The following is a 228145-nucleotide window of genomic DNA, read 5'->3' as shown; positions in this document are numbered from 1 at the left end:
TATTTGGTTTCCAGCGTGAGGCCGAAATGAAATCAATCAGCTTATTTTCGAAAGCGTATTTGATCCCACTTATTCCTCTTCTGTTTTTGTATGCACTTTGCGCGGGCACATGCTTCGCAGCAAATGGGCTGCCCCAGGCGGCGGATAAGACGGCGGCAGACGATACGCGTGACGTGTTCGCTCGTTTGGACGACTATCTAAAAAATAACTCGATCCAGTTCACCACATCGTATGACGCGCAAAATATTTCACTTGGTTCCTCTCGGGGTACAGCTCACTTCTATGTCGAACGCCCGAACTTATTGCGCATTGAACTTTCCGGTGACGGTTTCTCCTATTTGATGACGTCCGACGGAAAAGTCTTCACCATCTACGATGAGAAAAAGAAGAAGTACGCGCAGCGGCCTGCAACTGAACGACCGATTGAAGCCGTGAACTTATTTACCGGACTAGCCGCATTCCAAGCGCGGGTCCTCCAATTTCTCGGGTTGATTGGTGACGTTGCACGCGGTGACAGCGATCTGAAAGTCACAAAGGCGGGCGTCGATCGCATTGGCGGATTGTCGTGCGTCCGATACGACCTGCAATACACGTCCCAAGCCGATTCGGATAAATGGACAGCATGGCTTCGGGAAGATGGCGTGCCGCTTCCGTGCAAGACCCTCATCCGGAGTTCCGATGAAGGTAGCCAGCAAACCAATGGCTACAATTGGGAAGAAGCAGTTGCGAAATCCGAAAAGTACACTTTTACCCCACCGAGCGGGAGTACGGAGGTCGAAATCAACGAGCTAGCTCTGCGACCACTCCAATGAAATGTCGTCTCCCGGGTGCGTCGGTCCTTAGTGCGGTTCGGGAATAAATTTGAATGAGTGTGTTTCGCGTTCAGAAATGGATGCAACATGCCGCTTCGGAAGTTTGACCTTCTCGCGCTTTATCTCCGTATAAGGAATGCGACTAAGAAGATGCTCTATTATATTTAACCGTGCCTTTCTTTTATCATCGGATCGCGCGACGTACCAAGGAGCCCAAGGGGTGTCTGTCGCTGCAAACATTTCATCCCGGGCTCGTGAATACTCATCCCAACGGGTGTAGGATTTCAGATCCATCTTTGAGAGCTTCCAGATTTTTCGACCATCATCAATGCGCGCCTCAAGCCGGCGCGTTTGTTCATCTGGACTGACTTCCAACCAGTACTTAATCAGGATAACTCCAGAGTCGATGATCGCCTTCTCGACGTCGGGCACGATCTTCAAAAATCTCTCGGCCTGTTTCTCCGAGCAGAATTCCATTACGCGCTCAACACCTGCGCGATTGTACCAACTGCGATCAAAAATTACGATTTCTCCGCCCGCTGGCAGGTGTGGAAGATAACGCTGAATGTACATTTGAGATTGTTCCCGCTCGGTTGGAGCGGGAAGCGCAACCACCCTGAAAATTCGCGGACTTACTCGTGCAGTGATAGCTTTGATGGTTCCACCTTTACCGGCGCCATCGCGCCCTTCGAATATGATGCAAATTTTCTTTCCTGCGTGCCGCACCCATTCCTGGAGCTTGACGAGTTCGACGTGAAGACGCTTGAGCTCGCGCTCATAGTCCTTGCGTTTAAGTTTTTTTTCGGAAGGAGATTCTTCATCAAGCTGCGCGTCAACGCTTTTACCTTTTTCCATTGTCGATCCCAGTCTGGCTGAGTTCTTTAAAATCGCGAATTTAAAGTACCGAATCAATTTCGGCCATATGAGCCGCAAAGAATGTATCCGACGCTTAACGTATATGAATTTCTATATCGCATCGCGGCGAGTATCGACAGTCGATTGTTCAGGCTCGCGGGGTAAGAAAGAAGGCGAGACCGAGGATCAGGTAAACGGCGAGAAGTTGAACGCCCTTTAGCCAGTTCGACCGCCCATCGCTTGCGATCTGGCCCGTAATGAGGACTGCGACGAACACCGCGAGGATCAAGCCCTTTCCGAAAAGAAGGTCCATGGGCTCGGGCCCAATAATTAAACTTGCCAGGACGAGTAAAGGGGCAACGAACAACGCCACCTGAATGCTCGACCCGATCGCGATCGATAAGCTGAGATCCATTCGGTTCTTTATCGCTGCCGTGATGGCGGAGGCATGTTCGGCGGCGTTACCAAGAATTGCGATTACAAATACGCCGATGAAAATATCGCTGAGGCCGAGTGCCTGAGCCGTCGGTTCAATTGTGCCGACGAGAATTTCACTTAACCACGCAATCGCCGACGTGCATATCGCGAGCACGGCGATGGACCATGAGAGTGACCAAGGTTGCGAGCTTGTTTCATCGTCTGGCAGGTTGACGCCGCAGAAAAATGATGGGTGCGTCCAGAGGGAAAATAGAAGAAACATGCAGTAGACGACCAAAAGCACCAACGAAATCGAGATGCTGAGGGATTTCTCGCCGCCGGCGTATAGCTCTCCCACGAGGCCATGGTAGGCGGCGGGAATGATGAGCGCGATCGCTGCCAGAGTCAGCATTGTTGCCTGCGCTCGAGCGCCTGCCAAGTTAAAGTGCTGTTCCGGATATCGCATTCCCCCGGCCAGCATGGCAGCGCCAAGGACCAGAAGGATATTTCCAACGATCGAGCCCACAATCGTGGCTTTCACAACGTCATAGAGGCCGGCACGAAGAGCTGCGAGTGCAATGATAAGTTCTGCGGCATTGCCGAAAGTTGCGTTGAGAAGGCCTCCTATGCCTTCGCCCGACCGGTCTGCCAATTGCTCGGTTGCCCGCCCGAGCCACGCGGCTAACGGTAAAATGCCGATGGCCGCTGTTATGAAAACAAGTTCATACCGTCCTGGCGCGAAATGATGGAGGACGATCGCGATCGGCACAAAGGCTAGGAACCAGTTCAACATCGCATGTTCTATCGCTCAGGATGCGGACGGGTGTTTGTCTTCCCAATCAACCCAATCTACGGGATGCGACGTGAGATATGCCCTCACAGCTGCTCCAATTGTTGGATAGAAGGATTGCTCTCCGAACTGCGTAAACAATCCAAAACGCTTCAACTTGTCTTTGACGGGGTCTTTCAGTTCGGCAAACGAAAGTTTGATACCGGCTTCTCTTAGAGTTTTTTCAAGTTCAGAGAGAACATCGGCCGCTGTGACGTCCACGCTTGTCACGGGCTCAGCCGTTACAACAACCCAATGCACGGGTGTCGGCGAATTCTCGACAGCGCCAATGACGCGTGCCTGAAACAGTTCTGCGTTGGCGAAAAAAAGTGGGGCATCCCAACGGAAGAGAACAAGTCCCGGAATGAGACGAGCCTGCGGGTAGCGGCTGACATCGTGATAGCCGCTTATCCCGTTAGCCCGGCCAAGGATAGCGGAGTGGGGTCTCCATCCGTCCCAAAGAAATTCTATAACGGCGATGATCACTGCGAATGCGATCCCGGGTATTGCGCCGAACGTGGCAACGCCTGCGAAGCACAACATCGAAAGCCAGAATTCCCATCGCTGCATTTTATAGATGCGGATCAGGTCCTGGATCTCGACCAGTCCAATAGCCGAGGCAATAACGACGGCAGCGAGAGCGCTCGTAGGCAGATTTTGCAGGAGATTGGGAGCAGCGATAATGAGAAGTGCAACCGCCAGCGCACCAACAACGCCGGTCAATTGAGTTTTAGCTCCGGCCGCTTCGGCGACGGGAGTACGCGACGAGCTGCTGCTGATTGGGAAGCCTTGAAAAAAACCGGCGGCAAGATTGGCTACGCCAAGGCCGACCAGCTCCTGGTTAGGGTCGACATATGTTCGCGTGCGCGCGGCGTAGGCGCGAGAAAGAACGCTCGTATCGGCAAATGAGATGAGAGCGACGGCCAAGCCACCTGATAGAACTGTCGTAACATCTGCGAGATTGATCCAGGGAATATCGAATGTGGGTAAGCCTTGCGGGAGTGACCCGAGAACCGACACGCCTGCACTCTTACTCAACCCAAAAATTCCGACGATCGCGGTTGCTCCTGCGACAGCAATTAGCAGGCCGGGCACCTTACTTCGCTTCAGCGCAAAGATCGTGAGCAGCGCTCCGGCACCTATCAGGAACGCAGTCCAATTCACTCGCCCGCCGATTATGCCTTTCATGATCGACCCCAGATCACGGAGGGGACCGTGACTTTCAAAGGAAAAACCGAGAAGTTTTGGTACTTGGCTCAGCAAAACCGTTAGGGCGATACCGTTCATGTAGCCGTAGCGTATGGGCTTGGAGAGGAGTTCGGTTACAAAGCCCAGTTTGATCAATCCTGCTCCGATGCAGACGACGCCTGAGACGATTGCCATTGCGCTGGCGAGTGCGATCGCGCGAAGTGGATCTCCGCCCGACAAAGGAAGAACAACCGCAAGAATAACAGCGGCGAGTGATGAATCCGGGCCCAGAACGAGAATTCGGCTTGGGCCAAAAAGAGCGTACGCCAATAGCGGGATGATCGTTGCGTAGAGCCCATATATGCCTGGCACGCCGGATGCGACCGCGTAGGCAATCCCGACAGGAACGAGCATCGTAGCAAGAACAAGCCCAGCGACGATGTCGTGTTTGAGCCAATCCGGTCGATATTGCCGCAATATCCGTAGACCCGGCAGCCAGCGGTCAAAGCCCGACCGATCGCCTGTTGATTGCGGTGGCAGGAGTTGGCTTTGCTTAGATGTAGGCGAAGCGGCGGGGTTAGTGGCCATGCGATTAAACCATCAGCAGACCCGGATATCCGAGCGACCTCGGTCCAGGGGCCCACTCTCACAATGATCCGACGTGTCATCGACGGCAATAGATTTATAAATTGAGATGAGCATCCGCCGGAGCACGTCATCTGTATCCCGTCGATCATCGAGCGGACGACGACAGCATTAATGAATTGGATCACGTCGCGTGGACGCTTGATCAAAATTCAATTTGAAAGTCGAATGTCGTGGCGAGGCAATGCAACGTCTGCGGAATCTCAATCGTCGGAATGACTTCGGGTGGCGACGAACTTTGTTCACCAAAGGGCTGAACCCTAGAATGAGACGCATTACTGTGTTCGCGCCTAAAACCTTGGATCGAACCCGTCACGATTCCTCTCTTGATTTTAAGCAATCTCGGCATATGCTGACGCATATTAATATGCATGCTGATTTTTTTGAGTACCGCATATGGCCGAGCCCGCAATTTCAGCGGCGTGCGAGACTAACGTCCAATGGCCCTTTGGGCTGGTGCAGGACGCGTGGAACTATTCGATCGACGCTTGGCAGCGGAGCATTCTCTTTCTCGACGTCTTGGAGCAAAGGAGCGCTAAGTATTACGAACATGCCGCAAAAGTTGCGCCGCATGTTCTGAAATTTAGTTGCGAGCTCGTGCTCGACGGACGTGAGCTTAAAAAGCCAGTAAATTACGTCCTTGCCCGTATCATCCCACCTGACGGTAAGAAGCCGGATAAGTTCAAGCGTCCCTTCGTGATTGTCGATCCGAGAGCCGGACATGGGCCGGGCATTGGAGGCTTCAAGCCGCAAAGCGAGATCGGCGTAGCGATGAAGGCGGGGCACCCTTGTTACTTCATCGGCTTCCTTCCCGATCCCGTTAGCAGTCAAACCATCGAGGACATCGCTGAGGCGGAAGCGAAATTTCTCGAGCACGTGATCAGTTTACATCCCGAGGCCGATGGTAAGCCGGCCGTGATAGGAAACTGTCAAGCGGGCTGGGCGGTAATGATGCTTGCTGCGGCGCGACCAGAGCTTTTTGGTCCGATTATTGTGGCAGGATCTCCTTTATCGTATTGGGCTGGAGCGCCAAAACAAAACCCAATGCGATATACTGCTGGCGTGCTCGGCGGCACTTGGACGACGGCTTTGCTCGGGGATGTTGGAAACGGCAAGTTCGACGGTGCGTGGTTGGTTTCCAATTTCGAAAATCTCAATCCCGCGAATACCCTTTGGTCCAAGCACTACAATCTCTATTCCAAAATCGACACCGAAGCCCCGAGATATCTGGAATTTGAACAATGGTGGGGCGGTCATGTGCTTCTCAACGCCGGTGAAATGCAGTTCATCGCCGACGAATTGTTCGTTGGAAACAAGCTGTCATCGGCGTCCGTCAGGTCTTCGAACGGCAACCTCATCGATCTTCGCAATATCAGTTCGCCGATCGTGATCTTCTGTTCGAAGGCAGACAACATCACACCGCCGCCGCAAGCGTTGAACTGGATAATTGATCTTTACGATAGCGTTGAAGACATTCGAGCCCACGGGCAGACGATCGTCTATGCTGTGCACGAATCTATCGGGCATCTTGGAATTTTTGTATCGGGGTCTATTGCAAAAAAAGAGCATGATCAGTTTGCGAACAACATCGATTTAATCGATACGTTGCCGCCGGGCCTCTACGAAGCCGTTATGACGCCGAAAGATCCCGACGATCCCACGGCCGATCTTATTTTGGGCGACTATCTTATTCGTTTTGAAGCGCGCAGCTTGGATGATATTCGCGAGCTTGGCAGCAATAGTGAGGACGATGACCGCGAGTTTGCGACCGTCGCCCGGCTCTCCGAAATAAATCTTGGTCTCTATCGGACATTTGTTCAGCCCTGGATTCAAACCTGGGCGAATGAGAGTTCAGCCGAATTGACGCGCCGGCTTCATCCTTTGCGCATGCAGTATGAGTTCTTCTCAGGCGCTAACCCATTCATCCGATCGCTGGCGTCCGATGCCGTTCGGCTTCGGGAAAATCGCCGACCCGTTTCAAAAGACAACATCTTTTGGCAGATGCAAGAGTGGTTCGGCGACTGGATGGTCCTGGCACTCGACGCCTACAGGGATGCTCGAGACGATGCCGCGCAAGCATGGTTTCATGCGATTTACGGTTCGCCATTTCTTCAGGCAGCAGTCGGTCTCAGGGCATCCGATGAAATTCCACGTCTCAGAGTAGGAGATGATCCCGCGCATCACGCTCTCGTTGAGAAAAAAATAGCCGAACTGAAGCAAAGGCTCGCCGATGGTGGCCCTCGGGAAGCAGTTATTCGTGCGCTGCTATATGTACGAATGCCCGATGGAGCCGTGGATGAACGCGGCTTCAATCTTCTCCGAAGAATGCGAGATGAAACCGGCAAAGGTTTGAATCTCGCCGCATTCAAACAGATCCTGCGCGAACAATTCTTGATGTTGCTTCTTGATGAACGTCGCGCAGTTGCCGCCATCCCAGAGATGCTCGCGACCGATCCAGACTTGGCAACCCGAATGAAGGGCAAGCTCGATCGCATGATCGAGCTGGTCGGAGTTCACAGCAAGCTGGCGCGTGAACGCTTGGCGGAAGTGGAAGCATTATTTGAAAATGAAGACATCACGACGCTGCCTGCAAAGCAGGCAGCCATTTCGACATCGCGCAACAGCAGAGCCGAAAAGCGGCATTAATGGGAGCAAGGTTCGTCGGCCCCCAGACAAACGGAGTTAGCAATGCCCGGACTCCTTCGCCCCGAAGACCTAAAGATGATTAGCTCTGACGCGGAGATGGCAGAGGTTGATCGCGATCGGCAGCTAGCGAACAAAAAGAAGCAACAAGACCGAGCGCTACGCGAGGCTTTCATGTCGCGCAAAGTCGCACCGGAAGCCGTCGAGCGGATAAACAACGCAGTTCGGATCGCCGCTCAAAACGGCCATCATCATTTGGAGGTCATCACCTTCCCGTCTAGCTACTGCAGCGACGGTGGAAGGCGGATCAATATTGCCGACGCGGAATGGCCAACGACGCTGACAGGTTTCGCCAAGGATGCCTATGATTTCTACGACAAGGAATTGCGGCCGCTCGGCTACAAACTTCGCGCGGAAATCATCAATTTTCCCGGCGGTATGCCCGGCGACATTTCTTTATCAATCGCGTGGTGAAACTTCCGAAGGAGAGGCGCCATGGCAGAGGCAATCGTCTCCAAAATTCATCGGCATGAAAAATACGAACGACTGGTTGCAGCGGCGCAGCGTTTGAGTCCGCTCCCGACCGCTGTTGCACAGCCTTGCGACGAGTCATCACTTCGTGGCGCCATCGAAGCGCGGGATGCGGGACTGATAACCCCGATACTCGTGGGACCAAAAGCAAAGATGATCGAGATTGCGAGAACAATTGGTCTCAATCTCGATGGTCTGGAGATCATCGACGTGCCTCACAGCCACGCCGCCGCCGCAAAGGCCGTCGATGTCGTGCGTAGCGGCAAAGCCGAACTGCTCATGAAAGGCAGTCTTCATTCCGATGAGCTCCTTGGTGCCGTGACGAGTCGAGAAACGGGTCTTCGCACCGAAAGACGAATTAGCCACGTGTTTGTCATGGACGTGCCCACACATTCACAGACGCTGTTTGTGACGGATGCCGCAGTTAACATTGCGCCGGATCTGATGGCGAAACGTGATATCGTCCAAAACGCGATTGACCTCTACACGGCCTTAGGTCTCGGCAAGCCCAAAGTTGCTATTCTATCGGCCGTCGAAACAGTTACCACCGCCATTCCGTCGACTATTGAAGCAGCCGCGCTTTGCAAGATGGCTGATCGTGGTCAGATCACCGGCGGAGAACTGGATGGACCACTCGCGTTCGACAATGCCATCAGTTTAACGGCGGTGCGCGTCAAGGGCATCAAGTCGCCCGTGGCGGGGCATGCGCAAATCCTTGTCGTACCGGATTTGGAAGCGGGCAATATGCTCGCCAAAAATCTTACGTTTATTTCTAATGCTGACGCTGCTGGAATCGTTCTGGGAGCGAGAGTACCGATCATTCTGACGTCGCGAGCCGACAATGTTCGGACACGCCTGGCTTCCTGCGCCGTCGCCAAATTGCTTGCTTACAGCAGACGGGCTAACGCTCCGATCAGAGCATGACCAATGTCCGATACCATACTGGTCATCAACGCGGGCAGCTCGAGTATCAAATTTCAGCTGTTTGCAATTGCACCTGGAAAACAACTCGATCGGCGGCTTAAAGGTCAGATCGAGGGTATTGGGACGAGGCCACGATTAGTTGCAAGCGATGCTACCGGTCAACGTGTCATTGATAAGGTGTGGGGGACCGACGAAGTCGGCGAATTGCATCACGCACTTGATAGACTGGTCGTGTTCCTACGCGAGTATGTTGGAAGGTTGCCCGTTGCGATTGGACATAGGGTCGTCCACGGAGGCCCGGAGTTCATTGAACCAACGTTGCTCAACTCCCGCGTCCTGGATCACCTGCAGCGATTTGTGCCGCTTGCACCTCTTCACCAACCGAACAACCTCGCGCCAATAAGAATCGTTCTGGAGCGACAGCCGCACCTCTTGCAGGTCGCGTGTTTCGACACTGCTTTTCATAGACATCATTTGGAAATTGCGGACCGCTACGCGATTCCCGATCGACTTTATCGTGAGGGCGTGCGCCGATATGGATTTCACGGGTTGTCCTACGAGTATATTGCATCGAGGATTCCGCAAGTCGCTCCTGAAATTGGCGATCATCGGGTCGTCGTCGCTCACCTCGGAAGCGGCGCATCGATGTGTGCGTTACAAGGAGGAAAGAGCATTGAAAGCAGCATGGGATTTACGGCTCTGGATGGTTTGCCGATGGGTACGCGTCCAGGTCAGATCGATGCCGGCGTCGTGCTCTATCTTATGAATGAAAAGGGCATGAGCGTTAAAGACGTCGAACATTTCCTTTATAACGATTGCGGCCTCAAGGGCCTATCAGGCATTAGCAATGACGTCAGAGATTTGCTCTCGAGCGTCGACCCAAGGGCCAGGCTGGCACTCGACTACTTTGCCTATCGCATCGCGCTTTTCGGGGGGATGCTCGCAACGGCATTGGGCGGAATCGATGGCTTGATCTTTACCGCCGGAATTGGAGAAAACGCACCGGAAATTCGCCGGGCGGTGGTCGCTCGCATGTCGTGCTTCGGGATAGAACTGTCGGAAACAGCGAACGGAAAAAACCAACTCCGCATCTCGAGCGATGCCTCCCGTGTTGGGTGTTACGTGGTGCCGACCGACGAAGAGCTGATGATTGCAAGGCACACATTGCAAATGTTGCAAAAGCAAGAAATGCCCAAGGAGAAGCGGGCATGATTGATGTTTCTTCGCTAAACTTGCTCAAAGGCAAAAAGGCGCTCGTTACCGGTATCGCAAACGATCAGTCCATAGCGTGGGGATGTGCCAAGGCGTTTCACGCATTCGGCGCAGACGTTGCGGTTACGTATCTTAATGAAAAAGCTAAACCGCACGTCGAACCCCTGGCTAAGGAGGTCGGCGCGCAAATCCTCATGCCTCTCGATCTCCAGCATGAAGGGCAACTTGAGGACGTATTCGAAAAAATTGAGAAGAGATGGGGAAGGCTCGATCTCTGCCTTCACTCCCTCGCGTTTGCTCCGAAGGATGACCTGCAGGGTCGCGTCGTCGATTGCTCCAGAGATGGATTTCTTCGTGCAATGGAGATTTCGTGCTGGTCGTTTATCAGGATGGCCAAGCTTGCCGAGCCACTCATGAAATCAGGTGGCGCCTTGTTCACGATGACTTACTACGGCTCGCAAATGGTCGTGGAGCACTACAACATCATGGGTCCAGTGAAAGCCGCTCTTGAATCGGCGACAAGATATTTGGCCGCCGAATTAGGACCAAAAGGCATCCGGGTGCATGCAATATCCCCGGGTCCTCTGAAAACGCGCGCCGCATCGGGAATTACGGCGTTCGATAAGCTTCTTCAAAAGGCACAATCAAAAGCGCCAAGCCGGAGCCTAGTCTCGATCGACGATGTCGGCGTTGCGGTAGCCTTTCTCGGCATGGATGGGGCGAAACTGATAACCGGCGAAACGCTCTATATTGATGGCGGCTACCACATCATTGATTAGACCCGCCCAGAGGGCGCCATTAAATTGCTATCGTTGGAGGGACGGACGTTTCAGATTTATGGCAATCACTAAATGTGCGATGATATAATTATCTATGGCAATCTATTTTCGGAAACGATAGCGTTGATCACGGCTGAGGGACTGGCGAGCAAACTAAGCTTACTCCAAATGGAGCAAAAGAATGACCCATAAAGTGCTTTGTGCAGTAGACGATACCGGCCATTCCGAGAGCGCAATAACCCAGGCGGCTGAACTGGCAAAAGCCACTGGAGCCGACCTCACCCTACTCGCCGTCAATTTGCCTGCCGGAGGCGACGGGCGAGGTGGAATTATTGAGTATACCTGGGAAGATTCCGACGAGAAACGCGTTCTCGACAATGCTTCTGCTGTCGCGAGTAAAGCGGGTATTTCCAATCCCAAGACGGTAAGCGTGAGAAGCCGCGATGCGGCGCGCTCCATCGTCGTTTACGCCGAGGACAATGGAATTGACCATATCGTCGTCGGTACGGGCGGCAAGGGCAACATAGCGCGACTCGTGCTTGGCTCGGTCTCAAGCAGTGTAGTTGCCCGTGCGCATTGCCCGGTGACGGTTGCAAGATAACAGGAAGCGCCGAGGTGCTTGTTCTTATTGCGCTGCGCAGAAAATTCTGTGCAAGCCAATTGGAATATCCGCGACCACATCGTTTCATATATTGCGATTAATTTCATGTGGCTGGTATCGCCGCAAGCTCATGCAGCCTGATTAATCTCCGGCTTCGTCGCAGGGCGGGCTGAAGGTCTAAATTTCTCGCGTATGGCTTGGAAGGTGACGTAAAGGGACGGGATCGCGAATATGCCGATGATGGATGCGGCTATCATTCCGCCGAAGACGGGTGTCCCGACATTGCGACGTGCGAGTTCGGAAGCGCCCACCGCGACGACAAGAGGAAGCAGTCCCAGGATGAAGGCAAAGGAAGTCATCATCACCGGACGGAAGCGTAAACGGCTCCCCTCCGTGGCGGCTTCATCGAGCGCAACCCCACGCTCGCGTTGCTCTTTTGCGAATTCGACAATCAATATGCCGTTCTTCGCCGCAAGACCGATAAGAACGACCATTCCGATTTGCCCATAGAGATCGAGGGTCAACCCCCCGATGGCGATGGCTGCGAAAGCTCCGCACACGCCGACGCTGACGGAAAGAAGAACCGGCACCGGAATGGTCCAACTTTCATAGAGAGCTACCAAGAATAAATAGGCGAACAGCAACGCAAACCCAAGGATGAGCGCGGTTTTGCCCTCTGCTCGCTTCTCCTGGAATGCTGTGTCTGTCCATTCACCGGCATACCCATCCGGCAGGGTGCGGGCGGCGACTGCCTCCATCGCGTTCAGCGCTTGTCCAGAGGACACGCCTGCTGCCGGGGATCCTTGAATCGTGACCGCGCGAAGATTGTTATAACGAATGATCGATGGCGGACCGACGACGACTCGAACCTCGACGAGGCTCCGCATCGGTATCATCTGGCCTTTTTCATTGCGGACGTTGATCCGGTAGAGATCGTCGATACTGGATCGATCCGAGGCATCCGCTTGAACCTGTACCTGCCAGGTGCGGCCGTACAGATTCATGTTGTTGACGAAATACCCGCCAAGGGACGCTTGCAAAGCTTGAAAAACATCGTTGAGCCGAACTCCCAAAATCTGCGCTTTATCGCGATCGATATCGAGATACAGCGAAGGGTTTGTCGCCGAGAAGGTACTGAAGACGCGGTCCAGTTTTGGGTCCTGGTTAGCGGCAACGAGTAGCCCGCGCAAAACTTGGGCCAATGCTTTCGGATCCCCTCCCCGCAGGTCCTGAAGGACATACGCAAAACCGCCTCCAGACCCGAGGCCGATGATCGGCGGCGGTGCCAACGGCACGACCGTGCCTCCAGGAATCTCTCGGAGCTTGGGGCCGAGACGTTGAATCAGCGAACGCACACCCAGAGCGCGATCCTTGCGTTGCTCAAATGGCTTTAACGTCACGACCATGAACGCAGCATTTGACTGCGAATAGTTATCAATAAAATTGAGGCCCACGACCGAGGTCACGTCCTGAACAGCCGCTTCACCTTTGAGAATCTCCTCGGTCTGGCGGACGACATCAATTGTGCGGCCCACCGATGCGCCACCGGGGAGTTGTGCGAGCACGAACAATGCGCCTTGGTCGTCCTCGGGGAGAAATCCGGTTGGAGTCACCTTGGCCAGTCCATAGGTGCCTGCGAGCGCGACGCCCACTAACGCCAAGCCAAACAGAGAAATTCGCAACAAGCGAGCGACGGCTGCGCCATAGGCGTCGCGCACATTGTCGATCGCTCGCATGATTGCGCCGATCGGGCCTCGTCGCGGCCCATGATGCGGTTTGAGGAGAATGCCGCACAATGCTGGGGACAGCGTTAGAGCATTGATCGCCGACAAAAGCATCGCAACGGCAATTGTCACTGCGAACTGACGAAATAGTTCTCCGGAAATTCCCGGAATAAAGGCGACAGGCACAAAGACGGAGAGCAGAACCAACGTTATGGCAATGATCGGAGCCGTGATTTCGGCCATGGCTCGTTTCGTGGCCTCGGGCGGCGATAGCTCCGGATGTTCTTCCATCACGCGTTCGACATTCTCGACCACGACGATGGCGTCGTCGACCACAATGCCAATCGCGAGGACAATTGCGAGCAGCGAGACTGTGTTTGCCGAATATCCTATCGCCAGCAGAACAATAAATGCGCCGATCAAGCTAACCGGAACCGCGAGAGTAGGTATCAGCGTAGCGCGAACGCTGCCCAGAAAGAGATAAACGACGAGCACCACAAGAATGAACGCTTCAATCAGAGTCTTGCGCACTTCATGGATGGTATCCGTCACGAATTGCGTAGGGTCGTAGGTAACCTTCCATGCCATGTCGTCGGGAAACCGCTTCTCGGCGGTTTCAAGCTTGGTGCGCACCGCTTTCAGGTTGGTGATCGCGTTGGCCCCTGGCGATTGATAGATCGCTATAACGGCGGCGGGCCCCCCGTTGAATAGAGTATCGCGATCCAGATTTGCTGCTCCCAGTTCAAGCCGGGCAACGTCGCCCAGCCGCAGCACCGAGCCGTCAGGGTTGGTCCGCAGGACGATCTTCTCAAAATCAGCAGTGCTATTGAGGCGGCCCTTCGTTTGGATATTGAGTTGAAGTTGCTGCTCGTTTGATATCGGCCGCGCGCCTATCCTGCCGACGGCGGCTTGAACGTTCTGAGCCTGGATCGCATTGATGACGTCACCGGTCGTCAGTCCCAATCCGGTCAATCTGTCGGTTTTGACCCAAGCCCGCATCGCGTAGTCTTGCGGTCCCCAAAGGACGGCGTCGCCAACGCCCGGTGTGCTCTTTATTTGGTCGAGCAGGTTGATCGTGACGTAGTTGGATAGAAAGAGCGGATCATGGGTGTGCTTGGGCGAGTAAAGCGCCACAACGCCAAGAAGGGCTGAGGATTTCTTCTTAACCGACACGCCTTGGCGCTGAACCTCGGGTGGCAAGCTCGACAGCGCGACTTGGACCCGATTGTTGACATTCACGGTATTTATATCGGGATTGGTTCCGAGTTCGAATGAGCAGATCAGCGTATAGCTGCCGTCGTCCCCGCTCACGCTCTTCATGTAGATCATCTTATCAACGCCGACGACCTGCGCTTCGATGGGTTGAGCGATCGAAGTGTCGACAACGGATGAATTGGCTCCCGGGTACGTCGTCGTGACCTGCACTTGCGGCGGAACGATATCCGGATATTGAGCAAAGGGGATTGCGTATAACGCCAGGACGCCCGCTATCGTCGTGACGATCGCGATGACAATGGCAAGTCTTGGGCGGTCGACGAAGATAGAGGATAACATCCCTTCAACTCCGATCCTGGAGTTGAAGGGCAGGCGTTGCGATCACGGCTGCGCCTGGGCGCACGCTCTGCAGACCGTCGACAATAACCTGCTCCCCTCCGCTCAAGCCCTCCTCGACGATGATGCTCGTGCCTCCGCTTTCGCCACCGGTCTTCACCCTCCGGATAGCGGCTTTTCCGTCATCGACGACGAAGACGTACGTCCCTTGCTGATCGGCGATGAGTGCCGACTGCGGGATGACGACTTTTTCGACAGGCTTGCCCGCTTCAATCGATACGTGGACGAGTTGCCCGTCGATGAGTACGCCTTTCGGATTCGGAAAGGCTGCACGAACGAGCACGGTATCGGTCGTGCGATTGACCGTAACATCGACGAAATTGACGGTGCCTTCCTGGTCGTACTTGCTGAGATCGGCGAATTTCAAATTGGCTTTCAACTGAGTGACGTCGAGTTGTTTGCCTGTCTGCTGCAAACGCAGGAATTCCCGCTGGCTAACAGGGAACGTAACGTACATGGGATCTTGGCTGACGATGACCGTCAAAGGCCCGCTCTCGGGGCTTACGACGTTTCCCTTGGTGACGTTCGTTCGACCGATTTTTCCCGTTACTGGGGCAACGATATCGGTGTAGCCGAGGTTGATCTTAGCCGTGTCCAGGTTGGCCTGATCGATAAGGATCGTGCCCTTGGCCTGTTCATCAGCGGCACGCGCCTGATCGCGCGCGACGGCTGAGCCAACGTTCCTCTCATACAATTCTTCAGCACGTTGCAGTTGGACTTCGCTCAATACCTTTGCGGCTTTGCTCCGGTCGAGTGCGCCCGCCGCTTCTCCGACTGCGGCCTGAAACAACCCCTTCTCGATTTTGTAGAGGGACGCGCCAGCCTGCACCAAGTCGCCTTCTTTGAATTCGACCGCTTCCAGGTAACCTGTGACACGCGCCCTGATCTCAACACGATCGATGGCTTCGACACGGCCGACGAAATCCAGCGATTTTGCAATTGGCTTGCGCGCAGCGGTTACGACACCGACTGATATTTGTGATGGGGCTTCTTTCGGCTGCGCAAGGGCCGGAAATGACATCAAATAAAGTGCAACGACCGCGCCTAATGTGTTGCGCATGCCGCTCTCCTTCCTAGTACCCCACAATCTGTGTTGTGTTGGCTACGATCCGAGAACGTGCGTCGAAGTGATAGATCTCGTAGGAGAGCCGATACCGAAGTTGGTTCGTGCCCTAGTCAGTAATTCAAAAGTTCGCTCGCGGCGCTGTCATTAAATCCTCTTAGGATTGAAGATTTAATCCGAACACTTGCCTAAGGACGACGCGCCAAAGCCATCAAGGGATATATTATCGAAAATCATCGTGAGAGCCAAGAGCGTTTAATATGGAAGTTGATGCTAATAATGACTCGGAGGATCGAAGCTGCTCAACATGCCAACACACAAACCGTGGACGCTTCCTTGGTGACGGCTTAGTATGAGGGCCAACGATCAGCTGATATATTCGCCCCAATTCATCATTGATTGGCTCCCTTCAATGGAGCGTAGCGTGCTATTGGTTCGATATAGGGGGAACCTTTTTATAAAAGGGCGTATCCCTCAATTGGGACCTCGCCATTGCGGATGCCCAGGATAAATTTACTGCGCCAAGCAAAAGTGGTGGAAGTTATTCGCGCAAATTCATGGACCCGATGGCTAAGCAGACAGACAGCCCAAGCGCATAGAGATCGTAGTTGAACCGGAATTTAACGAATGCCGGAGATCGATACGCAGAAGGATCAGACCGTCGCGATCGATCTTGCTATTCGTATCAGCTTGCTTACGTTGCTAGCTTATTTGTCGTTTGCAATCGTTGCTCCGGTTCTGACGATCTTAGTGTGGAGCGCCATTCTGACGGTGGCGCTTTACCCCATCTACCGCTGGCTCGCATATCGGCTCAATAGCCCGAAGTTTGCCGCCGCATTCGTTACATTACTTTGCATGTTTGTCGTCTTAGCACCTGTGACGTGGCTTGGCTTCGGTCTGCTCAACGGAGTGGAAGTCATTGTCCAAAAACTTGACAGCGGATTATCCATTCCTGCCCCTCCAGAATCGATCAAAGATTGGCCAATCGCTGGAGATCAAATCTATCGGCTTTGGACGCGCGCCATTACGGACATCAGCTCGCAACTAGCTGAATTAGCACCCGCGTTGAAACCTGTGGCTGGCTGGCTCCTCCAGGTTGCGTCGAACGTTTTGATTGGGCTGCTCAAGTTCCTGCTCTCGATTATCGTAGCAGGTTTTCTCTTTTGCCCAGGCCCCAAGCTTGTCAAAGTACTTGCTCGGATCATGGAACGCGTTCTGAACCCGCGAGGTACAGAAATGGTGGAACTGGCCGGCGCAACTATCCGCAATATTTCTCGTGGCGTTCTTGGGGTTGCGTTGCTGCAATCGTTTCTTGGAGGGATCGGTTTTCTTGTGGCCGGCGTACCCGGCGCGGGCATTTTCGCTTTCGCTTCGCTGGTACTTGGAATTCTCCAAATTGGTCCAGGCGTTCTCTTTCTGCCGATCCTTGTTTGGAGTTGGATGACTCAGGAAGCGCTGCACGCCCTTTTGTTTACCGCCTACATGGTCCCAATTGGGCTATTGGATAACGTTTTGCGCCCGATCTTAATGACACGTGGTCTCACTACTCCCATGTTGGTCATCGTCATCGGCGTCATTGGTGGGACGATCGCCTATGGAATCATTGGCCTCTTTGTTGGTCCGATAATTCTTTCTGTTGCCTGGGAACTGGGCCAAGCGTGGATGAACGGAAACAAGTCCGGGACCGCTTAAATACTAAGGCTGTCGGCTGATGATATGCGGCTGTCCCGTCCACTCGACTCGACATTGGGCGAGTGCTGCGGGATCAAGCATGCACGGAGTGCCGGGTGACGCAAGAGGCTGCTGCGGCCTCGGAGACCTCGGCCGGCGTCGCTCACAAACGGTTTCCATACATAACAATTCCATGTCAGCCCCTTGACATATTTGTGACGATAGGGCGCCCTACCTAGGCGATTTGGCCTATTCCGCTTCGACCATTTGGCTTGATTGACGAAGCGAATTCAGACGGGGGGAACCGTGCTGATGCGGAGTGCTTCAGGCCGCCTAGCGGCGGCATCGTTCCGTCCTGCGGCAACGAAATATCGAGCGCCGGACCGTTGGCGTTACGCGGCGGCGGCCGAGAACGCCGTCTTCGGTCTCGCATCGCAGAGCCGCTCGGGCGGCCGGGTGATCGCCCTTCTTTTTCCCACCTTGCGGCGCGGGTTATCGACAGCATGACGACGCTGCGCGTGTCGCAACAGCTGAAACCTGCCGACGCCGATTGGCGGCTGACCCGCGGGACTGCGAGCCCGCTTCCGGCGGATAAAGTTCACAAGGTGTCGACCTCAGACCGCGACGGCACCGCACCGCTTGAAAACCCGAGGGCGGTGCTTTCCTCGATCATCGACCGAATTCAGAACGGACCGTGGTGCTTCGTGCAGCTTCGCGGAGCCCCGCTGAGCACAGAGGATATCGGTCGCGGCGACGTTGACTTCCTCGCCAGCAGATCGTCCGTAGACGCACTATTAAGCGCGGTGTTCGAATGGACGCTTGCGGGCGAATGTCATGCGATCATACGATCGCGCTCTGCCGACAAGGTTGGCCTCGAGATTTTCGACATCGACGGACGCGACAGCCTTTGCTTCGATTTCTGGATCGAGCTTTGGCAGCTTGCGGGCGGCACGAACTACCTCAGATTCGAAGATGTCGCTCATCTGGTCGGGGCGTCAAATGGGATCGCGAGACTACCGCCCGAGATCGAAGCGGCGATCTACCTCGAGCATCTGGTCAGCAAGAAGCGGAAGCTCGACAACGATCACGTGCGCGGACGGCTCTCAAACTACGAAAGCACGTGCGCTTCGGCTGGTTCTTCCGAATTGGCGGGTGCCCTCGCTCGGATCCAGCACTCGGGCAAGATCGACGAACAGGCGCTGGCGGTGAGCCGCAAGCTGCTTGAGGACAATAAGCTCTGGCCTGCCGCAAGACCGTCGATACGATTGCGCCACAAGATCGTGACGGAGATACGCGCCGCGTGGCTCGACGCGCCCCGCAAAACGCGCAGCATGTCGATCATGGGCTGCGACGGCTCCGGCAAAACGAGCGTCATCAAAAAACTCCGCGAGGCCGAGCCGAATAAATTCAAAAGTTACGTCGGCAAGCGGCTCTATCGAAATTCCATTCTCTACAAGATTGCCGTCGCGTTGATCCGCCCGCTGCTGTTTCAAGGGCGGGAAAAGTTCGACGACACGCTGGCGCCCTTCAATTATATGCGCGCCGCTACAGCGCTTCCGTTCCTGAATCTGTTTTCAGGACGCAAGCTGACGCTCGTCGACCGCGCGCTGATCGATTTCGTCATCGTCGACCGAAAATCCGACCATCCGAGGCTACACCGGGCTTCCGGGCTTTCGCGCGTCTTCGGGCAGCGCATTCCGGTCATGCATCTTTTGGTCCCGCAGGCGCGTCTCTCGCAGCGCAAGCGAGAAATGACCGAAGCCGGACATGCGCGATACGACCGTCTGGTCTTCGACTGCTTATCGCGCCGTACGCCGACCACGTACGTCCTATTTCACAACGGAGGCGGCATCGAAACGTCAGTCTCTGCTGCCCGAAACATCATTCTTCAAGCGTCGAGGACATGATGGCCATTCACGACATCAAGCAGATCATGATCGCTCTGCGCGCCCTCCACCGGGACAGGGAAAATCGAGCCGTGTTCGGGACGGTAGCGCCGAGAACGGCCGAACTTATTTGGGTCGATCCGAAGAAGATCAACTTCTACATGGGGCAATTGCCTGAAGGCTTGAATATCCGTCGTACGAGCGGACGCATTGTCGATTTCGAGCGTCGTGGCTTGAGCTTCTCACCGCTGGAAGATGTGATTCCGGTGAAGTCCAGTCTGATGCATTGGCGCGATGGCCTGCCCTGGGAGGAGACGCCAGACTTCATTAATCGCATGATGCGCGTGAAGTTCTTTCGTGCCGGCATCAGCCACAATACCAAGTCGGCGATTACCCGGCGCTATCGCAAGCTGGATGAACTCTACCGCCGTATCGAAAAGGAAAGAGCGTTCAAGACCCAGAAGCAGTTGAAACCCTGGAATTTCCGCGAGTATGGCGGAGTCCAAATCGGCATCGATGCCGCCGGACGATTTGCTGTCATGCGTGGCTCCGGGCTGCATCGCATCACGATCGCGAAACTTCTCGACCTGCCCTACATCCCCGCAATGGTCGGGCTCGTCGACGTCAATGCCATCTCGTATCTAGAGCCGTTGCGCGCACCGCCCGAGCATCGCGCAGAGTTTGCTTCGGGCACTTCAGATATGCTCCGCGAGTACCGATCGTCCGAACGCCTCGCGGTTGACGCCTCGGCAATGTCGCTGCGATCGCCGCTGCCAGGTAGCGCGCGCTGAATTAAGTGCTGATGTAGCGTTGATCACCTGAATATCGCGGTAAATTTATTCACCAGCGCCCGCTCAGACGTAACATCGGCCTTGCGGTAGATGCGCAGGCGGCAATTCTTGATCGTGCCTTTGCTTATTTCGAGTTTTTGCGCGATCTCGCCCGTGCTTTGTCCCATCATGATGAGCGCCAGTATTTCACGCTCTCGCCGCGTAAAGTCGCTGAGCGTGGCGGCAACCTGATCGACATGCTCGTGCTGGGTTTTCTCCGAAGCCTTCGGTTCCAACGCGTAGATGCGTCCGCCCGGCGCGAGAGGAAAATGGCGATCGAGCGTCTCGGATCGCAGAATGAAATTCCGTAGTTCGAACTTCTGCGCCGCCTTGCTTGCTCCTGCGTGCACGATCTCGTCGATGGCCGGGTCTTGCGCTGCGGCCTGAATCCACGTGTCGCTCGCGTAAACCTGTTCGTGAAACCGATCATGAATCAGCATCGGACGTCTTATGAAGGCATCCATACCCGACCGGTTGCTGTACTTGAGTTCATTGAACAGCGAGCTCAGATGCGCATGATGATAACCATCGAGCGCTGGAAAGATCAGCTCAGCCCTCGCGACGTCGGTAGCCGAAAACGTGCCTTTCTCGCGCACCAGGAATAACGCCAGGCAACAATGTCCGACTGTCGTGAAGAACATCGCGAGTTCGTCGGCAATGTTGGCGGCGGCGCCAAACATCTTCTCGTATATGATGAACTCGACGTTCTCTGATTTGAGACGCGACAGCGTGAGAACGCCGGGCGCGCCGCGGGTTTTCCAATGGTTCGAATACGGATCGATCGTCGAGCATTCGCGTGTGTAGAGCTGCACGATCTCGTCGGGCACGTTGTGCGTGTAAAGGATGTCGGGCGGCGCGAAGCGCGAATAGCGCATAATCCAGCTGGAATCGTGCTTCATCGCAGAGCCGAATAGTTCAAGAAGCTCGCGGTGAAATGTGTCCTGACCGATCGACATCGCGACCCGGCCCGTGCGGTGAAACCATTCCTCGTCCGTCAGGCGCGTGACGGGTGATGTCTTGGATTTTCCGCTCATTGCGCGAGGTCGACCGTCCGTCTCGGAACATCAAAAGCCTGCCCCGCAGAGGTGACGCGCGGCGAATGATGCCAGTTGGCACTATTGTGTGATCCTCGCCAGTAAAAACTAATCTGTCCCATATGAAAGCCGACCGCGTCGATTCTCGGCTGAACTTTGTGCTGCGCAGCGAAGGGACTTTCTGATGGCCACGGTCGAGACCGTTGACGGGCTTCGGACAGAAGCACTCAAGGCACATTACACGCGCTTGCAGCGTTGGGGGTTCGCCTGGGCATTGTGGACAGCGGTGCTCTGGGGCGCCTGGTATGTGCCGGGGACTGCGCTCTGGTATGAAAAGCCCTACGTCGATATTGCGGCCGACGACATGGGACTTCGCCTCGCCGCTACCGCCGTCATGACGTGGATCCACGCGATCATGATTTTCGGCTTTCTGCTGCTGTGGAACGGGGCGCTCGGGAAGATCGCGGATTACGGCCGCACGATCGTTCGCTTTCGACGGATCTCGAAGTGGTACGCGCTCGCATCTCTCTGCGGAGGGCCGCTCGCGATCTTCGGTTCCTACATGGCGATGGGTTTCGTCGGGCCGGTATTTGCGGCTGTGACCTCTCTCTTCTATCCCGTCATCGGGGCTGTCGTCGCGCGGCTGTGGTTCAAGGAAAAGATCACCGGACGCGCTGCCCTCGGCATGGCGATCATCATTATGGGCGGCATCGCGATTTACGGGCCGGGCCTGTTCGGCGAACTCGACATTTCGAGCAACCATGCGTGGCTCGGCTATGTCGGCGGCATCATGTCGGCTATTGGTTGGGGACTGGAAGGCGCGGTTGCTGCTCGCGCGATCGACGTGTCTGATCCCGATGCCGGCATTCAATGCCGCTTCACGTTCGAGATTTTCTTCTGGGGGCTTTTGATCCTGCCGTTTCTGGCGTTGTTCACCGATTATCCGATCGGAACCTTGATCGTCGATACGATGACGCACGGCAAAGCGGTGCTGTGGATCCTGCTTGCCGCCGCGTGTCACGCGTATTGCTATACGTCATTCTACAAGAGCTTCACTCTCATCGGCGTTGGACGCGGCGAAGCGATCGGCAATCTCTATGCGATCTTCGCGCTCATCTTCATCGCCGCCTTCACGCTGCAGCTGCCGGAATGGTACTTCCTCATCGGCCTCGTGCTGACGGTGCTCGGCAGTTTCGTCATGTTCAGCGAGCCCGCTGAATCCGTCGCTCAGCTTCGCGATACCGACACAGGAGTGAGCACACCATGAAGCTGCATCAGAAGGGCTTCCTGCTGGTCGAGCTTAGCCGCTCCGCCAGCCTCTGGGACGAAGAGCTGATCGCGAGGACGCTTCGCGAATATGGTCTTTCAGGGGAATACTGGGAGAATAGCGTTCGCATTGCTCTCGACGAACTGGCGGCCGGCGGATTGGTCGCGCGCCTGCAGTCGGATTTGAAAACCATTCGCGGAAAGCCGATGCTGACATTCCATTACGCCCTCACCGATTTCGGCAAGACGCGGATGAGAGACACGGGACTGCTGACGGAGGCTCGGACGTCATGAGCGCATTCTGGGGATACGCGGGGGCCGATTGGCTGGCCCTGATCATCATCGGAGCCGCAGCCGCCGGCTGCCTCGGTTGCGCGCTGCTGTTCGTCAAGCGCTACAACGCATAAACGCCATTAACCGCGCGGCGCTTCCGGTTCGCCAAACCTGATGCGAGGGTTCTCCAAAGGCATTGCGGGGAACCAATAGGGCTGTCGTGCGATTTGTATGCATCTGTGTAATGGAGGCATACATGACCCGTCTTTTCCTGAAGAGCCTTGCAGCGTCTGCGGTTCTCGCTGCGAGCGCCATCAGCGCGCCCGTGTTTGCAGCCGACAACATGCAAACGGCGGATGAATTCCGCACCAGCAAGCTCGTCGGCACGAAAGTTTACAACAGCGCCAACGAGAACATCGGCAGCATCGAAGATATCGTTCTCAAAGCCGATGGCTCGATGGACGAGGTTGTGCTGAGCGTCGGCGGCTTCCTCGGTATGGGAGACAAGTACGTCTCGGTCCCGTTCAGCAATCTCAAGATCACGCGTGACGGGACGAGCCTGAAGATCGTCACCGATGGCACGAAGGATTCGCTGAAAGCGTTGCCAGCCTATCAGTTCTTCAAATCATAAGCGGCATTGCGTACGACTCCCGTCGGCAAGCAATGAAGCGAGCGTGATCGGTCGATCGCGCTCGCTCTGTTTTCCGATGATTGGAGAGTTTCAAGCTACTGGACGAGACACAGCAGGTTGGCGAAATGCTGCGGAAAGTAGATGACCGCAACGCCGCTAGCTGCGAGCGCTAATCCTGCAAATAGTTTCCATCGCGTCCCCTCGGCGCGCTGGCTGAGCCACGACAATCCAAGCGCCGACGCGATCACGGCAGGCACGGTTCCGATGCCGAAGCCCAGCATGAACGTTGCGCCCTGGACGCTCGTCTGAGTGAGCGAGGCGAGGAACGCCGCGCCGTAGACCATCGGGCAGGCATTCAGTCCCCAGACGACCCCCATCGTCACCGGCGCGATGTAGCGCGTCTGTCCGGCGGGCCGCAGAAACGTGTTCGCGCGCGACGCGATGGCCTGCATGCCATTGTCAATCAGGGCGAGCCGCGGCATCACTCCGGCGAGGACCATTCCCATCCAGAGCAGCGACACTGCCGTTGCCCATTGCAGAACGGCCGGATTGCTGAAAGGCGAGTTGGCGAGCACTGAGCCGCCGAGCAGGCCCGCGACACCGCCGATCGCGGAATAGGTCGCGATGCGCCCGACTTGCATCAACGCGAGATTGAGGTTCCTGTCGCTCGGCGACTTCGCTCCGAGCAGCAGATTGGCGCCGCAGGCGATCCCGCCGCACATCGTGCCGCAATGCAATGCACTGGCAAGCCCCGCAGCAGCGCCACGAATGAAGTCCTGCTCAAGCATCGCCTGCCGGTCCTCGATGCGGCGGCGCATCGGCGACATCGTTATCGTCGCTGATGGCGCGCCAGCCGGCACCTTCGAGATCGTCGAACTGGCCGCTGCGCAGCGCCCAAAGGAAGCCTGCCAGGCCCATCATACCGAGCGTCAAAGCAGCAGGAATGAGCCAAGCGAGCGCAGTCATTGCGATGTTCCGATCTTTGGCAGATGCAGTTTCATCGAGCGTAGCCGAAGCGCGTTGGCGGTCACCATAATGGATGAGCCGGACATGGCCAATGCCGCAATCAACGGCGTCACGTAACCCAACATCGCGAGGGGCACGAAAACGGAATTGTAGACGATCGCGATCGCAAAGTTCTGAAGCGCCAGGCCGCGCGCGGCTTTGGCGATCGCCAGCGTCTCGATGACCGGCTGCAGCAGCTCGCCTTGGAAGACGGCGTCGGCGGCATTCTGGGCGATGTCGATGGCCGATGCGGGCGATAGCGAGGCATGTCCAGCGGCAAGTGCGGGCGCATCGTTTAGGCCGTCGCCGACCATCAGCGTCTTGTAACCCCGCGCCTTCAACGCTTCGATCGTCTGGAGCTTCTGATCGGGGCGAACTTCGGCGGCCCAGCCCTCGATGCCGCAAGCGGCGGCTGTCTGCTCGACGGCGTCGCGCCGGTCGCCCGACAGCAGGCTGACCATGTATCCGGAGCGCTGGAGTTCAGAGACGCAGGCGGCCGCGTCCTTTCTCGGTTCATCGACGAAGTCGAAGCCGACGGGCGGTTTGCCTGCGGCGCCGTACCAGATCGATGCGTGGCCATCGCCAGCGCCAACCCAAGTTGCGGAGCCCACTTTTTCTTCGACACCAGCCGAGGTCGTGATGAGACCGGAACCGGCGACTTCCTGCACGTCGTCGACGGCCTGCGCGCGGATGCCCTGCTCGCGGGCCGCTTTCACAAGCGCCTGCGCATACGGATGCCTGCTCGCTCCGGCAATCGATCCTGCCCGTGCGAGCGCGACCGTATCAATGCTGCCGCTGGTTCCGAGGCGTAGCTCTCCGGTCGTCAGCGTGCCGGTCTTGTCGAAGACCACGCAGTCGATTTCGGCGAGACGCTCGAGCCCATCGGGTGCCTTGACGATGACGCCCTTGCTGAACAACCGGCTCATCGCGGCGACCTGAACAGCGGGCACGGCCAGCGCCAACGCGCAGGGGCATGTGATGATCAGCACCGCGATCGCGTAGGTCAGCGCCTGCTCCCACGGCGCGCCGATCAGCATCCAGGCAACAAACGTCGTTAACCCGAGAACGTGCACGGCGGGTGCATAGAGGCGCGAGGCGCGATCCGCGAGACGTACGTAGCGGCCGCGGCTTTGCTCGGCGGCGAGCATCATGCGCCCGATCTCGCTCAGCAGCGTGTTTTCTTCGGCAGCCGTGATGCGCACGCGCAAGGCGCCGCTGCAGTTGACGGTTCCGGCATAGACGGCATCGCCCGCGCTAACGGTGCGCGGCCGCGTTTCGCCGCTGATCAGGCTCTCGTCGATTTCGCTCTGGCCGGAAATGATTTCGCCGTCACCCGCCACACGCTCGCCCGCCGCGACTGCGATGATCATGCCCGGCTTAAGCTTCGCCGCGGAAATGACCTTCGTCGTCTGATCGCTCTCGACGAGGGTGGCGTTTTTCGCTCTGAGGCCCAGCAGGTTTTCGGCCGCGCCCCGCGCCTTCGTGCGCATGCGCTCGTCGAGCGCCCTGCCGATCAGCAGGAAAAACAGAAGCGTCACAGCGGCGTCGAAATAGATCTGATTTGAATTCCGCATCGTCTGGAAGAGGCTCATGCCCGTCGCCAGCAGGACGCCGAGCGAGATCGGCACGTCCATGTTGAGACGCCGCGCCTTCAGCGCCGCAATTGCCGATCTGAAGAATGGCTGACCCGCGTAGCCGACGGCCGGCAACGCGATGAGCGCCGACAACCAGTGAAACAACTCGCGGACGGAGCTGTCCATGTCGCTCGCCTGGCCTGACCAGACCGAAACGGACAGCAGCATGATATTGGCGGCTGCAAATCCCGCGACGCCGACGCGCGGGACGAGTTCGCTGACGCGCGCCTTCTGTTCGGTTTCGGCATCGTCTGCGAGAAGTGCTGACGGATAACCGGCGCGCTCGAGCGCCGTCGTCAGGTCGACCGTGGAACTCAATTCGGGATCGACGACCACCGACACGCGTTTGGTGGTCAGATTGGCGCGTGCCGCTTCGACGCCCCGCAGCGCGCGCAGCGCATTTTCAACCGAGCGGAGGCAATTCCCGCAGACAATGGTCGGTACCGAGAGAACGACCGTCTGCCGTGACGTTGCGTTTGGTTCGTGTGTTACGACCGGCGCATCTAGGGCTGCTTCCATATCCGGGCCCTCGATCTGTAAACGATCTTGCCGTTATCTGAAGCGTTGACCGACAGCGTCCAAGCGCCCTCCGACAATCCGGCGATTTCAGCGCCATAAGTGCCGTTGCCCAAGGGCCGGAGCGCGATGCTACGGTCGAAAATGTCGGTCGCCGCGCGGCCGATGTCAGCCTGCAGATCGAGGCCGTCGACCGGCGTCTTGTTTTCATCCGTGACGGAAATCGAAAGCCGTCCCGTAGCGGAATCGAACGACCGGCTTTCGTGCCATCCAAGCTTATCCTGGATGACTTCTTGTTCGAGCGTCTGGTTGTAGGCCAAGCCCTTGCGGTAAGCGTCGGCCGTGTCGCCGCTGAATGTCGAAACCGCCTTCGTAATCATGATGACATCGACGGCAGTGACGGTCAGAAAGAAGCCGACGAGAGCGGCAAGCACGTGCCAGCCGCGAATCGTACCTTTCTCTGACACCGCAGCGCTCATGACGGGCTCCTAAAGGTTGTATTGCGTGACGTCGACTGTCCGTTCGAAACATCGTCGAGTTCGATCTTCACGGGTTCCGCGTCGGACTTCAGGTCCTTCTTCTTGTCGCCGGGGAGCAACAGGAAAACCTTCACCGCCCGCACTTCCGACGGCCCCACTTCGATGGTCGGATCGACGCCGTCGAACTCGACGAATTTGGGCTGAAGTCCAGGCACGCCGCTGAAGTTCAGTTTGAAGTGGCGCGTATGCTCTATCTTGTTCGCAATCTTCACGGTGTAGCCGTTGCGCACGCCGCCGTCGCTCAAAACGACAAACAGCGGATTGCGATCCTGGATGACGCTCAGCTCGAAATCGGCGCGATTGAGAAGCGACCAGCCCATCAGCGATGCGACGAGCGTGATCATAGCCGTATAAAGGAGGGTACGTGGGCGAATGATGCGCCAGCCCTCGCGCGGCGCGGTCGTGGCGTTGGCGAGGTTGCCGATCGTCGTATAGGCGATCAAGTCACGCGGCCGTTCCACGCGATCCATGATCTCGTTGCAGGCGTCGATGCACAGCGCGCACTGAATGCATTCGAGCTGCGATCCATCGCGGATGTCGATGCCCATCGGGCAAACAGCGACGCATGCGCGGCAATCTATGCAATCGCCGCGATCGTCCCAAGTCGTCCCCTTCTTATGGGCGCCGCGCGGCTCGCCGCGAAGATCGCGATACGAGATCAGGAGCGAGTCGTGATCGACCATCGCGCCCTGGATGCGCGGCCACGGGCACATATAGATGCAGACCTGCTCGCGCGCGAGGCCGCCAAGCAGATAGGTCGTGAGCGTGAAGAGCCCAAGAAACACGTAGGCGACGACGGGCGCCGTTCCATGCAGAAGCTCGACTCCCAGCGTCGGCGCATCGCGGAAATAGAAGACGAGCGCGCCGCCCGTCGCGAGCGAGATCAGCACCCACGACAGATGCGTAACCGATTTCTTCCAGATCTTTTCGAACGTCCAACCCTGGCCATCAAGACGCAACTGCGCGTTGCGATCGCCTTGCCAGAAGCGTTCGACCGCGATCATGAGGTCGGTCCAGACGGTCTGCGGGCAGGCGTATCCGCACCACATGCGGCCGGCGATCGATGTCACGAGAAACAGACTAAGCGCACCGAGCACGAGCAGCCCGGTCACGTAGTAGAATTCCTGCGCCCAGATTTCGATAGGTCCGAACAAGAGACGCTGATTGGCAAAGTCGAACAGAATGGCCTGATCCGGCAATCCCTCGCCGCGGTTCCAGCGCAGCCACGGCACGATGTAGTAGATGCCGAGCGTGATCGCCATCACCGCCCATTTGACGTTCCGGAATGTCCCGCGCGCAAGCTTGGGGTAGATCTTCTTGCGTGAGACGTAATCCGAATGCGTGGGCGTGGAAGGGGGCGGCGCGGAGTGAGCGCCCTCCCCTCCGATCAGAAACTTGTTCGGTTTGCTCATCGACGTCATTGGGCTTTTTCCGGCACCGTTGATGCGGGAGCGCTCGCCGTTTCGGCTTGCCCTCCACCGAGAGAATACACGAAAAGCGTCAGCATTTTAACTGCGACTGGATCGAGACGCTCCAACCATGCCGGCATAATGCCGCCGCGCCCCGTGCGAACGCTTTGCATGACGGCTTCCTGCGAGCTGCCGTAGAGCCAGATGGCGTCCGTCAGGTTGGGAGCGCCCATGTCCTGATTGCCCTTGCCCTGCTCGCCGTGGCAGGCGGCGCAGTTGTCGGCATAGATTTGCGAGCCTCGCTTGGCCGCCTCGGCATCGACGTCGAGATGCGCGAAGGAGCGAACGAAGTTTGCGACGTCGCTGATCTGCGCGTTATCGAGGATCTTGTCGGTTCCGAAATGCGGCATCGCCGTATCGTGCGCCTTCGGGTTGCCGTTTCTGATGCCGTAGGAAATGGTCTGGTGAATCTGGTCGAGATTTCCACCCCATAGCCAATCGTCGTCATTCAGGTTGGGATAGCCGATGCCGCCTTGAGCACCACGACCGTGGCAACCGGCGCAGTTTTCACCGAAAAGCGCTGCGCCGCCCGCGATCGAGAACTGAAAGAGTTCTTCGTTCTTACGGATGTCGGCGAGCGGCAGCTCGGCGATCTGCGTACGATATTTCGCGTGCCCAGACTTCCACTCGTCGATCTCATTCTGGACTTGAGTGCGCTGACTGAATCCCAGCACGCCCATCGTGTAGCTGTTGACCAGCGGCCAGGCCGGATACACGATCCAATAGCCGATGGACCAGAGTATGCAGGCGTAGAACGTGTAGAGCCACCACTTCGGCAGCGGCTTGTTCAGTTCGCAGATGTCGCCGTCCCAGACGTGGCCGGTCGTTTCGACACCCGTCACTTCATCGATTTTTTTGTGATGGCTCATTGCTTATCCCAATCGGCAGGTGGCGCATCGTCGCGAAGAGGCATAGCGGACGCCTCGGCGAATTTAGCTTTGTTGCTTCTGCGAAAAGCGTAGATGTACGCCGCGATCATAATGCTCATGAACAATGCGAGCGACGCGATCTGCGTAACGACTTGTATGTCTTCGTAAGGCACGACCTAATCTCCCCTATCGCAGGTTGGGACCGCTGGCGTCGAACTTGGTGAAGTCGACAAGCGTGCCGAGCATCTGCAGGTAGGCGATGACGGCATCGAGTTCCGTCGGGCGGACGTTATCTCCCGCTGGCTGGCCATCGAACTTACGCACCTGCGCCTTCGGATAGCGCGTCAGCAGAGCCTTGGCCTCCTTCGTGTCCGGCGAGATTTGCGCAACGACATCCTTGTCGGCGTTGGCGATCATCTCTTCGGTGTAAGGCACGCCGATCGTCTTCAAGGTTTTCATACGCCTCGAAATATTCGACGTATCGAGAAGCGTCTGATCGAGGAACGGGTAGCCCGGCATGATGGACGCAGGCACCACCGAGCGCGGATCACGCATGTGCTCGACGTGCCAGGCATCCGAATACTTGCCGCCGACGCGCGCAAGATCCGGACCCGTGCGCTTCGATCCCCACTGGAACGGATGATCGTACATGCTTTCCGCGGCCAGCGAGTAATGGCCATAGCGTTCGACCTCGTCGCGGAGCGAGCGGATCATCTGGCTATGGCAATTGTAGCAGCCCTCGCGCACGTAGATGTCACGTCCGGCGAGCTCAAGAGGCGAGTACGGGCGCATGCCCTGCACCTTCTCGATCGTCGACTGGACGTAGAACAGCGGTGCGATTTCGACGATACCGCCGATCGACACGACAATCAGCGCGCCGATCAAAAGAATAATCGAGTTTCGCTCGAAGATAGCGTGGTTCACGATTATCGCTCCTTATTCGGCTGGCATTGCGATGGCGCCGGGGCGCAGTTCCGGTGCTGCGGCGACTGCGGGCTGATCCCGGACGTCGACCGACACGTCGCTGCGAATGGTGCGCCAGATGTTGTAGGCCATGATCAATCCGCCGAGCAGGAACAGGACGCCGCCTGTCGCACGGATGACGTAAGGCCAATGCAACGCCTCGACTGTTTCAATGAACGAATACTTGAGGAAGCCGAGGCGGTCGTAAGCACGCCACATCAGACCCTGCGTGATGCCCGCGACCCACATCGACGAGATGTAGAGAACGATGCCGATCATCGCGAGCCAGAAGTGCCACTCGACAAGCTTCTGCGAGTAGAGGCCTTTGCGCTTCCAAAGCCACGGAACGAGGCAGTAGACGGCACCGAACGAGATCATGCCGACCCATCCCAGCGCGCCGGAATGCACGTGGCCGATCGTCCAGTCGGTGTAGTGCGAGAGCGAGTTGACCTCTTTGATGGACATCAGCGGGCCCTCGAACGTCGACATGCCGTAGAAGGCGACGCTGACGACGAGCAGCCGGATGACCGGGTCGGTTCTGAGCTTGTCCCACGCACCCGAGAGCGTCATGAGACCGTTGATCATGCCACCCCACGACGGCATCCACAGCATGATCGAGAACGTCATGCCGAGCGTCTGCGTCCACTCCGGAAGAGCGGTGTAGTGGAGATGGTGCGGACCTGCCCAGATGTAGAGGAAGATCAGCGACCAGAAGTGCACGATCGACAAGCGGTATGAGTACACCGGGCGCTCGGCGCGCTTCGGAATGAAGTAATACATGATGCCGAGGAAGCCGGCCGTCAGGAAGAAGCCGACGGCGTTATGCCCGTACCACCATTGCGTCATCGCGCCTTGGACACCAGGGAACAGCGGGTAGCTCAGCGTTCCCAGAAACGATACCGGCAGCGCGAGGTTGTTGACCACATGCAGCATCGCGACGGTGATGATGAAGCCGAGGAAGAACCAGTTCGCGACGTAGATGTGTGGTTCCTGCCGGCCTTTGAGCGTGCCGAGGAACACCAGAAGGTAAGTGACCCATACGAGCGTCAGCAGGATATCCGCGTACCACTCGGGCTCCGCGTATTCCTTGCTTTGCGTTACACCCATCAAATAGCCGGTCGCGGCGATGACGATAAAGAGCTGGTATCCCCAAACGACGAACCACGGCGCCCATTTGCCCGGCATTCTCGCCTGGCTCGTGCGCTGGACCACGTAAAGCGATGTCGCGAGGAGCGCGTTGCCGCCGAAGGCGAAAACAACGGCTGAAGTGTGAACCGGTCGCAGGCGGCCGAAGTTGGTCCACGGCAGGTCAAGATTGAGAGCCGGGAACGAGAGCTGCCAAGCGAGAATGTCGCCAACAAGAAAGCCTACGACGCCCCAGAATACGCACGCGATTGTCGCAACGCGAATTGGGCCATCGAAATAGCCGGAACGCTTTTCTTCTCTGAGATTGGTTGGATGGGTTGCGACATATAAACCTGCCGCGACGCCGGCACCCAAAAAAAGCAGTCCCTGAAATCGGAGTATTTCCTCCTCTCCAGCGACCGCGAAGATCAGACCAATTAAGCCGATTATGACTGCGCTAATCAGCGCCAGCGAGTCGCTTAATCCTGAGCGCTCGTCCAATACATCTTGCAAAGCTGCCTCCCGATCCCACCAGGGAAGCCGCACACTCGGATGATGAACAGTCAGCAACCTTGATTTAGGTCAAGTGCGTCACTGGAGCTCGCGCAGTGATTGTCTTCAACTTTCGCCCAATCCGAAATGTTGTAAGCGAGCTGAGACGTGAACCTTTTATGACAGTTTATCGCAGCCACATCTGCGTCAGAATGGACGCGAGTGCAACGACGCCGAAAGACCACGCCAGCAGTTTCCGGTCGCGTTACGCGACGACGTGGAAACCGTGGTCGGCATAGGATGTCGAGCCCGTCATGGCGCTTCCGGCGTCGCTTGCGAGAAAAGCTGAGATGCGCCCGATCTGTTCGATCGTCACCAGCTGATGATCCGGCGTGCGCTCGCGCGTCTTTTCCAAAAGCTCGTCGAAGCGATCTATCCCTGAGGCTGCGCGCGTCGCGACAGGCCCGGATGACAGCGCGTGCACATGGATGCGACGCGGCGCGAGATCGGAAGCGAGTGTCCGCACCGTCGCTTCCAGCGCGGCCTTAACCGGCCCCATGAGATTATAGTGCTCGACAACGCGGTTGGCGCCGAAGAAGCTCACCGTTTGCAGGCTGCCGCCATCGACCATCAAGGGCAGCGCCAGCTTCGCCATGCGGATGAAGGAGTGGCATGAAACATCCATCGCCATCGCGAAGCCTTCGGCCGAGCAAAGCACAAGACTGTTGTGCAAGTCCTCGCGTGGTGCGAACGCGATGGAATGTACGACGCCTTCGAGACGACCCCACGTCGCGCGAATGGTATCGAAAACGCTTTCCAACTCGCCTGGAATACGCACGTCGCACGGGACGATGATCGACGCGTTCAGTTCCTCCGCCAAGGGCCTTACGTGCGGTTCGGCCTTGGCGTTCAGGTACGTCACCGCGAGGTCGGCGCCAGCGGCCTTCAGCGCCTCGGCACAGCCATAGGCGATGCTGCTCTTGTTGGCGATGCCGACGACGAGCACGCGCTTGCCGGTAAGATCGACGATCGGTTTCATCAGGCCTCTCTGCTGGACTTCAAAAGCGCGCAGGCTTCGATGGCGATCACCTGCTCTTCGTCCGTCGGGATTACGAGAACGCCGACTTCGCTATCCTGCGCATCGATGCGTGTTGCGTTGGCGGCATTAGCATTGTCGTCCAGCGTGATGCCGAGCCACGCGAGGCGCGCGCAAACTTCCGCACGGATCGCGGGCTGGTGTTCACCGATGCCAGCTGTAAAAATCACGGCGTCGAGGCCGCCGAGCGTCGTCGCAAGCGCGGCGATCTCCTGCGCGATCCGATGCGTGAACAATTCGATCGCTTCGCGCGCCGCCGGTTGATCGCTGCCGAGCAAATCGCGGCTGTCGGCGCTTATTCCCGAGACGCCGAGCAATCCCGAGCGGTGATAGAGAATGTCTTCGACGCTCGCGAGCGACTGTCCTTGTTGCTTCAGGAGATGGATGACGACCCCCGGGTCGAGCGCGCCGCAGCGCGTCGCCATCGGGATTCCGTCGAGCGTCGAAAAGCCCATGCTCGTATCGCGGCTTTCGCCGTTTTCGAGCGCGCAGAGGCTCGCGCCGCTGCCAAGGTGCGCGGCGACGACACGTCCGGCTGCGAGATCGGGAGCAAGCTCGCGTAGCCTCGATGCCACGAATTTGTAGGACAGCCCGTGAAATCCGTATCGCTTGATTCCGGCGTCGAACATTTCACGCGGCAGGGCGAAGCGGCGGACGATGTCGGATTGCGTCCTATGGAACGCCGTGTCGAACGACGCCGTTTGCGGCAGGTCGGGGCGGAGATGCCGGATCGCGCGGATCAATCGGAGACTCTGCGGTTGATGCAGCGGCGCCAGATCGACAAAGCGCGCAATCGTCGCCAGCGTGTCATCGGTGATCAGAGTTGCACCGGAGAAAGCGTCCCCGCCATGCACGACGCGATGACCGGCCGCCGCTATTCCCTGAAGTGCGAAGTGATCGCTCAGCCAGCCGAGCGTTTCATCGATGAGTTCGTGCAGATCCTCGGTGACTTCGGCGCGCAAAGGAATGTCGGCAACGGTCGGACCTTCGACGACATGCAACAGCAGCGGCGTGCGTCTGAGATCGATGACGCCCCGGCCCAATCGCACAGGCCCGTCTTCGGCCATGCGGTAAAGGCCGAGCTTGATGGTCGATGAGCCCGGATTGAAGGTAATCAGAATTTCGCTCATGCGGTCGCGCTGGTCCGGTGTTCTGCGACGAGCTTGGCCAACGCGGCCGACACCAGACGCACGCGCAGCGTATCGGCTCGGCTGGTCAGGATGATCGGAACGCGCGCACCGAGCACGAGGCCGGCGGCGTCGGCGCCAGCGAGATAAATGAGCTGCTTGGCGAGCATGTTCCCCGCTTCCAGGTTCGGAACGACGAGAATGTCGGCGCGCCCCGCAACGGGCGACACGATCTCCTTGATGCGCGCGGAGTCGAGGTTGATGGCATTGTCGAACGCGAGCGGGCCGTCGACTTTCGCGCCGGTGATCTGACCGCGCGCCGCCATCACCGTCAGGGCGGCGGCTTCGAGCGTTGCGGGCATCGCGGGGTTGACGGTTTCGACGGCTGCGAGAACGGCGACCAAAGGCTCGGCGACGCCAAGCACGTGCATTAGGTCGACGGCGTTTTGGCAGATGTCGCGCTTCTGATCGAGCGTCGGCATGATGTTGATCGCCGCGTCCGTGACGATCAAGGGCTTGGGATACGAGGGCACGTCGAGCACATAGACGTGGCTGATGCGCCGCTCGGTGCGCAGGCCCGACTGCGCCGCGACGACGGCGCCGAGCAATTCGTCGGTATGAAGGCTGCCTTTCATCAACGCACGAACGGCGCCCGACGATGCAAGCTCGACGGCTTTGGCGGCGGCTGCGTGGCTGTGCTCGGTCGCCTCGATGCGCAAGCCTTCGATCGAAACACCGGCTTTCTCGGCAGCGGCGGCGATCTTGTGCGGTGGACCGATGAGCACCGGTTCGATGAGGCCTTCGAGCTTGGCTTCGATCGCGGCGGAGATTGCTTCCGGACTGCACGGATGCACGACGGCGGTCGGCAACGCGGGCAGCGATTTCGCCTGCTCGAGGAACTGATCGAAGCGGCCGTGACGACGGAGCGCGACTTCCGGCACCGGAATGCGCGGCAGGCTCAGTTTTTCGGTTGGCGCGATGACCGTCGCCTGGCCCGACAACACTTCCTTGCCGTTCTGGTTGACGCACAATGTATCGAGAACGACGCGCTTATCCGGCCCCTTCTCACGCACGGTGACGGTTGCCGTGACGGTATCGCCCGGCGCGACCGGACGGCGGAAGCGCAGGTCCTGGCCGAGGTAGATCGTTCCAGGTCCCGGTAGTTGCGTACCGAGCAGCGTGGACAGCAGCGCCGCAGTCCACATGCCGTGAATGACGACGTGACCGAATATATCTGTCGCCGCATATGCTGCGTCGAGATGGGCGGGATTGACGTCACCCGATGTCGCGGCGAACAGCTTGATGTCGTCTTCGCTCACAAACCGCGTGAGGGAGGCGCTCTCGCCAATTTCCAATTCGTCGAACGTGCGATTGGTCAGGCGGATCTGGGGGATTATAGCTGTCATCGTTGCAGCACATAGGTTCCGGGCGCGGCAGCAAGCGGCGAAATGCCTTTCGCCTCGCAGCCCATTGCGGGCGGTGAAACTCTTTGAGGCGAAGCGTGTGCCGCGAGCCAGTCGGTCCAGACCGGCCACCACGATCCGTTCTTCACGTTGGCCGCTGAAAACCATTCGTCGGCGCTGAGACAGATGTCGTTTCGCGCTTTCGTCAGAAGACGGAAATGGCGGTTCGCATGTCCGGGCTCATTGACGATGCCGGCGTTGTGTCCGCCGTTCGTAAGAACGAACGTGACGCCGGTATCCGCGAGATAGTGGATTTTATAAACCGACTTCCAGGGCGCGATATGATCGCGCTCGGTTCCGACCGCAAACACCGGAACGCGGATGTTCTGCAGCGCGATCGGATTGCCATCGACGACGTAGCGTCCGCTCGCGAGATCGTTGCGCAGGAACAGTTTGCGCAGATAATCCGAATGCATTTGGAAGGGCATTCGCGTTGCATCAGCGTTCCAGGCCATCAAGTCGATCATCTGGCTGCGCTCACCCATGAGATAGTCATGGATCATGTGCGACCAGATCAGGTCGTTGGATTTCAGAAGCTGGAACGCGCCGGCCATTTGCGAGGAGTCGAGCGTGCCGCTTTGGCCCATCAGAGCTTCGAGAAGCGCCACCTGGCTATCGTCGATAAACAGTTGCAGATCGCCCGGCTCAGTGAAGTCGGTCTGAGCCGCGAGCAAGGTGACGCTTGCAAGACGATCGTCGCCCGTTTCGCCCATCGCGGCCGCGGCGATGGACAGGAGCGTTCCGCCGAGACAGTAGCCGGCGGCGTGCACCGGCCGATCCGGCACGACCGCCGAAATCGTATCGAGCGCCGCCATCACGCCGAGCCGGCGATAATCCTCGAGTGAGAGATTGCGATCCTCAGCGGAGACGTTGCGCCAGGAGATGCAGAAAACCGTGAAGCCCTGGTCGACAAGAAATTTGATCAGCGAATTGTTCGGCGACAGATCGAGCACGTAATACTTCATGATCCAAGCCGGAACGATCAGGATCGGCTCCGCGTGCACGGTTTCTCCGGCCGGAGCGTATTGGATCAGCTCGATCAGGTGATTGCGGAAGATGACCTGGCCCGGTGTTGCCGCGACCGTCTCACCGACCTTGAACGCTTCAGCACCCGCAGCAAGTTTTCCGCCCGCGATCCGCTCTGCGTCCTCAAGCCAGATCTGCGCGCCTCTGACGAGATTGGCCCCGCCTTCGCGAAGCGTCTGCTGCGCGACGGCCGGATTTGCGAATGGAGAATTGGAGGGCGACCACATGTCGAGCCACTGGCGCACGGCGAATGACACGACAGCTTCATGATGTGGAGACACGCCCGGCACGCCGCGCGTCGCCGAGGACCACCAATCCTCGACAGCGCTAAAGGTATCGGCCCAGAACTGAAACGGAAACTGATTCCAGGCGTCGCCGGAAAAGCGAGGATCGCGCCGTGCAGGCGTTTTGCTATGACCCGCTCCGTCTTCGACCTCGGCGCCGGTGATGCCACGCGCCGCGCGCTGCATCGTGTCCGCAAGAAGCTGCCCATAGGCTTCGGCGAGCGCGATCCGCTTTCCGGGCGCCACGGCCAGATGCATGCTCCAATCCAGAACAGCCAGAGTTAGGCCGATCGGCGATAGACCGGATGTCATATGCCCAAGGCCGGCAAGCGCCGCCTGATCGATCAATTGCTCGGGTGTTTGGGCTTTCGGAATATCGATCGTCTGATTTGTATCTCGCAAGAGCGTCTCTCCGCGCGCATCACACATTGGCCACGCTTGGTTCGTTTGACGCTCCCTGCATCAGCTTATTTAATTTTTTCAGTATATAGTCTTGGATATATGAGAGAATTTTGACAACGACCAACGGCGCAATTGCGCGCAGCCGAGTTTGCACGTGTTACGTGCCTTCAGCCGGCGTGCCTGATTTAAGACTTCTTAAGCGCCAGCTTTTCGCCGCACAGGGTTGCTTCGCCAATCGGCCGCGCGCCTAAGAGGCCGCGGCCGATTGCGATTTACAAAGCAGCGCGCTTCAAGCGCCGCCATTTTGCGACGGCAAAATTAGCGGTTGGGAAGGAGAGCTTTGGCGGACCTAGCCACAACGATGTCGCTAGGTATTCTCCCGCATCTTTCTCGCTGCCTCGACCATGTTCTTCAATGCGGGAAGAACTTCGTCCCATTTGCGCGTTTTCAAGCCGCAATCCGGATTGATCCAGATTTGCTCCGGCGCGAGCCGCTCGCGCGCCTTCGCGATGAGGTTTGTCATCTCACCAACGCATGGGCATCTCGGCGAATGGATATCGTAGACGCCCGGCCCGATCTCGTTCGGATACTTGAACTCTGAAAAGCCATCGAGCAACTCCATCTGCGAGCGCGACGTCTCGATTGAAATGACGTCGGCGTCGAGCGCAGCAATCGCCTCCATGATGTCGTTGAACTCACCGTAACACATGTGCGTGTGGATCTGCGTCAGATCGGATGCTCCGGCCGCCGTGAGCCGAAAGCACTCGACAGCCCATTTGAGGTAAGCCTCCCTGTCCTTCAATCTTATCGGCAAGCCTTCGCGCAACGCCGGCTCGTCGATTTGAATGATGCCAATGCCCGCTTTTTCCAGATCGACGACCTCGTCGCGAATGGCGAATGCAATCTGCCGGCACGTGACGGAACGCGGCTGGTCGTCGCGAACGAACGACCATTGTAGGATCGTCACGGGGCCAGTGAGCATGCCTTTGATGGGCTTAGTCGTGAGCGACTGAGCGTAAGCCGACCAGCGGACGGTCATCGGCTTCGGTCGCGAGACATCGCCGAAAATGATCGGCGGCTTTACGTACCGGCTTCCATACGATTGAACCCAGCCGTTTTGCGTGAAGACGAATCCGGAAAGCTGCTCGCCGAAGTATTCCACCATATCGTTGCGCTCGAACTCGCCATGAACTAGCACATCGATGCCGAGGTTTTCCTGAACGCTGATAGCGTTCTCGGTCTCCTTCATAAGAAACGCGTCATATGTGGCATCATCGATGTCCCGGCGGCGATGCGCGGCGCGCGCTTTGCGGACTTCTTCCGTTTGCGGAAACGATCCAATTGTCGTCGTCGGGAATTTCGGCAAAGCGAAACGCTTGCGTTGCTTCGCCTGACGATGCTCGAAGGATCCGGCGCGATTGGCATCGCCAGACTTAGAGCCCGCGAGGCGCGCCGCGACGTTGGCATCATGAACGCGTGCCGACGACGCACGCGATTGTGCTGCCGCTGCGCTTGCCGCGAATGCTTCTTCTGCCGCTTGCTTGCCGCTACTGGCCGCACGCGTCAACGCTGCGAGTTCAGCGAGCTTTTGCTTCGAGAACGCCAGCCAGGACTTGAGTTCGTCGTCGAGCTTCGTTTCGCTGTCGAGATCGACCGGCGCGTGCAAGAGCGAGCACGACGGCGCAATCTGGAGGCTGTCAGGTCCCCGCGCAGCAATCGCCTTTTCGACCAGGCTGAAGGCGGCGTCGAGATCGGCCCGCCAAATATTGCGTCCATCGATGACGCCGAGTGACAGGGTGTGCGACTTCGGCCAAACCGACAGCACGGACGCAAGCTGCTCCGGCGCGCGAACGAGATCGATGTGCAGTCCGTCGATCGGCAGCGCTGCAGCAAGCGAAAGATTGTCGTCGAGCCGCTCGAAGTAAGTGGCAACGAGGATCTTCAGACCGCACTTCGACAGGGCCGTGTAGGCCTTACGAAAGGCGTCGCGCTGCGCGTCATTCAAATCCGTGCCGAGGATGGGTTCGTCGATTTGCACCCAATCCGCACCCTCAAAAGCAAGAGCCGTCAGAACTTCGGCGTAAACGGGTAACACGCGTTCGAGGAGCGACAGCGGATCGAGATCCGCACTTTTCGCCTTTCCGAGCGACAGAAAAGTGACCGGCCCCACCAGCACCGGCCGCGTATGGATGCCGAGCGCCTTGGCTTCCTTGAACTCGTCGATCGCCTTGCGCGACGCGAGCCGGAATTCCTGATCCTCGTAAAACTCCGGGACGATGTAGTGATAATTGGTATCGAACCACTTCGTCATTTCCATTGCGGGAGCCGCAGCGGACCCGCGCGCCATCGCGAAGTAGGTGTCGAGATCGACGCTGCCCTGCACTTCCGCGGTTTCCGCAACATCCGCCATCATCGCATAGGCATTGGAGGTCCGCGCCGATGGCGAAAACTTCGCGGAGGTTCCGGCGACATCGTTGCGATAGCGCGGGGGTACCGCGCCAAGCATCGCAGTCGTATCGAGAACCTGGTCGTAGAACGAAAAATCGTTCGAAGGGGTGATTTCAATCCCGAGATCGCGCTGAAGCTGCCAATGGCGCGCGCGAAGGTCGGCGCCGATTTTGCGTAGCGCGAGGTAATCAAGCTCCCCTTTCCAATAGCTTTCCGTCGCCTTTTTGAGTTCGCGCTTCAAGCCGATGCGCGGGAAGCCAAGGTTTGCAGACTGAACCATGCGCGTCTTGCCTTTCGAATGACTGGATAAGTTCAAGCGGCGGTTTGCGCCGCGACCGGTTGCGGGCGTCCGTGCTCATCGACGGCGACCATTTCGAAGCTGCCGCGCATTGCCACTTTGCGATCGGCTTTACCGAGCGTTTCGGCGACGACCTCGACCTTGACGGTCATTGAGGAACGCCCGACCCGCTCGACGCGCGCAATGAGTTCGACGAGCTGGCCGACGAGAACCGGCATATGGAAATCGACGCGGTCCGATCGCGCCATGACGACGCTCGCGCCTGCGCGGCGTGCGGCCGCAATCGCCGCCGCCTTGCTCATCAAGTTCAAAGCCGTTCCGCCGAACAGCGTGCCGTAATGATTGGCCTGTTCAGGAAACACGATTTCGGCAAAGCGCGTCTCGGCAAGATCAGACGACATCGCTCATTCCTTTGCTGGCGTATCGGGCACGCGCACGATCGGAACCATTTGATCGCCCCATTGGCCGCGGCCGTTGTGGACGCGATGAGCCCGCATCAGCTCGATCGACGCGCCGGCTTCGACGGCTTGATGAATTTGAAGATTGAGCCGGTGCAGCGTGTCGGCGACCTTCCGAATGGCTGCGTCGACATCGTGATTTTTGGGTCCGTTGAACGGCTCGGCCATGTTGATGATGTCCGCTGATCTCAAGGAAATAGCTCCCGCTTGGCGGCTTATTCGGCCGCTGGTCTCACTGCATCGTCATGGAATTGCGCTGTCTCGGTCGATGCCGACATGGCCGTCGTCGATGACGTTCCGCCGGTGATCGCAAGAGAAACGGCGTCGAAATATCCGGTGCCGACCTCGCGCTGGTGCCGCGTCGCGGTATAGCCGCGCGCTTCGCTCGCGAATTCGGCCTGCTGAAGTTCCGAGTACGCAGCCATGCCGCGATCGCGATAGCCTTGCGCAAGCTCGAACATGCCGTGGTTCAGCTGATGGAAACCGGCGAGCGTCACGAACTGGAACTTGTAGCCCATCGCGCCAAGCTCGGTCTGGAACTTCGCGATCGTCGCGGGATCGAGCTTCTTCTGCCAGTTGAATGACGGCGAGCAATTGTAGGCGAGCTTTTTGCCAGGATACTTGGCGTGAATGGCCTCGGCAAATTTACGCGCATGCTCGATGTTGGGTGTCGATGTTTCCCACCACAGCAAGTCTGCGTATGGCGCATAAGCGAGGCCGCGCGCGATGCAGGCGTCGACGCCGTTGCGCAGCGCGTAGAAGCCTTCGGCTGTACGATCACCCTTGACGATGAATTCGCGGTCGCGCTCATCGATATCGGACGTGATGAGCTTTGCCGACTCGGCGTCGGTGCGGGCAACGATGAGCGTTGCAACGCCCATGACGTCGGCGGCGAGTCGTGCCGCCACGAGATTGCGAATATGCGCTGCCGTCGGAATGAGAACCTTGCCGCCGAGGTGGCCGCACTTCTTCTCCGAAGCAAGCTGATCCTCGAAGTGGACAGCAGCGACACCCGCTTCGATGTAAGCCTTCATGATCTCGAAGCTGTTCAGCGGCCCGCCGAAACCGGCTTCCGCGTCCGCGACGATCGGAGCAAACCACGTCGCGACGCTCGACTTACCTTCCATGTGCTCAATCTGGTCAGCACGTTGCAGTGTACGATTGATGCGGCGCGCAAGCTCCGGACCGGCGTTCGCCGGATAGAGGCTTTGGTCGGGGTACATCGCGCTCGCCGTGTTGGCGTCAGCGGCGACCTGCCAGCCGGAGAGATAGATGGCTTTCAATCCGGCGCGGACCATCTGCATCGCCTGATTGCCGGTAACTGCGCCGAGCGCGTGCACATAAGGCTCGGTGTTGAGAAGTTGCCAAAGGCGCTTCGACGCGATCTCGGCGAGCGTGTATCGGATGGGCACCGAACCGCGCAGCTTCATGACGTCGGCAACGGAATAGGGTCGCTCGATCCCATCGAACCGGTCGGAAGCCGCATCGATTCCCAGCTGCACCATTTCCGAAGTCTTCATGCCGTCCTCGCTTGCCAAATGACTTTATATTCGCAATATCCGCATTCCGATGGCGCGCGAAACGCCTGAAATTGCGGAGTTTTGCGAGGCCATGGCTGCGAATTTGCGAATTTTGCGAATACTGAGGTCTGCATGAGAAAAGCGTTCATGGGCGTTCGCCTGAGGCGGCTCCGCGAGGAGCGCGGGCTAACGCAAGTCGCTCTGGCGCGGGCGCTCGAACTGTCCCCGAGCTATCTCAATCAGCTCGAGAAAAATCAGCGGCCGCTGACGGTTCCGATCCTCCTCAAGATCAACTCCGTGTTCGGCGTCGATGTGCAGCTTTTTTCCGAAGACGAGGAAGCGCGTCTCATCGCGGATTTGAAGGACGTGCTCGCGGACCCCGGCCTCGGCGAGCCCATTGCACTCACGGAGATTCGCGAAATTGCCGCCAACATGCCGGCGGTTGGACGCGCCATCGTTGCGCTGCAAGCGCGGTCTCGCCAAGCGTCCGAGCGCGCCGACGCGATGGCATCACGCTTCGGGCTGAGCGCGGAAGAGATCGAACCCGCGACGCTGATGCCCTACGAAAAAGTGCGCGACTATTTTTACGCGCATCACAACTACATCGCGGAGCTCGATGAAGCCGCCGAAGCGCTGTTCGGCAAAGCTCAGCTGGTGATCGGTGACGTTGCGACCGGACTGCGAGACTATCTGCGTTCGGAACACGGCGTCGATATCGTTATTGTTCCCGCAACCGATACGCTCTCCCCGCAACGGCGATTCAATCGCGCGCGGCGCACGCTTGAACTTTCCGCAAACCTCAATCCTGGCCAGCAGGCGTTCGAGATGGCGACGCAGCTTGCCTTCCTCGACATCGGCGACACGCTGGACCGGCTTGCGAAAGACGCCGCTGACGACAGCGATGAAACCTTCCGCCTCGCGCGCATTGGCCTCGCCAATCATTTCGCCGGCGCATTGGTGATGCCCTACACGCCGTTTCTCGCTGCAGCGGAAGCCCTGCGCTACGATATCGATCTGCTCGGCCAGCGCTTTGGCGTCGGCTTCGAAACGATCTGCCATCGCTTGAGCACACTGCAGCGTTCGGAAGCGCGCGGCGTTCCGTTCTTCTTCGTGCGCGTCGATCGTGCCGGGAATATCTCGAAGCGTCAGTCGGCGACGGATTTCCATTTTTCGCGCGTCGGCGGATCGTGTCCGCTCTGGAACGTGTACGAGGCATTTTCCACGCCCGGGCGTATTCTCACGCAGCTCGCGCAAATGCCGGACGGACGCACGTATCTTTGGGTTGCGCGAACGGTGTCGCGAGGGCACGGCGGCTTCGGTGCGCCGGTCAAAACCTTCGCAATCGGGCTCGGATGCGACCTCAGTCACGCGAACCGGCTCGTCTACGCGAAAGGCTTGAACCTCGCCAACTCAGGTGTTGCGGTACCGATCGGAGTGGGCTGCAAGGTCTGCGAGCGGCCGAATTGTCCTCAACGCGCTTTTCCGCCGATTGGAGGTCGCACCGCTGTCGATGAAAACGAGCGGCGCTTCACGCCTTATCCGGTTGCATAAAGGATCGACGGGAAGTCTCGGCGTGACGATCACGCCGCAGATCAACGCCCAGCCGCTCGCCGCCGGAAATTATTCAGACACCCTGCGGATCACGATCACACCGCAATAGAGCGTCGTTGTATCGAGCTTCAACGAATAATGTACTCGGCTTCCTACATGATTCTCGTATGGCGTCTTCGCTAGCCAGAACGATACGCTAGTTCATATGCCAGCCGTGACTGACGATGATGCTCTCGCCTGTCAGCGCATTGGTCTTGAAGGCGGCAAGAAACAGCGCAACTTCAGCGATATCCGTCACCATCGTGAATTGCTTATCGACAGTTTCGCCAAGCATCACCTCCTTGATGACGCGTTCTTCCGTGATGCCGAGTTCATGCGCCTGCTCCGGTATTTGTTTATCGACCAACGGCGTGCGCACAAATCCCGGGCAGATGACGTTGGCACGCACGCCGTGCGGGGCGCCCTCCTTGGCCATCGTTCGCGCCAGCCCGAGCAACCCATGCTTCGCCGTAACGTACGCGGATTTCAACGGCGAGGCTTCATGGCTATGCACCGAACCCATGTAGATGAGGACTCCGGAGCCCTGCTTGTACATGTGCTTGACGCAGGCTTTCGTCGTCAGGAACGCGCCGTCGAGATGGATGGCGAGCAGCTTCTTCCAATCCGCAAACGGAAAGTCCTCGATCGGATGCACGATCTGGATACCGGCATTCGAAACGAGAATATCGACCTTGCCGAATGCCGAGACGGTCGCCGCGACTCCGGCGTTGACTTCATCCTCCTTGGTGACATCCATGGCGACGGCAATCGCTTCCTTGTCACCGCCAAGCTCCTTCGCCGCCGCTTTCGCCGCATCGAGGTTGAGATCGGCGATCGCGACACGGCCACCTGCCTCGACGTAGCGCCGCGCGATCTGATGGCCGATACCGCTTGCTGCGCCCGTGACCAGGGCGACTTTTCCATCGAGTTTCATGACGCGCGCTCCTTTTTCGGATCGAGATAATCATAAACGACCTTGCCGAGGCCCAGCGTGAGATCGGCAAGAATATGTGTTGCTGAAATAATTTCGCGCACCGGAAGGTCCGCGACCGGCGCCAGCGCATGCGGCCTGAGATCGAGCGCCGCCGGGCCGCTCCACGCGCCCTTGATGACGACGTCTTCGAGACGGTAATCGACAAGTTCCAGAATGCGCGGGCTGCCATCGACGTGGGGAATGATCTTCAGAAGATAGTTCGGGATCGCCAGGGACTTGGCGACGGCCTTGAGGTCGAGCGCCTTATGCTTGTAGCCCATAGTTCCGGTGGCGATCCGGACGCTTCCGTAGTCGAGCGTGCCGACGAACGTATCCTTGTCTGGGGCGAGCGACGGCTGCGCGTATTTCTTTGGGAATCCCCAAAGCTCGCGCCCGCCGTAGATCGGCGGTCCGTCGTTCAGGAACATCGCATGCGTATAGCCGCCTGCGGCGCCATTGAGTGTGACCGGAATGACTTGTCCCGATTCCGTATAGTCGCCGAAGCCGGTCGAATCCGGCATGCGGATGAATTCGTATTTGACGATTGGCTCATCGAACGTGAGCGGTTCTGGCACGACGCGCTCGAGCGCGTCTTTATCGGTGCGATAAGTGATGATGAGATATTCGCGGTCGATAAAACGATAGGGGCCGGGAGGAAATGCCGGACTGGTCAGCGGCATGGCATAAGCATTTTTACGGACGTCGGCGATTTTCATCGGCGTTCTCCATTGCAGGCGGCTGGAGTTGCTTGGTGCAGTCGAGCACGAGCACGCCGTCCTTGGGCGGTTCGCGGTTTTTCCAGGCGTCGCTGCCAAGCGTGCTTTCGACATCGGCGCGCCCGGCCTGCCAGTGCTCATTGATGGTGTAACGCGAGAATTCGTAGTCGTTGGATTGCGTGGAGTATGCGGCGCGACGGTGAATAAGATGCACGAGCGTAATCGCAGCATTGCAACTGAAGCTCGACAGCAGCTTCCAGTCGAAGCCTGCCTTGATCTCATCGGAAACCAGACTATCGAGCCGCCGCACGGCACGCCGCAGCGATTGCAGAACCTTGAAGTAATCAGTGTTGAGACGCGTGCGGCTCGAATAGCGTATTTCTTTTTCGCGCATCTGCACGTCGAACAGCGTCTTCGGTATCGGACCGCGCGCGCTGAAGAGATCGATCTGAAAGATCGTCATGTCATCGCGCGGCAGCCCGCCGTCGAGAATGTATTGCAGCGGCGTATTCGAGACGATGCCGCCATCCCAATAAAGCTTGCCGTTGATTTCGACAGGCGGAAAACCCGGCGGCAGCGCGCCGGATGCCATGATGTGCTCGGGCGTGATGGTATCGTGCCTGCTGTCGAAATATTTGAGATTGCCCGTGTCGACTTCGACGGCGCCGATGCTGTACTGAACGGCGCTGGAATTCAGAATGTCGAAATCGACAAGCTCCAGCAGCGTCTCTTTAAGCGGATACGTATCGTAGAGGCTAATAGCATCCATCGTGCCCGGCAAATTGAAGACTGCCGGTGGATAGCGCGGAGTGAAAAATCCCGGAGCGCCCGTTGACGCGACAATCGCCGCACTCGTTTCGTTGAAAAGCTTGCGTGAGTTGTCATCGATCGCAATCGGGGGAAGCGTTAGGCGACTCGAAACGATATTCCAAAACTCTCGCAGTCGGGGTCGGCGATGCTCGGGCCGATTACCGGCGATGATGGCGGCGTTGACGGCGCCGATCGAAATACCCGCCACCCAGTCAGGTTCGATGCCCGCAGCGGAAAGAGCTTCGTAGGCGCCGGCTTGATAGGCGCCGAGTGCTCCACCGCCCTGCAGCACAAGCACGTTCTTCTCGCGATTGAGTTTCTGCTTCGCCATGTCCGTCGATCGGCCAGAGGGGAAAGGCTGTAGAAAAGGTCGCGTCAGGTATCTGGTTGTGAGGGGTGCGATATTTCAATGGGTCAGATCGTTGCGAGCACAGGCGAACAGCATCCGCCAGTCGCAATCCGCCGTCATAGAGAGTCACATTCCCGTTAACCCGCCCTGTTGCCGCCCGACTGTGCGGGAACACTGAAATCCGAGGGGGCGAATTTGGTTTACGCACTACTCCACTCACCTGCTCGCGGGGCCGGAGGATGCGACGGAGCGGCGATCCTGTTTGGCCTCAGGCGCGTAAGTCAAAATTCACATTATGAATTTGATTTCGATCTTTTTGCTTTCCGATAACGTGATGCGACGGGTACGAAGCGTATCCTTTGGAGTATTTTCATGCCGCCGGGTTTTCGACGGGCGGCCGTCAATATTTTCTGCCGCTAGATACGCAAGCCGGCATCACTCGCTCTCCTTCGGTATTCATTTGGGCAGTTGACCGACCGCATAAATCGTGTAGCGACACAGTCTTCCTTGTGGACACGAGCATGCAGCCGCCGCCGAATCCTCTTTCCGTCCTCGTCATCGACGAAAACCGGCTGCGCGCGTCGGTGATCGAGGCCGGACTGCGAGATGCCGGTTATGTCAACCTGACGATCGTCCATGACGTCGTCGGTATCGCACGGCGCATTGCCGAGATCGAGCCTGATGTCATCGTCATCGACCTCGAGAATCCCAATCGCGATATGCTCGAAAACATGTTTCAGCTTTCGCGTGCGGTGAAGCGGCCGATCGCAATGTTCGTCGATCACTCGGATAGTGCATCGATCGAGGCAGCAGTCGATGCCGGTGTCTCCGCCTATGTCGTCGATGGCTTAAAGAAAGAACGCGTCAAGCCACTCTTGGACATGGCGATCTGTCGTTTCAACGCCTTTTCGCGCATGGTCCGCGAACTCGAAGAAGCGCGATCCGAACTCGAAAACCGCAAGCTTGTTGACCGTGCCAAGGGCATCCTCATGGCGACACGAGGCCTTTCAGAGTCGGAAGCTTATGCCCTTCTGCGCAAAACCGCGATGAACCAGAACCGAAAGATTGGGGAGATTGCCGAAGGTTTGATAACGGCGGCCGGGCTTCTGTCGCCGCGTGAGGGGGAGCGATAATCGTGGGCGGCGCAAACCAGATAACGGCGGGCTTCTTGCCGCTTTTAGACAGTGCGGTTCTTGTCGTCGCGAAGGAGCTGAACTTTGCGCAGGCTGAGGGCATCGATCTTGCCCTGGCGCGTGAAACCTCGTGGGCGAACATTCGCGATCGATTGGCCGTGGGGCATTTTCAGGTCGCTCATGTTCTTGCGCCGATGCCAATCGCCTGCAATCTCGGTCTGACGCCCCTCGTCGTGCCGACGATCGTCCCGATGGCGCTCGGTCTTGGTGGAAATGCGGTTACGGTCTCGAATGCCTTGTGGACCGACATGGTGGACAAGGGAGCAAGGGCCGACTTCGATCCGGCGGTGACTGGCCGGGCGTTGAAAGCTGTCGTCGCAGACCGCAACGCTTCCACATCGAAGCCGATGTTGCGCTTCGCCGTGGTCCATCCTTACTCAGGGCACAACTACGAATTTCGCTATTGGCTGGCATCCTGCGGAATCGATTCATCACGCGATGTCGAGATCGTCATTGTTCCACCTCCGCTGATGTTGGACGCATTGGCGAGCGGCACAATCGATGGCTACTGCGTGGGCGAGCCTTGGAATACGGCGGCTGCTCTTGCCGGAAAGGGACATATCGCAACGGTCAAAGCCGCGATTTGGCGGTCCAGTCCGGAAAAGGTCCTGGGTGTAAGCGCGCGTTGGGCGGAAGAAAATCTCGATGCGCTTTCCGCGCTTCTGCGGGCGCTTTGCAAGGCTGCGGAATGGTGCGGCAATGCGCGAAATCGAGGGGATCTCGCGCGCATTCTGGCCGAAAGAACCTATGTCGGCCGGCCTCGCGAGTGGCTGCTCCCGGCGCTCGAGGGAGAATTGCCGGACGGAAGCGGAGACACGAAAGCGGTCGCAGATTTCTTTGTTCCGTTCGCGAAGGCCGCGACGTTTCCGTGGAAGAGCCACGCACTCTGGTTCTATTCGCAGATGGTCCGTTGGGGACAAATCCAACACAGCGCGGAACATGTGAGGATTGCGCGCGAGACATACCGGCCCGACCTCTATCGAGCGGCATTGAAGCCGCTGGGTATCGCGCTTCCGGTCGCGAATGCCAAAGTGGAGGGCGCGCTCACCGCCGCTACCCCTGTCGGGTCATCCGGCGCCAGCTTGGTGCTAGGTCCGGACGGCTTTTTCGACGGCGGCTTGTTCGATCCCGACAAGCTCGATTCCTATATAGCGAGCCAGAAGCTCTGAGCTTGCGCTGCACAAATTTTGCGCCGAAGCGGTGTTAAACTGCTGAATGTTTGGACTTGCGATGCCTTCGCAGGTGCCGCATCGTCAAGAAGACTCGAGTTGAAGGTCTTGTACCCAGCTCACCTAAGCTGCGCGCGTTGCGCGCTTAGGATTTCATCCGCGTCCAATGGCGGGCGCTCCATAGGCAAAGCTGCCGATCAAGCCTTCACACCCTCGTAGGAGGGGTGCGAGCGCTTGGCCGGCAGCTTTTTTGTTTTGCGCAATGACCGGGAGCATCTAATGCGCACACAAGAAAGTTCCGTTCTCACGGTATCGACGCCCGAGGGCCGCGCCCTGTGGGTTTCCACGTTTGCGTTCACGGCCTGCTTTGCAGTCTGGACGATTTTCGCAATCATTGGACTCCGCATCAAAGATCAACTCGGTCTGACTGAAGCGGAGTTCGGATTGCTCGCGGGAACACCGATTTTGACGGGTTCTCTGGCTCGCATTTTCCTCGGAATCTGGACAGATCGCTATGGTGGGCGCCTCGTCTTCACGGTGAACATGCTCGCCGCGAGCGTTGCGACGGCGCTTCTCATCTTCGCCCAAACGTACCCTCAAATGCTTTTGGCGGCACTCGGAATAGGCCTTGCGGGAGGCTCGTTCGCTGTCGGCATTGCTTATGTCTCGAGGTTTTTCCAGCAGGGGCAACAAGGGACGGTGCTCGGAATCTTCGGCGCCGGAAATGTGGGCGCCGCGGTCACGAAATTTCTCGCTCCCTTTGCGCTCGTGGCATGGGGCTGGCACACGGTCGCGCTGATCTGGGCTGCAGTGCTCGCGGTCATTGCGGTCATATTCTGGCTGACGACGACCGATGATCCGATAATGGTCGAACGCCGCAGAACCGGCGAAGCGCCAAAAGCCTACGCGATGGAACTCGCGACGCTGAAAGACATCCGCGTGTGGCGCTTTGCAATGTACTATTTTTTCACATTTGGTGCCTTCGTCGCGCTCGCGCTCTGGCTGCCCCGTTACCTCATTGGCGTCTACGGCTTCGACATCGAGACCGCGGGCATGGTTGCGGCCGCATATTCCATCCCGGCGAGTATCTTTCGCGCCTACGGCGGTGTTCTGTCGGACCGCATCGGCGCGCGGACAGTGATGTATTGGTGCTTTGGCGTCGCCGCCATCGCAACATTCGTGCTGTCGCTGCCGCCGACCGACTATGTCATGCATGGGACACACGGTCCGGTCTCGGCGCATTTCGAAATCAGTCCGCTCGTCTTCATCGGCATGACTTTTGTGCTCGGCTTTTTCATGAGCATCGGAAAGGCTGCCGTCTACAAGCACATCGCGACCTACTACCCGGACAACGTCGGCTCTGTCGGCGGACTTGTGGGCATGATCGGCGGGCTCGGTGGTTTCATCCTGCCTATCGCATTCGGCTTTCTCGCTCAGGCGACGGAGCTTTGGACAAGCTGCTTCATGCTTCTCTTCGTCATCGTCGTCTCCCTCTTCGTCTGGATGCACATTTCGGTACGGCGCATAGGCCGAAGCGCAAACGCTTCTACCTCGCAGTCTGACGTCGCCGACACGCATCTCGCACACGCCGGAGGCCGGGCATGAGCCATCTTCGACGTGAGCAAATTCTCGAACCGTTCGCCCGCGCAACGAAACCCACAGCCGAAGTGAAGCCGCCTTTCGAGGGCGACACCATGGGGACTTCACAGCCATGACCGAAAAACTCGTCATCATCGGAAACGGCATGGCGCCGGGCCGCATGCTCGAGCATCTGCTCGAGAGTTCGCCGGAGCACTACACCGTCACGATCTTCAACGCCGAGCCGCGCGTCAATTACGATCGCATCATGCTCTCGCCCGTTCTGTCGGGCGAAAAAAGCTACGAGCAGATCATCATCCACGGTGACGGCTGGTACATCAAGAATGGCATCACCCTTTACAAGGGGCACAAGATTGTCGCGATTGATCGTACCGCCAAGACCGTGACGTCTGACCACGGCGTCGTCGAAAACTACGACAAACTCGTCATCGCTACGGGCTCGGTACCGTTCATCCTTCCGGTGCCGGGCAATAATCTGCCGGGCGTTTTGAGCTATCGCGATCTTGACGATGTCAACGCCATGCTTCTCGCGGCGCAATCGCGTGCGAAGGCTGTCGTCATCGGTGGTGGGCTCCTCGGTCTTGAGGCTGCCGCGGGTCTTGAAGCTCAGGGCACGGACGTCACAGTCCTGCATCTGATGCCGACACTGATGGAGCGTCAGCTCGATCCGGCGGCCGGGTATCTTTTACAGCGGGCTATAGAAGATCGCGGCATCAAGGTTATCTGCAAGGCCAATACGAAAGCTATCCTGGGCGACAAGAAAGTCGAAGGCGTCGAGCTTGCGGACGGTCGCGTCATTCCTGCGACGCTGGTTGTGATGGCAGCAGGCATCAAGCCGAATATTACACTTGCGAAGGACGCGGGGCTCTCCACCAATCGCGGAATCCTCGTCGATGCGGGAATGCACACATCCGATCCCGATATCCTGGCTGTCGGTGAATGCGCCGAAGTTGGCGGTCATGTCTACGGACTTGTCGCGCCGCTCTACGAAATGGCACGCATCGCCGCCGCACATCTCGCCGACAAAGCAAGCACGGCCGCGTTCGTCCATAACGACACGCCGACAAAACTTAAAGTTACCGGTATCGAGCTCTTTTCGCTCGGTGATTTCGCGGACGGTGAAGACCGCCACGAAATTGTCCTGCGTGATGCGTCCGCCGGCGTCTACAAGCGGCTCGTTCTGAAAGACAACCGCATCATCGGCACGGTTCTCTACGGCGAGACGGCCGATGGCGCTTGGTTCAACGACCTGAAAAAGAAGCAGGTCGATATCACCGACATGCGCGATACGCTGATTTTCGGGCAAGCCTATCAGGGAGGGTCCCCCCTCGACCCTATGGCGGCCGTTGCAGCCTTGCCAGATGACGCGGAAATCTGTGGCTGCAACGGCGTCTGCAAGAGCAAGATCGTCGGTGCTATTCAGGAAAAAGGTTTGACGTCGCTGGATGCTGTACGCGCCCACACCAAGGCGTCGGCCTCGTGCGGCTCATGCACAGGCCTCGTCGAGCAACTGATGTCTTTGACGCTCGGCGACTCCTACAATCCAGCAGCTGTGCAACCAATGTGCGGATGCACGGCGTTCGGGCACGACGATGTCCGCCGACTGATCAAAGCCAAGAACCTCAAGAACATCTACGCCGTCATGCAGGAGCTGGAATGGGCGACGTCGTGCGGATGCGCCAAATGCCGTCCGGCATTGAACTACTATCTGGTCTGCGATTGGCCCGGTGAGTATGCCGACGATTATCAGTCGCGCTTCATCAACGAGCGCGTGCACGCCAATATTCAGAAGGACGGAACGTATTCGGTCGTACCGCGCATGTGGGGCGGCGTGACGAGTTCAAAAGAGCTGCGTGCCATCGCCGACGTCGTCGACAAATTCGACATTCCGACCGTGAAGGTCACCGGCGGTCAGCGTATCGACATGCTCGGCATCAAGAAGGAAGACCTACCGGCGGTGTGGGCCGATCTCGGTAAGGCTGGCTTCGTCTCCGGCCATGCCTACGCCAAGGGCCTGCGCACGGTTAAGACGTGCGTCGGCACCGACTGGTGCCGCTTCGGAACGCAGGATTCGACCGGGCTCGGCATCCGCATCGAGAAATTCATGTGGGGCTCGTGGACGCCCGCAAAGGTCAAGATGGCGGTTTCTGGCTGTCCGCGAAACTGTGCCGAGGCGACGTGCAAGGACGTCGGCGTCATTTGTGTCGATTCCGGCTACGAGATTCATTTTGCGGGAGCTGCGGGCCTCGATATCAAGGGCACGGAGGTCCTTGGCATCGTCAAGACCGAGGACGAAGCGCTCGAAGTCATCGTCGCGCTTGTTCAAATGTACCGCGAACAGGCCCGCTATCTCGAGCGCATCTACAAATGGGCGAAGCGCGTCACGATTGCCGAGGTGCGCCGTCAGGTGCTCGACGACGTCGAGAAGCGCAGGTCTTACTTCAACCACTTCGTCTATTCGCAGCAGTTCGCCCAGGTCGATCCGTGGTCGGAGCGTGTCTCAGGCCTTCACAAGCATGAGTTCAATCCGATGGCGACAATCGGCATAGCGCTAGCGGCGGAGTGACAAAATGAGCTGGTTTGCGATCGGCAGCATCGCCGATATTCCACAGCGCGGCGCGCGCTGCGTCGAAACTCCGCAAGGTAAGATCGGCGTGTTTCGAACGATGGATGATCGTGTCTTCGCGATCGAAGATCATTGCCCACATCGGGGTGGACCGTTGAGCCAAGGCATCGTGCACGGGACGGCGGTGACCTGCCCGTTACACAATTGGTCCATTTCCCTCGAGACGGGCAAAGCATTGGGGGCCGACAAAGGCTCCGTGCGCACGATCCCGATCAAGGTCGAGGATCAGCAGATTTTCATCGCGCTCATCGTCAAAGCCGATCGCGCAGCTTGAGGGCGGAGCCGATGACCGCGCGGCAACCCACAAAGACAACCTGCCCTTATTGCGGTGTCGGATGCGGTATTCTCGCGGATGTGTCCTTGGACGGCAAAGTTGGAATTCGCGGTGACACGAAGCACCCGGCCAATTTCGGCAGACTTTGCTCGAAGGGTTCGGCGCTCGGCGAAACGGTCGATCTCGACGATCGGCTTCTCTATCCGGAAGTCGACGGACAAAGAGTGAGCTGGGACGCGGCGCTGCGGCTGGTCGGGTCGCAATTCTCCGAGACGATCGCGGAGTATGGTCCGGATTCAGTGGCGTTTTACGTCTCGGGTCAGCTGCTGACGGAAGATTACTATGTCGCCAACAAGCTGATGAAGGGCTTCATCGGCTCTGCGAACATCGATACCAATTCGCGCCTCTGCATGGCTTCATCCGTTGCCGGGCACAAGCGCGCGTTCGGATCGGATACCGTTCCGGGCTGCTACGAAGATCTCGAGATTGCCGACCTCATCGTTCTCGTCGGTTCGAATCTCGCCTGGTGCCATCCCGTCCTCTATCAGCGTATCGTCGCCGCTAAAGACAAGCGGCCCGAAATGAAGATCGTCCTCATCGATCCGCGGCGGACGATGACTTCGGACATTGTCGACTTGCACCTTCCGATCAAGCCTGATGGCGACGTCGCGCTGTTTTCCGCGTTGCTCTCGCACTTGTTTGAAACCCACGCGATTGACCAGGATTTCATCGCTGCCCACACGTCGGGCTTTACGGATGCGTTGCGTGCTGCGGATGCAATGGACATCTTGGCGATCATCGAACAAACGGGGCTTGACCAAAGACTATTGCGGAGCTTCTTCGAGCTTTTCGCGCGGACCGACCGAACGGTCACCGTCTTCAGCCAGGGCGTCAATCAGTCTGCGCGCGGCACCGACAAGGTCAACGCCATCATCAATTGCCATTTGGCGACGGGCCGCATCGGGAAACCCGGCGCGTCCCCGTTCTCGGTGACGGGCCAACCGAACGCGATGGGCGGGCGCGAGGTCGGCGGCATGTCGAATACGCTCGCGGCACACATGGACATCGAGAAGGCCGAGGATCGCGATCGCGTTCGCCGGTTCTGGCGGGCCCCGCTCGTCGCCGCGAAGTCCGGCCTCAAGGCCGTCGATATGTTTCGCGCAGTCGCCGACGGCCGGATCAAAGCTCTCTGGATCATGGCGACCAATCCTGTCGTGTCGATGCCGGACGCGGGTAAAATCGAGGACGCGATCCGCAACTGCCCGTTTGTCGTCGTATCGGATGTGATTGCTAAAACGGACACGGTGCGTCGCGCACGTGTGCGGCTGCCGGCGGCGGCTTGGGGAGAGAAGAGCGGAACCGTTACTAATTCCGAAAGGCGCATCTCCCGACAGCGCTCGTTCTTGCCGCTCCCGGGCGAGGCGCGTCCCGATTGGTGGATCGTTTGTGAAGTGGCGAAGCACATGGGATTCGGCGCGGCCTTCGATTACAAATCGACGTCCGAGATTTTCGCGGAGCACGCCGCGCTTTCCGGCTTCGAGAACAACGGCACGCGCGACTTCGATATTGGCCAGCTTGCGAATATTTCCGAAACTGAGTTCGATCGCCTTGAACCCTTCCAATGGCCGCGACCCGTAGGCGAACAGTCAAGCATCCGTCTGTTCACGGACGGAAAGTTTTTCACGCGCGACGGCAAGGCCCGTTTCACGTCGCTCGATCTGGAACCGCGGCGAACAACGCCAGCCGCATATCCGATGACGCTCAATACCGGGCGCGTTCGCGATCACTGGCACACGATGACACGCACAGCGAAAAGCCAGCGTCTCTCGCAACACTACGGCGAGCCTTTCGCGGAAATTCATCCCAGCGATGCCGCAAGCTACAATATCGGCGACGCGGACATCATCCGCATTTCGACGGGAAACGAGGCAATTCTCGTCCGGGCGCTGATATCGGCGCGTCAGCGTCCGGGATCGATCTTCGTTCCGATGCACTGGACCGACCAGTACGCATCGAAGGCCCGCGTCGACACGCTCGTGCCTGCTGTGGTCGATGCGATTTCCGGACAACCAGCATCGAAGAATATTTCAGTTCGCATCGAGCGATTTGCAGTCTCAACTTACGGCTTTGCCGTACTCGACCGTAAGCCCGAGAATATTGACGCCACCTATTGGGCACTCGCAAAATGCAGCGCGGGTTGGCGGCTAGAGCTGGGTTTCGCCGACGGCCGGGAAGATTGGTCGTCTTTCGCGAATGAGCTGTTGGGCGCATCCGAAGACACCGAAACCATCGCTTTTCGCGATCGTCAGAGTTCTTCCTATCGCGTCGCTTGCTATCGGGGCGAAAGTTTGCGGGGCGCATTGTTTCTGGCGTCGGAGCCAGTGGCCGTTTCGCGCGATTGGGCAGTTGCACAGCTTACCGCGCTGCATCCGAGGGCCGCTTCGCGGTTCAAGTTCATTGCCGGGCGACCGGGTGCCGGCGCAGCCGACAAAGGCGCGACCGTCTGTTCCTGTTTTGGTGTCGGTGCCAACCAAATTGCCGCCGCCGTTCGGCGCGGATGCCAAACCGTCGCCGCCATCGGGGAAACCCTTCAAGCCGGCACGAACTGCGGCTCCTGCCGAGCGGAAATCAGAACGATCATCGAAGCACAGACCCTTCAGGCAGCGGAGTGAGGAGCGGATATGAACCTGAGACCGGCCTGACGTCCCGGTGCCTGATGTTCGCGATTGATGCTGTGGACGGCATCCATCACCCCACCTGAGTTTGAGGCTGAGATGGAGAAAATCAGATGGTGCAGCGAGCCACTGTCGGACTCGATATCGCCAAAAATGTTTTTCACGGCTGCGGCGTCGATGCCCAGGGCTGAAGATTTTCAGCCGCGCGGATCGAGCCGCAAAAACAGATTCAAAACAAGGGTACGTCTAGCGCCGGGTTCAGAAGCAAAGCCAGGGACCCAGGCAGGCGGCGGGCGTTCCGCCCTTGCAGGCCATCTGCGATGAGTAACACTCAATCATCGCCGAGCCTGTTTTGCAGCTGGTTTTCACTGGCCCCTTCCCTATAAGCCCCCGCCCGGCGATTGTATTCTTGAGTGCGTTTGTGGAGAACAGCACCGCCAAATCGTGGGTGACGTTATCGCCAATGGCTGCGACCCTGGTACATTCGGCAGCCTGAGCCGTCGCCGAAAGGGCGCACGCCACAACCGCGGCCGCGAAGCCTAACTTGAAAATCCGCATTGCACCCCCCGTAAAAACAAATCTGCTCGAACGCTAGTCGAGTGCTTGGCGGTTGCCAAGTAAAGTACCGTTGCCGGCACAGATATTTTCCGCAGTGACTCTCTGCGCGCACGGTATGCGCCACCTAATGTCCGATTTGGGTCAAAGGTCAAAACGTTCGCCTGTAATCTGCCAGCCGTGGCGACAGAGGCTGCCTGACAATGCGGCCGTACGCGCGGTTGGTGCTGGAGCGGATCGCTCGCATCGGTCTCTCGACTGGGCAAGATTTGGCACGCAATCGCCGCGTCGACGATAGCCGCGTACCTGGATTGTTATCCACCGGGCTTATGATGGACATGGACTATCGGAGCGCACTCTCGGCCCGCAATCGTTCGGCCGCAAATTGCACGAACTCTCGCACACGCGGATTGTCCGAGCGGGTTGGCCGGTACACAAGATGAACCGGAATGGGCGTGTCCTCGAAACGTTCGAGAATTGGCTTCAAAAGACCGGCATCGAGCGCGGACCGGGCTTGATAGGAGAGCACACGCGTGATCCCGACACCCGCCACGGCGGCCTCGACCGCAGCTTCTGCGTTGTTGACCGAAAGCCGCGATCGCACTTTGACGGCCTTGCGGCCATAGCGTTTGCTTTTGAAGATCCACCGCGACCCGCCCGCCATTCCAGAGAACGTCACGCAATCCCGTTCCGTAATATCCGCGATGGACGCCGGGACGCCGTGTTGAGCGAGGTAATTCGGTGAGGCACAAACTGAAAATTTCAGCGTGCCGACGCGCATGGCGACCAGTCCGGAGTCGGGCAACTCTCCGATGCGGATTGCGATATCGATACCTTCCTCGATGAGATCGACGATCCGGTCTATGAGCAGCAGCCGCGCGTTGATCCTGGGATAGGCGTCGAGGAACGCTGCAATCATAGGGAGCACGTGCAGGCGGCCGAAGCTGACGGGTGCCGTGATGGCAAGCTCGCCAGAAAGTTCGGTCGACTGCCCTGCAATCCGACTTTCCGCGCGTTCGAGTTCTTCGAGCACTTGTCGACAGGTCTTCAGGTAGTCTCGTCCGGCATCCGTCAGCATCATGCGCCGAGTTGTGCGATCGATAAGGGGACAAGCCACATGGGCTTCGAGTTGAGACAGGAGCCGACTGACGTTGGTCAATGGCTCGCGGAGGCGGCGCGCGGCTGCGGACAGGCTACCTGCTTCAGCCACGGCGACGAAGACGTGCATTGCCCGAAACCGGTCCATCGCATCATTCCATTAAATGGAAATATATTTGCCAAATATTCTATCTAGCGGAGAAGCGACCGGCGCGCCACTTTCCAGTTCAGTGAATTGCAACCGGGAGTCGATGCGATGACGGCAAAGCTTTACGACCTCGAGCTTTCGGGTAACTGCTACAAGGTGCGCTTGCTTTGTGCGCTACTCAGCGTCCCTCTCGAAATCATCCCAGTGGATTTTCTCTCAGGTGCGCATAAGAAATCGCCCCTGATCGAGCTTAATCCGTTCGGCGAGATTCCGATTTTCCAGGACGGTGATCTCGTGCTGCGCGACAGCCAGGCAATTCTTATCTACATCGCGCGCAAATGGGGCGGCGAAAACTGGCTTCCGACAGATCCCGCAGGCTTGGCGCGAGTGAGCCAATGGCTCGCGGTCGCCGAGAACGAAATCGCTCGCGGTCCCAATGACGCGCGATTGCACGACAAGTTCGGTTACAAGCTCGACGTTGAGCGAGCGCGAACCAACGCCGTGCGCGTTCTCGGCCTATTGGAAAAGCGTCTGGCGAAAGCGCAATGGCTGGAGCTTGGCCGGCCGACGATAGCCGATATCGCCTGTATGCCCTACGTCGCCCTGGGTCACGAGGGAGGCGTACCGCTCGACGGATATCCGGCCGTCACCTCATGGGTCGATCGGGTCAAAGCGCTACCAGGCTTTATCGGCATGCCTGCAATTTAAGGCGACGTGGATGCTCCTTCGGCATTGGGGCGAAAATGGATACTCATCGTTACATCTCCGACATCGCGTTCACAGCCGCAGTCAAGGCTGAGCAGGAGCGTCAGGGTTCGCGCGCGCAATACGAGCGGATGGAGAAGCTCAAGGGTTGGGCAACGACCGTAACGCCGGATTTGGCTGCCACCGTTGCGGCTGCGCGCTCGTTCTATCTCGGTACGGCGAACGCAGAAGGGCAACCTTACATCCAGCATCGCGGGGGGCCGGTCGGGTTCTTGAAGGTTCTCGACGAGCGGACGCTGGGATTCGCCGACCTGTCCGGAAACCGGCAATATATTACGGCTGGAAACCTGTCCGAAAACCCGCGCGCATTCATCTTCCTTATGGACTACGCGCGGCGCCGGCGCGTGAAGATCTGGGGGCGTGCGCGGATCGTCGAAAATGATGACGAGCTATTGTCCCGTTTGCGACCGTCGCAAAGCAATGCTGTCGCCGAGCGGGTGATCGTTTTCGAAATCGAGGCCTGGGATCGCAACTGTCCTCAGCATATCCCTCAGCTTATTCCCATCGAGGACGTCGAAGCCGCTCTCGATGTGCTCCAGAAGCGAATTCTACAGCTTGAGAGCGATCTTGAACGCACGCGTTCTGCGCTTTGAACGGATGTCCGCTTTGGGTCATTCTCGTCAATCTAGATGGTGGTGAGGACGGCCAGGCAGACACAGTAAGCGGACTCCGTCATCCGAACCGCATCGGTCCCTTCCAGTTTTTTCGTTGCTTTCCGCGTCAGCGGCCGACTGATCGTGTCGGCGACGGACTGCCCCATTGCGGGCCTGCGGCTGCCTAAGTGACCTTCGCATTTGGAGAGCACCGCCGAATGGCGAAGACGGCAATTATCAGGATGAGGAACAGAAATAAAACGTGAGTCTGCCAAACGAGTGCCAACCGACAACTCGCGAAATGGCAAAAAGAGCGGAAAACCCTAGTAATTCAATGGTGGGTGATCACGGACTCGAACCGTGGACCCGCTGATTAAGAGTTATTTTGTTCGTGTTGTAAATCAACGTATTATGAGCTAGTTTATAGTTTAGGTTTATAGATTTCTTTTGTTTTTCGTTTTGGAATCAATGACGTGGCGAAGGCGTCCAAACATAGACTAAAGGGTCCGATCGTCAAGATCCGGCGCGGCGTCGCCATCTACCAGACGCACGCTGGACCTTACTACTACGCCCGCATCCTGCACCCCAAAACAGGTAAGTACGTTGTTAGGTCCACGAAGGAGACCAGCCGCCTTGAAGCGCGAAAGGTGGCGGAAGAGCTGGCCGCTGACATGCGCAAGAACGAGAGGGTCGCGGAGCCAGAATACAGCTTCAAATACTACGCCGGGCGCTACATTGAAAAAGCCAGAGGTCAAGCTCAGCGCGGTGAGCGGAATGCCAACTACGTTCGGACGGCTACCGTCGCCTTAAACAACGACGATTGGGGTTTGGTCCGTCATTTTGCCAGGCGTGATGTTCGTGAGTTAAAGACGCGGGACTGGCAACTTTTCATAGAGAAGATTGCTGCCAGACGACCGGACCTCTCCGCCTCTACCCGCAACACGTTGATGGCGGCATTTCGCAACGTCATGAAGGTGGCTCGCGACGACGGATTGATTGACGTTGTACCCAACACGCCACGCGTCACCGTCAGGGATAATCCCAGGCCTTTTTTCCGTTTTCATCCGCTAGTTCATCCGGATGCCGACGAATACAAGAAACTGCTGGCAGGCGCCAAGAAGCTTGCCGACGACGGTGTCGTCGTGCGTGGCGTAGCGGTGACGGAAGAGTTGTATGACCTTATTCTCTTCACAGTGCATTCGTTCGTACGTCCAATGACAACCGAACTCTATGCCCTCAAACACAGCGACGTGAACATTCAGCAACGCACGGAGAAAGACGGCAGGATTAGAAAGTGGCTCCTGCTCACAGTGCGAAACGGAAAAACTGGAATGCGCATGGCCCATACCTTGGAAGGTGCGCTCGCTCCTTACAAGCGGCTTTGCGAACGCTATCCGGATGCAGCTGGCGAAGACTACCTGTTTCTGCCGCACTATGAAAATCGGGCCACGGCTGCCCGTGTCTTCGCCCGGCAGTTCAACAAGCTGATGGAAGAGACCGGACTGAAGAAGGATACGGTCCTACAAACGGACAGAACAATTTACAGTCTACGTCACACAGCAATTTGCATGAGGCTGGTTTTATCCGAAGGCAGAGTGAATATCTACACGCTCGCCAAGAACGCCGGCACCAGCGTCAATCAGATTGAACGATTCTATGCCCGCAACCTGCCAATCTCAAAAGAACTCGTCATAAACTTGCAGAGCTTTGGGGAGGGGTAGGACAAGGGTTTCACCGATGAAATTTTTTGGCCAACCAACAGTGATGGGCGCTCCCATTGGTGAAGAGCGCCCACCGCAGGCACTCACATGCCCATGGCTTTATGGGCCGCTTCCATATGTTCGATGCACCCAGCCGTATCTTTCTTCTTCATGGCAGCCTTTGACTCGCTTAGATGCATCTTCACTGACTTCTGCATCTTCGCGTTGGTCATTTTGGCGACCTGGGCGTCCATTTGCTTCATGTGGGCATCGGTGCACCACGCCTCTTTATCCTGAGCGTAGGCAGGCACGAGCGCCATCAGGGCTACAAAAACTGCTGCGAACAGGATTCGCATGGCAATCCTCCTTCATGTTCGGTCGATAAATTCGGCCTGGGCCTTCAACGCGTCGGGCATCGTGTTGGTTACGGCAAGAGCCGGATTTTTTTGCATCAGCCGGCTTAGCGCTTATGCAAATTGAGGTTTTCACTGCGGCAGCGTCACTGGCTGATCGCCGGCTCAATCGTTCCCAGTATGCTTACGATTAAAAGGACCAGAGCACCGAGAACCTGCTCACCGAGCACATTGCGACGCAACCGCATGATTGACAGCGAGGAATCGCGGTCGTGATTGATCAAAATCGGTACCAGCCAAAAACGATTGGCCGCCGCCAGTATCAACATAGCAATAAACAAGCAGAGCTTCAGTATGAGCAACTGGCCGTATGCCGTTGTGGTCAGGCGGGACACGGAGCCCACCAAAAACCAAGTGTTCACCAATCCAGTGGCTAGCAAAGCGGCAACGGCTACATAACCCATGCTGGAAAACCGTCGCAGGATGACATCGATCCGCGGCAACGAAGTGTTGAGCACAAAGCCGAGCATGATAAGTCCGCCCAGCCATGCTCCTGCTGCGAGCAAATGAGAAGCATCGGCGACAGCATGGATGAGGGCGCGAACACCTTCCTCACTTTGCGTATGTCCCGTGCCTGCCAGTGTGGCCAACAACGCCCCGGCTACCAAAAGTAGAACGATGTCGTTGCGATAAATTTCGGAGCCGAGGCTAGCGGCGGCAACAGCTACCGCGACCGCCGCCAGTACGAGTCGAAGAATCCAAAGATGCCCGAAGCCAGTGGCCTGCATGACCGTGAGCAGCGTCGTTGTGTCAATCGCCGCACGAAGGTCACCACTCATGTTGGCGGTCGTAAAGGCGAGCCACAAAATACCCGTTAGGAGACATACTATCGCGACCGTGAGAAGGACTCGGCCACGCCAGCTCGTCAGCCGGCCAGATAGTTCAACGGGAGAACTATAGAGCGGAAAGAGGGCGATTCCAAAAAGGGCGCTAACCGCGACGTAGTGCACGAAGCGAGAAAGAATAAGCCCCGCTTCCAGCATCATGGCTTTACCGTAAAGGAGAAGCTGCCTTTGACGGGATGGCTATCGGCGGCAACGGCATGCCAGTCCACATTATAGGTGCCAGCTGGCAATGGGGATGGAAGCGGAATTACCAACTGCTTCGTGTCCTTGGCATCGGAGGCGGCCTTACCAGCGTCCACCTTCTGCCCAGCCTGGGTTTTTAACTCTGCGCCGGAAAAGCTTGGCTCCAACCTCTCACTAAAAATCAGCCGGATCTCGCTCGGACCAGTCGTGACGACGGCATTGGCCTCCGGCATCGTGCCGATCAGCTTGGGATGAGCGACAGCTGCGGACGATAGTCCAGCAAGGTTTACGGCGCCGAGAAACATGAGAGTCCTTATCTTCGACATGATTTTCTCCCGGTTCTTTTTTTCATGCATGCGATCGCGGTTATTGGTAGCGCCGACGCGCCTCATCAGAACTTCCGAGCGGGCAAGTCCGCTCCTTACCGTGTTGTTCTGGCAGGTGTTCACTAGGAAAGGGTAACCGCTAGACTTCCGTGGTCTCAAGGCAACAAGCGCGCCTTTAGCGCGTCTCGATTGAGTTCTTCCGGCTCAACATGCCTTGTCAACGAAATCACTTCGGCTTACTTGCTATCGAGCAACAAAGGAATCACTGCGTTTGCCTAGCTGGCTTAAGTTGCTGTCGTTGTTGACCCTCGTGCTCGTGGGCTCGCCCACGATTGCCAGCGCGCACGCAGGTCACGAAGGTAGGTCGGCCGCTACTTCCGAATATGTGGCGGACAATCCGACCGTAGACCGGAGCGTGACAGCAGACTCTTCCAAGCAAGCTCACTTTTTTGAGGCTTCCCGCCGCGTTCCTGACAATGGATCGTGTAGTGGCTCTTGCTGTTGCTGTCAGGGGATGGTGCATTGTGGTCCGTCGGGCTGCTCGGCCTCCGCTCTTGACGGACAGAATGCTGAGCTGAACTTAGATCCAGGAGCAACGCGCTTAGCGTTTTCCGAAAATCAATTGCCCCCTCGCCTGCATTGCTCATCAGGTCTCGACCGGCCACCAAAGGTCTAATTCCGCCGCTCACGGCGCGGACCGTTATCGGTCCTGCGTAGGATTTTGTGCATTACGCATTCCTATGCGTTTGATCTCCGCGATGCGTCGATTGCAAGAGCCCGCTGATAGGCGAGCTTACGCCATCGCCGTTCGGTAGCGCGGATCACGAACAGCATTTCCAGAGATAAAAGAGGCATTCCATGCGAGTGCGTCTGCTTTTCCTACTTGCAATTCTTCCTTTCCTGAGCGGCTGGGGAGACCGTGAACCTGGCTGGCCCTACTCCGGTCCGTTGCCGGACGAGGCCATCGCCGTACCACCGGCGCGCTACGTGCCGCTCGGGGTCGGCACCAAAAGCTATCGGCCAGTCGAGCCGATGCCGTGGGGCGATGTCAATCAACGCGTGATGCCGCACGAGGGCAAATCGCCTTCTGGCATGGATATGCCTGAGAAGCACGAGGGGCACTGATGTTTTCGTTCGCTGAGGGGATCGGCTGGAACTGAATTGAAGCGGGGAGACCGATGACTAGGGGGAATGTTTTGTCGATCGCCAGGCGCGGGGGCGCCATGTCGGTTGCGGTTGCGGCGGCGAGCTTCACCCTCGCCGGATGCGCGAGCTTTTCGAAGGATGGCGGGATGACACTCGTCGCGGATCAAACCGGAAGTGTGCTCGGCACCCCGGCCCAGAAGATAGAAAACGAGGCCGACGCAGCAGCGGCGAAGGCGCGCGTGCGAACGCTGCTGTCGTCGACGCTTACGGCGAACGCGGCCGTGCAAATCGCGCTGCTCAACAACCGCACGCTTCAGGCCGCTTACAATGATCTCGGCGTCTCGGAAGCCGAAATGGTTCAAGCCAGCTTGCCGCCCGCGCCGACGCTTTCCTTGGCGCATCTCACCGGCGCCGAACTCGAGATCGAACGACAGCTCGCACAAAATCTGTTGGCGCTACTCTCACTTCCTCGGCGTCGCGAAATCGCAGAAGACAGGTTCCGCACCGCGCAAGCCCGTGCGGTGGAGGCAACTTTGAGCATTGCCACGGAGGCGCGCCGCGCTTTTTATCGCGCGGTTGCCGCCAAAGAGACGGTGACATTCCTAGAGCAGTCTCGAACCTCTGCTGATGCGGCCTCAGAACTTGCGAAGAAGTTGGGCGAGACCGGTGCCATGCCGAAGCTCGACCAAGCTCGTGAGCACGCCTTCTACGCCGAGATAAGCGGTCAACTGGCCGCGGCGCGATTGCGGGAGCGTAGCGAGCGGGAAAAGCTCAATCGCGTATTGGGCCTGTGGGGCAGCGAGTTGAAATACCGGCTTCCCAACTGGCTTCCCAAATTGCCGTCCAAGCCGCGCGCCTCCGATACGATCGAAACCGAGGCCGTCTCGCGCCGCGTCGATCTTCAAATTGCACGCATGGATCTCATGGTTCTGGCGAAGGAATATGGCCTCACCCGTGCCACCCGCTACATCGACATGCTTGAGGTTAGCGCGCTCAGTCGTGACACGCACAGTCGAGTGACCAACACGGATTACACGCTCGCACCGGGTCCGACGCTCGTGAAAAGTGAAACGCCCGAGATCGAGAAGACGCCGCGCAACGGCTACGAAATCAGCTTCCAAATCCCAATTTACGATTTTGGCGAGGCCAAAACGCGGCTTGCCGAACAGAGCTATCTGCGCGCTGTTAATCTTCTCATCGACAAGGCTGTGAATGTCCGCGCCGATGCGCGCGACGCCTATCAATCCTACCGAGGCGCCTACGATATCGCGCGCTATTACGACAAGGAAATCATTCCGCTGCGCGAGACGATCTCGGAGCAAACCCTTCTCAACTACAACGGCATGCTTTCAGATCTCTTCGCGCTCCTCGCAGACGCGCGTGACCGCATCTCCGCCAACATGCAGGCCATCGACGCAAAGCGGGATTTTTGGCTCGCTGACGTCGACCTGCACGCGGCAATGACCGGAGGTGGGGCGGGCACGCTCACGCCATCGCCTCAGGCTGCGCAGGCGCCAAGCAATTAGAAACAAGGACGTTCACGATGACTTTCTCACGCCGTCGCTTTCTCGCCACCTCAGGCTTAGCGCTTGCGGGTGTCTCGCAAGTTGTGGGTCGCGCGGCAGCCGCTGCCATTCCCGAAGCCGTGATACAGAACTCGCCCGCAATGCAACCGCCGCTCTTTCCGTCAAGCGGACCGGACTATCAGCCGGTGGTGACACTCAACGGCTGGACGTTGCCGTGGCGGCAGAACGGCGATTGGAAAGAATTCCATCTTGTTGCCGAGCCGGTCGTTCGCGAATTCGCACCGGGCATGAAGGTGCACCTATGGGGCTACAACGGTCAGGCTCCCGGCCCGACCATCGAAGCCGTTGAGGGCGACAAGGTTCGTATCTTCGTCACCAACAAATTTCCAGAGCACACCACCGTGCATTGGCATGGCATGCTCATTCCGAACGGCATGGACGGCGTCGGCGGGTTGACGCAGCCGCATATCCCTCCGGGCAAGACCTTCGTCTACGAATTCGAGCTGAGGGAGAGCGGAACGTTCATGTACCACCCGCACTCCGATGAGATGGTGCAGATGGCGATGGGGGCGATGGGCATGTTTGTCGTGCATCCGCGCGACCGGTCGTTCCGGCCGGTTGATCGCGACTTCGTTTTCATCATGAGCGCTTACCGCATCGACGCTGGCTCTTACCTGCCGAAGGTCAACGAAATGCTTGATTTTAACATGTGGACTTGGAACAGCCGTGTCTTTCCCGGCATCGACACGCTTCCGGTGCGCCTCGGCGATCGCGTGCGCGTGCGGATGGGCAATCTCACCATGACCAACCATCCGATCCACCTGCACGGACATCATTTCTCAGTGAGTTGCACGGATGGTGGCTGGGTGCCCGAAAGCGCGCAATGGCCCGAGACCACCATCGATGTTCCCGTGGGCGCCGTCCGTGCCTTCGACGTTCTGGCGAACAACCCCGGAGATTGGGCCTTTCACTGCCACAAAACACATCACGCAATGAACGCCATGGGTCACGACGTGAACACCTATATCGGCGTCGATCTCAAGAGCATGAAGCAGAAGATCTCGAAGGTCGTGCCCGGTGGCTACATGCCCATGGGCGAAGCTGGCGGCGCCGGCATGGCCGAAATGGAGATGCCCCTTCCCGACAACACGCTGCCGATGATGACCGGCTTCGGCCAATACGGCCCTATTGAAATGGGTGGGATGTTCACGGTCATGAAGATCCGGGAGGGGCTCGACCGCAACGATTACAAGGACCCGGGTTGGTTCAAACACCCCGCAGGGTCAGTGGCACACGAATGGACCGGCGATGTCGGTGATTCCGCAAAGGCTGCATCGCCTGCGCACAATGCGTCCGATGTCGAAATGCACGTGGTTAAGCCGACCGGTCCGATGAAACACTGACCGCATCAAAAGCAACAGGGGAAGAGAGTCCACATGCTGCGCATTTTTCGAGTTTTCTTCGCCGCTTCCACGATGACGCTGATGGCACTCGGTGGTTCTCCGCTGCTGGCGCATGAGGGCCAAGACGATGATGACTACGCCGCAGGCGAACCTGGCGACGCATCGAAGCCGTCTCGCACGGTTGAAGTCACGATGAACGAAAGCGATGGAGCCATGTCCTACACGCCGACGGAAGTCGACGTGAAGAAAGATGAACAGATCAAGTTCGTTATCAAAAATAATGGCACCCTCAAACACGAATTCCATCTCGATACCGTCGCGGACAACACAAGCCATCGGCGCGAGATGGAGAAAAATCCTGAGATGGTCCACGACGATCCGAACGCCCAGACGGTCGAGCCGGGCAAAGAGACGGAGATCCTCTGGAAATTCTCAAAACCCGGCGTGTTCGAGTTTGCCTGTTTGATTCCAGGTCACTACCAGGCCGGCATGCACGGCAAGGCCGCCGTCAAATAACTAGCGGCCACTCGCCTTTTCAGAAAGCAAAGGAGTACCCGATGATGCATACAAAAAGTTCCCTACTCATTGCCATGGTGGCCATTTTCACTTCGGTCGCCGCATGGGCTGGAGATCTGCCGATGATCAATGGCAAGGTGAAGAAGGTCGACGAATCTGCGGGCAAGATCACCATCAAGCATAACGCCATCACCAATCTCGATATGAGCGCCATGACGATGGTGTTTAAAGCCAACGATCCCGCCATGCTCAAGGACGTCAAGCCCGGCGACAAGATCAAGTTCAGTGTCGACAAGGTCAACGGACAGCTCACGGTCATGAAAATCGAAGAGAAAAAATAGAAAACAAAACGGAAAGACCAGCCATTGCACAATATGGGAGTCAATTTTGGCCGTTGCCGAAATTTCAATGCGATTTTCAAGCGGCGACCAGCAAGGAGTAGGCAATGACACAGAAAGAGCTATTGGTCGTGAGTGCTTCTGCAATCATCTCCATGATGACTAGAATTTCCCCTGCGGTCGCGGTCCCCGTCGGCGTGTCCGCGACGTTCTCCAACCGATCAGCGCACAACGCAGTCCCCATCGACGACCGCCTAGATCGGCATTGCCATAATGTCGGGAGGTTTGTCCGATGCTACACGGCTGATCCTTGGTCCCCTGAACATATGAAGCTCGATCGACTACAAGGCCGCTTACACCACGAAGGCGGACCCGAGGATCCTATGGGCAAGCAGTCTTACAAAGAGCTGCAACATCCGTGTTAATATTGGTTGGCCCTCAGAAACATGAAAACAAAATGAGCTGATGGCACAAGAGTGAGTTTGCGGCTCATGATATCCTAGAGAGGCAGAGTCGGAGAAGACGATGGAGCCGAATGATTACCACTTTGAACGGCGCACCATACTGCGATTGCTAACCTCAGCAGCAGTGGTCACTCTCGCGACAGGCGTTCACGCTGAGCCAACGCCAGTTATGAAGGTTTTCAAGGATCCTAACTGCACGTGTTGCGGTGCATGGGTCGAGCATCTGCAGGCCAATGGGTTCACGGTGACCGTAGCCGAAGCCTCTAACATACGAGAAGTGAAAGCGCGGGTCGGCGTTTCCAAAGCGCTTTCCTCGTGCCATACCGGCGAGATATCAGGCTATGTCATTGAAGGCCATGTGCCCGCTCACGCCATCCGGCGCTTGCTCGCTGAGAGGCCTGTTGCAATCGGTCTTGCCGTTCCAGGCATGCCTATAGGTTCGCCCGGCATGGAAGGCGGTGCGCCGGTCGTATATGACGTCGTTCTTTTCGCACGTAATCGCCAAGAGGTTTTTGGTCGCTATAAAGCTGATCGACCCATATAGGGAACCTCTGAACAACGGTACGTCTCATATGACATGACTCTCTTGCAAGTCGGGCGCGAGAGCGAGAACACCTGTGGGCCTCGATAGCGAACCTTGCGGTGTCCGGACTGGCACTTCAAGACCTCGGAACACGTGCTCTACTTTCGCGCGCGCCTTGCAGCGCGCGATTTGTGCTGATCCTCGTAAGTTTGCTCAATCGGCTCTTAGGCCAGCCAAGCTTTGCCTTGAAAAGCGGCGCGAAGAGAAAGGTTCTGAGGTGTATATTACAGCATGTCTTGGCCGCTTCGAAGTAACGAGGCGGCGTCGCTTGCATGCATCTAATTCGTCGATGACCGCCTTTACGATCGCGCGTCGTTCTTTTCGTCCGGGCACTTTCTGTTCGTCTGCCATATCCGAAGCCATCCGCGACCAATACCGCCATTCAAATAAGCTCTGGGTTATTCGAACGTACTTCCCGTAGCAGAAGAACCAGCATACAAAAAAACGCTGGGAGAACCTCCCCCGGCGAACCTTGGTCTAATGCTTCGATCACCAGTGACAGAAACGACGGCCACCAACAATGGCGATGACCACGCCAAGAAGCGACCCGGCGGCAATGGCGGAAACCACTATCGCAACTGAACAGAAGCGCGCCTATTGAGTAGCGACTCTGCTGGCATAGGCGTTCTCATCGTGGCCAGGGTTCGCACGCGACTCCGTCGTCATCGGCATCGTTGCGCGCCCAATAACCTGGACTTCCGATTGTGGCAGGCGCCAAATTTACTGTTCTTGCCATGTCGCAGTTACGGGCCGCTAACAAATGACGGACGGTCACTCCCATGGGCGAAGGAGATGCGGTAGCAACCGCCAGATAGCTGCCCCCTACGATTCCCAGAACGACCTCTATCCAGACCGTCCGTGACCGCACGTAGCGCAACCACCCAGCGCGATCCATGCGCTCCGATGTTTGCTTGAAGCGGCTCCTAAGGCGATCAGACCATCGGTCAGCCTCAAGTCCTACGGCCTCGGATTCTTTTCGCTCGACGACGAACCTGTCGTAATCCAGGTTCCGGATTTTGGCGACCGCTTCTGGGTCTATGCGCTCTACGACGCACGCACCGATCAATTCGGTCATCTCGGCAAGCCCTATGGCTCAAAGCCCGGATTTTACCTCCTCGCAGGTCCGAGGTGGCGGGGCCTCAAGCCGGACGGCATCACCGACGTCTTGCGCTGTTCGACTGCACTTGCCAACGCTATACCCCGTGTATTCCAAGACGACACGCCCGAGGACAAGAAGGCAATCCAATCAGTCATCAATCAGGTCGTCGTCTATCCGCTGAAAGACTTCACAGGGCAGATGAAGACGATCGAATGGAGCAAGGTGCCCGACATCCTCGGGCCCAAATCCTCGGGCGAAGAAACAAAATGGGTGGTCCCGGAAAAGTTCTCCGACGAATTCGGCGAAGTACTCGACATCGTCGACCCCTTGCCCGGCGAAGAAGCCCTTTACGCCCAATTTCGGCTGCTGTTCGATACGGCAGCAAAAGATGCCGATCTTAAGAAGCTGCTCGTCGACACCGCCGTCGAGACCGACCACGCCGTCATCAAGCCGTTCTTCGAATGGAGGCATAATGGTCGGCCCGCCGGCAATGGCTGGAACCGCTCCACCAACAATGCGCAGTGGGGGATTGATTACTTCAACAGAACCGGGACGGCAAAATCGAACATGTTCGATAACCGCCCCAATGAAACGCAGTATTTCTATACCGACTACGATGGCGCGAACGGGGAGCTGAACGGCAGCGGCAGCTATGAGGTCACGTTCACGCCTGGCCAGGAGCCGCCAGTCAACGGCTTCTGGTCACTCACCTTGTACAACGACAAGCACCTTTTTCATCCGAACGACCTCAAACGCTATTCGCTAGGCACTAAGAACAAAAATCTCAAACGAAACTCGGATGGCTCGTTGACGCTCTATATCGGAGCTAAATCGCCAGGCGGCGAGAAAGAGGTGAATTGGCTTCCGGCGCCCGATGGCAAATTCTCCCTCTACATCCGCGCATATTGGGGCAAAGAGCCTATCCTCGACAGTTCTTGGCAGCCGCCGAAGATCGAGAAAGTTTAGGGCCACGGCTGCTCGCGCTCTTCGCTCGGCAGTCCAACAAACTGATGGCCGCCATTTTTGGATAGGTCATAGAGCTTATCATCATTCGCATCGCTCAATCTAAAAGGCGTCGCGCCGTGGACAGGTCAGCCTGCCTGGAATTCCAGTCTGCTCGCATTCCCCTGACGCCGAACGCTCGGGCGTATTATAAGGCTTCGAAACCGCCGCATCTGCCAGGAGAGGATGATCATACGTCGTTCGCGTCGCTTACATAAATTAAGTCAAACTCAAAAATTGAAGGCTTTGTTTGGGAACCATCAATTGCACCCCGTGTTTGATGTTCGCCTGATTGATGCTTGGCTGCCGATTTCAAAAGAGCTCGTGATCAACTTGCAGGGGTTTGGGGACTAAAAACCCTGACCAGCTTAGTCGCCCCATAGCTATCGGTTTAAAACAATATTTGCATGCGCGTGAATTATTATATGAGGCGCCCAGTAAGCTAATTCTGTCCGGTAGGTTCTATCCGCGAACAAAGTGAAGCGACCTTTCCAAAAAAAACGCGTGACCGTTATTAGCGGGCTGTAAGCTACGTGCCCGTCCACTCACGTCACGTTAGATGTCGTTCTCGCTTGAATCGGTGCAGCGCCAGCGCTTGATTTTCCAACCGGGATGCTCCTCGGCCCACTTTGCGAAATGCGGTGGCGCATTCATGGTGCAACTTGCCGTGTTATCTATATTTGAATCTAGCGCGATCCTGTAATTCCGGCAAATATGAGGATCATTCGCCAAACATGCCGAAAGAATGATTGCTAGCATTCCTGCGAGTTCCTCGTATGTAAACTCAGAAGTACATGCGCCGAAGGATGTTCCAAAAAATCTATTGAACCGACATTTTCCAAGCAACCAGGCGTCGCAAGGCCACGTTGGTCTTATGGCTTTGGTAGCTACGGAGCAAGGATGCGAAACGTTTCAATACTGTGCGACTTCGCGCATCTCACGATCCAATCAAGCGCTCGAAACGGAGGCCGCAAGGGGGCGGGACGCGCGTCCGGCAGGTTGTCACAATCCGCCTGAACCACTCTGCCGGGCAGATCGTCCCGCTACTTTGAAACTCTGCCAAACGGCGACCGTAGCTTTGGCAATCGACACTGACATGCTTGCAGGCAGTGCCGGGACATTCCTTGCCCGGCCCCATTCGGGCCGGGTCTTTTCTTGCTTACGCTTGATTTCAACGAATAGGTCCGACCGATCGAGCGCCGATCTGTCGGACCGAGGAGCCTGCAGGGCGTGAAGGCCCCGTCATCAAAGGCCTCTAAATATCCTAGTTTGGAAGGAGGACGCCGTCGATGACATGGATGACGCCATTCGATTGCCTGACATCGGCGATCGTGATTTTGGCCTTGTCGCCCTTGCCATCGACGACCCACCAGCCGCCCGCGTTGTCTCCGATTAGCGTGATGTGCTCGCCCTCTACCGTTTTGAGGTCCAGCTTGCCGCCATCGGCCTTTGCTTCGCTGGCAATTTTTGCAGCTGAGTAGTCACCGGGGACAACATGGTATGTCAGTACGTTTTTCAGTTGCGTCTTGTTCTCAGGCTTAAGCAGGTTTGGGACCGTTCCATTCGGCAATTTTTTAAAGGCTTCATTGGTTGGAGCGAAGACCGTGAATGGTCCGCGACCTTCAAGCGTCTTAACGAGGCCCGCCGCTTTCACGGCCGCCACCAGCGTCGTGTGATCTTTAGAGTTTACCGCATTTTGTATGATGTTTTTCGAAGGAAACATCGCTGCTCCTCCGACTTCGACGGTCTTTTCCCTAGCGAATGAATTGGCAATCATGCCGGATGACAGCGATGCCGCAAAAATGACTGTGCCAACAATGACAGCGCGATTGGATATCGTCATGAGATGTTTCTCCGATTTACGTGGAATGGCTTCTTGGGGAGCCGTCCGGAGATACGGGTCACTAAGAAAATGGTTTCAGATATTCGGCCAACATAGAGAGCCGGTCAGGTTGCGGGGATGAGTTTACCTGCAAATAGCACTGGTCCCGTGGGCTGCCCGGTAGGAGAGCCGCCTTCCGGCTCAAGGCTTACCGCAAAGGTCGCGCTTTTGATCACTTCGGGTTTAAAAGCCGCAAGAGTGGGATGCGAGATTGCGCCTTCCTCATCGATAATCCCAAGTGATCTTGGCGTGCCGAGACTTTCCTGCACCAACCAAAGTTCGTAGCTCCTGCCAGACTCGTTCTTTGCCGCGACTGGACGTACCGTCATTGTCCTATTTTCGACATTGACCGTCACAAGGAAGGCTGGTGATGCTGCATCTTTCTGCAAAACCGCGACAAGGTTCGGCGTCTTTTCCTTGGGCGGAAATTGCTGTGCACCGATCGCGATGGCAAAAGCCGCGGCAATCGAGCCTGCAGCGATTGCTGCGCCTCGCCAGAAATTAACCCGCCGACGCAGATCGATGATGATCGCCGACCGAGGCTCCACAAGATTATTTTCGATGCGGCTTTCAATTCGAGGAAATAGAGCTGCCGAAGGCATTACCTCCGGAACAGATTCAAACAACGGCGCCAGTCGTATTTCCCAGCCCCTAATTGCCATATCAAGCGCAGGTTCGCGCAAGCGACGCGCAGCCACGGCCGCTCGCTCATCGGCATCGAGCGTGCCCAGCACGTATTCACCCGCGAGACCATCAAGATCTTCGTCACCAGTCATGACCCGAGACAGCCTTTCAACTGGGCAAGCGACCGGCGAAGCCACGTTTTGATCGTGTTCACGGGCTGAGCGAATCTTGTGGCCAATTCATCGCGGCTAAAACCGTCGCAGTAAGCAAGAAGCACCATTTGCCGTCGTTCCGGATCGAGGTGTTGTAGGCATTCGGCGAGGCGGCGCCCATCTTCGTTTCTCATCGTTGCTGCTAACGCTGTTTCGTCTTCAGAAGCATAGTCCTGTATCTCGGGATAATCTTCGATCGCCACCGGTAGCTTACGCCTTACTTCGTCGAGTGCGCGATTGCGGGCGATTGCAGCCATCCAAGAGATTGGCGAAGCCTTAGAGCTATCGTAATCCGCCGCGCGCTCCCAAATTTTCACAAAGACCTCTTGCAATACCTCCTCAGCGATATCACGGCGGGACAAGATACGAAGCACGATTCCATAAAGTTTCGCGCTTGTGGCTTGATAGACCTCGGCAAACGCTTGTCGATCGTGCCGACCGACGCGTTGCAGCAATTGGCCTAACTCGTCGGCAGTCACCACGGGAACCCGATCTTCGAATTGACAGAGAGGATCATGACAAAGACAGCGACCTCTACTGCCAGAACCAAATAAGCTGAGCAATACCCAGTTTCGTGATCAATGCGGCGATCATTATTGCACAGGTCTTTGCAATTAAATTCGATTATTCGCAACAGTTCCTTGTTGCAAGTGTTGGTTGATTGTATCGGCCCAACGCAAAAATTATTTGAAACCGCGCTGTTGCTCGCTCGTACCTGTCTAACCACGGGTATCTCGAGCAAGGAAAGGATACTCTCGCAAGGCAGAGTGAACATCTTCACGCTCGCCAAGAATGCCGGCACCAGCGTCAATCAGATCGAACGCTTCGCTCGGCATCTCAATAGGCAAGGATTTTGGCTTGCGCCCTTGCCACGCGTTATAAAGAAGTGGGACGATGCATACGGTCAATGCCAGGCTTAGGAGTCCAGATCCGATCATCTGCCCTTCGTCCCTGTGCGCTTCGTACCCTTTCGACCTGAGGCATGCTGTAACGTCTCGTCGAATTCCTGCGACATCCGATGAGGATGACAAGGGCGACAATAGCTTTGCCGAGCAAAGTTCACTCTGGAATAACCGCTTGGAATTGCCGAAATGATTCTCATGGGCATCTCCGAAACGCGCCAGGAATCATTACCATATGGGAATCTAATCAGTCGCTATGTGCGTGAGATTGCAATGGGAGTGATGACGCCACGTCGTCGCGCAGTAGTTCCATTTGGAACTTTTGCGATGGCCTCGCATGTTGGCAAAAAAAACGGAATAAATCGCAAAATATTTTGCATTATCGTCGTCGCTAGACCAAATCGATCGCTGGTGAATACTAAATAGCTACGGGATCCAGAAAAACTGAGGTACTCTCGAAAAGCTAGCTTCCAAGGGCGGCACGTAATAGCCCTATACCGCACGTGAAAATGCGAAGAAGAAGCGCCCTCGGACGGGAGCGAGGCACGCAGCAAGATCGCAGTCCCGCGATCGTTGCTACAAAAAAGTCGAACCTTGAGGTTCGACACGACCAGGATCTGTGACAACCCACAACCTGGAAGCTTGCTGGAATGTCGTTTGATGGCGACCAGCATCTGCGTTGGATAAAGCAGAGTATAAAGGGAGATCGCCCAACCGCCCCTCCTCGCCTTTTGGCGAGTTGCTCTAATCAAATGTGTCTTGGCTCCGTGAATGAAGGATTCAGGAAGGAACGCTTCGCCATCGAAGGGCAAAGTGTGCCTTTCACCGTGGATGAGAGGTATCATTAAGAGTACTTGTTGAACTCGCTTCACGAGTTCAACGAGCTTCGCTCGGACCTAGAGCTAAAAATTAGAAATTAGAGAAACGAGCAATTATAAGAATACAAATTGCCAGTAGGAACCTGAGATCATCAATTGCTACTGGTACTGCTTAATCCTTATGAGCTGCTCTTAAGGTCCAATGAATTATTGCGAGTTGATCAATAATCTCAATCTGAAATCATAGTATCACAAGATCAGCAACTGGCCGTTGGTGCTTGAATGAATATCTACGAGCTGATGAATCCACTGTAGCGCAAGAATTAAAGTTCAAAAGACCAAAAAAAATCCCATGTTCTGATCCTGGCCATAAACTCGTTGTGAAATCTATATTTTACAATGAGTCCCACCAACTGATTGAAATCGAGTCACTTTCTGCGTCGCTTGCTCCAGGACTCATCCAGACTCATTATTTCAGTTGGTTTGAAGCTGAAAACATAATGAGTTGAACATGGGTCTAACGAAACAAGCAAAGACACTTTGCAAGAGCCAAGTCGCTCTTCTCTTCATGATGCTGAAAGGCACGCGCTATCCGCTGCGCAACAAGGTGATCGCCTTGCTCTCTATCAAAGCCGGTCTGAGGGCTAAAGAAATTGCAAACCTCACATGGGCAATGGTCACGGATGCTCAAGGTCAATTGAGCGAAGCTATTCATCTCCGGAACGCAGCCAGCAAGGGTAAATCTGGACGGGTCATTCCTCTCAACAAAGAACTGAAAGCGGCCTTGCAAGAGTTGCAGAGGCAGGCAGGATCTTCTTCTTACGTCATCGTCACCGAACGTTCAGAGCAATTCTCTTCTGCCGCCATCGTCAATCTGTTTGCAGCATGGTTCCGCAGAATAGGACTGCAAGGCTGTTCCAGCCATTCTGGAAGGCGGACCTTCATCACGAACGCGGCCCGTAAGATCTCCACGGTTGGTGGCTCGCTCAGAGACGTTCAGGCTCTTGCCGGCCATAAGGCGCTCAGCACTACACAGCGCTATATTGAAGCCGATGCCGCTGCTCAGAAGCGCGTTGTTGATCTCGTTTGAGCGTCAGATGAAGACATCGGACTGTCAATCGGCACCCAAGTTTGACCCCTCATCGGCGTGCAATGTTGACCCCGATGCAGCATGAGCTTCTTCGCCTCCAAGCTCGGAGCTGCGGAGCGTAGCGAAGCAGCGGAGAGATTGGAGGCGGGGTCAGTTTTCGACGCCGATCGTCATGTGCGAACAATGCCGGTTCACACCGACACCGGCAAGACTGGCCTCGGCACATGGGCCATCGGCTTCCCATGATGGGGTCGCTCGTGGCAGACGCGGCAGGCACGGATCGCGCTCACCAGGGCATCGAGCGTTTCATCACCGTCCAGCGCGGTGGAAGATGCAATGCTGACAGTCGCCCGTTTCGGCATGCTAATGTCGTGACACGTTAAACAAGGTGACACGATGATATTTCGAAATGGCACACGCGATGAACATGACGACTTGCAAGCCTTAGCGACTCGACTTGTTCTCTTCCATGAGAACGTCCTTTAAGACCACAGCATCGTTGTGCTTCTCGTCATGCGCGCTGTAGACGAGCGTGACTGTTTGCTTTCTGGCCAACGCGCGGATGTGGTCGAGGATGTCGACATGGTCTTGAAGCTCAGAGCGGTAGCGGCGCTGAAATTCTGTCCAGCGCTCCGGATCGTGGTCGAACCATTGCCTCAGCTCAGTGCTCGGCGCGATTTCTTTCTCCCACTCGTCCAGAGAAGCCTTCTTCTTACTGATGCCGCGAGGCCAGAGCCGGTCGACAAGGATGCGCATGCCATCCTCTGGTGCCGCGGGCTCATAGGCACGCTTCAAACGCAGATGCGAAACAGGAACGGATTTCCGCGGCATACGCGCCTCCTTCTTTAAAGAACCTGCGCTGGTCATATGATGTGAGGTAGCGCGACGCTCATACGAGAAGGCTATGCACGTCACCTTCGATATTCTTTCCTGAAATGTGTCGAGAACACTTTCTTTTCCATTCGCCACTGCCTGATTTGCCGATCTGGTTTCGGAGCACGGCTTAACAACCAGCGTCATTTTTCAGATGCGCGACACTCAGACAACGAGCAGAGCGGTCTATCCGGGGTTCCCGGGATGGACATTTTGAACACCATAGGTTGGCGTATTGGCGAACTCTGCCGGCACATCCAGCATGCGTGCCGCATACCATACCGACCAAGCAACCACGAAAAGCGACAGCACCCAGACCCAGACAGGGATCGATGAGCGCGCTTCAGCGCGACGTGGATCGAACGGATCGTCCGCACTGAAAGCATCGACCCTGAAACTGATATTGCCGCGGCGTGTTGAATGCGGGCGCAAACCCGAGACGATGATCCCCGGTCCATTGTGAACCATGAACGGGATTTCCTTGACGCCCTCACCCCCGCTTTCGCCGCGCGCCAGGATCGTTAGCAGATGCGGCCCGTCGGCAAGATCGGTCGTGTCCAAAGCCACATCTGTCGGTAGCTCTTGATCGACAATCGGTTGCGCACCGCCATCGAGATAAACGCGCACGCGCGGCTTTTCCATGACCACACCTCAATCCCGATTGTCGTCGCGCAGGATATTATATTTCGGGTGTCGGCGGTTGGTTTCTCCTGGCCACAATAACATTTTGAACATGGCGACGAAACATCCGATCGTAATGACACCGGATACCGCGATGATCATGAGATTGCCGAGCAGCGACCCTGCCATATGGTGTTCCATGATGCTCTCCGCTCACTTCCCTTTGGCGCGTATCGTTGCCACTTCCTTGTCGGTAATTTGCTTGCCGTGATTACCCCACGAGCTGCGCTCATAATTGATGATGTTCGCGATATCGGCGTCGTTGAGTGTGCCGCCGAAATCGGGCATCTCGCTATCGTACTTGACGCCATCGACCGTTGCGCCCTTGAGGCCGAACAAGACGGTATGGATATGCATTGCCGGATCCGCATCATTGACGACCGCATTTCCTTTGAGAGCTGGAAATGCGCCGGGCAAACCTTCGCCCGTCTCCTGATGGCAGACTGCGCAATTGGCGCTGAACAACTGCTGCGCCTTCTTGGAATCATATCCGCTGCCCGTCGGCATAGCGGCGGAGGTTGGAGCCCTCGCCGGCGCCGGTGAGACTGCGGCATGACTGTTTGCAGCCTCTGAATTTTCAGGCCATGGCGTCTGCTTGAGCGACATCAAGTACGCCAGCAGAGCTTGCGCCTGATGGCTGGGAATGACCACGCCATGGGCTGGAGCATACGCTTTGGGCACAGGGATTGGAGTGACGCCCGATGGCGCTTTGTCTACGATCTCGAACAGCCAGGAAAACGACGGCATGATCGACTGCGGCACTACCGCTCGGGGATTATAGAGGTGGATGTACTGCCAGACCGCGTTCGGCTGTCGGGCCCCGATATTGGTGAGGTCCGGGCCGGTCCGTTCCGAACCCAGAAGCTCCGGCGTCTGATAGGCAAAGTCGCCGGGTGCGGATGGTCGCCCAAAGACCTTATCCTGGGTCAACGGGCGCACCTGCTGAGTGTGGCAGTAGCTGCAGCCGTTGGAAACATACATGGCGCGGCCTTCATCCTCGATGGCGGTGAGGGGCTTCACGCCGGGACCAGGCGGTGTGCGCGATAGGAACATTCCCGGCAACACACCCATCATCAATGCGAGGCCTGCGTAGACCAGCGTCGAACCACCTGCGATCAAAACGAGCTTGTTCATGCGGCCCGCTCATGGGCTGAAGCCGAAACCCGTGGCGTCGATCGTGCGCTGGAGCCGAGGGTCATGCACCAAACGTTCCAGGCGAACACCAAATGGCTCAGGAACATGAGCACGCCGCCAACGCCGCGCCAGACATAAAACGGCTGCATGTCGATGACCGATTGAATAAACGGCAACTTGTTTTCCCAGTCCAATCCCTGGATGGTGCCGCCGATGGACAATGAAAGGACGTAGATGATGACCCCGACCAGCGCCATCCAGAAATGCAAAGCTTGGCCGAGTTGGCTCGAATGCCTGCCGGTCGCCGCGGGGAGCAAGGCGTAGATGCCGCCCCAAATGGCAAAATTGACGAAGCCATACATGGTGAGGTGCGAATGACCGACGGTGTAGTTTGTCAAATGCCAAACCGCTTGCAATGAGCGGAACGCCTCGAACGTTCCTTGCGTCGAACCGAGCAGATAACCGAGCACGCCCACGAATATGAACATCAGCGGATAGGAGTGGCGCAACTCGCCGTACGATCCGCGCATGGTCAGCAGGAAATTGGCACTGCCCCCCAGCACCGGAACGAGCATGGCGACGCTGAATACGATGGCCGTCGTTTGCAACCACCAAGGAAGCGGGCTGAACAAGAAATGATGCGCGCCGATGATCGGGTAAAATACGAGGTTGGTCCAGAACGCGAAGATGCCGAGCGCATAGGAATAGATCGGCCGACTGAGCAGCTTGGGCAGCGCATAGTAGAAGGTGCCAAGCGCGAGTGGCGTGAACCACATGCCGACCGCGTTATGCATGTAGAAGCCGGATACGGCAACCTGTCCGAGTCCGTATTGGTACCACGGAAGAATCGCCACCACCGCGATGATGCACGTCCAGAGGACGCCACCCATCGTGTACCAGTTGGAAAGATAGATATCGTCCGTACTTCGTTGCGCCACCGTGGCAAGTAAATTCCAGGCTGTGACCAACAGAGCTGCGAGAAAGATCACCCGTACGGGCCACGGCCACTCGCGGTATTCAAGATTTCCATCGTTGTAGCCGAGGAAAAGCGCAATGGTTCCGACAAACGCCGCGATGTTGAACAACCATAATCCGAGCCACGCTAAGCGCGGGCTGTACAGTGAGGTGCGACTGCTGCGAACGGCGACGTAATAAGCAAGGCCGACAAGTGCGATGCTTGCCCAGCCGTAAAAGGTGCCATTCGTGTGGATTGGACGCAGACGGCCAAACGTCAGCCATTCTCCGGGGCCGAACTCCGGATCTCCGAACTTGTAGGCAAGCACAATCCCGATGAACGTCGCAAAAAGAAGCCATGCCGTCGCGGATATCGTGTAGGCGGCGAAGATCCGGCGCAGGCTTTCATTGCCTTGTTTCACAGTGCTGGCTAATCGCTCCGTCGTCATTTGCGACATGACAGACCTACTTTCTTGACCTTCAGCGTCTGCTATTCCCTCACGACATGAATGATGCCGGTCATATCGGAATGGACGCCATAGAAATATTTCATCGTGCCGACTTCGCTCGCCACATGCCGTCCAGTTTGCCGGCCGTCAGCGTGACATCCCAGCTTCCATCTGCTGCCGTTGCACCGGGCCGGCTCGCGCCATTCGAAATTTCGATCGGTATAGCGAGGCGAACAGTGGTGGTGGCGACAAACGCCAGGGCATCACGCAATAACAGTCCAATTCGAGCAACAAACGCCATCTGCACCGGCTCGCCGACATCGATGTTGAAACCCGATGCCCGCTTATCTTTGCACCAAAAGATACATTGTCAATGAATGTTATCAATGATGGTCGGTCGCTTGTTCGTCGCAGAATAAGATTGTCGTACGCATCCGGTGCAGCATGGGGCGTCGCATAAAGCCCTAGATTATAAGAGCATTTTTAATAACATCGCATTGCGATATATATGCTCATGCGTCGAGCGTGGCGAATTATAGACAACGCGCATTTGCGGTTCGCACCCGAAAACGTGATTAGATATTCAAATTCCCTAAGCGCAGACCCAAATGTATGACTGACGGGACGCGCTACGCTTATGGAGAAATGCAATGCGAATAACTGCGATGATTTGCGGGCTGAGCTTGCTCTCGTGTGCCGCAGTCCCGGCACTTGCGAACGACAGCGTCATCAAGGCCGTCAAGAATCCGAAGAACTGGGCGATGCAGCAGGGCGATTATGCCAACCATCGCTATTCCACGCTTGATCAGATCAATACGTCGAATGTCGGAAAGATGCAGACAGCATGGAGCTTTTCGACAGGCGTTCTCAGAGGTCACGAAGGATCGCCGCTTGTCATCGGCAACATGATGTACTTGACGACGCCATTCCCTAACGTCGTCTATGCGCTCGATCTCGACAAGAGCCAACAGATCGTCTGGAAATATACGCCGAAGCAGGATCCTTCCGTCATACCAGTGATGTGCTGCGACACCGTCAATCGCGGTGTGCAGTACGCGGACGGCAAGATCTTCCTCTATCAGGCGGACACGACACTCGTCGCCCTCGACGCCAAGACGGGTAAAGAAATTTGGAAAGCTGTTAACGGTGATCCAAAGAAAGGCGAAACCGGCACGAGCGCGGCGCTCATCGTCAAGGACAAGGTGATTGTCGGAATTTCAGGCGCCGAGTTTGGCATTCGCGGTCGCTTGACAGCCTACAACATCTCGGACGGCAAGCTCGCCTGGACCGCGTACTCCACTGGTCCGGATCGCGACATGCTTGTCGATCCAGAAAAGACGACGTCGCTCGGAAAGCCGATCGGCAAGGACAGCTCGCTGAAGACTTGGAACGGCGACCAATGGCGGATTGGTGGTGGCTCGACCTGGGGCTGGTATTCATACGATCCCGAGCTAAACCTCATCTACTACGGAACGGCCAATCCCGGAACCTGGAACTCGGTGCAGCGTGCGGGGCCGGACGGCAAGCCGATCGACCAGAAGTGGACGATGACGATCTTTGCCCGCGATCCCGAGACGGGCGTGGCGAAGTGGGCTTATCAGATGACGCCCTTTGACCAGTGGGACTACGATGGCGTCAACGAGATGATCCTCGTCGATGGCCTCGACGTCAAAGGTCAGAAGCATAATGCGCTCGTTCACTTCGATCGCAGTGGCATTGCCTACACGCTGGACCGCAAGACGGGCGTTCCGCTGGTTGCGGAGAAGTTCGATCCGGTCGTCAACTGGACGACGGGTATCGATCTCGATCCGCAGAGTCCGACATATGGGCGGCCGAAGGTAGTCGACACCAAATCGCCGTTCCACAATGGGCAAGACGTCAACTCCAAGGACATCTGCCCAGCGGCCCTCGGTAGCAAAGACGAACAGCCCGCTTCGTATTCGCCGTTGACGGGCCTCTTCTACGTGCCGACCAATCATGTCTGCATGGACTACGAGCCATTCAAAGTCTCGTACACTGCAGGACAACCCTACGTTGGCGCAACATTGTCGATGTATCCGCCGAAGGGTGAAGAAGGCCACATGGGTAACTTCATTGCTTGGGACGCGAGCAAGGGCAAGATCGTCTGGTCGAAGCCCGAACAGTTCTCGGTGTGGTCGGGTGCGCTTACGACAGCCGGTGGCATCGCCTGCTATGGCACGCTCGAAGGGTACTTCAAGTGCGTCGATCAGAAGGATGGCAAGGAACTGTACAAGTACAAGACGTCTTCCGGCGTCATCGGCAACGTGTTCACCTACGAACATAACGGCAAGCAGTACATCGGCGTCTTCTCGGGCGTCGGCGGTTGGGCCGGCATCGGCCTCGCGGCGGGATTGACCAACCCGACGGATGGATTGGGAACAGTTGGCGGCTATTCAGCCCTCAGCAACTACACGGCTCTCGGCGGTACGTTGACCGTCTGGACGCTGCCATAACCGGCGCACTGAGTTGAAGAGATGGCGCGGGTCAGGCTGATCCGCGCCACCCCGTCTGTAGACGGCGGGCCGTTCGCAATGATGTGGGATAGCCAGCATCGCAAAAAGGAGAAAGATCGATGTCCGACGGAATGTATCCAACTGCAACCACTGAGCTTGCGAATAAGCGCCGTGAGCTCTCAGGCGAAACTGAAAAAGCGTTCCAAGCATTCAGTCAGAAGGTATTCGCCGAAGGGGCGCTTCCAGTAAAGGTCAAGCAGCTCATTGCGGTCGCCGTCGCGCACGTCACGCAATGTCCTTACTGCATCAAGGGGCACACCAAGGCGGCATTGCGCCATGGCGCTTCGCAGAAGGAATTGATGGAAGCAATCTGGGTCGCCGCTGAAATGCGAGCGGGCGGCGCCTTTGCCCATTCTGCTCTGGCGCTTGAGGAAATGAATAAATCGACGACGCCTTAGTGCGCATGAGCGTGTCTGACGATGCGACGGGCGATGATGGCGCGCGCGATACTAGCGAACTTAACGTATTAAGATCGTGCGCGATTCAAGATAGCCGGATTCGCCTAGTTCCGCCGTGAATGATAGACACGTCACCTCGCTACTGATTGAAATCCGCTTCGCGAGTTCAACGAGCTTCGACTTGCTATCGGCAGCTAATAACCCAAAACCTCCATCGACGATCAATGATCGATGGCGGCGTCGCGCCAGCGTGCAACGAAATTGCTAAGTTCGCTCTCGGCAATATCTGAGACGGCAAAGTAGTCGAAATCCCGTCCCCGCCACCGGATCACAGAATATCCATCGCGAGCTTCCGCAAGCGACGGCGGGGCCGCGACGCCCGTTCCGGCGCGAGGCACCGCAACGACACTGATGACATGGGCACGGCGCTGGTAAACCAGGACCGGGACGGCCTTCCCATCGAGAATTTCGACACGGCCTCCCGCGAGCGGAAATCCCGAGGCGGCGAGATCGACAACCTGTGGCGAGAGCGCAAGCTTGCTGTCAAACCAAGGTTTCACCGTATGGCGATCGCTCGATGCGACGTCGTAGGGTGTTGCTGCCAGCAACGCGCGCCGGTGATCCGCGACGATTGCCGCGACATCATTCGATACGGGATCTTGACGCAGAATACCGTACGTCCCTGCCCCCGCAACGAAAGCTGCGAGCGCCGCGGCCACGGCCAGCCGACGCCAGCCACCACGCGTTTCGAACGATGAACGAAGCGGCACGACAACCGCCCCAGGCGGATCTGCAATTTGCGCGATACGACGCTTTAAATCATCCGAGGCGCGCTCGTGTGCAACTTGTGAAGCCAAGGCACTCCGCAACTGCTTAAGACGATCATGTTCGGCTTCGAGCGCCGCGTCGCTTTCCAGGCGACGCTCCACGTCCAGCGCGGATGCCGCATCGAGTTCGTCGTCGATGTAAGCATTCAGCAGAAGAAGCGACTCCTCTCGAGACGACCATGATGTAGGTTTGATCATGCGACACCCGCCTTTCCGGTGCCTGCCATCCCGATGCGCTGAATAAGCAGGCTGCGGGCACGCGCAAGGCGCGACATTACTGTTCCGATGGGAATCGAGAGAGCCTTTGCGACCTCCTGATAGCTAAGTCCTTCAATCTCTCTCAGGACCAAGACCTCGCGATACGCGATAGGCAGTGTCGCGATGGCATTGTGAAGGTGCTCGGAATCCGCTTTCTCAATCAGCATGGACTCCGGCGAGGCCTGCGGTCCAACCATTTCCAAGCCGGCTCGCTCAAACGTTCCTTCGTCATCGGTTGTCACCATGACCTTGGGCCGATTCTTGGCGATCCAAGTGAAGGCTGTGTTGCGGACAATGGCGAGAAGCCACGCGCGCGGATCGGCATCGCGGATCGACGAGATCGCTCGGAAGGCACGTATGCAGGCTTCCTGCACGACATCCTCGGCATCGGTGCGATTACCCGTGAGCCAACGCGCCAAAGCCAAGGCGTCGTCAACGTGGGGCAGCACCACTTCCGCAAATCGTTGCTTGTCGTCCATGCCGCCTCACGCGGGCATTACCTGACCAGAATGAATGTACAGTCTCAATCGAGCTAGCGCGCTCGTTCCTTCAGATATTCGATGACGTCCGCACGATCCTTTGCAGCATCAAGATGAAAGAACATTTTCGATCCGGGAACGAGCTTCTGCGGATCCGTCAGCCACTTGTCGAGCGTCTCCTCCGTCCACGTCAAGCCCGAATTCTTCAATGCGGGAGAGTAATTGTAATCCGGGATAGAGCCGGCTTTCCTGCCGACAACCCCGCGATGCCTCGGTCCGAGATCGTTTGTGTCTAACGAATGACAATCCTGGCAACTCTGATAGACCTCTTCGCCGTGTGATGCGTCCGGGGCTGCGAGCGAGTGACCGGAAACAAGCAGGCCCAGCACCGCGATAGCAGCGCAATTCGTTATCTGCCTCATGTCGGAAAAGCCTAATCAGCCAATGACGCGTCGGTGATAGCCAGCGGCGAATTGTTTCTCTTGAACGCCACGCTGGTGACACCGAGTACGCTGCGAAGTTTGTCAGCCGGCACCCGGAGTGGCCCGGGGGAAGGCGCTGCACCAGGCGCCGGCTGTGGGAAGGCCGTGGAACGCGCGGTATGAAACGTCACGTTTCCTTCGACCTTCTGCATAAGCTGATGAATGTGACCGTTGAGGACGGTCACCGACCCGAAACGCTTCAGATAGCCTAGCGCAACGGCTGCATCGTCTGTGCCCCATCCCCAAGTCGGATAAATCGACCATAACGGAATATGCGCGAAGACGACGATTGGCGTCGAAGACTTCAGCGGTCGTAAATCATCTTCGAGCCATTCAAGCTGTTCCGGCCCCAGATATCCAAGACCGAACTGCTTCAAGTTCACCACGTTGTTAAGACCGACGAAGTGAATACCGTTGGCATCGAAGCTGTACCAGCCACCACCTTTGGTGCCTTTGCCGTAGCGTTCGAGATAGGCTTTCTCGGTTGTCTCGTCGGTAATGTCGTGCTCGCCAGGAACGTAGTGCACGTTGAGACCCGTGCCGCCTATGATCTGGTTCGCGTCATCGAATTCAGCGGGCTTTGCACTGTGCGTAATATCGCCGGTGTGTAGCAGGAAGGCCGGCTTCGCCGGCAGCGCATCGATCCGGCCGACGGCTTCCTTCAGCGTGTCGAGAGCATGCGGATTGGCTGGCTTATCGAAGCCAACATGGCTGTCGGAAATCTGCATGAAGGTGAAGCCGCTCGTTGCCGCTGCGGCCGCCTCAGCATCATCGAGTAATGAAAGTGACTTGGGAACACCGCCAGCCACGGTCCAAAGGACGCCCGTGCCCGCCCAAAGCATGCATTCCAATGCGTGCCGTCGATTTACCTTGGGACCGTCAGCGTTATCGTCCATGAGAGTTCCCTTCTGCAAAGCCGTGACATCGTCGTTCGAAGGGCAAGACTCAGGGGGCCGGCGCTTTATTCCGACGTCATCAAAAAAATTGCGCCGCGCGCTCGAAAGCCAATGCCGGTGACGGGAATAATCCATCGCTCCGACGAGTCCGGCTCAGCATCGTTCAACCGACCGATGAACGGTTGTTTGCTGCGCGATTGCGGGTTCGTGTAACGATCGTCATTGCAACAGCGTAAACCCCTCGCAAGCATTGGAGGAATTTCAGAATGCGTCGTTCTCGTTTTTTCTTAGGTTCGCTTTTGGCATTGGTTTGGTCGACTTCTTCGTTCGCATTTGAAACCAAACCATTCGATGCAAACGCACTCGAGGACGCGCAAGCGCAGGGGAGACCAATTTTAGTCGATGTGTTTGCGCCGTGGTGTCCATATTGCAAGGCCCAACACGAGGTCCTTGATCAGCTAAAATCGAACGCTGCATATGAGAAAATCATAATCTTTCAGGTCGATTTCGATCATCAACCTGACGCGCTGAGAACGTTGAAGGTGACGAAACAAAGCACCTTGATCGCATTCAACGGAGAGAAGGAAACGGGTAGGTCGGTCGGCATCACCGATGCTCAGAAGATTGAAGATCTTTTGCTCTCCACGCGGAACTAGATCATGATATTGGCCATCCTTGCAGGTTTGCTATCATCGCTATCGCCCTGCGTCCTTCCATTGCTGCCGATCGTGTTCGGAACGGCGCTCAGCGAACACCGCTATGGACCGGCCGCGCTCGCGGTCGGGGTTGCAGTTTCCTTTACTGCAATTGGGATGCTTGTCGCGACCGTCGGATTTGCACTGGGGCTCACGGAAGAAGTGTTCCGCATGCTCGCCGCAACTCTACTTGCCATCTTTGGAGTGATCTTGATGGCTCCGCAACTTCAGGCAAGATTTGCTGTGATGGCCAGTCCCGTTAGCGGCTGGACCGAGGCCCGTTTCGGCAAATTTGATAGTTCCGGATTGGGCGGCCAACTGTTGTTGGGTTTGCTGCTCGGGAGCGTTTGGAGTCCGTGCATTGGACCGACGTTGGGAGCGGCCTCGGTCTTGGCCTCACAGGGCAAGAGTCTTGCCGAAGTGGCGCTGACGATGAGCGCATTCGGCGCGGGAGCGGCACTCCCTCTTCTTGCAGTAGGTGTTCTTTCTCGCGAGACGATGATCCGCATGCGCGGAAAGCTCGCAAGTGCCAGCACGAACGGCAAGTTCGTGCTGGGCGGTCTGCTCATGCTTTCCGCAGTATTCATCCTGACAGGCTTTGATAAAGACATAGAAACCAAGCTGCTTGAGCTGTCACCAGCATGGCTGACCAATCTCACGACGTCCGTATGATGCGAGCGGCGAGGGTGGACTTCTACTAAATTCTGATCGAACGGGAGCACGAAAATGTTGAAATCGAGTTGGAGAGGATTTGCAATCATCTTTGCAAGTGCTTTGCCGTTTTCATCAAACTTGGCGGAGAGCGCGTTCGCGCAAGTCCAGAAGTCTGCGCATATCCTGAACTTGGAGTTGGCGATGGACGCAGCGAACGAGGCGATTCGGGTGTGCCGGGAGAAAGGTTGGCCCGTGAGCGTATCCATCGTTGACGCTGCCGGTAACATCAAGGTGCGGGCCAAAGGCGATTTCAGCGCCATTCACACCAAAGACGCGAGCTTTCGCAAAGCCTATACGACGGTGGCGTCTGCGCCTCTTTTCCACTTCAATAAGCTCAGTGAATGGGTCGAAGCACTGAAATCCAACCCGTATGCATCCGCTTACGCGACTCTGCCCAACATATTTCTGCTTCCTGGCGCCGTGGCGATCAAAAACGGCGACGAGGTGATCGCAGCGATCGGAGTCGGCGGGGCACCCAGAGGCAACAAAGATGAAATGTGCGCTGAGGCTGGCCTTGCGAAGATCAAGGATCGCCTCGCAAAGGGACGCTAACGAACCAATGAGAAACACGCACATTCTAACCTATGACGGATGTCGCTGCGCATTCCGGTGAAGGCGACCATGCAATCCGGCGCATGGCGACCACTTGATCCGGTCGATGACGACCAGGGCGGCGCGCGGTTTTGGCGGCGCCGTTGGATGTAGTTTTTATGATCTCAGTATTCGCGGTGTCGATCAAGTTTCCGCCGGTCGGGGGTGGGGTTCATGCCTTTGCCGCCTTCGCCGGTTTCATGGCTGTCGCCGCAGCACCGCCGTCGGCGTCCACAATGGGCGTTACCGTTTCGATCTTGGACGTCTTGGGATCGCGCATTGGCGGACCGTCGAGGGCAAGGCGGTAGGCATTGTGGACGAGGCGATCGAGGATGGCATCGGCGAAGGTCGGTTCGTCGATCACGTCATGCCATGCATCGACCGGCAGCTGGCTGGTGATCAGGGTTGAACCGGCGCCATAGCGGTCTTCGACGATCTCCATCAGGTCGCGGCGCTGATTGGCTGAGAGCCGATCCGGACACCGGTCGCCATGGACCGGAGCGCGCAAAGAAGGCAAGCTCGTGCGGGTGCTGGAAGCATGGTGCCCGCCGACGACCGGCTTTCACCTTTACTACCCGAGCCGGCGCAATCTCTCATTCGCGATGCGCACGTTTCTGGACTTCTTGCGCGAAAAGCGTGCCGATTGACTTCCGCTGGCGGCAATCGCGTCGACCTCTAGGCGCCTGGTGTAAGGGCATCGCGCGACCGTCGCGCGATGCCCTAATCTCTGAGGTCAAACATCTATGCTAGGTGAGGTGTAATCTCGGCGGAGACGGTCTGTCGCCCGCGCTCGTCGACAGTCGCGAACAATGCGTCCACGCGTGCTTGATCCGCGTCGCTCTGCGGCACGAGGTAGGCTGCCGCGATGTAGACCGCGAGGTTGAAGACCATGGCCACGGCGCCCGACGTCAGCCCGTAAGCCCACGGTAGATAACCAGGATAAAAGAGTTCGAGCACGACGGCGATGGCGAACCCCGCCAGCATGCCGCCAATGGCACCATACTTGTTACCGCGCTTCCAGAAGATGCCGAGGAACTGTGGCACGGCGAGTTGGACGATACCCTGGTAGGCAAGAACGCCGAGAGAGAACAGCGCCGGCAGTTTGAGACACGCCAGCCACGCCGACAGCGCCGTCAATCCAAACATGCCGATCTTGGCCATAACGATGAGCTGAGCCTGGTCGAGCTTCCAGTAGTTGCCGATGAGATCGTTGGCGATCTGTGCGCCGGTTGCCTGGATATTGCCGTCGGTGTGCCCCATGGAGGCCGCCAGCACCACAACGCCCGCCAGACCCAGCAGCCATAAGCCGCCGGCTTGCTGACTGACGATAAACCAGACGTCGTTTGGACGTTCGGCCACGCCGGGGACGCGCGACGCGAGCATGCCGAAGATCAAGAGAAGCGCACCGAACAGCAGCGACAATGGGTTTGCCAGCGCAGCTGACTTCTTCAAACTGCTGACGCCGTCGGCCGTAAAAAGCCGGACAAAGATATACGGCCAGCACCAGCCGCCGATGGCGCCTGTGAACATCAGGCTGAAGAGATACAAGGGGCCTTCCGTCGAACCGATGCTCGGGATGGCGAACAGCTTCGGATCGAGTCTGACGAACGTGATGTCGCGAGCCCACCACATCCAGCCGATCAAGAAGGCCAGGATCAAGCTGCCGCCGATGTAGGCGGCGATGCCCTGCGCGAAATCGGAGATCACCACGCCGCTCATCCCCATGCGCACTGTCCAGATCTGGCGCACTACAATGACGGCCACGCCGACGATGACGGCATTGGAAAACGACAGGTCGCCGAGCGACATGTACTGGAACAGCGTGCCGAGCGCCTGCATGCCGAGCACGAGCCAGGGAATGCCCGAAACGATGCCGATGATGCCGGCGATGGTGCGAATGTGTTGTGAATCAAAGCGCAGGGCGAGCAGGTCGGGCTGGGTCCGCAAATCAAACGTCTTACCCCACACCCAGACGGGCCGAGCCATGAAGTAGAGCAAGACAATCATCAGCATGCTGTACGACAGGACGTAGAACGAGATCACACCGGAGGCGGCGGCCATGCCGCCGAAAGCCGTGAACATAGACCCTGGGTACCAGGTGTTCAGCAGCGACATGGCCTGGTAGCGCGCATCGAATGCGCGACCTCCAACGGCGTAGTCGGTGAAGTCGCGATCCCGATGTTTGCTGAGTTGCAGAATGATGACGATGATCAGAAAGAACGCTGTCAGAACGCCGAACGTGATGATCATGGATCGATCTCACCTCTCCTAACATCGACCCAATAAGCCGCCAGGACACTGGCGGCGGTAAATGTGGAGGAGCCGAGAAAATAGGCGACGACCGCCGGTACGCCGAATATGGGCGTCGTGTTGCCGTCCATCGCCCAGTAGATCGGAGGGGCGAGAGATACGATGGCCGCCAGAGCAAACCATGCCCAAAGCCAAACGGGCGTTCGGCTCGATGCAGCCCCGTCTTTCATGCACTTCCTCGTCACAGTATTCGGTTCAACCGTCCCTCATGCCGCACTATGCCCGGCTCTGAATTGGCGTCAAGCGAACGGCGAATAGTGCAGTCTGAATAAAGTCTCGCGTCGGATGCGGCCGATTTCAGACGGCTCGCATCACACCGGTCTTTGGATGGCAGTTGATGTACTCGAAGTACTGCTTTGAAGCGTCGAACACCGAGACCTCGTGATAGAGCGTGAGGTCCTTAAACGCGTTCGCGTTCCGCTTTCCACGAGTAGTCCTCCTATGACAGTCGATGACGATCGACGACGCGAGTTCGACAGGGAATGTACATTTGTACTGAGGGTCATTCTAAGACAACTTCACCTTTGAGAATCTACATGGCGAAAGAAACTCATCCCGAAACAGTTGCATCAATCCTGGCCGCGACAACTGACGAGCAAATTCTTACCGTCATACCCACGCTCTACTGGAAGGAATCGTCGGACCGATATGTGCCTTTCCTCAAAATGCTTCGCGCATACGACCGAGGGTAACGGAGATGACGTGTCGGCTAAAGCGGGCATATTCTGAAGACGAGAAGCCACAAGCGATCATCATCGTGGTCGGCGTTAAAGACGGTGATCCAACGGAATGGGCAATTGAGTTTAGACCCTGGGCGGAATGGCTTTCGATGGTCGTCGATTGTCCTCCCGAACTCGAGCTCTCGGACGCTCAGATCCTTGCCAATATTTTTTATGAGATGACATTCGCGGGTTTCGACGAGGTGACGGTCGAACTGAAACTCCATGAAATCGAGAAAATTGCCGAAACCTAGTGTAAATAGCCGCTAATTATCGATGGAGCGCCTGCGCAACCAAATTGCTCCCGGGTCGAGAATTATCGTGCGCGCATCTCGCATGCTGTCCGGCATCATCGCCTGCTTGCAGGCCGGATCGGCGGCTGGCGCGGGTTTGGTAGCTCTTTTCATGTTGTTTAGCGCAACCTAAACACACTCGGATCGCAAGCATTCAGCGTGGCGGAATCATCGCGCCCTTTGCCCGGACGGATCAAACCATAAATCGCACCTTACCAAGAAACCCTCAGACTATCTCAGAGCCCGAAGGGCATTCAGGATCACGGCCACGTCGATCGCCTCTTGCAGCAGAGCGCCTTGCACGGGCGGAAGATAGCCAAATGCCGCGACGATCATGCCCACGATAGAAAGTCCCAAACCGATGAAGACGCTTTGAAGGGCGATGGTGCGCGTTCGGCGCGCAATGCCGAGCGCCGTGGAAAGAGGATAGAGTTCATCCACGAGCAGCACGACGCTTGCGGCTTCGGAGGACGCAGCCGCGCCACGCGCGCCCATGGCGACACCGACATCGGCGGCAGCAAGCGCCGGCGCATCGTTGACGCCGTCGCCCACCATCATGACGGGTCGCGTCGCCGCTTCTCGACGGACCGCGACCACTTTGCCTTCCGGCGTTAGATCGCCCAGGATTTCATCCACGCCGAGCGACCGGCCAACCTTCTGCGCGATATGAGTCATATCGCCGGAGGCGAGGATGATGCGTTCTATTCCCGCTGCCCGGAGCGCATCGAGCGTGGTGCGCGCATCGTCCCGCAACTGATCCTGAAGCAGGATGACGCCCGCGACAAAACCGTCCACCGCCACCGCCACAGACTGCACGCCGTCATGATTGTCCAGCTCGTGAAGCAGCATGTGGCCGCCGGTGCTTCGATTGCGCACATAAGTATCGCCGCCGATGGCAACGCGTCGCCTGCCCACCGTTCCTTCGATACCCTTGCCCGGAAGTTCGGCGATCTCGGCGGGCGGCAGAAGCATGAGGCCCGCGTCGGTCGCAGCCTGGATGAGCGATGTCGCCATGACATGCGCCGACGCTTGATCGAGGCTCGCGGCTAGGCCGAGCACCTCTTTGTCGGTGAACCGTTCTCCTGTTCTGATCGCGGTGATCGTCGGTCGCCCTCGTGTGAGCGTACCCGTCTTGTCCAGGATCGCCGTTCGCACATGCGCCAGCGCTTCCAGGGCCGCGCCGTCCTTCACTAGGATTCCTGATTTTGCCGTGCGAGAAATGCCGGAAATGATCGCCACAGGAACGGCGAGGATCAACGGACAGGGCGTCGCGACGACGAGCACCGCCAGGGCGCGAATCGGATCGCCGCTGGCGAGCCAGGTAACGGCGGCGATGGAAATCGTGAGCGCCAGAAAGCCGATTGCATAGCGATCGGCCAGACGCGCCATCGGCGACTTGCTGGCCTGTGCGGCCTCGACGAGGCGAACGATCCCAGCATAGGTGCTTTCGGCTGCGGGCCGGCTCGCAATCAGATCGAATGCGGCGCCAACAAGTGTCGAACCACTGAGCACCTCGCCACCACGGGAGAGGCTCTTGGGGATCGATTCGCCGGTGAGGGCCGAAAGGTTGAGCACTGCCACGCCGTCTGCGACGTGGCCATCTACCGGAACGACATCGCCCTGCCGAACCAGCAGCCGGTCACCCTGGCGGATGGTGGCGATCGGCACTTCTTCGAGCGTATCGCCGCAATAGCGCATGGTGGTGAAGGCGACGCGCCCAAGAAGCTCCGTTATTTCGCGGCGTGCTCGGGCCTCCGCGAAGGATTCGAGCAACTGGCCGCCCGCATACATCAGCGCGACGACATTGCCGGCGAGGGTTTCCCCAAAAGCGAGGGCAGCGGACATCGAAAGCGCCGCGACGACATCGAGCCCGACATCGCCACGGCGCAGCGATGCGATGATCTGCCCGAACAAGGCGAGCAGAACAGGGAGCGTCCCAAGCGTCCATGTGAGATTGGATGATCCGGCTTCGCCGTGCCACCAGAACCAGCCGCCGAGCACAAGACTCAGCAGCGCAATTCCGACGAGCAGACGCGGACCAAAACGCCGATAGGCCGCGCCGATCGTCAAACGCGGATGAACCGGATCTGTTCGAATCACTGAGGATTGTGTCACGTCAATTCAACGCCGATATCGTGCCGCTCGCCACCGTGGCGCCAGCCGCACGAGCGCCCGCAGCATGCCGAAAAACGTGATCGCCCATGCTCCCAGCGCGATCCAGAGGAACGCGCGAGGCAGGCCGGAGAGGAATCCGAACTCCATCGCCCGAATCATCTGCCAGGTGCCGGCAGCATACATGCCGAGCGGGAACACTGCTCCCCAGTAGAGCGGATCGTAGCGGAGCGGAAAACGCTCGAAGCCGTGACGCCAGACCCCGAGCAGCAGCAGCATGGGTATCCACCAAGTTCCCGTCGCCCAGTAGAAAACGGTGAAACCCTTCAGGAATGGCAGCAGCGATGTCAGAAAAGGCGCATGCGGCGCGTTGAGGATTAGCAGCGAGCCGGCCAGCGTGGAAATCGCCATCGCGCCCATATTGATCCAATACGGCGGCGACAGATCGCCGGGAGAAAAACGAAAGAACGCATAGCGGTAGAAAATGAGCGACATCATCCAGATGTAGAGCATGCCGCTCCACAGCCACATCGACAGCGCCAGCAGATTGAGTTCGAGCCGATAGGGTTGGGCGACGCGTACCGCCAGCAGCGCGCTGGAAACGGCGAGCGCCTGCGTCGCCACCACCGCCAGCAGCCAACTCCCGCTGATGCCCTTGTCGAGCGTCGGCTTCTCGCGCCGCACGGTAAAGGCTACGAAGATTGTATAGATCAGGCCGATCCACAGCAGAATGGCAAGCAGCCACAGCGCTCCACCGGCCACAACATTTTCGTCGAGAATCAGAAACTGGCTCGCCAGGATGCCGGTGCCAGCCGCCATCGTGAAATAGCCCGGTCCGGTCAAATGAGCGACCATATCGCCGAAGAACCGTCGCGGATAACGCCAGGCGCGCAGGCCATACAGCACACACAGAAGGGCGTATTGCGCGATGTTGAGATAGAACAACGCAAACGCGATGTGCGAATGCTCCATCATGAAGGCCGCAAGAGAGACAATGCCAGTCGCCATGACGAGCCCGAAATAAGCCGGCGACAGATCGGCAAGGCCCGGTTCGGGCTGCGCCGGGTCGACATTATCGCCGCCGATCATCACCGCCTCCTCCCCTCTGCAGTGCGGACGATCGACGACCGGGAGGATCGCCATCGCCGCGTCCGGTCGCGCTCTTCGACGCGGCGCAATTTCGCGTGTGGTTTCGGCCCACTCATTCCACCACCTCCAGTTCTCCCGCATCCACCGGCGCTTTCCGACATCAACGCCTGTGAGACTAAACTAGCGGCTTGAGGAGCGGAGAAATTCGGACTCATCGTCACCCTCCTGAGTAGTTGGCATGAGACAGAAATCCAGCACGCCTGAGACACCGTCCGAGCGGCTTGTCCGCGACATCCGCCGAGCCACCCGCAAGCAATATTCAGCCGAGGAGAAGATCCGCATCGTCCTCGAAGCGCTGGCCGACAAGCCGTCGAAGCCATCGCGGATCTGGAACCGCATTCCCGATGACGTCTCCGCAAACCCAAGGCAAAATCGAGCGCTGGCACCAAACCTTGAAGAACCGCATCCTGCTGGAAAACTACATCGGCCCTCACCGTCCTCAACACGAGATGCAATTCCAAGCGGAAGACCCGAGCATTATCTACAGGGTCGCTGATGCGCCCTCACGACCCTTACGGATAGGGGTTCTCCCACTTGGCATCGGCCCTTCGACGAAGGGCCGATAATCGGAACCGCTTTTGATGACGGCATGAACGGTGCGCGCCATCTTGGCGGTAATGGCAGTTAGCGCTTTGCGCTTCAGATCAGCGTTGTCGCGATCGCGGGCGATGTAGCGCTCATACTTGGCTCGGATGCTGTTGTTCGGCTGCCGGATGGCTACTTGCGCCGCCATCCAGAAGGCGCGGCGCAGACGGGCATTCGGATCGAAGCCTGGAGGATCGACTACAATCAAAATCGACCGCATACGAGCCTAGGTGGCTTGACGCCGGAAGTGTTCACTGCCTAACAAAACCAAGCCTGAATTATCGCATGACGGCCGGACCAAAGACGGGGTGAGATCCAGAGGCGCCGTGAACTAACATTCCATGTGGCCACTCGGTCGGGGGGCTGATCATTCATTGACGCTGTAATCATGACACCATGCGCCGAATCCCGGGCGCGGCAATCGTTCAAGGTGTTAACCCAATCTCAGCCGTTGCCCATCGGCTAAAATCCATTGGGTTACCAAGTATAGATATTCAGAAGACTGGTATGATGCCGTAAATGACATCCGCCGTCGCCTCCGACGGCATCAAGTTTTTTGCGCCGTCCGCGAACAAGGGCAATTTTTTGGACCGTCATCGCGCAACAGTGGCCGGCTCTAGCGCGAACGGGGCCCTTGTACTTAAACTAACTAAGCGAATTTGCGTCTGGGCCGAATCGACCCGAGTACGGCGGACTTAGAGTCTGTCCGGCGCTTTTGCCATAAATTTCATTCCGGGCCAATCGCCGAACCATGATGTGCACCATCGCCAGGATCACAACGCGGCGTGTGCGCAAGCGCAGCATTCGAAACCCTTCACGAGGCGTCGGCAACGCTGCAACAATATGAAGGTGCGCTCGACGATCCAGCACGAACCGAACGCAAGGGCATCAGGCTCCTTTGTCGCCGGTCATAACCTTGCTCATCCACTCGTCAATTGTCGTGGTGCCGATTTCCTCGACCTTTTCCCTCTCCGCTGAGCGTACCACATCCTGCATTGAATCGATGCGCTTCCATTCGCAAAATGGTGTTACAGGCTCTACGCCCGGTGCATAGCGCGACGTTTCGAGCTTCTTGTAGCGGTGAACATAGCGCGTGCAGTTTATCCAGGTTTCGGTCACGCTGACCTTGACCGCCATTTCGGCCTCCTTGAACAACTGCACTTCGGGTCCACTTCTGATCAGTTCGGCGCGCCCCTGCACACGCAGCCGAAATGGCCTTTCAAAGTCGACGAACAGGATGCCGATCTCGGGATTGGACGAGAGATTGCCCATCGACAGATACATGCCATTGCCGTCGTAGCTCGGAAAGACGAGCGTCGAAGGATCGAGCAAACGAATGAAACCGGGTGCACCACCCTTGTAGGAAACGGTCGGCCGGCCGTGATGGTCGATTGTCGTCAGGAAAAACATGTCCCTGCTTTCGATGAACACTTTCGTCGTCTCGTCGAATTCGGATTTGACGATCATGCCTTCCAAACGATCGGCAAGCCCGCGCGTATCGAACGCCATCTGAAGCGACCGGTGGGCGTCTCCGTATAGATGGCTCATTTGCTTCCTCGGTTTCTCGTGGTTCTGCTTTTGCAAGAGGCCTACAGGGCCCTTAGATCAGCTTTTGTTTTGCTTTTAGGCCAGTAGTTAACGTGTCTGCGCATTCCGGTGAAGGCGACCATGCAATCCGGCGCATGGCGACCACTTGATCCGGTCGATGACGACCAGGGCGGCGCGCGGTTTTGGCGGCGCCGTTGGATGTAGTTTTTATGATCTCAGTATTCGCGGTGTCGATCAAGTTTCCGCCGGTCGGGGGTGGGGTTCATGCCTTTGCCGCCTTCGCCGGTTTCATGGCTGTCGCCGCAGCACCGCCGTCGGCGTCCACAATGGGCGTTACCGTTTCGATCTTGGACGTCTTGGGATCGCGCATTGGCGGACCGTCGAGGGCAAGGCGGTAGGCATTGTGGACGAGGCGATCGAGGATGGCATCGGCGAAGGTCGGTTCTACAACAACATGAAGACCGCAGTCGATGCCGTGTTCGTGGGGAAGGAGCGGGCCTTCAACCGGCGCTTCATGCAGTTGATGAGCCATCATCTCGTAGAGCCGACGGCCTGTTCACCGGCGGCTGGCTGGGAGAAGGGGCAGGTTGAGAACCAGGTCGGAACCTTGCAGGATCGCTTCTTCACGCCGCGGCTCAAGTTCAAGACATACGAAGAGTTGAACGCTTGGCTACTCGATCGCTGTATCGCTTACGCGAGGGCGCAGCCGCATCCAGAGTTCAAGGATCAGACGGTGTTCGCGGCCTTCGAGGCTGAACGCACTGCGCTCATTCCCTATCGCGGCCCCTTCGATGGCTTCCATGCGACAACGTGTGAACCGGCCCTGCTCACACATGACGATCGGCGTCGAAAACTGACCCCGCCTCCAATCTCTCCGCTGCTTCGCTACGCTCCGCAGCTCCGAGCTTGGAGGCGAAGAAGTTCATGCTGCAGCGGGGTCAACATTGCACGCCGATGAGGGGTCAAAGTTGGGTGCCGATTGACACTGAACGCGCTATCGGGGCATTGGCTGTAGCCGATCGCATGCATGTTCGGGTGGGTTCCATTTGGAACCGGGGCAGCTAGCACCTAGCCAAACCCGAACTGATAACAAAAATGCTGGGCCCCGCAGGCCCAGCATCCTTTATTCGAATGTATTTTCGAAAGCGACAATCGCTGGAGCGGTAGTTCCAAATGGAACCGCTACCCCGACGCTATCTCACGCGACAACGCCTCGAATTCAATCCTGTTGGCGAGGCCGCGAAGATCGGGAAAATAAATCGGAAACAACTCCCGTACGCGTTTTTCCTCAATCTCGATATTTAACGTGCGCAGCTGCGCCAGGTACTTCTTACAAGCGGCTTTGCGAACGCTATCCGGATGCAACGGGCGAAGACTACCTGTTTCTGCCGCACTATGAAAATCGGGCCACGGCTGCCCGTGTCTTCGCCCGGCAGTTCAACAATCTGATGGAAGAGACCGGATTGAAGAAGGATACGGTCCTACAGACGGACAGCCACGAAGGCGCGAAGACCCTGCCGCCGCCTATGGCGCATAGCCGGTGATTGGTGGCCGCGTTCGTACCTTGTGTCCCGCATAGATTTATACTAATTCCAATATGAGCGCATTGAACCAATAGCCTCGAATGGCTCTCCATGTGCACGACACCACCAAAAGAACATTAGTCCACTGCCGGAGCACCATTCATGCGCGCCCTTCATAAGGAAAATCATCTCATCGAACGCATAGGCTGGCTTCGGGCTGCGGTGCTGGGAGCCAATGATGGGTTGATCTCGACGTCGAGCCTGATCGTCGGTGTCGCCGCGGCGACCAACGCCTCCCATGAGATTCTTGTGGCCGGTGTTGCTGGGCTTGTGGCCGGGGCGATGTCGATGGCGGCGGGTGAATATGTGTCTGTCAGCTCGCAGGCTGATACCGAGGAAGCCGACATGGCGCGGGAACGTCACGAACTGGCGACGCAGCCAGAAGCCGAACTGATCGAACTCGCCGCGATCTATGAGCAGCGCGGTATCACGCCAGTATTGGCGCGACAGGTCGCCGAACAGATGATGGCGAAGGATGCCTTTGAAGCCCATGCGCGGGATGAGCTCGGGCTGGCAAACCATGTGATGGCGAGACCAGTTCAGGCCGCACTAACCTCGGCGGTCACTTTTGCGACGGGTGCGGCCCTGCCGCTGATCGTCGCCTTGCTCGCGCCGGCCGGGACGGCTGCACGGGCCGTATTCATTGCTTGCGTCATTGGTCTTGCCATCCTCGGCGCTATCGGGGCGCGAGCTGGCGGCGCCAGCATCTGGAAACCGACCTTCAGGGTGGTGTTCTGGGGCGCCGTCGCGATGGCCTCGACCGCATTGTTCGGTTCACTGATCGGCCGAGCGGTGTGACGATGAAACGCGTGTCGCTCTCCAGACCATTATGTCCGCGGTTTCGGTCCTCGGGATGATGCTGGCCGTAGCCGGAATCTGGCCGCCGGTGGAAGGGCTATCAATTCTAAAATCTCCCGGTCTGGCGACGGTCTATTTTGCCGGGGGGCTTCCGGCCACCTGGAGCGCCCTGACGGCGTTGTGGCGCGATCATACCCTCGATATCGATCTGCTGATGGTCGTCGCGGCCGTGGCAGCGGCCATCGTCGGGCTCCGTTCGAAGGCGCAGTGCTGCTGACACTCTTCAGCGTGTCGACACGTTCGAACACCAGGCCTTGGGGCGGACACGCCGGCCGTTGAGGCGCTCATGTCGCTCCGGCCAGAGACGGCTTTCCGCAAAGGAGAGGACGGGACCACGGTGGAGGTTCCTGCTGCGGAGCTTGCCGTCGGCGACGTGGTGAATGCGAAGCGTCAAACAGAAGCTTGGTTAGCCAATGAGTTGGCTTAAGCAATAGTAGTTTTCGCACCACCGTCATCCCGGATTAGGGGTTTTGGTTTCCGTCGCTGGTCGCGACTCGAAAGCGCGAAACCTTACAAGTTGGCGACACAGCCGCCTCATTGAGAGCAGACATTCCCCTGAATTTCACCACCGGATGTGGGGGATGACTAGATGTTCGATCCGGCGGCACGTGTTTGCCGAAAACGGAGAATTGCACTTGGCGAGCGCAATTCTCAGAAAAACGCCCGCCGTGCCGGCATCGGAGCCACGAAATCCGACGCCCCAGTTGCCGCCGCCGGATGCTTCCGCGGAGCCGCCGTAAAATGCCTTCGCGACGACCTGGAACAGGTTTATCGCCTTTATCACGTGGCACTAGCTCTCTGGCTCCCCTTTTGATTCGACGCATGCTTCAACCGCGATACCTGATTTTGCCTATCGCCCTTGGCGTTCTTTGCGGTATCGCAGGTTGCGATACACCCGATACAGCTGCCAATGAGGGTGTAGACCGACAGACGTGCCTTGGATCGGACCTATCGCCGATCAACGCTCTCGCGGCGTGCTCCCGTTTCATTACAGCGCCGAACAGCCGGACGCTGAGCCGCGCGGATGCCTACTACGGGCGCGGCGTCGCGTTTGCGAATTTGAGCGAATTTCAGCATGCAAAGCTCGATCTTGAACGTGCCATCAGCCTCGTTCCGAAAAACCAATGGGCGCGCCAACGGCTCGAAACTGTGAACCAAGCGCTATCGAAAGCGGGAGGCTGAATTTGAACGGCTGGGCATGCGGCGCCAGTTACCGCCAGGCGACGAGTACGTCTCCTGAGGTTATCATCGCGATGCCGAGCCAATTCATGACGGTCAGCGTTTCACCAAGAATGGTTACGTCAAATAAGGCGACCAGGACGACGCCGAGCTTATCGATTGGAGCAGCAAGGGCTGCGTCACCGATCTGCAAAGCCCTGAAGTAGCAGAACCACGATGAGCCAGTCGCCAAGCCTGAGAGCAGGAGAAATAGATATGTGTGCGCCATCGCCGTGGCAGCGCATACTGGCATAGATGAAGGACGAAGGTGATGAATGGTGAGAATAGCGTACGTCAGGTGACTGCGTCTAAAGTCGCCGAAATTACGCTCGCATTTTGGATCCTGAAAATCCTAGCAACAACGCTCGGTGAAACCGCAGGCGACTATGTCTCAATGTCGCTTGACCTAGGATACTACGTAGGATTGGCCATCACGGTTGCCGTCCTCATTGTCGTCCTTGCGGCCCAGATAAGATCCCGTACATTTTACCCACTTCTGTTCTGGCTCGCGATTATCGCGACGACCACGGCAGGGACCGAAATTTCGGACTTCATGGATCGTTCTCTTGGCCTGGGATACGCGTTAGGATCCGCGCTCTTGGTTGCCGGTCTGATCCTCACTCTTGCATTCTGGTATATGCGCACAGGAAATCTCACCGTGTATCCTCTTTACAGGAGGGATAGTGAACTCTTCTTTTGGCTTGCCGTTCTATTCTCAAACAGCCTTGGCACGGCATTTGGCGATTACCTCACCGACGATATCGGACTCTCGTTCCTTCAAGGCGCGGTAGTGACAGCAGCGATCATCTTGATCGTCGGCGCGCTGCATTATTCCAAGTCAGTGCCTGATGTCCTGCTATTTTGGATCGCCTTTGTGTTCACGCGCCCCTTTGGTGCGACCTTCGGCGACTTCCTCACTAAGCCGCCAGAAGTCGGCGGATTAAATTTGCCCCGCGACTATGCGTCGTTGACGACGTTGGTTCTGCTTCTCGCAATTCTCTATGTCTCAACTCGGAATACAGCAAAGAGCAACGAATAGGAACGAGTTGGGCCTTCTTATCGACCTCTGCTGTTGGTTCCTAAAGCCGTCATCGGCCCGCCGCGTACATCTGCCGAAGTGAGTGAGTAACAGCTGACAATGCTCCGTGTTATTCGACAATACCTTTTGGATTTGGAATGCAAGCGCCGGCATCCCGAGCTTTATGATGACGTGCTCCAAGCAGAACGAATGGAACACTGCACGCAGGCCTTTAAGCGCAAGACAGTTGCCATCGTCGGCAACGCAAATTCGATATTTGAGCATTCATCAGGTAAAACTATTGATGAAACAGACGTTGTCGTCCGCATCAATCAGGGTGCGCCAATCAATTTTATTGCGCAAGGAGGGCGGACAGACATTCTTTGCCTCGCTGTGCCCACGGGGCGCGCGGCGATCAGCGAGACGTTTGGTAATCCGGCAATCATCTTCGTATCGCCGCGACGTGCGATTCTCTCCTCAGATCTCGTGGATACAGTAGCGGTTCTTCCGCTGCAAAATTGGAAGGTAGTATCATCCCTGCTCGGTGGCTGTCGTCCATCCGCAGGTATGATCGCGACATGGATCGCACACTATTTGCTACAAGCCTCCAGCGTCTCCTTGTATGGCTTTGATTGGAAGAAGACGAAAACCTACTATGCCGACAAGATGCGAAGGAAACATCACAACTGGGCTCTCGAAGAAGCCCTAATGATGAAATGGGCGAAGGAAGGTTGGCTAAAACTACCTCCGCCTAGCAGCCGCTCATGATAACCTTGAACATTTCCTTGGCCTTCAGGCGGGCGTCAAGCTTATAGATACGCATATTCAGGAGTTCGTTTTCGTCGAAGGCGTAGCTTTTTAAGCTCTGAAGATTGATTCTTGCAGCCGCAAACTGCCGATCTGAAATCACCCGACTATGCAGCTGCGCATCCTCAAGGAGACCCTCGATTTTGTGGGTATTGGATGGCCAAGCCAAGAATGGAACTTCAAGAACAATTGCCAAACACAACGCATGAAACCTGCCGCTGATTATGAGTCCAGCCTCGTTCGATAAATGAGCTGCGAACGTCTCGAAACAAGGAAGCTGGTTTTGCCATCGGGCTTTCTGAGAAGGCGAACGTAGCCACGACGATGCCTGTCGCCAGCGATATTTGCATCGACTTCCAAAATTCCGGTCGGGAAATGTTTCGATGCGAGGTGGCCGAGTCATTATAGAGTAAAATGACGCGCCGAGATGCTTGGAGATTTCATAAAGGCGGGAGGTTTCTCCTCTGTCGACGCTATCGATGACGATGATGCGATTACCAGGACCGCGCATCGCCGCGGCGTTCCAGGTCAAACTCATATCCGGCACAACGGTTACGTCGAGACCTTGCTTCTTTGCTTCCAACGCGCTGCGACCGTCGCGAACCCATATTCCGCGAAATCTTTTGAGGCCGTCTGCAAGCGATGGTGAGTTCCCCTGATAGACGGAGTTGATGAGATAAGCCGGCATACCTATATCAGAAAAAAAAGCAGCCGATTGCGCTATCGCCTTTGCGCCTGCTCGGTCATGATGAAGTGTCCCCTCACCGTTCACAATAACCAAGTCAAATTTGGACCAATCTGTTCTCTTTAAAGAAACATTCAACGGCAACCAAGCGGTGATAATAATTCCCGCCTCGACCGCGAGTTCTTGCAGTTGTCGAGCAACCAAAGTGCAACCATGATGGCCCGTTGCATGGGTTGCATTCAAGACTGCTGCTCTGAGCACGACTAGCTCTCACGACCGCTTATTGTACGTTCAAGGTGTGCATCGTAAGTAAACCCCGCTTGCAGAAGAGCAGATTTTGACGAGTGAATGCTCATCGCTATGCCACGTGCGTCGCAAATCCTTTTGGCCAACGTCAGATGCTCGATGATCCGTCGACGGGCCTTCAGCAATCCCGATTTGGCGACGTCTCCAGCCCTTTCATAGAAACGTGGCTCGTCAGCGTTCTTTATATCAATTCCGACGAGCCCTATACGCGCCGGTGCGAGGCCGATCGCGAATTGAATCGCTGACACAACGACCGACCCTCCTTGAATGACTCCCCACGCGGGCGAGAGGGAGAGGGCACTTGTACAGTCGTCGTTAAAGCTGACAAAGCGTCGGCGCTTTAGGTGTGCATCATTGGTGAGACGGCGGAGGTAGGGCTTTCGAAGGTCGTCGATTAAGATAATGGGACGGGTCCGCAACCATTCGGGTTTACGTTCGCAAATCGCCCTTATTACAGCCGGTGATAAGAAACAGACCATTTGTGCAGGAATCCGCTCCTGCATCATTCCAAAGTGACGCCACACGAAGCGCTCGTCTTCTATGGCGATTGCGAGTGGCTGCATGATAACGTCGCCCACGAGCGAAATTGCACCGTTCAGCAGAATGCTAGATTTGTCCGGAATAAGTGACAAGTTTTGTTCCAGGATTGAGGGCCCCGAACCGACGATGTAGATTACATCAGGTCTACGAAGGTGATGGTGCGTGACCAACGTACCGACGTGGACGTCGCTATATAGGATTCCTGGATTCGCCCCCCAACGCTTAAGTTTAAGGTGGGGCCACCATGCTTGAAAATGTCGACGAGTGGGTCCGAAAAGGAACGGCGCGGCTCCTTTCACCACAAACCTATTTAGTTGTAGCTCAGTTCGAATGATTGAATTCCTTTGCCATGAGCGGATGTTCATCCGCTATGATTCGCGCCCGACCAATAAGTGTCCTATAAAATTCGATTACCTTATCCGCCTCAATATCAATCGAAAATTGCTCCTTCGCTCTAGTTCGGGCAGCGGCAGCCTTTTGCGCGCAAACATTCGGGTGATCGAGTAACTCGGCAATCGCCAACGCCAATGCATCCACGTCGCCAGGCGCTACCAGTCGCCCTACTTCATCTGTCACGAGCTGAGGAAATGCTCCAACCGTCGTTGCTACGACAGGCACCCCACTCGCCATAGCTTCTAACGGCGTGACACCAAACCCCTCCCAGTGCTGAGGGGCAACAAAAATGTCTAAGGCGCGATACCATTTTGCAATTTCGACGGTCGAGACTTCGGGCAAGAACAGCAACCTGTTACTCAAGTTCGCGTCGCGGACCCTCTCATTTAGCCTTTTGAAATAATGTTTATGTGCCCGTGTTGTCCGTCCCAGCACGATCGCTCCCACATCTGGATGTGACGGTAGTACTTTGAGCATCGCTTCTACAAATGTATCCGTTCCCTTCCGTTGGCGAATGCGCCCGAAGCATCCGACAAACCTAAGTGGGGGCAGGCCGAGCGCATCCCGCTCATCCCGAATATTGACCGTCGGAAAAAACCGCTCTAGGTCAATACCGTGACCAATAACCGTTGACGGGTGCTCCAAGTAACTTGCTGTCGCATTTGACGTCGAGATCAAGCCATCCATTCGATCTATTAATCGTCGTGTCCAAACCGTATGTTGGCGTTGAGAGGCTGATGTAAATACCAAGCGAAGTTCAAACCCGAATAAATCGCGGAGCACTACCCCCGAAAGCATTTCGATATTGCGCCGGGCATGCCAAATGCGTTGTTGGCCATTACCTGATTTACGCAAGCTTAGAAGATCACGAATTCGGATTTGGGGAACCGACGCGTGCAGGCCAAAGCCTACCGCCACGGACTTCATACTTTTTGCCTGTGCTGTTACGAGCCTTTCCAATGTGGATGTCACTCCAGACAAGCGTCTGCTGAAGTTCGGATTGATAACTTCTATTTGACCGGGGGCGCGACGCTGGTGCGACGATGCGCGAAGGCGGGCTGATAACAGCCCTTTCAAAAACGATTGTTGAGCCACGGCCCTGCTCCCCGCAAACAGATCTGTTTCTCGATCTACGAAAGCAATGGCGTGACAGCGTCAACATGCAGACAGTTTTGTATGCATTGTCGATGACTTCACATTTGGCTAAGAGGGAAATGACTAGAGAGATTAGACAGCGGGGGGGGGGCAATGCGCAAATTAGGTGAAAAGATCAGATCACAGCTGCCTGTGTTTTTCGTTTTAGCCGGCCTCTTAGGAATCTTTCGAATCATTTTGGGCAAGGGACACAACGCGCTCGATTATGCGGGCTGCATTACACTCATAGGAATTTTGTGCGCAATTGTGATTTTGCTTATGAATGGAATAGACTTAGTAAAACAGAAAACTATTAAGATGTACCGAGCCAAGCGTACGGTGCGAAAATAACCAACTTAAACTACATGCGGAACGGCGAACCTTCCCGCGCCCGATTTTACTGACTCTGCATCAAGGATTTTGCCGCAAACATCCGAACATTTTCAGCGCGAAAAATACCAAGGCCGTAGTATTTGCACTGAAGATGCCGGCGAATACGACATCAGACAAAAAATGCCCCCCCTCCATCATTCTGACTAACCCTGCCAGTGATCCAAACGCAATTGAAAGAGGCAATAAAAGAGCTGCCTCAAGCGGGAATAGGATTGTCGCAGCGAATCCAATTGTAAATATCGATGATGCCTCACCCGAGACGAACGAACAGTTTTTTGCGCATTCGTGCGCCGGCCGTAACGGCGGCGTATACCCATGCTTTCCACCAAGCTCGAGGACATCGCGCGGCCGTGCGCGTCCCCAGTGATCCTTGAAACCGAGATTCGTTACGACCAAGGGACCCGCCAGGATGCAAACCAGCAAGAAGTTCCACTCGCAGAATATGAGGCCGGACCATGAGCCTCGCGCTCGCGAGTAATAACTCCCCACGGCTGCTACCGCACATACGACAATGAAGAGCCCGTTGAATGCAATACGGATTGATTGAAGGACAAGCGAATCCATACCGATGAAACGGCGACCGGACGTATGAAATTTTTCTGCGACTACCAGGTCAAGATTCGGATAATAAGAAAAAACAGCTGCGGCGATGCAGCCGATAACTATCGATCCTACCAGCATTCTTGATGCGACTAAAAAACAGCGATGGCATCCATTGTCCATTTGCATCGACACTCCGCTAGCGAAGTGGGATGTTGCCGTGGGCAGTGTTACAATGGTGACCAAGGATATACAAAGATGTATATTTGGCTAATCACATAGCGCCGATATTTCAAATTACGCTCACACCAGATTGAGCTTAGCTGCAATCCGGACTAAATCATTTAAATTCCGTGCGTTCAGTTTCCCTTTCAGATATTTGTAATCGTGCGCTACTGTAGCATACGAAACAGATATTACTTTCGCAATTTGTCCAAGGCTACGGTCTTTGGTAAGATTTCTAATTATTTCTTGCTCTCGATCGTTCAACGAAAATCGTAGCGCAGCGTTTTTTACTTTCAGGAACGCCAGGCCCTGTGTAATCCGGTCCGAGAGCCATATTTGTCCAGAAGCAACTATTCGTATCGCTTCCCGCAGGCTCGTAACTTCGCCGGTCTTGCCAAGAAAGCCCTTTGCGCCTCTTTGTAGTGCTTCAAATGCGACGAGAGGCGCCTCGACAATAGAAAAAATGATGACATCTAAGGACGGATTGTTTGCGAGCGCTTCACTACAAAAATCAAATCCGCTCCCATCTGGCAAATTGCTATTGAGAAAAACAATGTCGGCGGGGCGGCGCTTTCAACGCACTTCTCGCCTGCGCGATCGAGCGCGCATCGCGAACCACAACATCGTCGTCGGCGGAAAGAACGAGCCGAATACCCGAGCTGACGATGGGATGATCGTCAACGAGGAGAAGGTGCATGACTGCGCCTTCCATGAACCTCATGTGGACTTTTGAACAACCCCGATCATGGGGATGATACCGACGTGTGGCAATGTGCCATTCGGTTCTTCAGAACCACGTGCGCGGAACGAGAAACAAGAGATTGCGCTTCGACAGGTTCCAAAATCCATTCTGGCAGGCCCCAATCAACCGAATTGAAGCGCCTAGCAAAGGCATGACTCGGTATTGCCTTGGGGCATCGACCGCACAAAACTGTAACGATCACGAAATGTGGGAGTTTGGCAATGCAAGAGAGTGACGACTTCGCACGTCTTACGTCACTTCAGCACACACTGCATCCAAGAACGGTAAGCGTCCCATTGATTCGCGTCTGGCGACCCACGCCCCAAAAATAATTTCAGAGACGCTCATGATAGTTACATATCTGTGACTTTGCCGGGAAAAAGAAGCATATTGATTCAGGAATACTGCCGTAAAGATCTATTTACGGAGTGTCGAAATCGCAACCATCTGCATTGCAGCATACAACGTTAAATGTCCCCACGTTGATCGGGAAAAGCGAAAAATCGATCCCTAAATTTGTACGAGCCCACTCGTAATCAAATTCGAATAATTTGGGGATTTGGGGATGCAAGTCAGGCCAGCTGTTATCAATGGCGTAGCCGTTATCTTAATTCTTAGTTGGCCGGTCTTGGCTACAGCGCAAGATGCAACAGCACCGCCGCAGAACGGCAGTCCCGCTTCGCCCGCCGGCACGTCGTCAGGTCAAACCGCAAATCCAGATGCGAGTAATACAAAACAGATGCCTGAAGTACGAGTCATTCAAACCAGGCCAAAAGCAGTCAAGAAAGTCGCCAGTCACAAGAAAAAGCAACCCGCGCCTGCGGTGGTCGCCCCGCCCGCCACAGCCGTTGCTGTGAGTGGTCCACCAGCCCAACAAACCGAGACGCCGACGGTGGACCAAGACCAAGTTCCGTCGATTCAATCGCCTCTTGGCGAAATTAAGATGTCGCCGATCAGCGGCAGCGAAGTACCACTCGGCAAAGTGCCAGGGGGTGCAAGTACCGTTTCATCGTCGGAAATAGCTCGGTTGCACAGCGACTACGTTGGTGATGCTCTTACGGCCTATGTTCCAGGTGTCATTTTGAGTGATCTCCAAGGCAACGCCTTTCAAACGAATATTGATTACCGGGGATTTAGCTCATCGCCTGTTGACGGAGTTCCTCAAGGGTTGGCCGTTTATCAGAATGACGTCCGCCTCAACGAAGCGTTCGGCGATACGGTCAATTACGATTTTCTGCCGACCGTCGCGATTAACAGCATGACGATCATGAGCGGCAATCCCGTCTTCGGCCTGAATGCGATAGGAGGTTCGCTTTCAATCGATATGAAGGACGGCTTCACCTTTCAAGGGTTCGAAGCCGATGCCCGATTTGGCTCATACGGACGGGCGCAAGGTTCCATTCAGGATGGCATGAGAATTGGCAACTGGGCGACGTACATCGCCCTGGAAGACATTCACGACAATGGTTTCCGGCAGTTCGGGACCTCCAACATTCGACGAATGTATGCCGATCTCGGCGTTCGAGGCGACGGGTCGGAATTCCACCTCAACTTCACCGGTGCAGACAATACGGTTGGTGTAGCAGCGGCCTCGCCAGTCCAGCTACTAGACGAAGGCTGGGGCAAGGTTTTTACGACGCCTCAATCCACGACAAACCAAATGGAAATGGTTTCTCTCAACGGCAACGTGAAAGCGTCTGACACCGTCGATATTTCAGGCGTCGCTTATTATCGGCACTTCAATCAAAAACACGTCGATGGCAACCTATCGAATGCAACGCCGTGCCCCATCCTTCCAGGCGGCCAACTTGGTGCTTGCTTTGGAAATTTGGACGGAAATGAAATCCTTCTCCAGAATATGGTTGGCAATCCAATTGTGTTGCCCCCCAGATTGGACTCGCTGGGTGAGATCGACCGCACGTCTCTGGACGCGAACAGCTTCGGTGCATCGCTTCAAGCCGTAAACAAGGCGAGGCTTTTCGATCATCACAATCAATTCCTTGTCGGCGCGAGCATTGATCATGGCGAGGTTTCATTTGGATCCTCGGCCGAGCTTGGGACCACGGGTCCCGGCTTTGTGGTGAATGGCGGTTTGGGCTTTGTCGGCCCCTCCGGCACCGGCTGTGATCTCGCCAATCCGGACGACGAATCTGAAGGCTGCACTCCGAATGGAACGAGCGATAAGTCCGACATTGGTCCTGTCAACGTCAATACGCGGAACACATACTACGGGCTCTATTTTGTAGATACCTTCGACGTAACCGATCGGCTTACGCTAACGGCAGGTGGACGCTTCAACGTTGCGAATATTCAGATCAGCGATCAAACGGGGCTGGCTCCAGAGCTCAACAGCGACAATACCTATTGGCGTTTCAACCCGATGGCTGGAGGGACGTACAAGCTATTTGACGGAATATCCTTTTATTCGAGTTATTCAGAAGCAAACCGCGCTCCAGTCGCGACTGAATTGGCGTGCGCCGATCCTGACAATCCGTGCCTTTTACCGAGTTTTTTGACGTCCGATCCCCCGCTTAAGCAGGTGGTATCTCATACAGTGGAAGCGGGATTCAGAGGCGAAAAGACCGACATTCTCGCCGCGCAAAAGATTGCGTGGAGCATCGGTTATTTCAGGACATTAAACACCGATGACATCATCAATGTCACCTCCGCTATTACCGGCCGGAGTTCGTTTTCCAACGCCGGCAGTACGCTACGCCAAGGTCTAGAACTACAGGTCAATTATTGGTACGGACCCTTGTTCGCCTACATGGGTTATAATTTCGTTGATGCGACTTTCCAGAGCGACCTCACGTTGGCTTCGCCGTTTAATCCTGAGGCCGATGGCGATGGCAATATCTTTGTCCATCCCGGCGATCGCTTACCTGGAGTTCCAGCGCACAAATTCAAAGCCGGCTTTGATTATCATCTTACTCCTAAATGGCGTTTTGGCGCAGATCTCATAGCTGCGTCCGACCAAATATTCTTCGGCGACGAGGCCAACCAGAACAAGCCTCTAGGCGGCTATGCGAAAGTCAATCTGCATACATCCTATGATCTGACCAATAATGTTCAGATTTATGGGTTGGTCGATAATTTGCTCGACTCCCAATACGGTGTGTACGGCACTTATTTCGACGTCGCCGAGTCAAATTATACTTTTGGAACTTCCTTTACCGATCCGCGTACGATCTTACCAGCACCGCCCATCACCGCGTACGGCGGTGTTAAGGTAAGGTTCTAGCGCACAGCAGTTCCCGTCGAAGCCGCAGACGACCTGGAGCGAAGTTGCGTTTGCTCAAGGCTACCCGGCTACGGTCAACTCCGACTATCCAATCTTACAATTTTGTGTGGCTTGTGCCGCAAATGTGTCCCCGCGCTGCCGTTCGCTTTAACGGACACTTTTTGACGGGCAATGACATGCACACCAAGGACTTGGCGCGCGCGCTTCGCGCGTTTGCTGGAATTGCCGACTTTGACCGCTCTCAGGAACTGCATCGCTTCGCGGCTTTCTTCGACCGAGGCAGGAACGAAACGGTGGCTGCGCGACTTAAGCGCGCCGCGCCATCTGCACATTACCCGCTTGGCTTGAAACAGTCACTTGAGGCTATCGAATCCGGTTTGCGACTTTGCGGAGCTATCAAACCGAGCGGTGAGTTGGCTCACATTCAAACGCTTTTCGGAGGTCGGGCCAATGGATCTTTGGAAGACTTCTTTTCCGAGATATCAGCGCCGCCGCGAATAACGGATGTTACAGCCCGGCGATTCAAAACGGCGGATTTAAATCTTGCTAAACGTCTGTCTTCGGACTTGGCGATTGCGGCAGACAACACCGACTCGTTTCGAATGCGGCTTGCGGAACTCGAGTCTTCCGCTCCGGCCGGCACTGCGACTTGGACGCTGGTGGCCAATCAATTCATCGGCAACCGCAGAGTCTATCGCGATCGCAAAACGGCGGTCCGAGCAATCCGGAGACACTTCGAAGATTTCTTGATTCAGAACAGCTAGGGACTTGGGACGAAAATGTTGGTGTAAGATTACGGAGCCGAGAAATAGCCAACGTTTCCAATTTTGCCGTATCGATGCAGGTTGCCGATTTACGTCGGTCGAAAGTGAATCTGTGCGCGCGACGTCAGTCACCGCTCAGCAACCGTCCGAGTTCGGCGTGGCTTGTAGGATTGCATGGCCTCTCGCGTATCGAATTGTTCGCGCACTCTGTCGAAACAGAGCTCGTTAACTACGGAAGAACGGAAATCTGGAGAGCCTCAAATGTGCCCAACCGGGCGCGCTTCATGAGGTTGGAAAGGGCAAAAGGTAAGTCATGCGGTAAGCGGTCGACCACCAAGATCGGCAAAACCCATTGGTCCCAGGGCGCCTTGAGCGCGTGCTTTTGATCGGGAGCTGATCTTGCGGGTATTATGAAGGCCATCGGTGTTCGCGCCGAGAGAAAAGGCCGGACACATGGGGCCACCGACCAACTCTATGAGACAAGCCAGAAAGTTCTTGCCAACAGGGTGCCGTCCAGACATGCGACTTTGCCAATTCCGTCTCGTCGTGAATAACCAGATGGTAGATCGTCCCTACCTGCGTCCTTGGTTATCGCAAGGGCAATGGCGCGGTCTCTTTCACGGTGCGGATGACGATATTGCTGCGAATGTCTTTGACCATCGGCAGGAGAAGAAGTTTGCCCAACAGAAACTGCTCGTAGTGAGCCAGGTCCGGCACGACGACCTCAAGCAAGAAGTCGGTTTCTCCCGACAACAGATGGCAGGCGACGACCTCCGACATCTCGATGAATGCTGCCTGGATCGCCCGTGCATTCTCGTCGCGGTGGCCGTCCACCTTAACGCCGACCATAACGGTAAGCCCTAAGCCGACCTTCGCGCGGTCAAGCAGCGCCCGATATCCCTTGATTGCGCCCTGCTCTTCTAGGCTCCTCACGCGCCTCAAGCAGGGCGTGGCCGACAGCCCAATGCGGCTGGCCAGATCGGCGTTGCTGACGCGCCCATCCGCTTGCAGAGCAGTCAGGATCTTCAGATCGAGTTCGTCGAGAGAAATTAGCATAATCCACTCTTCTGGAATGCCGATTGAGTTGAAATAGCTACAACAGCCTATTTCCGCTGTCCAGAACGCAAGGACATGCTCCGCCGATCCGTGCGAGCGTTCGCCCCGCGGGAAGGGGTGTGGAATGAGCTTTCGTGATGATGCTGGCGTGACGGTCGCGGCACTGCAAGCTTATGGCGAACGTGCCGCGCGCCGCGAGGGCGCCGTCTTGCGCCAACCCAGCATCGACGCGCTCGTCGATGAACTCGACATTGAGCGGTTGATTGCCGAAGGCGGGCTGGAAGGGACGCGGCTGCAACTGTTTCTCGACCATTATCTGTCGGGCGCTACGCGTCTTCACCACCCCCGCTACATGGCGCATCAGGTCGGAGTTCCAGTGCCGCACGCGGCGCTTGCCGCGCTGATCGACGGCTTTACCAACAATCCCATGGCCATCTACGAGATGGGGCCTCCGGCTGCTGCCATCGAGCACGCCGTGCTGAACTGGATGATGACCAAGGTCGGATGGCGAGGTTCGGCTTGTGGCAAGCGATGCGGCGCAGGTGTGCTCACGCATGGCGGTTCACTGGCAAATCTGACTGCTCTTCTTGCCGCCCGTGCCAGATGTGCACCCTGGTCATGGACAGAGGGTATTCCGAGCAACCTTGTGCTGGTGTGCTCGCCGGGATCGCATTACTCGATCGCACGTGCCGCCGCCATCCTCGGCCTTGGAGCGCAGAACGCACACTATGCTGCGACGGATGCTCTTGGGCGGATCGACCCGGAACTCTTGCCCGGCCAATTGAGAAGGCTATGTCAAGAAGGGAAATTACCGATCGCTGTCGTTGCAAACGCCGGCAGCACGGCTCTCGGCTTGTTCGATCCTATTCGCGACATTGGCGCGATATGTCGTGAGCACGGGGTTTGGTTACATGTCGACGGTGCTCATGGTGCGTCCACCTTGCTTTCGTCGCGCCTGCGCCACCTCGTCAACGGCATCGAGGACGCGGACTCGATCGTTTGGGACGCGCACAAAATGCTGCGCTCGCCACTGTTGTGCGCCGCAGTGCTCGTGCGCGATGAGACCGCCCTGAATGATGCCTTCCAACAGGACGCCAGCTACTTATTCCACGACAAGGATGAACCCGGCATCGATTTTGCTCACCGCACCATCGAATGCACCAAGGCAGCTTTGGGTTTAAAAGTCTTTTTCGCTCTCGCGCATGGCGGCGAGCAGGCCCTAGCTGCTGTTATCGATCGTCAGACCGATCTTGCGCAAGCGGCCGCCGATCTGCTCCGTGCAACCCCAGGCATTGAGGTCGCCGTCCAGCCTCAAACCAACATTGTCTGCTTCCGGCTCCATGGCACCGATGCGTTGCAACTCGCCATCCGTAAGAGACTGACCCACGATGGCGTTTTTTATATCTCGACGGCGGAGGCTTTGGGAAAACGCTGGCTGCGTCTCGTGCTGATGAATCCGAACACGACGATCGACGACATCGCTGAACTTCGAACGGAAGTTCTAGCTCTCGGCAGAGGTTGAAATGAATTTTTCTCAGTTCGTCGGAAGCGGCGCCCGAGCAATCACTGAAGGAGCCGTGCTTGAGCGTGTCAGGCGTGACCCGGGCATCGCACTCGATCCGCATATTTTAAACGGTGGCTTCGTCTACGATGCCAAGGCCCGCATAAGATTGGCAGCGATTCACGCCGACTACATGCGGTTGGCGCGAGAAGCGAACCTGCCGATCCTCACGTTTACCGACACTTGGCGATGTTCCCAGCGAGCGATCGACGCGTCGCGGTTCAAGGGGCGGCCCGTCAACCAGGACAATGTCCTCTTCTTGAACGATCTGCGCGCCCACTTTGGGGCAGGCCCGCCAATTTTCATTGGCGGTCTCGTTGGCCCTTCGGGTGACGCCTACAAACCCGAGGACAGCCTCGATCGAGACGCTGCTCGTGAATTTCATCGTCCACAAATTTTTGCGCTCTCATCTGCGGGAATAGACTTTTTGCATTTAGCAACGGCCCCGAACGTGGAGGAGGCCCTAGGCGTAGCCGATGCGATGGCGGAAACTGGCCTGCCTTACGTGATCAGCTTCGTGATCCGCCGCACCGGCGTCGTGCTCGACGGAACACCCATTGATCAGGCCATGGATCGTATCGACGCGGATGCTGCCCGACCTCCGGCCGGTTTCTCTATAAACTGCGTTCATGCTCGGGTGCTGGAGACAGCGCTGGAAGCTGTAGCGTCTTCGCACCCGAATACATTTGAGCGCATCCTGTCATTTCAGGCCAACACTGCAGACGCCGAGGTGGAGGATTTGGATAACAGCGAAGTGTTGGTGACCGAGCCACCCGAGGACTTCGCTGTTCGCGTCGCAAGACTGGGAAGCCAGTATGGCCTGCGTGTCCTAGGTGGTTGTTGCGGTACCGAAGGCGACCACATCCAGGCCTTGGCGAATAAACTGACCAGCAAGGAGAGCTTGATCTGATGCGGATGTGCTTGCGCGCATATCAATCGAGCATTGGAGCAACAAACCTATGAGACCGTGCCACTCTTGCAAGAAAGAAACGCCGTGATTGAAATTTCGACGCTCATCAAAGGCGCGCTCGTCGGCGCGGCCGGAACCATGCTGCTTGATGTTTGGGCACTGTTCCTGACGAGCGTTATGAACGTACCGGCTACCAACTGGGCGATGGTGGGTCGATGGCTTGGCCATATGCCTCACGGCAAGTTCCACCACGCATCGATCAGTGCCGCTGAGCCCGTGAAGGGAGAACTCGCAATCGGGTGGATTGCGCATTATGTGATCGGCATTAGTTATGGCGTGCTTTTAATCGCGCTTTGGGGGGCTGGGTGGCTGGCTGCTCCGACACTCCTTCCGCCGCTCATTTTGTCTTGGATGCTTCTGATCGCACCTTACTTCTTGATGATGCCGGGCATGGGTTTGGGCATCGCTGGCTCCAAGACGCCAATGCCGGCAATCACACGCATCAAGAGCGCCGTGGCCCATTCTGTTTTCGGATTCGGGATGTACCTCGCCGCAGAAGCCCTGGCACACCTTTGGCCGACTGCAGGCTAAAGATATGCAGCACATACCGACTGTCCGTAGCCCCATCCCAGATATTCGTGCTCGCGAGACGGGGCGGCTAATCGACTGTATTTTCGAGTGTGACAACCGCTGGCGCGGTAGTTCCAAATGGAACTGCTACCCCGACGCCATCTCATGTGACAACGCCTCGAATTCGATCCTGTTGGCGAGGCCGCGAAGATCGGGAAAATAGATCGGAAACAACTCCCGTACACGTTTTTCCTCAATCTCGATATTTAACGTGCGCAGCTGCGCCAGGTACTTCGGCAATACACGCGCAATGATCTCACTGCAGGCGCTCGCCGGCACGTCGAAACAGATCGGCATGCATCGCGACCTCAGTGCAGGATCGATTTTGCGTACACTGTTTGCCGTCAAGATGAACCGGCAGTTGGTGTAAACCTTTTCGATAAGCCCTCGTAACCCCGCCTGCGCCTGCTTGGATAGGTAATCGGCCTCGTCGATCAAGCAAACGCGGGGTCCAGATCCAAGGCCATAGCTCGTGGCCCCGGATTCGATTTTTCGGACGACATCGATCCCATTGTCCAGCGAACCGTTTATCTCGAAAGAGTTGTCTCCCAGCCGAACCAGTAATATTCGAGCTGCCGACGATTTTCCTAAGCCCGAGGAACCGTAAAACAACATGTTGTTCGGCGACTTTGCCTTGGCCATTGCCTCAAGCGAACTGATAATCTGTTGGGGCTGCAGCAGGTCCGAGAATTCCCTAGGACGAAGCAATTCCGATAGCGCATCACGCATCGCCTGCAGCTCCCTCTTCTATGAATCTTCCAAGGGTGGAGAAAAGCTCTTCGCCCACGTCGACGTCGAACTCCTCGAAAAGGCCTTTTAGCCTTTTCGCGAACGCCACTCGCCTTGAGGCCGCCACAAGGTTGAAATCGAACGCAAGGATCTCCGGCCTGGGCGTATCACTTCCGCCGACGTGATTGACCGTATTTGGGTTCGGCTTTCTAAAATGGTCCTTGATTGCCTGCAGCGTCACGCCGGAGTGCAATATACTGTCTTGAACAAGACGGTCGAACTGATCCTTTTCTAATAATGCAAGTTCATAGATCGTCGTCCAATCATTGGGCAACAGGTCAGCATGCGCTTCCAATAATGATGCTTTGGAACCAATCGCTTTATACTTCTTTCCCGTCGATCCCTTTGGAGGAAGATTTATCGCTCGGTAGAATTCTTCAACTTCCGCTTTCTTCAGCTCCTCATGCGCTTGGAAAAATAATACTCCCAGATCCAGAATCGCACGGACGCTGCGCTTGCCGATCGTGTGGTATCGATTGACCAATTGGCTGACGGTTGGCTTCTCGATCCCGACCGATGCGGAGGTACCTTCAGATGTACTGTCGGCGTGTTTAAGCATAACAGAACCTCACTCTCTAAATCTCTTAGGCAGCATCGGTTGGGCGGGATTTTTCGTACATTTTCGCGCGCTGCTTTTGACGACGCATGTAAAGTTCGCCGAAGTCGATTGGGTCGAGAAGCAACGGCGGGAAACCACCTTCCCGCGTGATATCGGCAACAAGCCGTCGCAGGAACGGAAAGATCATCGTCGGGCCGGAAATAAGCAAGAACGGCTCAAGCGCGTCCTCCGGAATGCTCTCAATTTTCAACATGCCCGCGTAGGCGCTCTCAAGTACGTAGATTGTACCGAGCTTGTTCGATACCGTTGCTTTGAATTCGATGGCTGATTCATAGAGATCGTTTTCGATGCGCTGAGCGCCGACATTCACCTCTACCGCCACGTTCGGCAGATCGCCGGGGCTCGTAATGAGCTTGCGGAAATGGGGGTTCTCGAACGAAAAGCTCTTGATGTACTGGCCGATGACCTTGACTTGAATCTGCTGCTGGCCTTCCGCAGGACCGGCATGATCGTTGGTGGGCCGTGCCTTCTTCGATTTGCTCATATGATACATTCCTTGCGCCAAAATGGATGGGTTCGCTGACTTACGACCTCTGATACGCACCAAGACGAACGTCCTCATTTCGCCCGAAGGTGGTCGGGCGATCATTCTCGTTTCAAATATGCATTCAGAGATTTGTAGTGCTGCGCGATTTGTGGGCGCGCCGCATGGATATGAATCCGCGCATTTCCCACTTAATACAATTGGAAACTCTTTCTGTTAAAGGAAGTACCTATAAGCTATTGAAATCATTCATTTGCATACATTGTCGCGCATTATATTTCGCCAAAGTTCAACCATAGAACCGCCACATTACGCTCATCTTGGAGATGGCTGTGATAAGCTTTATTCCCGCACCTTTTGATTTTTAAATTGCGCCAACCTAATTTCGCGAGCCCGTACGGCGGTCGTTTTGCGCGTAATTTCTTTATCTCGAATTAGCCTTTCAAGAACGTCTTCATCTATTCTGCAGATCTCATAAAGTGCGGAAGTGACGTTAGGCAAATCGGACTGATGTTTCATCAACGTCGCATTTCTAGAAATGCGCGTTAATTTGCTTAATCTACCTTTCTCCCATCCCAGATTTGTAACCACCATCATGTGTTTATGAGCTGGTGCGTGGCATATCGCATGGCAAATAGCTGCTGCCTCGAACACCAATGGCGGTTTTGAATTCATGCAGAATTTGAGTCGCTTAATTACATTTTTGATATTTGGAAATTTAGCCATCTGCTGCGCCAAACGAACACTATTAAACACGTTTCGAAGCGTGCAATTCTCGGTTTAAAACTGGACTGGCTATCGCGTGTCGCGATCGTATGATGATTACGTTCCTATTGAAAGGCGGGATCTGCCGGCAACAAAAATGGGCGACGCACAGGCCTTGTATGGAGGCGACGCAATTGCCGGAAGCGATAGCTAGTGTTTGCCAAGGCGTCTGATGCAAGATCGTTTGTCGCTTTGACTAGGTTCACCGACTCTAGATTTTGTCAGCGATGCGTACTCAGCACAGAGCCATACTGAGCCCCTTAGTCGGCCCGCCAAATTACGTGCGTTAGGAGCTGGCCCGATCGACAAGAGAACACCTGATTGATCAGAGTGTTCGGAATTATCACCGCTGGCGATACGGCGCACGTTGGTTTCACCTTTTTAAGTTGAGCGGACGGTTTCTTCAGGAGCAACACGCTGCTTCCTGAAGCTGCCCTCACAAAAAGGCACGATCAAAAAGTTTATAGGAGTTTATAGTTTTTACGACGTATACGCCGTAACGCTAAGTCATTGAAATGGTGGGTGATCACGGACTTGAACCGTGGACCCGCTGATTAAGAGTTATTTTGTTCGTGTTGTAAATCAACGTATTATGAGGTAGTTTATAGTTTAAGTTTATATATTTTGTTTGTTTTTCGCTTTGGAATCAAAGGTGTGGTGAAGACGTCCAAACATAGACTAAAGGGTCCGATCGTCAAGATCCGGCGTGGCGTCGCCATCTACCAGACGCACGCTGGACCTTACTACTACGCCCGCATCCTGCACCCCAAAACAGGTAAGTACGTTGTTAGGTCCACGAAGGAGACCAGCCGCCTTGAAGCGCGAAAGGTGGCGGAAGAACTGGCCGCTGAGATGCGCAAGAACGAGAGGGTCGCGGAGCCAGAATACAGCTTCAAATACTACGCGCAGCGCTACGTTGAGAAAGCCAGAGGTCAAGCTCAGCGCGGAGAGCGGAATGCGAACTACGTTCGGACAGCTACCGTCGCTCTAGACAACGACGATTGGGGTTTGGTCCGTCATTTTGCTAGGCGTGATGTTCGTGAGTTAAAGACGCGGGACTGGCAACTTTTCATTGAGAAGATTGCCGCCAGACGACCAGACCTCTCCCCCTCTACCCGCAACACGTTGATGGCGGCATTTCGCAACGTCATGAAGGTGGTTCGCGACGACGGATTGATTGACGTCGTACCGGATACCCCGCGCGTCACCGTCAGGGATAATCCCAGGCCATTTTTCCGCTTTCAACCTTTGGTTCCCAGCGAAGCTGACGAATACAAGAAACTGCTGGCAGGCGCCAAGAAGCTTGCCGACGACGGTGTCGTCGTGCGTGGCGTAGCGGTGACGGAAGAGTTGCATGACCTCATTCTCTTCACAGTGCATTCGTTCGTGCGTCCAATGACAACCGAACTCTATGCTCTCAAACACAGCGACGTCAGCATTCAACAGCGCGCGGAGAAAGACGGCAGGATTAGAAAGTGGCTCCTGCTCACAGTGCGAAACGGAAAAACTGGAATGCGCATGGCCCATACTTTGGAAGGTGCCGCCGGTCCTTACAAGCGGCTTTGCGAACGCTACCCGGATGCAACCAGCGAAGACTACCTGTTTCTGCCGCACTATGAAAATCGGGCCACCGCTGCCCGTGTCTTCGCCCGGCAGTTCAATAAGCTGATGGAAGAGACCGGACTGAAGAAGGATACGGTCCTGCAAACGGACAGAACAATTTACAGTTTGCGCCACACTGCCATTTGCATGAGGCTGGTTCTGTCAGAAGGCAGAGTGAACATCTACACGCTCGCCAAGAATGCTGGCACCAGCGTCAATCAGATTGAACGATTCTATGCCCGCAACCTGCCGATTTCACCGGAGCTCGTCAAAAACTTGCAGACCTTTGGTCAGTGATTTCGCTAGGCGCTGCCAACCAAAATAATTACCATCAAGTAATCCAATGTTCGTAGATCAGAGCATGACCTTTCTCGTCTTCCGACGGCACAGTTTACCTCACGCATTCGGCATATATAATACGTATACTGACAATGAAAAATCAGCAGAAAATACCATCATTGTTCTAGAGAAAATCTGCTGAATCTGCTATATTTGTTTCTAGGTTGCTGGAAAATCCACGCCTAGAAGGAAGACGCCAAGGGCTCTTCCACGCTGTCGGCCAGCGAACACCTTATACGATTGAACAGCCGCTCCGGGCGCGCGGTATAAACCCCACCGATTTCAATCTGAACCGATCCTGCTTGGGCTCACGCACGTGGACCCTTGATGGATTCATATTATCAATTCTAGAAAAAGGAAAAAATATTGAATAATTACGATTATTGTTTGCGGACCGCATTTCTTGAGGCTGCGGAAATAGGCCACTGGAACGCTCCATATGCGGTAACTCTAACGATGAAACAGGCGATCAAGCGAGATCACTTCACGATCCGCCTTGATCCACTGAAGGCCAGCATGAACCTGCGGCACTTCCTGAATTTGCTGAACGGCAAAATCTTTAGCAGCGGCGATTTGAGGAGAGGCCACAGTATCCGATGCATCCCTGTCCTGGAAGATGGAGAGCGCTATCACTACCACCTCTGCTTGGATAGGCCCGCACATGTCTCTGAGATCGTATTTATGAATCTGATTTACGATTGCTGGCCACGCACAGATTTTGGCTACTGGATGATTGAGATAACGACCGCTGATCCCGGTTGGGTTCGCTATATGGCCAAGGGACGATCCAAGCGCGTGTTTGCGGATGCGATAGACTGGGAAAATTTTCACAATCCAGATTGAGCTTTCTTGGTCGGCCAATAGACAGCCTTTCTAGACATCAAGCCTGTCAACTGTGTCAGGATACGATTTTGGAAATTGCAATCGGACCGGTCAACGAAGAACGCGACTCTTAAAGCTGCCAGGAACGGCAGCTTTTTTGCATCATACGACACAATTTATCGTTGAAACGTCAGCGAATGAGCGGAATGATTTAAACAGCCGTCTTCTTCTTGACTTTTTTCTTCACTGGAGCGCTTTCAGTTTCGTCGCTTAAACCGAATAGCATATCTGCTTCGTCCAGGATTTTCTGCCAATATTCTTCCCAGCCGATCAAATCCAGAGGCTGCTGGAAATCTTGTGCAGTTCCAACGCCAGATACTTTGACCTCCTCTTGTGTGAAGGGCCATGCCCTGTTGCGCTTTGCTTTAGGTCTCTGCCACTGCGCAACGCCCGCTTCGGTTACGCGCGAGTCGATATCAAACTCTACACGGATGGGGATGGTGGCTGCGGTATATCGCTAAATATAGAACCAAGACCTATTATTTAGATGCCACTGATTGGATGAACGTTCACACGGGTAGCGCTGTATAAACTCCTTCCCTAGTCTAATCGTACTGATGTTTCGTCATGAGCCCGCCCGGCTCTTGATTACTCAATGCAACCAATTTTCAGTGATGATTTTATCAGTGGACACTCAACGGTTCTACCGAACCCAATCTAACTATTCCAAACTGGACCGATGAAAGATTACGTACCTATTCTGATTAGCCTCCCACCAGATCTAGTAAGCCAATTGGACAAAGCTTCATCTATCCTGGGTTGGACCCGCATGGCTTTGATACGCCGCTGCATCATTCGCGATCTGCAGTACGTTCTAAAGCAAGAACTTCCACGAATCGTCAAAGCGCAGGAACCAGACGATCACTTTCACTGGATCAACCGAATGATGCAGCCTTTCCGGGCGAGCTAATAGAACATGCTTATGGACCATCCTTCCGCCATTACATAATAGTGGAGAACATCCATTCTGGGTGCACGAAGTCTCGCATCAGAGCGTCATGGATGTACTTTCCGGCGAAATAGCTAGCGGCAGCGTCCCCATTCGGCGAGCATCATGCAAGACGATGATGACTATTCGTACTTCGTGAACAAGAAGCCTGACAAAACTTACGTCAGTAAGCGCCTCAGGAGCCGCGCGGACGAGAGGCCAATGCGCATTGCTTCTAAAGTGATTGATGCCGAACTTGACGTTGGAGATATTCAGAAAATCGGCGAGCAAGTTTTGCGCGTTACCCCCGGCCAAAGGGAAGAAATTGTTGCAAGCTTTTATGAAGATGATCGATCTCTTCAAATTCTAAAATTGCAGCGGTATTTCAAGCTCAGTGGCATGCCTTTTAAATCGCATTTTGCCTTTACGGGCTCTGAAATCGATACACTTCTAGAGTTCGTAGCGAACTTGCGGCGCATTCCGTTGACTTCCGCGCAAAGGATAAATCTCACCGATGAGCAGCTTCGCAAGCTTATCCTATCTCACGACCAAGCAAGGCGTCTGGTTTTAGACAACGAAGCCCTCTTCGCTCAGATGGCGCAGAACGAAGTTACTGGTAGAGACGTTGTCGCCCTTGGTTACAGACGCCGACAACTTCACAGGTTTTCACAACTCTTGGATGATCAGGAGTTCTTCCAATCAGAGGAACAGCGGCTTGGCTTATCAGGAGAAGCTCTGTGGCAGGATTTCTTTGAAGGAAACAAATGGATCTTTGGATACGGCTTGACGTCCGTTTTCCTTAGTGCGCTTGACGAGAGGAAACTTGAACGTGTGGTCCGTGGCGCTGATATAAGTGGGCGGGGAAAGCGGGCAGATGCAGTTCTCAGAACGCGTGGATTGATAAGCTCACTTTGCTTTGTTGAAATTAAACGGCATGACACTGAACTTCTTATTGATCGCTCCTACCGTTCTGATATTTGGCGGCCATCAGACGAATTGAGCGGAGGCGTATCTCAGGCACAGGGAACAATGTACGCGGCGTTGCGCCGGATTGGAGAACGCCTACCAATTGTGAAAGAAGATGGAAGCCCTACTGATGAAGTTTTGTACGGGATTTCTCCCAAAAGTTTTCTGATCATAGGTCGTTTAAGTGAGTTCCTAGTCAACAGTCGAACGCACGAAGGCAAGTTCAGATCGTTTGAGCTTTACCGGCGGAATCTATCGGCGCCAGAAATCATCACTTTCGATGAACTCTATTACCGCGCAAAGCTTATTCTAGAGACCGATGCACCGGCCCCCTGAGATCAACTGGTTGCGAAACCTATGTTTTCCAATCAGTCCCACCAAGTCACTGAAATCGACTCACTTTTTCATTCGCTTGCTCCAGGACTCATCCTGACTCATTATTTCGGCTGGTCTGCAGCTGAAAACATAATGAGTTGAACATGGGCCTAACGAAACAAGCGAAGACGCTTTGCAAGAGCCAAGTCGCTCTTCTCTTCATGATGCTGAAGGGCACACGCTACCCGTTACGCAATAAGGTGATCGCCCTGCTCTCTATCAAAGCAGGTCTGAGGGCTAAGGAGATTGCGAACCTCACCTGGGACATGGTCACAGATGCTCAAGGTCAATTGAGCGGAGCCATGCATCTCAGGAACGCGGCTAGCAAAGGGAAATCCGGCCGCATCATTCCCCTCAACAAAGAACTGAAAGCCGCCTTACAAGAGTTACAGAAGCACGCCAGCCATTCTCCCTACGTCATCGTTACTGAACGTTCAGAACAGTTCTCTGCTGCCGCCATCGTCAATCTATTTGCGGCTTGGTTTCATCGGATTGGTCTTCAAGGCTGTTCCAGCCATTCCGGAAGGCGAACGTTCATAACGAACGCGGCGCGTAAGATCTCTACAGTTGGTGGATCGCTCAGAGACGTTCAGGTGCTTGCCGGCCATAAGGCACTCAGCACCACCCAACGCTATATTGAAGCCGATGCCGCTGCTCAGAAGCGCGTCGTTGATCTCGTCTAGCCTTCAGAAAGAGAGAGCCACATGCCCGACTTTGCTGCTCTGAGTGGAGAACTTGAGAAGCGCGAACAAGATGAGCAATCGAAACTGATTTCTGGTTTGCAAGATCTACCTACAATGACCGAACGAGGAGAGATCAAAGCCACCTACTTCGCCACCATCGATTGCGACAATGACAGTGCATCTGCCGGCATCTTACGCGGTCAGAATACAGCTCTTCTTGAAATGATTGGACTGGCCCAGATATCCTAACAACTCGTAGCTTGATAGGCTAAGAGCCTAATCCCGCTGGGCCTCAAGGGTCCTTCTATCATTGTCACGACTCAAGTCGTTGAGGACACGGTCGCCATCCGATTTATGCTTCTGCAGCTTGAGCGCGCCATGCTCTATTTCAACATCAAAGCAGTCAGAGGATTGCTTCAATCTGTTCGCCTTCAAGCCTGCGTTGATCGGCAAATCGCGTTCCATTTCACCAGTTTATTTAACCAGCGTGGCTTGATATCTAATATCCAGGCCATGAATTTCTTATGCCCTGATCATCATCCAGCCCAGCAATATCGCGAGAATTTTGCTTTAAGACAATTAGAAAAGCAGATCAACGCGTGCAGAGAGAGCGCTGCGAAACAGCGGATGAATGCAAAAGATCGGATTATTAGCCTTCCCAGCGTGCGATAGTAATAGTTGAACGTCGTCACCATGATCAAAGACGTAATTTTCAGCGCCGCCAGATCCAATGACTCCAAAAAATCCGAACCACAACATCATTCGCACAAAACGCTCGCTAGCCGCGGCGTCCTTTAGTTGTTGACTCGCAATGCGTTCGATATTGCGTTTGTCTAACCTGATCCCCTCGTTCGCGTAAGAGTAGATGACGCGATTAGCGTTGGGTGCGACGTCACGAATTTCATAGTTCAAATCGCGAAGCATATCGGTTGAATAGGAGGCAACTGCTCGCTTAGCGTCAGCGCCAGTAATCTTCCCCCTTCCCGAAAGTGCCGCGTTAGACAAGCAGAGTTCAATCATGTCTAGCAGCGATCGTGGACGGCGAAGGCAATGCCGAACCAAGTAATCGAAGACAGGTTCGCCTTCGATATTCCCCTCAACAATATCCTCAAACTTTAACGGCGGTTCGATCCCAAGTTCCGCGCACGCAGTCTGCAATCTAGCTTCAACTAATTGGAGCAATAAATCAGGCTCCCGCCATTGAACCCAAACAATACTATCCTTGCCGCGATCGCTCGCTTCATCCATTAGCCAATGATAAATGTCGTCGCGGAGAAAAATTACAGTTGAGATTTGAACATTGGCTTTTCCTGCAGCTCTTTCAATGCGTCTTCCAGCGTCCATTAGGCACTGAACGATGCGAACGTCACTAGATGTCACGCCAGCAGTAGTCCAACCGCGGTCCAAGTTATCTACTAATATGAGGGTTTGCTTTTTGAGGGCAACGTAACCGATGATAAGATTTCGCAGTTTCGGAAAATCCGTCCTATAGATCATTTCCGTAAGTTCGGGAGTTGTTAGAATTTTGCCATCCCGGATATAGCCATCGGTATCAAGTTCTTGCCTAAGCCTGTTTATCAATCGGAGAAGCCGCTCTGGGAAATCGCCTTCTCTGAACTCGTCCACATTTTCATAAGCGTTTCTAAGTTTTTCGTACGATGCCGTAATGCGACTATCGCGGGCATATATTGCATAGTCATCCTCCAAAATTTTATGAGCGAGTTCTAAGTAGAGGACATACTCCCAGAAAATCGTCATGGTGTGCGAGTGGGTGGCTTCAGAAAAATTATTTGCAATGACTTCGCTCAATTTTCGAAGCTGGAAGCCTTCCGGACGCAAATCGAGAACGAGATTTGCCCGGTTGGCCCTAATACGATTACGCACCTGCCAGAAGATCGCTGTCTTTCCTACCCCTTTTCGTCCGACAACCAATCTAGCCTCTCCCCGCAGCGTACGTTTGAACTCGCGGGTTTCCAGAAAGTAATGATCCAGCACTAGTCGTTCGTTCTCAGCGGCAGTGGCGCCCAGAGACAGGTTCACCAAATGTGATCGTGCCAGTGGACGCGCGGGCACACGCATTTGCTGTTGGCGCTCATGGATTCTAGGCACCAGATCAACAACCGCCGCGTTGATTTCTTTTCGATCTCTGACTGTCGTCACCCCGTCGCGCAAGTCGAAAGGGGCCGTGAAGTCTTGGTACTTCAAAACCGCACGGGGAATGCCAGCGCCGTCCGCTATTCCAGCAAGAAGGTAAGCGCGAAGATTGTGCTCCTCTGCGCCTTTTATGGTTTGCGGTATCAATGAAAGATATACGCCGCCAGAAGAGTTTATTTCCCTGAACGCGCGGTCCAGTGGCAACCGATGATCTTCGGCTGGATCATAAGAGCGAAGCCCAAGCCGCTGTGCCTTAACTGCTGAAAAATATGAAGTTGCAAATTCGATTTTCTCCAAATGGTTCTGGAAAAATATCGGGCTGGTCTGATCGACTGTAATTCCGGGAGGGCTTTGCTGATAAGGCTCGCGTGCATCGCGCACAATGTTCGCAAGATCGGCTCCGTTCCGATAACGCTTTAGTCTGTGGGTATCAAATAGCCCTAGCTCAACCTGGCGCTGCATGCCGCCTTTCCAGGCCTCAAGCAAGGTGAGGAAGATCGGTTTTCCTAGACCTACAGCATAGCCGATTTCGTAGAAGACGTTGGGATTCGGAACGGTAATATCAAAGAATGATGCCTCACATTCTTGGATCGCACGAACAACATCTTTGATAATTGGTGATGAAGCACCATCGAAGTCGGTCCATGGACGCAGTTGCGTTGGGCGTCGCCAACTGCGAAAAGTCTCAATACCAGCCGTGATGTTATCGACTAGCTCCGGCGGCTCAGCCGGGTATCCAATGAATGCGTCTCTCATTGTTCATGCATACCGCGAGTCCCCCGATCGTCCCGCATGCGCTCACCACATTGTGAGCCATAACTGCGCTCACTCATCCCCTGATTCTGTTCCGCGCAGCCGTCAGCCTAAGCTGACCCACGAACCCAGCTCGCTAGATTGCATGCTTTAGAAATTTGTCCAGTGACGTGGGAATACCCTGATCGGGGGAAGGATCAGCGTGTTCGGAATTATACAGCCGGAGGGGTACGGCGCGCATTGCGCCCGCCAACCATTCACCTTGTCGCGCTTGAGGGTCTGGTTCTTAGGGAATAGAACGCCCTTCATCGCGCGTCAGAGCGCAGCCATCAGCCCAAAGCTGACCGACGAAGCCAGTTCGTTAAAAAGCGTGGTCAAAAAGTTTATAGGAGTTTATAGTTTTTATGACGTATAGGCCGTAACGCTAAGTCATTGATTTGGTGGGTGATGTAGGATTCGAACCTACGACCCGCTGATTAAGAGTCAGCTGCTCTACCAACTGAGCTAATCACCCGCCGTGGCGTCCTAGTGGACCGCGATATGGCCCAAGGACGTCGAAGGGGCCCAATTGCGGGCCCCGTAGAGGGAGCGCATAGCATCGGCGAACCGCACTGTCCACCCCCTCTTGATCGAAGCCTTATCTGCGTCGGCGATGCCGCATGCGAGCCCGCCGAAGCGCCGCCTAAACGGCCTGCTGGGCCTGCGCGGTTTTCTGCCGTTTCACCGTCAGCTTGGTAAGGGCCGCCACATAGGCGCGGGCGGAGGCCACCAGAGTGTCCGGGTCGGCGGAGCGGCCAGTCACGATGCGTCCGTCCTCTTCTAGGCGCACGGAAACCTCGGCCTGGGCGTCGGTCCCTTCGGTCACGGCGTGCACCTGGTAGAGATCCAGGCGGGCGTTGTGCGGCAGCAGCTGCTTAATGGCGTTGAAGGTTGCATCGACAGGTCCATTGCCGACCGCCTGCACCGTTTTCGACTGGCCTTCGATGTCGAGCGTCAGCGTCGCCGACTGCGGACCCATCGTTCCGGCGATCACCGTCAACGCCGCGACCTTGACCCGGTCGTTCATGTGCGCGACGCCGTCGTCGACGAGGGCTTCGATGTCCTCATCGTAAACGTGCTTCTTGCGGTCGGCGAGCGCCTTGAAGCGATTGAAGGCGTCTTCCATCGCGTTGTCGCCGAGGTTGTATCCGAGTTCCTTGAGCTTCGACTTGAACGCGGCGCGGCCCGAGTGCTTGCCCATGACGAGCGACGATTTTCCGACGCCGACGGACTCCGGCGTCATGATCTCGTAAGTCTCGGTGTGCTTCAGCACGCCGTCCTGATGGATGCCGCTTTCGTGCGCAAAGGCGTTCCGGCCGACGATCGCCTTGTTGTACTGGACGGGGAAATTCGTCACTGCCGAGACCAGCTTCGAGGCGCGCGAGAGCATCTCGGTCTTGATGCCGGTGTGATGCGGCATCAGATCGTGACGCGTGCGGACCGCCATGACGATCTCTTCCAGCGCCGCATTGCCTGCGCGCTCGCCGAGACCGTTGATCGTGCATTCGATCTGGCGCGCGCCGGCGCGGACGCCCGCGAGCGAGTTTGCAGCTGCAAGGCCGAGATCGTCGTGGCAATGGGTGGAAATGACGACCTTGTCCATGCCCGGAACGCGCGTTCTCAACATCGTAATGAGGTCGAAATATTCCTCGGGCAGCGCGTAGCCGACGGTGTCGGGGATGTTGATGGTCGTGGCGCCGGCCTTGATCGCCGCTTCGCAGACGCGGCAGAGATAATCGTGCTCCGTGCGTGTCGCGTCCATGGCGCTCCACTCGACGTCGTCGGTGTAGCCGCGGGCGCGCGTTACGGACGCGACGACGCGCTCGAACACCTCGTCCTGCGAGAGCTGCAGCTGATGCTGGCGGTGCAGAGGCGACGTGCCGATGAAGGTATGAATGCGGCTGCGCTTGGCGTGCTTGATGGCTTCGCCCGCGCGATCGATGTCGGCGAAGTTGGCGCGGGCCAATCCGCAGATCACCGACTGCCGCGCCAGCTTGGAGATTTCGGTCACCGCCTCGAAGTCGCCCTCCGACGCGATCGGGAAGCCCGCTTCGATGATATCGACGCCCATGTCGTCGAGGAGCTCGGCGACCTGAAGCTTTTCCTCGAACGTCATCGTCGCGCCGGGGCACTGTTCGCCGTCGCGGAGCGTGGTATCGAAAATCAGGATCTTGTCTTCGTCGCGCTTCGGCACGGCCGGCGCATTATCGGTAACGGACGTCATCGGTTTCTATCCTTTGCCGGGCGACCGCTCATGGGGGTCGCCGCTTGTCGCTCTACGCTATTTAAAAGTCGTCGATCCCCTGAGCACCACCCGGCGGACAGCCGAGTTTCATGCGGCCCAGGGGCCCGTAAGCGGCAATAGGAAACCATTTTCGCACCAGCACACGAATTCCCGGGCACGCTCCTGACGGAGGGCGCGCTGCGCGCAAGGCCAAACTGGGAACGGTACCTGTGTCATCTGATCCTGTGGAACGCCAAAACCCCCGCCCGTGTCAAGCCCGGCAATCTTTAAATGGTCTAAAGTAATCCCAAAATGCAAGAGTGGGTGAGGTGCGGCGCCTCGACCGACGGGTCGTAAAGCATTCGCCGTTCAGCCGGGCACGCGGGGCCGGCTTAGCCTTCCTTAATTCTGATGCCCGCAAAACGCTTGGAGACACCTCATTATGACTTCGGTTGCCGGAACGACGCTCCGCCGGGAGACCTACCCGCCCGCCCTCATCGCGATCCATTGGTTCACGGCCATCCTCATCGCAGCGGTGTTTGCGGCGATCGAACTGCGTGTGTACTTTCCCAAGGGCAGCGACCCCAGAGACCAACTCAAAGCATTGCATTTCATGCTCGGGCTGACGGTCCTGCTGCTGGTCATCGTCCGGATTTTCCTTAGAAGCCAGACACGCGCGCCTCAAATCGTGCCGCGCCCGAGCGCCTGGCAGACGGGCGCTGCGCACGCAATGCATGCGGCGCTTTATGCGGCAATGATCGCGATGCCGGTGCTCGGTTGGCTCATCCTGAGCGGGGAAGGCAAGCCGATCCCGTTCTTCGGGCTGACGCTGCCGCCGCTGATTGCCGAAAACAAGGACCTCGCCAAGCAGATCGAGGGCGTGCACGAGTACATCGGCAACGCGCTCTACTTCCTGATCGGGTTTCACGCGCTGGCAGCGCTCGCGCATCATTATCTGCAGAAAGACAACACGCTTCTCCGGATGCTGCCGCGCGGTCGCTGAACAAGCCGCAGACGTCAGGCGAGGAGCTTGCCCTCGGCGACCCGGATAGCATGGCCGCCGATGCGTACCGTCTCGAGCTTGCCGCGCCCGATGGTCATCGTCAGCGCGATGGCGCTCGGACGGCCCATCTCGATGCCCTGCTCGATGGCGCGCTTGTGCGTGCCGTCGGGCAATTCGTCGAACTCGTTGATGACGTGCGCGAAGCCGGCCGCGGCCGAACCGGTCGCGGGGTCTTCCGGCACGCCGAGATCGGGAGCGAACATGCGGGCATGGAACGCCGACTGCACGCGCACGCACTGGCGCGTATAGAGAAAGACACCGTGCACGTCGCGGGATGAGAAAACTTCCGCCCAGCGCTGCGGCGCGACTTTCACTTTCGCCATCGCTTCAAGATTAGCGACCGGCACGAACGCGAAGTTGTTCGCACCCCTGAGCAGGGTCGGCTTGTGATTTTCGAATCCGACCTCGATCGGGATCAGTCCGACAGCGGCGGACACTTCCTCCGGCTCCGGCAGACGTTCGAGGGTTGCGGTCGCTTTCGGCGCATCGAACTCGCCGAATGCCGCGGCCTGCGTGCGCAAGCGGACGCCGACGCGGACGCTGCCGATTTCTTCTTCTAGCGCGATGATCGCATCGCTCTCGCCGTTGAGCTGCGGCTGCGATCGAAGTTCCGCCAGCAGTACCGCGGCGCCGAGCGTCGGATGACCGGCAAAAGCCAGCTCGCGGCTTGGCGTAAAGATGCGGATGCGGGCAGTGTGTCCGGCGCTCGTCGGTGTCAGAACGAAAACCGTTTCAGAGAGATTGAACTCGCGCGCGATCGTCTGCATGTCGGCGCTCGAGAGACTGTCGGCTTCGGTGACGACCGCCAGCGGATTGCCGCCGAACGGTCTCTCGGTGAATACGTCAAGGATATAGTAATTGAGCGCCATTGCGCGCCAGTCTCCCCGCTATGAGCCGAACCCACGCCCTATCAGCGGAGCGGCGGCACCATGAGGCAAGGCGCTTCTGCCGCCAAGCATTTTTTGCAGTGGGAGAGCAGGATCAGATGCCTGCGAAAAGCGCATCCATCAGCACACGCATGTAGCGCGGCATCGGAAGGTTCTCGATGTCGGACACTCCGGCGACGGAGATGATCGCGTCCAGTTCCGAATTGCTCGTGGCGCGGATGTGCGCCTCGGCGCGACGGACGAATTCGGCCGCCGTCACGTTGACGCGCAACGGCACGCCGATCGACAGCTGCGCTCCGGAGCGGGTCAGATAGTAGCCGTCGTCTTTCTCGAGCGCGTCAGGATCGATGCCTGTTTCCTCGGCAGCCTCGCGCAGCGCCGAGCGATCAATGCGAACGATTCCGTCGGCGCCGACATCCTTCTCGTCGATGAACCCGGCAGGTGCATAGGCTTGTCCGCCGTTGACGTTTCCCATTCGCTGACGACCGAGCATGATGTGTCCGCCTTGTGTGCGAATGATCGCAGAGCCGAAGCCGTCGAGAACGCCCGCATTCGGAAAACCCGCGAGCCGCCAATACAGATAGCTTTTGAAATCCGTGCGCAGCAGCGATGCTCGCAACGCTCCGTCAGAGATCGTCACGCCGTCGACGAGATAGATCGTGCCGTTGAAGTAATTCGGATTGGTGCGTTTTGCTTCGGCCCATTGCACATCGATCGCGCCGGCGTTTTCGTCTGCAAACGCCCAGCGCGCGGAACTCACCTGCAACAGACACGAGGAAAGTTTTTTGACGCCATCCAAATCGTTGCGCGTCACGCGATCGAACTCACTTTGCGTCATCGAACAAACAGCCAAGCCACAAATAAGTCTCGATCTGATTAGAACCCGCAGCGGTCATTTTGAGACAGATTTAAATGCTCAAAGCACTGATATCATCGCATGTTTTCGCAGGGTCGCGTCTCCGCATAAAATCTGCTTGGCCATGTAAATTGCGAAGTTCGGTCATGACGTGGACACGATTCCAATCGCATATCGCTCTCAAGACAGCGTCGCTGGGGGGCGACAGTCAAGATCTCCCAGCACCTCATTGCCGGTTCTAAGTCCTGGTGTTGCATCAGGATCGATGCGCGGCGAGGTGCCTGCAGGGGTCGTTCTGCCTCCCGATGGAACAGCCATCGGGCCCACGTAGCAAAGGTGCTGCGCGGAGCCCCACCATATCCGAGGAAGCTGCGTGAGCGGCAGAATTCGGAAACGGGCGGCAGAGGTCCCCGCTCCTCTGCCGCCCGCGTTAGTCCCGGCCATCCGTCCTGCGTATTGGGCGAACGGCTGGATATGACGTGGACCGCCCGCGCTGCCGCACGTAAACCCTCCCCAAGAGAGCGGCAGTGCGGGTCGGTTCACGGCTTCGGCATTCTCCTCATATTCCCTATTCTACAATTCGTCTCGATGTCGTGCGCTCGTGCGCTCGTGCGCTCGTGCGCGTCAACGTCGGCGATCGCCGAATAAAAAAAAAGCGGCGGAAATCGATCCGCCGCTTCCATGTTCGATAGTCCGGGCGCCGCTGAACGCGGCGAACTTTAGTTCTTGCCCTTGTCGACGAGCTTGTTCTTCGAGATCCACGGCATCATCGCGCGCAGCTTGGCGCCGACTTCTTCGATCTGATGGCTGTCGTTCAGGCGGCGCGTCGCCTTGAAGCTCGGCTGGCCGGCCTTGCATTCGAGCATCCAGTCGCGCGTGAAGCGGCCGGACTGAATGTCGGCGAGGACCTTCTTCATCTCGGCTTTCGTCTCGGGCGTGACGATGCGCGGGCCGGTGCGGTATTCGCCGTACTCGGCCGTGTTCGAGATCGAGTAGTTCATGTTGGCGATGCCGCCTTCATAGATGAGGTCGACGATGAGCTTCACTTCGTGCAGGCACTCGAAATAGGCCATCTCCGGGGCGTAGCCCGCTTCGACGAGCGTTTCGAAGCCGTTGCGGATGAGTTCGACGAGACCACCGCAGAGAACTGCCTGCTCGCCGAAGAGATCCGTTTCGCATTCCTCGCGGAACGTCGTCTCGATGACGCCCGAGCGGCCGCCGCCGATGGCCGACGCATACGAAAGAAAGAGATCGTGCGCGTTGCCGCTCTTGTCCTGATGCACGGCGATGAGGCACGGCACGCCGCCACCCTTCTGGTATTCACCGCGAACAGTGTGGCCCGGGCCTTTCGGCGCGACCATGCCGACGTCGAGATCGTCGCGCGGCTCGATCAGATTGAAATGCACGTTGAGGCCGTGCGCGAAGAGCAGAGCAGCGCCCTTCTTCATGTTCGGAGCGAGGTGATCTTTGTAGATGTCGCCCTGCAGCTCGTCGGGCGTCAGCATCATGATGACGTCGGCCCACTTGGCGGCTTCCGCCACGTCGAGAACCTTGAAGCCTTCCTTCTCCGCTTTCTGCGCGGAGGCCGAGCCCTTGCGAAGCGCGATCGCGACGTCCTTGACGCCCGAGTCGCGAAGGTTCAGCGCGTGCGCGTGGCCCTGGCTGCCGTAGCCGACGACAGCAACTTTCTTCGACTTGATGAGATTGATGTCGGCATCACGATCGTAATAGACGCGCATGGGCGGCCTTTCGGGTTCCCCGGTCGGAATCGACGGTCGGGCTGGGTTGACGTGGGACGCGATAGAGAGCGCCCAGAAAATATGGCCGGAACCTACTCAGAACGCCCCGCCGTTTCAACGGTCATTGCGTGCGCGAACGGACGCGGCAGCAACGGACGGGGGGGTTCAAAGCCCGGACCAGCCGAGCTTCATTAACTGAACTTTTTGCAGGCCGGCTTTCTGGATGCTCCCTAGTACGAAATTCAGTGGCCGCCGGGACCGCGCCCGATGGCGGCGATGCCGGTGCGCGAGACTTCGGCGAGGCCAAGCTCGATCATGAGATTGAGGAAGGTCTCGATCTTCGACGGCTTGCCCGTCATCTCGAAAACGAAGTGCTCGGTCGAGGTGTCGACGACGCGGGCACGGAAAATCTCGGCAATGCGCAGCGCCTCGATCCGCTTTTCGCCTTTGCCGACAACCTTGATCAGCGCCAGCTCGCGCTCGATGGCATCGCCCTCTTCCGTCAGGTCGCGCACGCGGTGCACCGGCACGAGCCGTTCGAGCTGATGCTTGATCTGCTGCAGCACGGCCGGCGTGCCGCTGGTGATGACGGTGATGCGCGACAGGTGTTTCTCGTGCTCGACCTCGGTCACGGTCAACGAGTCGATGTTGTAGCCGCGGCCGGCAAACAGACCGATGACGCGCGCCAGCACGCCCGGTTCGTTGTCGACGAAGATCGACAGCGTGCGGGAGACGATCTCCTGCGTGCGCGCTGGACTTGGATAGTGGGACTGCTTCTGCGGCTCGGCCATTGTGATGATCTCAATCGTCAGACGTAGCTTTCGATGAGCGTGTGGCCCACCGCATAATCCGGTATTCTCCACTCTTCCTTGAATGCCGCCGTTCGCCATTCAACAAAAGCGGGATGCGCGAGCATGGTGTCCATGTAGGCGCGCGTCGCCTCGCGAACCGGCACTCCATAAGTCTCGAAGCGCGTGACGATCGGAAGGTACATGGCGTCGGCCGCCGTGAAGGCGCCGTAGAGATACGGCCCGTTGCCACCGAAACGATTGCGGGCTTCGGACCAGATATCTTCGATGCGATCGATGTTCGCCTGCAGCGAGTCCGTCAGCACGGGCGTCGCGAACCGCGCCCCGAGATGCATCGGGCATGCCTGGCGGAGCGCCTGAAAGCCGCTGTGCATTTCGTTTGAAATCGCGCGAGCGTGCGCACGCGCCTTGGCATCGCGCGGCCAGATTGCGCGATCGGGGTAGCGCTCGGCGATCGTTTCAACGATCGCCATGCTTTCCCAGACGAACACGTCATCATCGACCAGTACCGGAACCTTGCCGGACGGCGAATATTCCATAAGCCGCTCGCGGCTGTCGGGACGACGCAGCGGAATGGTGACTTCTTCGAACTGGATGTCGAAAGCTTTGAGGAGCGCCCACGGACGCAGCGACCACGACGAATACAGCTTGTTGGCGATCACGAGTTTCAGCATGGTCAGCGCCCGCCCTGAGCGCCGTCGCTGCCCGCATCGCCAGGCGTGTTCGGCGGAAACGCGGATTTGATGAAGATCGGCATGCCGTTTTTATCGACGAGCTTTCTGAAAGCGTCGGCTTCCTTGACCGATATCTTGTATTGCTTGAACGCGGCGACGAACCGCTGTCCCATGGAGTTGGCAATGTCTTCGGGCGCCGGGACGCCCATGCGCACGCGCTCGGCTTGCGGAATTCGCGCATAGATGCGCGCCAGCACCTGCGAGTGCATGTAATCCTGCGCCATGCAGGACTCGAGGCCGGGGGTATAGTTGCTCGACAGCATCTGGGTGCGGTAGCAGGCGTCGAGAAACTTCAGGACGCCCTGCGAACCTTCGCGCTTATGCAGCTCGGCAAGACGCTTCGCCGAGTCCTTGATGTTGGCGACGCGGTCCCACGACTCCTTGGCGAACGCAGGCGCCGGAGCAACTGCCGTCGCACCCAATGCGAGCGCAATGAGAAAGCCCCAGAGACCACTGCGTGTTTTGATGTGTCTCACACCAATACCTTGCCTTCATCGCCGATCGCGCGCTCGACTTCTTCGTCGGAAACGTTTTCGCCGAGCAGCATTTCGTTATGAGCTTTGCCCGACGGGATCATCGGGAAGCAGTTGGCGAGCTTGGCGACGTGGCAGTCGAAGATGACCGGGCCCTTGGTATTGATCATCGCCTCGATCGCGTCGTCGAGATCGGCGGGATGATCGCAACGCATGCCGGTCCAGCCATAGGCGTCGGCGAGCTTGACGAAATCCGGAAGCGCTTCCGTGTAGCTTTCCGACAGGCGATTGCCGTGCAGAAGCTGCTGCCACTGGCGCACCATGCCCATGTACTCATTGTTCATGATGAACACCTTCACCGGCAGCCGGTACTGAACCGCCGTCGAGCATTCCTGAATGTTCATGAGAATGGACGCATCGCCCGCCACGTCGACGACGAGCGACTTCGGATGCGCAAGCTGCACGCCGATCGCGGCCGGCAGCCCGTATCCCATCGTTCCAAGTCCGCCCGACGTCATCCAACGGTTCGGCTCCTCGAAGTGGAGGAATTGGGCGGCCCACATCTGATGCTGGCCGACCTCGGTCGTGAAGTAGGTGTCGCGGTCTTTCGTCAACTCGTAAAGACGCTGACACGCATACTGAGGCATGATCATGTCTTTGGAGTTCTTGTAGGCAAGCGATTTTTTCGCCCGCCAGCCGTCGATCTGCTTCCACCACGCTTTATGTGCCGCTTTATCGAGCACGGGCGCCTTGGCTTTCCAGATCTTCAGCATCTCTTCGAGCACGTAGGTGCAATCGCCGACGATCGGGATGTCGACCTGGATGTTCTTGTTGATCGACGATGGATCGATGTCGACGTGGATCTTCTTCGAGTCCGGCGAGAACGCGTCGATGCGGCCGGTGATGCGGTCGTCGAAGCGGGCGCCGATGTTGATCATCACGTCGCAATCGTGCATCGCGAGGTTGGCTTCGTAGGTGCCGTGCATGCCGAGCATGCCGAGCCACTGCTTGTCGGACGCGGGATAGGCGCCGAGACCCATCAGCGTCGACGTGATCGGGTAGCCCGTCATGCGCACGAGTTCGCGCAGCAGCTGGCTCGCCTTCGGGCCGGAATTGATGACGCCGCCACCGGTATAGAAGACCGGCTTCTTGGCGGCCGCGATCACCTCGACCGCTTCGCGCACGGCCGACTGGTCCGGCTTCAGGTATGGACGGTAGGTCTTATGCTGGATGTTCGACGGGCCGACGTAATTGCCGGTTGCGAACTGCACGTCCTTCGGAATGTCGACCACGACCGGACCGGGACGGCCTGTGCGCGCGATATGAAAGGCTTCGTGCAGCACGCGTGCGAGATCGTTGACGTTCTTCACGAGCGTGTTGTGCTTTGTGCACGGACGCGTGATGCCGACGGTATCGCATTCCTGGAACGCATCGTTGCCGATGAGGTGCGTCGGCACCTGGCCGGTGATGCAGACGATCGGGATCGAATCCATCAGCGCGTCGGCGAGGCCGGTCACAGCGTTGGTCGCGCCGGGCCCCGACGTCACCAAACACACGCCGACCTTGCCCGTCGAACGCGCGTAGCCTTCGGCCGCGTGCAGCGCGCCGCCTTCCTGGCGCACGAGGATGTGGCGGATCTTGTCCTGCTGGAAAATCTCATCGTAGATCGGCAGGACGGCTCCGCCCGGATAGCCAAAAATCAACTCGACGCCCTGGTCGGCGAGCGCGGTCAGAACGATTTCGGCACCCGTCATTGTTCGTGCCATGTGGCGAACTCCTGGATCGGCTCGGCTGGCTTTTTCGAAGCCTTGGAAAGGTGTGGAACGTAGGCAAAAGAGTCTATTTGGTCAACGTCAACACTAAATAAATGCGAAAATATCGCGGTCAATACGTTCCATACATTTCGCATTTACGTGTTTCCACGAAATCATATTTCGACGCGACCACGTTTCCTGCCGTTTGATGTATTGCCGCGTTTCGGCCTTCGCCGCGTCGGCAGCGGCTTCGATGGAGCTTTGGCCGCGCACGACGTCCAGAAGCGGACGTACGCCAATGGCGCGCATCGCAGGCAGGTCGGGATCGAGTTGCAGAGCCTCCATGTCTCGTGCCTCGTCCAGGGCGCCGGAGCCGATCATGCGATCGAAACGGGCATCGGCGCGGGCGTGGAGGTCTTCGCGGTCGAGCGTCACGAGAAAGCGGATGGAGTCCGCAGCGTCGACCACGGGAACGCCCGGAATCTGCTGCCAGTCGGCCAGCGACTGGCCTGTCTGCTCGATCACCTCGAGCGCCCGCACGATGCGCTGCGTATCGCCCGGCGCGAGCCGGTCGGCCATGCGTGTGTCGCGCGCCGCGAGTTCGCGATGCAGGCCCGCCGCGCCGCGCCGCTCGGCCTCGGCCCGCCAGTGCTCGCGGATCGCCGGATCGATACTCGGGATCGGTGACAGACCTTCGAGCAGCGCTTTGAAATAGAGACCCGTGCCGCCGACGATCACTGGGCGCTGTCCCGCCTGACGCGCTCTGGCCAGCGCATCGGCGACATCGGCAACGAAACGGCCTGCGGAATAGGCGTCCGAGGCGGGGATGAAGCCATAAAGCGCGTGCGGCACGCGAGCTTCTTCTTCCGGCGATGGACGCGCCGTCAGGATGCGCAGCTCGCGATAGACCTGCATGCTGTCGGCATTGATGATGACGCCGCCGACGTGCTCGGCGATCGCCAGCGCCAGCGCCGACTTGCCGCTCGCGGTCGGCCCGGCGATCAGGATCGGCGGAGGCGTATCTTGAGGCTCACTCATGAAAACGCCTCCTAGCGCAGCCGGACCGGCGGCGCCAGAAGGCGAACTCCTTAAATCCGCTCGCGCGGGCCAGCCAGCTTAGTAGCTGACCTTGGCGCGGGCGCCGATGACCGTTGCGTGCCCGACATCCTGCGTTGCGCCCGGGTTCCAGAAGTACTGGAAGTCCGGCGTCAGCGTGACGCCGTCGCAGATCTGAGCCGTATAGTTGAGTTCGAGCACCGACTCATAGGTTGCGCGGCCATCGGCGGGATCGAGCCTGACGAGATCGGGCGAAATCTGACCCCAGCCGAAAGCTGCGCCGAAGGCGTCCTTCGTGCGGCCAGGCACGAAGCCGCTGAACACGATGCCGGTGTCGAAGTACATATCCATGACGCTATGGCTCGTCGGACTGCCGGATACGCGCCCGAAGATGCTCACGCTCTGATCGTCGCCGTTTTTCCAGATCTGCTGATCGACAATCGCATAGAGGCCAGATGCCTGATTGACCGTCGCTCCGGTATTGAAGTCCTGGTAGATGCCGTCCGGAGCATCGAACTGGCGCCAGCCGCCAACCTTGACGGTGCCGGCGAGGCCTATGTCGTACCTGAATGCGCCTTCGACGATCAGGAGTGCGCCGTCACCGAAACGGAAGTCCGTCCCGTGGCGGTTGCTCTTCTGCGCATCGTCCGCATAGGGGTTCGCAGGGCTGCCGTTGAAAATACCGGCGAGGATCGTCAGGTTGTCGGTCGGAGCGAACTGTGCACGAGCACCCATCGCGGTCAGCGGATATGCGGGGCCGCCCTGGACCATGTTGGTCGCGAGAATGCCCGCCCAGCCGAACGTTCCGTTCAAGAACGCGCCGGCGGTGTCGCTGACGAAGAATTCGGTATCGGCTGCGATCGCACCGAACTTCAATTTCAACTTGTCGTCGAGAAGCGCCTGCTCGAACCACAGCTCGTCGAGGCGGACGGTCTCAAAGCCTTCGAGATTGCTGACCGCGAAGATGCTGCCGGTGTTCGTCGTCGGGCCGATGCCGTGGACGTAATAAGCGTTGGCGTGGATGGTGCCGCCCTTCCAGCCGAGCATTTTCTCCAGATCGAGGTCGACATAGGTTTCGATCAAACCGTTGTACGTCGAGCCGCGCGACACGCCGCCGGACGTCACGTTGTAGTATTCGCCGGTGTAGTTCACGCCGTACAGGACGCCGCGCTGCGCGAAGGACGCGCGCACCGGATCGTTCCAGCCGACCGCGATCGATTCTTCGGGAACCCCGGTGACGGGCTTATCTTCGGCCCAGGCTCCTGCAGCTGCCCCCAGCGACAAAAGTCCCATCGCCGACACCGCGCCGGCTTTGACCATTGACCTCATTTCAATTCCCCCAATGCGCTGCAGCCATGCCCACTCGATGGCCTGGCGACGAGACTGCGGCGACGGCTCAGCAAACCCCGGCTCAGGGACACAACAATTAGTTGACGCTCCCCGTCAACATTAGACTGGGGGCAACGGGGCGTCTGTAACACTTCCTCGGGAATGCTGTTGCTGGCCTGCAATAGGACGCGCGCGTGGTAATCGCCAGCAAGCGCTTTTTGCGAAGAATAGCGCACAGAATGGCCGGTTCTTGCGAACTTTTGTAAACTAGCCGCGGCCCGAGCGCCGACTCATTTTCTCAGCAGTCGCGGCAGCTCGAGACCCGTCCAGCGACGCCACGTGTCGGCAAGACCGGGCTGCATTCGGCCCCAGGCGCGCGCGACCTCCAGCTTGATCCGCGTCTTCAGCATCCGGCTGTAGCGCCAGACCCACGAGGCGCGAATTTCGGCGAATAGCGCATCCTTCCAGGGCACGAACCATTCATAGAGGCGTGCGAACCAACCGATGCGCATCAAGGCCGGTTTCGTCAGAATGAAGACACGGGCGATGAGCGCCGTGGATGCCAGCTTGGCGCCGACGAAAAGCATGGTCGCGGAGGCAAAGTGATGGTTCGCCAGCAGCCAGACGGCGACGAACTTCAACGGCACCAGCAGCACAGTCGGCAATGCGATGGCGAACAAAGCCGCATAGGGCGGCAGGTTCGCGATGAGGCGCTCGACCGCCGCGATGGGCGCATATTTCGCGAGCCGGGCGATGAATGCCGAAAGCGGACGCCAGCCCCATTCCTCGAACAGGACGAGCAGCGCGGCGATCACGTTCAGGGCGGCGATGATCGGTCCGCGCACGATCGACCACGCCGTCCGCAGCAGACCGCGCAAGACCCAGAGGACGATCACGGAAGCTCGCCGGATGGCGTGCCCTGCTTGTTTCGCCATTGAAATGAGATTGTCGGAATTCAAGCGCGCTGCCTTCGCCGGTTATCGGATCAGGCCCGCAGTCTAGCAGCCCGAATAGCCCTGGGAACAATTCCAAAGAATTATTCCAAACGGAGGCAGGCGCCGCTGCAATGATTTCCGACGCGAACCGCAAGCAGCTTCGTTAAGCCGCTGTTGACCTTCGCAACGCCGCCTTGAGGGTCCCGCTTCCCAATTCTATACTTTTTCAGTAAATAATTGAAACGACCAAGGAGCGTGCCTTGAAACTCTCTCGCCAGATCCTGTTTGCAACGTCCATCACACTGGCCGCGATCATCGTGCCTCGCTTCGCGACGGCGGCCGAGCACGTCGTCGAAATGCGCAACAAAGACGATGCCGGAAACACCATGGCCTTCCAACCCGGTTTCGTGAAAGTCGAAGTCGGCGACACGGTCAAGTTCGTGCCGACGGACAAGAGCCACAATGCCGAGAGCGTGCGCGAGGTATGGCCGGAAGGCGTTACGCCGGTGAAGGGCGGCTTCAGCAAGGAAGTCGTTTTCAACGCCGAAAAGGAAGGGCTCTACGTCCTGAAGTGCGCGCCGCATTACGGCATGGGCATGGTCGTGCTCGTGCAGGTCGGCAAGCCCGTCAACCTCGACCAGATCAAAGAATACAAGGCGACGGGCCTCGCGAAAAAGCGCCTCGACGGCGAAATCGCGAAGGTCGTCCAGTAACGCCCAGCGCGACGAGTTCGAGTTCTGCCGCCTGCCTCCCGGAAGGGGCCAGTCAGAGCTCGTAAAGACCCCGGGGCAGGTTCTCCCGACCTCTCCCCGGGGTTATTCTTTTTACGAACGCACCGGTTCGAGCAATGCAACGTCGTCGGCGCGACGCGGCTCTCCGGCTTCCTCCAGAGCATGCGCAAGCTCTTCGCGCGCCTTTTCCGCCTGACGCTGGCGCGCCCACAGTCCGGCATAAAGTCCGCGCCGGGTGACAAGTTCCGCATGCGTGCCCTGTTCGACGACGCGGCCCGCATCGAGCACAAGAATATTGTCGGCGTGTATGATCGTCGAAAGCCGGTGCGCGATAACGACCGCGGTCCTGTCTTTCGACACGCGATCCAGCGCGTCCTGAATTTCTCTTTCGGTATGGCTGTCGAGAGCGCTGGTCGCCTCGTCGAGAATGAGGATCGGGGGCGCTTTCAAAATCGTTCGCGCAATGGCGACGCGCTGCTTCTCGCCGCCCGACAGCTTGAGCCCGCGCTCGCCCACCATCGTGTCGTAGCCGTCGGGCAGCGTTTTCACGAAATCGTCGATCTGCGCCATCTTCGCAGCGGCAAAGACTTCGTCGTCCGTCGCATCATGGCGGCCATACTTGATGTTGTAGAAAATCGTGTCGTTGAAAAGCACGGTGTCCTGAGGGACGACGCCCATCGCGGCGCGAAGCGACGCCTGCGTGACGTCGCGAATGTCCTGGCCGTCGATGGTGATCCGCCCGCTCGTCACGTCGTAGAAGCGTAGCAGCAGACGGCTGATCGTCGATTTTCCCGCACCCGACGGTCCGACAATCGCAACCATTTTTCCGGCCGGCACCTCGAACGACACGTCTTTCAAGATCTGCCGCTCGGGATCGTAGGAAAAGCCGACGTGCTCGAAACGGATCGTGCCGCCGTCGACTTTCAAAAGCCCAGCGCCTTCGCGATCGGCAACTTCCGGATTCTGGTCGAGCACTTCCATCATGCGCTCGATGTCGGTCAGTCCCTGGCGGATTTCGCGATAGACCATGCCCATGAAATTCAGCGGCATGAACAGCTGCAGCATCAGCAGGTTCACCATCGCGAAGCGCCCGACCGTCGAAGTGCCGGCGAGCACGTCGTTGGCGGCCATGACGAGGCACACCGTCAGCGCGATGGTGAAGATGACCGCCTGGCCCGAGTTCAGCACCGCGAGAGTCGTAAAGGTCTTGATGCTGGCCTTTTCGTACTGCGCCATCGACTTGTCGTAGCGCGCGGCCTCGCGCTGCTCGGCACCGAAGTATTTCACCGTCTCGTAGTTCAGCAGGCTATCGACGGACTTGGTCGTGGCGTCGGTATCGCTTTCGTTCATCACGCGGCGGATCTTCAGCCGCCAGTTGGTCGTGTGAACCGTGAACCAAAGATAGCAGACGATCATCGTCACGATCGTCACGATGAAGCGCCAATCGAACTCGAAGGCGCAGACGATGATGATCATCAGGAATTCGACGATGGTCGGGATCAGCGTCATCAGCGCCATGCGGCTGATGTTCTCGATGCCGGCGCGGCCGCGCTCGAGCACGCGCGTCAATCCTCCCGTCTTGCGCTCGAGATGAAAGCGCAGCGACAGGCGGTGCATGTGCTCGAAGGTCGCGAGCGCGAGGGTGCGCACCGCATGCATCGCGACGCGCGCGAACATGCCTTCGCGCACCTGCATCAGCAAGGACATGACGATGCGGGCAACGCCGTAGAACACGCACGCCAGGATCGGTGCGCCGATCAGCCAGGGTATCGTCTGGTTCGCAGGAACGTGTCCGCCGGTCGCTGCGACGAGCGCGTCGGTCGCCCATTTCAACGTAAACGGAACACCGACCGTCGCCGCCTTCGCGATGACGATCAGCACCAGCGATCCGACGATCGTGCGCTGCAGATCGGGCCGATTGTGGGGCCATACATACGGCCAGAGCGCCCGTAGAATACGTATGGTTTCAGCGGTCGGCGTCAGGCGAGCCAAAGAGATGCCGCGGCCTGCGGCGCCATTCGATTGTCGTTGCTGCATCGCGTTGAAATAGGGTCAGAGCGGAAAAATGTCCATCAGCGGCGGGCCGGAATGAAAATGCGCTGGCAGGGATAAATCAGATCCGGATTGCGGATGATCGAGCGATTGGCCCGATAGAGCCGCCAGTAAAGCCAGCCAACGCGGTAATGACGCCGAGATATGCGCCAGAGCGTGTCGCCGCTCGCGATCGTGTAATGCCCCGGCGTGCGGACGCGGCGTCCCGCCAGGTGGCAGCGCGGCGCACGCCTGATCCAGCGTCTGACGACCGGCCCGCGCGCAAGCTTGCGCGAAGCAACCTTGCTTTCCGCAGGCTTCGTCTTGGGCGATTTCTTGCTTCCGGAGGCTGGCGACGGCTCTGAGGACTTCCCGGCCAGCGTTCCCGTTTCGGGGGTGCGGTTTTCGGATGTCTGCGGCGGCGCGGCGGCGGCCGACTGCTGCTTTTTCGTTTCGGCCTCGAGGGCCGCCGCGCGCTGACGTTCCTGTTCGGCTTTCTCGGAGGCAAGCTTGGCAGCGGCGCGCTCGTCTTCGAGGCGTTTGGCTTTCTCGTCATCGAGACGCTTCGCTTCCGCGGCTTTGCGCTCGGACTCGGCCGCGCGCTCCTCGGCATCGATGCGTGCGGCTTCGGCTTCGAGCCGCTCGCGCTTCTGCTTGGCTTCGGCCGCCAGACGCGCTTCCTCGGCCTGCTTCGCGGCTTCCCGTGCCACGCGTTCCTGCTCGGCGCGCTTGGCGTCTTCGGCGGCCTGGCGAGCCTCTTGCTCTCGCTTTGCCTCGTCGGCGGCTTTCTGCGCCTCTTCGGCTTTGCGAGCTTCTTCGATCCGTTTCGCGTCGTCGGCTCGCTGCTGCTCTTCGGCGCGTTTACGCTGCTCATCCGCGCGTTTGGCTTCGTCTTCCGCGACCTTGCGCGCTTCCTCCGCCCGCCTTGCTTCGTCGGCTTTGCGGGCTTCCTCGACACGCCGAGACGCGTCCTCGGCGGCCTTGCGGTCGTCTTCTGCGTGTTTGGCCGCTTCAAGAGCGTTGCGCTCGTCGTCTTTGCGCTTCGCCTCTTCGACGGCTTTCCGAAGGTCGTCGGCTTCCTTCGCTTCCGCGGCGGCTCTCGCTTCCTCGACCTTGCGAGCCTCCTCGGCGCGTTTCGCTTCCTCTTTCGCCAAACGCGCGTCTTCCACTTGTTGGGCCTGCTCGGCGATGAGCGCATCCTTGGCGCGGCGCGCGGCCTCTACCGCCTCCGCGTCCTGCTCCTTCACTTCGTCCAATTTCCTGGCGATCGAATCCTTTTCGGCGGACGTCCCGCCGGTTCCGGGCACCGTCAGTCGCGGGACGATCGTCGTCTGGAATTCACGGTTGGCGCGTGCGAGCCAATCGCGAACGCGGTCGGCAAAGCCCAGACCTTCGACCGGCGTGTCTCTCTCGTGAGGCTTCGCGGTTCCAGTTGGTTGAGGCTTGGCGGGCTCCGCCGGCGTCGCTTGCGCGAGCGTGGTTTCCGGGATGGGCTCGGTGTTCGACTTGACGGTCACGCCACCGGACGCGGCATCGGCCATGCGGACGACCGGATCGGCGACGACCGCGGCGGCAGGATCGATCCAAGCCACCTCGACCTCGCCGACGGTCGCGATGTCGTCCTTGAAAAGCTGCGTTTGCACGAGCGCCGCGTTCGCGGGTAATGGCGCCAGGAGCACAACCAATGCGGTCATGGAAAGGCGTCCCGCCCGCACGAATGCGTCGGCCGTTTTCTTCTTAGAAACGGCTGGTTGCCCCGATTTCATAACACCGCCTTGTAAGTCCATTATGAGCTAAGCACACCACAGCGCTCGCAGCCAATACGGGTCTGGAATTGTATGAGCCGCTGTACCTCATCGGCCACCACCGGATTTGCGCCGCACATCCGGCCGCGCCCGGAAAATGCCTCCATTGAAGAGCCGCGATGCTCTGGTGACGGGGGCACCGGCTTCTTAGATTAAGATCATCGATGACAAAAAACGGAATACGAATGAATGAAATTTTGAAGCCGGCGGTGGATACGTCCGCCGCCAAAAAGCTCGTTGTGCCTTCTCCCATCCAAGGCGTCTGCGTCTACTGCGGCTCCGGGAAGGGTCTTAATCCGGCTTATGCCGTCGCCGCGCGCAAGCTCGGGAAGGCGCTGGCCGATCACAACCTCCGTCTCGTGTACGGCGGCGGCAGCCTCGGCCTGATGGGCGAAGTTGCGCGCGCGACGCTCGGCGGCGGCGGCAAGGTGACCGGCATTATCCCCGACTTTCTGGGCGCGCGTGAAATGATGCTCAAGGATGTCGACGAGCTGATCGTCGTCGAGAGCATGCACGTGCGGAAACAGCTGATGTTCGATCGCGCCGACGCGTTCGTGGCGCTGCCGGGCGGAATAGGCACGCTTGAAGAACTGGTCGAGCAGCTGACCTGGTCGCAGCTCGGACGGCACACGAAGCCGATCGTCGTCGCCAACATCGAAGGTTTCTGGGACCCGTTCCTGAAGCTGCTCGAGCACATGAAGGGCGATACCTTCATCCGTCCCGGCCTCGACGTGCATTTCAACGTCGTCGACCGGATCGAGGACGTGGTGCCGGCCATTCTCGCGAGCGCGCCCGCCAAGGCGCCCCAGCGCGAGGACGCGATCGCCGAGAAATTCTAGCGGGCGGCTGTTTTTGCGTTGCCACCGGCCCCGGCGGATAGGTTCCGGCCGCGCGTTCCGTGTGGTTAAGTCTCACGCAATAAGCCGCAACTTCGGCTCAGCCGTTGCGCTCGCCCGGCTTCCCACTTATCAGCCGTATGATGAAGACGGATGAGAAAACACGGGCGCCCGTCGCGCGCATTCCGGACGCCGACGTGCCGGGCACGGTCGAGCGCATGCGCAAGGGCGAGCGGCGCGCCATCGCCAGCGTCATCACGGAACTCGAACGGCTGTCGGCCGCGGCCCCTGCCCTGCTCCAGTCGCTGCAGCCGCATCTCGGCCACGCCCTCGTCGTTGGCTTCACCGGACCGCCGGGCGCCGGCAAGTCGACGCTCGTCAACGCCATCATCGCGCAGCTCAGGCAGCAAGGGCGCACCGTCGGCGTCATCGCGGTCGATCCGTCGAGCCCGGTTTCGGGCGGCGCGATTTTGGGCGATCGCATTCGCATGACCGCGGCCCTCGACGACGACGGCGTGTTCGTGCGCTCGCTGGCGTCGCGCGGCTATCTCGGAGGCTTATCGCCGGCTGCAGTGCGCATCATCGACGCTCTCGACGGCGCGGGATACGACGTCGTGCTGCTGGAGACGGTCGGCACGGGACAGAACGAAATCGACGTGGCGGAAGTCGCCGACATTCGCGTCGTCATCGCAGCCCCCGGGCTCGGCGACGACATCCAGGCGATGAAGTCCGGGCTGCTCGAAATCGCCGACATCATCGTCGTCAATAAGGCCGACCGGCCGGGCGCGGAGCAGACATTGCAACAGCTCGTCGGGGCGCTTTCGATCCGCGCGACGATGAGCGACAAAGTCCCGGTGCTGAAGACGTCCGCCATCAACGGCGAAGGCGTGCCGAAGCTGATCGAGACGCTGGATCAGCTCGGCGGCAAGGTGCGCGCGGAAGATGCGGTCAGCCGCAGGCGCCGCCGTGCCCGATATCTGATCGCGCGGGCTGCGTCCGACATCGTCGCCAACCGCATCAAGGCAGGCAGCAAGGGCGGGCTCGATACGCTTGCCGACTCTGTCCTCTCCGGCACGATGTCGCCGCACACGGCGGCGACGCGCCTGCTGGAAGACTGACGGCCCAGCCGCGTCGCGCGCTGCTGGCGTGCCGCTTGCGAGGCTCAGGCTACCGCGAGCTTGCTGCGCCGGATCGAGTATCCGAAGTAGATCACCAGCCCGAGCGCAAGCCAGGCAATGAAGCGCAGATGCGTTTCATACGGCAGGAACGTGATCAGCGCTCCGCACGAGAGGATGCCGAGAACCGGCAGCACGATTCCGCCTGGCGTCTTGAACGGGCGCGGCATGTCGGGGTGTGAAATACGCAGGGCGATGACGCCGCCGCAGACCAGCACGAAGGCCGCCAGCGTGCCGATATTGACGAGTTCGGCCAGAACGCCGAGCGGGATGAAGCCTGCCATGATCGCCATGACGGTACCGGCGATGACGGTTGTCCGGACAGGCGTCTGCGTACGCGGATTGACGGCCTCGAAAAACGACGGAAGCAGGCCGTCGCGCGAGACGCCGACGATGATGCGTGTCAGGGCATAATAAAGCACCAGCATAACCGTCGTGAGACCGGCGACGACGCCCGTTGCGACGAGCCCGGCCGCCGTATTGTGCCCGATGCGCAGCAAGGCCTCCGACGCCGGGGACGGCACGTTCAGCGCGTGATACGGCACGATGCCGGTCATCAGCGCAGAGACAATCACGTAAATGACCGTGCAGAAGACCAGCGCTGCGAGGATACCGATCGGAACGTCGCGTTGCGGTTGATAGGCTTCCTCGACCGCCGTCGAAACGGCGTCGAAACCGACGTAGGCGAAAAAGACGATCGACGCACCGGCCAGGACGCCGATGGGGCGGCTGCCATCGTGGCTGAACCAGCCAAACGGCAGGAATGGCGACCAGTTGTCGGGATTGACGTTGAAGACCGCGACACCAACGAAAATCGCGATGGCAATCAGTTTGATCACGACCGCCGCGGCGTTGATGCGGGCGCTTTCCTTGACGCCCGCGATGAGCAAAAGCATCAGCATCAGAATGACGCTTGCCGCAGGCAGATTGATGAAGCCGCCCCGGCCTGCCTCCTTCACGCCCGGCGCGTTCGGATCGAAGCCGAACCATTGGAGAGCACCGCCGAGATGCTCGTTCCACGCCAGAGCGCTCGGGCCCCGGACCAGGGTGTCCGGCAGTCCGACCCCCATCGCCGTCAGGGCGTTGTTGAAATATCCCGACCAGCCGTTGGCGACAGCGGCGACCGAGACGCCATATTCGAGGATCAGGTCCCAGGCGATGATCCAGGCGATCAGTTCGCCGAAGGCCGCATAGCTGTAACCGTAGGCGCTGCCGCAGCCCCCGACGCTCGAGGCCAATTCGGCATAAGAAAGCGCCGCAAAGCCGCAAGCGACGCCCGCCACGATAAACGAGAGCACGACTCCTGGCCCCGACTGGACCGCGGCGGCGTGGCCGGTCAGCACAAAAATGCCGGTCCCGATGATCGCGCCGACGCCCAGCAGCGTGAGATCCAGCGCGCTCAGGCAGCGCTTCAACCCGAATTCGGAGTTGTCGTAGGCGACCGCTTTTTTTCTGAAGAGATTGGGCATGGTTGCGCGTCTCCTGGTGCCGTTTGCCTGCGTGATGCCGATAGCGCCCTGGCGCACACCTCCCGGTGGTGCGTCCCCCGGCATCCCCCCGGAGATTCTGCGCGGGCCGAGCTTGGAGCAGGCATCCAAAGATGTCTACAATTCGCGTGCCTCTCGACCGGGCCATGCCCGAAATACGGACTGCGCGCTCAATCCGTGTGCTACCGGCCGTGTGCTTCCGGCCCCGTACTGCCGACGGTGTGCTGCCGGTTTACCGCGCTTGGCTCGCTGCCGAGTGCCGGGGGGACAGCCCGCCCACTTGCCCGATGTGGCTAAACCCGTTAGCGACTTTGGAAGAATTCAAAAATATGCGTTCGTCAAGGCGCGTTCGAATGCGGCAGGAGGTTCATCGATGTCGGATGAGGCGGTTATCGCTCAAACAGGACCGTTCCAGGTCGAACTGACGGAAGGTCAGGAATACTGGTACTGCCGATGCGGACGCTCGAAAACGCAGCCGTTCTGCGACGGCTCGCACGAGGGGACGAGTTTCGTCCCGCTCCAGTTCACCGTCGATCACACTGGCGTCTTCAACATCTGCGGCTGCAAGGCAACCGACGACGAGCCGTTCTGTGACGGCACTCATAACGTTCTGTAATTGCTAAAATATTTTACGCAATTACCGCTGCCCGTATCTTCGTCTCCGGGTCTTCGTCACGGCAACCCTTACCGGTTGCCATGATCCCTGAAATCGAGACACGTGGCAGGTGATGCTCAGCCGAGCCGAGCCGCGCTTAGCTATTTTCCGAGCGCGACGGAGTTCGGTCTTAATAACTTAGCGGCCCTGCGAGGCGTGCATGCATTCCGTCGCGAGGCTTTTTTCCAATCTCGACAATTCGTCCGGCACTGCTTTCCCCGAGCGCCGGAATTCCGTGATGCGTCTCTTAACGAGCGCGTAGCATTGGCGAGGATCGTCGTCCGACTGTTCCATCTGGTGGACCAGTTCGGCGAAGTCGCCGCTGCCCATCTGTTGTGCCATAGCAGTAGTGTCTCCCGCTCCGTTTTAAAAAGGATTTCGAGGTTCCCACGCCTCGTCATTCCTTTCGACTCAGTAGCTTTCGATTTAGGCGCGCCGATCACTGAATTAAATGCAGTATAAGAAGCATGATCGACGAATTATGCGACTGTGGACTAGCTGCAGTGAATACAAGCTGAACAACAACGTCCGTCGCCTGCGCCCAACACGCACATCTGCTCATGTGATCGTGGCGGAGGACTGGCGAGAAATAGGCTCACCTTTCACAAATTATTGCAGAGCATTAGCTGCGGGGCAGCGAACGTGCTCCGATGCAGTCAAATCCTAATAATTCACTGAAAAAGCGCGCGATTGATTGATGCACCGTTGCTGCTCTGCTACGCCTCCCGCGCCGCATCAAGGATTTGCCCATAATGATCCCTCGCTATTCACGCAAAGAAATGACCTCGATCTGGGAGCCGGAAACGCGCTTTCGGATATGGTTTGAAATTGAGGCGCACGCTGCAACGGCGAGCGCTGAAATCGGACTCATTCCGAAGGATGCGGCGAAAAAGATTTGGGAAAAAGGTTCGGCCGCTTCATTCGACGTGGCGCGAATTGACGAAATCGAATCGGTCACCAAACACGACGTTATTGCATTTTTGACGCACCTTGCGGAATTCGTCGGTCCGGAAGCCCGCTTCGTGCACCAGGGCATGACGTCGTCGGATGTTCTCGACACCTGCCTCAACGTGCAGCTCGTGCGCGCCGCCGATCTCATCATTGGCGATATCGATCGCCTGCTCGCAGCGCTGAAGACGCGCGCCTATGAGTTCAAGGACACGGTCACGATCGGGCGCAGCCACGGCATCCATGCCGAGCCGACGACGTTCGGCCTGAAACTCGCCTTCGCCTACGCCGAGTTCGAGCGCGCCCGCGAACGCGTGGTCGCCGCGCGCAAGGAAGTCGCGACGTGCGCCATCTCCGGTGCCGTCGGCACGTTCGCGAACATCGACCCGCGCATCGAAGCGTACGTCGCGGAGAAGATGGGTCTGACGCCCGAGCCCGTCTCGACGCAGATCATTCCGCGCGACCGGCACGCGATGTACTTCGCGGTGCTTGGCGTCGTCGCCTCGAGCATCGAGCGTCTCGCGATCGAGATCCGCCACCTGCAACGCACGGAAGTTCTGGAGGCGGAAGAGTATTTCTCGCCGGGTCAAAAGGGCTCGTCGGCAATGCCGCACAAGCGCAACCCCGTCCTGTCCGAGAACGTGACTGGCCTTGCGCGCCTCGTGCGCGGCTATTCGATCCCCGCAATGGAAAACGTGGCGCTCTGGCACGAACGCGACATCTCGCATTCGAGCGTCGAGCGCATGATCGGGCCCGACGCGACCGTGACGCTGGATTTCGCACTGAACCGGCTCGCCGGGATCATCGAGAAGCTGGTGGTCTATCCCGGCAACATGAAAAAGAACCTCGACAAGCTCGGCGGCCTGCACAATTCGCAGCGCGTGCTTCTGGCGCTGACGCAGGCTGGTGTCAGCCGCGAGGACGCCTACGCGCTCGTCCAGCGCAACGCTATGAAGACGTGGGAACAGGGCAAGGACTTTCTCACCGAGCTCAAGAGCGACGCGGACGTCACGGCGAAGGTTCCGGCGGCGAAGCTCGAAGCGATGTTCGATCTCGATTATCACACCGCCCAGGTCGACACGATCTTCAAGCGGGTGTTTGGCGCGCACTGAGACTGCGGTGCGCGATCCGCTTCGCGTGCGCTGCTCCTGCGCTCTTCCGGCCACGTCAACTGACGTTTACAGAACTGTAGTGTAAGCGACACAGCGCTGTCATGCCGTCTGACGACTTTGCAGCCCGATTTGGGCTGGGGGGTTGTTCGCGATGTGGTCGTCGGAAGTCAGCTTCGGACCGAAACGCCATTGGGACGTTGATGGTGCGGATGAGCGGCAAGGGGTTTCCGCTCACGCGATGATCAAGGCCGCTTTGGCAACCGGAGCCATCGCCTTTCTGCTGTTTCAATTGCTGCCCGGCCTCGACATGGCCGTTGCGCAAGCCTTTTACGAAGGCAACAGCAGCTTCGCCGGCATTACCTCGCCGTTCGTCTGGGCCGTGCGCGACGGCTTCAGTTTTGCGTTTTATTTCATCTGCGCGGCGACGGTCGTCGGACTTGTCGTTGCGGGCCGGTCATCCGGGAGCTGTCTCGGGTTTGCTTTCAATAAGTGGCTGTTTCTGACGCTCTGTCTGGTTATTGGGCCGCTCGTCGTCAGCAACATCGGCTTCAAGGATCATTGGGGCCGCCCGCGGCCGCGCGACGTCATTGAGTTCGGTGGCGCGAAGACGTTCACGCCGGTGTTTCCGCCGTCCGATCAATGCGGCCGGAACTGCTCATTCGTCTCCGGCGAAGCCTCGGCCATTTACATCGTATTTTTTGCGGCGGCGTTTTTGCTGCGGCGGTACGCACGACGCTTGATTTTGCTCGGCATTGTTCTCGGCAGCGTCGCCGGTCTGACGCGTATCGCGCAAGGCGGGCATTTCCTGTCCGACGTCATATTCGCGGGCGTGCTGATGGCGCTGACCGCTGCGAGCCTGCAGCTTCTTTTCGACACGATCCGAGCCTCCGATCTCGCCGAACAGCATGAAGCCCCGGCCTAGGCCAAACCGCCGACGCCGCTCAACTGATCAGCCTGCTGTCCATTGCGCTCCCGGGCATGCTTACATGCCGGGACTCGACTGAAAGACCACGACCGATGAATGCGATTATCGCGGCTCAACCGAGAGACTTTCTGTACGGCCGGGCTGCGGCTCTGGCGCGGCCGCGCGTTTCGATCATTGTGCCGACGTATCGCGAAGCGGAGAACGTCGCACCGACGGTTGCCGCGATCGAACGCGCTCTTGGCGACATCGCGTGGGAAATCATTTTCGTCGACGACGACAGTCCCGACGGCACAGTCGCGGCCGTCAGGTCTCTCGGGGAACGCGACGGGCGCGTGCGCGTGATCCGGCGTGTCGGGCGGCGTGGCCTTGCGGGCGCGGTCATCGAAGGCATGATGGCATCCGCCGCCGATATCGTTGCCGTGATCGACGCCGATCTGCAGCACGACGAAGCGTTGCTGCCGAAGATGCTCGGCGCCATCGAAACCGGGAACGCCGATCTCGTCATTGCGACGCGCTACGCGCAATCGGGCGACGCGCAAGGCGGCTTCTCAGCACTCAGGCGCAACGCCAGCACGTTGGCCACGCACGTGTCGAACTTGTTGCTCAAGACGAACGTCAGCGATCCGATGAGCGGATTTTTCATGATCCGCCGGGACGCCATCGACGGCATCGCGCCGAACCTCGCGACGGGCGGCTTCAAACTGCTGCTCGATATTCTGGCATCGGCGCCGGACAGTCTCAAAATCGTAGAGATGCCCTATCAATTCCGGCCGCGTCAGCTCGGGACATCGAAGCTCGACGCGCTCGTGATTGCCGATTTCCTCGGGCTGCTCTTGTCGAAGCTTTCGGGCAACACGATCTCGCCGCGCTTCTTCCTATTCGCGCTCGTCGGCGCAACCGGCCTTGTCGTGCACCTTGCGACGCTCCGGACCGTTCTGACCACGACGCACATCCCGTTCAACGCCGCGCAGTTCACGGCCGCGCTGGTTGCGATGACGTCGAATTTCTTCCTCAACAACGCTCTGACGTTCCGCGACCGCCGGTTGACGGGCGCTGCCGCTTTCAAGGGCCTGCTGACGTTCTATCTCGTCTGCAGCATCGGCACGCTCGCGAACGTCGGCGTCGCCGAGCTGATCTACCTGCGTGATGCCAGCTGGTGGCGCGCGGGCATCGCCGGCGCGGTGATGGCAGCCGTCTTCAACTATGCCGTCAGTTCCATGCTGACGTGGAGAAAATAGTGCGCGATCTGCCAGACGCACCGCCTGCCATTGCTGCGGCGGAGATTCCGCGCGTCGATCGCGCCGATGTCATTCTGATCGTCGCGGCGGTCGCGTTGTTCGCGCTCCGTCTCGTGATGGCGGCCGCAACGGGTTTCGTCGACGATGAAGCCTATTACCGGCTCTGGTCGCTGGCGCCGTCGCTCTCCTACTACGATCATCCGCCGATGATCGCGTGGATGATCGCAATAGGCCGCGTACTGATTGGCGACACGACCTTCGGCGTGCGCTTCATCGCGCCGTTGTGCCACCTGCTCGGCGCCGTTCTGCTGTGGCGGACGGCCTTCCTGCTCTACGGGCGCGAAACGGCGCGAGCTGCCGTCTGGCTTTTGCTCGCAATGCCTCTGCTTGCGATCGGCGGCATTCTCGTGACGCCCGATCTGCCGTCGGTGCTGTTTGCCGGGCTCGTGCTGTGGGCGCTCGCGGAACTCGATCACTCGAAGAACGCGAACTGGTGGCTTGCGATCGGCGCGTTCGCGGGCCTTGGCCTCTTGTCGAAATACACGAACCTGTTTCTCGGCGCGACGATCGTGATCTGGCTTATCGCATCGCCTGAAAATCGCCGCTGGCTTCGGGCGCCACAGCTTTGGATCGGCGGCGTTATCGCGGTGGTCGCGACGCTTCCCGTCATCGTGTGGAACGCTGAACACGACTGGGCGTCATTCACCAAACAGTTTGGACGCGTCGGCCATAGCGGCACGCTCACCGGACCACTCTACTTCGTCGAATTCATCGGAACGCTCCTGGCGCTGGTGAGCCCCGTCATCGCAGTGCTCGCAGCGCTCGGGCTCGTCCAAGTGGTGCGATCCGCCATTCGGCATCGCCGCAGCAACGACATCCTGCTCGCCGCAGCCGTGCTGCCGATGCTGACGTATTTCGCCGTTCACGCGCTGCATGATCGCGTTCAAGGCAATTGGCCTGCCCCACTCTACCCGCCGCTTGCTATCTGCGCGGCGCTGGCGCTTGCGGCGATCACTCCGGAGCGACGACGTTCAGCCGTCTTCACGACGGCGCTTGGTTTGGGCTTTTTCGTAACGGCCGCAATCTACGCCGATGCGCTTCATCCAATCGCGGCTGCCGCGCAGATGAAAGCTCCAACCGAGCAGATGTACGGATGGACGGAGCTTGGCGACGCTGTCGAGAAGAAACGCATCGAAGCGGGAGCAGGATGGGTTGCGACGTCGAGCTACGCTTCGACGGGACAACTGACGTTCGCGCTGAAGGGCAAGAGCGACGTTGCGCAACTCGATCAGCGCATCCGCTATGAATTTCTGCCGCCGTTGTCGCCGGACACTTTGCGAAAGCCAGCGCTTTACGTCGAACTCGACCGGCGCGTCGATCTCGACTTGCTCAAATCGAAATTTCGGACTGTGACCGCACTCGGCAGCCTCGCCCGCACGAACGGCAGCGCGACAGGAGCGATATACAAAGTGTATCTCGTCTCCGATCCCGTCGCGCCGCCGCTGTGAGTTTGTGAAACTTACGCCGCTTCCTTGTTGAGGCGGCTTTCGGCGAGCTTGGTCAGCTTGTCGTCGGCGCCGTATTCCTCTTTCAGTGTCTTTTCGAGGATCGTCGCGACGTCCTTGTGGCCGAGCAGCTTCGCCCAGGAGACGAGCGTGCCGTAACGCGTAATTTCGTAATGCTCGGCGGCCTGGCCGGCGGCGATCATCGCGGCGTCGCGCGTGTCGGGGTCCTTGATTTCCGACATCAGCTCTTCGCCCTCTTCAAGAATGCCCTTGATGGCCGGACACTCTGTCGCCTTCGACTTACGACCCATGGCTTTGAAAACTTCGTCGAGCCGCGTGATGTGCTCCTTGGTTTCCTCGCAATGGCCCATGAACGCCTTCGCTAACGCAGACGAGTCGCAAGCTTTCGCCATTTTCGGAAGCGCTTTCACCAGCTTGTTCTCGGCGTAATAGATGTCTTCAAGCGTGTGATTGAACAGGTCTTCGAGGTTTTCGATTTTCATTGTGCTCTCCTGAGGCGGCCGGGGTTCGATGCCCTGAGCAACGCGACCTGACGCGTCCGGTTCCCGCTTATGGCCGTCAAACCGCGCCTGGAGGCTTTTCTCCGCACGAGGCGTCGGCTAAGCACGTCGCCGATGAAAACATCCGAAATCGACATTCTCCTCGTGCCGGGCTGGCAGAATTCAGGCCCCGACCATTGGCAATCCCGCTGGGAACGCAATCTCAAGACCGCGCGCAGGGTGATCCAGGAAGACTGGGACAACCCGGACGTCGAAGCGTGGGGCGACCGCATGGCGAAATTCGCGAGCGGCGCGACGCAGCCGGTCGTCGCGGTCGCGCACTCGCTCGGGGTGCCGGCGCTCGTCTTTGCGGCTGACAAGCTGAAGCGCAGCGGCGTCATCGGCGCGTTTCTCGTGGCGCCCGCCGACGTCGACTATGCGCACTACTGGCCCGACACGGGAGGCAGACGCTGGCCTCCGGACAAGGGACCGCGCGGGTTCGAGACGATGCCGGAACGGCGGTTACCCTTCCCGGCGCATCTCGTCGTCGCCAACAACGATCTCTATTGCAGCTACGCGCGGGCCGAACATTTCGCGAAGGCATGGGGCGCGACGCTCAGCGACGCCGGCGAGAGCGGACACATCAACATAACGTCCGGTCATGGGCCTTGGCCCGAAGGCCTGCTGCAGTTCGGGCAGTTTTTGAAGACGCTCGGGTAATTGAGCGAGGGACTAGGTTTTAGGGATTTGGGATTGGGTTTTAGGGATTAGGTGTGCGGAAGCGCGCTTGAGGTTTCCACTTCCAACGGCAGCCAAGCTCTGATGCGGCTCGAGCAAGGCGCGCAAAAAAATCATCCCCGGGGACGAGCCCGAGGATGATGATATTCGCTCAACCCCTGAGCGGGGCAGCGCGGTAAGGGAGCGCAGAAGCGCTCAGTCCTTCGACGACTCGAGATCGGTCACGGCTTTGGCGAGCGCGCTCGCCATCACGGAGCGGATTTCCGCATCGTCGATCGCGACGCCCTTCGCGGCGAAATCGCCTTTCAGTTTACGAAACACGTCATCGTCGCCTGCTTCTGCGAGATCGGCTTTGCGAACTTCCTTGATGTAGTTCTGAAGCTGTTCATCGCTGAGGCCGAGCTTCGCGCCGGCCCATTCGGCAACGGCCTTGTTGCGGCGACTCTCGGCTTTGAATTTCAGCTCCGAATCGAGAGCGAACTTCTTCTCGAAGCCCTGCTCGCGTTCATTGAACGTGGTCATCTGGTCGTATCTCCTTGGCGCTTGTCTGGTAGTACGGCTCACGACTTTAGGTTGTAGTGCCCCGAGGCGCCCGCTGGGCGCGTGGTGGTAATGTTCCCGTTGCATCCGCTCTTCACCAGGATTAATCGGCGGTGCGAGCGAAATCAATGGCTTGGCCAAAGCCCTCCGAAAAGTGCTGCGGCTCATGGTCTAGATTGTGCCGCCCCCGGCGTTCGGCTAGTCTCCCGGCTAGGCTTTCGAGCGTGAAAAGGCGCGCGGCTCCTTACCCCGACATGCAGAAAACAGGTTGGAAAATCAAGGCGTCCGCGTCCGAGTGTGTGTGCGTTGATAGAAATCTTATCTAAGCATGAGTGAGTGCAAGCTGTTGATCCTCAGAGGTCCAGGAATGAACAAGCGTCGGCGCATCTACGAGGGCAAAGCCAAGGTCCTCTATGAGGGTCCCGAGCCGGGAACGCTCATCCAACATTTCAAAGACGACGCAACTGCTTTCAACGCGAAGAAACACGCGCTGATTGAAGGCAAAGGCGTGCTCAACAATCGTATCTCCGAGTACATCTTCGCGAAACTCGGTGAGATCGGCGTGCCGACGCACTTCATCAAGCGTCTGAACATGCGCGAGCAGCTGATCCGCGAAGTCGAGATCGTTCCGCTCGAAGTCGTGGTGCGCAACATCGCGGCGGGTTCACTCGCGACGCGCCTCGGCCTCGAGGAAGGTGCGCAGCTTCCGCGCTCGATCGTCGAATTTTACTACAAGAAAGATGAGCTCAACGATCCGATGGTGTCGGAAGAGCACATCACCGCGTTCGGCTGGGCGACGCCCCAGGAGATCGACGAGATCATGCAGCTGGCGCTGCGGGTCAACGACTTCCTCGTCGGGCTTTTCCTCGGCATCGGCATCCGTCTCGTCGACTTCAAGGTTGAGTTCGGCCGGCTTTACGATAACGAGCAGGTTCGCATCGTGCTTGCTGACGAGATCAGCCCGGATTGCTGCCGCTTGTGGGATGCCCAATCTGGCGACAAGCTCGACAAGGATCGGTTCCGCCGCGATCTCGGCGGCGTACTCGAGGCCTATCAGGAAGTCGCGCGCCGCCTTGGCGTGCTGACGGAAAATCCGCGTCCGCGCGGCGCAGGCCCGGTGCTCGTCACCTCGAACCCCATCAACGGCAAACCCAATTGAGGGATTAGGGACTTGGGATTAGGGATGCTATTCCCTAATCCCCTCAATCCAGATCCCTAGAGCTGAGCATGAAAGCCCGCATCAAGATCACTTTGAAGAACGGCGTCCTCGATCCGCAGGGCAAAGCCATCGAGGGTGCCGTCAAGGGCCTCGGGATTTCCGGCGTCAGCGACGTCCGGCAGGGCAAATACGTCGAGGTCGATCTGGCCGAGAGCGACCCGGACAAGGCGCGCGCCATCGTCGAGCGGATGTGCAAAGACCTGCTCGCGAACATGGTCATCGAGAATTACAGCTACGAGATCGCGCCCTGATGCGGGCCGGGCGAGCCATCGCGCTGGCCATCGCCACAATCGCTGCCGCATCTGGAATCCGCTCCGGTTCGGCGGGTGCAGAACCGGTTGTGGCGCCCGACCTCGATTGCAGCGTGGGCTTTGACGCTCTTCATAATCAGCTATCGTGGTTGCCTGGCGCTCAGCGTGAGAGCGTGGAGGGCCGGGATGTCGTGACAGTCGCCAATCCCGACGTGTGGCGCGTCGAGATCAGGTTCACGCAATCCGGCGAGCCGGCGCATCCGGCGGTCACTCTGCGAAAGTTCGTGAAGCAGGTGACCGGTGTGTGGACGGCGCAGAGCAAGGCGTGCGGCTATGGCGACCGGGCGCAGTTCGATGCTCTGATGGCGGCGCTGAAGGTCGAGGACACGCGGTTGACGAACGCGTCGCGCGACGACGTCGAGCGCCAGAAGCGCGAACGCTCTCCGCTTTCGCCGATGCCGTGACGGGTAGAAATTCCCTCCATCCCTAATTCTTCCCGCTTGGCGGGGAGATCGCGATCAGCCACGCGACGTGCATCGCCGCGCTCGACGACGCCGATTTCCAGTTTGTGAAGCAACCGACGGGCGAACCGGCTGTGCGAAGGCTTGCATAGTGCGCTAGCTGCCCTTCACCCTAACCCTCTCCCGTGAAGGACGGGGAGAGGGAACCCCAATGACCTTCGCCCGACTTCCCCTCCGCTTGACGGAAGGGAGCGGGGTGACGGGCTAGGTGGATTTCAACAGTGGAGCGCCGCGCCTCCCTCCAAAGGCATCCAGTCTCTCCGCTACATCACGCTCGTGTCGTTACCCCCACCCCTAACCCCTCCCCGCAAGGGGGAGGGGAATTCTTGCTGCTTTTTTCGGTGCTTGCAGGCGCGTGGCAACGGGGGGCGCTAGGTGGCTGCCCCTCACCCTGACCCTCTCCCCGTGAAGGACGGGGAGAGGGAATGCACCTGCGACGACCTTCGACCCACTTCTCCCTCCCCTTGACCGGGAGGGGTCGGGCCAGGCGGATTTTCCGGGGCGTCTTGCTGGGTGCGGGGATACGGTCGTTGCGTCATATGCGAGATTGCGGGTATTCGATGGCTCACACTTGCCACCTAATTCTGCCGTCCATTTAGAGGCCGCCATGCTCCGTGCTTCCGTCATCGTCTTTCCGGGTTCGAACTGCGATCGCGACGTCAAAACGGCGATCGAGCGGATCACCGGTTTCGCGCCGAAGATGGTCTGGCATGGTGATGCGAGCGTCCCCTCGTCCGATGTGATCGTGCTGCCGGGCGGCTTCTCTTATGGCGACTACCTGCGCTGCGGGGCGATGGCCGCGCACTCGCCGATCATGAAGGACGTCGTCGCCAAGGCGAACGCGGGAACGCCGGTCATCGGCATCTGCAATGGCTTTCAGATCCTGTGCGAGTCTGGACTGCTCCCCGGCGCGCTGATGCGCAACGCGTCGCTCAACTTCATCTGCCGCGACGTGTTCCTGAAGGTCGAGAACGACCAGACGTTCTTCACCAAGTGCTATCGCAAAGGCGAGGTCATCAAGGTTCCGATCGCGCACGGCGAGGGCAACTACTTCGCGGATAGCGAGACGCTCGACCGGCTCGAAGGCGAAGGACGCGTCGCATTCCGCTATTCGGATGCGGCGGGCGCTGTTTCTTCCGAGACGTGCCCGAACGGCGCCCAGCGCAACATTGCTGGCATCGTCAACGAGACGGGCCGCGTGCTCGGCATGATGCCCCATCCCGAACGCCTCTATGAGTCGGCGCTTGGCGGCACCGATGGCCGGCGCGTGTTCGAGAGCATTCTGCTGTCGACGCTCGAAGCGGCAGCTTGATCGCATCGGCCGACCGACGTTGAGCGGTATCGCTGCGTCGGGTTTATAGAATTCTTGCGTCGCGCTTGTCGTGGATGGCCACCTGCGCGGTCGGCGCGAAGGGTGCAACCTCGCGCGGCTTCCTCACACTCCTGTTCTTCCGCGTTGGTGCAGAAAAAATTGCCCGCGCAATTCAATCGACCAATCAGGCGAGAGCGACGACGGCTTATTCGAGATTCCTACGGCTTGTCGTGGATGGCCGCGTGCGCCATGACGGTAACGGTGACGGTGACGCTTCAGCCGCTCAGTCGAGATCGAGTCGCTTACTCCATTCGTCATTGCCGCGAAGGCGGCCATCCACGCGGGTTCGTGGTCGGAAGCGACCCATCCGGTGCTGAGCCAACCGCAATTGTGATCTTTCCGGGGCATTTTCCGTTACCCCTTGTCGGCGAGCGAAACGACCTTAGATGTCTAGGGATTGCGGGGCCGGGCCCCTCTGGCAGAGCCAATGATGGCGCTGCGATGTCGGACCGCATCGGGTGTGCCCGGTGCTGTATTGAGTTCAACACCGGGCATACCTCCAACTTTCCGACCGGAGGAATCAATGTCCCGTCGTTTCGTCACCCTGCTTGAGCGTTCTGGGGAAATTCGTCAGCTGATCGAGCGCGAAGAAAGCTCGGCTGCGCCGCGCTCCGTGCGTCTCATGCGGTTGAAAAAACTGCAGTTGCAGCTGTCCGAGAGCCTGCGTGAATTATCCGTGAAGCAGCTGATCGCGATGGCGTCTGCGCCGAGATTCAAACCGAAGTTCGTGTTCAATGACGTGAACTCCGCCCCGGCGCTGTCGCGCGGTTGGCTTTCTGCGTAACGCTTCCCAACGGACACGGACGGATGCGCGCGCATCCGTCCGCAGTTGGCTTAGGCTCAAATAGACTTTCAAATAGGTTGGCCGACGTCGATGCGATTGCCGTCGGGGGTCCTCGAAGACGAACGCACGCAGGCCGTAATCCTTGTCCTTCAAACCTTTGATGATCCTGAGGCCCGCCTTCTGACAGATGTCGTGCAGGGCGTCGACGTCGCTGACCATCAAATGCGCGACATTGAAATCGGCGGCTTCGTAGCGCGGCTGTAACGTCAAATGCACTTCGGCGGCGTCGCGCTTCAGAATCATGAAGCCGATGGGACTGCCGTTCTCGAAAGTTTTCCGAAAGCCCAACACCTTCGAGTAGAATTCGTAGGCCCTGTTGATGTCCTTGACCGGCAGCATGGCTGCAATCCGCCCGAAGCGGACACCGTGATCGGCGCTGTTATCCATCGCATCGACTCGCTTGCGGAGACGCCGCCATTCGTCCGGACGGTGCCGGCTCAATGGTGTGCTCCAATGTTGAGATGAAGCGGGACGGTGCCCACGCGCCAGTTCTACCGGGCAAATCGTTTTTCGCAAATAAGTCAGCGCTTCAGGCAACAAAAAAGGGGCTGAGCGCCCCTTCTCCGTGCAGTCGAATGCGCCGCTGTCTAGCGGGCATTCCCGCGCTGCTGGCTGGATCGGACATCCATCGGCGTGGACGTCAACGCATTGAGCACAGCAACAACGAGGGCCTTCATAAATCACCTTTGTTCAGCTAACCGGCTGGCGTCAGTGCCTGCCAATTCCCGGGATAGAGCCCCCGGGCCGCTTCGTTCTACAGTGTAGATATATGATGCGGTGCGATTGCGCCAGTGCGGCGTTTGGCTGCCTGCTCTGCGCGCCCAGCAACCCCCAGCAGGTGGTTTTAAATTCGTAATTTTATTAATAATTTCAATCGTTAAATCGGAATAAAAAAGGAAGGAAGCGTGGGCTTCCTTCCCGATATTTACGTGTTGCAAGTAGGAGCAGAAAGCCCGCTTTATTTCGCAGATGCGTTATAAGCGATTTTCTGCACGAGTTGCATCGACAGCGAGCCAGCGCCCTTTGCGCAGCGGAACACAGCCGAACCGTCGAGCGCATCGACGCTGCCAGAAGCGCCTTCTGCGATCGTCAAGTTGACGCGAACCGGCTCAGAAAACGATTTCTCGTCGCCCGAGTAGGCGTCCGACAGCAGCAGCGTCAGCCGGCAGGCATGATCGTCGCTCGTGTAATAACCAACGGCGCGCTTCGAACCGACCGCGAATGTGATGCCTTTCAGGGGTTTGACATGATAGGCAGCCGGCTGATCCGCCGATGCTCCTGCGGCTCCGGAGAGCATGGCCAAACCAGAAATAAGCGCAACGCTTGCGAGTTTTGCGAAAGTCGTCATGACAGGATCTCCACTGTCCAAGAGCGCCGAGTTCAAGCCCGCGCACGATTGTCTGGGCGATGACGTCTGCGCTGATTGCAGAGATAAGCCCCTGAGCCCCAGTAGAAAATCCATATTATTGCAACGCGGTAATGCCGATTGTGCAGCGCGGAACCGTCACAGCCCAACCGGGTAGGGCATATGCGTCACAGCCTTTGCGGGTAGTCCCATGTCAATGCGGATGCGCGCGGTCGCAGGCTTTAGACGACATCTCCGCGGAGTTAGGTCTGAGATCGCGCCCGGTCTCGTCGTCGCCGCGCAGGCGGCCAGCCACGCGACGTTCGTCTCTCTCTTCGGAGCACTCATGCTCCGCTGCAGCGGCGGGAATGAAACTTTCCATGGGATTGGTCGTGGATGGCCGCCTGCGCGGCCATGACGGCGGAGGAGCTGCGGGGAATCAACCTCCGACCTACCGGAGCTTGCTCGCAGCCTCGCGCCGGGCGGCCGGCTCCCCGTAGGGCAGTCGCCTGGCGCCACCAAAGAGAGCGACGTTTGGCCGTTGGGGGCGCAAGGCCGGAAGGGCGACAAACGCTGCTCAAGACCATATAAGCGGACCCAATTCCAGCGCCCTACGAGATCCTGATGACAGAGACGACGACGCGAAAAATCACGCCCGAGATCGTTGCCGAGCACGGCTTGAAGCCTGACGAATACCAGCGGCTCCTAGAAATTCTCGGCCGCGAGCCGTCGATCTGCGAGCTCGGCATTTTCTCGGTCATGTGGAGCGAGCACTGCTCGTACAAATCCTCGCGCGTGTGGCTCAAGACGCTGCCGACATCGGGCGCGAAGGTCATTCAGGGGCCGGGCGAGAACGCGGGCGTCGTCGATCTCGGAGACGGCGATGCGGTCGTCTTCAAGATGGAGTCGCATAATCACCCGTCCTACATCGAGCCATTCCAAGGCGCGGCGACGGGCGTCGGCGGCATCATGCGCGACGTGTTCACGATGGGCGCGCGGCCTGTCGCCAACATGAACGCGCTGCGCTTCGGCGCGCCGGATCATCCGAAGACCCGGCACCTCGTCTCGGGCGTCGTCGCGGGCATCGCGCATTACGGCAACTGCACCGGCGTTCCGACGATCGGCGGCGAGACGAATTTCGACACGGGCTACGACAACAACATTCTCGTCAACGCCATGTGCGTCGGGCTCGCGAAGACGGACAAGATTTTCTATTCCGCCGCCAAGGGTGTCGGCCTGCCGGTCGTCTACGTCGGCTCGAAGACGGGACGCGACGGCATCCACGGCGCGACGATGGCGTCGGCCGAGTTCGACGAGAAGTCGGATGAGAAGCGCCCCACCGTGCAGGTCGGCGATCCGTTCACCGAGAAGCTGCTGATCGAAGCCTGCCTCGAACTGATGGCGACGGACTCGATCATTGCCATTCAGGATATGGGCGCGGCCGGTCTCACGTCGTCGACGTCGGAGATGGCGGACAAGGGCGGCGTCGGTATCGAGCTCGATCTCGATCTCGTACCCCAGCGCGAAACCGGCATGACGGCTTACGAGATGATGCTCTCGGAGAGCCAGGAACGCATGCTGATGATCCTGAAGCCCGAGCGCGAAGCGGACGCGAAAGCGATCTTCGCGAAATGGGGCCTGGACTTCGCCGTCATCGGTCACACGACCGACACGCAGCGCATGATCATCAAGCACAAGGGGTACGTCGAAGCCGACCTCCCAGTGCCGGTGCTCGCGAATTCCGCGCCGATGTACGAACGGCCTTACACTGAACCAAAAAAACCTGCGAAGATTTTGCCCGAATGGGTGCCGGCGCCGAACTCGATCCTCGGTACGCTGAAGGAGTTGATGAGCGGACATCATCTCGCGTCGCGGCGCTGGATCTGGGAACAGTACGATCACATGGTGATGGGCGACACCGTCGGCCGTCCTGGCGGTGATGCGGGCGTCGTGCGCGTGCACGGCACGCAGAAAGCGCTCGCGGTCGCGTGCGATGTGACGCCCCGCTATGTCACCGCCGATCCGGAAGAAGGCACGAAGCAGGCCGTCGTCGAAACCTGGCGCAACCTGACAGCAACCGGCGCCGATCCGCTTGCGATCACCGACAACATGAACTTCGCCAATCCGGAACGGCCCGAGATCATGGGCCAGTTCGTCGCCAGCGTGCGCGGTATGGGCGAAGCGTGTCGCGTGCTCGACTATCCGGTCGTCTCGGGCAACGTCTCGCTTTACAACGAGACGAACGGCGTCGGCATTCCGCCGACACCGGCGATCGGCGGCGTGGGGCTCATTCCCGATTCCTCGAAGCTCGCCGACATTCGCCTGAAGACCGAAGGCAACGTGCTGATCGTCATCGGGCGCGAGGAAGGCCATCTCGGGCAATCGCTCTACCAGCAGCACGCGACGGGCAAGTTCGAAGGCGCGCCGCCGCCGGTCGATCTCGAAGCGGAGGTCAAAGCCGGGCGTCTCATTCGCGCACTGATCCGTGAGGGTCGCGCGCTCGCCGTGCACGATTGCGCCGACGGCGGGCTCATCGTCGCGATCGCCGAAATGGCGCTCGCAGGCGGAAAGAACGGCCTGTCGCGCGATGCGTCAGGACTCGGCGTCGAGCTTTATGCGTACGAAGGCAAGCTGCCGACGCACGCCGTCTGGTTCGGCGAGGATCAGGGCCGCTACGTCGTCGAAGTCACGCCGCAGAAGGCCGAGGAAGTCCTGGAGCGCGCACGCCTGCTGGAGCTTCCGGCGCGCATCGTCGGCCGCGTCGGCGGCGACGCAATCAACCTCACGGGTGAAACGGCGCTGCCGCTATCCGAGCTTCGCACCGCGAACGAAGGATTTCTGCCGGGGTTGATGGGCGGCTGAAGTTAAAGATCCGTCCTTCAAACGAAAACATAAGGAACAGACATGCGTCGCTTGACATCCATTGTCATCATGGCAGCAGCACTTGCAGCCGGCGCAAGTCTTCTGACCAATTCATCCGCACTCGCACAAACACAAGGATCGCAAATGACCACGACATCGTCCGGCCTGCAGTTTGAAGATACCGTCGTCGGCACGGGCGCCGCGCCCGCTGCTGGCCAGACCTGCATCATGCACTACACGGGCTGGCTCTATCAGGACGGCAAGAAGGGCGCGAAGTTCGACTCGTCTGTCGATCGCGGGCAGCCGTTTGAATTTCCGCTTGGCATGGGCCGCGTAATCAAGGGCTGGGACGAAGGCGTCGCATCGATGAAGATCGGCGGCAAGCGCACGCTGATCATTCCGCCCGCACTTGGATATGGCGCGCGCGGCGCGGGCAGCGTCATCCCGCCGAACGCAACACTGCTGTTCGAAGTCGAACTGCTCGGCGTGCGATAGATCGCGTCGCTACTTCAAATGAAATGAACTGCGTTAAGATCAAGAGGGAACGCGCCTGCGCTTCCTCTTGATCGATGTTTCGAAATTGATTGGCTCTACCCGAGCAGGTCTTGCGTCACTTACGCGCGCCGGGATTGTCCATCATTTCCTTGCTGGAAATTGAACCGCTGTCCGGTTTGGCGTTCGGCATAGCCGTCATGCCTTTAGTATCGCTGTTTACGCCGGGCTGATTTTGCATCTGGCGCTCGGTAAGGCTACCGGAATCCGGTTTTGCAGTTGCATTTGCGGTATTTCCGCCCATCGTGCCGGGATGGTCGTGCATGGCTTTTGCCGTAATGCTGCCGCTGTCATCGGCAAATGCGATTGATGTCGATAGGACAAGCATCGTCGCTGCCAGAAATGGCTTCATCATGGAACGTCTCCGTATGAACTAAGTTGAATATCGTTGGCGTGAGATGAAAGGGAGCACTCGAATTGTGTCCCCAGAACTCACTCACAGGGGTGTCTACGGCGAGTGATTTGCGTTCGTTTCACCCACCACGAAATTCATTCGAATTTTTCTTCGATCAATCAGGAGCGCTTCCTTAACGCTCTTCGTGCGGACCAAGGCGCCATCGCGCTTCGCACCTGTTCCTTCCGAAACAGCGCCCTCGGGCGAGAGCAACCATAGCAATCGGAACACCATAGAAGGATCGTGTCATGCGCCGAGTTGAAATCATCGCATCCGCATTTGCCGTTTCAAGCCTGCTGCCGATCGTATCTGCAAGCGCCGCTTCCGCTGCCGATCCGACAGGCATCTGGATCAACGACACCGGCCGCGGCGCCATCGAGATCAAGCCGTGCGGCAACGCGCTTTGCGGCAACGTCGTGTGGGTGAAAGATACCGGCGACGCGAAAGGCTGCGGCAAGCAGATCATCGGCAACGTCGTGCCGACGGGCGGCGGACTTTGGGACAACGGCTGGATCTATTCGCCGGAGAAGGGCCGCAAATATAACGTCGAGCTGAAACCGCTCGCCAACGGCACGCTGCGCGTCACTGGTTATGCCGGCATGCGCTTCCTGTCGAAGACGATGATCTGGACGCGCGCGCCGGCCGATCTGCAGCTTTGCGGTCAGCCGAATACTCAGATCGAAGCGAAGTCCGGGCAGCCCGCGGAGACGAAGCCTGACTCCAATTCGAAGGTTGCTGTCGTCACGCCGCCGCCTGCTCCGGCCCCTGCGCCGTCGGTCACGCCTGCGGACAAATCCGATGCCAAGCCGGCTTTGAGCGACAAGCCTGCGCCGCAACCGAGCCCCAAGGCGAACGAAGCTGCGAAACCGAAAGCCGAGCCGCCCGCCGCGACGAACGACGCCAAGCCCGAGCCTTCGCAGCAAAACGAAGAGACCGCATCAGCGGATGATGCAACGCCATCCGAGCTTGGAGACAAGCTCAATGACCTCGGCATGGGCAAAGTGTTCACGAAAACGAAGTCGGGAAAATGCAAGCTCGATTTGCCGTGGGTCAAGCTCACGCTGAATTGCGAGCAGTAGCCTGTTCGGCGCGCAACATCGCGAGAGAGCGAGCAGCCTAATTTCGGCTCATGTACTCAGGCACAAAAAAACGCGGTGGCAGAAACTGCCACCGCGTCAAATTCGGAGATGATCATCCTTAGATGAGGTCGATCTCGGCCGGAAGGTACGACGTAACTTCAAGGCCGACTTCCTGCTCGCGAACGGCAGGCTTTGTCCAGGTCTTCATGGTGTCCTCCATCAGACTGCAAGAGCTTCCGCTCCATGACCATCAACGTAAGCCCTTCAGCCGATAACGTCCAATCGCAATTGCGTGAGAATTTGATCAGAAACGCTTATCATCACCCTTGCCTCCGCTGATGCGACACGGCATAGATTCCGTGACCGCGCCTAAGCGCAAACAGCTATCTTCCGGAGACTGCGAATGCCGATGCCCGCCCCTGAGATCGAGCGGCTGATCAAAGCCCGATTTCCCGATGCCCAAATTGAACTTCGGGACCTTGCCGGTGACAACGACCACTGGGCCGCCCACGTCGTATCTGCGGCGTTCAAAGGCAAAAGCCGCGTCCAGCAGCACCAGATGGTCTACGACGCGCTCGGCGGACGCATGGGCGATGTGCTCCATGCCCTGCAACTCACAACCGCAGCGTCGGCTGATTGACTTCGCCGGGCGTCTCGCCCACATCTCGCTTCAAAGGGCGCCGAGATTGGCTGTCCCGAACATTAGGAACCAACGTCATGGCCTCTGATCCCGTCCAGCAAAAAATCGCCGATACCATCGCCAGCAACGATGTCGTGCTGTTCATGAAAGGCTCGAAGCAATTTCCGCAGTGCGGGTTCTCGGCGACGGCCGTGAAGATTCTCGAACACCTCGGCGTGCCGTTCAAGGATGTGAACGTGCTCGACGATCAGGGCGTCCGCGAGGGCATCAAGTCGTTCTCGAACTGGCCGACCATTCCGCAGCTTTACATCAAGGGCGAATTCGTCGGCGGCTGCGATATCATGCGCGAGATGTATTCGGCTGGCGAGCTGCACGATCTGATCTGCTCGAAGGGCATCCCGCACGCGCATCATCACGCCTGACGCTTCAAGCCTTCAGCGCAAAGAATTAAGGTGGACCGTTTCCGGTCCGCCTTTTTTGTTGTCTGGTTTCCCGCAGTCTCAAGCGTGCGGCGGAGCGACGGCCGCGGGCGCTGCCTTGCCCTTGCGCGATTTCCGCCATTCCTCGAAGCGCTGAATGACAACGAACATCGACGGCACGAAAATTACCGCGAGGCAGGTCGAGGCGATCATGCCGCTGAACACGGTGATGCCGATCGACTTTCGCGCCGATGCGCCGGCGCCGGTCGCGAGCACAAGCGGCGCGACGCCGAGAATGAACGCGAACGACGTCATCAGGATCGGCCGGAACCGGGCCCTCGCCGCTTCGACGGCCGAGTCCATGATGGACTTGCCTTCGGCCCGAAGCTCGCGCGCGACTTCGACGATCAGAATGGCGTTCTTCGCGGACAGCGCGATGAGCAGCACGAGGCCGATCTGGACATAGAGGTTGTTATCGATCCTGAGCCCGAGCATGACGCCGACGGGACCGATCAGCGACAACGGCACGGCGAACAGCACCGCGAGCGGCGTGTACCAGCTCTCATATTGTCCGGCGAGCACGAGATAGACGAGCAGCATCGCCAGCGCGAAGACGTAATAGATCTGGCCGCCGACGAGCTTTTCCTGGAACGACAGCGCCGTCCACGACGAGCCGACGCCGGGCGGCAGCGTCTTTGCGGCGATGTCGTCCATCAGCTGCATCGTGTCGCCGGAGGAGAAACCCTTCGCCGGAACGCCGACGATGGAGGCCGACGGATAGAGGTTATAAAGGCTGATCAGCGACGGCCCGACGATCGGCGTGATCGTGAGCACGGTGCCGAGCGGGACCATGTCGCCATTCTGGTTGCGGACCTTGAGGTTCAGAACTTCGTCCGGCGTCATGCGGAAACCGGCGTCGCCCTGGACATAGATCTGGAAGACGCGGCCGAACTTGTTGAACTGGTCGACGTAGCTCGAGCCGAGATAGGTCGCGAGCGTCTGGAAGACCTGATCCGTCGTCAGCAGCAGCGTCTGCACCTTCTCACGGTCGATCGTGACCTTGTATTGCGGAGCCGAGGCGCGGAACGGCGTCGAGGCGCGCTGGATGGCCGACTGCGTGCTCGCCGCCTGAACAACCGCGTTCGTCGAATTTTCGAGCTTGCCGAGATCAAAGCTGCCATCGCGCAGCTCGATCTGCATCGTGAAGCCGCCGGCATTGCCGATGCCCTGAATGGGCGGCGGCGGCAGCACCATGACGCTGCCGTCGGTGACGGCCGACATTTTCGCGTTGAGGCTGGTATAGAGCGACAGCAGATCCTCGCCCTTGCCGCGTTCGCCCCAGTCCTTCAGCATGATGTAGGCGACGCCCGCGTTGGCGAGCGAGGCGCTGTTGTCGAGCGGCGAGATACCGGCAATCGTGATGACGCGCTCGACGCCGGGCACAGCGCGCGCGATTTTTTCCACCTGATCCAGCGATTTCTGTGTGCGCCCGAGAGAGGCGCCGTCGGGCAATTGCACGGCCGCAAGCAAGTAGCCCTGATCCTCGATCGGCAGGAAGCCGGTCGCGACGCGCGTCATGCCGTAGATCGAACCGCCGATGATGGCGGCGGCAATGAGCGCCATCAGCCCACTGTGATGCACCATTCTATCGATGAGCCGCGTGTAACGGCCTTCGAGGCGATCGTAGACGGCGTTGAAGCCGCGATAGAAAAAGTTGCGCTGCTCGGGCGGCACCGGACGGCGCAGCCACATGGCGCACTGCGTCGGCTTCAGCGTCGCGGCGTTGACGGCGCTAATCAACGCGGTTGCCGCAATGACGAGCGCGAACTGCGCGTACATCTGGCCGGTGAGACCCGGCAGGAACGATGCCGGGAGAAACACCGCCATCAGCACCAGCGTAATGCCGATGATAGGCCCCATCAGGGCATTCATCGCGGCGATCGACGCGTCGTGGCCGGACATGCCCTTTTCAATATTGTGCGCCGCGCCTTCCACAACGACGATGGCGTCGTCGACGACGATGCCGATGGCGAGCACGATCGCGAACAGCGTCGACAAGTTGATCGAAAAGCCCATCGCCGCCATCGCCGCGAACGCGCCGATGATCGTCACTGGCACGGTCGTCGCAGGCACGAGCATGGCGCGCCAATCCTGCAGGAAGACGAGGATGACGATCAGCACCAGGATCGCGGCTTCAAACAGCGTTTTATAAACTTCGTCGATGGCCTGCTGGACGAAGATCGTCGTGTCGAAGGGGATCGTGTACGCGACGCCCTCGGGGAACTCCTTCGCCAGCGCCTGCATCTTGGTATTCACTTCCTTGGCGACATCGAGCGCGTTGGCGCCCGGTGTCTGGAAGATCGCAAGACCGGCGGCCTGCTGGCCATTGAGATTGAAAATCTGCGCATAGGTTTGCGCACCAAGCTCGACGCGGCCGACATCGCGCAATCGCGTCAGGTCTCCATTGGAGCCGGTCTTGACGACGACGTTGGCGAACTGGCTGGCGTCGTCAAAGCGGCTCGAAACGTCGAGCGTGTATTGGAACGATTGATCGCCCGCCACGGGCGGCATGCCGATCTGTCCGGCCGTCACCTGCTCGCTCTGCTGCTGCAGTGCGTTGATGACGTCCTGCGCGTTGAGACTGCGCGCCTGCATTTTTTCCGGATCGAGCCAGACGCGCATCGAGTACTGGCCTGCGCCGAAGACGTTGACGTTGCCGACGCCGGGCAAGCGCGAAATCTCGTCCTTCAGGCGGATGGTCGCGTAGTTGCTCAGATAGAGGCTGTCGAACTTGTTGTTCGGCGAGGTCAGCGTCACGATCTGCAGGATCGACGTCGACTTCTTCTGCACGACGACGCCCTGCACCTGCACCGATTGCGGTAGAGACGCCATCGCAGCAGACACGCGGTTCTGCACGAGAATTTGCGCGTTGTTGAGGTCGGTGCCGATATCGAACGTGACCGTCAGCGTATAGGTGCCGTCGGACGCCGCGTACGACTGCATGTAGATCATGTTTTCGACGCCGTTCACCTGCTGCTCGATCGGCAGCGCGACGGTATCGATGACGGTGCGGGCGTTGGCGCCCGGATAGCGCGTCGTCACCTGTACGGTCGGTGGAACGACGTTGGGATATTGCGCGACCGGCAGGCGAAGCACGGAGACCGCGCCGATCACGACCATCAAAATCGCGATGACGTTCGCGAGGACGGGACGCTCGATAAAAAATTTCGAGATCATGGCGCGGTTTCCGCTGGCGGCGCGATCGTTTTGGCAACAGGGTCGATTTTCTGGCCGGGCACCACCGACATCAGGCCGGAGATGACGACGCGGTCGTCCGGCTGCACGCCCTTGTCGATGACGCGGAGGTCGCCGACCTGCTGGCCGAGAACGACCTTGCGCTGCTCGAGTACGTTATCCTTGTTGACGACGAGGACATATCGGCCGCTCTGGTCGCTGCCGACGACACGATCCGGCACGAGAAGCATGTTCGGCTGTTCGGCACGCGGAACGCGCACGCGCACGAAATATCCCGGCAGCAGCGAGCGGTTTTCGTTCGGCAGCACGCCGCGCACCAGCAGCGTGCCGGTCGCCGCCGTAATCGTCGGGGCGGCATAGTCAAGCGTGCCCTTGTGCGGATAGCCCTGCTCGCTCTGCAGGCCGACCTCGATCGGGATTTTCTTCATGTCTTCGCGCGTCAGGCCTTGGGCGCGCATGCTGGAGCGGATGTCCTGCACGTCGGTTTCGCTGATGGCGAAGTTCACGTAAATCGGATCGAGCTGCACGATGGTCGCGAGCGTCGTCGGACCGCCGGCGCCGACAAGCTGACCGAGCGAAACTTCACGCGCCGTCACGATGCCGTCGAAGGGAGCTTTGACTTCCGTATAACTGAGGTTGAGCTTGGCCTGCTCGATATCGACCTCGGACTGGGTCTGCTTGGCGATGGCGGCATCCTTGGCGGCCGTCGACTGATCGAGCGTCGCCTGGCTCGCGATGTTCTTCGCGGCGAGATCGACTTGGCGCTTGTAGTCGGCTTCCGCCTTCTTGGTGTCGGCCTGTGCACTCGACTGGCCCGCCTCGGCCTGCTCGAGCGAGAGCTGATAGGGCTTCTGTTCGATGACGAAAAGCACGTCACCGGCTTTGACCAAATCCCCGTCGTTGTACTTGATGGCCTGAATGAAGCCCTGGACGCGGGCGACGAGCGTCGTCGTATTCACCGCGGCCGTGTTGCCCGTTGCTTCGAGATAGCGCGTGACGGTCTTCTTCAAGGGCTGGGCGACTTCGATCTTCGGTGGCGGCGGCGGCACGAACGCATTTTTTTCGCCACAGGCAGCGAGCGTCAGGACGCCCGCCAATGCGCATACAGCTGGAATTCCTGTCATTGGCCGGAACAGCCGGGCCACCGCCGACTTCTGTTGCACGCCAGCGTCTGCCGATGCTCGCGTTTCAGTATCGCCACTCATTGAGAGCCTGCCGAGGTTGTGAGCGAAATACGACGTGCCGAGACAATCGCAAGTTATGTCATTTCCGAGATATCGTATAGTTCGCGCACTCGTACCGGCTGGAAATGACTCATGCGACTGCCCTCGCGCACCCGCGAAGCAGCAAACACACAGGAAGTGAAGATTCCGTAGCGGCGGGTGATTTTAAGGCCGGTGAAAGGCCGCCAGAATTGGCCGTGCAGCTACATTTGCCCCGGACCGGCAGCGAAAGTCGGGCTGGCGTTGGGATCGCCCTTGAAGGCGTAGTCGATTTCGGCGGGCGGCTCGGTCTGGCCACGACGGCCGCTATAGTCACCCCAACCTCGTTCGCTCGAGGCTTTGATGGTGCGTCGAGCGCTGGCGCTTCCCGTCTCGATTGGAGTTGCAGCAACCGTCCTTGCGTTTGGCGGTCCGTTCCATATCGCGCTCTGTGGCGCCAGGGTTTCGCTGGAGCAGCCTGCCAGGAGAAGTGTCGCGCACGCGAGCCGCGTCAGGCGTCCGCCCTTCGCCGCGCGCCGAATGGATCGCAGGTTCTTCAAAGCCCGGAAGCTCACGGATGACGCCCTCGCATGCTCCCGCCCCCTATAGCGGACTTCGGCCTGCTGGTGGAAGCGAAGTTACCACTCAGGCGCAGAGTTTCGGGTTCTACGAGGAGCGCGCTCCCGACGCGAAATGTTCCCAGCCTTGCAGCGCCGCCGTCCTAATTTATGCTCAATGCCGTTGTTGCATTCGAACAGCATCCCCTGGCGGTGCGGTTTTCGGCGAGACCAGCCATGCGGTTAAGCGGACGACGGTTCATTCTGTCGCTTACGATCCTGACGGCCAGCGTCTGTCTCGCGCTCGGCATCACGCTGCCGATCTTGAAGCTCACGAGCTTCACGTTCTGGACGACGGAGCACTCGCTGATCTCGACGGTGCAGGTTCTGCTGCGCGACGGGCAGACGTTCCTCGGCGTCATCGTCGTCGTGTTCTCGATCCTGCTGCCGATCACGAAGCTGCTTTATCTGCTACTCGTCTCGACGCTGCCGCCCGCGGAGATCGTGCGCCATCATCAGCGGCTGAGGGCGCTCGAATGGCTCGGCAAATGGTCGATGCATGACGTGCTCGTGCTGGCGCTCACGATCTTCTTCATCAAGAGCCAGGGCGTCTACGACGCGTCGAGCCTCAACGGCGTCTACTTCTTCACGGCGGCCGTCATCCTGATGATCCTGTCATATGCGTGGATCAGGACCGACGGCATGGCGGCGGCGCCGGAACTCGTACCGGTTTTGCCGGAGCCCGATGTCGGAGCGACCCAGCGCTCGCACGGCTGGCGGAATTTCGCGCTGAGCTTCCTGATCATTCTCGCGACAGTGTTTTTCGCGCTCGGCATCATCATGCCGACGATCCGGTTCACGACGATCTACGTCTGGACGAACGAACATTCGATCCTGACGATCATGTACGCGCTGTTCGAGAACGAGGAGTATTTTCTCGCGGCCGTCGTCTTCGCGGTGTCGGTGTTCTTTCCCTTCCTCAAGCTTTTCTATCTGCTGACGCTCATCACCTCGCACGACATGCCGCCGGACTTCCGCAAGCGTTCGATCGCGACGATGGAGTGGCTCGGGCGCTATTCGATGACCGACGTGATGGTGCTGGCGCTCATGATCTTCTACGTCAATTCGTCGGGCTATACGGAAGCGACCGTGCTGCCTGGCGTTTATTTCTTTGCCGCGTCCGCGATGATGACGATGCTGGCCTATGGCTGGGCGAACGTCGACCGGCCGACGTTGCGGCGGCGGCCAGCCGGAAGCGGACCGGCGATGTCGGGCGATCCGCGTGTCACCATCGCGCGCGATCCTGTGCGGCGACACGCCTGACTAAAAAGGCCGCCATGCAAGCGGCCTTTTCATGAATGTACGTCCCACGCGCTTACACAGCGGCTTGGTGCTCGTCAGATCGTGTGGATGTCGCGATCCTTGGTTTCCGGAACGAACAGGAAGCCGATGACGGCCGTCGCCGCGGCGACAACGATCGGATACCAGAGGCCGTAGTAGATATCGCCCGTTGCGGCCACCATGGCGAATGCGGTGGCCGGCAGAAGGCCGCCGAACCAGCCGTTACCGATGTGATAGGGCAGCGACATCGAGGTGTAGCGGATCTTGGTCGGAAACAGTTCGACCAGCGCCGCCGCGATCGGCCCGTACACCATCGTCACATAGAGCACCAGGATGAAGAGGATGCCGACGACCGTCGCCGCCTGACTGCGGAAGATGTCGAAGGGATGGGCCAGCTTCACGATCCCGGGATCATTCGCCTGCGGATAACCGGCTTCGTTGATCGCTTGCGAGCCGACGGTGACTTTGTTTTTCGGATCGCCGACGGCCGTCTCGAGATCGGCAGCTGGAACTTCCTTGTCTCCGATCACGACTTTCGCCGGTTGACCGGCGGGTCCCGCCTCGGTCGAATATTTCACCGATGCCTTCGACAGCCAGTCGCGGGCCTTATCGCAATTGGTCGTGTACTTGCGCGTGCCGACCGGATTGAACAGCGAACCGCATTCGGCCGGATCGGCAACGACCTTCACCTGCACGGTTTCGATCGCATGCGCGAGCGCCGGATTGGCCGTCTCGGCGAGAAGCTTGAAGAGCGGGAAGTACGTCAGCGCCGCGATGAGGCAGCCTGCGAGGATGACCGGCTTGCGGCCGATCTTGTCCGACAGCCAGCCGAAGAACACGAAGAACAGCGTGCCGAACAGCAGCGACCAGGCGATCAGGAGGTTCGCCGAATAGCCGTCGACCTTGAGAATGCTCTGCAGGAAGAACAGTGCGTAGAACTGGCCGGTGTACCAGACGACGCCCTGACCGGCGACGAGGCCGAGCAGCGCCAGCAGCACGTACTTGTTGTTCGGATAATGGAAGAAGCTTTCGGTCAGCGGCGCCTTGGAGCCCTTGCCCTCGTCCTTCATTTTCTTGAAGGCGGGCGATTCCGACAACGACAGGCGAATCCAGACCGAGATTCCGAGCAGAAGAATCGAAACCAGGAACGGAATGCGCCAGCCCCATTCCTTGAACGCGTCCTCGCCGACGATGGTGCGGACCGCGAGAATAACGATGAGCGAGAGGAACAACCCGAGCGTCGCGGTCGTCTGAATCCAGCTCGTATACATACCGCGTCGGCCGGACGGAGCATGCTCGGCGACATACGTCGCGGCGCCGCCGTACTCGCCGCCGAGCGCCAAGCCCTGCAGCAGACGCAGCCCGATCAGAATGATCGGAGCGGCAATGCCGATCGACGCCGCGCTCGGCAACAGGCCGACGACGAACGTCGACAGGCCCATGATCAGGATCGTTACGAGAAACGTATTTTTGCGGCCGACAAGATCGCCTATGCGGCCGAAGATGATGGCGCCGAACGGGCGGACGATGAAGCCGGCTGCGAATGCCAGCAGCGCAAAGATGTTGCGCGTCGATTCATTGTAGATGAAGGCGCCGGACGGATCCTTCAGCGAAAAGAACTGCGCGGCGATGATGGTCGCTAGAGAGCCGTAGAGATAGAAGTCGTACCATTCGAAGACCGTGCCGAGCGAGGATGCGAATATCACGCGGCGTTCCTCGCGCGAGATGCCCCTCCTTCGGTCTGACGAAGTTATCGGTTCTGCTGGCGTCATGCGTTCGCCCCCCTTCAGCTTTCAGCTTTGTTATTCTCAATTCTAAGCTGAAGGACGCGTGCGAAGCGAATGACTGTTGCAGATAAATATATTCTGCTTTCAGCTAGTGACGCGTCTTCTGCGACGCAAAAAAGCCGGCGACGTGCGCCGGCTTTGCATTTTTAGTTGCGCGTGGCGACTCCGCTTCGCGGAGCCGGCCGAAGTTTTGATGCACATGGCGACTCGCGTTCCGCGAGCCGGCCGCCATGCGTGAGCGAAATTAGCGCGAATAGAATTCGACGACGAGGTTCGGTTCCATCTGAACCGGATAGGGCACGTCCGAAAGCGCCGGAATGCGCGTCAAGGCCGCCGTCATCTTGTTGTGGTCGGCGTTGACGTAGTCCGGCACGTCGCGTTCAGCGCTCTTGATGGCTTCGAGAACCAGCGCGAGCTGCTTTGCCTTTTCCGTCACTTCGATGACGTCGCCGATGCGCAGGCGGTAGCTCGGAATGGTGACGCGCTTGCCATTGACGGTGACGTGGCCGTGGCTGACGAACTGGCGCGCAGCGAACACGGTCGGCACGAACTTAGCGCGGTAGACGAGCGCGTCGAGGCGGCGCTCGAGCAGGCCGATCAGAAGTTCCGAGGTCGAGCCCTTGAGGCGCGAAGCTTCGTCATAAGCGGCGCGGAACTGGCGCTCGGAGATCGAGCCGTAATAGCCTTTGAGTTTCTGCTTGGCCTTGAGCTGCTGGCCGAAGTCGGACAGCTTGCCCGAACGGCGCTCGCCATGCTGGCCGGGACGGCTTTCACGGCGGTTGAGCGGGCTCTTCGGGCGGCCCCAGATGTTCTCGCCGAGGCGGCGGTCGATCTTATGCTTGGCGCGAATGCGCTTAGTCATCTTCTAGCACTCCATGAGTTGAGACCCCGCAGGCCGAAATGACCGGCGCGGCCGTGTGGAGCGCCCCCTCCTCTACCCTCATTCGAGGGCTGACAGGCATGGACCTTCTACAGTCCCGCCACGGGTGCGCGGAAATCAAACGCGGGCCCGAAGGCCCGCGCGGAATGGTTGATAGAGGCGGTCAGCCGTCCCGTCAACGGCCTATTCGCCGCTATTTCTTCTCGACCGTCGTGCCCCCCGCGACCGAGCCGGTGGCCGTCGGGGCTCCCTGCTGGGGCTGGGCTGGCTGGGCCGGGGGTTTACCGGCGACCGCGCTCACCGGCGGGCTCGCCTCGACGTAAGCCGTGATCAGCTCCTTAACCTTCTTTTTCTGCTCGTCGGTGCACGACTGCGCCGACTCCTTCTTCTCGTCGACGACGACTTCCTTGTCGCCCTGCTTCTCGACGAGACGGATGCGCCCGGTCAGCAGCATGACCGTCGTGAGGTGGAGCTGGCTGATGTAGACCATCTGCTGCGGCGTCCACTTCTTCTTGAATTCTTCGCGGCGCATGAGCGCGCGGTGGTTCAGGATCTGATCGTCGCGCAGGTCGCAGATCTGGGCATGCGCCGACAGACGGCCGGCCTTGATGACCTCGCGCGCCACATCCAGCGGAACAACGACCTGATCCTTCTTCGTCTTGTCGATGACGATGACTGAGCCGTCCGGCTTGGAAAACTGCTGAGGCGTCAGCGACCAAGCGTATTCCATGAACGATTTGACCGCGTGTTCACTCAGGTCCTGAGCGCTTGCTGACGTCACACTCCCCGCAAGCGTCAGCGCAGCAACGCCCGCCAACACCACCCCCGCCTTAATATTCATCAACATCTCCAGTTGAGCCTGAATTTCTTTTCCGGTTTCCGTCGAAAGCCGTCCGACGCGGCGTCTCGCAAGCCACGTTGCATATCGCCAGTATGCCTTTTCCCTTGGCATCGCTCAGCCCAAAACATGTCCAGATCAAGGCGTCGCACTTGGGCCTTTTCGGGCCCTCCCTTTGCCCTGTGCGAGCGTGGCAACTATGCCACGAAGGGTCCGAACTTCCTGTTCCGTGGCGTTCATTCGTGTCAGCAGCGTGCGCAGGTTTTGTGACACGACCGTTTTGCGATGGGCGGGATTGAAAAACCCGTTTGCCTCGAGTTCCCGCTCCAAATGTTCAAACAGACCAATGAGTTCCTCCTTGGTCGCCGGGCGGTCGCGGCCCATGTACAGACCTTCGTTCAAGGGCTTCTCATAGGTTGTGACGCGGCCGAGACTGCGACCGGCATCGCTGCGCATCCATTCGTAACCGAGAAGCAGCACTGCCTGTGCGAGGTTGAGAGACGCGAAGCGCGAATTCACCGGAATCATGATCAGCGCGTCGGCGTTCGCGACCTCGCTGGTCTCGAGGCCATTGCGCTCGCGCCCGAAAAGAATTCCGCAGCGTTCACCGCGCGCGATCCGGGCGCGGGCCTCGGCGATCGCCTGCTCGGGCGTCAGGACGGGCTTGCGCATGTCCCGCTGGCGAGCGGTTGTAGCGGCGATCCAGTTCAAATCCGCGATGCTGTCCTCGAGTTTCTCGAAGGGGCGGGCATCGTCGATCACGTAGTTGGCGCCCGAGGCCGCGATGCGGGCCTTTTCATTCGGCCAGCCATCGCGCGGATTGACGAGGCGGAGATCGTCGAGCCCGAAATTGGCGCAGGCGCGCGCCACCATGCCGATGTTGTCGGCCAGCTGCGGCTCCATCAGGATGACCGACGGCGTCTCGCCTTCTCCGGCGACCGGCTCGCCCTTCATGTGTGCCCGGCGCAGGCCGTGGCGAAGCTTGCGGATGACGCGGCGCGCCCAGAACCAGTAATTCTCGCCCGACCACTGCTTGGCGAGCGACTCGAGGCACGGCGTCGCGATCGTCTCGGTGCCTTCGCCGTTCAGGCGGACGCGTCCGTCGCCGACAACGATCTCTTTTTTGCTCAGGATGAATTGATCGAGCGTCTCGATGCCCTGAACTTCGGTGCGGCGCTTACAGCCGGGGCACGTCACCTGATCTTCGATGCACTTGAGGCTGGCGCAGTACTGCAGCACGGGCTCCAGCGTCTGGCGCGTCAGTCCAGGAATGGCGAGCGTTTCGAGGCCCTGATCGATCGAGACCGCATGACAGGCGTGCACGACTTCGGCGACGCGCGTCTCGCGAGATCCGAGCACGGGTTCGCCGCCCGCGCCGATCTTCACATCGACGTTCGCGTCACGGTTATCGGTCTCAGTCCCGGCGTTCAAATCCGTCTCCGTTTCGCACGCGATCCCGCAGCGGCCGCCGCAGTCATACTATAGACGCGCACTGAAGGGTCCCTAGCTTGGAACATTGCTAAACAAATGAGCGGCGCTTGCCCAGCCTTTGGTCTAAGCCCCGGAGGGCTTGATCCCGCTCGCGAACTGCCGCACGACTGCGGCGAAGGTACGCTTCATCGGTGCGCCGGGGACCTTTAAGGTCCGGCCCACTCGTCCATCCTCCATTTTCGCTTGCGAGATCATCCCCATGAACAAGATCAAGGTTGAAGGCACCGTCGTCGAACTCGACGGCGACGAGATGACCCGCATCATCTGGAAGCTGATCAAGGACAAGCTCATTCACCCGTACCTCGATCTCAACATCGAGTACTACGACCTCGGCGTCGAGAACCGCGACAAGACCGACGATCAGGTGACGATCGACGCCGGCAACGCGATCAAAACGCATGGCGTCGGCATCAAGTGCGCGACGATCACGCCGGACGAAGCACGCGTCAAGGAATTCAATCTCAAGGAAATGTGGAAGAGCCCGAACGGCACCGTCCGCAACATCCTCGGCGGCGTCATCTTCCGTGAGCCGATCATCTGCACGAACGTGCCTCGTCTCGTGCCCGGCTGGACGCAGCCGATCGTCGTCGGCCGTCATGCCTACGGCGACATCTACCGCGCCACCGATTTCAAATTTCCCGGCAAGGGCAAGCTGACGATCAAGTTCACCGGCGACGACGGCGCGGTGATCGAAAAGGACGTGTTCAATGCACCGGGCGCCGGCATCGCGATGGCGATGTACAATCTCGACGAGTCCATTCGCGATTTCGCGCGCGCGTCGCTGAACTACGGCCTTGCACGCAACTATCCCGTCTATCTCTCGACCAAGAACACGATCGCCAAAGTCTATGACGGGCGCTTCAAGGACATTTTCCAGGAAATCTTCGACGCGGAATTCAAGGATGAATTCGCAAAGCGCAAGATCACCTACGAGCACCGCTTGATCGACGACATGGTTGCGAGCGCGCTCAAGTGGTCGGGCGGCTACGTCTGGGCCTGCAAGAACTACGACGGCGACGTGCAGTCCGATACCGTCGCGCAAGGCTTCGGCTCCCTCGGCCTCATGACGAGCGTGCTCATGACACCCGACGGCAAGACCGTCGAAGCGGAAGCCGCGCATGGCACGGTGACGCGCCATTACCGCGAGCATCAGAAGGGCAAGGAAACGTCGACGAACTCGATTGCCTCGATTTTTGCGTGGACGCGTGGCCTCGCACATCGCGCCAAGCTCGACGGCAACGAGCCGCTGGCGAACTTCTGCAAGACGCTCGAAAAGGTGTGCATCTCGACGGTTGAATCCGGGTTCATGACGAAAGACCTCGCGCTGCTCGTTGGCCCCGATCAAAAGTGGCTGTCGACCACGGGCTTCCTCGACAAGGTCGACGAGAACCTGAAAGCGGCGATGGGCGCGAAAGCATAAGCCCGTCGCGACGATCGATGATGCGAGGCTTCGCATGACAGACAGCGAGGCGGATCGCATCATCGGGCTCTACGAGCGGCACGCGCACCTCTGGGACGCGGAGCGATCCCGCAGCCTACCCGAACACGCGTGGTTACAGCGCTTCGAAGCGTTGCTGCCCAAGGGCGGCTCGGTGCTCGACATCGGTTGCGGGGCGGGCGAGCCTGTTGCGGGCTATTTCGTGCGAGCGGGCTATCAGGTTCACGGTGTCGACTCGTCACCCACCATGATAGAACGCTGCCGGGCGCGTTTTCCTGAAAGCGCTTGGGACGTCGCCGACATGCGCACGTTGTCCCTCGGGCGAACCTTCGACGGCCTGCTCGCGTGGGACAGCTTCTTTCATCTGACGCGGGACGATCAGCGCCGCATGTTTGCGGTTTTCTGCGCGCACGCGGCACCTCATGCCGCTCTGATGTTCACCAGCGGGCCGAGCGACGGCGTGGCAATGGGGACCTTCGGCGGCGAACCACTCTACCATTCCAGTCTCGCACCGGACGCTTATCGCGCATTGCTCGCTGACAACGGCTTCGAGGTCGTCGCCAACGTGTTCGACGATCCGCAGACCGGCGGGCACAGCATCTGGCTCGCGAGGAAGAGCCTTTGATGGCGCGTGGAGTCTTTGTTTGCGCGTGGCGACTCCGCTTCGCGGAGCCGGCCGCCACGCGCGGGTCGAATTCACGCGTTCCGCGAGCCGGCCGAGTTTTGGATTGCGCATGGCGACTCGCGTTCCGCGAGCCGGCCGCCATGCGGGAGCGTGAGCGAACGCGCTATTTCTTCTGGGCGGCGATCTGCTGATCGACTTCGGCCTGCATCTTGGCGGTCATGACGTTGAAGTCGTTCTTCAGCGTGGCGCAGGCATCCTTTTCGCCATCGCAGACCACGGCCATCGTGATGACGAGGTTATCGCCCTGCTGCACGGGTTTGCGGCAGATGGCTGCCGGGTAAGCGGGATGCCCTTTCACCGTGAACGTGTACATCACGGAGGCATTCTTATCGTCGTCGCTGTAAGCGACGTACTGATCGCTCTTGTAGACCTGCTTCAGATCGGACTTCGCCGAATACCGGTCGATCAGCTCTTGAGCCTTCGCTGTCGGATCACCGCAAAAACCCTCCGCCGCCGTGACCGTCGGACCGGCTTTGGGCATCGGCGTCGGCGCAAGCTTGACAACTGGATCGTTGGCAAGCGCCGGAAGCGTTAACGCCAGAACAGATGCGGCCGAAACGACAAAACCCAAGGCACGGAAGCGATGCATTTGCGAGTATCCCAGCAGGAAGTTTGCCGGGCTATATACCCAAACTTCCCGACCGTCACTCGTGAATTCCCGGCAAGGTTATGTTCCGCAGCCTGCCATCTCCGGCATTTCGGGGTGAGCCGCGAGCGTCGTGGCAATCAGACATCGAAACGCGAGACCACGTCCGTTGCGCACGGCGAGCATGGCCGCCTGTGCGGCCATGACGAACGGGAGGGCGTAGCGTCTACGACGCGTCAGCCTGCGAGGCGGGCTTCGATGGCTTTCAGTGCGTCGCCGGCTTTGGCTCCGTCTGGGCCGCCCGCCTGCGCCATGTCGGGACGGCCGCCGCCGCCCTTGCCGCCGAGCGCTTCGGCTCCCGCCTTCACGAGATCGACGGCGCTCCACGACTTGACGAGGTCTTCCGTCACGCCGACCGCGAGACCGGCTTTGCCGTCTTCCGTCACGCCGACGATCGCGACGATGCCGGAGCCGACCTGCTTCTTGCCGTCGTCGATCAGGCCACGCAGATCCTTCGGATTGAGGCCCTGCACGGTGCGCGCAAGCAGCTTGACGTTGCCGATGCTGCGGATGGCATCCGCGCCGTCGGATGCGCCGTTGACGCCGCCGCCGAGCGCCAGCTGCCTCTTGGCGTCGGCCAGCTGCTTTTCGAGAACCTTGCGTTCTTCGACGAGATGCTTCAGCCGCTCGATCAGGTCCTCGGGACGCGTCTTCAGTACGCTCGCGGCTTCGCGCACGCGCGCGTCCTGTTCATCGAGGTAGGCGCGCGCGCCCTCACCCGTCAGCGCTTCGATGCGGCGAACGCCTGCGGCACTGCCGCTTTCGGCCACGACTCGCACGAGCCCGATATCGCCGGTGCGCGTAACATGCGTGCCGCCGCAGAGTTCGACGGACCATGCTTTGTTGGCGCCGGGGCGCGTCGAGCCCATCGAGACGACGCGCACTTCATCTCCGTATTTTTCGCCGAACAGCGCCATTGCGCCGGACGCGCGGGCCTCGTCGAGCGCCATCAAGCGCGTCACGACAGGCGTGTTTTCGAGCAGCACGGCATTCGCCATGTCCTCGACGGCTTTGATTTCGTCGGCCGACATCGGCTTCGTATGCGAGAAGTCGAAGCGCAGGCGATCGGGTGAAACCAATGAGCCCTTCTGCGCGACGTGCGTGCCGAGCACTTGCCGCAGCGCTTCATGCAGCAGATGCGTCGCGGAGTGATTGGCGCGTGTCGCCGTGCGACGGGCGTGATCGACTTCGATCTCGACGGCGTCGCCGGCTGTGAAGCTGCCAGCCTCGACCTTGCCGAAGTGCACAAACAGATCGCCGAGCTTTTTCTGCGTGTCGGCCACGCGGAAGAGCGCGCCCTTTGCGCCCTTGATGACGCCCTGGTCGCCGACCTGGCCGCCGCTTTCGCCATAGAACGGCGTCTGGTTGAGGATGAGCGCGCCCTCGTCGCCCGCCTTCAATGTATTTGCGTCTTTGCCGTTCGCGACGAGCGCCGTGACGATGCCTTCGGCGGTCTCGGTGTCGTAGCCGAGGAACTCGCTGGCACCGACCTTGTCCTTGATCTCGAACCACAGGCCTTCGGTCGCTGCTTCGCCCGAGCCTTTCCAGGCGGCCTTGGCGGCATCCTTCTGCTTTTTCATCGCGGCGTCGAAGGCGTTGGTGTCGACGGAAATTCCGCGCGGCTTCAGCGCGTCTTCGGTCAGATCGAGCGGGAAGCCGTAGGTGTCATAGAGCTTGAACGCGACGTCGCCGGGGAAGACGGAGCCCTTCTTCATGCTCGCGGAGCTTTCGCCCAGGAGCTTCAGGCCGTTGTCGAGCGTGCGTTTGAATTTCGTTTCTTCGAGCTTCAGCGTTTCGGTGATGAGCGGCTGCGCGCGCACGAGTTCGGGATAGGCGTCGCCCATCTCGCGCACCAGCGACGGCACGAGCAGATGCATCAGCGGATCGTGGCAGCCCATCTGGTGCGCGTAACGCATGGCGCGGCGCATGATGCGGCGGAGCACGTAGCCGCGGCCTTCGTTCGAGGGCAGCACGCCGTCGGCGATCAGGAAGCTCGTCGAGCGCAGGTGATCGGCGATGACGCGGCGCGCGACGTTCAGGAACTCGGGGCTTGCGTCGCCGCCGGTTTCCTTCGCACCAGTCTTGGCGGCTTCTTGCCGGATCGCCTGGATGAGGTTTTCAAAGAGGTCGATTTCGTAATTGTCGTGCTTGCCCTGGAGCACGGCCGCGATACGCTCGAGACCCATGCCGGTGTCGATCGAGGGGCGCGGGAGATCGATGCGATCGCCGGGCGCGCGCTGCTCGAATTGCATGAACACGAGATTCCAGATCTCGATGAAGCGGTCGCCTTCCGAGTCCGGCGAGCCCGGCGGGCCGCCAGGAATTTTATCGCCGTGGTCGAAGAAGATTTCCGAACACGGACCGCAGGGGCCGGTGTCGCCCATCTGCCAGAAGTTGTCGCTCGAGGCGATGCGGATGATGCGGTCGTCGGAGAAGCCCGTGACCTTCTTCCAGATTTTATAAGCGTCGTCGTCGGTGTGATAGATCGTGACGAGCAGGCGCTTCGCGTCGAGGCCGAAATCCTTGGTCAGCAGATTCCAGGCCAGCTCGATGGCGCGGTCCTTGAAGTAATCGCCGAACGAAAAGTTGCCGAGCATCTCGAAGAACGTGTGATGGCGCGCGGTGTAGCCGACGTTGTCGAGGTCGTTGTGCTTGCCACCGGCGCGGACGCACTTTTGCGATGAGGCGGCGCGCGGGATGGCGCGCGTCTCCTGCCCGGTGAAGACGTTCTTGAACTGCACCATGCCGGCATTGGTGAACATCAGCGTCGGGTCGTTGCGCGGCACGAGCGGCGACGACGGCACGACCTCGTGACCGTTCTTGGCGAAGTAGTCGAGAAACGAAGAGCGGATTGCGCTGACGCCAGCCATGTGTGCCTTCAAGCCTTATTCGCGGACATAACCGCCCGGACCGAAGCGTCCCTGGAACGGTTCAAGGCCGCCGTTGTAGCGGCGGCCCTGGAGAGTGTCCAGAAACGGAAGGTGAGACGGAAAGGCCGGTCTCACGGCACGGGATGGCAACTCCGTCCGCCACGAATATTGCAGGCCCTGTCTCCGTCATGCCCGCGAAGGCGGGCATCCGTCCGAGCATCCGACAAACCGCAAGGCATCGGCTTGGGCAGATCCCGGCCTGCGCCGGGATGACGGTTGTATAGTGGGCGCACTCCCTTCCGTCATTCTCGGCTGAGCGCAGGCGAAAACCTGGATCCAGAGTAAATCTCGTCGAAGGCGCTATAATGAGCCTCCGGCAGTTTTATGCAGGGTCCCCGAACGGCTCACGGTTTTGCCGTTCGAGGATGATGATGTTCTCCGACGTTCGATTCGTCAGCGCTTGGCCTTGGCGACTTTCTTGGTGTCTTCGTCGGGCAGGACGCCGTCCTCGTCCGGCTCCTCGCCGTCATCCTCGCCCGCGTCCGGGTTGACCAGCATCTTCTCGACGATCAGACCAGCGTTGGCGCGTATGGCGTTTTCGATCTCGGCGGCGATCTTCGGGTTTTCCTTGAGATACGTCTTGGCGTTCTCGCGGCCCTGGCCGATGCGGTCGCCGTTATAGGACATCCAAGCGCCTGACTTCTCGACGATGCCAGCCTTGACGCCCAAGTCGATCAGCTCGCCGACTTTCGAGACGCCCTCGCCATACATGATGTCGAACTCGACCTGCTTGAAGGGCGGCGCGACCTTGTTCTTGACAACCTTGACGCGGGTCTGGTTGCCGACCGTTTCCTCGCGCTCCTTGATCTGGCCGATGCGGCGGATATCGAGGCGGACGGAGGCATAGAACTTCAGCGCGTTGCCGCCCGTCGTCGTTTCCGGGTTGCCGAACATGATGCCGATCTTCATGCGGATCTGGTTGATGAAGACGACCATGCACTTCGATTTGGAGATCGAGCCGGTCAGCTTGCGCAGCGCCTGACTCATCAAGCGCGCCTGCAGGCCCGGCAAGCTGTCGCCCATCTCGCCTTCGAGTTCGGCCTTCGGCGTCAGAGCGGCGACCGAGTCGACGACCAGCACATCGACGGCGCCGGATCTGACGAGCGTATCGGCGATCTCAAGCGCCTGCTCGCCGGTATCGGGCTGCGAAATCAGAAGGTCTTCGATCTTGACGCCGAGCTTCTTGGCATAGCCCGGATCGATCGCGTGCTCGGCGTCGACAAAGGCGCAGATGCCGCCGCGCTTCTGGGCTTCCGCCACCACGTGCAGCGCAAGCGTGGTCTTGCCCGAGCTTTCGGGACCATAAATCTCGATAATGCGGCCCTTGGGCAGGCCGCCGATGCCGAGGGCGATATCAAGCCCGAGCGAGCCGGTCGGTATCGCTTCGATATCGACCTTGTCGTTGGCGCCCAAGCGCATGATCGACCCTTTACCGAAGTTCTTGTCGATCTGTTGAAGCGCGTGTTCGAGCGCCTGCTTCTTGTCCATCTTGCCCCCTTCGAGCACAGTCCAATCCGGCCGTTCCATCGTCGTCGTCCCTCAATATGGCAAGCGCCCAGCGCCTTCAATTAAGGATATATGTACCCTATTTGTTCCACTCGCGTCAATCACGTTTTGTTCTCGCGTCGCTCAAATAAGCGGAACTTATAGAGTGGACAGGGGTCAAGTGGGCTATCGGTCCGCTATTCGGCATGATGAGCCGGAATGATTTCAGGAACCAAGACGAGGTATCAGACATGAGCGCATCAAGCGGCCGTTTCGGCATCCGGGTCGGCGAAGCCCTGGTCGCGGGCGGCCCGCCAGGCACTGCGGCGGAACCCGAAGTTGCGATCGGCGAAATGGACGGCCCGTTCGGCACGGCCTTCGCGACGCTTCTCGGCGACCAGACCAAAGGGCACAGCAAGGTGCTGTCGCTGCTCAACACCGACGTCATGGTGCGTCCGCCGACGCTGTGCGTCAGCAAGGTGACGGTCGAGAACGAGCGCTACACGAACATCCTCATGGGCACCGTTCAGTATGCGACGTCGATGGGCGTGCTCGACGCCGTGCGTGCTGGCGACCTGCCCCGCGACAAGGTCGATGATCTCGGCATCATCGTGTCGGTGTGGCTCAACCCGTCAGTTGCGACGATCGAGAAGCTCGACCACAAGATCCTGTTCGATATTCATCGCAAGGCGACGGCGCTCGCCATTCACAAGGCGATGACCTATCAGCCGACGATCGACTGGCTGCTGGAGAACCAGGACAAGGTCATTCACAAATATTTCGAGAAGGGTCTCAAGGGCGAGATCTAAGGTTCGATCAAGCTCGGACGGCAAACATCTGCGTCGAGTTCGTTCCGATATGCGGGCGGTGCACTGATCATCAGGTGCCGCCCGCATTCATTTCTGCTGCAGACGATCCGCATGGGTCTTCACCTCGCGCTCGGCCCCTCCCCTGACGGGAGGGGAGAAGTGGCGTTTGGATAGAGATCTTCAGACGACGCTCGAAATTCTGGCTGGCTCTGAAGTTCTTTCGTCATTCTCGAACGGCTGAGCATGCGAAGGCCGTTTGGGAATCCAACAGAAGAATTGCCCAAGGCTCAATATTGCGTCTGCGACAAGTCTTGTGCTGGATCCCCGGCCTTCGGCTCGGCTTCGCCGCGCTCGGCCGAGGATGACGAAGCGAGAGGATTTCTACTTCGCCAGCTCTTCCTTCACTTTCGCGGCGAGTTGGGGAAGAGAGAACGGCTTCGGCAGGAAGGCGAAATTGTCGGAGCCCATGCTCTCGCGGAAGGCTTCGTTCGGATAGCCCGAGACGAAGATCACCTTGATCGACGGATTGCGCTTCCGCAGTTCCTTGAACAGCGCGGGGCCATCCATCTCCGGCATCACGACGTCCGAGACGACGATGTCGATCTCACCTTCATTCGCCGCCATGATCTCGAGCGCTTCGACGCCGTCGGTCGCTTCCAGAACCTGATAGCCCTGACGCTTCAGCGCGCGCACCGCGAACTGGCGAACCTCGACCTCGTCCTCGACGAGCAGCACGCGGCCAGTGCCGGTGAGATCGGTTGCCTGGAGTTCCTTCTTGCCGGCGGCGACGGGCTGCGGACGCACGGCTGCAGGCTCTTCGTTGTCCTCGACGACATAGCGCGGCAGGAAGATCTTGAAGGTCGTGCCCTTGCCGAGTTCGCTTTCGGGGAAAATGTAGCCGCCCGACTGCTTGATGATGCCATAGACCGAGGCGAGGCCGAGACCCGTGCCCTTGCCGATGCCCTTGGTCGTGAAGAACGGCTCGAAGATCTTCGCCATCACTTCCGGGCTCATGCCGGTCCCGGTGTCGGAGATTTCGAGCAGCACGTATTCGCCCGGCGTGAAGCCCGCAGCGGGACTCATGCGCTGGCTTTCGCGCTCGGTGACGTTCTGCGTGCGGATCGTCAGCTTGCCGCCGTCGGGCATGGCGTCGCGAGCGTTGCGCGCGAGGTTCAGAATGACCTGATACAGCTGGTTGCTGTCGGCGCGGACGTACCAGAGATCGCGGCCCGCCTGGAACTGCAGATCGATCTTCTCGCGCACCTGCGTCTTGAGCATGGCGCGCATATCGGACGTCAGCTCGTTCAGATCGAACACAGAGACCTGCTGCATCTGCTTGCGCGAGAAGCCGAGCAGTCCGGCGACGAGATTGGCAGCGCGGTTCGCAGCCGACTGGATGTTCTTGATGTCCTTGTACGACGGATCGCTCGGACGGTGCGTTTGCAGCAGCAAATCCGAAAAGCCGATGATGGCCGTCAGCACGTTGTTGAAGTCGTGCGCGATGCCGCCCGCCAGATTGCCGACGGCTTCCATCTTCTGCGCCTGCGAAACCCGGTCCTCGAGCTGCTTCTGCTCGGTCGCGTCGATGACGTAGAGCGCAGCTGCGGCGCCGCCAGACACGGCGGCAAGCGGCGACATGAACACGCGGCAGGTGAACTGCTTCTGATCGCCCGCCGTGATCTCGATCGGCTGCACGTTGCCGCGCCCGGCGAGGACTTCGGCGAGTCCTTCTTCGATGCGCGTGCGCTCGCCAGCGTCGCCGGTGCGGCCCAGCGCTTCGCAAGCCAGAACGTCCTGCGCAGGTCGTCCGTCGAGCACGAGGCGCATGAATGCGGGGTTGCAGCTCGCGATCCGGCCTTCGCCGTCGATCGTCGCGATGCCGAACGGCGCCGACTGGAAGAACTGCGAGGCGCGAACGTCCTGCGGCGTCCGATCTCCGAGACCAGCCGTCAGACGGTTGATAGCGGTGATCGTGAAACCTTCATCGGGATGACCGCCCGCTGGTTCGACGAGCAGCGTCAGCGGTACCATGCGGCCGTCCTGCCGCGTCAGGTCGAGATCGACGACGCGCTGATCGGCTTCCGGGATCTCCGCCATGTTCTCGAGAAGGCGTGCGCCGTCGCCGCCCGCAAGTTCGGCCAGGCGCAGATGATGCGTCCGGAGCGAGCCGACCGGATAGCCGAGCCACTGCTCGAACGCGGCGTTGACGTGAAGAATGGTGCCGTCGCCGGCGATCGACATGAAGCCCGCCGGCATCGTGTCGAAGGCTGCGAGCGCGGTTTCAAGCGTGCCGACGCGCTGCGCTTCTTGCGCCTTGTCTTTCGAAATGTCCCGGATGCGCCACAGCGCGAGACGCTGCCGCAGAAGCGTGCCGTCGCCATTGCCGGTCGAAACGAACGGGCGCACGGAAATCCTGACCCACGCCGGGCGGCGCGACGGGCCTGGACGCAATCGGACATCCTCGCTGCGGCTCTCGCCGCGTTCGGCGGCGCGCGTCAGGCGAAAGAGAGCTTGCGTCGCTTCGGGCTCGGCGCTCATCACGGCATCGAGCGCCGCGAACGGTCCCGCTTCATGACGGCCGAACATATCTTCGAGCGCCGAATTCGCGTACACGACCGTACTGTCTTGATGCGCGAGAATCTGCGGTTCGTCGCTGGCGTCGGCGGCAGCCTTGAGCAGATCGCCCGGCGCCACGCGCGCTCCGATGCGAATGTGTCCAGCGGCGACGCCAAAGATCAGGAACATGCCGAGCATTGCCAGAACCGCGATCACGGTCAGCAGAACCGGCTTGCCGGAGCTGCTCGCAAGCAGGCCAAAAACCAGGGCGCCCGCAGCGGCAACGATCATTGCTATGGGGAGGAACCCGCCGAACCCTTCCGCTGTGTTCAGCGTGTCGAGCGGGGCGGCATTGATCCTCAACGCCTCGCGATCCTTCATGGGCTCGGAATCTATCTGATTCTCGATGGCCGGGGCGTCAGTCTGGAGCATGGGAACTGGAACTCAAACGCAACTGCAACTGTGCCGCAACGAGTCGGCGCTTTTCTGTTGGCTAAGACTTCGCTCAAGAGAGTTAACATGCAGTCAACTCGCGTGTATCGATCGCTGTCTCTTGCAAGAATTCGATACGCGGCATTGAGGCAACCAGGCACGAGGCGCGCATGCAAAGCTATATCTTCTGGACGTTGCTGTTGGTCGTGCTGGGATTGGCGAGCGCGGGCATCGCGGTTTTCCTGCGAGCTTATTTAAACGGGACCAGTCCGTCCTCCGTTCTGTTCCGGCAAAAAGGCGAGCGCAGGCTCGAGGTCGTTGATCATGCCAGCGTCGACAGTCGCAGAAAGCTGGTGCTGATCCGGCGCGACGGCGTCGAGCATCTGTTGATGACCGGCGGGCCTGTCGACGTCGTCATTGAAACGGGCATCACTCCGCCCGCCGCGCCGCCGCAGTCTGAAATAGCGCCGCCTCGCGATCGCGCCGGTTTCCGCCGCCCGCCGATGTTCGCGCGCGGCTCGCAAACTCCGCCGGAGTCGGATTCCGGACCGCAGTTTTAGGGATTAGGTTTTAGGGAATAGGGATTAGAAATTCGGCGATCGATGCAAAAGCTTCATGGCCGCGAAGGCGGCCATCTACGACTGGTTTGCCGGATCAGGATGGATTTAGTGGGAAGCGTCGACGTCGCCGAAATCGGCCATCGTCAATTTGTGAAGGTCGAGCGGCCTGACGGCACTGGCAAACTGATTTTGCAGGCCGCGTTTTGCTGATCGCGCCGACTGTTTGCGCGCTGCCGAAGCGGCATTCCACATTTCCGGGCTTGCGCTGACATCTACATACGGAAGCGCGTTCACCCAAGACGTCGAAGACAGAACGGCGCTGGCCATTGTCGCGATCGCCGCTGCTGCCAGCGTAGACGAGATCGTAATCGACACGAGCGTTGTCTCCTTTGTTTGCGCCGGGCGACTCCCCTCCGGGGAGCCGGCCGCCCGGCGCGTGCCGCCTAGTTCCGTTGCGCCGGGCGACTCCCCTCCGGGGAGCCGGCCGCCCGGCGCGTACCGCCTAGTCCCGTTGCGCCGGACCAACTCCTCTCCGGCGAGCCGGACGCCCGGCGCGCACGGCCAGCATTGCGTCGAGCGGCTCCCCCTTCGGGAAGCCGACCGCCCAGCCAGCACAAGCTGTGGTAGAAGAGTGTCCCCCCAATCAATTAATGGCCGGTAAAGCCATGTCGCGAAACGGGGCGGCCGGGGGTAGGCCGCGCCCTCGCCTCAGCTATTCCTCGCGATAGACGCGCTCGCGGCGCTCGTGGCGCTCCTGCGCCTCGACCGACAACGTGGCGATCGGGCGGGCATCGAGCCGCTTCAGGCCGATCGGCTCGCCGGTATCCTCGCAATAGCCATACGTCCCGTCCTCGATCCGGCCGACAGCCGCATCGATCTTGGCGATCAGCTTGCGCTGGCGGTCGCGCGTGCGCAGCTCGGTCGCCCGATCGGTTTCGGAGGTCGCGCGATCGGCGAGATCGGCGTGCTGCGTCGAGTCCTCGTGCAAGATCGCCAGCGTTTCGCGCGTCTGGCGCAAGATCTCGTCTTTCCAGTCAAGCAGACGCTTGCGGAAATACGCCTTGTGAAGGTCGTTCATGAACGGCTCGTCGTCCGACGGCTTGTAGCCGGCAGGGAGAACGATATCTGCAATCTTTACGCGCGGAGCCATCTTCTTGTTCGTACCCTCTGACTTCTTTGACGCCGGTTTGGGCGCTGCGGCCGGCTGCGCTGCGACCTTCGCTGCTGGAGCCTTCTTTGTAGCCGGTTTCGCGGCCGTTGCCGTCTTCACCTTGGAAGACTTGACCGGCGCCGGTTTTGCCGCCGTTTTCTTTTTGTCCGCGGCAGGTTTGCCTGCCGGCGTTTTGCTGGCCTTTGCCGACTGAGCGGACTTGGCAACAGCTTTCTTCCCGGCGGATTTCCCCTTCGCCGTCTTTGCCGCGATTGTCTTGCTCATCGTCCGCCTCTCCTGAGGCTTATGCGCTCGAGCTGATAATCGTTGCCGAAGGAAACTCGATCCAGGTGAATCGGGCCTAATTTCCGGCCGATCCTTATCTATTCGAGGCGGCGCTAAGTCAAGCACGCGCGCTGCCCTATCCGCGTCCAAAAACGACTAATTTTAGGCAGTTAAAACAACGACTTGACGGGAGTACTCCGGTAATTTGCCCGCCACCATTGCACGATAGCCCGCCGCCGGTCGTGCGTTTCCGTCATCTTGCTCGTTCTTTCAGCCGCCCCATAGATTGGCGAAGCACAAAACTCCGAGGTTACGGGTTTCATGAAATTCGAGGGCACCTCCTCCTACGTTGCGACGGACGATCTGAAGGTCGCCGTCAACGCAGCAATCCAATTGCAGCGGCCGCTTCTCATCAAGGGCGAACCCGGCACGGGCAAATCGGTGCTCGCTGCCGAAGTTGCAAGAGCGCTCGGCGCGCCGTTGATCGAATGGCACATAAAGTCGACGACAAAGGCGCAGCAGGGCCTTTACGAATACGATGCCGTTTCGCGGTTACGCGACGGCCAGCTCGGCGACGAGCGCGTCAAGAATATCGCCAACTACATCAAGCGCGGCAAACTGTGGGAGGCGTTCACAGCACCCGAGCGCTCGGTGCTGCTGATCGATGAAATCGACAAGGCCGATATCGAATTCCCGAACGATCTGCTGCAAGAACTCGATCGCATGGAATTCTTCGTCTACGAAACGGGCGAGACCGTAAAGGCGACGACGCGTCCGATCGTTTTGATCACGTCGAACAACGAAAAAGAATTGCCGGACGCGTTTCTCAGGCGCTGCTTTTTTCACTTCATCAAGTTTCCGGACGCAGAGACGATGCGCCAGATCGTCGACGTGCATTTCCCTGAACTGAAGAAGCGGCTCGTCGGCGATGCACTTCGGATTTTCTACGAACTGCGCGACGTCCCCGGACTCAAGAAAAAGCCGTCGACGTCGGAGTTGCTCGACTGGCTGAAGCTGCTTCTGCACGAGGACATCGATCCCGCTCTCATCCGCGAGAGCGATCCACGCAAGCTCGTGCCGCCGCTTGCCGGAGCGCTCATCAAAAATGAACAGGACGTTCATCTGCTCGAGCGATTGGCGTTCATGACGCGACGGCGCAAAGAATAGCGGCTGCGAGAAAGCAGCTCTCTCCTGCCCGCTGCTCGCATATGCGAATTAGATGCAATTCGTATTCAAACCGCGAACCATGTTCAGTTGGTTCATCGCATTTCGGAGCAATCGCCTTGATTTCGGCCGGTGATTGCGCCTGAATGCCCGCGCACCTACTTAACTCAGCGGTGAGACTACTTTTGCGGCTAGGAGATGTGCCATGAGAAAGTTGCTAATTGCGCTGGCAGTGCTCGGCGCGCTTGGGAGCGCGGCTTGCGATAGTCAAAAAGAGAAAGCTGACAACGCTGCCGACAAGGCCGCGACCGACAGCGCGACGGCAGATAAAGCTGCTGCTGATGCGGACAAGGCGGCTGCGGAAGCCAAGGAAGCGGCCGACAAGGCAGCTGCCGAGAAAGCTGCCGCCGAGAAGGCCGCAGCAGAAACGCCAGCCGCTCCGGCGCCTGCTGAAACACCGGCTACGCCGCCGGCAACCGACAGCTCGACCACCACACCGGCACCGGCTCCGGCGCCGTAAGTATCTTCCGGTCACGATCGACGGTTTTTTACCGCTATTTCAAGAGGGGGCTAAGCCTTCCGGCCTAGCTCCCTTAACAGCTCTGTTTGTGCGTATTTGTCGCGAATGGCGACCACCATTCGGTGACGTACCGGCCTTAAACATTCCGCTCCGGAACCGCCGGACGGTAACCGCAGCATAAGTTCGCCAGAGCTTGCTCGGCAGAATTGCGGTAATGCGGCCTACATCCCGATTTCATCGGCCGCGCTTGCTGCGCAATCCACAGCCATCAAAAAGTTTGGACGTTGTATGTGTGGCATTTTCGGAATCATCGATCTCAAAGGGCGCCGCTCGGTTCCCCTCTCCGTACTTAAGCGCTCCGCCGATGCCATGCAGCATCGCGGCCCCGACGAGGACGGATATCTGCAGCGGCCCGGCGTTGGCTTCGCATCGCGCCGCCTCAGCATCGTCGGATTGGCCGATGGCCAACAGCCGATGTTCAACGAGGACAAATCCGTCTCGGTCGTATTCAACGGCGAAATCTATGACCACGACGATTGGCGCCGCGATCTGACGGCGCGCGGTCACACGCTCAAAACGCACTGCGACACCGAAATTCTTCCGCACATGTGGGAAGCGCACGGCGAAGACATGTTCGAAAAGCTCAACGGTCAGTTTGCCGTCGCGCTGTTCGACGAACGCAAGCAGCAATTCATTCTCGCGCGCGACCGTTTCGGCATTTGTCCGCTCTACTGGACGCGCACGACGCGGTTCGGCAACGACTGGCTGATCTTCGGGTCGGAGATCAAGACGCTGCTCGCGACAGGCATGATCGAACCGAAACCGGATCGGCGCGGTATCGACGCGGTTTTCAATTTTCTCGCAGTCGCAGGGCCGTTCAGCTGCTTCGACGGCATCAACATCCTGCAACCTGGCAAGTTCTTGAAAATCTCGCGCGGCCGTCATGGCGACGCCGCCGCGATCAGCGAGCATGCATATTGGACGATGGACTTTCCCGACAAAGGGAAAGAAGCGCGCGGCCAAGACGAGAAGACGCTCGTCAATGAGTTCGAGAGCGTTCTGTATGGGGCGGTGAAGCGCCGGCTCCGCGCCGATGTTCCGGTTGCGTCATATCTCAGCGGCGGCGTCGACTCGAGCACGGTCGTCGCGATGGCGAGCGACATTCTTGGCGCGCCGCCGGCGACGTTCACCGTCAAGATCCGCGATCCGAAACTCGACGAGACCGAGCAGGCGGCCGTGATCTCACGCCATCTCAAGGCCGATCCGACGATCGTGCCGTGCGGCTCGGAAGAAATCGTTTCGAACTACCAACGGCTGCTGGTTGCAACGGAAGCGCCCGTTACCGATACGTCGTGCACAGCGCTGATGCTTCTTGCAGGCAAAGTGCATGAAAAGGGCTTCAAGGTTGCATTGACCGGCGAAGGTTCCGACGAATGGCTCGCCGGCTATCCGTGGTACAAGATCGACCGCGTGCTCGAGTGGCTGGGCGCCATTTCAGGCGGCACGATCGATGCCGCCATTCGCAGACGCTTCTTCACGTGGCTCGGCTGTAACAAGGACGCCGTCGCCTATCTCGATCGCTGCGCGCCGTCGGCGGGCGGGGCGCATCCGTTCCAGCGCTTTTACGATCTGCTCGGCGCGTCGCGTTTTCGTTTCTACAGCGGCGACATGCTCGGCGAGCTTGGCGATCATGATCCGTATGCGGATTTCGCGCCCGACCTCGGGCGGGCGGAGCGTTGGCATCCGATCAATCGCGCGATTTACTGGGCGGGCCGCATCCATCTTCCGGGCCAGCTTTTGAGCCTCAAGGGCGATCGCATCGCGATGAGCCAGTCGGTCGAGATGCGCTATCCGTTCCTCGACAACAACGTGTTCGATTTCGTTGCGGGCCTTGATCCGAATTGGAAGATCAAAGGGCTCAAAGAAAAATATCTGGTCCGGCGCGTGGCGGAGAAATGGCTGCCGAAATCGGTTGCGTGGCGGCCGAAGGGTATGTTCCGCGCTCCGCTCGATGGCTTTTTCCTGCAGCAGCGTCTGCCTTACGTCGACGAACTTCTCAGCGAAGCCTCGCTGAAAAAGACCGGATACTTCGATCCCGAGGCCGTCGCACTGTGGCGAACGAAATATACGGAGCTGTCGTCGCGCTTCTATCAGCGAAGCTCGATGGAACTTGGGCTCGTTGCGGTGCTCGCGACGCAGCTCTGGCACCAGACGTTCATCGATTCCTCGCTCGCGAACCTGCCTGATTGGCATACGCTCGCGGGCGTCGAGAGGAATCCGCGCGATCTGGCTTTTGCGGAGCAGATGCCGGAAGCGGCCGCCGTCTGACGACCGGTTCCGTTCTCAGTTTGCGTCCTTCGCGCGATAGGCCGCGAGGAACATCGTGACCGCGGACTCGACGACCGTATCGATCTCCTGATCGGTCGGACGTTCCGTGATCGCACCGTAGAGACGCGGACGGAAGATCAGCGACTGCACAAGCTCAAGAAACTGCGCGGCGGCGAGATAGGAATTCGGGGCGTTCAATCGTCCGGCCGCGACGTGTGCGTCGATGTAGGCCGCAAGCGCGGTCGCCATGCGCTTCGGTCCAGCCTCGAAAAACTCGGTGCCGATTTCCGGCATCCGTTCGGCGACGCCGATGACAATGCGATGGGCAGCGACGACGAACGGATCGGAGAGTATCCGCATCATCTCGGTGCCGAACTGAAGCAGCGTGGCTCTGATGGGCTTCTGCGGATCAAGGAGTGAGATCAGCTCTGAAATGTTGCGATCGCGGCGCTCGGCGCAGATCGACGTGAAGAGATGCTCCTTGTCCTGGAAGTACACGTAGAGCGTCGCCTTCGAGACTTTCGCCTCGCGGGCGACGTCGTTCATGCTCGCCGCGTCGAAGCCGAGCGTGGAGAAGACACGTCCCGCGCCCTCCAAGATCTGCCGACGCTTGTGCGGGTCGGTTCCGGCGGCAGGCCGCCCTCCTCGTCGTTCCAAGACTTCTGGCGTCGCTGGGCGTGTTTCCATGACTTTTGATCCTATTCGAGCGTTGGCGCCCGATTGGCGAAATGCGTCAACATGTGAACCAAACGGTTCAGTTTCCCCTTGATATTGACCAGCGGAGCAGCTAAGTCAAGTCCGAACTGAACCGTACGGTTTATTTACTCATTTCGAGACAAGGGAATTTACCCATGGCGCGAGGAACTTTGCAGACCGTCCTCGATCACACCTCGGACGAGAACTCGCATCGCCAAAACCAACAATCGGGCAGCGGGCGCATTCATTCCCTCGCAAAGTCGAGCAGCGCTCCTGAGGCTTCAGAGACCCGCACTGCGAAAGCCGACGCCTCGCCGCGCGCCGACTCGGGCGAGCCCGCAACAGCCCGCGAAAGCGGGAGCGTTTCTCCGGCCGCGAGCAAGGACGTGTCAAAACCTGCGTCGCGCAAGAAGCCGATTTTCATCGGCATCGGCGCGCTGGCGCTGATGGCGGGTCTGTGGGCCGGATATCACTACATCACCGTCGGCCGCTTCATCGTTTCGACGGACGATGCCTACGTCGGCGTGCACATGTCGATGGTCTCTCCGAAGGTTTCCGCTTACGTCGCCGACGTTCCTGTCACCGACAACCAGTTCGTCAAAGGCGGTGACGTTCTCGTACGCCTCGACGACGGCGATTACCGGCTGGCCCTCGACCAGGCGAAGTCCAAGCTCGCGACGCAGAACGCGGCCATCGCAACGTTCGACGCTCAGATCAAAGCGGCTGAAGCCGCAGCGGCGCAGGCGCGCGCGCAGATCGACGCTTCGAAAGCCAACGTCATCAAGACGGAAGCTGATTTCAACCGCACAAATGCGTTGACGGCCAAAGACTACGCGACGAAGGCATCGCTCGATGCAGCGATCGCCGCTCGTGATTCCGCACGCGCGCAAGTCAAGGCCAACGAGGCCGCGATCCAGTCGGCGGATGCGAACATCGCGCTTCTGCATGCGCAGCGCGAACAGGCGACGCAGGTTGCGAAGGAGTTGCAGGTCGCTGTCGAGCAAGCGGCGCGCGATCTTTCGTTCACCGTCATCCGCGCGCCGTTCGACGGCATCGTCGGCAACAAGAACGTGCAGGTCGGTGACTACGTGACGCCGGCGAAGCGGCTCGCTGCCATCATCCCGCTCGACAAGGTCTACGTCGACGCCAACCTCAAGGAGACGCAGCTTGGTCCCATCGTCGTCGGTCAGGAAGCCGACGTGGAGGTCGATGCGCTTGGCGGAACGGTGTTGAAGGGCAAGGTCGTCAGCGTCGCGCCCGCTTCCGGGTCGCAGTTCTCGCTGCTGCCGCCGGAAAACGCGACCGGCAACTTCACGAAGATCGTGCAGCGCGTGCCCGTGCGCATCGAGGTTCCGGCATCGGAAGCCAAAGGCCGGTTGCGGCCGGGGCTGTCGGTGGTCGTCGATATCGACACGCGCACGACGCCTAAGACCGCCGGGCAGCAGCACGCTTCAAATTAATCCTGGAGATCGCGTTACCTGAAAGGTGACGGTGATGAGCCGATCAGACACATCAAGAATCAATCCCGCTTCCGACGTGCCGCCGGGGACACTCGAATGGATCGGCGTTACGCCGCGCCAGCTCGCGGGCTTCATGGCGATGGTGTTCGGCATGTTCATGGCGATCCTTGACATTCAGATCGTGTCAGCGTCGCTGTCGGAAATCCAAGCCGGGCTTTCCGCAAGCTCGGACGAAATTCCGTGGGTTCAGACGGCGTATCTGATCGCCGAAGTCGTGATGATTCCACTGTCGGGATTTCTGGCGCGTGCGCTCTCGACGCGCGTGCTGTTTCTGTCGGCAGCGATCGGCTTCACGGCCGCGAGCGCGCTTTGCGCGACGGCAACGACGATCGATCAGATGATCGTCTACCGCGCGCTGCAGGGTTTCATCGGCGGCGGCATGATCCCGAGCGTGTTCGCTGTCGCGTTCTCGCTCTTTCCGCCGTCGAAGCGCAACATCGTGTCGCCGATCATCGGTCTCGTCGCGACGCTGGCGCCGACCATCGGCCCGACCGTTGGCGGCTATCTCAGCAACGCCTTTTCCTGGCACTGGCTGTTTCTCGTCAATGTCGGCCCTGGCATTCTGGTTGCGATCGCCGTGTACTTCCTCGTCGATTTCGACAAGCCGGATCATTCGCTGTTCGGCCGCTTCGATTTCGTCGGGCTCGCTGGCATGGCGGTGATGCTCGGCTCGCTCGAATACGTTCTCGAAGAAGGCCCGCGCTACGACTGGCTCGACGACAGCACCATCGCGACCTTCGCGGTTATGACGGTCGTCGGCGCGATCATATTCTTCTGGCGGGCTACGACCGCGAAGGAACCGATTGTCGAACTGCGCGCATTTCGAGACCGGAACTTTGCGTTCGGCTCGGCCTTCAGCTTCACGATGGGCATCGGGCTATACGGCCTGACCTATCTCTATCCGGTCTATCTCGCGCAAGTGCGCGGCTACGATGCCCTGATGATCGGTGAGACGATGTTCGTCACCGGCGTCGCGATGTTCCTCACCGCGCCGATCAGCGGACGTTTGGCGAGCGTACTCGATCCACGCGTGATGATGCTGATCGGCTTCACGGGTTTCGCCGCCGGCACCTACTGGACGACGGCCATCACCGCCGACTGGGACTTCTGGGAGCTTTTCATTCCGCAAATCCTGCGTGGATCGTCGCTGATGTTATGCATGGTGCCGATCAACAATCTGTCGCTCGGAACGCTGCCGCCGGAGCAATTGAAGAATGCCTCCGGTTTGTTCAATCTCACGCGCAACCTCGGTGGTGCGGTTGGCCTCGCGGTCATCAACACGCTGCTCAACAAGCGCCTCGATCTGCATCTCGAGCGCCTGCATGAGAACGTCGCGTGGGGCCGGGCGGTGGCGGAAGATCAGCTCAGAAACATGCAGCAGTCCATGTCGCAAGTGATGCCCGATGGCGATCTGACGGCGTTGAAGCAGCTCGCGATGCTCGTGCGCAAGCAGGCCAACGTGCTGTCGTTCGCGGATGTCTTCCTGTTTCTGACAATCCTGTTTGCGACGGCTGGGCTGTTCACGTTGCTGATGCGCAAACCCGCCGCGATCCCCGCAGGCGCGGGTGGTCACTAGCTCTCTCTGTCGAGCGCATCATCGCCAGTCATGCGTTACGCGCGGCTGGCGATGATCTCTCTATTCAGTAGACGAGCGTGCCAAACAATCGTGCGTTCGCGCCGGGCTGCAGGACTTCATCCTTCTTGAATGACGCACTGTTGCGAATGTCCTCGTTCAAGAGGTTCTCACCCTTGAGCCCGATGATCAGCTTCGGTGCGATGCCGCCCTCGCCGTTCAACGTCATCGTGTAGCTGATCTCGGCGTTGACGAGCGTGTAGCCCGCAGTCGGCGTTTCATGGGGCGCGATATCGTTCTGATTGAACGCGTAGAGGGATGAAACCTTGGCCTGCCACGCGTCGTCACGATAGTAGAGACCGCCGCCGATCCGGTGCGGCGGCATGCGCGGCACGTACTCGCCGTTCGAGAATTCGGCGTGCACGAAGTCGTACTGGCCAGAGACACCCCAGATGCCGTTCCAGATCTGAGCAACGTCGTATTCGGTCGCCAGCTCGACGCCATAGAATGTCGCGTCCCTCTGATTGAAAATCACCTGATCGAGTTCGCTGCCGGAACCGCACGAGGCTATCGTGTCATCGCATTTTGCGCCGGTGAAATCGCGGAAGATGTAGCCATCGAATTGCGTGTAGTAGAAGGATGAATCGAACCGCCAGCGGCCTGCGGTCTTGTTGAAGCCGAACTCGATCGACTTCGACGTCTCGATGCCGATGTCGGGATTGCCGATCTCGAACGTCTCCGTTGCCTCGTGCGCGCCTTTCGAAAAGAGTTCCTGCGCAACCGGGGCGCGCTCGGCGTAGGTTCCGGTGAGCCGCGCTACGATGCCGTGCGGCAGGTCGTAGAGCAATCCGAGGCTGCCGCTGACAGGCGTGAAGGATTTGCGCTCGGCGACGAGGCTGTCGGGTAGCGGGTTCATGATATCCGCATACATCGACCCGCCGACGTTATCGTTCTCGACGCGGCCGCTGGCCTGTAGCCTGAGCGCAGACGCCAGGCGCAGTTCCTCGAACAGATAGCCTCCGATGCTGTCCGTCGTATTGGGTTCGAGCAGATTGTCGCCCTCGAAGCTGATGCCGGCCAGCTGGCGGTTGCTGATCTGAATGCCGGCGGTGCTCGTCAGTGCGCCGAACGCGGTCGCAACAGGCACGGATTCGATTTCCGCGCGGCCTTCCGTGTATCGGTTCGTGAAACGCGATCCGACGGCGTCGGCGCCCTCGTCCTCATCGAAAACGAGTTCGTTGTGCGCGTAATTCGTCCACCCAAACCAGCCGCGCACGGCGGCGATGCCCATTTCCGGCGCGCGCCATTCGCCTTTGGCGTTGATCTTGTCCTGGCCCATATCGATGCGCGATTTTTCTTCCGCGGCCTCGATGCCGGGCACTGCGTAAAGACTATCGAAACGCGTGTAGCTGACGCCCAGGAACCCGTCACGTCCGATAAAGGAGCCGCCGATCGACGCCCCGCGGCTGTCGAGAAATGAGTTTTCCTGACGGCCTTCCGGCGTATCGTAATCGTCGGCATGGCGCGCGAAACCGTCGGCGTGGATGGCGAAGCCCTGCGAACCTGCCGTCGCCTTGAACGCTCCGTCGCGTCCGTTATCGACGGAGCTCAATCCGCCGGTGACTTGGCCGGTGAAGCCGCCATACGGAATGTAGGTCGGAATTCGCTGGTTTTCGGCGCTGACGACGCCGCCGATCGCCTGCGATCCGTAGCGAATGGTCGAAGGTCCGCGCACCACCGTGACGCTGTCGGCGCTATAGGGATCGACCGGAAAAGCGTGGTCCTCGCTGATGTCGGAAACGTCGCCTGTCGCGATCCCGTTTTCCTGAATTCGCACTCGGTTGTTGTCGAGCCCGCGAAGAATAGGACGATTTGCGCCGGGCGCGAACGTGGACCCGGCAATGCCCGGCTGCTGATCCAGCGTGTCGGTGAGCGTTGCGCCGTGCGTCGGAATGATATCGCGGGCATTTGTGACTGTTGTCGCCTGCGTGCCTGATTGTGGGCTTATGAGCGTTCCGGGCGGCGGTAGAATCGTTGCCGCCGAAACAGCATCGTCGTTTCCGGAGCCAGGCGACGATACCGATTGCGGCGTCACCGGCTTCGAAGCAGCGGCTTTCAGTCCTGTCGGGTCATTCCCTTTCGGTTTCCGCGACTTCGGCTTCGATGTGGCGACTTTTTTTGGCGCAACGACGACTACCGACGGCAATTCAGCGCCGACGGTTTGCGAGTTCGATTGCGCCTGCTGGTTCGCAGATGCCGGAGGCGTTGCGTCTTGGGCGTGCGTTTCTTGCGCAAGCGTTGGCGAGATTGGCCCCAACGCCACAGCGGCCACAGTCAGTCCAACATACCTACGCATCATTTCCCCCAATTCTTCTATCCCCAGAGAGCGGTCTCAAATACCGCAATCCAGTTTCGTATATTATAACATATTAATTGTGTCGAGCGGGATGCGGTCGCGGTGCGCGGACGCGTGACTTTCAAGCGACAGTCGGCCGTGAGAACGCGCAGCAAACCCTTGGTTTCTTTGCATCCGGGGCCCGCGTGCGGGCAACTCTGGCTCTTGAACTAAAGACACAGCTCCGCCTCATCGCGTGGCCGCAATTTCGAGCCAGGCCATCGCGTAAAAAATCGACGCCGCACATCGCTCGCGGCGAGACGACGACAAAGGATCGACCGGGATGAAAGTCTTGCCGCTCAAGCGACGTTCGTTTCGTCTGCAAGCCGCCTTGGGCGCGATGCTGATTTCGAGCATCGGCATGTTGAGCACGCCCTGCTCCGCCAAGCACAAAGCGCAGACCGCCATACCCGGCGATCCGTGCACCAAGATGAGCGGCTACCTGTCGAAGCGCATCAGCGACATGAGGAGCCTGAAGACCGCGATGGAGAAAGAGCAGTCGGTTCCAGACACGCTCGCGGGCGTCTTCGATCTGATGCAAGGCAAGCCCTACATCGACCAGCCCAAGACGCAAAAGCTCGCAGAGATGCGGCGCGAGGCCAACAGCATCAGTGATGCGATGCGTGTCTCCGGCTGCACCGTCGTCGATATCGATGCGGAACTCGCCAAAGCTCCGACGCCGGTTCTTCCGACGCCGGATCGCAAGGGCAAGATCGATGCGTCAGGTCTGGAACCCAGTATCCCGGTTCGCTCCGCGCATTAACTTTTTGTTTACCCGAAGCACCTTGAATTCCCGGAGCTGTCTCTTGCACCGGGCTGACCACCGTGACTTTTCCTCGAATTCTGGTCGTGACTGGGGTGTTCGCTGCGACGGCGTCCGTCATTCCGGGCGATCTCGCGGCTCAGAGCCTTACGATCGACGAAACCGTCGCCGTTCAAACGACATGGATGAGTGGCTACATGGGCCTAGGTGGCGGGCTGGCGCGCGCGATGCCGAAGCCGTCAGAGAAGAAGCCCTCCGATAAGAAGATCGCCTCGGCTGCGCCAGAGCGCCGGGTTGTACGTCGGCCGGCTCCGCAAATCGTTCGCCGTTCCGTTCCGTCGAAAGCGCCGATCGCGCTCATCGCAGAAACGCTCGATCATACGGGCGAGAATATCGCGACGCTCGGCGCGCAGACCGCACAACAATAATCGCTTTCCTCCGCAGCCCGCTGACGAATGCGAGCGGCGGCACCCCGTCGGTGATTTTCACGCGCGACCCAAACCAACGACAGAAGAGCGACGCTGCGGCCTAGGCCGAACAGCGGAAGGCGTCCCGGCATTCTTTGCCGTATGACAGGCGTACTCTCGCGCGGCGGTCGTGCACACGATCTCGCGTCAGCTTTCCTGAAGCCGATTCAGCGCCGAGCCCCGCGCGCTCGCTCGACAACCGGGTTCACGAACTCAACGAAACAAGAGTCGTCTGACCGAAATGTAATCGCGGCGGTATTTCCTCCGCCGTTTTGCATCCTACATAACAGTCGCCGTGCGGTTTCGGCGTGGCGCACAAGGCGAAGGAGCCCCCGTCATGGATTCTCAGGAGCAACGTCTCATCGAGGATTTGTTTGCCCGCTTGCGAAGCGTAAGCAGTGGGCCGAAGGACCGGGATGCGGAACAGCTTATTCGAGATATTCTGTCTCGCTTTCCAGACGCTCCCTATTATCTGACCCAAAGCGTGCTCGTGCAGCAGCAGGCGCTGGATCGCGCCGAAGCACGGATCAAGGAGCTTGAGGCCGCGAGCGAAGATCGCAGCGCCAGCGCGTCGCGTGGTTCATCCAGTTTTCTCGGCGGTTCATCGGTGCCGCAGACAGGCGCGCAGCCCAGCTATCAGACTGGCCGCCGGTATGCGGATGCCGAAACATCGCCCAATCCTGGACGAGCCACTGAAAGCCCGTGGGCGTCGCAGCCGTCGCGCACCGGCGGCTTTCTCGGTACTGCGCTTTCGACAGCGACCGGCGTTGCAGGCGGCATGTTCATCGCGGAGAGCATTCGTAATCTTTTCGGCGGCGGCAGCTCGGCGTCGGCCAACGAAACCCAGGCCAAGCTCGATCGCGCGCAGGACGATGCACAGGACGCGCGAGACGATGCCGATCAGGCGCGGAAAGATCTCGCTGCCGACGATGCTGCGCTCGACGACATGCAGGACGAGGAGGATGACGACTGGTCCGACGATGACGGCAGCATGGACGTTTAAAAACGCCGTTTAACTTGCGCGATAGCTCGCTGGTCGCCCCCCAGCGGGCTATTGCGTCGTGTCAGCTAGCGGTCACGCTGCCGGAACTCCAAGCTTGAGCCGCGCGCTTAACACGAGACGCGACTGATGCGCGTCACACGACGAGCGACAGCTGGAGTTTCGAGAATGGGCAACGAACACGATCCCCCGACCAATCCTTTTCCGACGCAAGAGCCTGGACAGTTGCCGCCCTTGCCGCCGGAACCCAAGGAGCCGCCGCAGCCGGCACCCATTCCAACCGACGATCCCCAAAAGCCGGACGCAGAGCCGCTGCGAAAGTAGTCACTCCACAGCGTGTTCGCATTCTGAATAGCTCATGAACGTTGCTTCTTTGATCAGCGTAACAACAATTGAAGGAACAGGCAGAAACGTTTCCCGGTTTCCCTCCCGACTGCGGGTTGGTGGTACGTCACAAGGAGACGAAAATGCTGAAGTCCTCAATTGCAATTGCCGCGTTGATGATCGGCGCGCCAATGGCGTTTGCGCAGGGCGCGCCGAACGCCGACAAAGGCGGCGCTGGCGCGGGTATGTCAGACAGATCCTCGCATGAGCGTATGGGCGGAGCGTCCGGCGCAAGCGAAGGCTCGTCGGGCTCGAATTATGCGCCGGGACATGAAAAAGGCAGCGGTCCGGCCAATGAGCGAGCGCCCGGCAACCTGAAATCAGAAGGGTCCGCGCGTGAATACGCTCCCGGACGCGAGAAAGATAAGACTGGAAAGCAGTCGGAAAGCCGCTCCGATCGCGACATGCAGCGAAATCGCGCCGATCGATCTGAAAGAAGTTCAGACCGCAACGCCCGAGGCGACCGTGACTCCGATATGAGAAATAAAAATGCATCGGGAGATAGGGACCGCAAGCGTAACGAGGCGCGCGGAGAAGACCGCGGCGGCGCGTCGACCGGCACAAGTCAGGGCACGGAAGGTCGCGCAGAAGGACATCGCGGATCGATCGCGAGCGTCACAACTGAACAGCGCAGCAGAGCCCGCTCGGCGTTCAGCAGTCATCGGGTCGCGCCGGTCCGCGATCTCGGCGTAGCGGTGAATGTCGGCGTGCGACTACCGCGCACGGTGCATTTGTATCCAGTGCCGCCTGCAGTGATCGAAATCGTACCGGCATATCGCGAGTATGAGTACATCCAGATCGACGACAATCGGATCGCTATTATCGACCCCGACACTTTTGAAGTCGTCGACATCATCGTGCTGGCGTAAACTGAGCAACCGACTTTAAGAACGAGGGCTCGTGGCATTGCTGCGAGCCCTTTTGCTTGCGAGCAATTCGGCATCTCTTAAACAAGCAAATGTAAATGATGAGGAAGCGAAAGAGGAGAGGCCCAGTCCGGGGGAAGACTGAGCCTCTTCGTGATGAAGACCACCAACCGGGGGGCGCTGGCTTTTGGTGCAGGGGGATACACCACCGGTCTTCACATCCTCAACAGGCGCGTGAGCGATTTAGTTCCACCCTAAAAAGCTATAAAAACAGCGATTATTATTAAAAGATTTTCATCAGTTCACGTATCGCCGACGACGATCCGCAAGCTGCGGCTTGCGCTTGTCACATCATAGAAAAACACCCTGGCGATTGAGCCAGGGTGCCGATTTCGTTAGCGCTTTCTTTCGTCGTTCCGATGCTCGGAACCTTGTTGATGACCGGGCCGATTTTCCTGGCCACCCTGCTGCTTCTTCTGATCTTTCTCATGCTGCTTGTCGTGTTCGTGGCTCTGCTGCTGCTGACCACCACGCTGCTCGCCACCCTGCTGCTGGTGGCCCTGTTTCTGGTCATTACCCATTTGATAGTCTCCATGGTTGGGGACAGAAAAACGGGCGAGCGCTCAAAACGTTCCGAACAATGATCGACAGAAAATCGACGCGGTTCACTTATAATTTCTAACGCAATTCATATCTCCAAAGCGCAGCCTCGGCACTTCGCGGCGGCTCGTGAATTACGTTGCGCTCATCCTGAAACAACGGAGCCTCATCATGCTGATACTCTACTATTCGCCGGGCGCGTGCAGCCTGGCCAGCCACATCGCATTGCATGAGGCGGGTGAAAAATTCGATCTCGCGAAAGTCGATCTCAAAACGCATACACTCGAGGACGGACGTTCGTTCAAGGATATCAATCCGAAGGGCTATGTCCCGGCCTTACAGTTCGACAATGGCGACGTGCTTACGGAAAACGTCGCCATTTTGACGAAGATTGCGGATCGCCATTCAACGCTCGCCGCGCCGGGCGAATACGGACGGTATCGCCTGCTCGAAATGCTGGCGTTTATCTCGAGCGAAATTCACAAATCCTTCAAGCCGCTGTTCAGCGCCAGTTCCACTGCCGAGGAAAAACAAGCGGCAAAGGACGCGATAGCGAAGCGTCTCGAGTTTCTCGCCAAGCACAAGCAGACGTCCGACACTTATCTTTTCGGAGACAACATGACGGTCGCCGATGCCTATCTTTTCGTCATGCTGCTATGGGCAGAGAAAAACGGCGTCAAAGTGCCCGACACGTTAAGAAAACTGGCGGAAGCGATGAAAGCGCGACCGACGGTTCATCTTGCATTGAAGCACGAAGGCCTCGCTGCCTGAGGCGAGACGTTCCGCGATATGATCAGCGTACAACCTTTGCGCCGTGCGAACGTGATCGCTGTTCAGATCTCTTTTACATGTGGAAACTTTCCCGGCACTGATCGGGCAGGTTGTGTGCTTGCACGTCGGAAATTCATTATCCACAGCGAGCCGCTTGCCGTAACTTTCTCGATGAGATGCGATCGCTATAATCGCGCGACGTTTTATGACTGCTGATTTCTTTCAATCTCATTCTTTTATTTATTTTGGAGGCGCTCGATGTTTGGCGGAGCCGGCCAGTTAGCGCGCAACTACAAAACATTTGAGCATACGATCAAGCTCCGGACGCGAGAGACGATCGCGAAGATCAAGCGCCAAAGAACATCAGCAACCATCATCGCGGTCACCGGAAGCAGCGCCAAGACAACGACTGTTGCTTTGCTTTCGCATATTCTCGCGGGCCATTCCAAAGTCACCTCGCAGTTTCTTTGCAACGGATACGGGCACGCCATCGACGCGTTGCTCAATCTACGCTCTGACACCCGCTACTCCGTCATCGAGCAGGGAACGAAAAAGCCGGGGCATATCCCCCAAGCGGCAAAACTGCTGAAGCCGGATCTCGCCATCATCACGCTCGTCGCCATCGAGCACTATGCCACGCTCAAATCCATCGAGGCCGTGGCACAGGAGAAATCGGCACTGGTCGAAGCCGTTCCCGACGACGGCCTTGTCGTCCTCAACTTCGATGATCCGCACGTCCGGGCCATGGCGGATCGCACGCGGGCGCGTTCGATCACTTTCGGCACGACGGGCGGCGATTATCTCGCGACGAACATTCGGATGGACGTATGCGGAGTACTCTTGCTGACGCTGACGGGCGGGGGCCACACCGTTGATCTCGAAACCCAGCTTCTCGGTGCGCACAACTGGCTGACGATCGCAGCAGCCGCGACATCTGCACTCGAACTCGGCGTCCCCGCGGAAACCGTTCGCGCCAGAATCGCCTCGTTCGCGCCCATTCACGGACGCATGAGCCCGCACACGACTCCGGATGGCACGCGAATAATTCTCGATTGCGTCAAGGCTCCCTATCACAGCATTTTCCTGCCGTTGGAGACGCTGAGTTCGATCACCGCGCCCAAGAAGCGTTTCATCCTGGGGCAGATCAGCGATTACGCAGGTAACGCCACAAAGAAGTATAGAGATGCCTACGCTGCCGCCGTCCAGGTGGCGGATGAAGTCTGCTTCGTCGGGCCGTGGGCGCATAAGGCGCGGGCGCCGCAAGCAGACATCGACAGCGGTAAGTTCCGCGCCTTCGCCAAAGTGGAAGCTCTTGCTGCTCATCTCAGAGAAACGGCGGTCAAAGACGAGGTCATCCTCGTGAAGTCCGCGAAGAATTTGCACTTGGAACGGATTCTGCTCGACCGCATCTCGGAGGTTCGTTGCTGGCCTGACGAGTGCGGCCGCAAGGCTCCATGCGAAGAATGCGGCCTCTATGACAGACCGTTCTTCGAGCACGGAGGTCAGCGCCGATACCGTGAGCAACGGCAGCGTTCGAGAAAGATCAAATCCTGGCTGAGCTCGTTCGCGTAATCGCGAAATCGTGCTGCAGGCAGATGGGCTGCGCCACGACGTCGAGAGAATCCGGCGTGATCGCTGCGCCGGTTCGCACCGGGATCGCACCCGACGAATTTCGGCCTCAGCCGAAATCCGCGAACGCCTTGAAAGACATGGTGAGCCCGGTTGGGATCGAACCAACGACCCTCTGATTAAAAGTCAGATGCTCTACCGCTGAGCTACGGGCCCCCGAAGGGGTCCGGTTACCTGCCTTTTCGCCGGAGCGCAAGTGTCGGCGCGCGCGTTGTGTAAAGATCGCTGCGTGTGGCCCGCATGGTGAGGCTTTCCGGACAGATTTACGCACCTGAGCCCGACATTTGACAGCTGCTCTGACCGAATCCGCGGGCGGAAGCGTTGCAGCGACGCCCTAGACGCCAGCGGTCTCGTGTTCTGCGGCGATATGGTCGCAGTATCAGCACGCAGTTCCGCTTAGACACTCGAACATCGTTTCCACGTGTGAGTGCTTCGAGGTTCCCGCATCGGCAGGGCGCCATAGGACTCGGCTCGGAAACATCCCGTTTCAATTACGGCGCCGCCATGCCTGACCGCCTCAAAGCCGTTCTTCTGATGTGCACGGCTGTTTCGCTGTTCTCGTGCCTCGATGCGACCGCGAAATACCTCGGCAGCTACCAGGGCATCCCGACGTCGGAAATCGTCTGGGCCCGCTTCCTCGGTCAGGCTCTGCTGATGGTGATCATCTTCGGGCCGCGCTCGGTTCCGGGATGGTTCAAAACCAAGCGCCCCGGGTTACAGCTTTTGCGCTCGCTATTCATGGTGGCGACGACGGCGTTCAATTTTCTCGCCATCCAATACCTGCGTCTCGACCAGACGATCTCGATTGCCTTTCTGGCGCCGCTTCTCGTGGCAGCGCTCGCCGGCCCGCTACTCGGCGAATACGTCGGATGGCACCGCGCGCTTGCAATCGTATCCGGATTTATCGGCGTTCTGATCGTCGTCAGGCCGGGCATCGTCGAATTTCATCCGGCATTTCTGGCATCGCTCGTGTCGATGACGGCTTATGCGCTGTTCATGATCGTGACGCGCAAACTCGCGGGTGTCGATACGCCGCTCGTCACGCTTTTCTATGCGCTGCTCGTCGGGGTGGTTGCGGGCGGATTTTTCGCCATTCCGGAATGGGTGTGGCCGGCGACGGCGTTCGATTGGCTGCTGCTGCTCGCGACCGGCGCGCTCGGCGGGCTCGGGCATTATCTTCTGATCCACGCCTATGCGCTCGCGCCTGCGTCATCCGTCTCGCCGTTCCTGTACTTCCAGCTGATGAGTATGATCGGGCTAGAGTACTTGGTGTTTGGCGACACGCCGGATCGCTGGTCGCTGATCGGGTCTAGCGTCGTCATCGCGTCGGGCATCTATCTCGTGCATCGCGAACGCATCGCGCATCGCGAGAGCAAGGATGCCGCTATGGAGCAGCAGGCCGCTTCGTGATCCGCGCCTTCGTTTCGTCGGCCCATTCGGCGAAGCGGCCGTGCGCGATCGCGTCCCGCATCGCCGCCATCAGGTCCTGGTAAAAAACGGTGTTGACCCACGACAGGATCATGGCGCCGAGAAATTCACCGGACTTGATGAGATGATGCACGTAGGCCTTCGAATAGTCGCGCGCGGCCGGGCATGAGCTCAGTTCGTCGAGCGGGCTCATGTCCTCGGCGAACTTGGCGTTGCGCATGTTGAGCGCGCCGTTCCACGTGAATGCGTATCCGTGACGGCCATTTCGCGTCGGCATCACGCAGTCGAACATATCCACGCCGAGACGGACGGACTCGATCAGGTCGAGCGGCGTGCCGACGCCCATCAGATAGCGCGGCTTGTCGGTCGGAAGCGCTGGCAGCGTTTGCCCAAGCGTCGCGATCATCGCCTCGTGGCCTTCGCCGACCGCGAGACCGCCGACGGCGTAGCCCGGGAATTCCATATCGACGAGCGCTGCCGCGGAACGGCCGCGGAGTTCGGCGTCGGTGCCGCCCTGCACGATTCCGAACAGCGCCTGCCCCGCATGCGCGCCGCCAGCGGCACGTTGCGCCTCGAAGGCGCGCTTCGAGCGTTCGGCCCAGCGCAACGATAATTCCATCGCGCGCTCGACCTCGCGGCGCTCGGCGGGCAACTCGATGCATTCGTCGAACTGCATCTGAATGTCAGCGCCGAGCAGGCACTGGATTTCGATCGAGCGCTCGGGCGACAGCATGTGACGCGAGCCGTCGAGATGCGATTGGAACGCGACACCCTCTTCCGTGATTTTGCGAATCTTGCCGAGGCTCATCACCTGGAAGCCGCCCGAGTCGGTCAGGATCGGTCCATCCCAGCGCATGAATTTGTGCAGCCCGCCGAGGCGCGCGATGCGTTCCGCGCCGGGACGCAGCATCAGATGATAGGTGTTGCCGAGGAGGATGTCGGCACCGGCGTCGCGCACCTGATCGGGATAGAGCGCCTTGACCGTCGCAACCGTTCCGACCGGCATGAAGGCCGGCGTGCGAATGACACCACGCGACGTCGTGATCTCGCCGAGACGCGCAAGGCCGTCTGTCGTCTTGAGATGGAAGGCGAAGTGTTCTGTCATCGGTCAAGTGCTAGGCTCTGCATTCGGTGGGAATAGCAGGCTGGCGTCGCCGTAGGAATAAAAGCGATAGCCAGAGTGAATGGCGTGGCCGTAGGCGGCGCGCATGGTGCCGAGGCCGGAGAAGGCCGCGACGAGCATGAACAGAGTCGAGCGCGGCAGGTGGAAGTTGGTCATCAGCGCGTCGATCGCTTTGAAGCGATAACCCGGCGTGATGAAGATCGACGTGTCGCCCGACCAGACCGGAATGCGTCCGTCGTCGCCCGCGGCGCTTTCAAGAACGCGCAGCGATGTCGTGCCGACGGCGACGATGCGGCCACCGCGTGCGCGCGTTTCGTTGAGCGCGGCGGCGGTTTCGGCGGAGATCTCGCCCCACTCGCTGTGCATCTTGTGCTCGCTGGTGTCGTCAGCCTTCACGGGAAGGAATGTGCCTGGCCCAACGTGCAGCGTCACGAAATGGCGAGAGATGCCGCGCGCCTCGAGGGCGGCGAACAGCTCGGGCGTAAAGTGCAGCCCGGCTGTCGGCGCGGCAACGGCGCCGTCATTCTTCGCGTAGACAGTTTGATAGCTCTGGCGGTCGCGATCATCGGCGCCGCGCTTCAACGCGATGTAAGGCGGCAACGGCATCACGCCGACCGCGCGGATCGCATCGTCAAGCACGCTGCCCGCATAGTCGAACGCCAGTTCGACTTCTCCCGCCTCGCCTTTCGCCGAAACGGTCGCGTCGAGCGCGCCGAGAAAGCAGCTTTCGCCCGAGTGGCCGAAATGTACGCGATCGCCGACCTCGAGACGTTTCGCGGGACGTGCGAAGGCGCGCCAGGAACTGTCTCCGACCTGCTTCGTCAGATTGAAATCGACCTTCGCCTGCACGTCGCCGCGCGTACGCACGCCCGAGAGCGCCGCCGGAATGACGCGCGTGTCGTTGAAGACGAGCGCGTCGCCCGGATTGAGCAAGCCCGGCAGATCGCGAACCGTCTTGTCGGAAAGATCGGCATCGTCGCGCGCGCAACCGCCCTTTACCGGATGCACGACCAGCAGGCGCGCCGAATCCCGCGGCTCGGCGGGACGCAGCGCGATGGCGCTATCGGGCAATTCGAAGTCGAAAAGGTCGGTGCGCATCGCGTTCGTGTCAGCCTCTACGCCATGCTCCCACGAGCGCAAGCAGCGTGACGACGAGCCAGCTTACGATCATCAGCGTACCGCCAATCGGCGTAAGCATCTGGAACGACGCGTCATCGAAGATCGTGTGATACGCGATTTGGCCGGAGAATATCGAAGCTCCCGCGAGCATCAAGGCGGCGACGGCCTGCCAAAGGCATGAGCGCGCGGTGCGCGACGCCACGGCGATCAGGGCGACGGCTCCGGCGGCATGCAGCGTCAGCATGGTCGCGGCGGTGGCCAGCGACGCACTCGGGTATTTGTGCGAAGCGGCGGCGGCGAGTGCGACGCCCGCAGCGCCGGCCAATCCTGCCCAGGCGAGAATGAGAAAAGGCGCGCCGCAAAGCGCGCCCTTGGTCGTGTCACAAGAGTCAGCCATTACGCTGCATCCGAAGCGACGCGGACGGTGATCATTTTGTCCGGGCTCGCAGGCGGCTCGCCCTTGTTGATCTTGTCGACGTTTTCCATGCCCGAGATCACCTTGCCCCAGACAGTGTACTGCTTGTCGAGGAAGCGTGCGTCGTCGAACACGATGAAGAACTGGCTGTTCGCCGAGTTCGGATTCTGTGCGCGCGCCATCGAGCAGACGCCGCGAATGTGCGGTTCGGCGTTGAACTCGGCGGGCAGGTTCGGAAGTTTCGAGCTGCCGGTGCCACGGCCTTGCGGGCAACCGGTCTGCGCCATGAAGCCGTCGATGACGCGATGGAACACGATGCCGTCATAGAAGCCTTCGCGCGCCAGCGTCTTGATGCGCTCGACATGCTTCGGCGCGAGATCGGGACGAAGCTCGATCACGACCGGACCCTTGCTGGTTTCGATCAGCAGCGTGTTCTCGGGGTCTTTGTAGTCGGCCACTTGTGGGCTCCTTTCATGATTTCGTTCTCTCTCCCCAATCCAAGCGCGGAGGAATGGGGAAAGGGAGTTTTGCTACTGGACGTAAACTTTGACCATCGTATCGGGATCCTCGACGGTGCCGGAGCCCGGCTCGCCGCGCTTGATCTTGTCGACGTTCTCCATGCCCGAGACGACCTGTCCCCAAATGGTGTACTGGCCCGTCAGACCTGCGCAGCCGCTGTCGTTGAAGCAGATGAAGAACTGGCTATTGGCGGAGTTCGGGTCCTGCGTGCGCGCCGCGCCGACCGAGCCGCGCTTGTACGGCTCCTGCGAAAATTCGGCGGGAAGATCGGGCAGCTTCGAGCCGCTCATGCCGGTGCCGGTCGGATCGCCGGTCTGGGCCATGAAGCCATCGATCACGCGATGCCACTTAAGGCCGTTGTAGAAACCTTCGCTGGCGAGCGTCTTGACGCGCTCGACGTGCTTCGGCGCGAGATCGGGCCGGAGCTTGATGACGACCTTGCCGGTCTTCAGCTCAATGACGAGATCGTCGCCTGCGGCGCGCGCAGACGTTCCGGCGAGACACGTCATCGCGAATACGGACGCGAGGGCAAGAAATAGATAGCGGGTCATGGCGCTCCTCATGATGTCTTGGAGGTTTTCCAGAGGCGGGCGGAGCCGCTCTGTCGTTGCGGCCGGCAGTGTTGCCGCCCTTATGGCGATTTGACGGCCTGATCGCAACCCTTGGACAGGGCTGCGGCGCTTGCACAGGGATTTCGGCGGGCCGGACCGTCGCTAGCGATGGGATTTCATGCCGCGCGAGCGGCTCAGCGGCGCTGCGGGCTGTGGCTCGGGTTCGACAGGTTTACGCGTGTCCTGCGGCGCGCCGTCGAACGTCACGAGAAATCGCGGCATGTCGTGAACGATGCCCGCCGGCAGAACCTGGACGCCCTCGCGCACGAGGCGGGCGAATTGCTGATCGCGATGCGGACCACGCCCGATCGCACCGCCCTTCGCGACGACGCGATGCCAAGGCACGAACTCGCGCTCGTCTTCGGACAAATGCGCAATCAGCGACTGAACGAGCGCCAAGGGCTCGCCGATCTTTTGCGCCAGCACGTCGAACGTCGTAACGCGGCCGATCGGAACGGCACGGACGAGCGTCAGCAGATCGGCTCTTTTCGACATGGCGTTGTCCGTCGTGACGTTACTTGGATTTGGCAGCCTTGGCCTTCAGCCGTTTCAAAACGTCCTTGGAGACGAACGGCGAAGGATCGCCGCCCATCGAGACGACCGCGCGCACGAGGTTGGCTGCGATGTGGCGCACGTGCGGCGACGCCGCGACGTAAACGGTCTGAATATCCGGCGCCATCTCGCCGTTCATGCCCGCCATTTGCATTTCGTAGTCGAAATCCGTGCCGTCGCGCAGGCCGCGCACGATCACGGTCGCGCGGTTGGCCTTCGCGGCATCGACGGCGAGGCCGGAAAACGTCACGACCTCGATTTTCGTTTTCGTATCGCGCACGATGGGCCGGACTTCATCCTGCAACATTGCGATGCGATCGTCGGTCGTGAACATCGGCGACTTGCCGGGATTGACGCCGATACCGATGACCAATCGATCGAGCAGGCCCGCGGCCCGACGGATGACGTCGGTGTGCCCGAGGGTCACGGGGTCGAAGGAGCCGGAATAGAAGCCGATGCGGATCATGATCGCTTGTAAGGGCGCAACCGATCCGAGATCAAGCCGTCGCCGCTTCTTTAGAGGAGGTCTTAAGCGTCCGCTTGATGAGCGCCGAGACAATCGGGCGTTTTCTCAACGCCGCCAGGAACCGGCGGCCGTCGCGGGTGCGGATCCAAGTTTCGAGCGGGGGAATGCGGTCCGTCGCACGATAATACCACTTGGCGAGTCCGAGGCTCACCAGGGCGACGGCTGCTCCGACATACAGGTCGATGAGGTAATGGCCGCCGACCGGGACGGTCGAGACGAACATGATGACGTTCAGCAAGATGCCAAGCACGCCGATGACCGGCACGCCACGCCAGGCGACTGCGAACAGGACGGCAGACGCCGCGTGATAGCTCGGAAACTCGACGATGCCGCTGAACACCATTTCGCGCGAACCGTTGCGCAGGCCTTCGATGAACTTCGGCTGCTCCCAAGGCATGACGTTGATCGCGTCGGGAAAGTCGGCGGGCGTGAAATTGAAGTGCCAATACGGCCCCATCGCGGGGAATAGGAAAAATCCGAACATCGTGATGGCGAGCGTGATGGCGGACGCGGTGATCATCACGCGCAAACGCTGGGGATCGGTCGCAGTCAAGGCAACGATCAACACGACGGGCTGCCAGAGGTTGCTGGCGTAGACATCGCACAACACGCGTGAAAGCAGCGGGTGGTCGCGGAACCAGAACGCAATCGCAACCCAGTCGACGCCCATGCGGCGATCGATTTCGGCCAACGCCGAATCCTGCAGCGGCATCGCAAAGGCAGCGAGGACGGAGCACAGCGGCGGCACAACAAGGAATGTCGCCGTCAGGATCGCGGCCATTTCCATGATCAGGGCCGGACGAAGCCAGCCGGCGCCAGTCAACGCCGCGGCGATCGCGAGCAGAATGACGAGCTGGGCTGTGAGCAGATATGGCGCGTAATGAAAGCCCATCGAGACCGACAGGACTATGAGCAGCACCGCGCAGGCTGCCATGACGATCCAGGCGAGGCGCGTCGAACGCTTCCAAAGCTCGGGAATGCCGGCGCGCAGGTACACCCACGCGACCTCCCACATCGGTTTCGGCAAAATCGCGAACGACGCAATACTCATCGGGACGGCCCCACTACTCGACCGGTGTGTTCTGCCAGAGAAGGCTGAAAGGCGCGTTAAGGCTGGCGAGGAATTTGCCGATCCGATAAAATTCAATCATTTCAGAATTCTAAACGCGCTCGGCTCTCCGGATCGCACAAACAAAAAGAGGCCCGGTTGTCGCCGGGCCTCTCAGATAAAGACTCGCGTGTCGCGCGCGCGTTCTATTTCAGCGGCACATACTCGGAACGCGATCCCAAAATGTCGGCGAGATTGAATCGATAGCCGAGGCCGACGGAGACGATGAGCGGGTCGACCGTCACGTCCGCCTTGACGCCGGTGCCCTTCCAGGAAACGTCGGTATCGAGCCAGACCTTTTTGATGTCGGCGTTGAAGTACCAGCCCTGGCCGAGTTCCACGTCGACGCCAGCCTGCAGCGCGAAGCCCCATGAGTCATCGAGCTTGATTTTGGCGCCGCCGAGATCGCTTTTGCCGCCGTCGAAATAGTGGATGTATTGCACGCCCGCGCCGAGGTACGGCTTAAAGCCGCCGACCGGATCGAAATGATATTGCAGCGTTACGATCGGGGGGAAGGTCCAGAAGCTTCCGAGATCCATGCCGTGCAGCGATCCCTTACCTTCCGCTTCGAAACGCGCGAAGCAGCAGAACAACTCCGCCGCGATGTTCTTGGTAAAGAAGTGCGTCAACGTCAGAGTCGGAAGAACTTCCGTGCTGACGTCGGCACTGGCGTTCGGATCGATATTGACCTTCGCGCTCGAGTCCGGAACGACGACGGTGCCTTGTACGCGCACCAGCGTGTCTCCGCTATAATTGCCAGCATATGCTGGCGCAGCGATCGTCGATAACCCAAGCGCAAGAAGCACGCCGATTGCTTCTTTCTGCATTTTCCAAACCCCCATTTGCTTCTCAGTCCCCACCGCGAATCGCGCGCGACTCGCCGGTCTGAGAAGCGTTATCGATGCAGCGCAGCAACGTGCCTACGATGCTGCCGCGCCGACTTCTGACGGAGATCAGACGACGGACGCGATAATTTCGCATGTGACGCTCACGCCACGAATTTTGTTGATTTCAATCAAAATCATGCGGAGGCGACCGGTCGATAAGAAACGTCTAACGAGGTCGATCGCTGCGAGCCCTGCACTATGTCGTCTTATGAAACCGCAGCGAAAATCATCGACCGCATGCTGTCAGGCGACCGTGCGAACATCCTCGCGCCTCTGCAAAAGCGTGCTCAGCTCGTGCGGCTCGGCCATCGCTATGCGGTCAGCGCGCTCGGATCGGGCTTCGTCTATATCGTCGCCCGTGGCGTCGTCTGCATCGAGACTACGGCGCAAACCGACATCCACGCCGTCACGTCGCTTCTTTATGAGGGCGACGTTCTGATCCCTGAGCTACAGGCGCCGCTGCCCGAGCTAACGCTGACGACGCAGCGGCCTTCGGAATTCTGGAAGCTGACCATGACGGCGCTCGCAGAAGAAGCCGAGCAGAACCCGCAGCTTCGCAAAGCCCTTTTCCTACTGCCGCAGGTGCAGAACGCGCGCGCCCAACTGCACATCGCGGCCATGTCCGGCTTGAATTCGGAGGAGCGGATCGCGGCGGTCCTCGTCGAGATCGGGGCGCATATCGGCATGCAGGCGGGCGGCGCGATCTCGTTCGATCTCCCGCTGACACGCTACAACATCGCCGATTATCTCGCGCTCAATCCCGATACGGTTTCACGTATCCTGTCGTCGCTCGTCAGCGACGGGATCATCGAGCGCCGCGGCCGGTTTCAAGTCTCGATCCGCAACTGGCGGGCACTCGTTGCGAAGTGCCCGCTCAGCGAAGCGATCATCCGGCTGCACGGCGCAGGCAAGCCCCTGCTTATGGGCTGACGCCTTCGCTGCCCTCGTCCGTCTCGTCCTCGGTGATGCGCTCGACGGAAACGACCTTTTCCTCGGCTTCCGTCTTGAAGATGCGCACGCCCTGGGTGTTGCGTCCGGCGATGCGGACGCCGTCCACGGGGCAACGGATCAGCTGTCCACCGTCGGTGACGAGCATGATCTGGTCTTTCTCGTCGATCGGGAAGGACGCGAGCAAACGGCCGTTGCGATCGTTGACGACCATCGCGACGATGCCCTTGCCGCCGCGACCCGACGTGCGGAACTCGAACGACGACGATCGTTTGCCGAAGCCCTTGCTCGAAACGGTCAGTACGAATTGCTCGCCCGCCTGCATCGCGGCGAAGCGTTCGGGGCTGAGCGTCACCGCCTCGGCGCTGACTTCCTCGGCGTCGGCCTCCGCGACGGGTTCGGCGTCTTCGGTTTCTTCCGAGCGACGCAGAGCGCTCGCCTGTTTCAGGTAGGCGGCGCGTTCTTCGGCGGACGCCTCGAAGTGATCGAGGATGGCCATCGAGATGACTTCGTCGCCGTCGCCGAGCCGGATGCCGCGAACGCCGGTCGAGTCTCGCCCCTTGAACAGGCGGATTTCATCGCTGATGAGGAAGCGGACGCACTGTCCGTCGGCGCTGGTCAGCAGCACATCCTGATCGGGCTTGGCGATCCCGACCTGCACGATGCTGTCGCCTTCGTCGAGCTTCATCGCGATCTTGCCGTTGCGATTGATGCTCTCGAAGTCGGCGAGCGCGTTGCGCCGGACATTGCCGGAGCGTGTCGCGAAGATCAGCTCAAGCTCGCTCCAGGTCGAGGAATCCTCCGGCAGCGGCAGGATCGACGTGATGACCTCGTCCTGCGCGAGCGGCAGCAGGTTGACGAGCGCTTTGCCGGGCGACTGCGGCGACGCCGGCGGCAAGCGCCAGACTTTCATGCGATAGCACATGCCGCGTGACGAGAAGAACAGCACCGGCGTATGCGTCGACGTCACGAACAGCTGCGTGACGAAATCCTCGTCGCGCGTCGACATGCCGGAGCGGCCCTTGCCGCCACGACGCTGTGCGCGATAGGTCGCGAGCGGCACGCGCTTGATGTAGCCCTTGTGGCTGACGGTGACGACGCAATCCTCGCGCTGGATGAGATCCTCGTCTTCGACCTCGCCTTCGATGTCGACGATTTCGGTTTTGCGCGGAGTCGCGAACTCGTCCTTGATCGCCTGCAGCTCGCCCTTGACGATATCGACGACGCGGGCGCGCGAGGCGAGAATTGCGAGATATTCGCGGATTTCATTGGCGATTTTGTTCAACTCGTCCGCGATCTCGTCACGGCCGAGAGCCGTCAGGCGGGCAAGACGCAGTTCGAGGATGGCCTTCGCCTGCTCTTCCGAAAGCCGGTAGGTTCCAGTCGCCGACACCTTGTGGCGCGGATCGGCAATCAGCTCGATCAGCGGCACCATATCCTTTGCCGGCCAGTCGCGCGCCATCAGCTGCTCTTTGGCTTCGGCGGGCGAGGCGGAAAAGCGGATGAGCTTGATTACCTCGTCGATGTTGGCGACGGCGATCGCCAAGCCGACCAACACGTGAGCGCGATCGCGCGCCTTGTTCAGCAGGTGCTTGATGCGACGCGTGACGACGTCCTGCCGGAAGCTCGTGAAGGCCGAGATAAAATCCTTCAGCGTCAGGCTTTCCGGACGGCCGCCGTTGATCGCCAGCATGTTGGCGCCGAACGTCGTCTGCAGGTCGGAATACTTGTAGAGGTTATTCAGAACGACATCGGCGACCGCATCACGCTTCAGCTCGATGACGATGCGAATGCCTTCGCGGTTCGATTCATCCCAGAGATCGGAGATGCCTTCGATCTTCTTGTCGCGCACGAGATCGGCGATCTTTTCGATCAGCGAGCGCTTGTTCACCTGATAGGGAATTTCGGTGACGACGAGGGCTTCGCGATCCTTGCGGATGTGCTCGACGGTCACGCGGGCGCGCATGATGATCGAGCCGCGGCCCTTGTGATAGGCTGAGAGAATGCCGCCGCGGCCGAGAATGAGTCCGGCCGTCGGGAAATCCGGACCCTGGATGATCTGCGAAAGCTCGTCGATGCCGATCTCGGGATTGTCGAGGTCGGCGATGCAGGCGTCGATGACCTCGCCGAGGTTGTGCGGCGGAATGTTCGTCGCCATGCCGACCGCGATGCCGCCTGCACCGTTGACGAGCAGGTTTGGAAATTTGGCGGGCAGAACCGACGGCTCCTGAATGGTGCCGTCGTAGTTGTCGCGATAGTCGACCGTATCGTTGTCGAGATCGTCGAGCAGGAAGCTCGCGACCTTGGCGAGACGCGATTCCGTGTAGCGTTCGGCCGCCGGAGGGTCGCCGTCGATCGAGCCGAAGTTGCCCTGCCCATCGACGAGCGGCACGCGCATCGAGAAATCCTGCGCGAGACGCACGAGCGCGTCGTAGATCGCGAGGTTGCCGTGCGGGTGATACTTGCCCATCACTTCGCCGACGATGCGCGCCGACTTGACATACTTCTTGTTCCAGTCGAGCCCGAGCTCGTTCATCGCGAACAGGATGCGGCGGTGCACCGGCTTCAGACCGTCGCGGACATCGGGCAACGCGCGCGAGATGATGACGCTCATCGCGTAGTCGAGGTACGACTTCTTCATCTCGTCTGAAATGGAGACGGGGCGGATGTCGCTCGGCTCGCGGCCAGCCGGTCTTTCGTCGTCGCTATTGTCGGTCAAAGTCTCAACTTTCTTGGAGGCAGATCGCGGCTGCAGCGCGGACGTTCGGCTGGCGCGGGATAATGCTGGATACCATATCGGAAAGCGCGCCGGAAAGCTATCGGCGCGGCGACGTGACGCGAAAACTCATTGGAAAAAATCACCTTCAAATTCAATATGTTATTGGATGCTCCTTGCACGCGGCGCGGTGTGTTGGTGACTTCATCCCGACACAGTCCGAGACTATTTGCTCAACCGTGCAGATTCGGGATTTTCGTGGGTCCCGATCGAACCGGCGGCGCGGCGCCGACGAGCCCCGCGCATCACTTGAAAAGGAACTCTCAATGAGCCCAAGACTCTTCGCTCTCGCCTTCCTCACGCTATCCGCCGGAACGCTTCCGGCGCTCGCCGACGACGTCTTCCTCACCGAGCAAAAGTCGACGGAATATCTCGCGAAGGACCGCCTCATCGGCGTCAACGTCCATAACGGCGACGGCAAGGTGATCGGCGATATCGAAGATCTCATCGTCGACGGCGACAACAAAGTCATCGGCGCGATCATCGGCGTCGGCGGGCTTCTTGGCGTCGGCGAGAAGAAGGTGGCTGTCAGCCTGCCGTCGCTCAACATCGAAGCGGCGGAGAAAGGCATCGTCATCACGTTGCCGACAGCGACGAAGGAAGCGCTGACCGCCGCTCCGGCGTATAAGCGCGCCAATCCGCCGAAGGGCTGGCTGCAGCGCGCCGCCGAGAAGGGCGAAGAAATTCGCGACAAGTCCGGCCCCGCTTACGAGAAAGCAAAAGAGGCCGCGAAGGAAGCCTACGAGTCGGCGAAGGAAAAGGCTGGCCCGGCGCTCGAGAAGGCCAAGCAGGAGGCTCAGGACGCGCTCGCCAAGGCGAAGGAGGCCGCGCAGCCAGCTCAAACTCCGGCCGAAGCTCCCAAGAACTGACGCGCATACACACGAATTATCGTTGTGGTCTCCACGTTTACCCCGGTGCGGAACGGCACCGGGGTTTTTTGCGTTTTTCTTTCATCCAGCATTACCGCAACCGTGCGGCGGATGCAGTCGATGAAGGAAACGCCAAATGCATATGGTTTTGATTGCCGCCGCGCTGGTTCTTTCAGCGGCATTCTCGCAAGCTGCATTCGCGGCCGACCAAACGTCCGGCGAACAGCTGTTCAATAACAATTGCCGTACCTGTCACTCGTGGAAGGAAGGCGATAACCGGCTCGGACCAAACCTGCACAAAGTCGTCGGGCGAAAATCCGGCGCGGTCGAAGGCTTCGCCTATTCGCAGTCGATGAAGCAGGCGAACCTGACCTGGGACGAGGCGACACTCGACAAGTTCATCGCGAGCCCGGACAGCGTCGTGCAGAACAACAACATGAAGCCGTTCAACGGCATTACCGACGCCGCCACACGCAAGCAGATCATCGAGTTTTTGAAGTCGAAGTGACGGGGGGAGCGCTGCCGATTGGCGGTCTCCGCCGCGCTTAGCGCCCATAATTGAGCTATGTCCGCGAAGGCGTTCGTGTAGCTCATGTCGTCGCCTGGTAGCGGCTTTCACTGAACTGACTTGCGTGTGCTCGCAATCGCCTCTCGTCGCGTGGATGGCCGCCTCCGCGGCCATGACGTGAAGTGGGCAGGACTTCGGCAAAGCAGGCGGCCGGGTCCAGGTGCGTCGCCATTTTTGATAGTGGGCTACGACGGCACCGGGACGTTAATTCAGCCAAGCTTTGGCAGTAGACGCCTCCCGGCCGTTTCGGCTACGCATGGCCGCCCAGAAGTACGGAGGGTGAGCGTGGCGTCGGGCGGTTCGAGATCAGTCGTTCTGATTGCACTGGGGTGCAACTTCGGAATTGCGGCCGCGAAGTTCGTCGCGGCGGCCTGGACGTTGTCGTCCGCGATGCTTTCGGAAGCCATTCACTCGCTCGTCGATACGGCCAATCAGGGATTGCTCCTGTTCGGCATTGCGCGCGCCAAGCTCCCGGCGGACGAGCAGCATCCGTTCGGCTACGGCAAGGAAATCTACTTCTGGAGCTTCATCGTCGCGATGGTTCTGTTCTCGCTCGGCGCGGGCGTGGCCATCTACGAAGGCGTGCTGAAAATCCTCGATCCGCACCCGTTGCAGAACGTGGAAGTTCTTTACGCGGTCCTCGCCGTGGCGATGGCTCTGGAGGGTTACTCACTCTTCAAAGCGGTGCGCGAGTTCAATGCGCGGCCGGAGGCGCGGCACGGATTCGTCGAAGCGTTGCGCCGCTCGAAAGACCCGAGCCTGTTCGCGATCGTGCTTGAAGACATGGCTGCGATGCTCGGCCTGACGATCGCTCTCCTCGGCACGCTCGTCGCGCATCTCGGCGGTTTCGACAAAGCCGATGGCGTCGCGTCGATCCTGATCGGTCTGCTGCTTGCGGGCGTCGCGGCGTTCATGTCGATCGAGATCAAATCGTTGATCGTCGGCGAGGCGGCGTCACGCGTCGTGCAAGCGGGCATTCGCGAGATCGTGACCGGCGAGATTGGTGCAGGAAAGCCTATTCGCAAGATCAACGATCTTCGCACGATGCATCTCGGCCCGCACGACGTGCTTGTCACGGCAAGCGTCGATTTTCAGGACGGCATCAGCGCGCGAACGGTGGAAGACGCGACGGGGCGTTTGCAGGCTGCGATCAAATCGCGATTTCCAGAAGTGCGCCACCTGTTCATCGAAGGGCAGTCGGAGGAGACATTCAAGCCCGCATCGGTGACGCTGCATTAAAACGAGGTGATTGCACCACATTCGTCATTCTCGAACGGCCAAGCCTGCGAAGGCCGTTCGAGACTCCAGCATAAAATGTGCCGAAGGTTCGATTTTGTGTCTGCGACGAGTCTGGTGCTGGATCCCCGGCCTTATCTTTATTTGGCGCTTGGCGACTCGCGTTCCGCGAGCCGGCCGCCAAGCGCGCTATTGCACAAGCGCAAACTAAAATGGAATTTCGTCGTCGAGGGCTTTGTCGAAGCCGCCTTTGGAGCCGCCGCCGCCGGACTTCGATGACACCCGGCGCGGCTCGCTTGAGCCAAAGCCGCCGTCGTTCCCGTAATCAGGTCCGCTTTCCTGCATGCCAACGGAAGAACCACGTCCGCCGGATGCGCCATCGAGCATCGTCAGCGTGCCGTTGAATCCCTGCAGCACGACTTCGGTCGAGTATTTCTCGGCGCCCGATTGATCGGTCCATTTGCGCGTCTGTAGCGCGCCTTCGATGTAAAGCTTCGAGCCCTTCTTCACGTACTGCTCGACGACCTTGCACAGCGGCTCGCTAAAAATGACGACGCGATGCCACTCGGTCTTTTCCTTGCGCTCGCCCGTCTGCTTGTCGCGCCACGTCTCGCTCGTCGCCAGGCTAAGGTTGGCGATCGGACGCCCGTCCTGCGTGCGGCGAATTTCGGGGTCCTTGCCGACGTTGCCGACGAGAATGACCTTATTGACCGAACCTGCCATTCGCAGTCTCCTTGAAACATGTTTGAACTTCAGACGCGGATTGCGTCATCGGCCGGTTCATCTCGGACTGATCTGACATGAACGCGGCGGCATCTTAGTTGTATCGGCGGCAGCACCGCAGAATCTCCAACCGACATTAGAGGCTAGGGCTTCGGGCTTCCTCAGATCATTTGCCGTTGTCCACGCTTTCCATGCCGATCATGTTCTCTTTATGTTCTAATATAGGGAGGCAGCTGCAACAGCGCAAGGGAAATCCGAACCGAGTGACGGCGGTCGCCCTGGTGGCGCTTGACTGGCGGATGCCATGGTCTAAGGCGATGGTTTGTTTCTCACGCGCGGCTGCCGCGCACCACCGGAGCACCAAAGCCGCAGATGGCTTACTATAATTGTCTGAAATGCCCGGGATATTGCTGCTCGTATCCGGTCATCGCGCTCAACAAACGCGACGTGGAGCGCCTCGCGAAATATTTCAAGGTGACGTTCAATACGGCCAAGAAGCGCTACACGCGCGAAGGCCACGGGCACAAATATTTGATGCGCCGCAAGGGCGACAAGCATTACGGCCGCATCTGCCAGTTCTTCGATACGAAAGAGCGCCGCTGCACGATTTATCACGGGCGCCCGCGCGCTTGCCGTGAGTATCCGGGCCACGGGCGCTGCGGCTACTATGACTTCCTGATGCACGAGCGCCGCTGCCAGGACGACGACACGTTCGTCGCCATCACCAATCACAAGGATTGAGTTTCGGTTTTGCGCTGACGGGACTGCGCTTCGTCGAGTTCGCGCTCTGACCCGCTGGAGATCCAGAGGGTAATTTCTGGACCGTCAGCGAATATCAGCCGTCGCGGTGACGTTCCCGGTCGCTCGTGCGTCGACGCGCGAGAAGATTTTTCAAAGTGACCGCGCTCAGAGCCTCATGCATCTCACTTCGGCCAGTTCAACCGGCATCACCCAAAATTAAACCCCGCCGCATCCTCGGATGCGCGCGGGGTTCGTTTTTACCTTCGATGGTGTGCCCAGACTAAAACCGGGCTTTTGAAGCGAGGCTCTGGCTCACCTTCACGGCAGCCGCCCTCGTGCGATAGATCCAAATTGTGAACGTGACAGCTGTCATGAGCGCGGCCAAAGTCTCGAGAGCGCCCGTCAAGCTGCTGACCTCGTGAACGTCAATCCTCGAGGTCCCGTTAAATGATCCGGTGGAGTCATCTCCCTCCTCGATTGTTTCGCCGTGTCACGCTTACCGCCTTTTTCATCCGGCGCACGGGACATTACAAACCACGTGCGCCGAACAACTCGCCATCACGAACGCTGCTCATCGACCCCATCGGCCGAGATGCCTTTGCGATCATTGGCGACAGCAGCACCGTCACCACTTAAATCTGTGCCTCAAATGCGGTGTCGTCAAGACGTCATATGCGTGATTGCGATCAAAAATATTTAACGTTCGCACATCGTGCGTATGCGGCGCATTTAACTTTCCGGAACTGAAAATAGACAACGTTCGAAACGCGAGCATTCGATGAGCGAATTGCATACGACTGGCAGTTGCCTTTGCAGGGGCGTGATTTTCGAAGTTGTCGGCACGCTCAGTCCGGTGCTTGCGTGTCATTGCTCGCAATGTGCGAAAACAAGCGGAAACTTCGCAGCAATGACATCTTGTCCGCGCGAGAATTTGAAAATTTTTTCCGACGAAACACTGCGCTGGTTTCGATCGTCAGAAGCCGTCGAGCGCGGTTTCTGCAATCGTTGCGGCGGCAATCTGTTTTGGAAGCAAACCGGAAGCAGCGATATCTACATCACCGCAGGCACGCTCGATAAGCCGACCGGCCTCAAAATCAGCGAGCACATCTTCATTGCGTCGAAGTCAGACTATTACGAGCTGAGTGACGGTCTTCCGCAGAAGGACGAATGGTGACGCGCACGGCGAGGCGAATTCAAATCGCGCGCCGCCGTGCGCTATCGCTACGCTACTTGATCGGGCACGCTTTATCGCACGGCACGTTTTCGCTCTTCTCGACAGAGCCGCGGAAAATCGACACCGTTTCACGCACGCATTGTCCGCCCGACTGTACGACGCGGACGATGTTGTCGCCGGATTTTGCCTGGCAAAGAACCGACATGTCTTGCGCCACCTCAAACGGCTGCTGATCGTCGCCCGCAGTCTCCGCTGCGAGTGCTTGCGGCACGATCAGGTCGAGCAAGCTCGCGGTGTGCGAGGTCAACGGCTTCGGCAGGCGATCGAATGCGATCCATTCGTAATTGACCTGGCCGCGAGGTCCGTTGACACGGATCGAGATGTCACCGGTCTTCGGGCAGCTTCCGACCTCGACGCGCGCGGAGCCCTGCGTAACGAGCGCGCGATAATCGATCTTGCAGCCGAAATTCTTCTCCAGCAGCGCCGCCTGTGCGAGACGATGATCGACCTGGTTGAACGGCACGTCGTTCTTCCAGGAGAAGTAGAGATTGCGCGCCGTCGGGACGGCGGCCGCGACCGAAACGGCAAGCACCAGCAGCTTGACGAGCGTCAGCGTGCGGTTCACCGGATGCGCGGGGTGCGAAATGTTCAGCAGAGACGGAGCGTCGCTCATTCCAGTGCCCTCATTGATAACAAGCCCGCAAAAGTTTCCGAAACCCATAGGATGGCGTCAAGGCTGAATGGCGTCGTTTTGCTGACAGCCGTGTGAACGGGTGTCGGAGCGAACACCGTTCGTGATGGTGGGTGTGGATCGCGTCCCTCTCCGCTTGGAATTTGCAGTTCGTGTCCGCATTCCCACAGACTGCGCGCTGCCGCTCGACGCACTATTCTTCTCCCCTCCCCTTCACGGGGAGGGGTTGGGGGTGGGGTGGAGGACCAGGCGAACTGTTGGCGAAAATTCGCGGGTAGCGCGTAAAGGCAGCCGTCCGGGGCGGCGGAAGGAGTCGCGGTCGTTCCAACGCATAACGCCTGGCGCGTTACCCCCACCCCTGCCCCCCTCCCCGCAAGGGGGAGGGGAATTAGCGGCGGTTCGCTCTGCCTTGTTGCGTCGCGAAACCCGCATGCAACCGGCGGTGCCTTAAGCTGCCCCTCACCCTAACCCTCTCCCCGTGAAGGACGGGGAGAGGGGATTTGCCTGCAGGGGTCTCC

The 228145-nt window shown here is 58.6% G+C and carries 205 protein-coding genes, 2 tRNA genes and 10 pseudogenes; 101 read left to right on the top strand and 116 right to left on the bottom strand.

Annotation, left to right across the window (positions count from 1 at the left end):
* The first annotated feature begins 26 nt into the window (after positions 1-26).
* A complete protein-coding gene (locus HYPGJ_RS04090; protein ID WP_046846023.1) occupies positions 27-812 on the top strand; it encodes a DUF2092 domain-containing protein in 786 nt (261 codons plus the stop codon).
* 27 nt (positions 813-839) lie between these two features.
* Here the strand turns inward: HYPGJ_RS04090 and ppk2 are convergent, their stop codons facing one another.
* The 3 genes from ppk2 to sulP form a co-directional block, all read right to left on the bottom strand.
* The gene (gene ppk2, locus HYPGJ_RS04085) at positions 840-1667 is read right to left on the bottom strand and encodes a polyphosphate kinase 2 (RefSeq protein ID WP_013215983.1); all 828 of its coding nucleotides are present in this window, start codon (positions 1665-1667) and stop codon (positions 840-842) included.
* 148 nt (positions 1668-1815) lie between these two features.
* Positions 1816-2877, bottom strand: coding sequence for a calcium/proton exchanger (cax, locus tag HYPGJ_RS04080; RefSeq protein ID WP_046846022.1), 1062 nt, complete (start codon positions 2875-2877; stop codon positions 1816-1818).
* A 15-nt stretch (positions 2878-2892) separates the two neighbouring features.
* Positions 2893-4689 (bottom strand): sulfate permease, encoded by a 1797-nt coding sequence (gene sulP, locus HYPGJ_RS04075; protein ID WP_046846021.1) that lies wholly within the window; start codon positions 4687-4689, stop codon positions 2893-2895.
* A gap of 453 nt (positions 4690-5142) precedes the next feature.
* Between sulP and HYPGJ_RS04070 the strand changes: the two genes are divergently transcribed.
* From HYPGJ_RS04070 to HYPGJ_RS04045, 6 genes are all read left to right on the top strand, one after another.
* Positions 5143-7392 (top strand): DUF3141 domain-containing protein, encoded by a 2250-nt coding sequence (locus tag HYPGJ_RS04070; protein WP_046846020.1) that lies wholly within the window; start codon positions 5143-5145, stop codon positions 7390-7392.
* A gap of 42 nt (positions 7393-7434) precedes the next feature.
* Complete coding sequence (locus tag HYPGJ_RS04065) at positions 7435-7863, top strand: hypothetical protein (RefSeq protein WP_046846019.1); 429 nt, start codon at positions 7435-7437, stop codon at positions 7861-7863.
* 21 nt (positions 7864-7884) lie between these two features.
* Positions 7885-8844: a phosphate acetyltransferase gene (locus HYPGJ_RS04060; RefSeq protein ID WP_046846018.1), complete on the top strand. Its 960-nt coding sequence runs from the start codon at positions 7885-7887 to the stop codon at positions 8842-8844.
* Between the two features lie 3 nt (positions 8845-8847).
* A complete protein-coding gene (locus HYPGJ_RS04055; protein ID WP_046846017.1) occupies positions 8848-10056 on the top strand; it encodes an acetate/propionate family kinase in 1209 nt (402 codons plus the stop codon).
* A complete protein-coding gene (gene fabI, locus HYPGJ_RS04050; RefSeq protein WP_046846016.1) occupies positions 10053-10835 on the top strand; it encodes an enoyl-ACP reductase FabI in 783 nt (260 codons plus the stop codon). The genes HYPGJ_RS04055 and fabI (HYPGJ_RS04050) overlap by 4 nt, the downstream gene beginning before the upstream one ends.
* A 181-nt stretch (positions 10836-11016) precedes the next feature.
* Complete coding sequence (locus HYPGJ_RS04045; RefSeq protein ID WP_046846015.1) at positions 11017-11436, top strand: universal stress protein; 420 nt, start codon at positions 11017-11019, stop codon at positions 11434-11436.
* Between the two features lie 128 nt (positions 11437-11564).
* Here HYPGJ_RS04045 and HYPGJ_RS04040 read toward each other — a convergent pair whose 3' ends face one another.
* Together HYPGJ_RS04040 and HYPGJ_RS04035 are read right to left on the bottom strand one after the other, a co-directional pair.
* Complete coding sequence (locus HYPGJ_RS04040; protein ID WP_046846014.1) at positions 11565-14714, bottom strand: multidrug efflux RND transporter permease subunit; 3150 nt, start codon at positions 14712-14714, stop codon at positions 11565-11567.
* A gap of 4 nt (positions 14715-14718) precedes the next feature.
* A complete protein-coding gene (locus HYPGJ_RS04035) occupies positions 14719-15831 on the bottom strand; it encodes an efflux RND transporter periplasmic adaptor subunit (RefSeq protein ID WP_046846013.1) in 1113 nt (370 codons plus the stop codon).
* Between the two features lie 630 nt (positions 15832-16461).
* Here HYPGJ_RS04035 and HYPGJ_RS04030 point away from each other — a divergent pair.
* The 3 genes from HYPGJ_RS04030 (at position 16462) to HYPGJ_RS04015 (ending at position 20182) form a co-directional block, all read left to right on the top strand.
* Entirely contained in the window at positions 16462-17526 is a 1065-nt protein-coding gene (locus HYPGJ_RS04030) for an AI-2E family transporter (RefSeq protein WP_046846012.1), read from the top strand.
* A 482-nt stretch (positions 17527-18008) separates the two neighbouring features.
* Positions 18009-19412 carry a hypothetical protein gene (locus HYPGJ_RS04020; protein WP_052750792.1) on the top strand — a complete coding sequence of 468 codons (1404 nt, stop codon included), beginning with the start codon at positions 18009-18011 and terminating at the stop codon, positions 19410-19412.
* Positions 19412-20182: a hypothetical protein gene (locus tag HYPGJ_RS04015; RefSeq protein ID WP_046846010.1), complete on the top strand. Its 771-nt coding sequence runs from the start codon at positions 19412-19414 to the stop codon at positions 20180-20182. The genes HYPGJ_RS04020 and HYPGJ_RS04015 overlap by 1 nt, the downstream gene beginning before the upstream one ends.
* 23 nt (positions 20183-20205) lie before the next feature.
* Here HYPGJ_RS04015 and HYPGJ_RS04010 read toward each other — a convergent pair whose 3' ends face one another.
* The gene (locus HYPGJ_RS04010) at positions 20206-21255 is read right to left on the bottom strand and encodes a LuxR C-terminal-related transcriptional regulator (protein ID WP_046846009.1); all 1050 of its coding nucleotides are present in this window, start codon (positions 21253-21255) and stop codon (positions 20206-20208) included.
* Positions 21256-21439: 184 nt separating this feature from the next.
* Here HYPGJ_RS04010 and HYPGJ_RS04005 point away from each other — a divergent pair, with 184 nt between their 5' ends.
* The 3 genes from HYPGJ_RS04005 (at position 21440) to HYPGJ_RS03995 (ending at position 23425) form a co-directional block, all read left to right on the top strand.
* Entirely contained in the window at positions 21440-22522 is a 1083-nt protein-coding gene (locus tag HYPGJ_RS04005; RefSeq protein WP_046846008.1) for a DMT family transporter, read from the top strand.
* Positions 22519-22815, top strand: coding sequence for a hypothetical protein (locus HYPGJ_RS04000; RefSeq protein WP_046846007.1), 297 nt, complete (start codon positions 22519-22521; stop codon positions 22813-22815). Before HYPGJ_RS04005 ends, HYPGJ_RS04000 begins: the two co-directional genes overlap by 4 nt.
* Positions 22816-23050: 235 nt before the next feature.
* On the top strand, positions 23051-23425 hold the full coding sequence (locus HYPGJ_RS03995; protein WP_052750837.1) for a PRC-barrel domain-containing protein: 375 nt from the start codon (positions 23051-23053) through the stop codon (positions 23423-23425).
* A gap of 95 nt (positions 23426-23520) precedes the next feature.
* On the opposite strand, the gene HYPGJ_RS03990 is transcribed toward HYPGJ_RS03995, so the two are convergent.
* From HYPGJ_RS03990 to aceA, 17 genes are all read right to left on the bottom strand, one after another.
* Positions 23521-24243, bottom strand: a complete 723-nt coding sequence (locus HYPGJ_RS03990) for a sulfite exporter TauE/SafE family protein (protein ID WP_244466006.1) — start codon at positions 24241-24243, stop codon at positions 23521-23523.
* Positions 24206-24391 (bottom strand): cbb3-type cytochrome oxidase assembly protein CcoS, encoded by a 186-nt coding sequence (ccoS, locus tag HYPGJ_RS03985; RefSeq protein ID WP_013216003.1) that lies wholly within the window; start codon positions 24389-24391, stop codon positions 24206-24208. The genes HYPGJ_RS03990 and ccoS overlap by 38 nt, the downstream gene beginning before the upstream one ends.
* Positions 24388-26583 carry a heavy metal translocating P-type ATPase gene (locus HYPGJ_RS03980; RefSeq protein ID WP_046846005.1) on the bottom strand — a complete coding sequence of 732 codons (2196 nt, stop codon included), beginning with the start codon at positions 26581-26583 and terminating at the stop codon, positions 24388-24390. The genes ccoS and HYPGJ_RS03980 overlap by 4 nt, the downstream gene beginning before the upstream one ends.
* Positions 26568-27059: a FixH family protein gene (locus HYPGJ_RS03975; protein WP_046846004.1), complete on the bottom strand. Its 492-nt coding sequence runs from the start codon at positions 27057-27059 to the stop codon at positions 26568-26570. Before HYPGJ_RS03975 ends, HYPGJ_RS03980 begins: the two co-directional genes overlap by 16 nt.
* Entirely contained in the window at positions 27056-28540 is a 1485-nt protein-coding gene (gene ccoG / locus HYPGJ_RS03970) for a cytochrome c oxidase accessory protein CcoG (RefSeq protein WP_046846003.1), read from the bottom strand. The genes HYPGJ_RS03975 and ccoG overlap by 4 nt, the downstream gene beginning before the upstream one ends.
* Positions 28537-29457, bottom strand: coding sequence for a cytochrome-c oxidase, cbb3-type subunit III (gene ccoP / locus HYPGJ_RS03965; RefSeq protein WP_046846002.1), 921 nt, complete (start codon positions 29455-29457; stop codon positions 28537-28539). Before ccoP ends, ccoG begins: the two co-directional genes overlap by 4 nt.
* On the bottom strand, positions 29454-29630 hold the full coding sequence (locus HYPGJ_RS03960; protein WP_046846001.1) for a cbb3-type cytochrome c oxidase subunit 3: 177 nt from the start codon (positions 29628-29630) through the stop codon (positions 29454-29456). Before HYPGJ_RS03960 ends, ccoP begins: the two co-directional genes overlap by 4 nt.
* 13 nt (positions 29631-29643) lie before the next feature.
* Complete coding sequence (ccoO, locus tag HYPGJ_RS03955) at positions 29644-30381, bottom strand: cytochrome-c oxidase, cbb3-type subunit II (RefSeq protein ID WP_046846000.1); 738 nt, start codon at positions 30379-30381, stop codon at positions 29644-29646.
* 12 nt (positions 30382-30393) lie between these two features.
* Positions 30394-32058 (bottom strand): cytochrome-c oxidase, cbb3-type subunit I, encoded by a 1665-nt coding sequence (gene ccoN, locus HYPGJ_RS03950; protein WP_046845999.1) that lies wholly within the window; start codon positions 32056-32058, stop codon positions 30394-30396.
* Positions 32059-32302: 244 nt separating this feature from the next.
* Complete coding sequence (fabI, locus tag HYPGJ_RS03945; protein WP_046845998.1) at positions 32303-33076, bottom strand: enoyl-ACP reductase FabI; 774 nt, start codon at positions 33074-33076, stop codon at positions 32303-32305.
* Entirely contained in the window at positions 33076-34263 is a 1188-nt protein-coding gene (locus HYPGJ_RS03940; protein ID WP_046845997.1) for an acetate/propionate family kinase, read from the bottom strand. The genes fabI (HYPGJ_RS03945) and HYPGJ_RS03940 overlap by 1 nt, the downstream gene beginning before the upstream one ends.
* Positions 34260-35666: a bifunctional enoyl-CoA hydratase/phosphate acetyltransferase gene (locus HYPGJ_RS03935; RefSeq protein ID WP_046845996.1), complete on the bottom strand. Its 1407-nt coding sequence runs from the start codon at positions 35664-35666 to the stop codon at positions 34260-34262. The genes HYPGJ_RS03940 and HYPGJ_RS03935 overlap by 4 nt, the downstream gene beginning before the upstream one ends.
* A complete protein-coding gene (locus tag HYPGJ_RS03930; protein ID WP_046846689.1) occupies positions 35663-37435 on the bottom strand; it encodes an alpha/beta fold hydrolase in 1773 nt (590 codons plus the stop codon). Before HYPGJ_RS03930 ends, HYPGJ_RS03935 begins: the two co-directional genes overlap by 4 nt.
* 367 nt (positions 37436-37802) lie before the next feature.
* A complete protein-coding gene (metE, locus tag HYPGJ_RS03925) occupies positions 37803-40163 on the bottom strand; it encodes a 5-methyltetrahydropteroyltriglutamate--homocysteine S-methyltransferase (RefSeq protein WP_046845995.1) in 2361 nt (786 codons plus the stop codon).
* Between the two features lie 32 nt (positions 40164-40195).
* The gene (locus tag HYPGJ_RS03920) at positions 40196-40582 is read right to left on the bottom strand and encodes an acyl-CoA thioesterase (protein WP_046845994.1); all 387 of its coding nucleotides are present in this window, start codon (positions 40580-40582) and stop codon (positions 40196-40198) included.
* Between the two features lie 3 nt (positions 40583-40585).
* Complete coding sequence (locus HYPGJ_RS03915) at positions 40586-40831, bottom strand: hypothetical protein (RefSeq protein WP_244466005.1); 246 nt, start codon at positions 40829-40831, stop codon at positions 40586-40588.
* A 23-nt stretch (positions 40832-40854) separates the two neighbouring features.
* Positions 40855-42144 carry an isocitrate lyase gene (gene aceA / locus HYPGJ_RS03910; RefSeq protein WP_046846688.1) on the bottom strand — a complete coding sequence of 430 codons (1290 nt, stop codon included), beginning with the start codon at positions 42142-42144 and terminating at the stop codon, positions 40855-40857.
* Between the two features lie 147 nt (positions 42145-42291).
* Here aceA and HYPGJ_RS03905 point away from each other — a divergent pair, with 147 nt between their 5' ends.
* Positions 42292-43710, top strand: a complete 1419-nt coding sequence (locus HYPGJ_RS03905) for a short-chain fatty acyl-CoA regulator family protein (protein WP_046845993.1) — start codon at positions 42292-42294, stop codon at positions 43708-43710.
* A 196-nt stretch (positions 43711-43906) separates the two neighbouring features.
* Here HYPGJ_RS03905 and HYPGJ_RS03900 read toward each other — a convergent pair whose 3' ends face one another.
* The 3 genes from HYPGJ_RS03900 to HYPGJ_RS03890 are packed head-to-tail and all read right to left on the bottom strand — an operon-like array spanning position 43907 to position 46579.
* Positions 43907-44683: a 3-hydroxybutyrate dehydrogenase gene (locus HYPGJ_RS03900; RefSeq protein ID WP_046845992.1), complete on the bottom strand. Its 777-nt coding sequence runs from the start codon at positions 44681-44683 to the stop codon at positions 43907-43909.
* Entirely contained in the window at positions 44680-45438 is a 759-nt protein-coding gene (locus tag HYPGJ_RS03895; RefSeq protein WP_046845991.1) for an acetoacetate decarboxylase, read from the bottom strand. The genes HYPGJ_RS03900 and HYPGJ_RS03895 overlap by 4 nt, the downstream gene beginning before the upstream one ends.
* Positions 45416-46579 carry a patatin-like phospholipase family protein gene (locus HYPGJ_RS03890; protein WP_046845990.1) on the bottom strand — a complete coding sequence of 388 codons (1164 nt, stop codon included), beginning with the start codon at positions 46577-46579 and terminating at the stop codon, positions 45416-45418. Before HYPGJ_RS03890 ends, HYPGJ_RS03895 begins: the two co-directional genes overlap by 23 nt.
* Before the next feature lie 539 nt (positions 46580-47118).
* Between HYPGJ_RS03890 and HYPGJ_RS03885 the strand changes: the two genes are divergently transcribed.
* From HYPGJ_RS03885 to HYPGJ_RS03860, 6 genes are all read left to right on the top strand, one after another.
* Positions 47119-47730 carry an ANTAR domain-containing response regulator gene (locus tag HYPGJ_RS03885; protein ID WP_046845989.1) on the top strand — a complete coding sequence of 204 codons (612 nt, stop codon included), beginning with the start codon at positions 47119-47121 and terminating at the stop codon, positions 47728-47730.
* Between the two features lie 2 nt (positions 47731-47732).
* The gene (locus HYPGJ_RS03880) at positions 47733-48959 is read left to right on the top strand and encodes a CmpA/NrtA family ABC transporter substrate-binding protein (RefSeq protein ID WP_046845988.1); all 1227 of its coding nucleotides are present in this window, start codon (positions 47733-47735) and stop codon (positions 48957-48959) included.
* Positions 48960-49238: 279 nt separating this feature from the next.
* A complete protein-coding gene (locus HYPGJ_RS03875) occupies positions 49239-50564 on the top strand; it encodes a nitrate/nitrite transporter (RefSeq protein WP_046845987.1) in 1326 nt (441 codons plus the stop codon).
* Between the two features lie 106 nt (positions 50565-50670).
* Positions 50671-53124: a nitrite reductase large subunit NirB gene (gene nirB, locus HYPGJ_RS03870; RefSeq protein ID WP_046845986.1), complete on the top strand. Its 2454-nt coding sequence runs from the start codon at positions 50671-50673 to the stop codon at positions 53122-53124.
* 4 nt (positions 53125-53128) lie between these two features.
* Positions 53129-53458 (top strand): nitrite reductase small subunit NirD, encoded by a 330-nt coding sequence (gene nirD, locus HYPGJ_RS03865; protein ID WP_046845985.1) that lies wholly within the window; start codon positions 53129-53131, stop codon positions 53456-53458.
* A gap of 11 nt (positions 53459-53469) precedes the next feature.
* The gene (locus HYPGJ_RS03860) at positions 53470-56130 is read left to right on the top strand and encodes a nitrate reductase (protein ID WP_046845984.1); all 2661 of its coding nucleotides are present in this window, start codon (positions 53470-53472) and stop codon (positions 56128-56130) included.
* A gap of 901 nt (positions 56131-57031) precedes the next feature.
* On the opposite strand, the gene HYPGJ_RS03850 is transcribed toward HYPGJ_RS03860, so the two are convergent.
* On the bottom strand, positions 57032-57934 hold the full coding sequence (locus HYPGJ_RS03850) for a LysR family transcriptional regulator (RefSeq protein WP_046845982.1): 903 nt from the start codon (positions 57932-57934) through the stop codon (positions 57032-57034).
* A gap of 108 nt (positions 57935-58042) precedes the next feature.
* Here HYPGJ_RS03850 and HYPGJ_RS03845 point away from each other — a divergent pair, with 108 nt between their 5' ends.
* From HYPGJ_RS03845 to HYPGJ_RS03835, 3 genes are all read left to right on the top strand, one after another.
* Positions 58043-58642, top strand: coding sequence for a glutathione S-transferase (locus HYPGJ_RS03845; protein ID WP_046845981.1), 600 nt, complete (start codon positions 58043-58045; stop codon positions 58640-58642).
* A 35-nt stretch (positions 58643-58677) separates the two neighbouring features.
* On the top strand, positions 58678-59292 hold the full coding sequence (locus HYPGJ_RS03840) for a pyridoxamine 5'-phosphate oxidase family protein (RefSeq protein ID WP_046845980.1): 615 nt from the start codon (positions 58678-58680) through the stop codon (positions 59290-59292).
* A 473-nt stretch (positions 59293-59765) separates the two neighbouring features.
* On the top strand, positions 59766-61013 hold the full coding sequence (locus HYPGJ_RS03835; protein WP_046845979.1) for a hypothetical protein: 1248 nt from the start codon (positions 59766-59768) through the stop codon (positions 61011-61013).
* A gap of 83 nt (positions 61014-61096) precedes the next feature.
* Here the strand turns inward: HYPGJ_RS03835 and HYPGJ_RS03830 are convergent, their stop codons facing one another.
* The 3 genes from HYPGJ_RS03830 to copC form a co-directional block, all read right to left on the bottom strand.
* The gene (locus HYPGJ_RS03830; protein WP_046845978.1) at positions 61097-61348 is read right to left on the bottom strand and encodes a hypothetical protein; all 252 of its coding nucleotides are present in this window, start codon (positions 61346-61348) and stop codon (positions 61097-61099) included.
* Between the two features lie 143 nt (positions 61349-61491).
* Positions 61492-62391, bottom strand: a complete 900-nt coding sequence (copD, locus tag HYPGJ_RS03825; protein ID WP_244466004.1) for a copper homeostasis membrane protein CopD — start codon at positions 62389-62391, stop codon at positions 61492-61494.
* The gene (gene copC / locus HYPGJ_RS03820; protein WP_083984023.1) at positions 62388-62825 is read right to left on the bottom strand and encodes a copper homeostasis periplasmic binding protein CopC; all 438 of its coding nucleotides are present in this window, start codon (positions 62823-62825) and stop codon (positions 62388-62390) included. The genes copD and copC overlap by 4 nt, the downstream gene beginning before the upstream one ends.
* Positions 62826-63617: 792 nt before the next feature.
* Here copC and HYPGJ_RS03815 point away from each other — a divergent pair.
* The 7 genes and pseudogenes from HYPGJ_RS03815 to HYPGJ_RS03785 all read left to right on the top strand — a co-directional run.
* A complete protein-coding gene (locus HYPGJ_RS03815; RefSeq protein ID WP_046845977.1) occupies positions 63618-63884 on the top strand; it encodes a hypothetical protein in 267 nt (88 codons plus the stop codon).
* Positions 63885-63982: 98 nt separating this feature from the next.
* A complete protein-coding gene (locus HYPGJ_RS03810) occupies positions 63983-65431 on the top strand; it encodes a TolC family protein (RefSeq protein WP_046845976.1) in 1449 nt (482 codons plus the stop codon).
* Between the two features lie 17 nt (positions 65432-65448).
* Positions 65449-66834 carry a copper oxidase gene (locus HYPGJ_RS03805; protein WP_046845975.1) on the top strand — a complete coding sequence of 462 codons (1386 nt, stop codon included), beginning with the start codon at positions 65449-65451 and terminating at the stop codon, positions 66832-66834.
* A 33-nt stretch (positions 66835-66867) separates the two neighbouring features.
* The gene (locus HYPGJ_RS03800) at positions 66868-67350 is read left to right on the top strand and encodes a cupredoxin family protein (RefSeq protein ID WP_052750790.1); all 483 of its coding nucleotides are present in this window, start codon (positions 66868-66870) and stop codon (positions 67348-67350) included.
* A gap of 41 nt (positions 67351-67391) precedes the next feature.
* Complete coding sequence (locus HYPGJ_RS03795) at positions 67392-67691, top strand: copper-binding protein (RefSeq protein WP_348270892.1); 300 nt, start codon at positions 67392-67394, stop codon at positions 67689-67691.
* Between the two features lie 522 nt (positions 67692-68213).
* The gene (locus tag HYPGJ_RS18690) at positions 68214-68696 is read left to right on the top strand and encodes a DUF411 domain-containing protein (protein WP_083984022.1); all 483 of its coding nucleotides are present in this window, start codon (positions 68214-68216) and stop codon (positions 68694-68696) included.
* Positions 68697-69693: 997 nt separating this feature from the next.
* Positions 69694-70800: pseudogene (locus HYPGJ_RS03785) on the top strand (DUF1254 domain-containing protein); the annotation flags it as partial.
* Positions 70801-72100: 1300 nt separating this feature from the next.
* On the opposite strand, the gene HYPGJ_RS03775 reads toward HYPGJ_RS03785, so the two are convergent.
* From HYPGJ_RS03775 to HYPGJ_RS03765, 3 genes are all read right to left on the bottom strand, one after another.
* On the bottom strand, positions 72101-72613 hold the full coding sequence (locus HYPGJ_RS03775; protein ID WP_046846684.1) for a fasciclin domain-containing protein: 513 nt from the start codon (positions 72611-72613) through the stop codon (positions 72101-72103).
* Positions 72614-72783: 170 nt separating this feature from the next.
* Positions 72784-73494: an anti-sigma factor gene (locus tag HYPGJ_RS03770; protein ID WP_046845970.1), complete on the bottom strand. Its 711-nt coding sequence runs from the start codon at positions 73492-73494 to the stop codon at positions 72784-72786.
* Positions 73491-74036, bottom strand: a complete 546-nt coding sequence (locus tag HYPGJ_RS03765) for a sigma-70 family RNA polymerase sigma factor (protein WP_046845969.1) — start codon at positions 74034-74036, stop codon at positions 73491-73493. Before HYPGJ_RS03765 ends, HYPGJ_RS03770 begins: the two co-directional genes overlap by 4 nt.
* Positions 74037-74645: 609 nt before the next feature.
* Between HYPGJ_RS03765 and HYPGJ_RS19045 the strand changes: the two genes are divergently transcribed.
* From HYPGJ_RS19045 to HYPGJ_RS19175, 3 genes are all read left to right on the top strand, one after another.
* Positions 74646-74882 carry a hypothetical protein gene (locus HYPGJ_RS19045; protein ID WP_143440487.1) on the top strand — a complete coding sequence of 79 codons (237 nt, stop codon included), beginning with the start codon at positions 74646-74648 and terminating at the stop codon, positions 74880-74882.
* Between the two features lie 903 nt (positions 74883-75785).
* On the top strand, positions 75786-76364 hold the full coding sequence (locus HYPGJ_RS03760; protein WP_046845968.1) for a site-specific integrase: 579 nt from the start codon (positions 75786-75788) through the stop codon (positions 76362-76364).
* Positions 76365-76445: 81 nt separating this feature from the next.
* A complete protein-coding gene (locus HYPGJ_RS19175) occupies positions 76446-76610 on the top strand; it encodes a hypothetical protein (protein WP_159108281.1) in 165 nt (54 codons plus the stop codon).
* A gap of 198 nt (positions 76611-76808) precedes the next feature.
* On the opposite strand, the gene HYPGJ_RS03755 is transcribed toward HYPGJ_RS19175, so the two are convergent.
* The 6 genes from HYPGJ_RS03755 to HYPGJ_RS19040 form a co-directional block, all read right to left on the bottom strand.
* Complete coding sequence (locus HYPGJ_RS03755; RefSeq protein WP_348270891.1) at positions 76809-77384, bottom strand: DUF488 domain-containing protein; 576 nt, start codon at positions 77382-77384, stop codon at positions 76809-76811.
* A gap of 39 nt (positions 77385-77423) precedes the next feature.
* The gene (locus HYPGJ_RS03750) at positions 77424-77879 is read right to left on the bottom strand and encodes a hypothetical protein (RefSeq protein WP_046845966.1); all 456 of its coding nucleotides are present in this window, start codon (positions 77877-77879) and stop codon (positions 77424-77426) included.
* Positions 77880-77888: 9 nt separating this feature from the next.
* Entirely contained in the window at positions 77889-78059 is a 171-nt protein-coding gene (locus tag HYPGJ_RS19170; RefSeq protein ID WP_159108280.1) for a hypothetical protein, read from the bottom strand.
* A gap of 12 nt (positions 78060-78071) precedes the next feature.
* The gene (locus tag HYPGJ_RS03745) at positions 78072-79052 is read right to left on the bottom strand and encodes a cbb3-type cytochrome c oxidase subunit II (protein WP_046845965.1); all 981 of its coding nucleotides are present in this window, start codon (positions 79050-79052) and stop codon (positions 78072-78074) included.
* Positions 79049-80464: a cbb3-type cytochrome c oxidase subunit I gene (locus HYPGJ_RS03740; RefSeq protein ID WP_046845964.1), complete on the bottom strand. Its 1416-nt coding sequence runs from the start codon at positions 80462-80464 to the stop codon at positions 79049-79051. Before HYPGJ_RS03740 ends, HYPGJ_RS03745 begins: the two co-directional genes overlap by 4 nt.
* A gap of 91 nt (positions 80465-80555) precedes the next feature.
* A complete protein-coding gene (locus HYPGJ_RS19040) occupies positions 80556-80756 on the bottom strand; it encodes a hypothetical protein (RefSeq protein WP_143440486.1) in 201 nt (66 codons plus the stop codon).
* Positions 80757-81105: 349 nt separating this feature from the next.
* On the opposite strand from HYPGJ_RS19040, the gene HYPGJ_RS03735 reads away from it, so the two are divergent.
* Entirely contained in the window at positions 81106-82929 is a 1824-nt protein-coding gene (locus HYPGJ_RS03735; protein ID WP_046845963.1) for a methanol/ethanol family PQQ-dependent dehydrogenase, read from the top strand.
* A 119-nt stretch (positions 82930-83048) separates the two neighbouring features.
* Positions 83049-83387, top strand: a complete 339-nt coding sequence (locus tag HYPGJ_RS03730; RefSeq protein WP_046845962.1) for a carboxymuconolactone decarboxylase family protein — start codon at positions 83049-83051, stop codon at positions 83385-83387.
* Positions 83388-83608: 221 nt separating this feature from the next.
* On the opposite strand, the gene HYPGJ_RS03725 is transcribed toward HYPGJ_RS03730, so the two are convergent.
* The 4 genes from HYPGJ_RS03725 to HYPGJ_RS03710 are packed head-to-tail and all read right to left on the bottom strand — an operon-like array spanning position 83609 to position 86329.
* Complete coding sequence (locus HYPGJ_RS03725; RefSeq protein WP_046845961.1) at positions 83609-84412, bottom strand: anti-sigma factor; 804 nt, start codon at positions 84410-84412, stop codon at positions 83609-83611.
* The gene (locus tag HYPGJ_RS03720; protein WP_046845960.1) at positions 84409-84951 is read right to left on the bottom strand and encodes a sigma-70 family RNA polymerase sigma factor; all 543 of its coding nucleotides are present in this window, start codon (positions 84949-84951) and stop codon (positions 84409-84411) included. Before HYPGJ_RS03720 ends, HYPGJ_RS03725 begins: the two co-directional genes overlap by 4 nt.
* A 53-nt stretch (positions 84952-85004) precedes the next feature.
* Positions 85005-85373: a cytochrome c family protein gene (locus HYPGJ_RS03715; protein WP_046845959.1), complete on the bottom strand. Its 369-nt coding sequence runs from the start codon at positions 85371-85373 to the stop codon at positions 85005-85007.
* Between the two features lie 11 nt (positions 85374-85384).
* A complete protein-coding gene (locus HYPGJ_RS03710) occupies positions 85385-86329 on the bottom strand; it encodes a metallophosphoesterase (RefSeq protein ID WP_046845958.1) in 945 nt (314 codons plus the stop codon).
* 266 nt (positions 86330-86595) lie between these two features.
* On the opposite strand from HYPGJ_RS03710, the gene HYPGJ_RS03700 reads away from it, so the two are divergent.
* Genes HYPGJ_RS03700 through HYPGJ_RS03690 form a run of 3 tightly spaced genes read left to right on the top strand, consistent with a single transcriptional unit; the run spans position 86596 to position 88290 of the window.
* A complete protein-coding gene (locus HYPGJ_RS03700) occupies positions 86596-86985 on the top strand; it encodes a thioredoxin family protein (RefSeq protein WP_046845956.1) in 390 nt (129 codons plus the stop codon).
* A gap of 3 nt (positions 86986-86988) precedes the next feature.
* Positions 86989-87696: a cytochrome c biogenesis CcdA family protein gene (locus tag HYPGJ_RS03695; protein ID WP_046845955.1), complete on the top strand. Its 708-nt coding sequence runs from the start codon at positions 86989-86991 to the stop codon at positions 87694-87696.
* A gap of 54 nt (positions 87697-87750) precedes the next feature.
* A complete protein-coding gene (locus HYPGJ_RS03690) occupies positions 87751-88290 on the top strand; it encodes a heme-binding protein (protein WP_280136158.1) in 540 nt (179 codons plus the stop codon).
* Between the two features lie 313 nt (positions 88291-88603).
* Here HYPGJ_RS03690 and HYPGJ_RS19295 read toward each other — a convergent pair.
* Positions 88604-88795 (bottom strand): annotated as a pseudogene (locus HYPGJ_RS19295) (ATP-binding protein); the annotation flags it as partial.
* A 40-nt stretch (positions 88796-88835) separates the two neighbouring features.
* Between HYPGJ_RS19295 and HYPGJ_RS18365 the strand changes: the two are divergent.
* Positions 88836-88976 (top strand): annotated as a pseudogene (locus tag HYPGJ_RS18365) (LysR substrate-binding domain-containing protein); the annotation flags it as partial.
* A 94-nt stretch (positions 88977-89070) separates the two neighbouring features.
* Here the strand turns inward: HYPGJ_RS18365 and HYPGJ_RS03680 are convergent.
* The 3 genes from HYPGJ_RS03680 to HYPGJ_RS19430 form a co-directional block, all read right to left on the bottom strand.
* Complete coding sequence (locus tag HYPGJ_RS03680; RefSeq protein ID WP_046845954.1) at positions 89071-90579, bottom strand: sodium:solute symporter family protein; 1509 nt, start codon at positions 90577-90579, stop codon at positions 89071-89073.
* Complete coding sequence (locus HYPGJ_RS03675; RefSeq protein ID WP_046845953.1) at positions 90576-90809, bottom strand: hypothetical protein; 234 nt, start codon at positions 90807-90809, stop codon at positions 90576-90578. Before HYPGJ_RS03675 ends, HYPGJ_RS03680 begins: the two co-directional genes overlap by 4 nt.
* Before the next feature lie 127 nt (positions 90810-90936).
* Entirely contained in the window at positions 90937-91092 is a 156-nt protein-coding gene (locus tag HYPGJ_RS19430) for a phenylacetaldoxime dehydratase family protein (RefSeq protein ID WP_348270896.1), read from the bottom strand.
* A gap of 172 nt (positions 91093-91264) precedes the next feature.
* Between HYPGJ_RS19430 and HYPGJ_RS03670 the strand changes: the two genes are divergently transcribed.
* The gene (locus tag HYPGJ_RS03670) at positions 91265-91612 is read left to right on the top strand and encodes a DUF6557 family protein (protein WP_348270895.1); all 348 of its coding nucleotides are present in this window, start codon (positions 91265-91267) and stop codon (positions 91610-91612) included.
* Positions 91613-91882: 270 nt separating this feature from the next.
* On the opposite strand, the gene HYPGJ_RS03665 is transcribed toward HYPGJ_RS03670, so the two are convergent.
* Entirely contained in the window at positions 91883-93751 is a 1869-nt protein-coding gene (locus HYPGJ_RS03665; RefSeq protein ID WP_244466001.1) for a heavy metal translocating P-type ATPase, read from the bottom strand.
* Positions 93752-93772: 21 nt separating this feature from the next.
* On the bottom strand, positions 93773-94906 hold the full coding sequence (locus HYPGJ_RS03660; RefSeq protein WP_244466000.1) for a tellurite resistance/C4-dicarboxylate transporter family protein: 1134 nt from the start codon (positions 94904-94906) through the stop codon (positions 93773-93775).
* 184 nt (positions 94907-95090) lie between these two features.
* On the opposite strand from HYPGJ_RS03660, the gene HYPGJ_RS19035 reads away from it, so the two are divergent.
* Positions 95091-95408: a hypothetical protein gene (locus tag HYPGJ_RS19035; RefSeq protein WP_143440485.1), complete on the top strand. Its 318-nt coding sequence runs from the start codon at positions 95091-95093 to the stop codon at positions 95406-95408.
* Here the strand turns inward: HYPGJ_RS19035 and HYPGJ_RS18935 are convergent.
* Positions 95394-95672: pseudogene (locus tag HYPGJ_RS18935) on the bottom strand (IS110 family transposase); the annotation flags it as partial. The gene HYPGJ_RS19035 and the pseudogene HYPGJ_RS18935 sit on opposite strands and share 15 nt — an antisense overlap.
* Here HYPGJ_RS18935 and HYPGJ_RS18930 point away from each other — a divergent pair.
* A pseudogene (locus HYPGJ_RS18930) lies at positions 95655-95759 on the top strand (integrase core domain-containing protein); the annotation flags it as partial. The pseudogenes HYPGJ_RS18935 and HYPGJ_RS18930 overlap by 18 nt on opposite strands.
* 626 nt (positions 95760-96385) lie before the next feature.
* Here HYPGJ_RS18930 and HYPGJ_RS03650 read toward each other — a convergent pair.
* Both HYPGJ_RS03650 and HYPGJ_RS19425 read right to left on the bottom strand, forming a co-directional pair.
* Entirely contained in the window at positions 96386-97045 is a 660-nt protein-coding gene (locus HYPGJ_RS03650) for a pyridoxamine 5'-phosphate oxidase family protein (protein ID WP_046845950.1), read from the bottom strand.
* 262 nt (positions 97046-97307) lie between these two features.
* Positions 97308-97499, bottom strand: a pseudogene (locus tag HYPGJ_RS19425) (hypothetical protein); the annotation flags it as partial.
* Between HYPGJ_RS19425 and HYPGJ_RS19420 the strand changes: the two are divergent.
* The 3 genes and pseudogenes from HYPGJ_RS19420 to HYPGJ_RS18645 all read left to right on the top strand — a co-directional run.
* Positions 97491-97847, top strand: a pseudogene (locus HYPGJ_RS19420) (IS21 family transposase); the annotation flags it as partial. The pseudogenes HYPGJ_RS19425 and HYPGJ_RS19420 sit on opposite strands and share 9 nt — an antisense overlap.
* 883 nt (positions 97848-98730) lie before the next feature.
* A complete protein-coding gene (locus HYPGJ_RS03635; protein ID WP_046845947.1) occupies positions 98731-99426 on the top strand; it encodes a VIT family protein in 696 nt (231 codons plus the stop codon).
* Positions 99427-99484: 58 nt separating this feature from the next.
* Positions 99485-99865, top strand: a pseudogene (locus tag HYPGJ_RS18645) (cation-transporting P-type ATPase); the annotation flags it as partial.
* A gap of 183 nt (positions 99866-100048) precedes the next feature.
* Here the strand turns inward: HYPGJ_RS18645 and HYPGJ_RS03625 are convergent.
* Both HYPGJ_RS03625 and HYPGJ_RS03615 read right to left on the bottom strand, forming a co-directional pair.
* Entirely contained in the window at positions 100049-100270 is a 222-nt protein-coding gene (locus HYPGJ_RS03625) for a hypothetical protein (protein WP_046845945.1), read from the bottom strand.
* A gap of 426 nt (positions 100271-100696) precedes the next feature.
* Positions 100697-100924 (bottom strand): annotated as a pseudogene (locus HYPGJ_RS03615) (EamA family transporter); the annotation flags it as partial.
* A 51-nt stretch (positions 100925-100975) separates the two neighbouring features.
* Between HYPGJ_RS03615 and HYPGJ_RS03610 the strand changes: the two are divergent.
* A complete protein-coding gene (locus HYPGJ_RS03610; RefSeq protein ID WP_046845943.1) occupies positions 100976-101743 on the top strand; it encodes a membrane protein in 768 nt (255 codons plus the stop codon).
* A gap of 99 nt (positions 101744-101842) precedes the next feature.
* Positions 101843-102490 carry a glycosyltransferase family 29 protein gene (locus HYPGJ_RS18360; RefSeq protein WP_052750788.1) on the top strand — a complete coding sequence of 216 codons (648 nt, stop codon included), beginning with the start codon at positions 101843-101845 and terminating at the stop codon, positions 102488-102490.
* Here the strand turns inward: HYPGJ_RS18360 and HYPGJ_RS03600 are convergent.
* The 5 genes from HYPGJ_RS03600 to HYPGJ_RS18640 all read right to left on the bottom strand — a co-directional run bounded on the left by HYPGJ_RS03600 (position 102474) and on the right by HYPGJ_RS18640 (position 107279).
* Positions 102474-103475, bottom strand: a complete 1002-nt coding sequence (locus HYPGJ_RS03600; protein WP_143440484.1) for a polysaccharide pyruvyl transferase family protein — start codon at positions 103473-103475, stop codon at positions 102474-102476. The genes HYPGJ_RS18360 and HYPGJ_RS03600 overlap by 17 nt on opposite strands.
* Before the next feature lie 2 nt (positions 103476-103477).
* Positions 103478-104152 (bottom strand): hypothetical protein, encoded by a 675-nt coding sequence (locus HYPGJ_RS03595; protein ID WP_143440483.1) that lies wholly within the window; start codon positions 104150-104152, stop codon positions 103478-103480.
* A gap of 229 nt (positions 104153-104381) precedes the next feature.
* Positions 104382-105548, bottom strand: a complete 1167-nt coding sequence (locus HYPGJ_RS03590) for a glycosyltransferase family 4 protein (RefSeq protein ID WP_244465999.1) — start codon at positions 105546-105548, stop codon at positions 104382-104384.
* 450 nt (positions 105549-105998) lie between these two features.
* Complete coding sequence (locus HYPGJ_RS03580) at positions 105999-106709, bottom strand: phosphatase PAP2 family protein (RefSeq protein ID WP_046845939.1); 711 nt, start codon at positions 106707-106709, stop codon at positions 105999-106001.
* A 114-nt stretch (positions 106710-106823) separates the two neighbouring features.
* A complete protein-coding gene (locus tag HYPGJ_RS18640) occupies positions 106824-107279 on the bottom strand; it encodes a response regulator transcription factor (RefSeq protein WP_083984013.1) in 456 nt (151 codons plus the stop codon).
* Between the two features lie 19 nt (positions 107280-107298).
* Between HYPGJ_RS18640 and HYPGJ_RS03575 the strand changes: the two genes are divergently transcribed.
* From HYPGJ_RS03575 to HYPGJ_RS03565, 3 genes are all read left to right on the top strand, one after another.
* Positions 107299-107478: a hypothetical protein gene (locus tag HYPGJ_RS03575; protein WP_046845938.1), complete on the top strand. Its 180-nt coding sequence runs from the start codon at positions 107299-107301 to the stop codon at positions 107476-107478.
* Positions 107479-108052: 574 nt separating this feature from the next.
* On the top strand, positions 108053-110728 hold the full coding sequence (locus HYPGJ_RS03570; protein ID WP_083984012.1) for a TonB-dependent receptor: 2676 nt from the start codon (positions 108053-108055) through the stop codon (positions 110726-110728).
* Positions 110729-110904: 176 nt separating this feature from the next.
* Positions 110905-111492: a hypothetical protein gene (locus HYPGJ_RS03565; protein WP_143440482.1), complete on the top strand. Its 588-nt coding sequence runs from the start codon at positions 110905-110907 to the stop codon at positions 111490-111492.
* 588 nt (positions 111493-112080) lie between these two features.
* On the opposite strand, the gene HYPGJ_RS03555 is transcribed toward HYPGJ_RS03565, so the two are convergent.
* Complete coding sequence (locus HYPGJ_RS03555) at positions 112081-112548, bottom strand: Lrp/AsnC family transcriptional regulator (protein ID WP_083984011.1); 468 nt, start codon at positions 112546-112548, stop codon at positions 112081-112083.
* A gap of 148 nt (positions 112549-112696) precedes the next feature.
* Between HYPGJ_RS03555 and HYPGJ_RS03550 the strand changes: the two genes are divergently transcribed.
* The 3 genes from HYPGJ_RS03550 to HYPGJ_RS03540 are packed head-to-tail and all read left to right on the top strand — an operon-like array spanning position 112697 to position 115610.
* On the top strand, positions 112697-114070 hold the full coding sequence (locus HYPGJ_RS03550; RefSeq protein WP_200185663.1) for an aminotransferase class V-fold PLP-dependent enzyme: 1374 nt from the start codon (positions 112697-112699) through the stop codon (positions 114068-114070).
* A gap of 1 nt (position 114071) precedes the next feature.
* On the top strand, positions 114072-115019 hold the full coding sequence (locus HYPGJ_RS03545) for a homocysteine S-methyltransferase family protein (RefSeq protein WP_046845933.1): 948 nt from the start codon (positions 114072-114074) through the stop codon (positions 115017-115019).
* Positions 115020-115052: 33 nt separating this feature from the next.
* On the top strand, positions 115053-115610 hold the full coding sequence (locus HYPGJ_RS03540) for a DUF2938 domain-containing protein (RefSeq protein ID WP_244465998.1): 558 nt from the start codon (positions 115053-115055) through the stop codon (positions 115608-115610).
* A 126-nt stretch (positions 115611-115736) separates the two neighbouring features.
* Here the strand turns inward: HYPGJ_RS03540 and HYPGJ_RS18355 are convergent, their stop codons facing one another.
* The 4 genes from HYPGJ_RS18355 to HYPGJ_RS19030 all read right to left on the bottom strand — a co-directional run bounded on the left by HYPGJ_RS18355 (position 115737) and on the right by HYPGJ_RS19030 (position 118267).
* Complete coding sequence (locus tag HYPGJ_RS18355; RefSeq protein ID WP_052750784.1) at positions 115737-116378, bottom strand: AAA family ATPase; 642 nt, start codon at positions 116376-116378, stop codon at positions 115737-115739.
* The gene (locus HYPGJ_RS03530; RefSeq protein ID WP_046845932.1) at positions 116371-116997 is read right to left on the bottom strand and encodes a hypothetical protein; all 627 of its coding nucleotides are present in this window, start codon (positions 116995-116997) and stop codon (positions 116371-116373) included. Before HYPGJ_RS03530 ends, HYPGJ_RS18355 begins: the two co-directional genes overlap by 8 nt.
* Before the next feature lie 25 nt (positions 116998-117022).
* Positions 117023-117541, bottom strand: a complete 519-nt coding sequence (gene secB, locus HYPGJ_RS03525; RefSeq protein ID WP_046846673.1) for a protein-export chaperone SecB — start codon at positions 117539-117541, stop codon at positions 117023-117025.
* 342 nt (positions 117542-117883) lie between these two features.
* A complete protein-coding gene (locus HYPGJ_RS19030) occupies positions 117884-118267 on the bottom strand; it encodes a hypothetical protein (protein ID WP_143440481.1) in 384 nt (127 codons plus the stop codon).
* 693 nt (positions 118268-118960) lie between these two features.
* On the opposite strand from HYPGJ_RS19030, the gene HYPGJ_RS03520 reads away from it, so the two are divergent.
* The gene (locus HYPGJ_RS03520) at positions 118961-120205 is read left to right on the top strand and encodes a hypothetical protein (protein ID WP_046845931.1); all 1245 of its coding nucleotides are present in this window, start codon (positions 118961-118963) and stop codon (positions 120203-120205) included.
* 492 nt (positions 120206-120697) lie between these two features.
* Here the strand turns inward: HYPGJ_RS03520 and HYPGJ_RS19025 are convergent, their stop codons facing one another.
* A complete protein-coding gene (locus HYPGJ_RS19025; RefSeq protein WP_143440480.1) occupies positions 120698-121108 on the bottom strand; it encodes a hypothetical protein in 411 nt (136 codons plus the stop codon).
* A 1075-nt stretch (positions 121109-122183) separates the two neighbouring features.
* On the opposite strand from HYPGJ_RS19025, the gene HYPGJ_RS03510 reads away from it, so the two are divergent.
* From HYPGJ_RS03510 to HYPGJ_RS03500, 3 genes are all read left to right on the top strand, one after another.
* The gene (locus HYPGJ_RS03510; protein ID WP_046845929.1) at positions 122184-123359 is read left to right on the top strand and encodes a Shedu anti-phage system protein SduA domain-containing protein; all 1176 of its coding nucleotides are present in this window, start codon (positions 122184-122186) and stop codon (positions 123357-123359) included.
* Between the two features lie 143 nt (positions 123360-123502).
* Positions 123503-124081 carry a site-specific integrase gene (locus HYPGJ_RS03505; RefSeq protein ID WP_046846672.1) on the top strand — a complete coding sequence of 193 codons (579 nt, stop codon included), beginning with the start codon at positions 123503-123505 and terminating at the stop codon, positions 124079-124081.
* Between the two features lie 21 nt (positions 124082-124102).
* Positions 124103-124330: a hypothetical protein gene (locus tag HYPGJ_RS03500; protein ID WP_046845928.1), complete on the top strand. Its 228-nt coding sequence runs from the start codon at positions 124103-124105 to the stop codon at positions 124328-124330.
* A gap of 330 nt (positions 124331-124660) precedes the next feature.
* Here the strand turns inward: HYPGJ_RS03500 and HYPGJ_RS03490 are convergent, their stop codons facing one another.
* From HYPGJ_RS03490 to HYPGJ_RS03480, 3 genes are all read right to left on the bottom strand, one after another.
* Entirely contained in the window at positions 124661-126991 is a 2331-nt protein-coding gene (locus HYPGJ_RS03490; RefSeq protein WP_046845926.1) for a hypothetical protein, read from the bottom strand.
* A gap of 435 nt (positions 126992-127426) precedes the next feature.
* Positions 127427-127502, bottom strand: a tRNA-Lys gene (locus tag HYPGJ_RS03485).
* Between the two features lie 168 nt (positions 127503-127670).
* Complete coding sequence (locus HYPGJ_RS03480; RefSeq protein WP_046845925.1) at positions 127671-129251, bottom strand: 2-isopropylmalate synthase; 1581 nt, start codon at positions 129249-129251, stop codon at positions 127671-127673.
* A gap of 442 nt (positions 129252-129693) precedes the next feature.
* On the opposite strand from HYPGJ_RS03480, the gene HYPGJ_RS03475 reads away from it, so the two are divergent.
* Positions 129694-130254: a cytochrome b gene (locus HYPGJ_RS03475; RefSeq protein WP_046845924.1), complete on the top strand. Its 561-nt coding sequence runs from the start codon at positions 129694-129696 to the stop codon at positions 130252-130254.
* Between the two features lie 14 nt (positions 130255-130268).
* Here the strand turns inward: HYPGJ_RS03475 and HYPGJ_RS03470 are convergent, their stop codons facing one another.
* The 10 genes from HYPGJ_RS03470 to HYPGJ_RS03420 all read right to left on the bottom strand — a co-directional run bounded on the left by HYPGJ_RS03470 (position 130269) and on the right by HYPGJ_RS03420 (position 140886).
* Positions 130269-131183, bottom strand: coding sequence for a PhzF family phenazine biosynthesis protein (locus tag HYPGJ_RS03470; RefSeq protein ID WP_046845923.1), 915 nt, complete (start codon positions 131181-131183; stop codon positions 130269-130271).
* A 112-nt stretch (positions 131184-131295) separates the two neighbouring features.
* Entirely contained in the window at positions 131296-132039 is a 744-nt protein-coding gene (locus tag HYPGJ_RS03465; protein ID WP_046845922.1) for an NUDIX hydrolase, read from the bottom strand.
* Between the two features lie 737 nt (positions 132040-132776).
* Positions 132777-133796, bottom strand: coding sequence for a ketol-acid reductoisomerase (gene ilvC, locus HYPGJ_RS03460; protein ID WP_013216034.1), 1020 nt, complete (start codon positions 133794-133796; stop codon positions 132777-132779).
* Between the two features lie 242 nt (positions 133797-134038).
* A complete protein-coding gene (ilvN, locus tag HYPGJ_RS03450) occupies positions 134039-134587 on the bottom strand; it encodes an acetolactate synthase small subunit (protein WP_013216035.1) in 549 nt (182 codons plus the stop codon).
* A gap of 17 nt (positions 134588-134604) precedes the next feature.
* Positions 134605-135279, bottom strand: coding sequence for a glutathione S-transferase family protein (locus HYPGJ_RS03445; RefSeq protein ID WP_046845920.1), 675 nt, complete (start codon positions 135277-135279; stop codon positions 134605-134607).
* Between the two features lie 2 nt (positions 135280-135281).
* On the bottom strand, positions 135282-135815 hold the full coding sequence (locus HYPGJ_RS03440) for a hypothetical protein (protein ID WP_046845919.1): 534 nt from the start codon (positions 135813-135815) through the stop codon (positions 135282-135284).
* Entirely contained in the window at positions 135812-137578 is a 1767-nt protein-coding gene (locus tag HYPGJ_RS03435) for an acetolactate synthase 3 large subunit (protein ID WP_046845918.1), read from the bottom strand. The genes HYPGJ_RS03440 and HYPGJ_RS03435 overlap by 4 nt, the downstream gene beginning before the upstream one ends.
* A gap of 93 nt (positions 137579-137671) precedes the next feature.
* Positions 137672-138604: a tRNA (adenosine(37)-N6)-dimethylallyltransferase MiaA gene (gene miaA, locus HYPGJ_RS03430; RefSeq protein ID WP_046845917.1), complete on the bottom strand. Its 933-nt coding sequence runs from the start codon at positions 138602-138604 to the stop codon at positions 137672-137674.
* A 78-nt stretch (positions 138605-138682) separates the two neighbouring features.
* On the bottom strand, positions 138683-139951 hold the full coding sequence (locus HYPGJ_RS03425; RefSeq protein WP_046845916.1) for a carbohydrate porin: 1269 nt from the start codon (positions 139949-139951) through the stop codon (positions 138683-138685).
* A 290-nt stretch (positions 139952-140241) separates the two neighbouring features.
* A complete protein-coding gene (locus tag HYPGJ_RS03420) occupies positions 140242-140886 on the bottom strand; it encodes a hypothetical protein (RefSeq protein ID WP_052750783.1) in 645 nt (214 codons plus the stop codon).
* 260 nt (positions 140887-141146) lie between these two features.
* Between HYPGJ_RS03420 and HYPGJ_RS03415 the strand changes: the two genes are divergently transcribed.
* A complete protein-coding gene (locus HYPGJ_RS03415) occupies positions 141147-141599 on the top strand; it encodes a pseudoazurin (RefSeq protein WP_046845915.1) in 453 nt (150 codons plus the stop codon).
* Positions 141600-141710: 111 nt separating this feature from the next.
* Here the strand turns inward: HYPGJ_RS03415 and HYPGJ_RS03410 are convergent, their stop codons facing one another.
* Complete coding sequence (locus HYPGJ_RS03410; RefSeq protein ID WP_052750782.1) at positions 141711-143654, bottom strand: ABC transporter ATP-binding protein/permease; 1944 nt, start codon at positions 143652-143654, stop codon at positions 141711-141713.
* A 35-nt stretch (positions 143655-143689) separates the two neighbouring features.
* On the bottom strand, positions 143690-145342 hold the full coding sequence (locus HYPGJ_RS03405; RefSeq protein ID WP_244465997.1) for a LysM peptidoglycan-binding domain-containing protein: 1653 nt from the start codon (positions 145340-145342) through the stop codon (positions 143690-143692).
* A 296-nt stretch (positions 145343-145638) separates the two neighbouring features.
* Between HYPGJ_RS03405 and HYPGJ_RS03400 the strand changes: the two genes are divergently transcribed.
* Both HYPGJ_RS03400 and meaB read left to right on the top strand, forming a co-directional pair.
* Entirely contained in the window at positions 145639-146292 is a 654-nt protein-coding gene (locus HYPGJ_RS03400) for a TIGR00730 family Rossman fold protein (RefSeq protein ID WP_200185661.1), read from the top strand.
* A 137-nt stretch (positions 146293-146429) separates the two neighbouring features.
* Positions 146430-147407, top strand: a complete 978-nt coding sequence (meaB, locus tag HYPGJ_RS03395; RefSeq protein ID WP_046845913.1) for a methylmalonyl Co-A mutase-associated GTPase MeaB — start codon at positions 146430-146432, stop codon at positions 147405-147407.
* A gap of 44 nt (positions 147408-147451) precedes the next feature.
* Here meaB and HYPGJ_RS03390 read toward each other — a convergent pair whose 3' ends face one another.
* On the bottom strand, positions 147452-148933 hold the full coding sequence (locus HYPGJ_RS03390; protein ID WP_046846668.1) for an amino acid permease: 1482 nt from the start codon (positions 148931-148933) through the stop codon (positions 147452-147454).
* A gap of 391 nt (positions 148934-149324) precedes the next feature.
* Here HYPGJ_RS03390 and HYPGJ_RS03385 point away from each other — a divergent pair, with 391 nt between their 5' ends.
* Positions 149325-149567: a CDGSH iron-sulfur domain-containing protein gene (locus HYPGJ_RS03385; protein ID WP_041921636.1), complete on the top strand. Its 243-nt coding sequence runs from the start codon at positions 149325-149327 to the stop codon at positions 149565-149567.
* Positions 149568-149744: 177 nt separating this feature from the next.
* Here the strand turns inward: HYPGJ_RS03385 and HYPGJ_RS03380 are convergent, their stop codons facing one another.
* A complete protein-coding gene (locus HYPGJ_RS03380) occupies positions 149745-149948 on the bottom strand; it encodes a hypothetical protein (RefSeq protein WP_013216049.1) in 204 nt (67 codons plus the stop codon).
* A gap of 410 nt (positions 149949-150358) precedes the next feature.
* Here HYPGJ_RS03380 and purB point away from each other — a divergent pair, with 410 nt between their 5' ends.
* The 4 genes from purB (at position 150359) to HYPGJ_RS03360 (ending at position 155337) form a co-directional block, all read left to right on the top strand.
* Entirely contained in the window at positions 150359-151666 is a 1308-nt protein-coding gene (gene purB, locus HYPGJ_RS03375; protein ID WP_046845912.1) for an adenylosuccinate lyase, read from the top strand.
* Between the two features lie 151 nt (positions 151667-151817).
* Positions 151818-152588: a phosphatase PAP2 family protein gene (locus HYPGJ_RS03370; RefSeq protein WP_046845911.1), complete on the top strand. Its 771-nt coding sequence runs from the start codon at positions 151818-151820 to the stop codon at positions 152586-152588.
* A gap of 95 nt (positions 152589-152683) precedes the next feature.
* Positions 152684-153829, top strand: a complete 1146-nt coding sequence (locus tag HYPGJ_RS03365) for a glycosyltransferase family 2 protein (protein ID WP_046845910.1) — start codon at positions 152684-152686, stop codon at positions 153827-153829.
* Positions 153829-155337, top strand: a complete 1509-nt coding sequence (locus HYPGJ_RS03360; RefSeq protein WP_052750781.1) for a glycosyltransferase family 39 protein — start codon at positions 153829-153831, stop codon at positions 155335-155337. Before HYPGJ_RS03365 ends, HYPGJ_RS03360 begins: the two co-directional genes overlap by 1 nt.
* 11 nt (positions 155338-155348) lie before the next feature.
* Here the strand turns inward: HYPGJ_RS03360 and HYPGJ_RS03355 are convergent, their stop codons facing one another.
* Positions 155349-155837, bottom strand: coding sequence for a ferritin-like domain-containing protein (locus HYPGJ_RS03355; RefSeq protein ID WP_013216054.1), 489 nt, complete (start codon positions 155835-155837; stop codon positions 155349-155351).
* 132 nt (positions 155838-155969) lie between these two features.
* On the opposite strand from HYPGJ_RS03355, the gene HYPGJ_RS03350 reads away from it, so the two are divergent.
* A complete protein-coding gene (locus tag HYPGJ_RS03350; protein WP_046846666.1) occupies positions 155970-156554 on the top strand; it encodes an alpha/beta hydrolase in 585 nt (194 codons plus the stop codon).
* A gap of 213 nt (positions 156555-156767) precedes the next feature.
* Here the strand turns inward: HYPGJ_RS03350 and HYPGJ_RS03345 are convergent, their stop codons facing one another.
* A complete protein-coding gene (locus HYPGJ_RS03345) occupies positions 156768-157094 on the bottom strand; it encodes a DUF1476 domain-containing protein (protein ID WP_046845909.1) in 327 nt (108 codons plus the stop codon).
* Between the two features lie 385 nt (positions 157095-157479).
* On the opposite strand from HYPGJ_RS03345, the gene purC reads away from it, so the two are divergent.
* The 5 genes from purC (at position 157480) to HYPGJ_RS03320 (ending at position 161259) form a co-directional block, all read left to right on the top strand.
* Complete coding sequence (purC, locus tag HYPGJ_RS03340; protein ID WP_013216057.1) at positions 157480-158271, top strand: phosphoribosylaminoimidazolesuccinocarboxamide synthase; 792 nt, start codon at positions 157480-157482, stop codon at positions 158269-158271.
* A 68-nt stretch (positions 158272-158339) separates the two neighbouring features.
* The gene (gene purS / locus HYPGJ_RS03335) at positions 158340-158582 is read left to right on the top strand and encodes a phosphoribosylformylglycinamidine synthase subunit PurS (protein ID WP_013216058.1); all 243 of its coding nucleotides are present in this window, start codon (positions 158340-158342) and stop codon (positions 158580-158582) included.
* Positions 158582-159046: a hypothetical protein gene (locus tag HYPGJ_RS03330; RefSeq protein ID WP_046845908.1), complete on the top strand. Its 465-nt coding sequence runs from the start codon at positions 158582-158584 to the stop codon at positions 159044-159046. Before purS ends, HYPGJ_RS03330 begins: the two co-directional genes overlap by 1 nt.
* A gap of 664 nt (positions 159047-159710) precedes the next feature.
* Entirely contained in the window at positions 159711-160415 is a 705-nt protein-coding gene (gene purQ / locus HYPGJ_RS03325) for a phosphoribosylformylglycinamidine synthase subunit PurQ (protein ID WP_046845907.1), read from the top strand.
* Positions 160416-160902: 487 nt separating this feature from the next.
* Entirely contained in the window at positions 160903-161259 is a 357-nt protein-coding gene (locus HYPGJ_RS03320; protein WP_159108279.1) for a hypothetical protein, read from the top strand.
* A gap of 68 nt (positions 161260-161327) precedes the next feature.
* On the opposite strand, the pseudogene HYPGJ_RS03315 reads toward HYPGJ_RS03320, so the two are convergent.
* A pseudogene (locus tag HYPGJ_RS03315) lies at positions 161328-161706 on the bottom strand (VOC family protein).
* A 571-nt stretch (positions 161707-162277) separates the two neighbouring features.
* The gene (locus tag HYPGJ_RS03310) at positions 162278-162667 is read right to left on the bottom strand and encodes a hypothetical protein (RefSeq protein ID WP_046845905.1); all 390 of its coding nucleotides are present in this window, start codon (positions 162665-162667) and stop codon (positions 162278-162280) included.
* A gap of 621 nt (positions 162668-163288) precedes the next feature.
* On the opposite strand from HYPGJ_RS03310, the gene purL reads away from it, so the two are divergent.
* Both purL and HYPGJ_RS03300 read left to right on the top strand, forming a co-directional pair.
* Positions 163289-165526, top strand: coding sequence for a phosphoribosylformylglycinamidine synthase subunit PurL (gene purL, locus HYPGJ_RS03305; protein WP_046845904.1), 2238 nt, complete (start codon positions 163289-163291; stop codon positions 165524-165526).
* A gap of 69 nt (positions 165527-165595) precedes the next feature.
* Positions 165596-166021: an FKBP-type peptidyl-prolyl cis-trans isomerase gene (locus HYPGJ_RS03300; RefSeq protein ID WP_244466044.1), complete on the top strand. Its 426-nt coding sequence runs from the start codon at positions 165596-165598 to the stop codon at positions 166019-166021.
* Between the two features lie 115 nt (positions 166022-166136).
* Here the strand turns inward: HYPGJ_RS03300 and HYPGJ_RS03295 are convergent, their stop codons facing one another.
* Complete coding sequence (locus HYPGJ_RS03295; protein ID WP_046845902.1) at positions 166137-166433, bottom strand: hypothetical protein; 297 nt, start codon at positions 166431-166433, stop codon at positions 166137-166139.
* Between the two features lie 287 nt (positions 166434-166720).
* Here HYPGJ_RS03295 and HYPGJ_RS03285 point away from each other — a divergent pair, with 287 nt between their 5' ends.
* A complete protein-coding gene (locus HYPGJ_RS03285; protein WP_046845900.1) occupies positions 166721-167551 on the top strand; it encodes a DUF2147 domain-containing protein in 831 nt (276 codons plus the stop codon).
* 118 nt (positions 167552-167669) lie between these two features.
* Here HYPGJ_RS03285 and pqqA read toward each other — a convergent pair whose 3' ends face one another.
* Positions 167670-167759: a pyrroloquinoline quinone precursor peptide PqqA gene (pqqA, locus tag HYPGJ_RS03280; protein WP_015598411.1), complete on the bottom strand. Its 90-nt coding sequence runs from the start codon at positions 167757-167759 to the stop codon at positions 167670-167672.
* 195 nt (positions 167760-167954) lie between these two features.
* Here pqqA and HYPGJ_RS03275 point away from each other — a divergent pair, with 195 nt between their 5' ends.
* Entirely contained in the window at positions 167955-168191 is a 237-nt protein-coding gene (locus HYPGJ_RS03275) for a BolA family transcriptional regulator (RefSeq protein WP_046845899.1), read from the top strand.
* A 77-nt stretch (positions 168192-168268) separates the two neighbouring features.
* Entirely contained in the window at positions 168269-168613 is a 345-nt protein-coding gene (gene grxD / locus HYPGJ_RS03270) for a Grx4 family monothiol glutaredoxin (protein ID WP_046845898.1), read from the top strand.
* 78 nt (positions 168614-168691) lie between these two features.
* On the opposite strand, the gene HYPGJ_RS03265 is transcribed toward grxD, so the two are convergent.
* From HYPGJ_RS03265 to HYPGJ_RS03255, 3 genes are all read right to left on the bottom strand, one after another.
* Entirely contained in the window at positions 168692-171847 is a 3156-nt protein-coding gene (locus HYPGJ_RS03265) for an efflux RND transporter permease subunit (protein WP_046845897.1), read from the bottom strand.
* Entirely contained in the window at positions 171844-173070 is a 1227-nt protein-coding gene (locus HYPGJ_RS03260) for an efflux RND transporter periplasmic adaptor subunit (RefSeq protein WP_200185658.1), read from the bottom strand. The genes HYPGJ_RS03265 and HYPGJ_RS03260 overlap by 4 nt, the downstream gene beginning before the upstream one ends.
* A gap of 221 nt (positions 173071-173291) precedes the next feature.
* Positions 173292-173642, bottom strand: a complete 351-nt coding sequence (locus HYPGJ_RS03255; RefSeq protein ID WP_143440479.1) for a hypothetical protein — start codon at positions 173640-173642, stop codon at positions 173292-173294.
* Between the two features lie 219 nt (positions 173643-173861).
* Here HYPGJ_RS03255 and HYPGJ_RS03250 point away from each other — a divergent pair, with 219 nt between their 5' ends.
* The gene (locus HYPGJ_RS03250) at positions 173862-174947 is read left to right on the top strand and encodes a paraquat-inducible protein A (RefSeq protein WP_046846664.1); all 1086 of its coding nucleotides are present in this window, start codon (positions 173862-173864) and stop codon (positions 174945-174947) included.
* A 74-nt stretch (positions 174948-175021) separates the two neighbouring features.
* Here the strand turns inward: HYPGJ_RS03250 and HYPGJ_RS03245 are convergent, their stop codons facing one another.
* The 4 genes from HYPGJ_RS03245 to HYPGJ_RS18635 form a co-directional block, all read right to left on the bottom strand.
* The gene (locus HYPGJ_RS03245) at positions 175022-176737 is read right to left on the bottom strand and encodes an MFS transporter (protein WP_046845895.1); all 1716 of its coding nucleotides are present in this window, start codon (positions 176735-176737) and stop codon (positions 175022-175024) included.
* 259 nt (positions 176738-176996) lie between these two features.
* Complete coding sequence (gene rpsD, locus HYPGJ_RS03240) at positions 176997-177614, bottom strand: 30S ribosomal protein S4 (RefSeq protein WP_013216076.1); 618 nt, start codon at positions 177612-177614, stop codon at positions 176997-176999.
* Between the two features lie 211 nt (positions 177615-177825).
* Positions 177826-178473 carry a hypothetical protein gene (locus HYPGJ_RS03235; RefSeq protein WP_046846663.1) on the bottom strand — a complete coding sequence of 216 codons (648 nt, stop codon included), beginning with the start codon at positions 178471-178473 and terminating at the stop codon, positions 177826-177828.
* Between the two features lie 135 nt (positions 178474-178608).
* Complete coding sequence (locus HYPGJ_RS18635; protein ID WP_083984010.1) at positions 178609-179901, bottom strand: RNA methyltransferase; 1293 nt, start codon at positions 179899-179901, stop codon at positions 178609-178611.
* Positions 179902-180160: 259 nt separating this feature from the next.
* On the opposite strand from HYPGJ_RS18635, the gene HYPGJ_RS03225 reads away from it, so the two are divergent.
* The gene (locus HYPGJ_RS03225) at positions 180161-181381 is read left to right on the top strand and encodes an NADP-dependent isocitrate dehydrogenase (protein WP_046845894.1); all 1221 of its coding nucleotides are present in this window, start codon (positions 180161-180163) and stop codon (positions 181379-181381) included.
* Between the two features lie 34 nt (positions 181382-181415).
* Positions 181416-182024, top strand: coding sequence for a class I SAM-dependent methyltransferase (locus HYPGJ_RS03220; RefSeq protein WP_046845893.1), 609 nt, complete (start codon positions 181416-181418; stop codon positions 182022-182024).
* Positions 182025-182187: 163 nt separating this feature from the next.
* Here the strand turns inward: HYPGJ_RS03220 and HYPGJ_RS03215 are convergent, their stop codons facing one another.
* The 3 genes from HYPGJ_RS03215 to recA all read right to left on the bottom strand — a co-directional run bounded on the left by HYPGJ_RS03215 (position 182188) and on the right by recA (position 187187).
* Positions 182188-182673, bottom strand: coding sequence for a hypothetical protein (locus HYPGJ_RS03215; protein ID WP_046845892.1), 486 nt, complete (start codon positions 182671-182673; stop codon positions 182188-182190).
* Positions 182674-182906: 233 nt separating this feature from the next.
* Entirely contained in the window at positions 182907-185600 is a 2694-nt protein-coding gene (gene alaS / locus HYPGJ_RS03210) for an alanine--tRNA ligase (RefSeq protein WP_046845891.1), read from the bottom strand.
* Between the two features lie 453 nt (positions 185601-186053).
* On the bottom strand, positions 186054-187187 hold the full coding sequence (gene recA / locus HYPGJ_RS03205; protein WP_046845890.1) for a recombinase RecA: 1134 nt from the start codon (positions 187185-187187) through the stop codon (positions 186054-186056).
* A gap of 209 nt (positions 187188-187396) precedes the next feature.
* Here recA and fae point away from each other — a divergent pair, with 209 nt between their 5' ends.
* A complete protein-coding gene (fae, locus tag HYPGJ_RS03200; RefSeq protein WP_046845889.1) occupies positions 187397-187954 on the top strand; it encodes a formaldehyde-activating enzyme in 558 nt (185 codons plus the stop codon).
* A gap of 381 nt (positions 187955-188335) precedes the next feature.
* Here the strand turns inward: fae and HYPGJ_RS03195 are convergent, their stop codons facing one another.
* On the bottom strand, positions 188336-190942 hold the full coding sequence (locus tag HYPGJ_RS03195) for a PAS domain-containing sensor histidine kinase (protein ID WP_046845888.1): 2607 nt from the start codon (positions 190940-190942) through the stop codon (positions 188336-188338).
* A gap of 170 nt (positions 190943-191112) precedes the next feature.
* Between HYPGJ_RS03195 and HYPGJ_RS03190 the strand changes: the two genes are divergently transcribed.
* Positions 191113-191502 carry a flagellar biosynthetic protein FliO gene (locus tag HYPGJ_RS03190; RefSeq protein WP_046845887.1) on the top strand — a complete coding sequence of 130 codons (390 nt, stop codon included), beginning with the start codon at positions 191113-191115 and terminating at the stop codon, positions 191500-191502.
* 105 nt (positions 191503-191607) lie between these two features.
* On the opposite strand, the gene HYPGJ_RS03185 is transcribed toward HYPGJ_RS03190, so the two are convergent.
* Both HYPGJ_RS03185 and dksA read right to left on the bottom strand, forming a co-directional pair.
* A complete protein-coding gene (locus tag HYPGJ_RS03185; protein ID WP_083984009.1) occupies positions 191608-191877 on the bottom strand; it encodes a hypothetical protein in 270 nt (89 codons plus the stop codon).
* A 337-nt stretch (positions 191878-192214) separates the two neighbouring features.
* Positions 192215-192937 carry an RNA polymerase-binding protein DksA gene (gene dksA, locus HYPGJ_RS03180; protein WP_046845885.1) on the bottom strand — a complete coding sequence of 241 codons (723 nt, stop codon included), beginning with the start codon at positions 192935-192937 and terminating at the stop codon, positions 192215-192217.
* Between the two features lie 321 nt (positions 192938-193258).
* Between dksA and HYPGJ_RS03175 the strand changes: the two genes are divergently transcribed.
* The 3 genes from HYPGJ_RS03175 to asnB all read left to right on the top strand — a co-directional run bounded on the left by HYPGJ_RS03175 (position 193259) and on the right by asnB (position 196949).
* On the top strand, positions 193259-194104 hold the full coding sequence (locus HYPGJ_RS03175; protein ID WP_013216089.1) for a MoxR family ATPase: 846 nt from the start codon (positions 193259-193261) through the stop codon (positions 194102-194104).
* Between the two features lie 202 nt (positions 194105-194306).
* Positions 194307-194621 carry a hypothetical protein gene (locus tag HYPGJ_RS03170; RefSeq protein ID WP_046845884.1) on the top strand — a complete coding sequence of 105 codons (315 nt, stop codon included), beginning with the start codon at positions 194307-194309 and terminating at the stop codon, positions 194619-194621.
* Positions 194622-194909: 288 nt separating this feature from the next.
* Positions 194910-196949, top strand: coding sequence for an asparagine synthase (glutamine-hydrolyzing) (gene asnB, locus HYPGJ_RS03165; RefSeq protein ID WP_046845883.1), 2040 nt, complete (start codon positions 194910-194912; stop codon positions 196947-196949).
* A gap of 15 nt (positions 196950-196964) precedes the next feature.
* Here the strand turns inward: asnB and HYPGJ_RS03160 are convergent, their stop codons facing one another.
* Entirely contained in the window at positions 196965-197636 is a 672-nt protein-coding gene (locus HYPGJ_RS03160; protein WP_046845882.1) for a TetR/AcrR family transcriptional regulator, read from the bottom strand.
* A gap of 164 nt (positions 197637-197800) precedes the next feature.
* Between HYPGJ_RS03160 and HYPGJ_RS03155 the strand changes: the two genes are divergently transcribed.
* On the top strand, positions 197801-199105 hold the full coding sequence (locus tag HYPGJ_RS03155; RefSeq protein ID WP_046845881.1) for an HlyD family secretion protein: 1305 nt from the start codon (positions 197801-197803) through the stop codon (positions 199103-199105).
* Positions 199106-199139: 34 nt separating this feature from the next.
* On the top strand, positions 199140-200741 hold the full coding sequence (locus tag HYPGJ_RS03150) for a DHA2 family efflux MFS transporter permease subunit (RefSeq protein WP_046845880.1): 1602 nt from the start codon (positions 199140-199142) through the stop codon (positions 200739-200741).
* A gap of 64 nt (positions 200742-200805) precedes the next feature.
* On the opposite strand, the gene HYPGJ_RS03145 is transcribed toward HYPGJ_RS03150, so the two are convergent.
* Positions 200806-203094, bottom strand: coding sequence for a TonB-dependent receptor (locus HYPGJ_RS03145; protein WP_244465996.1), 2289 nt, complete (start codon positions 203092-203094; stop codon positions 200806-200808).
* A gap of 322 nt (positions 203095-203416) precedes the next feature.
* Here HYPGJ_RS03145 and HYPGJ_RS03140 point away from each other — a divergent pair, with 322 nt between their 5' ends.
* The 7 genes from HYPGJ_RS03140 (at position 203417) to HYPGJ_RS03105 (ending at position 209556) form a co-directional block, all read left to right on the top strand.
* Positions 203417-203896, top strand: coding sequence for a hypothetical protein (locus HYPGJ_RS03140; RefSeq protein ID WP_046845878.1), 480 nt, complete (start codon positions 203417-203419; stop codon positions 203894-203896).
* A gap of 86 nt (positions 203897-203982) precedes the next feature.
* Positions 203983-204324, top strand: a complete 342-nt coding sequence (locus HYPGJ_RS03135) for a hypothetical protein (protein ID WP_244465995.1) — start codon at positions 203983-203985, stop codon at positions 204322-204324.
* A 376-nt stretch (positions 204325-204700) separates the two neighbouring features.
* Positions 204701-205366, top strand: coding sequence for a DUF2076 domain-containing protein (locus tag HYPGJ_RS03130; RefSeq protein ID WP_046845876.1), 666 nt, complete (start codon positions 204701-204703; stop codon positions 205364-205366).
* Positions 205367-205830: 464 nt separating this feature from the next.
* On the top strand, positions 205831-206616 hold the full coding sequence (locus HYPGJ_RS03120) for a DUF1236 domain-containing protein (protein WP_046846661.1): 786 nt from the start codon (positions 205831-205833) through the stop codon (positions 206614-206616).
* A 434-nt stretch (positions 206617-207050) separates the two neighbouring features.
* Positions 207051-207257, top strand: a complete 207-nt coding sequence (locus HYPGJ_RS03115; RefSeq protein ID WP_143440478.1) for a hypothetical protein — start codon at positions 207051-207053, stop codon at positions 207255-207257.
* Positions 207258-207342: 85 nt separating this feature from the next.
* Complete coding sequence (locus HYPGJ_RS03110; protein WP_348270890.1) at positions 207343-207984, top strand: glutathione binding-like protein; 642 nt, start codon at positions 207343-207345, stop codon at positions 207982-207984.
* A 258-nt stretch (positions 207985-208242) separates the two neighbouring features.
* Positions 208243-209556: a Mur ligase family protein gene (locus HYPGJ_RS03105; RefSeq protein ID WP_046845873.1), complete on the top strand. Its 1314-nt coding sequence runs from the start codon at positions 208243-208245 to the stop codon at positions 209554-209556.
* Between the two features lie 138 nt (positions 209557-209694).
* Here HYPGJ_RS03105 and HYPGJ_RS03100 read toward each other — a convergent pair.
* A tRNA-Lys gene (locus HYPGJ_RS03100) sits at positions 209695-209769 on the bottom strand.
* Between the two features lie 348 nt (positions 209770-210117).
* On the opposite strand from HYPGJ_RS03100, the gene HYPGJ_RS03095 reads away from it, so the two are divergent.
* Positions 210118-211023, top strand: a complete 906-nt coding sequence (locus HYPGJ_RS03095; RefSeq protein WP_046845872.1) for a DMT family transporter — start codon at positions 210118-210120, stop codon at positions 211021-211023.
* Here the strand turns inward: HYPGJ_RS03095 and tgt are convergent.
* The 9 genes from tgt to HYPGJ_RS03050 all read right to left on the bottom strand — a co-directional run bounded on the left by tgt (position 210998) and on the right by HYPGJ_RS03050 (position 217841).
* Positions 210998-212146: a tRNA guanosine(34) transglycosylase Tgt gene (gene tgt, locus HYPGJ_RS03090; RefSeq protein ID WP_046845871.1), complete on the bottom strand. Its 1149-nt coding sequence runs from the start codon at positions 212144-212146 to the stop codon at positions 210998-211000. The genes HYPGJ_RS03095 and tgt overlap by 26 nt on opposite strands.
* Before the next feature lie 3 nt (positions 212147-212149).
* Positions 212150-213262 carry a tRNA preQ1(34) S-adenosylmethionine ribosyltransferase-isomerase QueA gene (gene queA / locus HYPGJ_RS03085; protein WP_046845870.1) on the bottom strand — a complete coding sequence of 371 codons (1113 nt, stop codon included), beginning with the start codon at positions 213260-213262 and terminating at the stop codon, positions 212150-212152.
* A 10-nt stretch (positions 213263-213272) separates the two neighbouring features.
* Positions 213273-213680, bottom strand: a complete 408-nt coding sequence (locus HYPGJ_RS03080; RefSeq protein ID WP_046845869.1) for a DUF423 domain-containing protein — start codon at positions 213678-213680, stop codon at positions 213273-213275.
* A complete protein-coding gene (locus HYPGJ_RS03075) occupies positions 213680-214156 on the bottom strand; it encodes a peptidylprolyl isomerase (RefSeq protein ID WP_046845868.1) in 477 nt (158 codons plus the stop codon). The genes HYPGJ_RS03080 and HYPGJ_RS03075 overlap by 1 nt, the downstream gene beginning before the upstream one ends.
* A gap of 72 nt (positions 214157-214228) precedes the next feature.
* Entirely contained in the window at positions 214229-214768 is a 540-nt protein-coding gene (locus HYPGJ_RS03070; RefSeq protein WP_046845867.1) for a peptidylprolyl isomerase, read from the bottom strand.
* Between the two features lie 162 nt (positions 214769-214930).
* The gene (locus tag HYPGJ_RS03065; protein WP_046845866.1) at positions 214931-215323 is read right to left on the bottom strand and encodes an MGMT family protein; all 393 of its coding nucleotides are present in this window, start codon (positions 215321-215323) and stop codon (positions 214931-214933) included.
* Between the two features lie 19 nt (positions 215324-215342).
* Positions 215343-215846: a pantetheine-phosphate adenylyltransferase gene (gene coaD / locus HYPGJ_RS03060; protein ID WP_013216132.1), complete on the bottom strand. Its 504-nt coding sequence runs from the start codon at positions 215844-215846 to the stop codon at positions 215343-215345.
* 31 nt (positions 215847-215877) lie between these two features.
* Positions 215878-216957 (bottom strand): phosphatase PAP2 family protein, encoded by a 1080-nt coding sequence (locus HYPGJ_RS03055; protein WP_046845865.1) that lies wholly within the window; start codon positions 216955-216957, stop codon positions 215878-215880.
* Positions 216958-217160: 203 nt separating this feature from the next.
* Positions 217161-217841, bottom strand: a complete 681-nt coding sequence (locus tag HYPGJ_RS03050; protein WP_046846659.1) for an OmpW family outer membrane protein — start codon at positions 217839-217841, stop codon at positions 217161-217163.
* A gap of 258 nt (positions 217842-218099) precedes the next feature.
* Between HYPGJ_RS03050 and HYPGJ_RS03045 the strand changes: the two genes are divergently transcribed.
* Positions 218100-218831, top strand: a complete 732-nt coding sequence (locus HYPGJ_RS03045) for a Crp/Fnr family transcriptional regulator (RefSeq protein ID WP_046845864.1) — start codon at positions 218100-218102, stop codon at positions 218829-218831.
* Here the strand turns inward: HYPGJ_RS03045 and gyrA are convergent.
* Positions 218821-221568 carry a DNA gyrase subunit A gene (gene gyrA, locus HYPGJ_RS03040; RefSeq protein WP_046845863.1) on the bottom strand — a complete coding sequence of 916 codons (2748 nt, stop codon included), beginning with the start codon at positions 221566-221568 and terminating at the stop codon, positions 218821-218823. The genes HYPGJ_RS03045 and gyrA overlap by 11 nt on opposite strands.
* Positions 221569-221891: 323 nt before the next feature.
* Between gyrA and HYPGJ_RS03035 the strand changes: the two genes are divergently transcribed.
* The 3 genes from HYPGJ_RS03035 (at position 221892) to HYPGJ_RS03025 (ending at position 224301) form a co-directional block, all read left to right on the top strand.
* The gene (locus HYPGJ_RS03035; protein ID WP_052750835.1) at positions 221892-222494 is read left to right on the top strand and encodes a PRC-barrel domain-containing protein; all 603 of its coding nucleotides are present in this window, start codon (positions 221892-221894) and stop codon (positions 222492-222494) included.
* A 136-nt stretch (positions 222495-222630) separates the two neighbouring features.
* The gene (locus tag HYPGJ_RS03030; RefSeq protein ID WP_046845862.1) at positions 222631-223002 is read left to right on the top strand and encodes a c-type cytochrome; all 372 of its coding nucleotides are present in this window, start codon (positions 222631-222633) and stop codon (positions 223000-223002) included.
* A gap of 339 nt (positions 223003-223341) precedes the next feature.
* Positions 223342-224301 (top strand): cation diffusion facilitator family transporter, encoded by a 960-nt coding sequence (locus HYPGJ_RS03025; protein ID WP_244465994.1) that lies wholly within the window; start codon positions 223342-223344, stop codon positions 224299-224301.
* Positions 224302-224505: 204 nt separating this feature from the next.
* Here HYPGJ_RS03025 and HYPGJ_RS03020 read toward each other — a convergent pair whose 3' ends face one another.
* On the bottom strand, positions 224506-225021 hold the full coding sequence (locus HYPGJ_RS03020) for a single-stranded DNA-binding protein (protein ID WP_046845861.1): 516 nt from the start codon (positions 225019-225021) through the stop codon (positions 224506-224508).
* Between the two features lie 372 nt (positions 225022-225393).
* On the opposite strand from HYPGJ_RS03020, the gene HYPGJ_RS03015 reads away from it, so the two are divergent.
* Entirely contained in the window at positions 225394-225762 is a 369-nt protein-coding gene (locus tag HYPGJ_RS03015) for a YkgJ family cysteine cluster protein (protein ID WP_046845860.1), read from the top strand.
* Between the two features lie 778 nt (positions 225763-226540).
* Positions 226541-226936 carry a GFA family protein gene (locus tag HYPGJ_RS03010; protein WP_046845859.1) on the top strand — a complete coding sequence of 132 codons (396 nt, stop codon included), beginning with the start codon at positions 226541-226543 and terminating at the stop codon, positions 226934-226936.
* Positions 226937-226988: 52 nt separating this feature from the next.
* Here HYPGJ_RS03010 and HYPGJ_RS03005 read toward each other — a convergent pair whose 3' ends face one another.
* Positions 226989-227609 (bottom strand): hypothetical protein, encoded by a 621-nt coding sequence (locus HYPGJ_RS03005; protein ID WP_046845858.1) that lies wholly within the window; start codon positions 227607-227609, stop codon positions 226989-226991.
* Positions 227610-228145 lie beyond the last annotated feature (536 nt).

It is taken from the genome of Hyphomicrobium sp. GJ21, from assembly GCF_001006785.1.
Taxonomy (GTDB): domain Bacteria; phylum Pseudomonadota; class Alphaproteobacteria; order Rhizobiales; family Hyphomicrobiaceae; genus Hyphomicrobium_B.
Note: the sequence above shows the minus strand (reverse complement) of the source record. Positions and strands in the feature narration are given on the sequence as shown.

Excerpts from the sequence above, each read along its gene's own strand:
- HYPGJ_RS04090 (WP_046846023.1), top strand. The coding sequence starts at position 27 with ATGAAATCAATCAGCTTATTTTCGAAAGCGTATTTGATCCCACTTATT.
- ppk2 (WP_013215983.1), bottom strand. The coding sequence starts at position 1,667 with ATGGAAAAAGGTAAAAGCGTTGACGCGCAGCTTGATGAAGAATCTCCT.
- cax (WP_046846022.1), bottom strand. The coding sequence starts at position 2,877 with ATGTTGAACTGGTTCCTAGCCTTTGTGCCGATCGCGATCGTCCTCCAT.
- sulP (WP_046846021.1), bottom strand. The coding sequence starts at position 4,689 with ATGGCCACTAACCCCGCCGCTTCGCCTACATCTAAGCAAAGCCAACTC.
- HYPGJ_RS04070 (WP_046846020.1), top strand. The coding sequence starts at position 5,143 with ATGGCCGAGCCCGCAATTTCAGCGGCGTGCGAGACTAACGTCCAATGG.
- HYPGJ_RS04065 (WP_046846019.1), top strand. The coding sequence starts at position 7,435 with ATGCCCGGACTCCTTCGCCCCGAAGACCTAAAGATGATTAGCTCTGAC.
- HYPGJ_RS04060 (WP_046846018.1), top strand. The coding sequence starts at position 7,885 with ATGGCAGAGGCAATCGTCTCCAAAATTCATCGGCATGAAAAATACGAA.
- HYPGJ_RS04055 (WP_046846017.1), top strand. The coding sequence starts at position 8,848 with ATGTCCGATACCATACTGGTCATCAACGCGGGCAGCTCGAGTATCAAA.
- fabI (WP_046846016.1), top strand. The coding sequence starts at position 10,053 with ATGATTGATGTTTCTTCGCTAAACTTGCTCAAAGGCAAAAAGGCGCTC.
- HYPGJ_RS04045 (WP_046846015.1), top strand. The coding sequence starts at position 11,017 with ATGACCCATAAAGTGCTTTGTGCAGTAGACGATACCGGCCATTCCGAG.
- HYPGJ_RS04040 (WP_046846014.1), bottom strand. The coding sequence starts at position 14,714 with ATGTTATCCTCTATCTTCGTCGACCGCCCAAGACTTGCCATTGTCATC.
- HYPGJ_RS04035 (WP_046846013.1), bottom strand. The coding sequence starts at position 15,831 with ATGCGCAACACATTAGGCGCGGTCGTTGCACTTTATTTGATGTCATTT.
- HYPGJ_RS04030 (WP_046846012.1), top strand. The coding sequence starts at position 16,462 with ATGCCGGAGATCGATACGCAGAAGGATCAGACCGTCGCGATCGATCTT.
- HYPGJ_RS04020 (WP_052750792.1), top strand. The coding sequence starts at position 18,009 with ATGACGACGCTGCGCGTGTCGCAACAGCTGAAACCTGCCGACGCCGAT.
- HYPGJ_RS04015 (WP_046846010.1), top strand. The coding sequence starts at position 19,412 with ATGGCCATTCACGACATCAAGCAGATCATGATCGCTCTGCGCGCCCTC.
- HYPGJ_RS04010 (WP_046846009.1), bottom strand. The coding sequence starts at position 21,255 with ATGAGCGGAAAATCCAAGACATCACCCGTCACGCGCCTGACGGACGAG.
- HYPGJ_RS04005 (WP_046846008.1), top strand. The coding sequence starts at position 21,440 with ATGGCCACGGTCGAGACCGTTGACGGGCTTCGGACAGAAGCACTCAAG.
- HYPGJ_RS04000 (WP_046846007.1), top strand. The coding sequence starts at position 22,519 with ATGAAGCTGCATCAGAAGGGCTTCCTGCTGGTCGAGCTTAGCCGCTCC.
- HYPGJ_RS03995 (WP_052750837.1), top strand. The coding sequence starts at position 23,051 with ATGACCCGTCTTTTCCTGAAGAGCCTTGCAGCGTCTGCGGTTCTCGCT.
- HYPGJ_RS03990 (WP_244466006.1), bottom strand. The coding sequence starts at position 24,243 with ATGCGCCGCCGCATCGAGGACCGGCAGGCGATGCTTGAGCAGGACTTC.
- ccoS (WP_013216003.1), bottom strand. The coding sequence starts at position 24,391 with ATGACTGCGCTCGCTTGGCTCATTCCTGCTGCTTTGACGCTCGGTATG.
- HYPGJ_RS03980 (WP_046846005.1), bottom strand. The coding sequence starts at position 26,583 with ATGGAAGCAGCCCTAGATGCGCCGGTCGTAACACACGAACCAAACGCA.
- HYPGJ_RS03975 (WP_046846004.1), bottom strand. The coding sequence starts at position 27,059 with ATGAGCGCTGCGGTGTCAGAGAAAGGTACGATTCGCGGCTGGCACGTG.
- ccoG (WP_046846003.1), bottom strand. The coding sequence starts at position 28,540 with ATGACGTCGATGAGCAAACCGAACAAGTTTCTGATCGGAGGGGAGGGC.
- ccoP (WP_046846002.1), bottom strand. The coding sequence starts at position 29,457 with ATGAGCCATCACAAAAAAATCGATGAAGTGACGGGTGTCGAAACGACC.
- fabI (WP_046845998.1), bottom strand. The coding sequence starts at position 33,076 with ATGAAACCGATCGTCGATCTTACCGGCAAGCGCGTGCTCGTCGTCGGC.
- HYPGJ_RS03940 (WP_046845997.1), bottom strand. The coding sequence starts at position 34,263 with ATGAGCGAAATTCTGATTACCTTCAATCCGGGCTCATCGACCATCAAG.
- HYPGJ_RS03935 (WP_046845996.1), bottom strand. The coding sequence starts at position 35,666 with ATGACAGCTATAATCCCCCAGATCCGCCTGACCAATCGCACGTTCGAC.
- metE (WP_046845995.1), bottom strand. The coding sequence starts at position 40,163 with ATGGTTCAGTCTGCAAACCTTGGCTTCCCGCGCATCGGCTTGAAGCGC.
- HYPGJ_RS03920 (WP_046845994.1), bottom strand. The coding sequence starts at position 40,582 with ATGTCGTCTGATCTTGCCGAGACGCGCTTTGCCGAAATCGTGTTTCCT.
- aceA (WP_046846688.1), bottom strand. The coding sequence starts at position 42,144 with ATGGTGCAGCTGGGAATCGATGCGGCTTCCGACCGGTTCGATGGGATC.
- HYPGJ_RS03905 (WP_046845993.1), top strand. The coding sequence starts at position 42,292 with ATGAGAAAAGCGTTCATGGGCGTTCGCCTGAGGCGGCTCCGCGAGGAG.
- HYPGJ_RS03900 (WP_046845992.1), bottom strand. The coding sequence starts at position 44,683 with ATGAAACTCGATGGAAAAGTCGCCCTGGTCACGGGCGCAGCAAGCGGT.
- HYPGJ_RS03895 (WP_046845991.1), bottom strand. The coding sequence starts at position 45,438 with ATGAAAATCGCCGACGTCCGTAAAAATGCTTATGCCATGCCGCTGACC.
- HYPGJ_RS03890 (WP_046845990.1), bottom strand. The coding sequence starts at position 46,579 with ATGGCGAAGCAGAAACTCAATCGCGAGAAGAACGTGCTTGTGCTGCAG.
- HYPGJ_RS03885 (WP_046845989.1), top strand. The coding sequence starts at position 47,119 with ATGCAGCCGCCGCCGAATCCTCTTTCCGTCCTCGTCATCGACGAAAAC.
- HYPGJ_RS03875 (WP_046845987.1), top strand. The coding sequence starts at position 49,239 with ATGCGCACACAAGAAAGTTCCGTTCTCACGGTATCGACGCCCGAGGGC.
- nirB (WP_046845986.1), top strand. The coding sequence starts at position 50,671 with ATGACCGAAAAACTCGTCATCATCGGAAACGGCATGGCGCCGGGCCGC.
- nirD (WP_046845985.1), top strand. The coding sequence starts at position 53,129 with ATGAGCTGGTTTGCGATCGGCAGCATCGCCGATATTCCACAGCGCGGC.
- HYPGJ_RS03860 (WP_046845984.1), top strand. The coding sequence starts at position 53,470 with ATGACCGCGCGGCAACCCACAAAGACAACCTGCCCTTATTGCGGTGTC.
- HYPGJ_RS03850 (WP_046845982.1), bottom strand. The coding sequence starts at position 57,934 with ATGGACCGGTTTCGGGCAATGCACGTCTTCGTCGCCGTGGCTGAAGCA.
- HYPGJ_RS03845 (WP_046845981.1), top strand. The coding sequence starts at position 58,043 with ATGACGGCAAAGCTTTACGACCTCGAGCTTTCGGGTAACTGCTACAAG.
- HYPGJ_RS03840 (WP_046845980.1), top strand. The coding sequence starts at position 58,678 with ATGGATACTCATCGTTACATCTCCGACATCGCGTTCACAGCCGCAGTC.
- HYPGJ_RS03830 (WP_046845978.1), bottom strand. The coding sequence starts at position 61,348 with ATGCGAATCCTGTTCGCAGCAGTTTTTGTAGCCCTGATGGCGCTCGTG.
- copD (WP_244466004.1), bottom strand. The coding sequence starts at position 62,391 with ATGATGCTGGAAGCGGGGCTTATTCTTTCTCGCTTCGTGCACTACGTC.
- copC (WP_083984023.1), bottom strand. The coding sequence starts at position 62,825 with ATGAGGCGCGTCGGCGCTACCAATAACCGCGATCGCATGCATGAAAAA.
- HYPGJ_RS03815 (WP_046845977.1), top strand. The coding sequence starts at position 63,618 with ATGCGAGTGCGTCTGCTTTTCCTACTTGCAATTCTTCCTTTCCTGAGC.
- HYPGJ_RS03810 (WP_046845976.1), top strand. The coding sequence starts at position 63,983 with ATGTCGGTTGCGGTTGCGGCGGCGAGCTTCACCCTCGCCGGATGCGCG.
- HYPGJ_RS03805 (WP_046845975.1), top strand. The coding sequence starts at position 65,449 with ATGACTTTCTCACGCCGTCGCTTTCTCGCCACCTCAGGCTTAGCGCTT.
- HYPGJ_RS03800 (WP_052750790.1), top strand. The coding sequence starts at position 66,868 with ATGCTGCGCATTTTTCGAGTTTTCTTCGCCGCTTCCACGATGACGCTG.
- HYPGJ_RS03795 (WP_348270892.1), top strand. The coding sequence starts at position 67,392 with ATGATGCATACAAAAAGTTCCCTACTCATTGCCATGGTGGCCATTTTC.
- HYPGJ_RS18690 (WP_083984022.1), top strand. The coding sequence starts at position 68,214 with ATGGAGCCGAATGATTACCACTTTGAACGGCGCACCATACTGCGATTG.
- HYPGJ_RS03775 (WP_046846684.1), bottom strand. The coding sequence starts at position 72,613 with ATGATTGCCAATTCATTCGCTAGGGAAAAGACCGTCGAAGTCGGAGGA.
- HYPGJ_RS03770 (WP_046845970.1), bottom strand. The coding sequence starts at position 73,494 with ATGACTGGTGACGAAGATCTTGATGGTCTCGCGGGTGAATACGTGCTG.
- HYPGJ_RS19045 (WP_143440487.1), top strand. The coding sequence starts at position 74,646 with ATGATTCTCATGGGCATCTCCGAAACGCGCCAGGAATCATTACCATAT.
- HYPGJ_RS03760 (WP_046845968.1), top strand. The coding sequence starts at position 75,786 with ATGGGTCTAACGAAACAAGCAAAGACACTTTGCAAGAGCCAAGTCGCT.
- HYPGJ_RS19175 (WP_159108281.1), top strand. The coding sequence starts at position 76,446 with ATGAGCTTCTTCGCCTCCAAGCTCGGAGCTGCGGAGCGTAGCGAAGCA.
- HYPGJ_RS03755 (WP_348270891.1), bottom strand. The coding sequence starts at position 77,384 with ATGACGCTGGTTGTTAAGCCGTGCTCCGAAACCAGATCGGCAAATCAG.
- HYPGJ_RS03750 (WP_046845966.1), bottom strand. The coding sequence starts at position 77,879 with ATGGAAAAGCCGCGCGTGCGCGTTTATCTCGATGGCGGTGCGCAACCG.
- HYPGJ_RS19170 (WP_159108280.1), bottom strand. The coding sequence starts at position 78,059 with ATGGAACACCATATGGCAGGGTCGCTGCTCGGCAATCTCATGATCATC.
- HYPGJ_RS03745 (WP_046845965.1), bottom strand. The coding sequence starts at position 79,052 with ATGAACAAGCTCGTTTTGATCGCAGGTGGTTCGACGCTGGTCTACGCA.
- HYPGJ_RS03740 (WP_046845964.1), bottom strand. The coding sequence starts at position 80,464 with ATGTCGCAAATGACGACGGAGCGATTAGCCAGCACTGTGAAACAAGGC.
- HYPGJ_RS19040 (WP_143440486.1), bottom strand. The coding sequence starts at position 80,756 with ATGGCGTTTGTTGCTCGAATTGGACTGTTATTGCGTGATGCCCTGGCG.
- HYPGJ_RS03735 (WP_046845963.1), top strand. The coding sequence starts at position 81,106 with ATGCGAATAACTGCGATGATTTGCGGGCTGAGCTTGCTCTCGTGTGCC.
- HYPGJ_RS03730 (WP_046845962.1), top strand. The coding sequence starts at position 83,049 with ATGTCCGACGGAATGTATCCAACTGCAACCACTGAGCTTGCGAATAAG.
- HYPGJ_RS03725 (WP_046845961.1), bottom strand. The coding sequence starts at position 84,412 with ATGATCAAACCTACATCATGGTCGTCTCGAGAGGAGTCGCTTCTTCTG.
- HYPGJ_RS03720 (WP_046845960.1), bottom strand. The coding sequence starts at position 84,951 with ATGGACGACAAGCAACGATTTGCGGAAGTGGTGCTGCCCCACGTTGAC.
- HYPGJ_RS03715 (WP_046845959.1), bottom strand. The coding sequence starts at position 85,373 with ATGAGGCAGATAACGAATTGCGCTGCTATCGCGGTGCTGGGCCTGCTT.
- HYPGJ_RS03710 (WP_046845958.1), bottom strand. The coding sequence starts at position 86,329 with ATGGACGATAACGCTGACGGTCCCAAGGTAAATCGACGGCACGCATTG.
- HYPGJ_RS03700 (WP_046845956.1), top strand. The coding sequence starts at position 86,596 with ATGCGTCGTTCTCGTTTTTTCTTAGGTTCGCTTTTGGCATTGGTTTGG.
- HYPGJ_RS03695 (WP_046845955.1), top strand. The coding sequence starts at position 86,989 with ATGATATTGGCCATCCTTGCAGGTTTGCTATCATCGCTATCGCCCTGC.
- HYPGJ_RS03690 (WP_280136158.1), top strand. The coding sequence starts at position 87,751 with ATGTTGAAATCGAGTTGGAGAGGATTTGCAATCATCTTTGCAAGTGCT.
- HYPGJ_RS03680 (WP_046845954.1), bottom strand. The coding sequence starts at position 90,579 with ATGATCATCACGTTCGGCGTTCTGACAGCGTTCTTTCTGATCATCGTC.
- HYPGJ_RS03675 (WP_046845953.1), bottom strand. The coding sequence starts at position 90,809 with ATGAAAGACGGGGCTGCATCGAGCCGAACGCCCGTTTGGCTTTGGGCA.
- HYPGJ_RS03660 (WP_244466000.1), bottom strand. The coding sequence starts at position 94,906 with ATGGCGATCCTCCCGGTCGTCGATCGTCCGCACTGCAGAGGGGAGGAG.
- HYPGJ_RS19035 (WP_143440485.1), top strand. The coding sequence starts at position 95,091 with ATGAGACAGAAATCCAGCACGCCTGAGACACCGTCCGAGCGGCTTGTC.
- HYPGJ_RS03650 (WP_046845950.1), bottom strand. The coding sequence starts at position 97,045 with ATGAGCCATCTATACGGAGACGCCCACCGGTCGCTTCAGATGGCGTTC.
- HYPGJ_RS03635 (WP_046845947.1), top strand. The coding sequence starts at position 98,731 with ATGCGCGCCCTTCATAAGGAAAATCATCTCATCGAACGCATAGGCTGG.
- HYPGJ_RS03610 (WP_046845943.1), top strand. The coding sequence starts at position 100,976 with ATGAATGGTGAGAATAGCGTACGTCAGGTGACTGCGTCTAAAGTCGCC.
- HYPGJ_RS18360 (WP_052750788.1), top strand. The coding sequence starts at position 101,843 with ATGCTCCGTGTTATTCGACAATACCTTTTGGATTTGGAATGCAAGCGC.
- HYPGJ_RS03580 (WP_046845939.1), bottom strand. The coding sequence starts at position 106,709 with ATGCAAATGGACAATGGATGCCATCGCTGTTTTTTAGTCGCATCAAGA.
- HYPGJ_RS03575 (WP_046845938.1), top strand. The coding sequence starts at position 107,299 with ATGTCGGCGGGGCGGCGCTTTCAACGCACTTCTCGCCTGCGCGATCGA.
- HYPGJ_RS03570 (WP_083984012.1), top strand. The coding sequence starts at position 108,053 with ATGCAAGTCAGGCCAGCTGTTATCAATGGCGTAGCCGTTATCTTAATT.
- HYPGJ_RS03565 (WP_143440482.1), top strand. The coding sequence starts at position 110,905 with ATGCACACCAAGGACTTGGCGCGCGCGCTTCGCGCGTTTGCTGGAATT.
- HYPGJ_RS03555 (WP_083984011.1), bottom strand. The coding sequence starts at position 112,548 with ATGCTAATTTCTCTCGACGAACTCGATCTGAAGATCCTGACTGCTCTG.
- HYPGJ_RS03545 (WP_046845933.1), top strand. The coding sequence starts at position 114,072 with ATGAATTTTTCTCAGTTCGTCGGAAGCGGCGCCCGAGCAATCACTGAA.
- HYPGJ_RS18355 (WP_052750784.1), bottom strand. The coding sequence starts at position 116,378 with ATGCGTGATGCGCTATCGGAATTGCTTCGTCCTAGGGAATTCTCGGAC.
- HYPGJ_RS03530 (WP_046845932.1), bottom strand. The coding sequence starts at position 116,997 with ATGCTTAAACACGCCGACAGTACATCTGAAGGTACCTCCGCATCGGTC.
- secB (WP_046846673.1), bottom strand. The coding sequence starts at position 117,541 with ATGAGCAAATCGAAGAAGGCACGGCCCACCAACGATCATGCCGGTCCT.
- HYPGJ_RS19030 (WP_143440481.1), bottom strand. The coding sequence starts at position 118,267 with ATGGCTAAATTTCCAAATATCAAAAATGTAATTAAGCGACTCAAATTC.
- HYPGJ_RS03510 (WP_046845929.1), top strand. The coding sequence starts at position 122,184 with ATGCAAGACGATGATGACTATTCGTACTTCGTGAACAAGAAGCCTGAC.
- HYPGJ_RS03505 (WP_046846672.1), top strand. The coding sequence starts at position 123,503 with ATGGGCCTAACGAAACAAGCGAAGACGCTTTGCAAGAGCCAAGTCGCT.
- HYPGJ_RS03500 (WP_046845928.1), top strand. The coding sequence starts at position 124,103 with ATGCCCGACTTTGCTGCTCTGAGTGGAGAACTTGAGAAGCGCGAACAA.
- HYPGJ_RS03490 (WP_046845926.1), bottom strand. The coding sequence starts at position 126,991 with ATGAGAGACGCATTCATTGGATACCCGGCTGAGCCGCCGGAGCTAGTC.
- HYPGJ_RS03480 (WP_046845925.1), bottom strand. The coding sequence starts at position 129,251 with ATGACGTCCGTTACCGATAATGCGCCGGCCGTGCCGAAGCGCGACGAA.
- HYPGJ_RS03475 (WP_046845924.1), top strand. The coding sequence starts at position 129,694 with ATGACTTCGGTTGCCGGAACGACGCTCCGCCGGGAGACCTACCCGCCC.
- HYPGJ_RS03470 (WP_046845923.1), bottom strand. The coding sequence starts at position 131,183 with ATGGCGCTCAATTACTATATCCTTGACGTATTCACCGAGAGACCGTTC.
- HYPGJ_RS03465 (WP_046845922.1), bottom strand. The coding sequence starts at position 132,039 with ATGACGCAAAGTGAGTTCGATCGCGTGACGCGCAACGATTTGGATGGC.
- ilvC (WP_013216034.1), bottom strand. The coding sequence starts at position 133,796 with ATGCGCGTCTATTACGATCGTGATGCCGACATCAATCTCATCAAGTCG.
- ilvN (WP_013216035.1), bottom strand. The coding sequence starts at position 134,587 with ATGGCCGAGCCGCAGAAGCAGTCCCACTATCCAAGTCCAGCGCGCACG.
- HYPGJ_RS03445 (WP_046845920.1), bottom strand. The coding sequence starts at position 135,279 with ATGCTGAAACTCGTGATCGCCAACAAGCTGTATTCGTCGTGGTCGCTG.
- HYPGJ_RS03435 (WP_046845918.1), bottom strand. The coding sequence starts at position 137,578 with ATGGCACGAACAATGACGGGTGCCGAAATCGTTCTGACCGCGCTCGCC.
- miaA (WP_046845917.1), bottom strand. The coding sequence starts at position 138,604 with ATGAGTGAGCCTCAAGATACGCCTCCGCCGATCCTGATCGCCGGGCCG.
- HYPGJ_RS03425 (WP_046845916.1), bottom strand. The coding sequence starts at position 139,951 with ATGAGGTCAATGGTCAAAGCCGGCGCGGTGTCGGCGATGGGACTTTTG.
- HYPGJ_RS03420 (WP_052750783.1), bottom strand. The coding sequence starts at position 140,886 with ATGGCGAAACAAGCAGGGCACGCCATCCGGCGAGCTTCCGTGATCGTC.
- HYPGJ_RS03410 (WP_052750782.1), bottom strand. The coding sequence starts at position 143,654 with ATGCAGCAACGACAATCGAATGGCGCCGCAGGCCGCGGCATCTCTTTG.
- HYPGJ_RS03405 (WP_244465997.1), bottom strand. The coding sequence starts at position 145,342 with ATGACCGCATTGGTTGTGCTCCTGGCGCCATTACCCGCGAACGCGGCG.
- HYPGJ_RS03400 (WP_200185661.1), top strand. The coding sequence starts at position 145,639 with ATGAATGAAATTTTGAAGCCGGCGGTGGATACGTCCGCCGCCAAAAAG.
- meaB (WP_046845913.1), top strand. The coding sequence starts at position 146,430 with ATGATGAAGACGGATGAGAAAACACGGGCGCCCGTCGCGCGCATTCCG.
- HYPGJ_RS03390 (WP_046846668.1), bottom strand. The coding sequence starts at position 148,933 with ATGCCCAATCTCTTCAGAAAAAAAGCGGTCGCCTACGACAACTCCGAA.
- HYPGJ_RS03385 (WP_041921636.1), top strand. The coding sequence starts at position 149,325 with ATGTCGGATGAGGCGGTTATCGCTCAAACAGGACCGTTCCAGGTCGAA.
- HYPGJ_RS03380 (WP_013216049.1), bottom strand. The coding sequence starts at position 149,948 with ATGGCACAACAGATGGGCAGCGGCGACTTCGCCGAACTGGTCCACCAG.
- purB (WP_046845912.1), top strand. The coding sequence starts at position 150,359 with ATGATCCCTCGCTATTCACGCAAAGAAATGACCTCGATCTGGGAGCCG.
- HYPGJ_RS03370 (WP_046845911.1), top strand. The coding sequence starts at position 151,818 with ATGTGGTCGTCGGAAGTCAGCTTCGGACCGAAACGCCATTGGGACGTT.
- HYPGJ_RS03365 (WP_046845910.1), top strand. The coding sequence starts at position 152,684 with ATGAATGCGATTATCGCGGCTCAACCGAGAGACTTTCTGTACGGCCGG.
- HYPGJ_RS03355 (WP_013216054.1), bottom strand. The coding sequence starts at position 155,837 with ATGAAAATCGAAAACCTCGAAGACCTGTTCAATCACACGCTTGAAGAC.
- HYPGJ_RS03350 (WP_046846666.1), top strand. The coding sequence starts at position 155,970 with ATGAAAACATCCGAAATCGACATTCTCCTCGTGCCGGGCTGGCAGAAT.
- HYPGJ_RS03345 (WP_046845909.1), bottom strand. The coding sequence starts at position 157,094 with ATGACCACGTTCAATGAACGCGAGCAGGGCTTCGAGAAGAAGTTCGCT.
- purC (WP_013216057.1), top strand. The coding sequence starts at position 157,480 with ATGAACAAGCGTCGGCGCATCTACGAGGGCAAAGCCAAGGTCCTCTAT.
- purS (WP_013216058.1), top strand. The coding sequence starts at position 158,340 with ATGAAAGCCCGCATCAAGATCACTTTGAAGAACGGCGTCCTCGATCCG.
- HYPGJ_RS03330 (WP_046845908.1), top strand. The coding sequence starts at position 158,582 with ATGCGGGCCGGGCGAGCCATCGCGCTGGCCATCGCCACAATCGCTGCC.
- purQ (WP_046845907.1), top strand. The coding sequence starts at position 159,711 with ATGCTCCGTGCTTCCGTCATCGTCTTTCCGGGTTCGAACTGCGATCGC.
- HYPGJ_RS03320 (WP_159108279.1), top strand. The coding sequence starts at position 160,903 with ATGATGGCGCTGCGATGTCGGACCGCATCGGGTGTGCCCGGTGCTGTA.
- HYPGJ_RS03310 (WP_046845905.1), bottom strand. The coding sequence starts at position 162,667 with ATGACGACTTTCGCAAAACTCGCAAGCGTTGCGCTTATTTCTGGTTTG.
- purL (WP_046845904.1), top strand. The coding sequence starts at position 163,289 with ATGACAGAGACGACGACGCGAAAAATCACGCCCGAGATCGTTGCCGAG.
- HYPGJ_RS03300 (WP_244466044.1), top strand. The coding sequence starts at position 165,596 with ATGGCAGCAGCACTTGCAGCCGGCGCAAGTCTTCTGACCAATTCATCC.
- HYPGJ_RS03295 (WP_046845902.1), bottom strand. The coding sequence starts at position 166,433 with ATGATGAAGCCATTTCTGGCAGCGACGATGCTTGTCCTATCGACATCA.
- HYPGJ_RS03285 (WP_046845900.1), top strand. The coding sequence starts at position 166,721 with ATGCGCCGAGTTGAAATCATCGCATCCGCATTTGCCGTTTCAAGCCTG.
- pqqA (WP_015598411.1), bottom strand. The coding sequence starts at position 167,759 with ATGAAGACCTGGACAAAGCCTGCCGTTCGCGAGCAGGAAGTCGGCCTT.
- HYPGJ_RS03275 (WP_046845899.1), top strand. The coding sequence starts at position 167,955 with ATGCCGATGCCCGCCCCTGAGATCGAGCGGCTGATCAAAGCCCGATTT.
- grxD (WP_046845898.1), top strand. The coding sequence starts at position 168,269 with ATGGCCTCTGATCCCGTCCAGCAAAAAATCGCCGATACCATCGCCAGC.
- HYPGJ_RS03265 (WP_046845897.1), bottom strand. The coding sequence starts at position 171,847 with ATGATCTCGAAATTTTTTATCGAGCGTCCCGTCCTCGCGAACGTCATC.
- HYPGJ_RS03260 (WP_200185658.1), bottom strand. The coding sequence starts at position 173,070 with ATGAGTGGCGATACTGAAACGCGAGCATCGGCAGACGCTGGCGTGCAA.
- HYPGJ_RS03250 (WP_046846664.1), top strand. The coding sequence starts at position 173,862 with ATGCGGTTAAGCGGACGACGGTTCATTCTGTCGCTTACGATCCTGACG.
- HYPGJ_RS03245 (WP_046845895.1), bottom strand. The coding sequence starts at position 176,737 with ATGACGCCAGCAGAACCGATAACTTCGTCAGACCGAAGGAGGGGCATC.
- rpsD (WP_013216076.1), bottom strand. The coding sequence starts at position 177,614 with ATGACTAAGCGCATTCGCGCCAAGCATAAGATCGACCGCCGCCTCGGC.
- HYPGJ_RS03235 (WP_046846663.1), bottom strand. The coding sequence starts at position 178,473 with ATGAATATTAAGGCGGGGGTGGTGTTGGCGGGCGTTGCTGCGCTGACG.
- HYPGJ_RS03225 (WP_046845894.1), top strand. The coding sequence starts at position 180,161 with ATGAACAAGATCAAGGTTGAAGGCACCGTCGTCGAACTCGACGGCGAC.
- HYPGJ_RS03220 (WP_046845893.1), top strand. The coding sequence starts at position 181,416 with ATGACAGACAGCGAGGCGGATCGCATCATCGGGCTCTACGAGCGGCAC.
- HYPGJ_RS03215 (WP_046845892.1), bottom strand. The coding sequence starts at position 182,673 with ATGCATCGCTTCCGTGCCTTGGGTTTTGTCGTTTCGGCCGCATCTGTT.
- alaS (WP_046845891.1), bottom strand. The coding sequence starts at position 185,600 with ATGGCTGGCGTCAGCGCAATCCGCTCTTCGTTTCTCGACTACTTCGCC.
- recA (WP_046845890.1), bottom strand. The coding sequence starts at position 187,187 with ATGGAACGGCCGGATTGGACTGTGCTCGAAGGGGGCAAGATGGACAAG.
- fae (WP_046845889.1), top strand. The coding sequence starts at position 187,397 with ATGAGCGCATCAAGCGGCCGTTTCGGCATCCGGGTCGGCGAAGCCCTG.
- HYPGJ_RS03195 (WP_046845888.1), bottom strand. The coding sequence starts at position 190,942 with ATGCTCCAGACTGACGCCCCGGCCATCGAGAATCAGATAGATTCCGAG.
- HYPGJ_RS03190 (WP_046845887.1), top strand. The coding sequence starts at position 191,113 with ATGCAAAGCTATATCTTCTGGACGTTGCTGTTGGTCGTGCTGGGATTG.
- dksA (WP_046845885.1), bottom strand. The coding sequence starts at position 192,937 with ATGAGCAAGACAATCGCGGCAAAGACGGCGAAGGGGAAATCCGCCGGG.
- HYPGJ_RS03175 (WP_013216089.1), top strand. The coding sequence starts at position 193,259 with ATGAAATTCGAGGGCACCTCCTCCTACGTTGCGACGGACGATCTGAAG.
- HYPGJ_RS03170 (WP_046845884.1), top strand. The coding sequence starts at position 194,307 with ATGAGAAAGTTGCTAATTGCGCTGGCAGTGCTCGGCGCGCTTGGGAGC.
- asnB (WP_046845883.1), top strand. The coding sequence starts at position 194,910 with ATGTGTGGCATTTTCGGAATCATCGATCTCAAAGGGCGCCGCTCGGTT.
- HYPGJ_RS03160 (WP_046845882.1), bottom strand. The coding sequence starts at position 197,636 with ATGGAAACACGCCCAGCGACGCCAGAAGTCTTGGAACGACGAGGAGGG.
- HYPGJ_RS03155 (WP_046845881.1), top strand. The coding sequence starts at position 197,801 with ATGGCGCGAGGAACTTTGCAGACCGTCCTCGATCACACCTCGGACGAG.
- HYPGJ_RS03150 (WP_046845880.1), top strand. The coding sequence starts at position 199,140 with ATGAGCCGATCAGACACATCAAGAATCAATCCCGCTTCCGACGTGCCG.
- HYPGJ_RS03145 (WP_244465996.1), bottom strand. The coding sequence starts at position 203,094 with ATGCGTAGGTATGTTGGACTGACTGTGGCCGCTGTGGCGTTGGGGCCA.
- HYPGJ_RS03140 (WP_046845878.1), top strand. The coding sequence starts at position 203,417 with ATGAAAGTCTTGCCGCTCAAGCGACGTTCGTTTCGTCTGCAAGCCGCC.
- HYPGJ_RS03130 (WP_046845876.1), top strand. The coding sequence starts at position 204,701 with ATGGATTCTCAGGAGCAACGTCTCATCGAGGATTTGTTTGCCCGCTTG.
- HYPGJ_RS03120 (WP_046846661.1), top strand. The coding sequence starts at position 205,831 with ATGCTGAAGTCCTCAATTGCAATTGCCGCGTTGATGATCGGCGCGCCA.
- HYPGJ_RS03115 (WP_143440478.1), top strand. The coding sequence starts at position 207,051 with ATGACCGGGCCGATTTTCCTGGCCACCCTGCTGCTTCTTCTGATCTTT.
- HYPGJ_RS03105 (WP_046845873.1), top strand. The coding sequence starts at position 208,243 with ATGTTTGGCGGAGCCGGCCAGTTAGCGCGCAACTACAAAACATTTGAG.
- HYPGJ_RS03095 (WP_046845872.1), top strand. The coding sequence starts at position 210,118 with ATGCCTGACCGCCTCAAAGCCGTTCTTCTGATGTGCACGGCTGTTTCG.
- tgt (WP_046845871.1), bottom strand. The coding sequence starts at position 212,146 with ATGACAGAACACTTCGCCTTCCATCTCAAGACGACAGACGGCCTTGCG.
- queA (WP_046845870.1), bottom strand. The coding sequence starts at position 213,262 with ATGCGCACCGACCTTTTCGACTTCGAATTGCCCGATAGCGCCATCGCG.
- HYPGJ_RS03080 (WP_046845869.1), bottom strand. The coding sequence starts at position 213,680 with ATGGCTGACTCTTGTGACACGACCAAGGGCGCGCTTTGCGGCGCGCCT.
- HYPGJ_RS03070 (WP_046845867.1), bottom strand. The coding sequence starts at position 214,768 with ATGACCCGCTATCTATTTCTTGCCCTCGCGTCCGTATTCGCGATGACG.
- HYPGJ_RS03065 (WP_046845866.1), bottom strand. The coding sequence starts at position 215,323 with ATGTCGAAAAGAGCCGATCTGCTGACGCTCGTCCGTGCCGTTCCGATC.
- coaD (WP_013216132.1), bottom strand. The coding sequence starts at position 215,846 with ATGATCCGCATCGGCTTCTATTCCGGCTCCTTCGACCCCGTGACCCTC.
- HYPGJ_RS03055 (WP_046845865.1), bottom strand. The coding sequence starts at position 216,957 with ATGAGTATTGCGTCGTTCGCGATTTTGCCGAAACCGATGTGGGAGGTC.
- HYPGJ_RS03050 (WP_046846659.1), bottom strand. The coding sequence starts at position 217,841 with ATGCAGAAAGAAGCAATCGGCGTGCTTCTTGCGCTTGGGTTATCGACG.
- HYPGJ_RS03045 (WP_046845864.1), top strand. The coding sequence starts at position 218,100 with ATGTCGTCTTATGAAACCGCAGCGAAAATCATCGACCGCATGCTGTCA.
- HYPGJ_RS03035 (WP_052750835.1), top strand. The coding sequence starts at position 221,892 with ATGAGCCCAAGACTCTTCGCTCTCGCCTTCCTCACGCTATCCGCCGGA.
- HYPGJ_RS03030 (WP_046845862.1), top strand. The coding sequence starts at position 222,631 with ATGCATATGGTTTTGATTGCCGCCGCGCTGGTTCTTTCAGCGGCATTC.
- HYPGJ_RS03020 (WP_046845861.1), bottom strand. The coding sequence starts at position 225,021 with ATGGCAGGTTCGGTCAATAAGGTCATTCTCGTCGGCAACGTCGGCAAG.
- HYPGJ_RS03015 (WP_046845860.1), top strand. The coding sequence starts at position 225,394 with ATGGCTTACTATAATTGTCTGAAATGCCCGGGATATTGCTGCTCGTAT.
- HYPGJ_RS03010 (WP_046845859.1), top strand. The coding sequence starts at position 226,541 with ATGAGCGAATTGCATACGACTGGCAGTTGCCTTTGCAGGGGCGTGATT.
- HYPGJ_RS03005 (WP_046845858.1), bottom strand. The coding sequence starts at position 227,609 with ATGAGCGACGCTCCGTCTCTGCTGAACATTTCGCACCCCGCGCATCCG.